Below are 230,686 nucleotides of genomic sequence, written 5' to 3'. Positions count from 1 at the left end.
TTCTGGCTTAGACGTGTTGATTCGTGATCGTAAAGAATTAAAGTTAGAAATTGAGGTGGATGGTGTAAATTATGCAGTTAAAACCCCTTTATTATTTTTAGGTAATAACCAACTTCAATTAAAAGAAATGAACCTCAATATCGCTAAAACGGCAGAAGAGGGTCGGGTTGCGGGAGTTGTACTTGCTCGCACGGATAAGCTGAGTATTTTTAAAACACTCATCCAACTCGTTCGTGGAAAATTAGATCAGGCAGCAGACGTATATAGTTTTAGTGCGGATCATGTGCGCATACGTTCTCATCAAAAAAAGATGACTGTAGCAATCGATGGAGAAATTATTCAACTGGATTCACCATTAGATATTCATGTTGAAAGAAATGCACTGACCTTAATGGTGCCACAATGATTTTACATTTGTCTGATTTGCATTTTGGGACTGAGCAACAAGATTGCTTAGATGCAATTACTCACTTTGTTGCAGAACATTTGATCGAAGCTGTTGTGGTCAGTGGTGATCTCACTCAAAGGGCAAGATTTTCACAGTTTTATCACTGCAAAAAATTTCTAGAAGAACTTAATGTTCCTTATATTGTGATTCCGGGTAATCACGATATTCCTTTGTTTCATTTATGGCGCAGATTTTTAAGTCCGTTTCATCGGTATAAGTTGTTTTTTGGTGACATGGAACAGACCTTAGAAACTGAGCATTTTTATATTATAGGAATCAATACAATTCACCCTAAGTACCATACCAAAGGTCGTATTACTGAGTTTCAAATTCAGGATGTTGATCAAAAAATTAAGGAAGCTCCTCAAGATAAATTAAAAATTCTGCTTACGCATCAACCTTTCTATAGTGGTGATCACGGTATAAATATGTCTAAAGATCGTCCTAAAAATACTGAAAAAGCCCTAAAGACATGGGCAAGCTCAGGGTTGAATGCAATTCTACATGGTCATTTACATGTATCTGCTGTTTATGATCTGAATAAGATTTTCCAACTTAATGCTCAACATCCAATATTGGATATTCATGCAGGTACCGCTACGTCACATCGTTTACATCATGACTTTTCTAATAGTTTTAATCTAATTGATGAAAAACTGAAGGTGCGTGAATATCGCTTTGATTCGAGATTCAAGAAATTTTATTTAGTTGCAAATCGGAATGAAGGCTAAATTATCGGAATGCCTAAAAAAAATACAAAAAATTAAATTTTTTTTCATTTTCCCCTTGAAGCAATTTTTTCCATCCCCACAAAAGTGACATCAAATAATTTTGGTGGTGATCTAAGGAAATTAAGATCACGACTATTAATCAAAAGACTTAGTCTGATGGAGTATTTTTATGAGCAACATTCGTCCATTACATGACCGTGTAGTAATTCGTCGTGTTGAAGAAGAAACAAAAACAGCTGGCGGCATTTTATTGCCAGGTTCTGCTGCAGAAAAGCCTGCTCAAGGTGAAATTATTGCAGTTGGTAATGGTCAGATCACTGACAATGGCGTTCGCGCTTTAGATGTAAAAGTAGGTGACAAGGTATTGTTTGGTACTTATGCAGGAACAACTGTGAAAGTAGATGGCGAAGAACTATTAATCATGAAAGAGTCAGATATTTTAGCTGTTTTAGAAGGCTAATTGATTCTTTTTAATACTACTCATTTAATCAATCAGATTTAGTAATTTTAATAATATTCGGAGTCAAATATGTCAGCTAAAGACGTTAAGTTTGGTGATTCAGCTCGCACAAAAATGATCGCAGGTGTGAATATCCTTGCAGATGCGGTTAAAGTTACACTTGGTCCTAAAGGCCGTAACGTAGTTATCGATCGTTCATTCGGTGCGCCACACATCACTAAAGATGGTGTTTCTGTAGCGAAAGAAATCACATTAAAAGACAAGTTTGAAAACATGGGTGCTCAACTTGTTCGTGAAGTTTCTTCTAAAACAAATGACATCGCAGGTGACGGTACTACAACGGCAACCGTTTTAGCTCAAGCAATTTTGAACGAAGGGATCAAGTCAGTAACTGCGGGTATGAACCCAATGGACTTGAAACGCGGTATTGATATTGCAGTTAAAGCTGTTGTTGCAGATATTAAAGCAACAGCTAAACCAGCATCTGATTCTAAAGCGATTGAACAAGTTGGTTCGATTTCTGCGAACTCTGATACGACTGTTGGTTCACTGATCGCTCAAGCGATGGAAAAAGTGGGTAAAGAAGGTGTAATCACTGTTGAAGAAGGTTCAGGCTTTGAAGATTCTCTAGATGTTGTAGAGGGTATGCAGTTTGACCGTGGTTATATTTCTCCATACTTCGCAAACAAACAAGATACATTAACTGCTGAATTGGAAAACCCATTTATCCTTCTTGTTGATAAGAAAGTAAGCAATATCCGTGAGTTGATTACTGTTCTTGAGGCAGTTGCGAAAACAGGTAAACCACTTCTTATCATCGCTGAAGATGTTGAAGGTGAAGCACTTGCAACGCTTGTTGTAAACAACATGCGTGGCATCATCAAAGTATGTGCTGTTAAAGCACCAGGCTTCGGTGATCGTCGTAAAGCAATGCTTCAAGATATCGCGATCTTAACTGGTGGTACTGTGATTTCTGAAGAAATCGGTATGCAGTTAGATCAAACAACACTTGAACATTTAGGTACTGCACACAAAGTAACTGTATCTAAAGAAAACACAGTGATTGTTGACGGTGCAGGCGATGCGAATCAAATTGCTGAGCGTGTTCAACAAATTCGTGCGCAAATCGAAGAATCAACTTCAGAATACGACAAAGAAAAACTTCAAGAGCGTGTTGCTAAATTAGCAGGCGGTGTAGCAGTGATTAAAATCGGTGCTGCAACTGAAGTTGAAATGAAAGAGAAGAAAGATCGTGTAGACGATGCTCTTCATGCAACTCGTGCTGCTGTTGAAGAAGGTGTTGTTGCGGGTGGTGGTGTTGCATTAGTACGTGCAGCTAAAGCACTTGACGGTGTAACGGGTATTAACGATGATCAAAACGTAGGTATCAACATCCTTCGTCGTGCGATTGAAGCGCCACTTCGTCAAATCGTATCTAATGCAGGTGACGAACCATCTGTAGTGATCAATGCAGTTAAAAATGGCGAAGGCAACTTTGGTTATAACGCTGCGACTGGTGAATACGGCGATATGCTAGAGATGGGTATTCTTGATCCAGCGAAAGTTACTCGTTCTGCACTTGAGCATGCTGCGTCTGTTGCGGGCTTAATGTTAACAACTGAGTGCATGATTACAGAGATCCCAGAAGATAAACCAGCTATGCCTGACATGGGCGGTATGGGTGGTATGGGCGGTATGATGTAATTCATCCCATAGCCTAAAAAATCCCCGCTTTAAGCGGGGATTTTTTTGTCATCTGTCTGATAAATATTTGAATACTATTGTAAATATTGAATAAAAGCCTAGTAGAGAGCTAATCTAAAGGAACATTAACACCATGATTGGGGGTGATGATGTTAACTGTTCAAGAAAATAAAATCATAGAAGAAATTTATGAGGCTGCCTTAAAGCCACATCACTGGGAAAATGTTTTAAAACAGGTCGTGGAATTTACACAGAGTTCAACGGCGATCTTTACTTACTTTGATCAGCTTCGGCCCGAACAAAATTTTATTTACACCATTAATATCCCGATTGATGGAATTCAAAATTATCAAACGTATAACTTAGATGTCGTAGACATGCGTATTCATGGTGAGTTAATGAATACCTATGGATTAGAGCATGCCTATCAAATTGATTGTCGATCATATGCTGAAACAGATAATGAGGATTTGAAAAGCTTTTATGAATATTGTTTAGTTCCTTCAAACATCTGTTATCTCAGTGGGGTATTGCTAGAGTATGGAAAATATAAATGGGGCGTGCTTGCGGTACATCGACCATCAGATGCAGTTGCTTATGATGCTGCTGAATTACAAAGTTTAGAAAGACTCGCAAAACACTTTAGAAGAGCGATTCAAATTCATCGACAAATTAAGTTTCTTCAACATGATAGAAGTAATTACACCGAAATTTTAGATAAGTTGAATGTGGGTGTACTCATCGTTCAATCTGATTTAGAAGTTAGATTTGTGAATCAGTATGCGAAGGATTGTTTGAATGATACGAGTATGATTGAAATAGATTTGCATAACAGATTAAAAATAATCGAGCCTTATAATACTCAATTAAAAAAATTGGTGCAGAGCACATTCAAAAAGAATGAGCGTTATTCATTAGAGAGGCATGATCAAGAAGAAGTTGGGGGTGCAATGCAGTTATATAGCGATCGACATCAATCAGCTTACTTAATCACAGTCTCACCACTTAAGGTGCTGTCAGATTCAATGATCTTAGACAATAATCAAGTTGCATTATTCTTATCAAAAATGCAGGATCGAAAACGCTTGTCTAAAATATTACTGAAATCAACATTCCAACTGACAGCTCGAGAAATTGAAATTTGTCAGCATTTTATGGACGATCAGCATCTTGAAAATATTGCTTTGAAATGTGGGATTACGCTGAGTTCACTGCGGACATATCTGAAAACGATTTATCAGAAGTTAGGATGCTCCTCACAAGCTGAAATGATGCGGATTTTGATCGAATTTATTGATGCTTTTCAGCATATTGAATAATCCCCCTTTAACGAAGATGTTGAAGGGGGATAAAATTAATTCATTCTGGTCAGTGTAAATGTGCCTTCATCTGCTACGGTAAAGCTTAAACTTTGAGTAGAAATTTGTAATGGTAAGCCTAAATGCGCGTCTGTATTGGATAATCCAGCACAACCATTTGTATCAATGCTGAGGGGCGTGGTAACAAAGAGCTTGTTGTCGCGTAATAGATAACGACCATACTCAATACCAGGGCCACCACAAGGTCCGTCATATGGATCTGGTTGATCATCGCCAACAGCATCAACCATAATAAAAGTGTTATTAGAATTAAATACGAAAATTTGTTTACCACTTGAGGACTGCCATGCGCCTACAATTCCACTATTATTTCGAGGAACTCGCGTAAACTCTGCACTTTCATCAGGATTTTCAGCTTCAGAAATCTTAAGTATAGATCCATCAAAAGATAGTTTCATTGAACGCGATTCCCCATGATCGAGAAGTCCCCAATCTTCATTGGTATCAATCACAGGCGTAGTAATATTTATTGAAGAAGCGTATAAACTTCCACTTAGGGCATCTAGATTTATTTTGGCGTATTCCATGCCATTTGAAGAACTATTAGGCTCGTTCGGGATTGGTTCACCGAGCATATATTCGCCATTCTCTCCAATAAATAACACAATTTCAGACTCATCATTTTTTGCATACCATACGCCTTGAATATCTTTGAGCAGTGAGCTGCTAAAATGTTCTTTAGCTTGCTCTTCACTGACTACTATATTGGAGGCAATTTCAGGAATATTGATAATTTGACCTTGAAGTCGCTCTCTAAAATCACTTGTCGCATTGCTGAAATCAATCGATGTTGGCGAGAAATTTGAAACATCATCTGGGATTTGTATGGTCTCTTTATCCTCATCGATATCCAATGATTGTAAAAAAATCAGTAGATTGATAATTCTCTTGTTACGTTCATCTGCATTTAAATCTTCATTCACGAGTTCATTTGGTGTCACACGAGCTAAACCTTGTACGGTACCAATTTCGATATCACCAATTTTAAATGTAATGACATCTCCATCTCGATATTCAAACTCCCCATTTGCATTGGTCTTCTTCGCATTGTCATTATTGCCATTCACGATATATGTCGCACCTGCTACTGGGCTGTCAGTCAGTATTCCTATTTTAATCTGATCATCATTTTTTGCGGATTTATCCGAACCACCACAAGCTGCTAAACAGGTACTGAGCGCCAGTGTTAGAAGAGCTTTTTTCATCATTTCCCCCAAATCATTCGTATTTTTGTACCTCGAATATAGTTTTAAAAAATTGAATATGACTATCCTCAAATTGGGAGGGGGTGATGGCATTAATGCTGCGTAATTTTAGAAGTTTTTTACTTTTGAGAAATTGCGCAAATTTTTTTTGAAGGATCAGATAAGCGGTTCATAGGTGAGGGCTTCATATTCTCTTCTTAATTCAATCAATGTTGATCGTTTCTGTTATTAGTTCTTGTTTTTTTATTCATAGTCACTGAATATCAATTAAATTTTTATATATTTTAATGAAAACACTTTCTAGAATTCTTTTGACGGCTTAACGACTATGTTATCTAAGTTCTTTATTGAACGACCTATTTTTGCTGGCGTACTTGCGATTATTGTCATGGCAATTGGTATATTTGCGGTGATGAGCTTACCGGTAGAACGCTATCCTGATATTGCTCCGCCAAGAATTACTGTATCAGCAACTTACACAGGAGCTGATGCCGAAACAGTTGAGGAAAGTGTCACACAGGTCATAGAACAACAAATTAAAGGAATTGATAACTTACTTTATTTTAGCTCTACCAGTAATGCATCTGGGAATAGTCGAATTAGTTTAAGTTTTGAAAACGGAACTGATCCAGACACAGCACAAGTCCAAGTTCAAAATAGCATTAATGGGGTGATCAATCGTTTGCCTGAAGACGTGCAGCGTCAAGGGGTCAATGTCTATAAATCCTTAGGTGACACCTTTATGGTGGTGGGGTTATATGACACTACGAACCAAAGTAATAATATTGCGTTGTCAGATTATTTGGCTGATCACATTGAACCAGAAATTGCGCGTGTAGAAGGTGTTGGTGAGGTTGATGTCTTTGGTTCTCAATATGCCATGCGTATTTGGCTAGATCCGAACTTATTGAAACAATATCAGTTGATGCCTAGTGATATTCGTGCCGCAATTGAAGCACAGAACACACAAGTTGCTGCAGGTGGAATCGGAGATTTACCGACAGTAGCAGACCAGTATCTTAATGCAAAAGTTACCGCTGGATCACGACTAAGAACAGTCGATGAATTTAAAAATATCATTGTCAAAGCGACTCCTGATGGAAGTTTTATTTATTTAAAAGATGTAGCACGCGTTGAGTTAGGTGCTGAAAATTATCAAGCTTTTAATACCATTAATGGATCACCTTCAGCAGGCTTGGCTGTTTCAATGTCATCTGGTGCAAATGCTCTTGCAACCTCAGCTAAAATTAAAGAAGTACTTGAGGACATTAAGAAAAAACTTCCTGAAGGCTATCAAATTGTTTACCCACGAGATAACACGCCGTTTGTTCAAGAGTCCATTAAAGAAGTTGTAAAGACCTTAGTTGAAGCCATTATCTTGGTCGTGTTGGTCATGTTTATCTTTTTACAAAGCTGGCGCGCAACACTTATTCCCACGGTCACGGTTCCAATTGTTATTTTGGGCACTTTCGCCGTCTTATTTGCGCTCGGAATGACCATCAATACGTTGACACTTTTTGCATTAGTTCTTGCGATTGGATTACTTGTAGATGATGCAATTGTGGTGGTCGAAAATGTCGAACGTTTAATGCATGAAAAGGGGCTATCTGCAAAGCAAGCGTCCATCTTATCTATGCAAGAGATGACGGGGGCTTTAATTGGAATTACAGTGGTGCTAACAGCAGTATTTATTCCGATGGCTTTTTTTACAGGATCGACAGGGGTTATATACCGTCAGTTTTCAATTACCTTGATCGCAGCCATGTCACTGTCATTGCTGGTCGCGTTAATTCTCACACCAGCATTGTGTGCGATTATTCTTAAACCCAAACAAAAAGAAGCAAAATGGGCGACATGGTTTAACGCAAAAATGGAATCATTACGATTGCATTATCTAAAATGGGTTGAAAAAAGCCTGTCATTAAAATGGATCGTTTTAACCAGTTTTGCTGGGTTAATTGTGATTTTTGCTTTGTTTTATAAGTCGCTTCCAACCAGCTTTATTCCAAGTGAAGATCAAGGTTTTATCAGTGTCCAATTCAGTTTACCTGAAGGGGCACCTATGACAGAAAGTCAGCTTGTTGGTGAAAGTATTCGAGAATATTTTCTTGAACAAGAAAAACAGAATGTTAGGTTGGTTCAAATTCGTTATGGACGAAATTTTTCAGGAACGGGTCAAAATTTAGGAACAGGATTTGTAGCATTACATCATTGGGATGATCGTCCAGGTGAGGCAAACTCTGCACAAGCCATTCGTGAACGAGCGATGGAGTTCTTTAGAAAAGACAGTCGCGCTCGGATTATGGTGAGTTTGCCAGGTTCTGTAAGTGGTCTTGGCGATACCAACGGCATCGAGTTTTGGCTGCAAGATTTAAATGGACAAGGACGACAGTATTTAGAAGATCAATTTCAAGCGCTAGAACGACAGGCAATCAACTTCACAACTTTTGAAAATTTGGGAAAACGCTCTAATCCAGATAAAGCCAAATTGAAAGTGAATATCAATCAAAAGTTAGTAATGGCGAATGGTCTTTCACAATCTGCGATTAACAGCACTTTGGCTGCAGCTTGGGGTGGTTCCTATGTGAACGACTTTATTGATCGCGGACGTATTAAACGCGTCATGATGCAGGGTGATGCCGAGTATCGTTCAAAGCCTGAAGATCTCAATTTATGGTCTGTACGAAACAATCAAAATCAAATGATTTCATTTGGTAATTTTGCCACTGTGGATTGGGATGGAGGCCCTGATGTGGTGACTCGTTTCCAAGGTTATTCCGCGCTACAAATGGAAGCAGACACTGCAAAAAATGTGAGCAGTGGTGCTGCAATGCGTGATATCAAGTCTATGGTTGATCAATTAGATGGGGTTGGGCTAGCATGGAGTGGATTATCGTTTCAAGAGCAACAATCGAGTACACAAGCCATTTGGCTTTATCTCATCTCTGTTGGCTTTATCTTTCTATGTTTGGCTGCCTTATATGAAAGTTGGTCGATACCTTCTGTTGTGATTGCTGCTATTCCATTGGGTATTGGCGGTAATATTATTTTTAGTTGGTTGGTCGGATTTCCAAATGATATTTACTTCCAAATTGCGTTACTTACGACGATTGGGTTGTCATGTAAAAATGCCATCTTAATTGTTGAATTTGCGGCAATGGCTCAGGAGCGTGGAGCTAATGCGATTGCTGCTGCTTTACAAGGTGCAAGTTTACGCTTACGTCCAATTTTAATGACTTCACTTGCTTTTGGTGCAGGGGTTATACCTTTGGTATTTGCATCAGGTGCAGGTGCTGCCAGTCGTCAAGAAATTGGTGTCAGTGTCCTTGGGGGGGTAATTTTCGGCACAATTTTAGTTCTTGTATTTATTCCCTTTATGTTTGTTATCGTTCGGAATATTTTCAAATATAAATCAAAATCAGCATCTGAAACTTAATATGGTATCCGCAGTACAGCGAGTATTGTACTGCGGTTGATCTAATCCATTTTTAAATATCAGTTTTTGACAAGATCAATACGCACTAACATTTTCAATTAGTGTTAGCATGCCTTGCGTAATTCTAAACGATAATAAATGAAGCGATTATGGATCAAATTAAACAAGATCATAAAATTGAAGCATTACAACAAGCATTGATCAATTTTGATGTCGCTCAGATTGATCATATTGCGGATACGATTAATCCTGCAGATTTGGCTTTGTTTTTACAGCAATTAGAAATTGATCAACAAATACAACTTATCCACCATTTAGAAAACGCAGCATATGTATTTGAGTTTTTGCCACTCAATCATCAAGTACAGTTGGTTAAAAAAATGGACGGCATAACTACAGTCCAGTTAATTCGTTCAATGCATTCGGATGCTAGAACTGATTTGTACAAAGCTTTACCGGATCAGATTAAAACATTTATTTTTGCGAATTTAGATCGAGAAACGAAGCAGCAAGTTCAATCTTTGGCACTGTATGCTGAGGAAACAGCTGGTGCGATCATGACATCTGATTATGTCACTTTGCCATCAGACATCTCAATGCAACAAGCTTTAGAGATTTTGCGCCATTCCGCCAAAGATACTGAAACCTTATATCTGATCTATATTACCAATCAATTTCAGAAACTTGAGGGTGTAATTTCTCTTCGAGAAATTGTGCAAGCACCTTTGGATAAAACAGTCCAAGAAGTCATGACCACTGACGTCATTTACGGACGGGTAGATGAGGATCAGGAATCAGTGGCAAAAAAATTAAGCCACTATGATTTTATAGCCTTACCCATTTTAGGTCATGATGATCATCTACTCGGTATCGTCACTTATGATGATGCTATGGATGTATTCCAAGAAGAATTTACCGAGGACTTTTTGAAAAGTGGGGCGGTAGAGCTTAAAGAAAATATCAGTATTCGTTCAGCACCAATATTATTTTTATTTAGACAACGTGTTTTTTGGCTAGTGTTTCTGGTCTTTGGCAGCCTACTTTCGAGTATTGGGATCGCTCATTATGAAGACATCATTGCTGCGCATATTGTTTTGGTTTTCTTTTTACCGCTATTGGTTGGGAGTGGTGGTAACGCAGGCTCACAATCTGCAACCTTGATGGTTCGAGCAATCGCAACTGGCGATGTAAAAGCCAAGGATTGGTTTGTGTTGCTTGGTCGTGAAGCGATGGTTGCTCTATGTTTGGGTGCAACGATGGCTGCAGCTGTTTCAATTCTTGGCTATATCCGTGGAGATATGATGGTCGCTTTAGTGCTTGCGATCAGTATGATGGGTATTGTCATGATGGGCTGTCTGATCGGGATGAGTTTACCATTTGTACTCAATAAATTAGGACTCGATCCTGCAAGCGCGTCTGCGCCCTTGGTCACTTCAATATGTGATGCAACTGGTGTGTTGGTCTATTTATTTATTGCTTCACAACTCTTATTCTAAGGCTATGGCTGATGGAGTATCTTTGCAGGATGTTGCTTAAATGACAAATAAAAATAAATTAACCCAAGCTGAAGTCATCAAAATGGAACGCGATCTTGCCAAGTTCGCAAACATGATGGATTCCGTCGTAAGAATTCCATTCACTAAACAAGGGGTAGGGGCTGATGCAGCATTGAGTACGATTCCTGTGGCGGGTGACGTAGCTGGATTTGTACTTACGTGTTATGCAGTATTACAAGCTCGAAAAATCGGTGTGCCCCAATCTAAATTGAATGGCGTGCTTAAACTTGCTGTGATGGATGGTGTAGTAGGTTTAATCCCTGTTGCAGGTACACTCTTTGATGTGTTTATTCGACCGAGTCGCAAGGCTTTAGATGTGGTTCATGATCATATCCGTGAAGAATATCAGATTCATTCTGACCATCATGTGGTACACCCATTTTTACATGAAAACTTAGAGCGTAAACAGCAGGACTCTGCCTTCTGGCGAAATCCTGTCGTGGCATGGATTTGGATTCATATTCCTGATTTACTGGGTCTTCTGTTTTTAAGTATTTTTGCTGTTGCCTTATGGTTTGCTGTCACGTTCTTATGGCAATGGTTTCAATCTATTTAAAGTATTATAGATTGAGTCCATTAAAAAAGCCTCCCTATGGAGGCTTTTTTTAGATGCAGATTAAGGACAATCAAGTTGTTGTAATGCTGCTACACGTTGCTCAATTGTTGGGTGTGTTTGGAAGAGTGCAGCAAGGCTGAATCCTTCTTCACGACCTGATGAAATTGAGAACGCTTTCATTTCTTTAGGCATTTGATCTGGCATTTCAGTTTCTGCTTGCAAGCGAAGTAATGCACTGATCATGGCTTGTTTACCTGCTAAACGCGCGCCAGCCTCATCAGCACGATATTCACGATAGCGAGAGAACCACATCACAATTGCCGAAGCAAGAATACCGAATACGATATCTAACACGATTGTAATGAGGAAATAGCTCCAGCCCGGTGCTTCACCTTCTTCACGACCAAATACGTTGCGATCTACAAAGTCGCCGACGATACGCGCGAAGAACATCACAAACGCGTTGACTACACCTTGCACTAAAGCAAGGGTGACCATGTCACCATTTGCAACGTGACCAATTTCATGCGCCAGCACTGCACGTAATTCATCTTTATTCATGCGTTCCAATAAGCCTGTTGAAACAGCGACTAAAGCATCGTTTTTGTTCCAACCAGTTGCGAAAGCATTTGATTGATAAGATGGGAAAATACCAACTTCTGGCATTTTAATACCAGCACGTTGAGAAAGTTGTGCCACTTCATTGAGTAACCATGCTTCCGCTTGGTTGCGTGGAGCATTGGGATCAATTAACTCTGTACCTGTGGTTTTCTTTGCAATCCACTTTGACATGAATAGGGAGATTAAAGAACCCACCATACCAAAGACAAAACAGATCACAAGTAAATTGCCAAGATTCAAGCCACCCGCGCCATGGTAACTACCGACACCGAAGAGTGACAAGATTATGCCAGCTACCACCAGTACCGCGAGGTTGGTCAGCAAAAACAAACCAATCCGCATCATCGAGAAAATCCTCTTATAAATAAAATTTAATAAGCTTTTTGAATTAAAAAACCTACGTCAAATATGCTTTCGAATAGGGAAAATTTCAAGAAAAAAATAAAAAATATAACGAAAAAAATTGAGATTAATTCGAAATATAGATCTTCGCTGATGCTGTGGCATTATTTGTAGAATATGAACCAGCTGGTGCGTCAGTAAAACTGCCATCAGCGGCCACAATAATTTGGCGAGGAGGTGACTTTGGTTTAGATGGTGCAGTCACTTGAGCTGATAAATTCTGATTGTTATAGCTCGGTGAACTTAACTTAGAGGATGCTGAAGCTGCATAACTATTGGTTGGATTTGAGCCTACACCATTGGCGTATAAATTATTGTAACGACTGAGTACACGTCTGACATAGTCTTGAGTTTCACGAAAGGGCGGAATTCCACCATATTTAGCAACATTTCCTTCGCCAGCATTATAACCCGCTAATGCCAATTGCGTATTGCCATTAAAGCGTTTCAATAGCCAAGCCAAATATTTTGCACCAGCGAAAATATTTTGTTCAGGATCATATGCATTATTGACATTAAATCGTTGTGCAGTCGCAGGCATCAATTGCATAAGACCCTGAGCACCAACAGGGGAGCGTGCATGTATATTAAAACCAGACTCTGTGTGCATCACCGCTTTAATGAGTCCTTCAGAAATGCCGTGTCGTTGAGCTGCTTGGCGAATATAGCCATCAAAGGCATTTCGATTTTTACTATGGCTTGGAAGAACAGATGCTTCGTTGCTTCCCCAATTGCTGTAACTATGAATATTGCTATCTGGATAGTAGGTTTTCTTTTCAACTTTAAGATGGTTGTATTTGTTTTTGCGGTTGGTCAGTACGGTAGTGCCGTTTGAATCTTTCAGCTGATAGATTGTTTGACCTGCAGAAGCCTGTGGCGAGAATATTAGAAAATTCACACACCCAAATAACGCTATGACTTTTATTTTATTTGTAGTTTTCATCATTCGAACACTATTTTTGTCCCTAAATGATATGTGGGTGATTTTCTGCAATGGAGATGTCTCTCAACTATGTAATGTTTTTTAACAATTCGTTGTAAAAAAATCAAGTCTTAATTGTTGGCTTAATATCCAAAAAAATTATTTATTTTTATTTATAAACAACTGCTTGACACATATAAGTCATTGAATTTTAATAATATAGAATAGTGGTTAAAAAATGATCAATCTAAGGGAAAGCACCATCTTATCTTGCCAAAACTTTGTCAACCCCTAAAAAGTCCACAATTTTATCCACAGGTTTTGTGGAAAACTGTGGAAAAGTCCAAAAGATAAGCAATTCGACTAAAAAATGAACCCAAGCGTCCATTTTAGATGCGTGAATAAGACAGTGTTATGAAAAAATAAAAATTAGATGTAAAAAACAGATTCTTTAGATGCGATTAAGCACTGAATCGGCTAAAATTGCGCAGTATTTTTTTTATGGTTAATGTCGTCTATGTACTCGCCAGTTGAATCCAACCAAGGATTTAATTTTAAGCCAGAGCCACCTACGAGCTCTGCATATTATCGTTTATTGAAAAAACTTCGTCGTCAAGTAGGTCATGCAATCCGTGACTACAAAATGATTGAGGATGGCGATAAGGTCATGGTATGTATTTCAGGTGGTAAGGATAGCTATACCATGCTGGACATTCTCCTGCAGTTTAAACGCATAGCACCGATCAACTTTGATGTTGTGGCTGTGAATCTTGATCAGAAACAACCAGGGTTCCCTGAGGATGTATTACCCCGTTATTTAGAAGAAAATAACATTCCCTACTACATCTTAGAAAAAGATACATATAGCATTACCAAAAAGCTTACACCTGAAGGTAAAACCTATTGTGCAGTGTGCTCACGCTTGCGCCGTGGTTCTTTATATGGTTTTGCTCAAGAAATTGGCGCGACCAAAGTTGCTTTAGGTCATCATCGTGATGATATTATGGCAACGTTCTTCTTGAACCTATTCCATGGCGGTAGTTTAAAGGCGATGCCACCAAAACTACTTTCATCGGATAAAAAGAATATTTTGATTCGTCCTTTGGCGTATGTTGAAGAGAAAGACATCATCAAATACGCTGAAATGCGCAAATTCCCAATTATTCCATGTAACTTGTGTGGTTCGCAGGAAAACTTACAGCGCGCAATCATCAATGATATGTTGCGTGAATGGGATAAAGCTCATCCAAAACGTTTACACAGCATTTTTGGCGCGTTACAGAATGTCTCGCCATCGCAGTTGGCTGACCGAGATCTTTTCGATTTTGAAGCCTTAGATGGACAACGTGAAGTTGATTTTGATGTAACTTGTTCAACAGCCGAAGGGGACACACCAAATAAGCGTATTAGCATGGTCAATCTCGGTTTTGCTGCTGAGTAATTCGTCTTAATAAAAAAGCACTTTTCGAAGTGCTTTTTTTATTTCTTAGATTTTTACATTTTAATGAAGGTGTTGAGTCGATTTACAAAATGATGTTTTTTGTCACTTTAGGTCGTAGTACCGATACAAAAAATCATTGACAAACTTGTGAAAAAATAAAGATTTGATGATATTTAGGCGATTAGTTTTATTTACAAAAAAAATCGAACGCAGAGTACAAAAAAACGTATCGCATTTGGAAAATATCATGCTATAACTCTCTCAAGCGTAAAGCTTCTACATGTTGTTATCTTGGATAGGTAACGCAATAAATTGAATAAATACATCGAGGAAAGAACATGCCTGCATTTTTAACTGATGATTGGTTTGCAAACGTTGAGAAACTTACAGCTGAAGCTGGTGATTTGAACTTACCACCATCATTAGCAAATCTAGCATTGAATCTTGTAGTAACAGGTAGCGAAGGAACGACTGAATTAGCGCTTGATAGCGGTAAGATCCAAAAAGGCGCTTCTGCGAATGCTAAAACAACTTTAAACTTAGATGCGGATACTTTACGCAAAGTATTCTTAGAGTTTGACATGGCTGCTGCTATGCAAGCATTTATGACTGGTAAAATCAAAGTTCAAGGCGATATGTCTCAATTGATGGCTTTACAAACAGCGAAGCCAAGCCAAGAACAAAAAGATTTGTTCAAAAAAGTTTTAGAGCAAACTACTTAAGACTTTTTAAACAAAAAAAAGCTTACCTTTAGGTAAGCTTTTTTTGTTAAATACTCACCAAACTTGGTGTCGTTTTAATATGTTCTAAATAAGCACGAATACGAGTGACGTATTGGATCGCTTGCTTATAACGCGTATTGTGCGATTGATTACGGTAAAGAAAATCATATACCTGTATCCAATCATTCGGATTTTTTCCTTGGGCTTTTAGGCGCTTCATAATCGCATCTGTGGCACCTGGCCCCATATTGTAAGCCACGAGGGCATACCAATAACGATCATGTTTAGGAATATAATCATATTTCGACATCATCAGATCAAAATACTTCGCACCACCTGCAATACTTTGAGCAGGATCAACACGATTCGACACACCCATTGCTTTTGCTGTGTTGTTGGTGAGCATCATGATGCCACGCACACCTGTAGGAGACACAGAATTCGGTTTTAAGAACGACTCTTGATAGCCTATCGCAGCGAGAAAGTGCCAATCTAAGTCGTATGTTTGGGCTGACTTTTTAAAGCTAGCTTTATAAATTGGCATACGTGTTTTCAGATTGCGCTGAATAGTATCCCAATCATCTTGTTTAACCACGTTGCGGTTGTAGAAAGATGCCATTTGACGGATAGCACCATTTTGCTTGCTTTGACAAACAAAACCGCTGGCAGTATCTGTTAAAGGATCAGCAGCATTTTTAAAAACCCAATTGATTTCTGGATTAAGCCCATTTTTGCGTAAGCTTTCAAGGTCACCACATGATGCGGAAAAACCTGAAAGATTCTTTTGCTCAATGGTCATGATCGATGCTGTGGTCACCGCAAAATGAGCTTTACCTTGCTGCACCATTTTCAAAGCGGCTTCATTACTTTGAACCGTTTTAAAATCGAGTTTTACATTTAAGTTTTGAGCATAACTGCTCACCAAGTCATAGCCAAAGCCATGTTTGAAGTTACCGTCTTTAAAAACCACGGTGGGATTTGACACGGCCACCACTGTAAGTTTGTTCGAATTTACAATGGAGTTGTATTGGTTGTCGGTCTTTGTTGCATTTAATGCATGAAATGGGATAAATGCTGTAGCGAGGACCATCGCTTTAAACGAGAGAGAAGAAGTTAGTGAATTAAGGCAAAGCCTCGATCCAGTGTTTGAACTACTGCGCATGTTGTCTCCGCTACAAGTAATTTATGCCCAAAAAAAGCAAAAGCAGTACCGCCTTAAACTTTTATTTAAAGTTGATAAATTCAATTAGGGTGGGCGTCATGAACGTCATTCAAAATGACATGTGTGGGTGGATAAAATATTGAAGAAAAGATCTTCGTACAAAAAGTAATCAAGCTAAAACATGGGCGCATATTAATGGTCAATTTTACTCATGTCAAATTTTGTACAAAAAAAAATAAAAAACATGGTTTTAAGATTTTGATTAATAAAGAGAAAAAACTTTATAAAATTCTTCCATGTAGAAATGCGGTATAAAATGTTGCAATGTGTCGCTATAACGTAAGCAAAATACTCATTTTATCGCCTATGAAATCGAATTTAATTACCCGAAGTGGGCATGACAAATTGGTCGCAGAACTACAATATTTATGGCATGAGGAACGACCTGAAATCACCAAAAAAGTGAACTGGGCTGCCAGTTTAGGTGATCGTTCTGAAAATGCAGATTATCAATACAATAAACAAATTTTACGAAAAATAGACCGTCGTGTTCGTTACCTCGGTAAACGACTTGAAGAGTTGCGGATTATCGATTTTTCTCCTGAACAAGAGGGCAAAGTATATTTTGGCGCTTGGGTAGACATCGAGAACGAGGAAGGACAACTAAAAACGATTCGGATTGTCGGTGTAGATGAAATTTATGATCATCATCCTCAACATATTTCAATAGATTCACCTATGGCACGTGCAATGTTAGGTAAGCAAGTAGATGATGAATTTGAGGTACATACACCCTTGGGGAAAAAAACATGGTTTATTAATTCAATTTGCTATGAAAAGTTCGAATATTCAGCAAAATAGTAATTTCTGATTTAAAAATAGGCAGGCGAGCAAAATTTCTTAGAAAAGTGTTTGCCAATTTTAAAAAATATTTATATGATAGCCGCCATTGGAAGCGTGGCAGAGCGGTTTAATGCACCGGTCTTGAAAACCGACGAGGGTGTGAGTCCTCCGTGAGTTCGAATCTCACCGCTTCCGCCAAATTTTTAAAAAGCCACTAATCATTAGTGGCTTTTTTTTATTTTCTTCATATTCGTGCGATATTAAGACAGATATTTACTGTTTTATTTAATTTTTGAGCATGGCATAAAAAACCACCCTAAGGTGGTTTTTCTACAGCGTTTAAACCACTTTTTCTGGAAGATCGAACCAAATCACACGAGCATCTTCTGATGCTTCAATCTGCGCTGGATCAATAAATGCAATAGCATCTCCAGCATTCACAGTGTGCTCTGCGACTTGAATTGAACCACTAATCACATGTAGATAGCTGACATGTTGTGTTGCAACAACTTCAAGTGAATGACCTTTCTCCAAAACAGCTGTTTTAACCTCCGCATTTTGGCGAATATGCATGGGTGCTTGTTCTGTCGGTCCACAAATCAGATGCCATTGGTTCGGTTGTTCAGCAGGATCGAGTTGAATTTGTTGGTAATTCGGCTCTGCATTGCGCTGATTTGGAATAATCCAGATTTGCAGTAAATGAACTGTTTCATCACCTTGGTTGATTTCACTGTGTTGAATGCCTGTACCAGCACTCATCAGTTGCCATTCACCAGCTTTGATATCACCGTGGTTACCCATACTATCTTTATGTGTAATCGCTCCCTGTAATACACAGGTGAGAATTTCCATATTGTCGTGTGGATGTGTACCGAAACCTTGATGACCTGCAATGAGATCATCATTAATGACACGGAGAGCACTGATGCCCATGTGGTTAGGGTCATACCAGTTCCCAAATGAGAAGCTGTGTTTGGATTCTAACCAACCCATTTTTACATGACCACGTGATTCACTGCGATGTAAATAAGCATTCATGATGATGCTCCTTTCATTATTCTTAAACATGATGTTATTTTAATAGTTTAAAATGAATAAGATAGTGGATTAGGACAACGTATCGTTCTAATTTTGAAACATAAAAAGGATAAAAAAGCCTGCTTGAAGCAGGCTTTTTAAAATTAGACTATTCTAAGAATTTTACTGTAACGCCAGAACGAACTTTATTACCCAAATCATTCGCATCCCAGTTGGTTAAGCGGATACAACCGTGTGAAGCTGTCTTTGAAATACTTGATGGATTAGGTGTGCCGTGAATACCGAACGATTTTTTGCTTAAACCGATCCAGATATTACCTACAGGGCCATTAGGACCAGGTGGTAATGAAAGTGGCTTCAAGTTTTTACCTTGTACAAAGTTACTTGGTGAATAGCTATACCAAGGGTTTTTCGCTACGCCAGTAATTTTGTATGTTCCTGTCGGTGATGGAGTGTCAGCACTACCGATAGTTGCTGGGAATGAACCAACCATTTGGTTTTGTTGGTTAAACAAATAAAGTTGTTTAGCGCCTTTATGTGCCACGATTAAATGAATATTTTCTGGAAGTTCATTGCGAATGTTGGTCACAATAAGCTTTTCACCCGCTTTCTTAAATGTCGCTTTAGGATTTAGTTTCTTGAGAAACTCTTCATCCATATGGAATTTTTCAGCCAGCATTTCACTTACACGAGTGTAATAAAGACCTTTCATTTTCGCTTGTAAAGCATAGTCATGAGGAATTGAGGCTGCATAAGGACCTTTTAGGTCTGCTTCGGTAATCGTATATTCAACATAAGCAGGTTTACCAGCTTGGCGTGCAACTAGAGCATCCCAAGTTTCTTTCGTCAAAACACCTGTAGCCTTTAAACCATTCATTTGCTGGAATGAAGCAATTGCTTTAAGTGTATTTTTTCCACTTGTACCGTCAATAGCACCTGGTGAAGCATGTGAATTATTTAACATTACATGTGCACGGGCATATACAGGGAATAGACCTTTGCCAATATTTTCATACCATTCAGCATTATTCAGACTGTCTAGCGTCCATGAATTTGCTGTAGCAGGTGCTGATGTAGATGAAGCTGGATTTGTCACTGCTGAAGATGCAGGTGCACTGCCAATGTCCGCAGTGCTATCCTCAGTTCTTTCTAGGTTTTGAAGCGTATCTGCAGCTTGATTTAGATCATTTTGCTCTTGCTGGCTAATTTGGGCTTCAGAGCTAGATTCTACCGCGAGAGGATCAATTGGATCTTGAATAGTATCTAAACTCGTTTTTGTAATTGGAGAAAGCGGTTGTTCAGCAGAACCAGAAGCAGCCAATGCAGTTCCAGACATAATACAACTTAAACTCAAAGCAAGAATTGAGCGAACGAACATGTAATTCAACCTTAAGAATTATTCATATTGATTTATAAAAACACGGATAAAGTATTGCAGAAAAAACACGGATATGCAGTATTTGTTTTGTTTAAATCAAATAAATTCCGATAGTCTCAATCTTTATTTTCATTCTAACTAAATACTTTAAAGTGCAGCTTTTTGGTATGATGAATGGAATTTCAATTTTGCATCGAGAAAGTAAATGACGACCTTAAAAAATGATCGTTTTCTGCGTGCCTTATTACGTGAACCTGTGGACTGCACGCCAGTTTGGATGATGCGTCAGGCTGGTCGATATTTACCTGAATATCGTGCGACACGCGCAACTGCGGGTGATTTTCTTTCTTTATGCAAAAATAATGACTTTGCTTGTGAAGTGACTTTACAGCCGCTTCGTCGCTATGACTTAGATGCAGCCATCCTATTTTCAGATATTTTGACTGTTCCTGATGCTTTGGGCTTAGGACTATATTTTGAAGCTGGGGAAGGACCAAAATTTAAGAAAACAGTCCGTACTGAGCAGGATGTAGCCCAATTACCAAAAATTGATGCTAAATCGGACTTAGACTATGTCATGAATGCAGTGTCGACAATCCGATCAGCATTAGGTGGCCAGGTACCGCTAATCGGGTTTTCTGGGAGTCCATGGACACTCGCGACGTATATGATCGAGGGTGGGTCGAGTAAAGATTTCCGTTACACCAAGCAAATGATGTATGCACAACCTGAAGTTTTACATGCCTTGTTAGATCATTTGGCTGATTCAGTCATAGATTATTTGAACGCACAGATTGAAGCAGGTGCGCAGGCGATTCAAATTTTTGACAGTTGGGGTGGTGCACTTGCACATCGAGAATATCAAGAATTTTCCCTCAATTATATGCACAAAATCGTGAAGGGTTTAAAGCGTGAAAATGAAGGCCGCAAAGTACCAGTAATTTTATTTACCAAAGGTGGTGGTCAATGGTTAGAACCTATGATCGCAACTGGCGCAGATGCGTTTGGACTAGATTGGACAACCCCTTTAAATGTTGCACGTCAAACTGTTGCTGGTCGCGCTGCCCTACAAGGTAATTTAGACCCTGCAACATTATATGGCTCTCCTGCGAGTATCGAAAAGTCAGTAAAATTAATGCTCGATGATGCATATGCTGCTGGTGAAAAAACGGGTTATGTTGCAAACCTTGGACACGGTATCACCCAATGGGTAGATCCTGCGAATCCTAAAGTTTTCATTGATACGGTACATGAGTACAGCGCAAAATATTTAGGCTAAACATTTAGGATGAATGTGTGAGCTTTTTAAAATCATTATTTGAGTTTCATTATAAGGCAGCATCCGCTGCCTTATTTGGTATTTTATTACTGCTAGCCTTTGCTTTGACGGCTTCGATAGGGCATCAAGAATATTATGGATTGTACCGATACGACTACCTCTTGATTTATGCAGTGGTTATTCAGGTCTGTTTACTGCTTTTAAAGTTAGAGTCTTGGGCTGAAGCCAAAGTTATTGCAATATTTCATATGTTGGCAATGGTCATGGAGATTTTCCTGACACATCCACAGATTGCATCATGGCAATATCCGCAACCTGCGGTATTTAAGATTATGACCGTACCACTTTTTGCGGGATTTATGTATTCTGCCGTAGGCAGTTTTTTTGCTCGTTCACTCAGGCTCTATCGCGTAGAAATTGAGAACTTACCTAGTTTTTTCAATATGATGAGTTTAGCGATCTTGTCCTATTTAAACTTTATGACGAAGTTCTTTATCCCAGATATACGATACTTATTGTTTGCATGGAGCGTGTTGATATTTTGGAAAACTAAAATAACGTTCAAGCTTAAATATCATGAGATGACCTTGCCAATGCTTCCTGTGCTTTTGTTGTTGGCATTTATTATTTGGATTGCTGAAAATATCAGTACTTTTTATCAAATTTGGTTGTATCCAACGCAAGTGGAACAGTGGCATATGGTGGGATGGGGGAAACTTGGTTCTTGGTATCTCCTACTAATGCTGAGTTTAGTATTGGTGTTAAAAATCTTAGGTGAACGGAATTCACAGGGTTTGTGGCGATTGAAGGGCGAATAAGTTAATTCATCAAAAAAACTCAATACTTGATGGCATTGGTAAGATTTGTTTTGCGTTCTTGGCTTGATATCGCTATGTTAAAGAAGTTCGTAAAAGAACAAAATTGGAACAATAAAGAACACTTGAGCACATCAAGTTTGGAGTGATGTTATGTATAAAAAATTAGCTTTAGCTGCGGTATTGGCAGTAGGATCAACAGCTGCATTTGCTGACCGTGATGTTGGTTGTGGTATCGGTTCACAAGTTTGGGCAGGTCAGTCTGGTAAAGTTGCAAAAATCTTAGCAGGTACGACCAACGGTTTATTTGCTAACCAATTATTCGGTATTACTTTCGGGACGTTAGGCTGTAGTGGTACAGGTACAGTAACAGCACAAGCAGTAACATTTACAAATGAAAATGCCGAAGCTCTTGCACGTGATATGGCGGTAGGTGAGGGGGAAAGTCTTAACGTCCTTGCAGAGCTTCTGAATATTAAATCTGAAGATAAAGCACGTTTCTTTGCAGTATCAAAAGAAAATTTCTCTGAAATTTATTCAGCGGACAATCAAGATGCATTCCAAGTCCTTGCATCTCTTCAAACTGTTATGTCTCAAGACGAAGTATTAAAAGCTTACGTTTAATTGCGAAAACCCTGTCTTATGGCAGGGTTTTTTTGTTTCATCATTATTAAGTTCATTTTATGAAATTTGCTTTTTTTTCTGCCTTGATTGTCAGTAGCTTTCTGACACATGCATATACTTCTCCAGTTGAACAATATATTGCACAAGCACAACACCATCAGCTTGATAAAAATAAAACTTGGCAAAGATTAATGTATGCACATCAAGCGAAGAGTGAAGTCAGCTATTCAGGATTTTTTTTTAGTGCAAATGGTGCAGATAATTTAGAAGATGAGCTGAATGCAAATATTCGTGAATTATTTATAGATCGAGGACAAGATCAATCCATTTTATGTCGTTTCCCAGCTCGCTCTGCATGGTTAATAGAACAATTGAAAATAAAACAAGAGGAGCTTCCTAAAGCAGATTGTCCTGCTCTAGAGGAATGGATTGGACAGATCAAACCGTATCAAGCAACGTTGATTTATGCGACAGATTTCATGGGAAATCCAAGTTCGATGTTTGGTCATACCTTGCTACGTCTTGATCCTAAAGATCAAAAAGAGCTTAATCTTATTTCTTATGCAGTCAACTACGCCGCGACGGTCGAAAATAGTGATAGTTTTTCTTTTGCTTGGAAAGGCTTAACGGGTCAATATCCAGGTGAATATTCGTTAATGCCCTACTATCGAAAAGTAAAAGAGTATGGTGATTTCGAAAGCCGTGATTTGTGGGAATACGAATTAGCATTAAACCCAGAAGAAACCACACGTTTAGTACAACATATCTGGGAGTTAAAGCATGTCCAATTTCCCTATTATTTTATAAGTGATAATTGTGCCTACCGCTTATTGGGACTCATTGATTTGGTAAAACCCGATGCCAATCTACAAGCACAGTTTAGTCATATTGCAATTCCAGTCGAAACCATCAAAGCGGTGCAGCAGCAAGGCCTCATTAAAGATACTGTTTATCGCCCAGCACTTGAAACGCAGTTACTTCATCAAGCAAAACAACATGGTAATGACTTAGCACATTCGGCACATCAATTAACGCTGGTGCAACCAGCACAAATGCGTGAATTTTTAGCTCAATTTACGGCCAAGGATCAGGCGCGTATTCTTGAGATGGCATATGATCATTTGTATCTACAGCTCATTTCTCAAAAAATCGAAGCGAGTATTGCGCAACCTAAAATACGACAAATTTTGAGTTTAAGAAGCCAACTCCCTGTTGAAAAACAACGTACTGAAGTGGCAAGACCACGAATTGACCCTGTGGATGGGCATCATGCTCGAAAAACATCGATTGAATTTGGACGAGTGCAAGACGATACGTTTGTGCAGATCAACCATCGACAAGCCTATCACGATTTATCTGATCTTCAGGGGGGATACCGACTTGGAACGCAGTTGAAATTTCTTGAGGGGAGTCTTGAGTTTCGGAATGATCAACTCAAGTTGGCTGATTTGGATCTTTTAGAAGTGAATTCTTATAATCCAATTACGCCTTTTAAGACGCCGTTGAGTTGGGGATTTGGATTCGGTTGGAAACAACTCTCAATTGATGATTCTGGAAATTTCAGTGATAGCGAGCAACATGGTGTTTTGAATCTATCAACACAGTTTGGATATAGTTGGGCAGATGCAGATCGTGAACACCTGTGTTATGCGCAGATGCAGAATCATATTCAAGCTGGAAAAACTTTAGAAAAGGGCTGGAGATTGGGGCTAGGGCCAACTGTAGGTTGTCAAAACTTATGGTCAGATCGAGTGAATAGCTTAGTGCAAATTGAAATCCCTTTTTGGGAAGATCAGCAGGTTTGGCAGCTCGGACTACGATCCTCAGTTCAGTATGCACTTAACTCGCAAAGTGCTATCTCTATTCACTGGAATTATCAATTACAAGAACAGCATGATTGGCATCAAACTAGTTTAGGATTTACACGCTATTGGTAAATACACAGTACTAGGAAGTACTGTGTTGAAAGGAGAAGCTTGTTTTTAAACGATTACATTCACATAGTACTTTTTCACTTTCTCAACGACTTCAAATGTTCCAATGAATCCTGGTGGTATTACACCTGCTTGACCTGCAGAAACTTCGATAAAGTGATTTTTACTTTGAATGTGGATGCGAACTTTTCCTTCTATAATTTGAAAGAATTCTTGTTTATTGTCGGCAAATTGAATATTCCAAGCACCAACTTCACATTCCCAAATCCCACATTCCATATGCTCGTGTTCATAAAGACTGTAGGTGTGACGTTCGGGATTGCCTTGGACGAGACGATCAGGACGCGGGAAGTCGACTGATTTTTCTGCGTGTTGTTGACCTTGACCTGCAACATGAAGAGATGTCATATATTCACCTTAAGAAATTGAGCCTTGGAATACGGTCTAAAAAAAACCTCAACAGGGTTGAGGTTTTTATGAATTAATAACTTTCTGGAACAGCGCTCAGAAACTCGCGACGTTCATCTTTGTTAGTTTTAAAGTCCCCAACAAATGATACTGTACGAGTAGTTGACTCTTGTTTGCCTACACCACGCATCATCATACACATATGTGCTGAATCAATGACAACAGCTACGCCTCTAGCACCAGTCACTTGAGCCACAGCTTCAGCAATCTGTTGAGTTAGATTTTCTTGAATCTGTAGACGACGGGCAAACATTTCAGTAATACGTGCAAATTTAGATAAACCTAAAACTTGACCTTCTGGTAAGTAGGCAATATGCACACGTCCATAGAACGGCAGTAAATGATGTTCACAAAGCGAATAGAATTCGATGTTCTTGACCAAAACCATTTCACGGTTGTCTGAAGGGAAGACCGCATTGTTGGTCACTTCTTCAAGCGTTTGGCTATAACCTGACGTCAAATACGAAAAAGCTTTAGCAGCGCGCATTGGTGTATCTTTAAGACCAGGACGAGTAAGATCTTCGCCAACGGCAGTTAAAATGTTGGCGTAGGATTGCTGCATAGACATAAGACGTGTTCACTTACACAGATGTTGAACAAGGACGGCATTGTATCAGAAAACGATTACAATGCCGTATATTCAGAAAAAATTCCGATTATTGAGTAAATTTTGGATTCTTTTCTGCACGTTTAAGCAGAACTAAGACCGCGCCAGTGCCACCTTGTTTTTCAGGCGCACTGACAAAAGCCAAAACATCACGATGTTGTCTGAGCCAACTATTAACATAGGTTTTTAAAACAGCTTCAGGGCCTTTACCATGAACAATTTTAATGACGTTTTGATTTTGCTCTTTCGCCATCTGAATAATTTGCAATACAGCTGAACGTGCTTCTTCTACGGTACAGCCATGCAAATCAACTGCTTCAAACCAACGTAAATTTCCAGCTTTCAGATCTTCAAATACTTTATGTTGTAAGGTCGCAATTCGATAACTGAGACTAGCCTGACTGCCAACTGGATTGAGCATGGCTTGAGTATCAGACATCACAGTTTCATCAGTATGCATTGGACCTTCAGCAGCAGCACGTTTTGCTAAGGTTTGAGCATCCAATTTCTTTTTTACTGGTTTCTCAATTTTTGCAATATTGCCATGATCAATTTTTTGAACACCTTGCATTTGCTGACGAAAGAGTTCTAAATCTTCCTCATGCTCTTGTTCAACCGTCTTTTCAATAGGTTTAGGAGCTTCAACACGAGGAGCAGGATTACTGATTTGTTTCTTAAACTGTTTCAGTAAATTAAATTGATCTTTTGATAAAGAAGAATCATGTTTACTCATAACGTGCTTGTGACTTTAAAGTGGAAGATGAATGAATGTGATTATAATCCGAAAATCCCTCAACTTTGTAGTGAGAAGTATTTAAGTTGATTTTAAGGTGTTGGATGAATTGGAGATAACTTAAGAGATAAAGCAAAAAAAAGAGATTGATTATTAATCTAATTTATTTTGAATTTGTTCTAGCTATTGTTGTTGACATTAATGGAGGCAAGAATGGATTCGGAAATCCATTCTTATGAGATTGAATTATTTTTAGTCGAACAATTTACCGCAGAATATTAGAGTTAAATATTCTGAGGTTCGCCAAACAATGCGGTAAAGGCATGATCAGGACGAGGCTGTTTCATAAAACTTTCACCCACAAGGAAAGTGTGAATGTCATTTTCTTGCATCATGGTGACATCCGCTGAGGTTGCAATGCCGCTTTCCGTCACTAATAAACGAGATGGTGCAAGTTGTTTTTTTAGACGAATTGATGTGTTCAAATCAACATCGAAAGTTTTTAAATTACGATTATTAACGCCTAATAAACAACGATCTGATAATTTGAGAGCACGTTCTAGTTCATATTCATCATGCACTTCAACCAGTACATCTAAATGATGTTCAAATGCAGTTTTCGACATTTCCTCAAGTTGTTGATCTGAAAGACATGCAACAATGAGAAGGATACAGTCTGCATGCAATGCACGAGCTTCAATCACACCATAAGGATCGATTAAGAAATCTTTTCTTAGTGAAGGCAAATCACAGTGAGAGCGAGCAATATGAATGTTCTCATCGGCACCTTGGAAGAAATCAATATCTGTAAGTACTGATAAACAAGCTGCACCCGCTGATTGATACTGTTCAGCTATTTCAGCAGGATTGAAGTTTTCTCGAATAATGCCTTTAGAAGGAGATGCTTTTTTGATTTCAGCAATGACAGCAGGACGTTTGTGTTGTAGTGCTTGAGCAAAACCGCGAACAGGGCTAGCGGCTTGAGCGAGTTCTTCGACGTCCTTATAACTACGTTGTTTTAATCGTGCAGCAAACTCTTCTTGTTTACGGTCAACAATTTTGCCAAGAATAGTATTCGCGATATCTAACATAAGAATGTCCTGACTTAATTAAGCTTCATAATGTTTTATTGTTTTTGTGAATTCAGAAAGCACATCCATCTTTTCAAGTGCCTGACCACCATAAATGATATCATGTGCTAATGCCACACCTTGTTTATAACTCGAAGTTAAACCTGAGACATAAATACCAGCACCAGCATTCAATGCAATCATACTGGCCGCTTTTTCACCTTTAGGTGATTTTTTCTTACCTAGTGCATCTTTGATCAGTGCCAAACTTTCAGCAGAGCTATCAACAGATAAATGCGTCAATGTTTGAGATTCAATCTCTACATCCTCAGGGAGGATTTCCCACTCAGTAATTTCACCATTTTTTAACTCAGCGACATAGGTGGATGAAGCAAGACTGATTTCATCTAGTCCATCTTTAGAGTGAACAACCATGACGTGCTCAGCACCAAGTTGCTTAAGAACTTCAGCAATAGGTCGACATAATTCTGTTGAGAACACGCCAATTACAAAGCGCTTTACACCAGCCGGATTCGTAAGCGGGCCAAGTAAGTTGAAAATGCTTCTGAAGCCCAATTCTTTACGAGGACCTGCTGCATACTTCATTGCTTTATGATGGTTTGGAGCAAAGAGAAAACCCACACCCAAATCGCGGATACAGCGTTCAGTCTGTGCCATATTTAGGTCGAGATTAATACCAGCTTGTTCTAATAGATCTGACGAGCCTGATTTTGATGACACACCTCGGCCACCGTGTTTGGCAATCGTTGCACCTGCAGCTGCAATTACAAAACTTGATGCAGTTGATACATTAAACAGGTTTTGTCCATCACCACCCGTGCCAACGATATCGACTAAGTATGGAAGATCACTGACATCAATCTTGATCGCATATTCACGCATCACACGTGCAGCAGCAGTAATTTCGTCAATACTTTCGCCTTTTAAACGCAAACCCATCATCAATGCACCGATTTGTGCATCAGTCGCTTCACCATCCATAATGGTGCGCATAACAGCTTCCATTTGAGGCTGTGTTAATTCAATATTTTTCGTAATGTTGTTTAATGCTTGTTGAATATTCATGTCTTGCTCTTACGCATAAATTTCTAAGAAGTTTTGGAAAATTTTGTGGCCATGTTGGCTGAGTATCGATTCTGGATGGAACTGAACACCTTCAACGGGAAGGGTTTTATGTTTCACACCCATAATTTCTTCCATAGAACCATCTTCTTCATTGGTCCAACACGTCACCTCTAAACATTCAGGTAAAGTCGCTTGATCAATGACTAAAGAGTGATAGCGAGTCGCTGAGAATGGAGAGGGTAGATTGCTAAAGATCCCTTGATCAGAGTGGTACATGTCAGATAAACGCCCGTGCATTACTTTTTTTGCACGAACAATATCTCCACCAAATGCTTGCCCGATACTTTGGTGACCTAAGCACACCCCAAGCAGTGGAATCTTGCCTGAAAAGTGTTGAATCGTTGGGATTGAAATACCTGCCTCAGAGGGAGAGCAGGGACCAGGTCCAATGACGAGATATTTTGGTTGCCATCGCTCAATATCCTCCAAAGTCACGGCATCATTACGGACCACTTTTACTTCCTGATTTAACTCGCCAAAATATTGGACGATGTTGTAGGTAAAAGAGTCATAGTTGTCGATCATCAGAAGCATTTTAAGCTTAACCTCTTGAAATTTATAATTTAACTTAATTTAGCTTTGTTATTCACGTTGATAAGATGCATCACAGAGTGTTGACTGCATCCTTGTCTAGTAACTCAAAGCGATTAAGTGGCAGTTATCATAGCAGATTCTTTTATCAGCGCAGGTTAAATTTTGGGGTTGAAAACATCAGCAATATTGATCACTTAAATCAAATTAATGTGTGAATGAATGGTTCTAGGTGAAGAGCGCTAATAAATGAAATATTGATCTGAATCTAAAAGCTCATACGTGTTACTCATAAGTTTTTTTAATCATTCTGTTTGATGAATAAGATTTGTTTTAAAAACAAACAAACAAAATGCACTCAGTAAATTTATAATTTATAAGATTTAGTCTCGCGGTCGTTCACTTTTACATCATTTATCTAAGATATTTAATTTTACTGAACTAATATGATGCACAAAATTTAGATATATCATGGCTCGATGTGTATTAATAAAGTTATGATTGAGTTGGATTATTTGTCTTTCAAATAAAAATAAAATATTAAAATTTTTTATTTAATGATATATAAAACAATGTGTTAAACGCATGTGTCTGAAAATTTGATCCATTTTTCTGATTTATAAAAATTTATAAAATATATCGTTTGGTAAATTAAGTAATTAAATCCCTGAATAAACTTGACTTTAAGTTTAATAATTAAACGATCATGCTCTGAGATGCACCATTTTGATACAGGTTGTAAATAAATATTTTTTATTGCGATGAACTGTGCCTGAATATGGTGCATTTAGTTTTAAGCACAGTATAATAGTCGCAAAGCAAAGTGAATAAAGCTGTTAATCTGATAAGGATTTCAAGATTTTAGCTTTGCTTTTAAAAGTTGGTACGGTAATTGCTTTAAAACTACCAACTACTAACACGCACTAAATGTGCAACAAAAAATCATCGGAGCAAAATGAGCATGGCGAACAAGGTCCTACAACTCATCCAAGAAAGTGGCGCAAAATGGGTAGACTTCCGTTTTACGGACACTAAGGGTAAAGAACAACATGTTACTTACCCAGCAGATACTATCGATGAAGATACTTTTGAAGATGGTAAAATGTTCGACGGTTCTTCAATTGCTGGTTGGAAAGGTATCGAAGCGTCTGACATGATCTTACGTCCAGATGCTGAAACAGGTTTTATCGACCCGTTTTTTGCAGAGCCAACTGTAGTGGTGACTTGTGATGTCATTGAGCCATCTACTGGTCAAGGTTATGACCGTGACCCACGTTCAATTGCTCGCCGTGCAGAAGAATATTTAAAATCTACTGGTATTGGTGATACTGCTTTCTTTGGTCCAGAACCAGAATTCTTCGTATTTGACGAAGTTAAATGGGACATCGATATGTCTGGTGCTCGCCATACATTAATCGCTGAAGAAGCTGCTTGGTCTACAGGTAATTCTTACGAATCAGGTAACTCAGGCCACCGTCCACGCGTTAAAGGTGGCTACTTCCCAGTGCCTCCAGTTGATTCTCACCACGATATGCGTGCAGAAATGTGTGCGAAAATTGAAGACATCATGGGGCCAGGTCGTGTAGAAGTACATCACCACGAAGTTGCATCTTGCCAATTAGAAATTGGTGTGAGCTTCAACACAATGGTTCGTAAAGCTGATGAAGTACAACAGTTTAAATATGCTGTTTGGAACGTTGCTCATCAATATGCTAAAACTGCAACGTTTATGCCTAAACCAATGGTTGGTGATAACGGTTCTGGTATGCACGTTCATATGTCAATTTCTAAAGACGGCAAGAACTTGTTTGCTGGTGATGAATATGCAGGCCTTTCAGAAATGGCATTGTATTTCATTGGCGGTATCATCAAGCACGCACGCTCATTAAATGCGATTACTAACCCTTCTACAAACTCGTATAAGCGTTTAGTGCCACATTATGAAGCGCCAATTATGCTTGCTTATTCAGCGCGTAATCGTTCGGCTTCTATCCGTATTCCATACGTTTCTAGCCCGAAAGGTAAACGTATTGAAGCACGTTTCCCAGATCCAATGATGAACCCGTACTTAGGTTTTGCTGCATTGTTAATGGCGGGTATCGACGGTATTCAAAACAAGATTCATCCAGGTGAAGCTTCAGACAAGAATTTGTATGATCTACCTCCTGAAGAAGAAGCAAAAATTCCTACAGTTGCACACAGCTTGGATATGGCTTTAGAAGCTCTTCAAGCCGATCACGATTACCTTCTTAAAGGTGGCGTATTCACTAAAGAAATGCTTGATGCTTACATTGAGCTTAAAACTGAAGAAGTTCGTCGTCTTAATACAACAACTCACCCAGTTGAATTTGATATGTATTACAGCCTCTAATTTGTTCACGAATTTCGCTGTAAAAAACCCGCGCATTGCGCGGGTTTTTTTGTGTTTTGAGTTAAAATAAATATAGTCTAATATGAGAAATATTTCATGGCAAAGCCACGTAAGAAGCACACGGGTTTTTTTCCTTGGAATGATCCAAGTGATCACGAAAAAGGATTTAAGCTCAATTTTTCTGAAGTGACCTATTTGGAAGTTGGCAGAACCGTCGAAGGCTATAAACAGGCACAATTTCTTGAACTAAGAAATCCTGATTTGGCTTTACAATTTGATTATCCAAATGAATTTTATATCAGTGCCGAAGGTTTTATTTTAGTAAAAACAGCACAAGGTAAATTTGAAGTGATTGCAAAATCAGACAATGCTTGAATGTGTGAGTCTGCGCCTAAAAAATAAGATTTATTCCTTGTGATCATCCAAGTCATATTTGAGTAAGTTTTCACGCTCATAAGGTGCATCCTCAGCAGGATATCTTAAACTTTCAATATTTTGGCTTTTGGCGATAGACAATAAAACACTCTCCCCAGCGGGGATATTAGGGCTGAAATTCTGATATAGCGGATCAACATAAGCATCTGTTGCATTGATTATTGTCCACCCTTTGCTTTCTAAGGCTAAAATAATCTCGCCTAGAAACTGTCCATTAATCGCATTCGTGTGGAGTAACAATACATGCTGAGGAGAGCGTTGAAGGGTTTGCAATGCGAGTGAATCATAATATTCAGCTCGATCAAGAAGATGATCAATATAAGCACGCTTCAATCTTTTAATGTGTGACGTTTTTCCTGCTTTTAGATACGCTAGATATTTTTGATTATAAAACCAGTCACTTGCATCAATACTGACACCACCATGCTGGTAATGATTTTGTTTTAACCAGTTTTGGACTTGATCTCTTTTCGCAATATAGGGATATCTAAAAATTTTCCTAAAGTTTTGTAAATCATGAAAAACCAATTCATTAATTTTAATGCTTTTGATGTAGTCTTTCGCCAAAACTTCAGGTTTATTTAAATTTTCGTGAAAAGCACTGTGATTGCCAACAATGTGTCCGTGTTTATCCCATTGACGTATTAAGTCTTTACCCGCATTGTCACCGATTTTGATGTAACTTGGGAAAATGATAGATTGAATATTTTTGTTTTTTAAATGCGCTAGTATTTGTTGATTAATGTGTGGAGCAGTAGGATCAATAGTTGGATTTAATCCATCATCAAAACTCAGTGCTAATTGACGAGCATGAGCTTGGGAAAGAAATAACAGTGATATAAATAAGTACAAGCTAAATTTAAGCATGTTTAATGAAGTTGTTTACGAATGAATGTTTATAGCATTTTTTTGGAGGAGTGCAGTATGAAATGTGTGAGTGTGATGCCTTATACTAAACCATAGGTTTGGTGCATTAGTTCTAAAGCTTGGGTACACTTGATAGTATAAAATAATGGTAGTCTGAAATATGCTTGAAAGCCGTCAATTTAATCATCAGGAAAAATTAATGTATCCTGAGTTAAAAAAATGGTTGTACGCCTCAGGCTCACTTACCCAACAACTGACAGATTTAGCTGATGGAATATTTAAAGTCCAACGAATCCAAGAGCGATTTCAACGTTTAAACTTTAATGATGCTAGCTGGATGGGTGTATCACATCAGCATACTTCTTGGGTTAGAGAGACTCATTTATTTGGTTCTGATTGCGAACCTTGGGTAAAAGCGAAATCTATTTTTCCAATTACCAGCCTTCAAAAAAAAGCACGTCTCTTTCAACATATTGGTAATCAGCCCATAGGTCGATTCCTGTTCCAACGCACAGAACCGCAATGCCAACGTCGCGTGATCTTACTTGAGGATGGATGGACCAGACAGAGCTGTTATACTTGGCATGGCTGTAAATTTATTGTCCAAGAAACATTTTTACCAGCATTTGAACGTTTTATAAAAACTCATTGAGCTAGACTTTATGGCAACCGCACAAGCAATCACCTGGCGCGAGCGTTTAAGCGCTTATTACTATTTATGTCGTTTCGATAAGCCAATTGGTACTGAGTTAGTCCTGTGGCCCACCTTATGGGCGCTGTGGATTGCAGCTGGTGGAATACCTGATGTAGTGACACTGCTTGCCATCGTATGTGGCACTATATTTATGCGTGCAGCGGGATGTGCCATTAATGATTTTGCTGATCGTAAAGTGGATGCACACGTAGAAAGAACTAAAAACCGTCCATTAGCCACAGGTGTGATTTCGGCAAAAGAAGCAGTTTGGGTGTTTATCGCACTCGTTGCTGCAAGTGCTTGTACATTGTTTTTCCTGCCTATTGAAACTTTTTATTGTGCTTTAATTGGGCTGGTACTTGCTTTCATCTATCCATTTATGAAGCGCTATACGCATTTACCTCAAGTGGTACTGGGGATGGCATTCTCATGGGGTATACCGATGTCATTTACTGCAATGGGTAAGCCTTTGGATTGGACGTGTTGGCTACTTTATTTCGGTAATTTGGCTTGGACTGTGGCTTATGATACTCAATATGCAATTACGGATCGCGAATATGATTTAAAGATTGGGGTTAAGTCGACGGCTATTTTGTTTGGAAAAAATGATATTAAAATTATCAGTTTATTGCAGGCGATGAGTGTTATTTTAATTGGTACTGCACTATGGCTTGAACAGATACTTGTCCCTTTTGGATTAATCGCATTAGTGCTCGTGGTAGGTGATTTCATCTATCAATGGACCAAAACACGTGATAAAGATCCGCAATGGTGCTTCTGGGCATTTAGACATAACCGATGGGTAGGGGTGATGATCTTTATGGGGGTTTTTATTGCATTAATTTAATCTTAACATTAAATAAAAATAAACTAATTAAGCATCCTAGTCGGATGCTTTTTTTTTATGTTTAATTAAAAGTACTCATGGAGAGTGATAATAATGAATGGAAAGAATTATGAAGGGTACAATTAAAAAAACGGTTATCGCAATGTGCTGTACGGCAGCATTACTCTTAACGGCTTGTAATAGTGATGATAAAAATATTTTTCAAGAAAAAGTGTTTGTTGCTGAGAAAGCTTATCAAAAAGATAGTCTAGAGCAAGCTTCCAAAATCCAAATTATGACTTATTTAATGCCGAATGTTCTGGGTCAGAAAACTAAGGCTACAGCAATGGTCATGTTTCCTAAGACTGCTCAGCCAGCAGCAGGATGGCCAGTAGTGGTATGGGCACATGGAACAACTGGTGTTGGAGACGAATGTGCACCAAGCAATAATGTACTCAATTCGAATTTTGAAATTTTAGCGAACAATCTTCTTAAAGAAGGTTATGTCATTGTAGCCCCTGATTATGAAGGTTTGGGGGTTAAAGGGATTCATCCTTATCTTCATCTATCTAGTGCTGCACAATCTGCGATTCATGCAATAAAGTCAGTTCACCAAGCATATCCATCACGATTAAATAAATCTTGGATGTCTGTCGGCCAATCCCAAGGTGGTCATGCATCATTAGGAATTGCACAATATGCCAATAATGATCCGTATTACAAAGGGGCTGTAGCGACTGCTCCAGCATCCAGTTTGGGTTACATTATTACCCAAGTCGCACCAAATGCCATTTCAGCGATAGAAAGTCAAAATAGAGATTTGGCAATCGCTATTTATTCAGAGCTATTAGCTTATGCTGCTTATACAGGCGTAGGGATTAAAGCATATGAACCTAGATTTTCATTAGCAACGATATTCCAATCTAGGTCTCAAGCTGTGGCAGAGAAAGCTGAGGGGTCGACTGGTGAAAATGGCATATGCTTGATGCCATTAATTGATGAGTTTAGAACAGATATTAAGACTTATTTGGAATCAAATTCAACACAAAAAGTAATGGACTATCCTGGGTTAAAGGTTGGCTTTGAAAATGATCCAGTGGTGAGTAGTTTTTTAAGTAATAATCAGCCTGGAACTCAAAAACTCATGAAACCGGTTTATGTGGTTCAAGGTGAAAATGACACCGCTGTCCCATATCAAGTAACACAACAATTAGTAAATCAGTTAAATGGATTGGGGACTCAACCTCCAATTGTATTAGATATTGTGGCAGTAGCATCGCATACACAAGCGATTGTTGAGAAAAATGATGAGGTTGTTGATTTTATTAAATCGTATTTACCGGTGCGCTAAACGTGACTATGTCAGCTAGGGTGTTGCATCCTAGTTGACACTTAAAGCTAAAGTTTTTTCTGTGACTTTATTCTGTTATATTGCCTCGGACTCAATGACTCAGGTTTTGTCGATGACTTCATCAAAAAAGAAATTCACCACTAAATTTATTTTATTGGCAAGTCTAGGCCCCCTTATCCCGTTGCTTATCATTGCGATTGCTTTTTTTGCAGTAAAGAGTGATGCAAAAAACAAAGCAGAGTACGATCGTTTACGTGCAGAACAAGCCGCGCGAATTGAAGCTAGAGAAAAACAAGAGCAACTTGAGCAGAATGCTTCGTCTGTAGCGGAGCCTTTGAACTAATTATTTTTTAGCAAGAATATCTTTTTTGAGACTTTGAACACTTGGGATATCGTTATAGCGAAATACTCGATATCCTGCTTCATAAAACATTTGATCGCGCTCAGCATCTTCTTGTTCCTTACCAAGATGACTTGGATCATCGAGCTCGATAATGGCGACAACTTTAAGCTGATCATCCAGTAAGACAAAATCAGTCACTTTTCGATTGAATTTAGCTCGAATCTTTAGACTAGGGTTTGTGATTAAAGCACTAAAAGCGACTTGAGCAAGCACATGGTATTGTGGAAAACTTTCTTTTAATCTAAAAAACATTTTACTTTCAAATGCGGTAATAATGCGTTTGGGGTAAAAGCGTTGTGGCTTTTTAAATAATTGTTGAAAGATAATGGTGAGCAGGGCAAGAGTTGCAATAACACCAATAATTAAGAAAGTAATTTGACTGGATTGAAACACGGGAATTCGTAAATAAAAGCACATATAAGAAAAAACCCACTCGATTGAGTGGGTTTTTAGAATCTTGGCTCTCCAACCTGGGCTCGAACCAGGGACCTGCGGATTAACAGTCCGTCGCTCTACCGACTGAGCTATTGGAGAATCTGGTACGCATTCTATGAGTCAAATGAAGAGAGGTCAAGCCTTAACATTGAAAAATATTAGAAATATGAATCAACTGATTTAAATTTAATCTAAGTGAAACGATCTATAGCTTTTTTAATAAATGGGCATACTCTGCTTTGCTTTTCAGTGGATTCGCTTTACGGCATAAACTCATAAGTTCCATAATGGTTTGTTGTGATGATTCCACATTTACCTCGTTTTGAATTTTTTTAATCAGGAGTATGTGTTCAGAGGATAATTCCGAAGTACAGTGATACAAACGTTCATACATAAGTGTAGGGGCTATTTTATTATGTTCAGATTTCTGAGTGCATTGAAATATAAAGATGAGACTGCCAACAAGTAGAGACCAGAAAATCAGTGATTTAAGCCAAGGTGTATTCATTTTTAGACTTTTTTAGAAAATTAGAATAATTCTATAGCAAATCAGAAATTTAGGGATAAAAAAACCCAAGTCATTATGCTTGGGTTTTTAGAATCTTGGCTCTCCCACCTGGGCTCGAACCAGGGACCTGCGGATTAACAGTCCGTCGCTCTACCGACTGAGCTATGGGAGATTAGATTGGCTCTCCAACCTGGGCTCGAACCAGGGACCTGCGGATTAACAGTCCGTCGCTCTACCGACTGAGCTATTGGAGAATCTGATGCGCATTTTAGGGTTGAAATTACTAGTCGTCAACCAATTATTGTAAAGAAATGAATAGTTTGATTTATTAATACTCAAATTGATGTAAATAACAAAAAAACCATCCTAAAAGGATGGTTTTTTAAACGTAATAAGACGGTTAAATCTTATTTTTCTACGCCAGCTTCTTGACCAGCATATTTCGCGTTAGCGTAATCCCAGTTCACTAAGCTTTCTAAGAAAGTAGAAATATACTTAGGACGAGCGTTACGGAAGTCGATGTAGTAAGCATGTTCCCAAACATCGATCGTTAATACAGCTACTTTACCATGAGCAAGTGGAGTATCAGCATTTGAAGTTTTCATGATAGAAAGTTTACCATTTACTTCATCAGCAACTAACCAAGCCCAACCTGAACCGAATTGAGTTGTAGCAGCAGCAGCAAATTCTTCAGCAAATTTTTCGTAAGAACCGAAAGCTTCGTCAATTTTAGCAGCTAAAGCACCAGTCGCTTTACCACCACCGTTTTTAGCCATACAGTTCCAGTAGAATGTGTGGTTCCAAACTTGTGCTGCGTTGTTGAAGATACCCGCTTTAGAAGCATCACCAGCAGAAGCTTTGATGATTTCTTCAAGCGTTTTACCTTCAAGATCAGTACCTGCAATTAGGTTGTTTAAATTAACAACATAAGTATTGTGGTGTTTGTCGTGGTGGTATTCTAAAGTTTCTTTGCTGATGTGTGGAGCAAGATCTTCGTAACCGTACGGAAGAGCTGGTAAAGTAATCGTTGTCATGTTTTAAGTTCCTTGCATTGTGCTGGGTTTTACATCGAAGTGCACTTATTGTAATAGATTCTCACCATATTTTGCGCATTACTTATAAATAAGAATACAGAATAAAGCGTGAATTAATACGTATAAGCTCACTCCAATTTAAAACGCGTGGTTAAATCAATTTAAATAGGATTATTGAGTTCAACGTAATGATATTCAAGACCAAATTGTTCACAAATTGCTTGACCTAGTCGTTGAACACCATAACGTTCAGTCGCATGATGTCCACATGCGTAATAATGCACATCTAACTCTAAAGCTTGATAAAAGGTACGCTCACTAACTTCACCTGAAATATAAGCATCGCAATTTTGTTCGGCAGCTTTAGTGATAAAGTCTTGAGCACCGCCAGTACAAAATCCAACTTTTTGAATACTTGGTTTATCAGCCATCAAATGTATCGCATCATAATTAAGTTGTTGTGACACAAAAGCTTTGAACTCATCTGGTGTCATTGCATTTTTTAAATAGCCGATATTTCCAATGGGATGACGTTCACTCGGATCAAGTGCTTCAATTTGATCAAGATGAAGTAAATCTGCTATCGCAGCATTATTTCCCAAGCTAGGGTGGCTATCGAGAGGTAAATGATAAGCTAATAGTGAAATATCATGTTGAATGAGTGATTTAATTCGCTTGCCACGTATTCCTGTAATCGGAGATGGCTCACCTTTCCAAAAATAGCCATGGTGAACCAATAAAACATCAGCTTGCAGCTCGATTGCAGCATCAATGGCTGATTGAGAAGCCGATACAGCACAAACAATTCGCTTTACTTCTGTTTTACCTTCGATTTGCAGACCATTGGGAGCGTAATCTTTAAATTCATTGGCCTTTAGGGTCTGATCACACCATTGGATAATGTCGTTTAGCTTTGCCATAATGTTCTTAAGTCTGTGAAAATATAAAGATCAAAGCATATTTTTAATCTTAACTAAAGCCGAACAAAACTATTTTCACAATTTTAGGTATATAAATTTTTTTTGATTACAATATGCAGTCATAAAATACTTTTGTCATCAATAAATTAAAATTCTCAGAGGATATTAAAGTGCGCCGGTCCTTTACATGGTTACCATGGGTGTTACTCATTATTGTCATTATTAGTTTTGTCACATGGCAAAAACTAAATCAACCAAAGCCTCAAATAGCAGCTGATGGATATAAAATGCCAGCTGAAAAAGTAGAACCTTTGGTGGATACGACACGTTCTGGGGGAGTAGTGTCATACAATGCTGCGGTAAAGGTCGCAGCACCTGCAGTCGTTAATATTTTTACAACACAAACTGTAAAAAAAGTGGATCATCCGATTTTAAATGATCCTGTTTTTAGAGAATTTTTTGGTGGTCAATTACCTGAACGTTTTGGACAAGAACCAAATGAAAATAGTTTGGGTTCGGGGGTGATTGTTCGACCTGATGGTTATATTCTGACTAATAATCATGTGATTGCACAGGCTGACCAGATTGTTGTGGCTTTGTATGATGGTCGTCGAGCAGAAGCCAAAGTAATTGGAACAGATCCTGATACGGATTTAGCAGTCATTAAAATCGAAATGGACAAACTGCCAGTGCTTCCTTTCAAACTGAGTGGAAATGAAGTTGGAGATGTTGTACTCGCAATTGGTAATCCATTTGGCGTGGGACAAACAGTTACGCAAGGGATCATATCTGCGACAGAACGTTCGGGATTGGGTATAAATTTCTATGAAGATTTTATTCAAACCGATGCTGCTATTAATCCAGGTAATTCTGGGGGAGCACTCATTGATGTTGCAGGTAATTTGATTGGGATTAATACTGCAATTTTCTCGCAATCGGGTGGTTCTTTAGGAATTGGTTTTGCTATTCCTGCTAAAGTCTGCCAGCAAGTTCTGAATTCAATATTAAAAGAAGGCAGAGTAATTCGAGGGTGGCTAGGTATTGGTTTGGCGAATCCGACGCAACCCGATGTATTACAACCTCGTGAGAAGGGTGTAATTGTGAGCAGCGTCTATGAGTCTGGTCCTGCAGATAAAGCTAAGATTAAAGTCGGTGATCGGATCATGAAAGTAAATGATCAGGAGATCAACAATCCATCACAATTGATTAATTATGTTGCAATGCAATCACCGAATACCTCTGCAAAAATTGAGATTTTACGTGAAGGTAAGAGCATCAATACTGAAGTGGTTATTGGTGAACGACCAGCTGAAACTAGCGATCGTAATAGCCAGTATATTCCATTACCTCGTCGTTAAATTAACAAGCCCCAGTAATATGGGGCTTTTTTATAATTCTTAGATTCTATATTGTTTCATACCTTTGAATGAATCTGAATAAATCTGCTATTTAATAATTAAATACAATCATCCATTCCTAAGTGACGGTGAGATAGAGTTTTAACACATGCAAAATTGAATTCACTCAACAATGATTAAACAGTGTACGAAACAAAAAAAGCCAGTGGTTCACTGGCTTTTTTTGAGAATAAAATTAGCTTTCCTGTTGAATACCCGCAACCAACCAATCTTGACTAGAACCTGCTGGTTTAACGAAATGCCAAACTTCAGCAAACGGTTGTGGAAGGCTATTTAAGTCTTCACTTACCGTACCCGTGAAACGAACGCTGACAACGTATTGACCATTTTCAGTCGCAGAATCAACAACCATAGCATTCAGATTTGAAAACTCAGCTACGTCTTGATCTTGGTTACCCGTAATATCGTTATACATCGATTGATAAAGATCAGGCGTCAAATAACGTTGAATCTCAGCAATATTACTTGCCGTATTCATTGATTGAATATGGTTGAAGCGTTGGCGTGCAATGCGTAAGAAAGCAGCTGGTTCAGTTCCGTCAGGTAGCTGACTTCCACTAGACATTGTTGCTGCACCAAAAGGAGCTTGTGGTGCTTGACCAAATGGCGCTTGAGATGCAGCTGTGCCACCGCCCACAGATTGACCAAAAATATTGGTATTGTCATTAGACACTGAAGGGCGAGGTGCAGCAGTTTGACCAAACGGTGCAGATTGTGGACCTGAACTGTTTGGTGCATAAGGGTTGTTAGCCGCTAATTTTTTTTTTGCTCCGAATTTACGGAAGATGAAGAACGCAGCAGCAGCAATAATCAACAACCATACCCAACTTGGGATACCACCTTCTTCCTCAGGTTGTGCAGCAACTTCTGCTTGACTTGCTGGAACAGTATCATCATCTGCTAAAGCATTTGCTGCGACTGCACCAATTGCAGCACCAGCAACACCAGCAGCGACCATACCACCCACACCAGGACCAGACTTTTGAGGCGCAGTCGCTGGAGCAGCAGGTTGTTGGGCAGGAGTAGCTTGACGTGGTTGCTGATATGATTGGGTTGGAGCAGCAGAACGGCTCATACCATGGCTTTTACCACCACCAGCACGTTTTGCTTCTGCAAAAGGCGCTACCATGAGTGTCGCCATTAAAATACCCGCAACTAAACTACGCTGTCGAACTTCCATCTAAAATTCCTATTTTAAAAAGTTAATTTCACACTGTATTTATGCAGTCTTTTGGCTTAAATTTCAACTTAAACCTCAATTTTTTTCAGTATTCATACACAGTGTATAGTTAAATAAATTGATCAGCTGAATTAATGTTCATCCGCTAAGCTCATCGCTTCAGTTAAAGCTTCATGTAGACGGGCAACGGCGATAATGCGAACACCAGGAATATCCTTTTGTGGTGCATTCGCTCTAGGGACTATAATATATTTAAACCCGTGCTTAATTGCTTCCTTCAACCGTTCCTGCCCGTTAGGTACGGGACGAATCTCTCCCGATAATCCCACTTCGCCAAATACAGCCAATTGCTGAGGGAGTGCTTTTGCTCTCAAACTTGAAGCACAGGCCAATAAGACGGCGAGATCTGAACCTGTTTCAGTAATTTTTAAGCCACCAACAACATTCACATATACGTCTTGACCAGAAGTTTGAACACCACCATGACGGTGCATGACGGCGAGTAGCATATTCAAACGGTTTTGCTCAAGACCCAATGCAACACGGCGAGGTTGACCATGCGCGTCATCTACTAGGGCTTGCACTTCAACTAAGAGTGGACGTGTGCCTTCTCGACTAATCATGACGATAGAACCAGGAATCGCTTCATCATATCGGCTAAGAAAGATGGCTGAGGGATTGGCAACCTCTCTAAGCCCTTTATCAGTCATCCCAAAAACACCGAGTTCATTGACTGCACCAAAACGGTTTTTAACAGCTCGAATCATTCGATAACGTGAATCAGATTGACCTTCAAAATAAAGTACGCAATCGACCATGTGTTCTAAAACACGAGGGCCAGCTAAAGCACCTTCTTTGGTCACATGACCCACAATAAATAAAGCTGTTCCGCTGTTCTTCGCAAAACGTGTCAGAAGGGCTGCAGATTCTCGAATTTGAGAAACGCCGCCTGGCGCAGACTGTAAAGTTTCAGTGTATAAAGTTTGAATCGAGTCTAAGATCGCGACAGCAGGTCGTTCATGCGCTAATACTTCGCAAATACGCTCTACGCACGTCTCAGCCATCACTTTTAATTGATCAGTTGGAAGATCCAAACGATTGGCACGTAATGCAACTTGAGATAAAGATTCCTCACCAGTGACATATAGGGCGGAACTTTTCGCGGCAGCCATATGGGTTGCCGTCTGCAAAAGAATTGTTGATTTACCAATACCAGGGTCACCACCGATCAGTACAACTGAACCAGTAACAAGCCCTCCGCCTAAAACGCGATCAAATTCTCCAATCCCTGTTGCTAAACGTGTTTCGTGAGAAACTGAAACTTGATTCAATGTAGTGATTGATGCTGCTTGACCAGCATAACCGCCTGCAATTTTTGGATTTGCGCGATGCGTAATCGCTGGGGCAATGGTGACTTCAACTAAACTGTTCCATTCTCCGCATTCTGAGCATTGACCTGCCCATTTAGGATGATCTGCGCCACATTGTTCACAGCGATATACACTTTTTGCTTTAGCCATAACTTGATATAGGTTTTGTGATTTTCTATATGCTGAGCATACTGAGTAAAGGTCGCGAAAACAAAAAAATATTGATCAAATTTAAAAACAATAAGACAAGTCATGACGTGTGCTTTAACGAGATATTGAATTAAAGTGATTATGAATTAATTTATACTCATATCAAGAATCGACTGAGTTATTTAATATGCGCTTGTACGCCCAACATATTGATGCCATCGCACGTGAAATACAGCGTGATGTGCTGTTTATTCATTTTGAGAATTACACGGATGATCAGAATGAGGAAGAAAATATTCGAGATCTTGTGATTACATGGCTTGAACAACATGAAATTGAATTTGAGCCATGTCTAGGTTTGTCAGGTGAGGATGAAATTGATAGCTATCTGGGTGACCTATATCTAGATATTCCTTTTGATGAGCAAAATAAGCAGTATCAGCTGGTTAAAAATTATCTTGAAGATGAACAAGGCAATATGAAAATTGAACATGTTCTATTTTTTGTATTGAGCTTAGAGGTTGCGGAAGAAATTGCAAAGGATCAAGAGGAAAAACAAAATTTGAATGAGCAGAAATTTTCGTGAAAAGATAAAAAAGCCTCATCAATGAGGCTTTTTTATTGGTTTAATTCTATTAATTTGTTTAATAAAGCTCACCAGATTTTCGACGTTCAATAAAGTCTTTAGATTCTTTTGCAATGACTCCAGAAAGTAATAATAAGGCAATTAAGTTTGGTGCTGCCATTAACCCATTGAAGGTGTCTGCGAAAAGCCAAACTAAATCAAGTGTGACGACACAGCCTACAAATACCGAAGCAATATAAATGAGACGATAGATAAATACTGACTTTTCACCCAGTAAATAGGTGCAACATTTTTCACCGTAATAACTCCAACCTAAAATAGTTGAATAAGCAAAAAAGATGATTCCGAACGTAACAACCCAGCCCCCAAATCCTGGTAGTAATTTGTCAAAAACACTAATGGTCAAAACAGCCCCAGTTTGATCACCAAATGTTTGTCCTGCCATGATGAAACCCATAACAAGAACAATACCCGTAATTGAGCACACAATAATCGTATCAATGAATGTACCTGTCATTGAAACTAGGCCTTGACGGGCAGGGTGATCAGTTTTAGCTGCTGCCGCTGCAATTGGAGCAGAGCCCATACCAGCTTCGTTTGAAAATACACCACGGGCAACACCGTAACGAATCGCTGCACCGATGGCTCCACCTGCTGCTGCTTCACCTGTGAATGCATAGGTAAAGATCATTTTTAAAGCAGGAACAACTAATTCAAGGTTATTGAAAATAATAATTAGCCCGCCAATGACATAGCCTAGAGCCATGACTGGAACAATAACTGAGGATGCTTTGGAAATAGACTTAATACCGCCTAAAATCACCAATGCAGAGAAAATTGTAATAATGATGGCAGTGGTGAGCGTGCTTATACCCAAACTATTTTCTACTGCTAGTGCCACTGTGTTTGATTGAACTGAGCTACCAATACCAAAGGATGCTAATGTACCAAATAATGCGAAGAGGACTGCGAGCCACTTCCATTTCGCGCCAAGTCCTCGTTCAATGTAGTACATTGGACCACCAGACATTTCTCCTTTTTCATTTTTTACACGGTATTTGACCGCCAAAACACCTTCACCGTATTTGGTTGCCATACCGAAAAAAGCAGTCATCCACATCCAGAATACAGCACCCGGACCACCCAGTACACAAGCAGTCGCTACCCCTGCGATATTACCTGTACCAATCGTGGCTGAAAGTGCGGTCATGAGTGAGGCAAATTGTGAGATATCTCCCGAGTCTTTTTTATCTGGGTGTTTCCCGAACACCTGTTTAAATGCTAATGGAAGCATCCTGAATTGCCAAAAAAGTAGACGGAATGTTAAGAAAACACCTGTCCCAACAATCAGCACCAGCATATAAGGTCCCCAGACTAAGCCGCTGAGTGTTTCCATGATTGATTGTATTTCTTGCATAAATTACCTTCTTATTTTCCTGATTGTTTTTTACATGCATGATCAAGCAAGGGATATGCCATACTTTTGCGCGATCAAACACATCATTCCTTTTGATTATTTTTTGCACTTATATTTTTTACATATAACAACAAGATTTTCAATATTTTACTCAAAATAAGATAAATAAATATGATGAATAATTGATCATTCTGGTGATATATAAGAAAAATGAATTAATACTTTAAACTAATTAGAAAATATTGATCGTGCTAATTTTCTTTTTGAAATCTGATTTTTTTCAGTTAAGTTGTGCCGATTAATATATTTGGTGAATTTGAAAATGTCAGATCAAAATATAAATTCGCCTCAGCAAAATGGTGAATTACAACGAAGTCTATCCAATCGACATTTGCAGTTAATTGCAATTGGAGGCGCAATTGGAACAGGTTTGTTCATGGGCTCTGGGAAAACAATTAGCCTAGCTGGTCCTTCAATTCTTGTAATTTACATGATCATCGGTTTCATGGTTTTTTTAGTGATGCGAGCACTAGGCGAATTGTTGCTTTCAAATTTGCAATATAAGTCGTTTATAGATTTCGCCACGGATTTAATTGGACCATGGGCAGGTTACTTTGTGGGCTGGACCTACTGGCTGTGTTGGATCACCATCGGTATTGCAGATTTATCGGCGATCATTTATTACCTTAAGTTCTTCAATAATGGGATGCCTTTTAGCCCTGAAGAAGGGGTAATGATTAGCATCGCTGCAATCGTATTTATTATGGGATTGAATCTTGTTACAGTGAAACTGTTTGGTGAATTAGAATTCTGGTTTGCTTTAATCAAGATTATCGCAATTGTGGTTTTAATTGGCGTTGGCTTTTGGATGATATTTACAGGTTTCACTTCTACATCAGGTGAAATCGCAGCATTTAGCAATATTTGGTCAAACGGCGGGATCTTCCCAACAGGTGCAATCGGTTTCTTGGCAGGCTTCCAAATCGCAATTTTTGCTTTTGTGGGTGTAGAACTGGTGGGTACAACGGCAGCTGAAACTAAAGATCCTGAAACGAACTTGCCGAAAGCTGTCAACTCGATTCCTATTCGAATCATTATTTTCTATGTTTTGTCGTTGCTGGTGGTGATGTCGGTTACACCATGGAATAAGATTGATCCGAATATTTCCCCATTTGTAAACTTGTTTAGTCAAGCAGGTATTGCAGCCGCTGCTATTATTATGAATTTGGTTGTATTGTCTTCAGTGATGTCATCGATGAACAGTGGCGTATTCTCAACCAGCCGCATGCTGTTTGGCTTGTCGCGCGAGACTCAAGCTCCTGAAGCTTTTGGAAGACTGAATAAGCGAGCTGTGCCAGCGAATGCCTTGTATTTCTCAGCAGTATGTTTGTTACTAGGGGCAGCACTGCAATACTTCGTACCGAATACGGTGGAAGCATTTACTTTAGCAACAACACTTTCCACCATTTTATTTATTTGTGTATGGTTGATGATCATTTGGAGTTATGTGGTCTATTACAAAACACGCCCAGAACTTCATGCCAAATCGAAATTTAAACTACCAGGTGGATTGGTGACATGTGCGATTGTTGCTATATTCTTTATTGGTATGATTGGAGTATTGGCTTTAGAAGATGATACTCGCCGTGCATTGATGGTGAGCCCGATTTGGTTTGTTATTCTGATCATTGGTTATTTTGGTTTTTATAAGAAAAAATAAAAACTTATAAATGATTTGCAATTTAGGTCAAAAGAAACGTCAGTAAAAACTGGCGTTTTTTTATTTCTGTTATTAATCTGTTGCGTTAAATACTTTGGTGAATAAGATGATCAAGGTATACTTCTATAAATTTTACTGATAGGTGTAGGTATGCGTATTTTGATCGGAGTTATCAGTGCAGCCGTTGTTTCAATCTTGGCTGGATGTGGTCAGACTGGTGCATTACAACTACCCAGTGATCCAAACTATGACAAGCGAGCTCAATATTTAATTTATAAAAACAATGATCGCCCAAGTCAGGATCAAGCTGAACCTAAAGCAGATGCTGCACCTACTCAAGATTAATATTCATTTATTTTTTTTCTCCAGCGCAATTTAGAAAGGATACATCCATGAGTTTCCCTCGCATTCAAGGGGTTTTGCACGCAGAACAATGTTCATTGGATCAACTTGCTCAGCAATTTGGTACACCACTTTATGTTTATTCAAAAGCAACTTTTGAAAAACATTATTTGGATATGGATCGTGCTTTTAACTTTATCGATCACCAAATTTGTTTTGCAGTGAAGTCAAACTCAAATATCGCAGTTCTAAATGTGTTGGCGAAACTTGGTTGCGGTTTTGATATCGTGACTGGAGGTGAATTAGCACGTGTTTTACGCGCAGGTGGTGACGCTTCTAAAATTGTCTTCTCTGGTTTGGGCAAGTCTGAAGCTGACATTCGTCAAGCATTAGAAGTGGGTATTGCTTGTTTTAATGTGGAATCATATGCAGAGCTTGACCGTATTCAAAAAGTTGCAGCAGAACTTAACGTAAAAGCTCCAATTTCACTTCGGGTAAATCCAGATGTTGATGCCAAAACACATCCATATATCTCGACTGGTCTTAAAGAAAATAAATTTGGTATTCCTTCTGATTCCGTATATGAAACTTATAAGTATGCAGCAAGTTTAAGTCACTTAGATATCGTAGGAATTGATTGTCATATTGGTTCACAATTGACTGAAACTCAACCTTTTGTTGATGCACTTGATCGTGTCATGAACATGATTGAAGCATTGAAAAAATTAGGGATCAACCTCAAACATATTGATATTGGTGGTGGTCTTGGTGTGACTTATAAAGATGAAGTTCCACCGACAGTTGAAGAATATGCAAATGCTTTACGTCCTGCATTAGAAAAACTAGGTCTTAAAGTGTATATGGAGCCAGGGCGTAGTATTTCGGCGAATGCTGGCGTATTGGTGACGAAAGTTGATCTTTTAAAACCAACCAATCATCGCAATTTTGCAATTGTTGATGCAGCAATGAATGACTTGATTCGTCCTTCTTTGTACGAAGCTTGGATGGATATCCAAGAGGTTAATCAAAATTCGCAAACTGAGAAAAAAGTTTGGGATGTGGTTGGTGCGATCTGTGAAACAGGTGACTTCCTCGGTAAAGAGCGTGAACTTGCGATTCAAGCGAACGATCATTTAGCTGTTTTGGGTGCAGGTGCTTATGGTTTTGTGATGAGTTCAAATTACAACAGCCGAGGTCGTGCAGCAGAGGTGATGGTTGACGGTGATCAAGCACACTTAATTCGTCAACGCGAAACGATTGAGTCTCTGTGGGAACGTGAGTCCTTATTGCCTTAAGGAGACAATAGATGTTGCTAGAATTTACTAAAATGCATGGTCTAGGTAATGACTTCATGGTGGTTGATTTAATCAGCCAACGTGCTTATCTAGATCCTGTCATGATTCGCCGGTTGGCTGACCGTAATTTTGGCATCGGTTTTGATCAGTTATTAATTGTTGAAACACCAGACCATCCGAACGTTGATTTCAAATATCGCATTTTTAATGCGGATGGTTCTGAAGTTGAGCAATGTGGCAATGGGGTTCGTTGTTTTGCCAAATTTGTTCATGATCGTCATTTAACCAATAAAACTAAATTCAAAGTGCAAACAAAGGCGGGGATTGTCGAGCCTGAGTTGGGTGCGAATGGATGGGTTCGTGTGAACATGGGGTATCCGAAGTTCTTACCGAACCAAATCCCATTTTTAGCAGAAACGCCTGCTGCTTTATATGATTTAGCTTTAGCGGATAATGAGACGATCAGCATCGATGTGGTTAATATGGGAAATCCGCATGCAGTGACCATTGTGCCAGACGTGTTAACTGCTGATGTTGCTAAAATAGGCCCTCAAGTGGAATCTCACGAACGTTTTCCTGAGCGTGTAAATGCTGGATTTATGCAGATCGTTGATGAAAAACATGCTCGATTACGAGTTTTTGAACGTGGTGTGGGAGAAACATTAGCTTGTGGTACAGGTGCATGTGCTGCTGCTGTCTCAGGTATGCGCCGTGGTTTATTGTCTAGCAATGTGGAAATCGAACTTGCCGGCGGTAAATTGCTGATTGAATGGAAAGAGGGAGATGTGGTTTGGATGACTGGTCCAACTGCAACGGTTTATGAAGGTCGTTTGGATCTACGTTATTTTCAATAAAACTTATTTCCTGACTAAAAAGCCCTGAAATTCAGGGCTTTTTACTTTATGATTTGTTGGAATGCCCACGAGTATTGATGATTAGGCATCGATTCAATAGAGAGAAAACCAAATGCAATATGGCGCAATGCAATTGCTGTCAATGTGGTTGAAAGAGAGAAAGATTCAAAATCAATCTGAGCATACGCTTGAGGCGTATTTCCGTGATGTGTCTGGTTTTATTGACTTTTGTTATGAAAAGAAAATTGAATTAAATCAAGTTGAAGCATCTGATTTACGAGAATATATGGCTTATAAGGTTGAACAACATCAACTCAACAGTGCAAGTTTACAACGTCATTTAACAGCCATTCGTCAATTCATGAAATGGGCTGTGGAAGGGAAATATCTATCGAATAATCCCATTCATGATTTTAAGTTAAAAAGACAGCCAAGGCCTTTGCCGGGTATGGTTGATGTCGAAACGATTCAGCAAATTTTGGATCAACCTGCACCTGAATCCTCTCAAGATCATCTCTTGTGGTTAAGAGATAAAGCTATTTTGGAGCTGCTTTATTCGAGTGGTTTACGATTAGCCGAAGTACAAGGATTGAATATTCGAGATATCGATTTTACACGACAATTACTTCGAATTACGGGTAAGGGAAATAAAACTCGGGTTGTTCCTTTTGGTTTGAAAGCGAAAACGAGTTTAATCGAATGGCTTAAAGTCCATCGTATCTGGTGTGGGGAAATTGAGTTAGATTCCCCAGTTTTTATTACTAAAAAAGGGAGTCGATTGACGAATCGACAGATTGAAAATCGAGTCAAATTGCAAGCACAAAGAGCGGGCGTAAATGTGGATTTACATCCTCACTTACTGCGACACTGTTTTGCTAGTCATCTGCTTTCAAACAGTGGTGATTTACGAGCAGTTCAAGAAATGCTAGGTCATAGTAATTTATCTACGACACAAATTTATACTCAGTTAGATTTTGATCGTTTGGCTCAAGTCTATGATAAAGCTCACCCTAGAGCCCAAAAATCTTAATCCTCAGTATTAAGTATATTGAATATACTTAATACTGTACTGAATGATAAAGTTATCTGTTTAAAGTGCTGGTGTGTGTATAGGTATCATACGTGCGGGATTCACTTTTTGGAATGCGACTGCGATTTCAAATAAAGTCGGCTCATCAAATTCACGAGCAATAAACTCGATGTTAACATTCATAGGATAACTACTGCGACTTGAGTTGACTGATTTAGCAGGCATAGATAATGCAGGAAAACCACTAAACGGACTTAGGCGATTATTGGTACCTGTGGTCGGGCTACTTCCTAAATTACCAGCGAACCCAGTAATAGAAGGGTAGGCTAAAGCGTCGTATTGTACGCCTTTACGAGTACCATCTAGTTCAACATTATTTAAAGCGCTGTTCATGCGTAAGCGCACGAATGGACTTCTTTCAGTGGTGTTGCGCTCATAATTCTCAATATATGAAGCACTTGTTGGATCAGAATTATAGCCACTGAAGTTACGGATCATTAGTTCACTAGCGAGTAAATCTTCATACGATTGGTAAATACTTCTTGTGGTCTTTAAATACTCTGTAAGTGATATTTTAAATTCAGCACTTGAAAGACTCGAATAACGTGTCAAAATTGTATTTAGATCGCTTATTGTAACTATTTCTACAGTTGCTCCAGCCTCTTCAAGTTTAGTAATTGCGTTATCCATTGCTTCTGTAACGAGATTGTAGTCTTCTTTCTGTTGAGTGGTTGAACCTTCGGAAGGGTAAAGTGCTTGTAATATACCAATACGCTTTCCTACAAGACTTACAGTGTCATGAGGAACGTAGCTATTCGGTTGATTAATCAATTCGCGGTAAGCAGACTCTGATTTTAGAAGGGGAGAAGTACGCGCAAATTCACTGCGTTGATTTGAACTTAATGAGCTATCGAATCCAATCATTGCATCCATTAATTTTGCACAGTCAATAGCTTGTCTACACATTGGTCCAGCAGTATCTTGAGTTGGTGCCAGTGGAATAATTCCATCTTGGCTCAAAAGACGTAAAGATGGTCGTAAACCGACAAGACCCTGTACTGATGAAGGCACACGAATTGACCCTCCCGTATCAGTTCCTATTCCCACCATTGCAAAACTTGCAGATATGGCAGCGCCAGTTCCTGATGATGAACCACCTGGGCCTTTACTTAAGTCATACACATTTTTAGTTTGATCACCTAGAGTTGATTTTCCACCAAAGCCGAAAGCGAACTCATCAAGATTGGCTTTTCCTAAAATGATTCCGCCATTTTCTTTGATATTTTTTATGATATAGGCATCATCATGTGGAAAATTATCTTTTAATGCTACAGAACCTGCTGTGTTCGCCATATCTACAGCATCAATATTGTCTTTAGCGAGTACAGTGACACAGTGAAGAGGTCCTGAAAGTTTCGAATTTTTTGCAAATTGTTGGTCGAGCACTTCTGCTTCTTTAAGTGCATTTGGGTTTAAAGAAATAATGCTATTGAGCTCTGGACCTTGTCGATCGTAAGCTGATATACGATTTAAATATCCTTGCACAACATCAACACAAGATGAACCTTTGCTTAAAATCGAGTTATGCAAATCACTAATGGTTGCTTCTACAGGATTAAACGGGACAGGAGGCGGCGTGTTAGAATTATTTGTGCTACTTTCATTGTCACCACAGGCTGTTAAGAAAGTTGCTATCGTGACAACAAGCAAAGTTTTTTTAAGTGTGATCATGTGCATTCCCCAGATTAAGTTCAAACTGGTTAAGCAATGAATGTGCCACTCTAAAAATGAATGAAATTTACAGTTTTATGCTCCAGAAAATAGCTAATAACCATTGATATAAATAAAATGCGTTAATTTAATGCGAATAAAATTATTTGAAAAATAATGTATTGTTGGGATTGAGCTTTTGAAAGCTGCGCTTTTAAAAATAATTTTCCCTTAAACTTTAGCTTAAATTTTTCGAATTGATTTTTTTTAATACGATTTTTAAGGTATAACTTTAATAGATGGATTTAAGTTGTATACAAATTAAAAAATATTTTGCAGGAATGATTAGGTCAAGCCATGATTGACAATATTGATCAAAAGTATCAGCAACTCTCTTCAGCACAAAAAGACATTTTTGCAGGTTATGGTTTACGTCAGGTGAAACATTTTGTGGAAATCAATCTCCCGACGATAGAAGCCGCTCTACCTAACAATGCCTATGTGCAGGGTATTAATACTGAAGGAAAAATCCAAGCGATTGATCCAATAGCATCTAAGACTTATTTGTGGATTTCTGATCAGCAATGGCAAGAAAGACCTATTGCAGATCAAGGAGTTGATTTGAAAGAAGACTTTATTGAAGTTTGGAAAATTTTTGAACTAGAACAATATCCTATTATTGAATTGAGTCACGTCCATCGTGATTACTTGGCGGCGCTCAATCAAGCTTGAAAAAATTGATTTAAAAAACAGGGCTAATAATTTTAGCTCTGTTACTTTATAGAAAAATAAATTTACCTGTTTCTAACAACCCAATACATAAAGATAAAAATATTGATTAAATAATAATCAATTTTGTTTCATATATTTATTCTGCCCATTCGATTCAGGCAAATTCTTTACACTTGTCTAGTTATTTTGAATTTTTTTGGAGAGGGGTAAATGATTAAATTTCATGAAAATAATATCCATGCCGCCATTTTCGATATGGATGGCACAATGTTTGATACGGAGCGACTTCGTTTTCAAACGTTGAAGCAAGCATCATTAGAGCTCATTGGAGTCGAATTTACAGACGCTTATTTATTATCTTGTTTGGGTCTAAGTGCTCGTAGTGCCGAAAAACTAGCAAATCAGCAATATGGTCAAGAAGTGCCGTATGCTGAAATTAGAAAGCGAGCAGATCAGCTAGAACTAGAGCATGTAAGAAAATACGGAGTGCCGATTAAATTTGGACTCATGCAAGTTCTTGAACGTTTAAGAAAGTCCAATCTGAAAATGGCAGTAGCAACTTCGAGTCGACGTGAAATAGCTGAAGAGTATTTAATCAATGCCAATGTATATAAGTTTTTCGACATTATCGTATGCGGCGATGAGGTTGATAATGGAAAACCACACCCAGAAATTTTCTTAAAAGCTGCGGAGCAACTGAACATTGATCCAACTTTATGTTTAATGTTTGAAGACTCAGCAAATGGAGTGATGTCGGCGTTTGAAGCGGGTGGATTAACGGTATTACTTCAAGATATCAAAGAACCTAATTCAACCATGCTCGAAAAAGCGAATTTCTTTTACGAAAGCATGCATGATTTTCTGGAAGATTTGAATCAATTTACACCAAAATTAAAAATGCCTGCTCTATTTGACTCTTTTCCTCAGACTTTAAATCTGCATGTCGTGGGGATACATGGTTTTGGGGCAATAGGTGGTGGCTATATTGCCCAAGTATTGTCTCATTGGGATGGATATACTCGACCAAAACAAATCTATGCTTCAACGCGGAATTCGCTCTATAGAAATAGTGTAAATACATTTGGTGGTTACAGTATCCGTTATGGGCAACACTCTCATGACGAGCGAATAGACAATATAACTGTCATTGATGCATCAAATATTGAAATGATGCAGCACATGTATATTGAATCAAGTTTAATTGCACTGTGTTTACCTGAAAAGGCAATCGAGCAAGAGGCTAAAACCATTGCTCAAGGGTTGTATGCGCGTTATATCCATTTTGAAGAACAGTTGAATCCTCTAACAGTTTTAATTGTTTTGAACAAAGTAGGCGCAAAATCATTAATTGAACAACAGATTTGTAGTGCTTTGCATGAAATTACGGATGCGAAGACGGTCAATATCATCATGTCGCAGCACTATTTTTGCGATACAGTAGTCAATCGAATGGTAGCGAAAATTACAGATCAAAAATTATTTAGACAGTTAAAAATCAAATACAACATTTTTAGACATGTGCAGGATGAGCATGATTTAGACGTGACGGATGTGGATGAAGGGACGCGTTTAAATGCTGAACAAGAACAATTGGCTACTCAGTATATTGACGATCTATACGAAAAATTTAAATCGGCGCATATTCTACAGAATCTAGAATTAATCTTATTTCATGCCGAAACAGATATGCCACTTTATGTGGAAAATAATAGTCCTTTATTGGAAAAAATGCGCCAAATGATTCTGGTTGAAGAGATTGAAGAGATACAGTTAATCAAAAATCGCATGTGGAATGGTGTGCATGCAATGACAGCATGGGCTGCAAGTTTTCGACAATATGAAACGATCGGGATTGCACTGTCTGATGAGCAAATTTCTAAATTTATGTTGGCAGTACTCCATGAGGTTAAAGTTGGATTAAAGGATCTACTACCACATCGAAAAGAAAATTTAGAACTATTGGCAAAGAGTTTTATCGACTCTTGTGAGACGGCTTATAAAGACCCATGTGATCGAGTGGCGCGAGACCCATATCGTAAGTTAGGTTTTGGTGAGCGGGTACTATCTTCATTGGCATACAATTTTCAACGTGGTAAGCCTTATCAGGAAATTTTCAAAGGGCTTGTATTGGGTTATGCATACGTTATATTGAAGCAAAATCAACGACTTGAAGGTGTGATTCGGTATTTTGCGCAGCAACTTAGTCAAACTGAATTGGAGCTTGAGGATCAATTGTATTTACAGGAAGAGCTGAAACGAAGACTCAAAATTTGTGATCCTAAATTGAGTGAATCAGTGGATCAGCATGTACTTTTAGAAAAAATTTTGAATGAAAAAATCGAGGTTGAAAAAACTTAAAGCATTGAACATTTAACTTGATCCAAATGGATAATCGGTCCGATCTGAAAAGTCAGTCGGATCGATTGCTTTATGGTATTAAATTGATTGCAGGGGCAGTTGATAGCTTTGTTTAATGATTTGACTGGGTAAATCCGTTTTCACACTGGTAATCCCATTTTTTTTGGTTAAGTGTTCTGACTGAAATTTACGATAGTTCTCCAAATCAGGTACGACAACTTTTAACATCGCATCACATTCGCCCAAAATAATATAGCACTCCATGACTTGAGGGAGTTCTTTCATCGCCTCAATAAAAGTATCGATGGTTTCAGCGTCTTGTCCCACCAACCAAATACGCGAAAATAGAATAAGTTGTAATCCGATTTTTTGAGGATCAACAATGGTTGTGTATTGCTGGATGACTCCAGCATCTTCGAGAATTTTTACGCGTCTTAAACAAGAGGATGGTGATAAGCCAATCTCTTTGGCTAAATCATTATTTTGAATTCGACCGTTGGTTTGAAGTTCATGAATTATACTTTTATCGATACGATCTAATTTAACTGAAATTGATTTAGATATTATTTTCATATGTTAGAATTAAATTCTAAAAATTAAAGAATAAATAGAATATTTGAAATCCTATTTTATGTAAATTCGAAGATACTTTTTTTTCATTTTCATTAATGATGGAAGAAAGAAAATGTCTACCTATTGGTTATTTGCTTTGACAGTTATCCCTCTTATTTTTACGCCTGGTCCGGATATGTTATTTATTCTGTCACAGGTAATGGGTAAAAATGCGAAAGCAGGCGTTATGGCGACTTTAGGGGTGTGTTTGGGTTATTTCGTCCATTCTTTTTTTGTCGTTGTGGGTATTGCGGCTATCATTATTTCTTTCCCTATTATTTTTGAAACGATCAAATGGTTAGGAATCTGTTATTTGCTTTATTTGGCATTTAATTTGATTCGATCTGCGCTTAATCACAAAAATATTGAAATTAAACAAAGTCAGGTCAATAGTCCGATTGGACGCGGTTTTATAACATCCTTACTTAATCCTAAAGGTATGCTTATTTATTTTGCGATTTTGCCTCAATTTATTAACCAGCATACCTCTTCGATTATGGGACAGGGGATTGTCTTATCCCTAATCTTCATTGGATTATGCTTAATTATTTATTCATCATTGAGTTTTGTATTTGCATTTTTGACACAGAAAACAGGGATAAATGAAAAACGTCAAAAATGGATTGATGGTGGTTCGGGAGTGATGCTTTCATTGGCAGCAACATGGCTCATTGTGAATTAACATTAAAAAAGCGCAAACTGATGTTTGCGCTTTCTATTCAGCTGGAATAGAATTTGATTAAATTACACTCAAAAAGAATGGCTATTATTGTTTTTTTTACTGTCTGTTATGACATTTTTTACCTCAAATTTGGTGACTCACGCCAACGCTTTTCAACGTAAAATAAGAGTCTACAGCATCAATTCAACTGATGTAGGTAATAAATTAAAAAAATATTAAAAATCAAAGTTTAATTTTTTACAAAAAATATTGAAAAGCTGACAAATTTATTAACAAAATAATTTTGTGAACGCTCCGTTCAACGAAAATTACGCTTTTTTACAGCAGTTTTGTGAATTGTGACTTGACCGAAATGCCAAACACATTGCAAGATAGGACACCTAAAAATTTTAAATGAAGAGTTATTATAACTTTTCTGAATATTTACTTCTGTTAAAACAGCCGAGGATTACATGAAGGCTCTTGTTGCTGTAAAACGTGTGGTTGATGCCAACGTTAAAGTTCGCGTAAAGCCGGACAATAGTGGGGTTGACCTTACTAACGTTAAAATGTCAATTAACCCATTCTGTGAAATCGCAGTGGAAGAAGCGGTTCGCTTAAAAGAAAAAGGAACTGTTTCAGAAATCGTTGTTGTTTCTATTGGTCCTAAAGAAGCGCAAGAACAAATCCGTTCTGCAATGGCGCTTGGTGCAGACCGCGGTATCCTAGTTGAAGCTGATGACAGCCAACTTGGTGCTTTAGAAGTTGCGAAGATTCTTAAAGGCGTTGTAGACGCTGAACAGCCACAACTTATCCTTCTTGGTAAACAAGCAATTGATGACGACTCTAACCAAGTTGGTCAGATGCTTGGTGCATTACTTGGTGCTGGTCAAGGTACATTTGCTTCAGAAGTTAAAGTTGAAGGCGATAAAGTACAAGTGACTCGTGAAATCGACGGTGGTTTACAAACTGTTGAACTAGCACTTCCAGCGATCATTACGACTGACTTACGTTTGAATGAGCCACGTTATGCTGCTCTACCAAACATCATGAAAGCACGTAAGAAACCGCTTGATACTAAATCTCCTGCAGATTTTGGTGTGAATCCTGCAACTAAGCTTAAGACTGTTAAAGTTGAAGCGCCTGCTGAACGTAAAGCTGGTGTTCAAGTGAAGTCTGTTGATGAGCTTGTTGAAAAACTAAAAAATGAAGCGAAAGTGATCTAATACAGAAGGATAAAAATCATGAGTATTTTAGTAATCGCTGAGCACGACAACAAAGCACTTAACGGTGCAACTTTAAACGTTGTAGCTGCGGCTCAAAAAATCGGTGGTGATATCACTGTATTAGTTGCTGGTTCAGGCGCTCAAGCAGTTGCTGATGAAGCTGCTAAAGTTGCTGGTGTAAGCAAAGTTCTTTTAGCTGACGATGCTGCATATGCAAACCAATTGGCTGAAAATGTAGCGAAGCTTGTTGCTTCAATTGGTACAGGTTATTCACACATTCTTGCGGCGTCTACAACGACGGGCAAAAACGTACTTCCACGTGCTGCAGCACTTCTTGATGTAAGTATGATTACTGACATTATTGCAGTTGATGGTCCTAAAACTTTCAAGCGTCCAATCTATGCTGGTAACGCGATTGCAACTGTAGAGTCTGGTGAATCAGTTGTTGTTGGTACAGTTCGTGGTACAGCGTTTGATGCAGTTGCTGCTGAAGGTGGATCTGCTGCGGTTGAAGCTGCAACTTCTACTGGTGATGCGGGTATTTCTAAGTTCGTATCTGAAGAAATCGTAAAATCAGAACGTCCAGAATTAACAGCAGCTCGCATTGTTGTATCTGGTGGACGTGGTGTAGGTTCTGGTGAGAACTACCATAAAGTACTTGATCCATTAGCTGATAAGCTTGGTGCAGCTCAAGGTGCATCTCGTGCAGCAGTAGATGCTGGTTTCGTTCCAAACGATATGCAAGTTGGTCAAACGGGTAAAATCGTTGCGCCAGACCTTTATATTGCTGTAGGTATCTCTGGTGCGATTCAGCACTTGGCAGGTATGAAAGATTCTAAGGTGATCGTTGCGATCAACAAAGATGAAGAAGCTCCAATTAATGCAGTAGCTGACTACTGGTTAGTAGGTGACTTAAATACAGTGGTTCCAGAATTAGTTTCTAAAATCTAATACAGCATTGCTGTACTAATGCTCTGATCGAGTAATGATTCATTTCATTTTACTTGGTCAGGGCATTTTTATATTTAATTATCAAAAAAATCTCATAAAACAAAATTATAGATTATTCTCATCAAGGGATCAGAATTTACCGTTTTATATGTTTTTTGTAATTGTGATATGATTCGCCATCATTTTTTAAGCTCATTCATACTTTCAATGTATTAATGAGGGAGTTTGTGTTTTGCTGGTCGACACCCGAATAACATTACCGCTTGTTCTAATCGCGGTCTCATGTTTAATTTTTCCATTATTTAATCAAGTCCATTTCAATGTGTTTGGTATGGAAGACGTGCGTCTGATTGAAAATTTACAGGCTCTTTTATTGTTGTCCTTTGCAGTTATTAGCTATTTTTACATAAAGCCTTTACAGCTTAGAGAAGGTAAGAAAGAGTTTTGGCTTTGGGCTGTTTGCTGGTGGGTTTTATTGTTTGGTCGTAGTACCAGTTGGGGGCGAGATTATTTCCCTGATGTCCCAAAAATCTATTTTCGAGGTATCTCAATTGTATTGATTGGGTCTGTGGTTTTTCCACTAATGAACCAAAAATTACGCACAGAGATTGTGAACAAGTTTAAGACAGCTATTATCCCAGTTTGGGCCTTGGTTTTGGCTGTGATTGGGCTCGTTGTTTCTGATGCGATAGAGCATCATCGCTTTATAGGGATGCTCCTGCTCACAGAAAATAGTAATGAAAGCTTACTCGAAGAGCTGTATGAGTTTCCGTTGATTTTAAGCTTATTTGCAATTTCTTTTAGTTTAATGAAAGCGGACAAGCGCGAACTTCATCATTGAAGAATATTCATGTATTTATAAAGATCCTTACGAGGATCTTTTTTATGTATAAGTAGCAAAAAAGTGATTTTTATCATTCATTTTAGGGCAATACTGTTTAAGAATTTTGTGTTGAAAATTTAGTCATTTTTATGAATAAAATTAAACAGATCATCCATAAAATTTAGGGACAAAAATACGGATTTGTGCTATAATTTTCGGCTGAGTTTTAGAATTTAGCTCCATAGATTTTGGGCTAATTTTTTGCAAGATTGATTATATAAATCGAGCAGTTTCTTCAAGCTGTTTGTAATAAGGAGTATGCATGAGCGTATCGGAAATTCGACCGATTGCCATTGAGGATGAACTGAAGAGCTCATATCTCGACTATGCTATGAGTGTCATTGTCTCTCGTGCACTACCAGACGTTAGAGATGGTTTAAAGCCAGTTCATCGCCGTGTTCTTTATGCGATGCATGAGCTTGGAAATGATTATAACAAAGCTTACAAAAAATCAGCGCGTGTCGTTGGTGATGTAATCGGTAAATACCACCCTCATGGTGACTCTGCTGTATACGAAACAATCGTTCGTATGGCACAAGATTTCAGTTTACGTTATCAGTTGGTTGATGGTCAGGGTAACTTCGGCTCTGTTGATGGTGACAGTGCAGCAGCGATGCGTTATACCGAAGTGCGTATGCGTAAATTAACGCATGAACTGTTAGCTGATTTAGAAAAAGATACAGTAGAGTGGGAAGATAACTACGACGGTTCAGAGCGTATCCCACAAGTTATGCCAACTCGTGTGCCAAATTTACTCATTAATGGTGTCACGGGTATTGCTGTAGGTATGGCAACCAATATGGCGCCGCATAATATGACTGAAGTGGTCAATGCGTGCTTAGCCTATGCCAATAATCCGAATATCAGTATTGAAGGATTGATGGAACATATTTCGGGTCCAGACTTTCCTACAGGCGGTATCATTTACGGTAAATCGGGTATTGTTGATGCTTACCGTACTGGTAAAGGTCGTTTATTTATTCGTGGTAAGTACCATTTAGAAGAAGACCAAAAAACAGGTCGTACGACGATTGTATTCACTGAAATTCCATATCAAGTGAACAAAGCAAAAACGATTGAACGTATTGCTGAACTTGTGAAAGAGAAGAGGCTCGAAGGTATTTCAGAGTTACGCGACGAATCTGATAAAGAAGGGATGCGTATTGCAATTGACTTAAAGCGTGGCGAAAACGCTGAAGTAATTGTTAATAATTTATTCCAAAATACTCAGCTTCAAAATTCATTCAGTATTAATATGGTTTGCTTGGATAATGGCCAGCCAAAGCTGATGAATTTAAAAGACATCATTGCTGCTTTCATTCGCCATCGTCAAGAAGTTGTAACACGTCGTACGATGTTCGAATTACGTAAAGCGCGTGAACGTGGTCATATCTTGGAAGGTTTAACGGTTGCTTTAGCAAATATTGATGCCATCATCGAAACCATTAAAACCTCTGCGAATCCGCAAGAAGCACGTGAACGTTTGCAAGCAGGGGAATGGTCTGCAGGTGGTGTAGTTGCTTTATTGGAAAAAGCAGGTTCAGTTTCTGTTCGCCCAGATGAGATTGAGGGTGAAGATCCTAATAAACCGTTTGGATTATCTGGCAATATTTATCGTCTCTCGCCGACTCAAGTGGGTGCAATTTTAGAATTACGTTTGCATCGTTTAACTGGTTTAGAACAAGATAAGCTGCATGCAGAATATTCTGAAATTTTGGCACAAATTGCAGAGTTGACAGCAATTCTTAATGATTTTGAATTGTTGATGAACGTGATTCGTGAAGAGCTTGCACTTATTCTTCAGCAATACGGTGATGAGCGTCGTACTGCGATTGTAGAATCTCGTGTAGATTTCTCTCGTGAGGATTTAATTCCACAAGAACAAGTTGTTTTAACCGTTTCTCAATCAGGCTATGCGAAAACACAGCCACTTTCTGATTATGCTGCGCAACGTCGTGGTGGGCGTGGTAAATCAGCAACGTCTATGAAAGAAGATGATTACATTCAACATTTGATTGTGACATCTAACCATGCAACAGTTTTATGCTTTACCAATGTCGGCAAAGTCTATCGCTTAAAAGTTTTTGAAGTGCCTCAAGCTTCTCGTGGTGCAAAAGGTCGTCCTATGGTGAATTTATTGCCATTAGATGAAAATGAGACAATTACTGCTATTCTGCCAGTGATTGATGCACCGAAGAAATTTAAAGAACGTCTAGCCGATTTCCGTCAGTTTGTTAAATCTCATCAAGCTCAATTACAGCAAAACGAAATCATTGCTGCACACTATGATGCATTAGAAAAATCATTTGCTGATCTAGCAGATGGTGACGATCTATCGGACGAATTGCGTACACATCTGAAAGAGTTAGGAGTTGAATTATCAACTACAGATCTTGATGATGAAGTAGTAGTTGAATTTGCTGAGCTTGCAGAAAACTTACGTAAAAACTTCTATGTCTTTATGGCAACTGAATACGGTACGATCAAGCGAGTTGAACTTGAGCAGTTCTCTAATGTACGTTCAAATGGTTTACGTGCAATCGAGTTAGCTGGAGATGACCGTTTAATTGGTGTTGCGATTACTGACGGTGAACAACAAATTATGTTGTTCTCGAATGAAGGTAAAGCGATTCGATTTGCAGAAACTGATGTACGTGCAATGGGTCGTTCTGCGAAAGGTGTACGTGGTATGCGTGTCACCATTGGATTGGCTCAAGCGGAAGAAATTGAAGACAATGATGTAGATTCAGAAGATGAAGATACGGATTCTAATTTCTTAAGCCGTATTGTTTCATTAGTTGTTGTCCCGGCAACAGGTGAAGTGCTATGTGCTTCAGCTAATGGTTACGGTAAGCGTACGCCAGTGGATGACTTCCCGACCAAGAAACGTGGTGGTAAAGGCGTCATTGCGATCAAGACATCTAATCGTAATGGTGAGCTGGTTGGTGCCGTAGCGATCGATGTCAGTAAAGAAGTCATGCTGATTTCTGATGGTGGTACGCTAGTACGTACTCGTGCATCTGAAATTGCTCAGACGGGTCGTAATGCACAAGGTGTACGTTTAATCCGCTTAGGTGAAAACGAGACATTGGTTGGTGTTGAAGCGATTGAAGCTGTTGAGGAAGATGATTTTATAGAATCAGTTGAAGGTGAAGAGGCTTCAATTGAATCTAATGAATCAGTAGATACTCAAGAAATTGATACGACTGATAGCGATGAAAAATCTACAGATGAATAATTTGTAGGAATTAAAAAAGGACGCTGAAGCGTCCTTTTTTAATTAACAATAGTCTAAAAAAGAATTTTAATTAAAAATGAAACTCAAATTTAATTATAGCTTGCTGATTGTAATAGCACTGTTTATAACAGCATGTAGTGAACCCTTTCATTTCAGCTGAATGAAGGAGGGAGGGGAATCTGAGGAATATTGTTCATAAACAAAACATTCAGCTGTAAATACTGATGCACTTTATGATGCAGTTCGAGATAAAAATAATGAAATGGTTGTTGAAATTGTAGATCAAGATATAAAAGATGGATTTTTATTACACAGTCATTTTAAAAGAGTCAGCTATGAATGGTATGGTGAGATGTTTTAATTGTTCGCATGAAATGAAAGACAATACAACGAAATAGTCATAATAAATTTTGTCAGATTGAGAGCTGTTGTAGTGAGCGATTTAAACTTACTAACTACGGTGTCTCTCAAAATATAGTAAACATAAATCTCTGATAAATGTAGAGCTTATTGAAAAAATAGCTTTAGTGTGAAAACAAGATTGAAATTATTTAAGTTGAATATACTGCAAGCTATGGTTATCTGTGGTTAAATGCCATCATTTTATTGTGTTTCACTCTGAAAGGAAAAATCATGCGCGCGTACAACTTCTGTGCTGGTCCTGCTGCATTACCTACTGCTGTATTAGAAAAAGCTCAAGCTGAGATGCTTGATTGGCAGGGTAAGGGCCTATCAATCATGGAAATGAGTCATCGTAGTGCAGACTACGTCGCTGTTGCTGAAAAAGCAGAAGCAGACTTACGCAAGTTGATGAATATTCCTGAGAACTACAAAGTGCTTTTCTTACAGGGTGGTGCTTCTCTACAATTCTCTGCGATTCCATTGAATCTATTAGGGAAAAATAACAAAGCAGATTATATCCATACTGGCATTTGGTCTGAAAAAGCTTTAAAAGAAGCAAAACGTTATGGCGAAATTAACGTGATCGAAGCTGGTATTAAAGATGCAGATGGTAATCTTGCAATTTCTGATGAAAGTACATGGAATTTATCTGCTGATGCTGCCTATGTTCATTATGCAGATAACGAAACGATTGGTGGTATTCAATTTAAAAATATCCCAACTACGGATAAACCACTGGTTGCAGATTTATCTTCTAGTATTTTGTCGGCACCAATTGATGTTTCAAAATTCGGTCTTATTTACGCGGGTGCGCAAAAAAATATCGGTCCTGCTGGTTTAACATTGGTAATCATTCGCGATGATTTATTAGATCAAGCAAAAGAAGAAATTCCGAGCATCTTGAAGTATTCAGCGCAAGCGAAGAACGATTCTATGGTGAATACACCTTCTACTTATGCTTGGTATTTATCAGGCTTAGTATTTGAATGGTTGCTTGAACAGGGTGGTGTAGAAGCAATTCATCAAGTGAACCAACAAAAAGCTGAATTGTTGTATGGTTATATTGATTCAAGTGACTTCTATGCAAATCCAATTGCGAAAGAATATCGTTCAATTATGAATGTACCATTTACATTGGCGAAGCCTGAACTTGAAAAGCAATTCCTGAAAGAAGCAGAGGAAAATAATTTATTAAATCTTGCAGGACATCGTTCAGTAGGTGGTATGCGTGCGAGTATTTACAATGCAGTGCCACTTGAGGGTGTACAAGCTCTTGTGAAATTTATGGATGATTTTGCGAAGCGTAATGCTTAAAAATCAGTTTGTAAAAAAGCCTGTCATATGACAGGCTTTTTTTTATGCACTAAAACGCAGATGAAAGTAATCAACACTAATTTATTAAAATGCTGGAATAAGATTGGTAAAGTGGAAAATAAAAGCAGCGAGGAAAACACCTAAGAAAAAGAAACAGTAAGCACCCTTGTCTACTCGAATACGAGGGCGTGCTTGTTCCATTAAGCCTGTTGATTGTTCCGGTATAATTTTCATCTAGGAGCCTAAATATTACTTTATAGTTAAATCCTATTTATTTGATGTATTTTTAGCATAAATATTCGCCTGAATCCATATATTTCCACGAATATATTGACCAATTTCGAAATTTTTATAATTCTCATCCTTAGTCGCGATACGAATAAGTGTAGCAGGTTGGTTTTCTTCTAAAATAAGTGTTACATCATAAAGTTGATAAAATTGATCGTTGAACTGCATTTGGGTCTTGCCAACCACTTTTCCTTGGAACCAGGCCTCATCTTCCTGACCCATGGTTTCACCGTACAAGTAAGCCACCATTTTCGAAAAATCGACCGTTACAGGTTCTTTATCGGCATCTGATTTAGGTTCCCAAGCATCAATCAGCTGCTGTAAATTATCTGGCGCTACACCATTGTGTTCACTCAAAATTTCATTTAAAGCACGATGGTGTTTAATTGAAGCTGGATCATCCACAACAATTTGTTCTTGATCAGCAACTTTTTCTAGCTCATAAGCCCACGCATTTAATTGGACTTTATAAGATTGATTTTTTTGGTATTGAATTTGGTTAACACTGTATAAGCTATCAAAAGCATAAACCACACTATTATCACTAACTTTTAATTGTAACACTGCTTGCGTGTTGGACTTACATGTAATGATGCGTTCAATCGTCGCGTTCAACGTATAAGGACTATCAAAAGTAGGGAAGGCTGTTTTGACTGCTTTAGGTTTATTGTCTTCTACAGCAATGACTTGAACCAATTGGATAGGTTGTTGTTTAGGTCCTTGAATTAGCCAAACATTCGGATCCATATCTTGTTCTTCAGCACAAATCCCCATCGGCATGACAGGTGCATTTAGTGCTTCACTCAACCATTTTGGAACCTGAACAGTCGGATCATCAGTTAACAGCGCCCAATGTTCTACATGGCTACCAAAGCTTTGATCTTCTATCGTAATAATTTCAGGTTTGTTTTGATTGTTCATATGCTCATTCTAAGATTGAGTGAATTACTTTATGTAATATCGAGGATAATTGATATTTTTCAAGTCTTGAATTGTTTTTTCTTTATGCAATCCAAAAGTTTAACGTGGCATAAATGAAAAAGAGCACCTAAGTGCTCTATGGGAATCATGAGTTAGAACTTAAATGTAACATCTGCAATGAATTGACGACCGATTTCAGGACTTGGTGTTGGTGTCACTGAGGATGTATTGGAAGAAAAATACTTATTTTTACGGTTAAGTACATTATTAATGGTTAAACCAAAAATAGTTTGCGTATTCTTTGAACTCGGTATTGTGTAGGTAGTACGCATATCCCAATTCAAAGCATTTTTCGTTTTATATGCAGTGTAAGTGTCATATTTCATACCATCGAGTTCATAGACAAATTCAGTTTTACTGGTACTCAGGGTTTTTTTCATACCTGGTGTCCCTGCACGATAGCTAAGATAATGATTAATATTTAAAGGAATATTATTAAAACCAATATTCCAATCTAGTCTAACTGTCCATGGTGTATTGAAATTATCAGTGGGTTTATCTTCAGCATTAATCAGTTTGCCATCATAATAAATTTGTGATGTACCTGTGTAGTAGTTGCTTTCATAGCTATCAAAATTACGATTTGTATCTGTCATATCGGCATTTAGGCTTAAATAATGCACAGAATTTTTAAATACAAGTGGTTTAATATTTTTTAAAGAGAACGTTAATATTTCAGCTTCAGATTTTCCTGAGTTGTTATAAGACTTATTACCTTGCTGCTGGCGTAATTGGTCTTTGTTCTCTCGCTGAACATATTTTAAACCAGTATTGATGTTCCAAATATTGGTGTTAAAAGCAAATACAGATTCATCTGAAAACGGCGTATCCAGCTCTGACCTTGATTTGAAGGATGGCATATACGTCGGATCGAGTTCCCAACCTTCAGAAAGACTATTTCTCTTAAATTTTGTCTGTAATCGACCTCGTTGATCTTGTAATTCGTTGGCGAATGCGTTTAAACCATAATAGCGATTCCAACCAGCCGTGATAAATAATTGATCATTGCCAAATGGCTTCAAAACAAATGAACTACGAGGTGCAATATTTGTATTTTGAGTCAGTGAATCATAATCAGCTCTTAAGCCTAAACTAGATTGAATAAATGGATTAACATAAATTGAATCTTCGAGATATGCATGCCAACGATCTTGGCGTACATTGATTTGTCCTGCATCATATTTAAATCGTTGCGTTAAATATTGCCCGTCAATTGAATTGCCTTCGTCACAAGCATCATAACGACGACCATCAGAAGCGTAACAGTTTAAGTTTTCAATATTTTTGGAAGCAATAGTAGTTGTGTAATAATTATTAGAAACTTCAGGTCTTTCCCAATACGCTTCATAATGACCATAACCTGCACCCACTTTGAATTGGTGTGATGAGTTCGCAAAGTTTATTGGTTCAAATAGGGCTTTGATTGAGTATTCGAGTTTTTTTTCTTCTTGTGATAATGCACCATAGTTTCCATATGATTGCGTACTTAAATTCGGATTCCAGTTCTTTGTTGAAGATTGAGCCCACACATACGCATCCTGCTCTGCCTTTCGCGAGCTTTTTTGTGTTTGATAATTAAGTTGTTGTTCTAACCGAACAGTATTTAATTTATTTTTTAAATTGATATAAATACTTTGACTATCAGATATTTGCGTGTTTTCTGAGTTTAAAAATGTAGCATTGAAGTACTCACCTTTATTTTCAAATAGCTGAGTTCCTATTTTTAATGAGGTTTTATCTGAAGGTGTATAGAAGAGTTCGACACCATAATTGCTCGCAGCACGTGTTTGGTCTAATTCTGCTGGCTCAATAAAATTCGTTTTTAATGGAATTAACGAATGTCGAAAAGAGCCAAAAGCATTGAAACCTAATTGGTCTGTGAGATTACCATACAGTGTTGCGCTGACTCCTTGTTTAGTAAAGAAAGGTTGATTTTTTTCACTGTTGGAGGTTTCAAATTCCAGTTGGCTTTCTGGATCAGGAAAGTTGATTTTAGACCAAGAATCAGATGTATAATCATAGGTAATATTACCGTGAATTTTGCCTACCTCAGTTTTTGGTGCGCAGGTTTCTGCACTCACTACACCGCCAGTAAATTCACCATATTCAGCGCTCACATTGCTATCAAGCAGTTTAATATTACAAATCAGGTCTGCATTGACTGCAACAGCTTGACTAGAGCCGAGTAGTTCATTATTTGAGTTCGATGTTGTTGCACCCACAGGGTTAATATTATTGTTGATGCTCATCCCATTGATTAGAAATTTATTTTCATAGGGTAAACCGCCATTGATGCTAATTTCGGCTGGGCTAAGTTCACCTTGTTGTAAGCCACTTTTAAAATTATTACCAAATTGCACATTAGGATTTACTTTTAAGAAATCAGTAATGTTCTTAGAACTATTGGGTGTCTTGTCTAAGTCATCCTTCGTATAAAGGGTTTTTCCAACTTCTTGTTGCTCAGTTGCATTCGTTACAATTGTATTGAGTTTGATTGAATCATCATTAGCTGTTGAATTTATTTCTGTTTCATTTGCACAAACTGTAGTTGAGAGAATCGTAAGAATGGCTAATTTTAATTTTGAGCGTACAAATGACATGATTTAACATTGAGAGAATAAAAACGATAGCGATTATCATTTAATAATACTTATTTCACAATATTAATGAGAATAATTATCAATACTATATTCCGATTAACATAATATAAAAAAGCGATAGTTAAAAATTGGAACAAAAAGCCCCAATACTTTTCAATTAAGATCAATCCACAGGATGATCAAGATTTCTAAAATATTGGGGTATTTAAAGATTTTTACTCTGAAACGAGTGTTTCAAGTAAATGGGGCGCTAATTTATTTAAAATATAGCAGAATAATTCAGCTGTTTTCTGTGTGTCATACAAAGCAGAGTGGGCTTCTTTACCATCAAACTCGATGCCAGCTTGAATACATGATTTAGCCAAAACAGTTTGTCCGAACATCACAGCACTCAAAGTCACCGTATCAAAAACCGAGAAACTATGAAATGGATTTTGATTCTTAGTTCCAGTACGTGCAATTGCCGCTTTTAAAAAACCAAGATCAAAATGAGCATTGTGTCCAACTAGCACAGCATGTGTGCATTGTTGTTGTTTGCGTACCTCATTAATTGCTTTAAACATACGTTTAAGTGCAGACTTTTCATCTTCTGCCATCGCTACACGCATTGGATTAAAAGGATCAATGCCAATGAAGTCGAGTGAGCGACGATCTAAATTTGCACCTTCAAATGGATTGATGTGTGCATGATGCGCTTGACCAGGTACAAACTTTCCAGACTCGTCGTAAATGATTGGAATACATGCTATTTCGAGCAATGCATCAGTATCTGCATTAAAACCAGCTGTTTCCACGTCAACAACCACGGGTAGGAACCCGCGGAAGCGTTGACCGATGACAGGTAATGTTTCAGTGGTCACACTTTTCTCCATTGAATTGTTTTACCTGCATAAAGAGGAATGATCTGTTCGCCATCTAAATATTCAAGGCTTTCAGGAATCACTTGATCTTCTTTGATCAATGTAATGGTTTCAGTATTACGAGGTAAACCATAGAAATCCGCACCAAAGAATGAAGCGAAACCTTCAAGACGTTCAATTTTACCGACTTGATCGAATGCTTGAGCATACAATTCAATTGCAGTTGGAGCGCTATAACACCCAGCGCAGCCACATGCATTTTCTTTCGCATTTTTAGAATGCGGAGCGCTGTCAGTACCTAAGAAAAATTTAGGGTTGCCACTTGTTGCGACTTCTAACAAAGTTTGCTGATGTGTCTGGCGTTTTAAAATTGGCAAACAATAGAAATGCGGTTTAACACCACCAACCAACATGTCATTGCGATTGAATAACAAATGTTGTGGTGTAATCGTCGCTGCCACGTTGCGATCTTGCTCAAGTACAAAATGTGCAGCTTCGCTTGTGGTGATATGTTCTAAAACTAATTTCAATTTTGGAAATTGTTTAAGCAGCGGTGCTAAAACTTCATCTAAGAAACGTTTTTCACGATCGAAAATATCAACATGATGATGTGTTACTTCGCCGTGGAGTAAGAGAGGAACCTGATGTTCTTCAAGTTGCTCAATGACGCTATACACTTTACGTATATCACTAACGCCATTATCAGAATTCGTGGTTGCTCCAGCAGGGTAAAGCTTAATTGCATTTACATATGGAGATTTTTTAATTTTTTGTACTTCTTCAGGAGAAGTATGATCCGTAAAGTAAAGCACCATACGAGGATCGAATTTTACATTTTCAGGAACATGCGCCATGATTCTTTCACGATAGGCATGTGCCTCTTCCACAGTTTTTACAGGTGGAACTGTATTTGGCATACAGATTGCGCGATGAAATTGCTTCGCCAAATCAGGAACAGTACGTTGAAGTGCTAAACCATCTCTTAAATGAGCGTGCCAATCATCTGGCTGGATTAAAGTGATCGTATTCAAGGCAAGTCTTACTGAAAAAATAACATAGATGATAATCGATATTGCTTGAAATTGATAACGACAAAAGCCGATAAAAGGGGTTTTACATCTATTTGTGCTGATTAATATAAAAATGAAGCATACGTTGGATGAATGAGTCATTATTCATCTAGGGAACAACGATAGATTTTCATGTCCAAATAAAAAACCGCGCTCAAAGCGCGGTTTTTTTAGGACTAAACTAAATCTTAGTTTTTGTCTTTAAGTTGTGGAACAGCAGAACCTGTACCTACAGCAAGTAAACCTGCACCAGTATAGATTCCTAACTTAGCGCGAGTATCTGTAATGTCTAGGTTACGCATGGTTAATTGACCAATACGATCCATTGGAGTAAATACAGAATCACCTTTTTCCATGGTTAAGCGTTCAGCTTCATAGGTAAGGTTTTCAGATTCAGTGTTCATGATCGTATAGTCATTACCACGACGAAGTTCTAAAGTCACAGTACCTGTGATTGCTTTAGCAACCCAACGTTGCGCAGTTTCACGAAGCATAAGCGCTTGAGAGTCGAACCAACGACCTTGGTAAAGTAAACGACCTAAACGTAAACCGTTGATGCGGTACTGTTCAATGGTATCTTCGTTATGAATACCAGTCACAAGACGTTCGTAAGCAATATGCAGCAGCGCCATACCCGGAGCTTCATAAATACCACGAGATTTCGCTTCGATGATACGGTTTTCGATTTGGTCAGACATACCTAGACCATGACGACCACCGATACGGTTCGCTTCAAGAATTAACTCAACTGGATCTTCGATACGTTGACCGTTAAGAGCAACAGGGAAGCCTTCTTCAAATGTGATTGAAACTTCTTCAGGTGCGATTTCAACATCTTCTTTCCAGAATGCAACACCCATAATCGGTTCAACGATTTTGATACCAGCATCAAGATACTCAAGATCTTTCGCTTCGTGAGTTGCACCAAGCATGTTTGAGTCTGTTGAGTATGCTTTTTCTTTTGACATTTTATAGTCAAAACCGTTGTCGATGAGGAACTGTGACATTTCTGCACGGCCACCAAGTTCATCGATAAATGTTTGGTCTAACCAAGGTTTGTAAATTTTAAGTGCTGGGTTCGTTAATAGACCATAACGGTAGAAACGCTCAATGTCGTTACCTTTATAAGTAGATCCGTCACCCCAAATGTTGACGTCATCTTCTTTCATCGCAGTAACAAGCATTGTACCTGTGACTGCACGACCAAGTGGCGTTGTATTGAAGTAAGGTACACCACCTGTAGAGATATGGAATGCGCCACATTGTATTGCTGCAATACCTTCTAATGCAAGTTGTAAACGGCAATCCACTAAGCGTGCTTTAACAGCGCCATAAGCTTCAGCTTTCTTTGGAATAGCATCGTAATCATCTTCATCTGGCTGACCTAAGTTTGCTGTATACGCATAAGGTTCAGCACCTTTTTGTTTCATCCACAATAGAGCTGCAGAAGTATCAAGACCACCAGAGAAGGCAATACCAACTTTTTTGCCTACAGGTACATTCTGTAAGATAGTTGCATTATCAGACATTGTTCATCCTAACGATAGAATATAGGCACCTAGAAAATTGGTAACCTGAAAAATATATTTCTTCAATTGTAGCACTTTTCATTGGTAATTTTTTTTAAAAAAAGATACGTGGTGCAAAAATATTAGAATAAGTAGCAATATTTCGTCGAAACTCAGAAGTAATAGGTAGTGCTTAATCTAATTCATGATTTCTTCTTGAAAATAATACAGCGCATTTATGAAGATTTTTATGCATCAATTTATTTTATTGGAATTTTTCAAAGCGAACTTAATGAAAAATATTTTTTGTAAGTGATTGAATATTAATATCTAATTTCATAGTTGGTAATTTATTATGGAAAAAGACAAAAAATTGCCATAAACAGTTATGAAAAAAGAAGTATAGTTTTATGCAACAAGTTGCAAAGCTCATAAAATAAGGAATTGCCATGACAACTCGCTATGCAAATATATTAAAACCTCTTGATCTTGGTTTCACTACCCTAAAAAATCGTGTCGTGATGGGATCGATGCATACCGGTCTAGAAGATCGTTTTTATAACTATCCTAAATTAGCAGCATATTTTGGTGAACGTGCTAAAGGGGGCGTAGGTCTCATCATTACAGGTGGTATTTCGCCTAATCGTCAAGGCTGGCTCCTTCCAGCTGGTGGCACAATGAATACCTTAGGTGATGTTGCCCCACACCGATTAGTGACACATGCAGTTCATAAACATGGTGCAAAAATTTTAATGCAAATTTTGCATTCAGGGCGTTATGGTTATCAACCTTTTGTGGTTTCTGCAAGCCCAATAAAATCGCCGATCTCACCATTCAAACCACGACAAATGTCAGAAAAACAAATTTTGGATACGATTCAAGATTATGCGGCTACAGCAAGTATCGCGAAAAAAGCTGGCTATGATGGTGTTGAAATCATGGGATCAGAAGGCTATTTGCTGAACCAATTTATGAGTCGTCATGTCAATCAACGTACAGACCAATGGGGTGGTGAAATAGAAAACCGTATGCGCTTTGCAGTTGAAATTGTTAAGGCAATTCGCGCGAAAGTTGGCGAAAAATTTATCATTTGTTTCCGTTTATCTATGCTCGATTTAGTTCACGACGGTAATACAATGAATGAAGTGATCACCGTTGCTAAAGCGCTAGAAGAAGCGGGTATCACATTATTGAATACAGGTATTGGTTGGCATGAAGCTCGTGTGCCAACAATTGTAACCTCTGTTCCACGTGCGGCATTTGTAGATTATACCGCAGAGGTGAAAAAACATGTGTCTGTGCCTGTGATTGCATCCAACCGAATCAATATGCCTGAAACTGCCGAAGCTATTTTGGCTGAAGGTAAAGCCGACATGATTCAAATGGCTCGACCATTATTGGCAGATGCTTTCTGGGTGAATAAAACGGCAACTAATCGTGTTGATGAAATCAATACGTGTATTGCGTGTAATCAGGCTTGTTTGGATCATACTTTCAAAAATAAACGTGCCACATGTTTAGTGAATCCACGTGCAGCCTATGAAACTGAACTGGTTTATTTAAAAACCAAGAAGCCAAAAAAAGTAGCTGTTGTGGGTGGTGGTGTAGCTGGAATGTCGGCAGCGACCGTTGCTGCCAGTCGTGGTCATCTAGTTACTTTATTTGAAGCCACTAATGATGTAGGGGGACAATTCAACTTAGCGAAAGTTGTTCCTGGGAAAGAAGAGTTTCACGAAACCATTCGCTATTTTAAAGTCCAAATTGAGCGTACTGGGGTTGAACTTCGTTTAAATACTAAAGTTAATCGTGAACAGCTTGAGCGTGAAGGCTTTGATGAAGTGATTGTTGCGACAGGCGTTGTACCACGTGCATTGAAGATTGAAGGAAGTGATGCACCACAAGTTTTATCTTATGCAGAAGTATTAAGAGGTGCGCCTGTGGGTCAAAAGGTAGCAGTAATTGGTGCTGGTGGTATCGGATTTGATGTGTCAGAGTTTTTATTAAAACCTGAACATCAGCCACAGCCACAACCTTTGGCAGAATGGAAACGTGAGTGGGGAGTTGATCCTGATGTTCAGTATGTTTCTGAAGGTGGTTTACAACCTGCTGAAGTGGATCATCCAGTTCGCGAAATATATTTATTGCAACGTAAGAGAACGCCTTTGGGTATAGGATTAGGTAAAACCTCTGGTTGGGTTCATCGCGCCCAATTAAAAAAACACCATGTGAAAATGTTGCGTGGCGTTCAATATAAATCAGTGAGTGATGAAGGTCTGTGGATCGAAGTTGGTGGGCATGATCAATTATTACGAGTCGATACTGTCGTTGTTTGTGCAGGGCAAGAATCTGTTAAAGAGATTATGCCATCAGAGACTGAAACAACTTTAGCGAAATATCACATTATTGGTGGTGCAAAGCTTGCTGCTGAGCTTGACGCTAAGCGTGCGATTCGTGAAGGTGCTGAAATTGCAGCCAAAATTTAATAAATTTGAATCATTTGGTGAAACTATATTCACTTGAATGGTTTGATTGTAATTTTTACTTGTCATGATATGAAAAGCTTCGTATTATGGCGCACATGGAAGCGTGGCAGAGCGGTTTAATGCACCGGTCTTGAAAACCGACGAGGGTGTGAGTCCTCCGTGAGTTCGAATCTCACCGCTTCCGCCAAATTCAAAAAGCCCTGACATTTGTCAGGGCTTTTTTTATTCTTTATATTCAAGCTTTTTATTCGAGTGTTTAATCGCCAAACTTATTTGGGATGACCAGTAACCTTTTTTTGTGTTGATCATCTTCAACCAGTCTGACTTCAGCATCTAAGTTATAGAGTTGATGAACTAATTGCTTTGTTAAAACATTTTCTGATTTTCCTTGTGCAATGATTTGACCATCTTTCATGGCAACTAGAAAATCGGCACAGCGTGCAGCAGTGGCTAATTCATGTAGAACCATCACTATGGTTTTACCTTGTGAGGCTAGAGAGCGGACTAAATTTAAAATATCGGCTTGATGACCGATATCGAGCATACTGATTGGTTCATCTAAAAGAATTAAAGGGGTCTGTTGTGCGAGGACCATTGCGATCCATGCACGTTGACGTTGACCTCCTGATAGATTGCTTAAATTTTGATTTTTTAATTCGCTTAAATGGGTCGCAGACAAGGCGTCATGAATCGCTTTTTGGTCTTCGATGTTGAGTCGTTTAAACCAACCTTGGTGTGGAAAACGACCGAAGCGCACTAACTGCTCAACTGTCATGCCGTTGGGTGCAGTTACATGCTGTGGAAGTAATGCAAGTTGTTTAGCGAGCAACTTTTTACTGAGTATATTCAGTTGATTTTTTTCCCAAATGACTTCGCCTTGATCATATGGATGAATTTGAGCAATACATTTTAACAAGGTCGATTTTCCACAGCCATTTGGACCAATGAGGACGATGACTTGACCCTGCTGAAATTCAGCATTGATACCCTTCAAAACTTGATGATGATTATATCCAGCACTTAATTGATTGATGATTAAACTCATGTACGACTCATACTTCTAGAATGACGATATAACAACCACAACAACAGTGGACCACCAACCATGCCACTAATAATGCCTGCGGGAATTTCGACAGGGGCAAGCAAATTTTTTCCAAGTAAATCGGCACTTAAAACCATTAATGCACCAATACACATGGTTGGGAAAATCGGAAATAAATGATGAGGAAATGATTTAAATGCGATGATTGGTGCGGCAATAGCCACGAATCCAATGGGGCCCGCAATACTGACAGCGGTCCCAGCGAGAAACGCAGCAATAATAATGAGCATCAGTCTAATTTTAGATAAGGGTTCTCCTAGACTATCAATGACAGAATCAGGGAGAACCATTGCACTAAATAGTCGCCGCCACAGCACAATAATACTGATAAGCAGCATGATAAAAATCGAAGTTGGTAGCAAGATGCTGTAGCTTCGACCAATCAAACTACCACTACTAAAAATTAAAACATTACTGGTGTGCATTACTGGCAGTGTCGCAAGGATAAGGTCAAAACTGGCTTTCATGAGTGTTGCAATTCCGACCCCGATGACCAAAATACGATACCCTTGTGTTCCCACACCGCCTGAAGCAATTAAAATAAAAAAAACACAGAAGATCGCACCCATTAATGCTTGCCACCATTGACCTAACATACTAGAACTTGAGAGGAGAATGGTGAATGCCAAAGCAAGCACTGCACTGTCACTGATACCAAAAACATCTGGGCTCGCAAGAGGATTTTTGGTGATAATTTGAAGAATGAGACCAGATAAGGCGAGTGCAGCGCCAATCAATAAGGCTGCCAAAAGTCGTGGTAATCTAATCTTTTCAACGAGAAGTTGATGTGCAGCTGACGCATTGCCTGTAAATACATTCCATAGCGTATTCAAATTTAATGTGATTTCACCGTACATCAGGCTAAATAAACTAAGTGATATCAGTAGAATCGGAATGATTATCCAAGCCTTTATCATTGATTTTTGTTTTAAACGACTCAACAGAGAAGACATATTATTTCTCCGCCTGAATGATATTTTGTAAGTTATTTTGACGCACCATCCATATCAAAATAGGTGCACCTAATAAGGCTAAAAGAATACTGACAGGGGCTTCGAAAGGTTGCACGACTGCACGTGCAATGATATCCGCCATCAGCAACAACAACATGCCAAATAGTCCACTATAGATGAGCTGTTTCTGAATACTCTGAGCACCAATAGCTCGTGCAAAGTAAGGTGCAATCAAGCCTAAAAAGGCAATTGGTCCTGTTAATGCAACGGCACTTCCAGTTAATAAAACCACAGCTAAAATGCAGAATGCATCAAGTAGTTTTGTATTTAAGCCTAAGCTATTCGCCAGTTGATCACCAACTAAGCTAAGACCTAGAGGGCGTATTACCAATATAGCGATGATGAGTCCGATCGCCATTAAAATCAGTGCAAGACTGAGATATTGAATATCAACGCGATTGAGCGAACCTAAAACCCAAAAACGATAGTCGTCTAAGCCATTTTGGAAACTCAGAAGAATGGCAGCCATAAAACCTTGGAATGTACTGGTGATTGCCAGTCCAGCTAAGACTAAACGTGTAAGTGAGCTTTGACCTGTCATTTGACGAGGGGTGATGGCAAAGACCAATAATGCACTCACTAAAGCCCCAATCACCGCCCAAAAAAATAGTCCGAAGGTATCCATTTGAAGAACAATGGCCAAAACAATGGCAAGAGATGCACCACTATTAATTCCGATTAATCCACTATCAGCCAAAGGGTTTTTAAGCAAGTTCTGAAGGATGACGCCTGAGATCGCTAAAGCTAATCCGACACTCACCGCCGCAATAGTGCGTGGTATTCTAATTTCCAATAGGGAAGTGATTGGCTCTAACGACCATTGACTTAATGCCTGAAGAATAAGTTGCAAACTGTCTGTAAAGTAGGGCTGACCAGCACCGTACGCGATCGATAAAACAGTGCAACATGAAATAATCAAGCTAAGCACGATTCCCATTAGCGGGAATCGGTCAAGTACAGTTGTAGCATTCGTCAGCATGTTAATTACGGAGATGCTTCAATACATCATCAATGGCATGTCGAGCAGCATGTGGTCCACCTATGCCAGTCCACATAGATGCATCAACCACGAAATAATGCTTGTTTTTTGCAGCATTAAGACGTTGGAATTCTGGTAATTTTTCTAGTTCGGCCAGCTGCTTATCTGCGTTTAGATGGCTGCCAATGATGAGCCAGTCTGCATCAATTTGATCAAAACGTTCACGACTGATTGGGGGCGTATGGCTTGCACCTGGTTGTTGCTGATGTTGAGGTCGTGTTAAGCCAATATCTTTTAAAACTTGGCTCGCAAATGAATCATTTAACATATACACAGGTCCATTGGCTGTCCAACGAATGACACTGACTGATTGACCTTGTTGAGCATGTAATTTCTGTTGAGCTTCTTGCGCATATTGATCGTACGCTTCTAGAGCTTTTTGGGCTTGTTGTTCTTTGTTTAATAAATGAGCTACCTTTTTAAAACTGTCTTTCCATGGCTCTCCGCGTGCAAAACTGACTGCAGTGGGTGCAATCTGCTGCAATTGATTAATCATTTGTGTATCAATCATGCTTCCAGCAATAATTAAGTCAGGTTGTAACGTGAGAATTTGTTCCATGCTCGGTTGTCCGAAGTTACCGACGGAGGCGATCTGTTGTGTTTCATTTTTGAGGTAATCTGGAAAGTTACTTTGACCTCGAACATAACTACTGCCTATAGGTTTTATTCCAAGCGCAATAGCACTATCCAAATCAAGTTCACTTAAAACCACAACACGTTGTGGCTGAACAGGAATCATAACTTGACGACCTAAAGCATCTTCAATTTGTCGTGTCGTATTTATTTGAGATTCAACCGTCGCTTTACTGTCTCGTGAAGAAGGTTCATTCGACTGAGAACATGCTGTGAAGAGAGTGATAGCACTCAATATAATTGCAATTTTATATTTCATATCTTTCTACATATTTCATTAAAATAATTCTATTCACTTATTCAACGGCATCCATCACTTGATGGCGTTCCTCATGATAAGCCTCTTCGTTGTGACCTTGCTTCCAATAAGGCACAGCATATAAATTGCTTTTGGGTAGCTGAAAGTTTTGTCTCAGTATTTTACGAAGTTCAACCACCGTTGAATTTTCACCCGCCAGTGATACTGAAATATCTTTATTTTTCCAGTCTAAGTTTTGCAAAGAATGACGGATGTTATTATTCAATTCATGAGGGCCTTTGCACCAATGAAGCTTAATATGTTCAGGTTTATTCAGATGTATTTGGTCTGAATCATCTTCGATTTCGATCCAAACTTCACCATGAGCGTCTTTTGGTAATTGTTCAAGCGAGGCAGCGATCATCGGGATTGCTGAAAGATCTCCAACAAAAATCCAATATTCTGCATCGATTTTAAAACGTGCTGGTCCTCCTGGACCGGCTAGACCTAACAGATCACCTGGACTCGCATGCTTTGCCCAATCAGCCGCTATACCAAAATCTTCATGTCTTACAAAATCGATGACTAAAAGTTGCTGTTCTTCATCGAAATCTCGAACAGTATATGTCCGCGTAATTGGTTTCTTTCCATTTGGCCACGTAATTTTGCCTAAAGAATTTCGAAACGGGAGGTCAGGTGCTTGTTGATCAGGGTTAGGAAAAAACAATTTGATGTGCGCACCACCATCACATTTTGCATAACCTGTGAAATCTTCACTTTTAAACTTAATACGCTGTAAATGAGTGGAAATTTGTTCTGTTGAATGGACAGAAATATGTCGAGCTAGAGGAGGAGATTGTGTCGTCATTATTTAATCTTCTGTACTTATCAATGGAGTGAAGATCGTCGATACAGTAATACGTGCGTCAGTCGACAGATTAGAATGGTTATTAATCTAAATCAAACAAATTAAATTTGCAAATGATAATCATTATATTTAATAATCTTTTTGTGCCAAAGTGTAATCACAAAATATGAAGGTTGAAATATTTTGTAAGACTTTGATTTTATAATGAAAATTAAATTTATGCGGTTGTCTTATGCAAATCAATGAATCCCATGATCTATTAACTCGTGCACAACACAGTATGTGGAAAGGACATCATTATCATGGCAGTTATCCTTTTCATACGGCGGAGTGGTTGGTTATTGAGGGACCATTAGATCGAGAGCTTTTTCAAAAAGCAGTTTATCTGACATTAAAGGAAGCTAAATCGCTTCATTGGCGAGCTTTAGTTCAGGGCGAACACGTCTATCGAGTAGATGATGTGACGATACGGAAACCTAGCTTCGTTGATTTATCTCAGCTTGATGAAGAGGAAATTTTAACGTGGGCTGAAAAAGAAGTAGAACCAGCATTTAATTTAGAATCGGGTCATTTATATGACTATGTGTTTGCACACTTAGGTGAGCAAAAGTATGGATTATTTTTTAAAGCGCATCACGTTGCATTAGATGGCTACGCTTACGGACTGATGATTAGCCGATTTATTGATTATTATCAATCTCTCAAAAATGGTACTGAATTAAAAATTAAAGGGTTCGATCATTATGAAAAGTTTATTGTAGAAGAACAGCACTACCTTCACTCTGAAAAAGCTAAAAAAGATTTGGACTTTTGGAAGGCTAATTTTTCGTATGAGAAAGCCCCTAAGAAACGACTTAAACGAAAATTAAAAGAACCATTTTCACAAGGGCCACGTTATGAAGAGGTAATTGATTGGCCTACACAGCTACAATTAAATGCATTAGCAACTGAATTAAAATTGCCCAGTGCTCTTATCGTTATGGCGGTGATGATGAGTTATTTAATGAAACAGTCTAAAGATCCTCAACAATGCTTTGGGGTACCTTTTATGTCTCGGTTGGGAACTTCATCTATGCGTATTCCGTGCTTAGTCATGAATATCCTGCCATTAAGGTTGGGCATTACTGGACAGGAAAACTTAAAAGAAATCATTTTATTATTAACGAGAAGGTTTGCCGAAATTCGACCGCATCAGCAAAGCTATTTTGAGCAAATGCGATTTGTATTAGAAGATTTTGATCCCTATGAAAATATCTTATTTGGACCTATTGTGAATTGGATTCCTTATCCTTTACCTGAACATTTCGAAGGGTGTAAGTTAACAAAAACAACCATATCCGCTGGCCCAATTGAAGACTTTGATACCGCGATTACCAATAAGTTTGTTGATGGTATTGAACGATTGTATCTCGCTGTTGACGGACATAAAGAGCTTTATGATGTGCCGAGTCTCAAAGCTTATTGGTATGATTTTATGGAGATGATGAAAACTTGGTTAGCTCAACCAGAACTTGTTTTTGAACAACTTCAAATTCACAAACCACTGCCAGAATAGTCTGGCAGTTTATCCTTTGAATGGGCAATAGGGCTGTTACACGCCTAAAGTTGCTCCACCATCAACCACCAATTCGTGCATTGTGATTTGGCGTGCTTGCTCTGAAAGTAAAAACATCACGGCATTGGCAATATCTTCAGCCTCAGCAATCTTTTGCAATGGAATACCATTTCGGAATTGTTCTAGATTTCCGTTGACAATGCCTGCTGGAGGGCGATCCTCAGTCCATAGTTGTTTTTGCATTTGTGTAAGGGTTGAGCCAGGTAAAACTAAGTTACAGCGAATATTGTGAGGCGCGAGTTCCAACGCAAGATTTTTAAAATAGTGACTCACTGTAGCTTTGGTCGTTGCATACAAACCCATATTCATTCTTGGAATGAGGGCTGCATTTGAACTGATGCTCACAATCGCACCTTCTCTTTGCGGAATCATTTGGTGAGCGACCCAACGACTAAGTTCGGCAGGGCCAATGAAATTTATCGACAAATTTTCATGCCATTGTTCAACAGATGTATTTAATAAAGATCCCATTTCTAAGACTCCTACAGCATTCACTAAACCCGTGATCGTGCCTTTAAAAAGTATAGAATTTTCAATGTGCTGAATAATCTCATTGGTCTTACGAATGTCACAGCTGATGTGGTCTAGATGGTTGAGTGATGCTTCAGGAATTAATTTAAAAAGTTCCCATTGATTGATGTCATCGATCCGATCAATTGCAATGACTTGATGATCCTTCTGCAATAGTTGACGACAAATTTCAGCGCCAATTCCTCTGGCTGCACCCGTCACGATATATAAACCCATTTAAGTATCCTTTAATTTTATTAACAAATTGAAACGATAATCATTTTCAATTGGGAATAATAATTATTATATTGGTTGCGTTCAACTCCTAGAGGTTGTCCTTTTGTGAATGTTGAAAGTTTGATGCACGCAGTGCGAACAGATAATCGTGAGAACAAATATGTTGCCAATAGAACCGTCAGTTTTTCAAAATATGATAGGCATAAAAAAGGAAGAGTTAATTGAGGAAAATCAACCTGGCTTCGTGTTCGCAACGCCAACGGGGACCATTTCAAGTAAAAAGTTAATTGAACATATCGAATTTGATCGAGCTTCTCATTTAAATTTTAATCAGCAGCAAGCACAGTGGCTCGAACAAGCAAAATCTACACTACAAAAAAAAATCGAATTAACAGCGAATAAAGATCTTATTTTGGTCGGGAGCTTGCCTTTTGATCATCGAGATTTACCAGAAATCTCGATTGCGGAAGCAAAAAACACATTTGTAAATGAGCGCATTGATCATTCGGCTCAGTCTTTTCTTGATGATCAAGTGCAAGCGACTCTCATCCCAGCACAAGAGGAATACATTGCTGGAGTCGTCAAATTGGTTGAATTGATGAGGTCATCACCGCTAGAAAAAGCAGTGTTGGCTCGGGCAATTGATCTTAAAACCCAACACAAAATTAATATTATTGATTTATTTTACCAGTTGTTGGCCTCTAATCCTGATGGCTACACATTTGCATTGGCCCAAAACCCAAAACAATCTGGTTGGTTTATGGGGGCAAGTCCAGAACTTCTCGTTGCGAAGCAAAATGAATATTTGTTTAGCCATCCAGTTGCAGGAACATTAGCACGTCATTCAGATCCAACACTGGATCAACAACAAGCTGAAAAATTGCTTGCTTCGCAAAAAGATCAGCATGAACACGCCGTGGTCATCGAAGCCATTGCAGATCAACTCTCTCCCTTGTGCAAAACGCTCAATATCCCACAATCACCTTCACTGATTAAAACAGAGGCGGTTTGGCACTTGGCGACCAAAATTCAGGGAACGTTGAAAGATCCAGAGCAACATATCTTTGATGTGGTCTCAATTTTACATCCAACGCCAGCAGTCTGTGGACAACCAGCCCCTATGGCTCGCCAGTTGATTTCGGAACTAGAGCCTTTTAACCGTAACTTATTCGCAGGAACTATGGGGTGGTGTGATGCCCGAGGGAATGGTGCTTGGGCAGTGAATGTACGTTGTGGGCGTATCTTTGACCATTATGCGCGTCTTTATGCGGGTGCAGGAATTGTTGAAGCTTCACAGCCGAACAGTGAACTGTCAGAAACCATCGTGAAATTTAAAACGATGTTAAATGCATTGGGTTTAGATTCTCAGCACTTAAATCATGGGGAATAAAATGAATGCAAATGTAAATGACGAGTCTTTGCTCTGGGATGGTATCGTGCCATACCCAGAAGATTTCGTAGAACGGTACATTCAAAAGGGATATTGGAAAGGTCAAACCATTTCTGAATTTTTTCAAGAATCAGCCCAGAAATTTGCCAATCAGGTGGCATTGATTTGTGGTGATCGCCAGTATTCTTATCAAGAGCTGAATCAAAATATTGAACAATTTGCAGTCTTCTTGACTAAACTAGGCTATGGGCTGGCAGATGCTATTGTGATTCAAATGCCAAATATAGCAGAGTTTTTTATTGCTTATTTTGCAGCTTTGCGGATAGGGATGCGACCAGTGATGAGTTTACCAGCACACCGTCATGCCGAAGTAAGTCATTTTATTCAGCAAACAGATGCTAAATTGTATATCTGTGCAGATAAGCATCAAGGCTTTGATTACAGATCCTTAGCGCAAGAGTGCCAGCGCAGATGTCCGACTTTACAGCAAGTGATTGTCGTTGGTGATGCAGGCGATTTTGATCCTTGGCCGAATCTTGCATCGTTTAAAAATCATATGGTTTCAAAGCCCAAATTAACGGCTCGCCATGTGGCTTTTTTTCAACTTTCAGGGGGCAGTACTGGCACACCAAAACTTATACCAAGAACACATGATGACTATTTGTATAGTGTTCGTGCCAGTGCAGATATTTGTGAACTTGATACAGAAAGCCGTATGCTTATGGTGCTTCCAGTAGCACATAATTTCAGTATGAGTTCGGCTGGTTCATTGGGGCTATTTTATGCAGGTGGAACACTTATTTTAGCGAAAGATCCTTCTCCCCAAACTGTATTTCCACTCATTGAATCGCACAATATCACGCATGTTGCTCTTGTCCCTGCATTAGCAGCAACATGGGCTGAAGCTGTTCAAAATGGCGCAACAAATATTTTTAAAAAATTAACGGCCTTACAGGTCGGTGGAGCAAGGTTGCCAGATGCTTTAGCTGAAAAGTTGATTGATCAATACCAATGCCGATTACAACAAGTATTTGGTATGGCAGAAGGCTTGGTGAATTACACGCGTTACGATGATCCGAAAGAAGTCATTATAGGTACCCAAGGTTCCCGTATAAGTCCAGATGATGAAATAAAAATCGTCGATGAGGAGGATCACGAGCTGCCATTGGGTGAGGTGGGGCATCTTTTAACTCGCGGCCCTTATACCATTAGAGGTTATTATCGGGCTTCAGAACATAATCGAAGTGCTTTTACCTTAGATGGATTTTATCGCACTGGTGATTTAGTTCGATTAACGCCAGAAGGCAATATTATTGTTGAAGGGCGAAGTAAGGAACAAATTAATCGTGGCGGTGAAAAAATCGCGACGGAAGAAGTCGAACAGGTTTTAAATCAACACCAACAAATCATCTTGTCCGCCTTGGTTGCACAACCAGATCCAATGTTAGGAGAAAAAAGTTGTGCATTTATTCAATGGCGACCTAACAACCAAGATGCATCAGAAACAAGGCTAAAAATGCAAATTAGACAATTCGTTCAAGAATACGGTCTGGCGACCTATAAGATCCCAGATCGCATCGAATTTATTGAAGAAATGCCTTATACGGCATTGGGCAAAATCGAAAAGAAACAACTCAGAAAACGCCTCACCGAAGACACGATTTAACTAAGGAAATAAAATATGGCAATCCCACGTATTGCAAGTTACCCCATGCCATCTGCTCAAGATTTTCCAGTTAATAAAGTTGATTGGACTTTAGATGCGTCACGGTCGGTTTTATTGGTACATGATGTTCAGCAGTATTTTTTAGATTTTTATGATCAAACCCAAGCGCCTATTCCGAAATTAATCCGAAATTGTAAAGCCCTTATTGATCAGGCACATGCACTAGGAATCCCAGTCTATTACACCGCACAACCTGGAGATCAGACGCAAGAACATCGTCAACTATTAACGGATTTTTGGGGTAAAGGTTTGTCAGCTGATCCAGCATTGACCAAAATTATTGATCCACTTCAACCAAAAAATGAAGACACTGTGTTGACAAAATGGCGCTATAGCGCATTTAAAAAAAGTGATTTTGAGCAGCAAATCAAACAAGCCAATCGCGATCAATTAGTGATTTGTGGAGTATATGCCCATATTGGTTGCTTATTAACAGCTGCGGAAGCATTTATGCTGGATATTCAAGCGTTTATGGTGGGTGATGCCTTGGCGGATTTTAGCCGAGAAGAACATGATCTTGCACTAAAGTATGCGACTGGGCGCTGTGCAAAAGTCATGGATACTCAGACTGTGATTAACGCCTTAGGTCAGGGGCAATGATCATGAATGAATTAAGCATGCTTGAGTTAAAAAATATGGTCGCACATCAATTGAGTTTACCTGTAGATGAAATTCAGCAGGAAGATAATTTATTTATGTTAGGACTTGATTCAGTCAGTCTTATGACGCTGGTTGGATTGCTACGTGAAAAAGGCTTTCAAATTGAATTTCAAGATCTGGTGGAGGAGCCAACGTTGAATGAATGGAGTGATCGTCTTAAATTGAATAGAGATTAATGTAAGACTAATGTGCATACCTTGAAAATCAACACATGCACAATCAACGGCCCTAGCCAAAGTACTTATAGCCAAAGGCCATTTTCGTTAAATTATTCGCTAACGTGAGTGGATCTTACATGCAATTAGAAAAATACTATTCTGATCAACAATGGAAAAAAATCCAAAATTTTGCTGAAACAAAGCAAAGCCCTTTTTTAGTTGTTGATTTAGATCAAGTGCAAACTCAATTTATTGAGTTGCAAAATAGCTTTCCAAAGGCCCATATTTATTATGCAGTGAAAGCAAATCCAGGTCGTGAAATTATTCATAAACTTGATCAACTTGGCTCATATTTTGATATTGCATCAATTTATGAGTTAGACAAAGCGCTTGAATGTGGAATTCATCCAGATCGTATTTCATACGGTAATACTATTAAAAAAGCTTCAGACGTTGAATACGCTTACCGAAAAGGAATCCGTTTATTTGTTACCGATGCGGAAGCAGATCTCGCACAAATTGCCGAATTCGCACCGAACTCTAAAGTCTTTGTCAGGGCAATGGTAGAGTCGGGAGGTACAGCAGATTGGCCACTTTCACGTAAATTTGGATGCCATCCAGATATGGCGGTTGATTTAATGGTGAAAGCTAGACAATTGGGTTTAATACCCTTTGGCGTGTCATTCCATGTCGGTAGTCAGCAACGTGATGTCACTGTATGGCGTTCAGCTTTAACGGTAGTGAAGCAAATATTTAATACTTTGAAAGACCAATACGGTATCAGTTTACAATTAATCAATTTGGGTGGTGGTTTCCCAGCACATTACTTAGCTGATGTTGACAGTATTCAAAGTTATGCGCACGAGATTCAACGCTATCTTGATGAACACTTTGATGATCAGGTGATATTATTTTTGGAGCCAGGCAGATCGTTGGTGGGTAATGCTGGTGTGATTGTTTCAGAGATTGTTCTTATCGCCAATAAATCAGCACATGATGATAAACGATGGGTCTACACGGATGTGGGCGTCTTTAATGGACTAATTGAAACTTTAGGTGAAATGATCAAATATCCTATATATACACCTAAAATGCATTCAGCACATGAACATTCAAGTGTTGTGCTTGCAGGACCGACCTGTGATTCAACAGATATCATGTATGAAAAAGTGCCTTATCAGTTACCTAAAAACTTGAGCATTGGAGATCGACTTTATTGGTTAAGTACTGGAGCTTATACAACCTCTTATGCTTCGGTCGAATTTAATGGTTATCCACCTTTAAAAACGTTCTATTTAGATTGATTTTAGGAATGATGCTATGTGGTTGGTAGTCAGTCGCTCAAGCTGCGAGCCACATAGCCTAACCCTCACAGAAGCGTTATCATAATGCTAAAATCTTGATGGGTAGGCTCATGAAAATCGTTGCAGATGAAAATCTCGCATTCACAGATTATTTCTTTTCAGAATTTGGCGATATTTATAATAAAGCTGGTCGTACCTTAAAGCATGAAGATGTGGTCAATGCTGAAGCTTTATTAGTACGTTCTGTGACGAAAGTGAATTCTGCGCTCATTCAAAATACTGCATTAACCTTTGTGGGTAGTGCAACGATCGGAACAGATCATTTGGACATTCCAGCAATTGAACAGCAAAATATTCAATGGTCAAATGCTGCAGGATGTAATGCCCAAGCTGTTTCTGAATATGTTATTGCTGCGTTATTAGCTCTAAATCCTCATTTGCTAGATGCGGAACAAGATTTCACTTTAGCCATTATTGGACTGGGTAATGTCGGTTCACGACTCGCACATATGGCGAAATTATTGGGATGGAACGTCATCGGGGTTGATCCTTTTGTACAAAGAGAAAATATTCAGCAAGTCACTTTAGATGAAGTTTTTTCAAAAGCAGATGCAATTTCTATCCATGTGCCATTAACCACTTCAGGGATGCATGCAACCCGACATATGTTTAATGCTGAGACCTTAAAAAAGCTTAAACCATCTACAATTTTAATTAATTCTGCCCGTGGGTCAGTCATTGAAGAACAAGCTTTAATTGCTGATATTCGAGCAACAGGTCGTAAAGTTGTACTAGATGTCTTTGAGCATGAACCAGTCATTACGGAAGAGTTACTGGATCTTGTGCAATTGGTGACACCGCATATTGCGGGGTATAGTCTTGAGGGTAAAGCGCGTGGTACCCAGATGATTTATGATGCTTTCTGTCAGCATTTCGGCCATCAACCTTCAAAACAGTTCGAAACCCAATTGCCTACATGTGAACAATATTTTAACAATAGTGATCTCAAGCACACGCTGAAAACTCAATTAAACCATATCTACGATATCTTTAGAGATGATCAGAACTTAAGAGCATGCCTCAAAGATGGGAAAGTAGATCAAGCCTCATTTGATCAATTACGCAAAACATATCCATTACGCCGTGAATGGGCTGCTCATGGAGGGCCTCAGGCATGACTGACTCTCTGAGCTATCTACCAACTTGCGATTTTGCTGCCATGAAAGCCAGAGCGAGGATGTATCAACAGATTCGCCAATTTTTTTTAGAACGTGATGTTTTGGAAGTTGAAACTCCAATTTTATCTCATGCTGGAGTAACTGATGTCCACTTGGCGTCAGTTGAGGCAAGCCGTCATGTACATGGTCATTTGAAAAAGCACTATCTTCAAACTTCACCAGAATTTGCCATGAAACGACTGTTGGCAGCAGGAGCAGGGCCAATTTATCAAATCTGTAAAGTTTTTCGTGATGATGAACATGGCCGTAAACATAACAGTGAATTTACCATGCTTGAGTGGTATAGACCTGATTTTAGTCTCAAAGACTTGATGTTTGAAGTTACAGATTTACTCAATGTCACTTTGGCACATCGTTTTGGCGAAGTGCGACCTACGATTTTAAGTTATAAACATGCATTTATAGATCGCTTAGATCTCAACCCACTTAAATCCACATTAAAGGAATTAAAGGATTGTTGTAATCGTGTTGGGTTAAATCTAGATCTGGGTGATGATCGTCTAGGTTATATCGACTTGTTATTTTCGCATATGGTGGAACCGAGCTTAGGTTTTGATACGCCTGTATTTTTAACGGATTTTCCACCAGAACTTGCATCTCTTGCAAAAACTCGAGTTGATGAAGATGGGGAATTGGTTGCAGCACGTTTTGAGCTTTACATTGAGGGCTTAGAGTTAGCAAATGCTTATGATGAGTTGATTGATGCAGATGTATTGCGTTCTCGTTTTGAAGCTGATAATGCTGAACGCGAAAAATTAGGCTTAGATGTTATGCCAATAGATGAAAATCTCTTAGCCGCATTGCCTAAAATGCCAGAATGCTCAGGTATCGCATTAGGAATCGATCGTTTACTGATGGTGGCAACAGAGAAAATGAAATTAGAGCAAGTGATTACATTTCCTGCTGATCGCTCATAAGATTTTTTATCCTCAGGATAAAGGACGATCTTGAGGAGCTAATATTTTGACAAATGTCGTGCTATACGCTTTAAAACCGTGATTTAAATAAAACTGATGTGCAGGTAATCGTTCAGCACGATTACCACTACTGACCACAATTTTTTGAATACCTTGTTGACTGGCTATATGTTCAACGTGAGCCAACAGTTTTTGACCAATCCCTTTATCGCGATGCGCCTGATCTACAATGAGTACTAGAATGCGAAAATACGGATCAGCACATTCACATGATATTTCTTCAACAAAACCAATATATGCGACAACTTGTCCATGATCGATAAATACTAGGGTTGTATAACGCTCCTGGGCTTGCAACCTCATCAAACGTTCTTTCATAACTTCTGTTTGAGTTGGATAGCCGAGTTGGGTAGTCAATTCAGCGATCGCTGCAACATCATGGTTTAAATTTACAGGTTTAATCAGTATTGTCATGGCTATTGAAACATGATTTATAAGTATGAATTGAACTATGTTTAAATAATTTAATCTTTCATGTATTTTGTTTAGATAAATTTAATATTTTATCATTTAATATTGGATTTAATTCATTTTTTCAACGTGAAGATTTAAAACAATAATCATAGGCGACTATATGTCTTTTTCTATATTTTTATCTTTTGTAATTTATACAATTGTGACATCCATAACACCTGGACCTAACAATTTGATGGTCGCAACCTCAGGAGTGAACTTTGGACTCCGTGCGACTTATGGACACATTTTAGGTGTAGCGATCGGTTTTGGGGTCATGGTGATTTTGGTTGGTTTAGGAATTGGTACATTACTGAGTCAAAATCAATTGGTTTACGAAATTCTAAAGTTGATCGGTATTGCTTATTTAATCTATTTAGCTATTAAGATTGCTCAATCAGGCTCAGTTGAATTAGATAAAACTCAAGCGAAACCCATTACTTTTTTGCAAGCTGCATTATTTCAATGGGTCAATCCAAAAGCTTGGATTATGGCAATGGGCGCGGTGACGACTTATTTAGCTGCAGGCAGTGAATTTTATTGGTATATCATTTTGGGTGTTGTGTTTGGGTTAGTCTGTATTCCATGCACGGGAGCTTGGGGAATACTCGGAGAAAAATTACAAACTTTGGTGCGTACGCCACAGCATCTAAAAATTTTCAATTACAGTATGGCGCTACTATTAGTGGCTTCAATCATTAAACCAATGATTGATTCTTTTAAATATTTTCAACAATCATTCTTTTAAAATACGATTACCTCCTGAGTTTCAGGAGGTAAATATTATGCGTTTACCAAGGATTGATGTTTTTCTCGGTGCGTCGCCAAAGCCTCGATTCTTTTTTGTATCAGCATTTCACCAATATCAGGGCCTTTGATCTCAGGCGGTAAATCAGATGCTTTAATTGAACGAACAATCTGTACCGCATCTAATACATATTTTGCTTGAGGATATTCACGGTCTTCGAGACCTAAGCGACCTTTGGCATCACATTCACATGCTTGTACAAAAGCCTCAACACGTTCAGGACGGCGTAATACATCTAAACGTTGTAATAGACGCCAAAGTGTTCCTGGTTTTAATGTAAACGCCTGATGGCATTTAAGATGTTCTTTGCACACCGCAATTGCCAATTGTTTGGTTTGGGTCGGAACTTTAAGACGTTCACATAAATCAGTCACGGGCTGAACACCACGTTCCTCATGCATGATATGGCGAGGTAACTCATCTTTAGGCGTGAGTGCTTTACCCAGATCATGCACTAATACTGCGAAGCGTACATCCATCGAGTAGTCTGCTTTACAAGCTTGTTGTAATGACATCAAGGTATGAATACCACAGTCAATTTCAGGATGGTATTCAGGACGTTGTGGTACACCAAATAATGCTTCGATTTCTGGAAAGAGGATTTTGAGAGAATCACACTGACGAAGGACTTCAAAGTAAATATCAGCATCACGTTCCATTAAAGCACGAGAAGTTTCTTTCCAAACACGTTCAGGTGTAAGTGCTTGCAATTCACCAGAATCAGCCAAATTTTTCATTAAGGCTATGGTTTCTTCAGCTACTTTAAAACCATACTGATGATAGCGAGCTGCAAAACGGGCAACACGCAATACTCGTAGTGGATCCTCTGCAAATGCATCAGAAACGTGACGTAAAATGCGTTGATTCAAATCTTGATAACCATGATAAGGGTCGAACAACTCACCATCTTCATTCATGGCCATTGCATTTATGGTCAAATCACGACGAATTAAATCATCTTCAAGGGTTACCGAGGGATCGGTAAAAAATTCAAAGCCATGATAACCATGCCCAGATTTACGCTCAGTACGAGCGAGGGCGTATTCATCTTTAGTTTCGGGATGTAGAAATACAGGAAAATCTTTACCAACAGGTTGGAACCCTTGGTTTAAAAGTTGTTCTGGTGTTGCACCGACAACGACATAATCTTTTTCGTGATAGGGGTGTCCGAGCAACTGATCTCGTACTGCGCCGCCTACTAAATAAACTTGCATAAAAAACCTCTATTCTTAGCACCATCATGCATCAGAATAGAGGTTTTCTCAAGTCACAAAACGTGCCCTAAATAAAGGATTAGAGCGCGTTTTTTTCCTCTTCTTGAATTTCTGCAACAGTTAATGCAGTCATATTCACAACACGGCGCGTAGTTGCTGTTGGTGTTAAGATATGAACTGGCTTAGCCGCACCTAATAAGATTGGACCAATTGTTACATTATTTCCTGAAGTTGACTTCAACAGGTTGAATGAAATATTTGCAGCATCTAAATTCGGCATAATCAATAGATTCGCAGAACCTTTGAAGCGCGAGTTCGGGAATGCAAAGCTACGGATATTTTCATCAAGCGCTGCATCTGCATGCATTTCACCTTCAACTTCAAGTTCAGGTGCGATTTCAGAAAGAATTTCATACACTTTACGCATTTTTTGAGCGCTAGGATCAGTCTGGTCAGAACCAAAACTTGAGTGCGACAACAATGCTACACGTGGAGTAATACCGAAACGACGGACTTCTTCTGCTGCTAAAATAGTCATTTCAGCAAGCTGTTCAGCCGTAGGATTACGATTGATGTATGTATCTGCAATGAACAAGTTGCGATCTTCGAGCATCAACGCATTTAAGGTAAAGAAAGTGTTATGACCTTCTTTTAAACCAATGACATTACTCACGAAATCTAAATGAATATCGTAGCTAGAATACGTACCACATAGCATACCATCTGCTAAGCCGTGGCGTACTAACATCGCTGCAATCAGGGTCGAACGACGACGTGATTCACGTTGTGCATACTCAGGTGTTACCCCTTTACGCATCATCAGATTATAGTAATCATCAGCAAACTTTTCGTAATCAGGATTTGTTTCTTGATCAACGATAGTGATATTCACACCATTTTCTAAACGTAAACCTAATTTCTTAATATTCGCTTCGATTACAGCAGTACGACCCACCAAGATCGGTTTTGCCAGGCCTTCGTCTACTGCAATTTGAACAGCACGAAGAACACGAAGATCTTCACCTTCCGCATAAGCAATACGTTTAGGATCAGTTTTCGCTTGAGCAAAAATTGGTTTCATCATAAATGCTGAGTTGTAAACGAACTCAGAAAGACGCTGATGATACACGGAGAAATCTTGGATTGGACGAGTCGCTACACCAGAATCCATCGCAGCTTTTGCAACAGCAGGTGCAATCTCAAGAATCAAGCGTTGATCTAGTGGGCGTGGAATTAGGTAATCACGTCCAAATGATGCAGATTTTTCACCATAAGATGCAGCATCAGCTTCTACATGTGCCATACGAGCAATTGCGTGTACACATGCAATCTTCATTTCTTCGTTAATGGTTGTTGCACCTACATCAAGTGCACCACGGAAGATATATGGGAAGCAAAGCGCATTATTCACTTGGTTCGGATAGTCTGAACGACCCGTCGCCATGATGACATCATCACGAACTTCATGTGCATGTTCAGGCAGAATTTCAGGATCTGGATTAGCAAGCGCGAAGATAATTGGATCCTTCGCCATGACTTTGACCATTTCTTTAGTCAAAATACCCGCAGCTGATAGACCAAGGAACATATCTGCACCAGCAATTACGTCGCCAAGCTGAGAACCTTCGATATCTTGAACATAGCGTTTTTTAGACTCGTCTAAACCTTCACGTTTTTTTGTTAAGAGTCCACGAGAGTCAGCAACAATGATATTTTCTTTTTTAGCACCAAGCGCACAAAGAAGATCTAGACATGATAGTGCCGCAGCACCTGCTCCAGAAGCGACGATCTTGATATCTTCAATTTTTTTGCCGTTCAATTGCAAAGCATTTAAAAGCGCTGAACCTACAATAATTGATGTTCCATGCTGATCATCATGAAAAACTGGGATATTCATACGCTCGCGAAGTTTCTGTTCAATGTAGAAACATTCTGGAGCTTTAATGTCCTCGAGGTTAATACCGCCGAAAGTCGGTTCAAGAGCAGCAACAATATCTACGATTTTATCTGGATCGTTTTCTGCAATTTCGATATCGAAAACATCAACGCCTGCAAACTTTTTAAACAGGACGCCTTTACCTTCCATCACTGGTTTAGAGGCGAGGGGACCAATATTACCCAAACCGAGTACTGCAGTACCATTACTGACGACTGCGACTAAGTTACCACGTGCAGTATAAAGCGCTGCTTTAGAAGGGTCTTTTTCAATTTCCAAACATGGCACTGCAACACCTGGGGAATATGCTAATGCTAGATCATGTTGGTTGACGAGTTGCTTACTCGGAGTAACGCTGATTTTTCCTGGCGTTGGAAATTCGTGGTAATAGAGTGCTTGCTGTTTTAAAGATTGATCGTCCATCTGAATCCCAGTTATTACAATGTTCCAGCCTTGCTGGTTTTTTGGTTATATCGGTTCGAATATACCACTAGTTGCACATTGATCACAGTTAAAAGTCGAAATTTCATACATATTTAGGACTTTGGTCTAGCCTTTATTTGATTTTTGAGAATTGATATTCATTTTGCAGAAATTGAGTGCTATCAGCGCTATTTAATGGTCTCGAAAAATAATAACCTTGGAAATAATCACAACCTTGTTTTTTTAAATATTCAATTTGCTCGATATCCTCAACACCTTCAGCAACTAATTTCATCCCCATCGTTTTACCCATTGAAATAATTGCATCGACAATAGCATTATTTTTACGAGTGCCAATCTTTGAAATAAAGGCGCGATCAATCTTGAGTGTATCAATAGGATAGTCGGCAAGATATGCAAGTGAAGAATAGCCTGTTCCAAAGTCATCTAAGGCGATTGAGAAATTTTTATCCTTAATTTGGTCTAACAAATCAAAAACATGAGATGATTTATCTAACAATGATGACTCGGTAAGTTCAAACTCTATAAACTCGGGTTTGAGTGAGTATTTGAGCACGGCTTGATCAATAAAATTGAGAAATTCCCCACGATGGATCTGTTGCGCCACGACATTAATAGAAATTTGTAACTTATCAAATCCTAATTCATGCCATATTTTAAGTTGCTTACATGTCTGGAAAATAACAAATTTTCCGATATCTGAGATCAGACTAGTCATTTCAGCAATAGGTATAAAACGATCTGGCATGATGATGCCGTACTTTGGATGATTCCAGCGGATTAACGCTTCAAAGCCGCTCACTTGCATCGTTTTACTTTCTATCTTAGGTTGATAGTAAATTTCTAAGTCCTGATTTTTTATAGCAAGTCGTAAATCTCTTTCGAGCTCAATGTCACTGCCAAAAATGGATTCAGGCTTGTTGTCATAATAATAGGCTGTGCTGCCCCCTAGTTTTTTTGCTTCTGTTAAAGCGCTTTCCGCGTGACTATTTAAGCTACCAATTTGTCTACCATGATTGGGGTAAATTGCGATACCCAGTGAGACATGAATCATGTGTTCTTGCCCATCGATGATAAAGGGTATTTCAAAGGCCTCAAGGATCTGATCGACGACTTGTTGGATCGTGTAATGACTATGATTTAAGTTGTAAATCATAGCAAAGTCATCATTATTTAAATATGAAATCAGAACAGCTTTAGAACATGTATATTTCAGTCTTCGGGAAACTTCTTTGAGAACTTCATCTCCAGTTTGATGATTAATAAACTCATTAAAATGTCTAAATCGATCAATGTTGAGACGAATAATAGAAAAATGGCTCAGAATTTTAGATTTACTAATTAGATACTGGTGTAACTGTAAATTAAAATAAACACGGTTAGGTAAATCTGTAAGTAGATCGTAATTTTCTAAGTAGGCCATTCTTTCAAGATTTTGTTTCCGTTCAGTCAAATCTGAAATGATGCCTACATAATTTAAAATTCTATTTTTATCATCACGAACTGCATTGATATGCAGCCACAAGGTTAATATTTTTCCTGAAATAAATTCTTCAGTGACCTCAGCATCATATTGTCCGGTGAGTAACACCGTTTGAGTTATATCGGCGTGATGTTGGCTGAGTTGGGATGTGGAAGATTTGGTAATATCAAAGATGTGTTTTGAGATAATATCTTGCGGTGGGATATTGACCAATTCACTAAAATAAGGATTAACTTCTAAAAAACACAAGTTATTGTCTAAAACGAAAACCCCTTGGGCCACTTGATTAAATACATTCGAAGCTAATTTCAATTTTTCTTGTGCTTTTTTTTCACTTTCAATGTCTTGGAAAATACCCACCATTTTAAGAGGTTTATTATTTTCAGGATCACGTGTAATAACTCGACCAATATCTTTAATCCAAAACCACTGATCTTTTACTTTAGTTCTATAATGTGCTTCAAAACGTTCAGTATTTCCTCTTAAATGTTTACGGAGCTCTTTACGATAATTTTCTTGATCTTCTGGGTGAATAAACTCGTTAATTTGATCAGTTGCACTTTGGTAATGTAAAACCTGATTACCATATTTAATGCCTGAAATTTCAATGGTTCTTTTCTCAATATTCCATAGCCAAGATGAAATTCCAGCAGTTTCATGCGCAAAATCGAGGTTAGCTTGATGGTGCTGCAGTCGATCGTTGATCTTATTAATATCGTAGGTTCGTTCAATTACTTTTTGTTCGAGTAATTGATTATGCATTTGTAATTGGCTTTCAATTTCTTTGGATTTTTCAATCTCATTTTTTAGCTTTTCTTGGAGAAGTGATGACTCCATAAGATGTTTTCTAGATTCAGATAAATAGAATTTATTGTGACTATTTAATATTCCAAGACGGCGGTACATCTTATGGGTAAGGAGAGCGCAAATAAGTAATACACCAAACCAAATATTAAAGATTAAACTAAAAACATCAGGAGTATTATCTAAAAAAAGGAAATTGGAGAGGACTATGGCCGAAGCTGAAGGCAAAAAAACATAAAGGAAGTATCGTAACCGCTGTGATAAAAATACAATAGCAAAAGTATAAACAATAGATAACATTAACCCAGCTAAAGTCAACATATGTATATCTTTGACTTCTGGATTATGTTCGGGGATAAGCTGTAATACGGTATAAATACCAATAGCTAGACCAGCTCCAGTAATTAAGCAAACCAATTGTGCCCACATGTCTAAGTTAAAAATACTAATTTGATTAGATTTTTTAAAAAAGAGGGTAAAGCAAAAACAGATTAAAAGAATGGCGGTAAATATAATGAGCCAAATGGTATAAGGTATTGAAAAGCTTTTGAAATAAAAGAAGTAAATAAGTTGATTATAGATGCAGGCAAAGAGCACCCACGCTAAAAAAAAATGCAAATTAGAAGTCGCACTTTTGATCTGGCTATCGAGTACAGAGTTGGAAACATGCTCTCCCTGAACTTCACTCATAACTGGCAATACCTTAATTTTCTTTCTACTTTATTTGTATTATTTTTGAGTACGAACTTAAAAAAATATAAATTTAGCGCGACAACTCTTTTCTCATTAAAGTACTGTCTAATTGGAAGAAAATCAATTCTATTGTGAGTTAAATCACGGAATTTTGAGAAAATATTTATTAAAATTTGTAATTTAAGATCGATAAAGCAACCACTGGTGCAGTTTCTGTACGTAAAACACGTTCACCAATACACCAATTGATAAATCCATGCTGATTTGCAGATTGGATTTCAGCATCACTTAATCCACCTTCTGGACCAATGAGTAGCGTTATATTTGAGGAGGCATCATTTAACACATCGACCTCATCTTTATTGGGGGCTAAGACTAATTTCGTTTCAGGGAGTGTGCTATTTAACCATTGTGCCAAAGGGAGTGGAGCTAATATTTTTGGAACAATATTCATTCCACACTGCTCGCAAGCTGCAATTGCTACACCTTGCCAATGATCAAGTTTTTTCTGATCACGGTCGTACTTTAAACGCATTTCGCAACGTTCAGAGGTGAGAAGTTGAATTTCAGATACGCCTAACTCAACTGCTTTTTGAATAGCATAATCCATGCGGTCACCTTTACTCATTACTTGACCAAGTAAGGCATTAAAGTTTGGTGTGCGATTGGTTGGGTTAAATTCTTGAACTAGAACCGAGCCTGTTTTTTTATTGGCTTCAGTTAATTCAACTTGATATTCGCCACCTTGACCATTAAACAAGGTCGCTTTTTCACCGACTTGTGCACGTAAAACTTTGACCCAATGATGAAATACAGTTTCAGTCAGTTCAACTGTTGTATTTACATTAAGGTCTGCTTCAATAAAAAAACGAGGCATCTGCATTACTCTAAAATCGGTAAAATAAAAACTTCTTTTATCTTCAGTCCCTACATCAAATAAAGTGAACCTAAGCTGTCGATAAAAGAAGTCAGGAGACTTATGCTAGACCGAGGTCTTTTACAAGTTGACGAGTTGGATCAGTGGTGTTCATCGTATAAAAGTGTAAGCTTGGCGCACCACCAGCAATGAGGCGTTCACATAGCTTCACAATCACTTCATGACCAAAGGCTTTAATTGAAGCAGTGTCATCACCATAAGCCGCAAGTTGCTTACGAATCCAACGAGGGATTTCGGCACCGGTACCATCCGCAAAACGAATGAGATTGCTTGCATTGGTAATTGGCATAATGCCCGGCGCAACAGGAATATTCACACCTTCTTTTTGAATGCGCTCTACAAAGTAAAAATACGCATCTGGATTAAAGAAGAATTGAGTTAAGGCTGCATTTGCACCTGCATTGGCTTTCTCACAAAAGCGTTTGATGTCTAAATCAAAGTTATCTGCTTGTGGATGCATTTCAGGGTAAGCTGCAACTTCAATTTGGAAGTGGTCACCCGAATGTTCACGGATAAAGCGTACTAAATCCTGAGCATACGGTAATTCACCTAAGCCAACTTGACCGGAAGGTAAGTCACCACGTAGTGCAACAATACGGTCAATCCCTTGAGATTTATATAAATCCAGTAATTCTGCAATACGTTCTTTGCTATCACCAATACAAGAGAGGTGGGGAGCAACAGGCGTGCCTTTGCCATTAAAATCAGCTAAAGTCGAAAGTGTACGTTCACGTGTAGAACCACCTGCACCATAAGTCACAGAGAAAAACTCTGGATTCAGCAACTGCAGTTCTTGGTGAACAACCTTAAGTTTTTCCGCACCTGCATCAGTTTTGGTTGGGAAAAACTCAAAAGAAATTGGAATCTGTTTAGACATGTTCAAATCCTTTGTACTTATTTCAGCAAAATAGAATTCAAAGAAAAGCAGGCTGTTCAGCCTGCTTGTTCAAAGATTAGTATTTATAAGCGTCAGATTTGAATGGACCTTCAACAGCAACCCCAAGGTAGTCCGCTTGTTCTTGAGTTAATTGAGTCAGAACACCACCGAAACCTGCAACCATTGCTGCAGCAACTTCTTCATCTAATTTCTTAGGAAGAAGTTCAACACGAATCGCTGCTTGTTTTTGATCTTCAGGAAGATCAGCAAATTTCTCTGCGAACAAGTGCATTTGACCTAAAACTTGGTTCGCAAAAGAACCGTCCATCACGCGTGATGGGTGACCAGTTGCATTACCAAGATTTACTAAGCGACCTTCAGAAAGAAGAATGAGGTAATCATTTTCATTTTCTGAACGATATACTTGGTGAACTTGTGGTTTAACTTCAACCCATTTATAACCACGTAAGTAGTTGGTATCGATTTCAGTGTCAAAGTGACCGATATTACAAACTACTGCACCTGCTTTTAATGTATCAAGCATTGCAGCGTCACAAACGTGGTAGTTACCAGTCGTTGTTACGATTAAGTCAGTATTTTGAAGAAGGTCAGCGTTAACGTCTTCTTTTTTACCTGTTTGTACGCCATTCTTGTATGGAGAAACTACTTCATAACCGTCCATGCAGGCTTGCATTGCACAGATTGGATCGATTTCAGAAACACGTACGATCATGCCTTCTTGACGAAGCGATTGCGCAGAACCTTTACCTACATCACCGTAACCAATTACAAGTGCACGACGACCAGATAACAGCATGTCAGTTGCACGTTTGATGGCATCGTTTAGAGAGTGACGGCAACCATATTTGTTGTCATTTTTAGATTTAGTTACTGAGTCATTTACGTTGATCGCAGGTACTTTCAATGAACCGTCTTTCCACATTTCGAGAAGACGTTGAACACCTGTTGTTGTTTCTTCAGTAATACCGTGGATTTTTGCGAGTACTTCTGGGTATTTTTCATGAACAAGCGCAGTTAAGTCACCGCCGTCGTCCAGAATCATGTTGGCATCCCAAGGCGTACCATTTACATTAATTTGTTGTTCAAGACACCACATATATTCTTCTTCAGTTTCGCCTTTCCAAGCAAATACTGGAACACCAGAAGCTGCAATAGCTGCAGCAGCGTGGTCTTGAGTTGAGAAAATGTTGCAAGATGTCCAACGAACTTCAGCACCAAGTTCTACCAAAGTTTCGATAAGAACAGCTGTTTGGATTGTCATGTGGATACAACCCAAAATTTTAGCACCAGCAAGTGGTTTAGCCGCAGAGTAACGCTTACGCAGACCCATAAGGGCTGGCATTTCAGCTTCTGCAAGTTTGATTTCTTTACGGCCGTAGTCAGCAAGTGAAATATCGGCAACTTTATAATCTGTAAATGAAGCATTAACCGCGTTCATCACGATCTCCTTATAAAAAACAAAAATTGATCATTATGTTCGCGGATGCCGTTGTTGGTCTGTCTAGAAAAAGACTAACCGATCGTCGAGCCTGGCGCTTTTACATTTTATACTTGTAAAACGTCGCAGCATCCCTCGACTAGCGGAGTATTGTACTTCTAAACTTGCGAATTTCCAATGTTAAGTTGGTTATTGGTGATTCAAAGTATTTCAATTAAATCGCGTCAACTTCAAATTCCGATGATATTAGAGATTTTATTTTCTGTGCTTTTTCAAAGTGGTCAAGTTTATGTTTCATGATCCACCAATGAGCTACTTCCATGAGTGCATCGGGGTCATTATTTTTATTTGAAAAGAAAGCATAAAATGACAAACCTACAGATTCTCCCTTCCGATCGATTTTTTCATCACAAATTCGAATAATTTTGTCTTTGATTGATTTATTCATTTTGGCAACGTATTAGAAATTTAATTTAAAATTTTTATCATTCAATCTATCAAGCTTTCATTAGTGTGATGTTGAGAAAATGTAGGATTGAATAATTTGGGCTATAAATAAACCGATTCCGAAGTTTAAGTGTGCCACTAAGCTATTTTTTATGCTGATCCATTGATTGGGCGTTTTACTCGCAAAGAAACCAAATCCAAGAATAGGTTGCATCACCAAAAATGGGATAATAGCAGTTGAAAGTCCAAATAAAATAGAAGATATAAAAGCTTCCAAAGTAGTATGTGAATTATCGATATAAGTATAAATTAAAGCGAAAAAAATACCGATTATATAATGAAATACCCAACCCGTAATGTATTCAAATTTGTGTACAGGGGCTTCGGTAATATTTCTGTATACGTATTTTTTATTTTTAACTAAAAAGAAAAACCTACCCAAATAAGCATAGTTAAATGAGGGGATTTTAAAAATCATCGCTCTTGCCCAACCTAAAAAATCCATAATTAAAGTAGCGCTTAGGCCTAAGGCTAAAATGTAAATTAAAATATTCATGAAAGGATGACTCTCTAATTTAAGTCATGCTAGTGTGCAACTTAAAGCTAACTTGAAGTCAAGGTGCATTAATGGAAATAGATATAGGTGATCTAGCTGATCGGACAAATACTTCAACTGCCACGATTAGGTTTTATGAATCAAAAGGACTTATTCGATCTATTGGAAGGAAAGGGCTTAGAAGACAGTATTCATCCCGAGCAATACAGAATATCTCATTAATCAAGATCTTCCAAAATGGTGGTATGACGCTGAGCCAAATTAAAAATATGGCAATTGATCATGAAAAAATTAAAATTAAAAGAGATCAAGTTAGGGAAGCAAAAAACGAAATCAAAGATAAAATTGAGACTTTAAATAACTTACTCTTAATTTTGACACACGTTGAAAAATGTCCATACGATGACCATTTACAATGTCCAGACTTTTTGAAACTTTTAGATGAGTGAGCTTGAATTTTGTATTTAATTTCTTAAATTTTGAAGAAGATTATTTGTTATAATTGATAGCTCAATAAATAATATATATTTTTGATGGAAATTCCCGAAGAACTCGCCAATCTAGAAGCCAATGCTGGTATTTATGCCGTATGGATGCTCTTTCAACATCTTGGGTTAGACCCAGATATTGAACAACTTAAAGAAGTCTGTGGTTATGTAGAAGGTGATGGAACGACCACGATCGGTCTAGCGGTGGGACTTAAAAAATTTGGCTTAGATGTGGAATTTACCACAGATGAAGACAATGCACTTCAAGAGCAAGAAAAGCAAAGCTATTTAGAAGCTGAAAAACTTGCGCTAAAAATATCCCCCGCAATCAGCTATCAAGATATTCAAATCGCATTTGATGCCAATAAGTTCGTGGTCGTGTATTACGATACTTTAGAAGGCATTGGTAATCATTCATTGGTATATGACATCAATGAAGAAGAAATCTGCTTTTTTGATAGCTTTGAACCAATGCCTAAAAAAGTATTTGAACAGCAAAGGGCAGTAGACGGGATCTGTAGACAAGCCATCATCGCTGAAGGTAATTAATATCTAAAAGTAAGTCACTATCTTATAGTGGGTTGCTATTTTAAGGTATGTTATAGTTTAAAAAGATCTAAAGTAGTTCATTAAAAAGCCTTCAATCATGAAGGCTTTTGAGTCAAAAACGAGATTTATCTTAAGTGCTTGATTGAGCCTTTTCCTGCCAATAATCAGCTTTTTCCTCGTTTACATCCACACCTAAACCATGTGCATAGATGGCAGATAAATCACGCATTGCTTGAGTATCACCAAGTTCAGCGGCTTGAGTCACCAATTCAACAGATTTTTGTACATCTTTTTCGACCACATTACCACGACGATAATAACCTGCGAGCTCTAAAATTGCAGCAGCATGTTGATGTTTACTAGCTTGCGTGAGCCAGTTAAAACCGTACTCAAAGTTTAGTTTTGCATCTTCAGGATCTTCTTCTAAAACTTCTTTTGCATAATGGGTATAACCTTCCCCTAACCAGTACATCGCTTCGACATGACCCAATTGACCAGCACGTAAAGCCCATTCTTCTGCAAGCGCAATGTCTTCATCGTGTTCACTCGTCATATAAAGTTCAGCAAGTTCAAATTGAGCAGCGGCATTACCTGCATGAGCACGATTTTCGAGAGCAATCGGGACGGTAACACGTTTCGTCATAGTGGGATTCCATGGCTTCAAAGCGAAGCAAAAAATATTAAAGTTGTTCCCTGATTATACTGTAAAACTGATTCAAAGCTTGAATAGTATGGTTCGAGCCTATTTACTAAGATATTTTGTAGATGAATTACAAATTCAACTATAGGTAAAAGCTATAGATGAGCGACATAAATTAAGGTTTTTTGATGGAATTGAAGTAAACGTGACAATTTCTTAAATTTCATAAGACCTTAGCATAACTTTTTCCTATGCTGAAAATCCTCTCTAATGCGAATATTAGAGGAGATTGACCATGTCACAGACCAACACTTATTCAGCAGATGTGATCGTACTTGGTGCAGGCCCAGTCGGTTTAACGATGGCGAACGGCCTTGGCCTTGCGGGCTTAAAAGTAAAAGTGATTGAACAGCTCGATCAATTGATTGATTATCCTCGTGCAATTGGTATTGATGATGAATCTCTAAGAACAATGCAATCGATTGGTTTGATCAACAAAGTATTGCCGCATACCACTCCTGATCATGCGATGCGTTTTCTTACGCCTTCAGGCCGTTGTTTTGCAGATATTCAACCTAAAACACGTGAGTTTGGTTTCCCTCGTCGTAACGCATTCGTACAACCTTATGTTGATGCAGAATTATTGGAAGGTTTAGAACGTTTTGATGATGTGGAAGTACTTTTTTCTCGTCAACTTCAAAGTTTTAAGCAGACTGAAGATCAAGTTGAAGTTCAAATCCAAAATAAAGATAAAACAATTGAATATATAACTGCAAAGTATCTTGTGGCATGTGATGGAGGTAATAGCTACGTTCGCCGTATGTTGAATATTCCTTTTGAAGGTAAGACTGCACCAAACCAATGGATTGTTGTCGATATTGCAAACGATCCATTGGCGACACCACATATTTACTTATGTTGCGATCCAGTACGTCCATATGTGTCAGCGGCTTTACCACATGGTATCCGTCGTTTTGAATTTATGGTGATGCCAGGGGAGACGCAAGAGCAACTTAGCCAACCTGAAAACATGGCTAAACTTTTATCCAAAGTATTACCAAACACTGAAAATATCGATGTGATCCGAAATCGTGTTTATACCCATAATGCACGTATTGCCAGTAGATTTAAAGAAGGGCGTATCTTACTTGCGGGAGATGCAGCGCACATTATGCCAGTATGGCAGGGACAGGGTTATAACAGTGGAATGCGTGATGCGTTCAATTTATCTTGGAAACTGGCTATGGTCGTACAAGGTAAAGTAGATGCTAAAGTTCTAGATTCTTATCAAGAAGAGCGTCATGATCATGCCAAAGCGATGATTGATTTATCTGTTACAGCAGGCCATGTGCTAGCTCCGCCTAAAAAATGGCAAGGTACTGCGCGTGATGCTATTTCATATGTTCTAAATTACATTAAACCAGTTAAACAATATTTGTTGGAAATGCGCTTTAAGCCAATGCCACAATATAAATCTGGTATTTTGGTTGGACAGGTCAATAAGACATCACCAATCGGTAAAATGTTTATTCAACCTAAAATGCAAGATAGCACAGGTCATGTGAAATTACTGGATGATTTTATTGGTCAAGGCTTTGCTATTATTGCTTGGGGAGTAGATCCGACTTGGGGACTCACACCAACAAGTATTCAAAAATGGAAAGCCTTGGGTGTGAAATTTATTAAAGTCGTTCCACCTGAACAATTGAAAACTGATGCTCATGATGATGAAATATTGACACTTGGGGATACAGAGCATGCGATTCGTGCGTGGTTTGGTCGCACTCAATACTCGATGGCATTTTTAAGACCAGATAAATTTGTGGCGGGCTTAAGTATTCCTCAGACGAGCGAAGAGCTCAGCCAAAAACTATTTGATAAACTTGGCGTTTAATCAAAAAGTTTAAGACTAATCTAAAAGAAAACCTGCAAATTTGCAGGTTTTTTAGTTTTAAAATAGCGTTCAAAGTTTTAAAAAATATGACAATGAAAGTGTTGGCTTAGAATATTTTTCACAGTTTGCAAATGCTTACTTTGATCTTGTTTTCTGAAACTCAAATATAAGCTGATATTCGGTAAATCAATTTCAGTTGACTTAATTAAGACATTTTCACTGAGCAAGCTTTCAACATATTTTGGAACAATGGTCCAACCGACTTGCATCGCTACAAGATTAATATTCATTAAAATATTACTCGAGTATTGAGCAACTTGAATAGATGTATTTAGGGCTTCAAAAATATTTTGAATTTTTTGGAACAAAATCGGTGAGGCAGTTTCCTCGCTCATGATAAATTTTTGGGCAATTAAATCCTGTTTTGAAATACAGTCTAAATGCGCATGGGCTGAATGACGAGGAATCAGCAAGATCAGGGGCTCACTGAACAATTCGATAGAGGCAATATGTTCATCATCGATACATTGGCGAGTGAATGCGACATCAATTTTTTGATCACGAAGTGCTTGGATTTGATGTAAACAGCTCAAACTATGAAATTGAATATCTAAATCAGGCTGTTGTGCACGAATAATAGGCATGACATAGGGAAAAATTTTCATTTCTGCCACAGGTAAAAAGCCAATATTTAATTTATTTTTCTTGGTATTCGCCATAATTTGAATCTTGTGTTTGGCGTCTTGAGCAAGTTTCAATATATGTCGAGCATCTTTTAAAAAAGTTTCTCCTTCCTCTGTGAGTGATAAGCTTCTGCTTTTACGAATCAGCAGGGATGTACCTAATTCCGCTTCAAGATCTTTAATTTGCTGACTTAAAGAGGGCTGCGCTATAAAAAGTTTTTCTGCAGCACGCGTAAAATTAAGTTCTTCGGCAACTGAGACGAAATATTTCAAATGTCGAAGTTCCATGCGTACCGATCCTTAATCGCCATAATAAATGAGGTTGATTATACGTTTGAATTGCTAGAACTTCAGCGTGATTCACGTTTAAAGCTAATTTAAGAAGAAAAAAACCGACCCATATTGAAATGAAATATTGGTCGGTTTTTATCAAGTAAAGTATTAAATGATTGAGAAGATCAAGCTAATGAATCCAATAAAGGATACGCCCAAAATGATTTTTTTTATTTGTGACTCAAAATAGGTCAGACAAAGTGCAACAAAAAGCGCAGCGAATGTCAGTACACCAACCCAATAACTCATCATATTACTGACTTGTCCTTTGCTCATGCAGAGGATAAGCCCTAACGACAGGAATCCCCATCCAACCATTGAGGCTATTTTCTGGTGTTTAATACTCAATGTTTGACCAAAAATTTGTTTTTGATGCTTTTGCATTGCACTGGCTAAACCTATAAAACCTAAAGTACAAACTGCCCAAATGAGGAGAAAAAAGCTCATGGTGATTACCCCTCTACCTTAGGTAAAACTTGACTCTTTTTTAATGGAGTTCCTTGATGATTTTGAACTTTGTAAAGTGCAAAATAAAAAACTACTGCTAAAACTATCATCGCCAGATCGAACGAAGCGATAACCCATTGTCCGTGAGCTATAGAACGCCATAAAGGTTGACCACCTGTGATAAAGTTTAAAAGCGGAAGTAAAGCAAAAAGCAGGGTGGCGAGACTCAGTAATTCAAGCCAAGCTTGGCGATGGGTGCGAAAAACAGCATAAACCAGTGTGAAGAGCCACACTATAAAGAATGTACGGATTTCCCAGTTTATACGCATTTCCATATCAACAGGGATAAAACGGTTTGCATAAAAATAAGCTGCACAAGCAATTGGTAAGCCGATAATCGCAGCGATGTTGGTAATCTCGACCGTACGATACCCAAAGGATTTATAACCTTGTTTCGCTTGTTGAGGTGCACGTTTGACGCACCATAAAATTAATCCTGTTGCGACCATTAGCGTGCCAACGATACCAGAAAAAAAGAGTATCCAACGTAAGGCTAAATCAACTCCTCGTGCTTCATGTAGAACAGTGACAACATTGTAAATGCCATTGGGAATAGAAGGATTTTTGAGTTGAGCGGAATCATCTGTAATGTTTTGACCTGTCACACCATTGAAGTCTAAAGTTTCATATACGCCACGATGAGCGATACTTGCGCCGTGTAAAGCACGTAACTCAATGGTCGCCTTCGATGTATTTGGTGCTTTAATTGTGATCGAACCAATCGGATTGTTTTTCCACTTCGCTTCAGCTTGAGTGAGGATCGGAGCAATATCTGTAAGTGGTGCAGGTTCAGCTTTTCGATCTTGGTTGCGCGTACGTCGACTTTCACCTCGATTCTTTCTCTCACCATCCATTTTGTTAGTATGTTCATTTGATGCTGACTGCGTACCACGAGCCTCAATTTTTGTACGAGCATTCATCATTGAGCGCTGATTTCCTTGCGGTTGATCAGTACGAGTCTGCCCTTGTGGTTCTGCTGGATTTTGAATTAAGGATTTTCGTTGGTCTTGTAGAAAGGCGCCACGATTGTCATAAATTTGCTGTACCCCCCATGGCATGATGGTAAACAATAATAAAAGTAAACCACTAAAAGTGATCATGATATGAAAGGGAAGTGCGAATACAGCTGTTGCATTATGTGCGTCTAACCAAGAACGCTGTCCTTTACCTGTTCTAAAGGTAAAGAAATCTTTAAAGATTTTCTTATGGGTGATGATGCCACTAATAATTGCAACAAGCATAAACATGGTTGCTATGCCCACAATCCAACGTGACCATATACGTGGCATTCCGTATAATTCAAAATGGAAACGATACAGAAAACTACCACCACGGGTTTCACGGGCTTCTAATACTTCACCTGTGGCACTGTCAATCGTCACACGTTTACCACCGCGACGAGCATTGGGATCTTCTCCGACATTCCGGATATTCAGTGTGGTGTAATTTTGACGAGCATTGGGCAATTGAATTCCCCAGCTCCCTGCATCATCATGATTATTCTGCAAATATTGCAGAGCCACTTGCGTCTGCTCGAGTTGAGATTGGCTTGGAATCGATTGGTGATACTCGGGCTTCATCCATGTACTGATTTCTGCTTGGAAAAAACTCAAAGTACCAGTTACAAAGATGGCATACAGCAACCATCCTAGTATCAAACTAGCCCAAGTATGTAACCATGACATAGACTGGCGTGGGCCTTCAGCTTTGGCATCACTTCTCATGAATTAGTTCCCCATGATTTTATAGATGAGAAATAAAGCAAGGCTAGGTAAGACGATGCCCAATGTAGCTTTTCTGGTTTTGTGAACCATAAAAACCCAAATAAACGCTGCACACTGTAAACAGAAAGCAATGAGCGTTGCTGACATCGCTGCGCTAGATTGATATGTGCTAAATGTTTGTGCAATCACGATAGCAGAGAGGGATGCAAGCAAATAACCTCCAATACCCGCCAATAAAAAACGATAGAGCACCATCAGGCGATAACTGATAGAAACTGATTTAGTAGTCTTACGAATTTTTTTTACTTGATTCCCAAGTGTTAACTCGCCTGGTAGTTCGAATTCTGTACTGTTCATAAAAGTAAGAAAGTGTGAGTGTATGTAATTATTGTAAATGATAACAATTATTGTTTATCTTTAGAATTATAAATTTAGCATTTTAGAAATAAATTTTTAATTGAATTAGCTTGGGCATGTTAATTGCAGAGTTGTAGTTATTTTTTATCGATAGGTAAAATTTATGACGTATCAAGTTTTTTACTGCAAAGCTAATCCTAATGCTCAATTTGTGTTGTTATCTTCAGGGTTAGGAGGGCATGGACATTTTTGGCATCCTCAATTAGATATATTGACTCGATTTTTTCATGTCATTACATATGATCAACAAGGATGTCATGCAGATGCTGCATTACTAGCACCAACTTATTCAATGACCGATATGGCAATACAAGTGATACAGATTTTAGAGGATCTAAAGATCGATGAATTCCATTTTATCGGTCATGCTTTAGGTGGGCATATTGGAGCGGAGTTAGCCGTTTTAATTCAAAATACAAAATTGGAAATGTTGAGTTTGACCAGTATTAATGCGTGGGACTCACTAGATCCACATACGCTCAAATGTTTTGAAGCTCGAGAATCGTTATTACAAAATGCTGGTGCAGAGGCATATGTTAGAGCTCAAGCATTATTTCTTTATCCACCTGTATGGATCTCTGTTAATATCGATCAAATACAACAAGCAGAAAATAATCAACTCCGAAACTTTCCACCAAAAGAGAATGTATTGAGACGTCTGAAGGCTTTAAAGGAATTTAAAATAACGAATGAACATATCACCGCACTTCAACGAACTCCAATTCACTTGATTGCAAATCGTGATGATTTCTTGGTTCCAGTACATAAGACTCTTGATCTTCAGAAAAATTTTGTACATGCACAATGCTCAATTTTTGATGTAGGTGCACATGCTTCTACTGTGACTGAGCCAAATATCACTAATCAGGCACTTATTCAATTTCTTCGATCACTCTAGCATTTGAAACTTTTCAATTGCATATAAAAAACCACGATTGAGATCGTGGTTTTTTAATTATTTTACCAAGTGGTATTTTTTGGAACATCTTGTGCACTTTTTTATGACGTTGTTTAGGAGTAATGGGTATTGGGATTATGTGATTAATTTATCATAAGGTAAAATAGAAAATCATTAAGTTTTTGTAATATATAATAAAATAATAATTGGCACATCATTTGCTAAATATCTAATACAAGTTCGAAAGCTTAATCCTACTAAATCAAATTTGACTGATCGTTAAATTAGGAGTGTTAGATATGAAAATTGGTGTCTTTTGTCCGATCGGAAATAATGGCTGGTTACTCTCAGAAAATGCTCCTCAATACAAACCAAGTTTTGAGTTAAATAAAAAAATTGTCCAACGCGCAGAGCATTACGGTTTTGACTTTGCATTGTCTATGATTAAGCTGCGTGGTTTCGGGGGTAAAACTGAGTTTTGGGATCACAACCTTGAAACTTTTACGCTTATGGCGGGTCTTGCTGCAGTCACCAGCAAAATAAAAATTTATGCAACAGCTGCGACGCTAGTGATGCCGCCTGCCATAGTTGCACGCATGGCATCTACGATTGATTCAATTTCGAATGGTCGTTTCGGCCTAAATGTCGTCACAGGTTGGCAAGCGCCAGAATATACTCAAATGGGCATGTGGCCCGGTGATGAATATTTTGGAAAGCGTTACGAATACTTATCTGAATACGTACAAATTCTGCGTGAATTATGGGCAACAGGTAAATCTGATTTTAAAGGTGACCATTTCCAAATGGATGATTGCCGAGTTAGCCCACGCCCGCAAGCAGAGATGAAAATTATCTGCGCTGGTCAATCGGATACAGGTTTGGAATTTTCTGCTCAACACGCTGATTACAATTTTGTTTTTGGTAAAGGGCTAAATACACCAACAGCATATGCAGAAATCAATGATCGTTTAAAAGCAAAAACAGATATTACGGGTCGTGATGTTCAAACCTACGTTTTGTTCATGATTATCGCTGCTGAAACAGACGAAGAAGCGATGGCGAAGTGGCAACATTACAACGATGGTGCTGATATTGAAGCAATCAACTGGTTAATGAATCAAGGCGGAAAAGATACTCAATCTGGTGCGGATACTAATATTCGTCAAATGGCTTCATCAGTATCACCAGTCAACATCAATATGGGAACGTTGGTGGGTTCTTACGAAACTATCGCAAAAATGCTAGATGAGATTAGTGAGGTGAAAGGAACTGAAGGCATTTTACTGACATTTGATGATTTTGTTGAAGGTGTTGAAAGTTTTGGACAACGGATTCAGCCGCTTATGAAATGTCGTGAACATGTTGTGGTTGAAGGAATGAGTTCAGAACCTGTGTTGGAGAAAATCGCATGAATCATTTAGAAAATACCGTTGAAGCTGGATTTACTGCACAAGCGGGTACGGGTGTAAAACTCAAAGCCGAACCGGAAAATATTGTGCTTGCACCAGAGCAAACAGCATTAATCGTGATTGATATGCAAAATGCGTATACGTCAAAAGGTGGTTATTTAGATCTTGCTGGGTTTGATGTGTCGACGACAAAACCTGTGGTTGAAAATATTAAAAAGGCAGTTTCTGCAGCACATGATGCTGGTATTCAAGTGATCTATTTCAAAAACGGTTGGGATAATCAATATCGTGAAGCAGGTGGTATTGATTCACCAAACTTTCACAAATCAAATGCACTGAAGACCATGCGTAAGCGTCCTGAGCTACAAGGCAAATTGTTAGCAAAAGGGGATTGGGATTTTGAGTTGATTGATGAGTTGGTGCCAGCTCCTCAAGATATTGTGATTGAAAAGCCTCGTTATAGTGGATTCTTTAACACAGCGCTAGACAGCATGCTCAGAGTGCGTGGAATTCGTAATTTGGTTTTTGTTGGTATCGCGACCAATGTATGTGTTGAATCGACGCTCAGAGATGGCTTCTTTCTAGAATATTTTGGCGTGGCTTTAGACGATGCCTGTCATCAAGCAGGGCCAAAAGAAGCCCATGTCGCAAGTATGTACAACATAAAAACCTTCTTTGGATGGGTGTCGGATACAGAAAGTTTTGTCAGTAGTTTTACAGATCAACTAACACTCGCTGAAAGCGCATAAATATTTATAGATTCTAAAATTAGGAAATAAGTCATGTCAAAAGAAGTCATTATTCCAGTGGGTTCAGGTAAGCCACTCGCACCGTATTCGCCAGCAACTAAAGCAGACAACATTGTCTATGTTTCAGGCACTTTGCCTTTTGATGAAAACAACAATGTAGTTCATGTTGGAGACGTAGCAGCACAGACACGCCATGTCCTTGAAACAATAAAGAAGGTCATCGAAACTGCTGGCGGAACAATGTCTGACATTACTTTCAATCATATTTTTCTGACAGATTGGGCAAACTACGCTGCAATGAATGAAGTATATGCCGAATATTTTCCGAATGCAGAACCAGCTCGTTATTGTGTTCAAACAGGATTAGTCAAACCTGATGCACTCATCGAAATTGCTTCGATTGCTCATGTTTAATTTGAAAGCTTTCATCACCCTATTATGAGTCCCTCACTGACTGTTTAGGCGATGAGGGATGGAGAACACTATGAATGCAAATGTGAAATCAATCAATTTACCCGAGGCAGTGAGTGCCACACTCAACATTGACCAACAGGTTTTTAGACAAGGAATGTCGAATTTAGGTGCAGCTGTCAATGTCATTACTACAGCTGGTCTAGCAGGAAAAGCTGGCTTCACAGCTTCAGCTGTATGTAGTGTGACAGATACGCCACCAACATTGCTGGTATGTCTAAATCGATCAGCATCAGTATTTGAAACATTTAAAAGTAATCAGGTTTTGTGTGTCAATACTTTAAGCAGTAGTCAAAAGCATTTATCGAATGTGTTTGGGGGTAAAACTCCAATGGCAGAACGTTTCGAAAAGGGGGACTGGTCAACATTAGTCACAGGTGCACCTATTTTAGAAGGTGCGCTAGTGAGTTTTGATTGTGAAGTCGTACAAAGTTTATCGGTAGGCAGTCATGATGTTTTGTTCTGCCATGTAAAGGGGATGAAACAGCAAGCGGGTGAAAAAGCCCTCATGTATTTTAACCGAGCATATTGCGAGCCAGTTCCAATGGTCTAAAACAGCATGCTTGATCAGGAGAAGGTCGATGAGCACAAAAGAAACATGGTTTCCAAAATTTAAACCTTTCCAAGGAAATCTAGACACGACCGCAGTTCAAGTAGATGAGTACTTGCCGCCAGGTAAAAGTATGGTATTGGGGCTGCAGCATGCATTTGCAATGTTTGGAGCAACAGTACTTGCCCCTTTACTGATGGGTTTCGATCCGAATCTTACAATGTTTATTACGGGTATTGGGACAATATTATTTTTCCTAATGACTGGGGGGCGTATGCCGAGCTATTTAGGCTCGAGCTTCGCTTTCATTGGAGCAGTCATTGCAGTCACTGGTTATACCGGTGTTGGCTTAAATCCAAACTTAGGCTTAGCACTTGGCGGTACCATTGCATGCGGTATTTTGTACGCCTTGATCGGTTTGATCGTGATGAAAACTGGCACAGCATGGATTGAAAAATTGATGCCACCAATTGTGACTGGAGCAATTGTGATGATCATTGGTTTGCATTTAGCGCCAGTGGCGATCAAAAGTGTCTCTGCTAATCAGTTTGATTCATGGATGGCTCTAATCACGATTATTTGTATTAGTGTAATCGCCGTATTTACTAAGGGCATGATCCGTAGATTATTATTGCTCATTGGCTTAGTGGCTTCTTACTTTATTTATTTTTTACTCACCAATGTTTTGGGTTTTGGTACAGCGATCGATTTTACTAAAGTCAGTGAGGCAGCTTGGTTCGGTTTACCTACTTTTCATGCGCCAGTGTTTGAATTTAATGCCATGCTGCTTATTGCTCCCGTAGCGATCATCTTAGTTGCAGAGAATCTAGGACATTTCAAAGCAGTATCTGCAATGACTGGACGTAATCTTTCACCATATATGGGACGAGGTTTCTTTGCAGATGGTGTATGTACGACCTTGTCTGCATCAGTGGGTGGAACAGGAATGACGACATATGCTGAGAACATTGGTGTGATGGCGGTAACCAAAATTTATGTGACCACCATATTTTTATTTGCTGGCGTATTTGCAATTTTGCTAGGTCTATCACCAAAATTTGGCGCGGTTATTAGTACGATTCCTGTCGCATTATTAGGGGGAGCTTCGATTGTTGTTTTCGGTCTGATTACAGTGGCCGGTGCTAAAATTTGGGTGGACAACCGCGTAGATTTTACCAAAAACAGTACTCTGTTGATTGCTGCTGTCACCTTAATTATGGGGACAGGCAATTATAGTTTACAAATTGGGAATTTTGATTTGGGTGGAATAGGGACTGCAACATTAGCGGCTATTTTATTGAATCTTTTCTTAAATCGCGAAGATAAGAATGCGCAAACAGTAGAGCTCGAAAACAAACCGCATTCAGCAGAAGCAACGGCACTCCCTAACACTCAAATTTAAGGTGAAATTAAAAATGAAAATTGCATTTATCGGTTTAGGTGCTATGGGATGGCACATGGCGAGCCATTTACCAAAACTAGGATTTGAAGTTTTAGTTTGGAACCGTAATTTTGAAAAAGCAGAAGAACATGCACAAACATTTGGTACTAAAGCGACCTCTGTCGATCAAGCAGTGAAAGCAGATTTTATTTTCACTTGCTTACCCACCAGTGCAGATGTCGAACAGCTTATTGCTCAAAATCCTCCGGTCAAGGGGAGCGTATGGATCGACTGTACCAGTGGTGTACCTATAAGTGCTTTAAAACTTGCAAATCAGTTGAAATTTAATGGTGTTGAATATTTAGATGCCCCCGTTTCTGGGCAAACTATAGGCGCTGAAAAAGGGACATTGACGGTAATGGTTGGGGGTGATGTCGATGCTTATAAGCGTGCAAAACCGATTATTCAGGCATTTGCAGGATTAATTGAATATGTCGGGGAGAGTGGTTCTGGATTTGCTGTTAAAGCAGTGAATAACACGTTGATGGCAACCCATCTATGGGCACTCGCAGAAGGATTGACGGTATTAAAGTCAAAAGGAGTAGATTTGAATAGTGCATTGAATTGTATTAATCATTCTAGTGGTAAAAGTTCAATGTCTGAAAATATTATGGCGCAACGTGTTCTGAGTCGTGCGTTTCCAAAAACCTTTGCCTTAGCTCTTTTACAAAAGGATATAGGAATTGCGACTGAACTAATTCAAGAGCAAGCGTTGAATTTGCCAGCGATGCAACTTATACAAAATCAGTATATGCAAATTGAAAAAGTGAAAGCTCAAGATTCTGACTTTTCAGCTGTGGTTCAGGTGCTTGAACATCAATCTAAAATTGAATTAAGTTAAATCTAGCGTCCAAATACCTTAAATACCGCTTAATGTAGATTAAGCGGTTTATCTATGAATGCTCAATGAGATTAGCTTTGTTGATATTCATTAATGACTTCTAACGCGGCTCTAAATGCTTCTTGTGTAGCTGGAGCACCACAGTACGGCAAGCTGTGCAAAAGAACCTCTTGGATTTCCTCAACAGTTGCGCCGTTATTTAAAGCACCATGTACATGACCTTTAAGTTCTGTTGGGCTTTTTTGGGCTGTTAAAAATGCAATCGTGATTAACGAACGATACTTGCGTGGTAAAACGCCTTCACGTTGCCAAGTTGAACCCCATGCATGCTCATTAATCCAATCTTGAAGTGGTTGAGTAAATGGAACTGTATTGTCTTGTGCACGTTTGACAAAAGTTTCTCCCATCACTTCTGTACGAACTTTTAAACCATTTTCATAATCTTGTTTTGACATTTTTTTCCTCATAAAAAAAGCGCATCTTGAGATGCGCTATAGCATAAATATTAAGCTGGGATTTCAATCGCAATCGCAGTTGCTTCTCCACCACCAATGCAAAGTGCGGCAACACCTTTTGTTTTACCTAAGCGTTTTAATGCATGGATGAGAGTCAAAATAATTCGTGAACCTGATGACCCCAATGGATGTCCGAGTGCACAAGCTCCACCGTGGATATTCACTTTTTCAGGATCTAAATGAAAAGCATCGATCGCTGCCATGGTCACCATCGCAAACGCTTCATTAATTTCCCACAAATCCACGTCTTCAACAGTCCAGCCCGCTTTGTTTAATACTTTTTCTATTGCACCAACAGGTGCGATGGTAAATTCTGATGGGTGTTGAGAGTGCGTTGCGTAAGCTTTAATCGTTGCTAAAGTTGAAAGTCCCTTTGCTGTTGCGAGTTCAGCAGAAGTCACTAAAAATGCTGATGCACCATCACTAATTGAACTGGCATTGGCTGCAGTAATTGTACCGTCTTTAGCAAATGCTGGGCGTAGCGTAGGAATTTTATCAATTTTTGCTGTAAATGGATTTTCATCTTGGGCAACGATGACATCGCCTTTACGTGAACTTACTGTAACAGGGGTGATTTCATCTTTGAAATAATTATTTTGAATCGCATTCTGAGCACGAGTTAAGGAGCGAATCGCGAAATCGTCTTGTTGTTCACGTGTGTAGTTTTTCTTATCTGCCATTTCTTGAGCAAGAATACCCATTGAATAGCCAGTTTCAGCATCTTCCAAACCTTCTTGGAACATGTGATCAATCACTTTGCCATGTCCCATACGGTAACCTGCGCGTGCTTTGTCCATGAGATAAGGTGCATTCGACATGGATTCCATTCCGCCAGCGACAATAATATTTGCCGAGCCAGCTTTAATGGCATCTGCAGCTTGCATCACGGCTTTCATGCCAGACCCACAGATTTTATTGATCGTTGTTGCACCTACATGATCTGGTACACCTGCAATTCGCATCGCTTGACGAGCAGGACCTTGTTTTAATCCCGCAGGTAAAACACAGCCCATAATCACTTCATCTAGTTGGTCTGCAGCAAGCTTAGATTGGTCAAGTACGGCTTTAATGACTTCAGCACCAAGTTGCGGGGCTGTTAAGCTTGAAAGTCCTCCCTGAAAGCTACCCATAGCGGTACGGCTACCTGCAACTAATACGATTTCTTGACTCATAGCGTTGATCCTTGTCCTGTAGTTTATATGATTCAAATGCGTGTCAATTTCATATGTTCAAAATTTAATGACAGCTATTTTATTAGTTGTAATCACATTATCATAAAAAATGAATAAAGATTCATTATTTTGTTTTCATTTAATTTCGCTTATTTTGATGTTGTTTTCTATAACACCATAGTGGAATGAAATATAAAAAGTGGAATGAAAAATAAAAAACGACCCTTTAGGATCGTTTTTTCAGAAGCAATTGAGTGACTAGTATTGTGTAGATTTTGACAACACCTGAGCGTGAGGGTTCTCAAGTTCTAAACTCTGGTTAAGTTCAGTATCGAAAACATCGGTCAACATACTGTCAAAACGTTTAGCGTTATACGTAAGTAACTGATCTGCTTCAGCCTGAGTGATGAACTTGTCATTAAGAGCAGACTCAATGTGCTCTTCAAAAGTCAGACCTGTAAATTGGCCTTTGGATTCAGCCTTTTTAAACTTATTCCATAATTCCTCAATTTGAAGCAACATTTGGAATGTAGACTCCATGCGCCCATTGACATCATCGGGATCAGTACTATAGAAGACATGTTTTTTTAATTCATTGCGAAAAGCATTTTCCTGAAGAATTAGTTCACCTAATTTAAGTTTCAAGGCATCCGATGGTTGAGTAATAGGACGACCAAAAGGGAAACAAATAAGTTTGACTAAACTTGCGGCAATTTTTACAGGGAAGTTATCAAACAGACCATAGAACGCTTCTTGAGATGCATATAATGCTTTCTCAAGTGCGAGTTTAGCATGCAGTTGTTCAGCTTCAGTACGTTGACCATTTTCATAAAATTTAAGAATTGCAGTCGCAATAAATAAGTGTGAATGCATATCTGCCAATCGTCCAGACAGCATTTCTTTGCGTTTGATATCACCTGCAAGGAGGCCTAAGCACATATCTGCGACTAAGGCAAAATTAGCACTCAAACGATTAATGGTTTTGTAGTAGGGGCGACTGAAATCATCAGCCTTTACTGAGCCTTCTGTTGATCCGCCTATAAAACCATAAGCAAATGATTTAGCGGTTCGATTAAATGTATAACCCAAATGCTTATAAAGAATGTCATTAAAATCTTTTAATGCTGCATTTTTATTTTCGGCTTGTAAAAGTTGTAATTCTTCAAATAAATAGGGATGACAACGCATCGAACCTTGACCAAAAATCATCAGTGAACGACTCAGAATATTGGCACCCTCAACAGTAATCGAAACAGGGATCGCTTGGTACATGAGCGCCAAGAAGTTACGAGGACCCATTTGAATAGCACGCCCGCCCACAATGTCCATACTATGATTAACAATCTTACGCATGGTCTCAGTTGCGTAGTATTTTGCCATTGCAGTCATGACTGCAGGTTTACCCCCTTGGTTTAGGCCACAAGTCACTAGGTAACGGAATGCTTCAAGCATATAGGTATCGCTAGCGATATCACTTGAAACCTCTTGAACACCTTCGAATTTACCGACTGAAATTTTGAATTGTTGACGGACACGAGCAAAGGCGCCGACATTTAAATAACACATTTCACCTGCAGCTGTTGATAGTGCTGGAAGAGAAATACCGCGGCCAACTGCCAGACATTCCATCAGCATACGCCAGCCTTTACCTGCATTTTCTACACCACCAATAATCCAATCCAGCGGAATGAAGACATCTTTACCATCCACGGTACCATTCATAAATGGTGAACCTGGATTATGGCGTGCTCCTACAATCACACCTTCATGATCAGCTGGTAATAGGGCACATGTGATTCCGTATTCAGTTTTGTTTTTATCACCTAGTAAACCTTCAGGGTCATATAATTTGAAAGCTAAACCGACCACCGTAGCAACAGGGGCAAGTGTAATCCAACGTTTGGAAAAATTCATTTTTAGGCCAAGAACTTCTTGTCCTTCAAATTGACCATAACAAACCACACCTGTGTCAGGAATTGCACCTGCATCTGAACCTGCTTCAGGGCTTGTTAAACCGAAACATGGAATCTCTTCACCTTTTGCTAAACCTGGTAAATAACGATTCTTCTGATCTTCAGTACCATAGTGTAAGAGTAATTCTCCTGGACCTAAAGAGTTAGGCACCATACAACTGACAGCAGTGGTAAGTGAGCGTGAGGCAATCTTACTCATGATACGGCTTTGCGCAAATGAGCTGAATTGTTTACCGCCGTATTCTTTAGGGATAATTAAACCCAGAAAACCTTTGGATTTAATAAATGACCAAACTTCTTCAGGGAGGTCTTTACGATGATGGTGAATATCCCATTCATCCAGCATCTGGCAGAGCTGTTCGACTTCATGATCGATAAATGATTGTTCTTCTTCAGACAGCCTTGGGGACGGATACTGATCAAATTTCTTCCAGTCTGGTGCCCCCATAAATAACTCTTTTTCCCACCAACTGGTTCCTGCATCCAATGCTTCACGCTCCGTACTACTCATTGTTGGCATTGCATTGGCTAGAGCTTTATAGGCAGGTTGTGTAATAAATTTCATCCTTAACGTATCAATACTGACAATCAATGAAATTAGGATAAAAGGAATACCGAGTATCAGCGACCAAGGGCTGATCAACGCGACTAAAATAGATACGACTGTGAGTGTGATAGCCCCAGAAGTTCTTGAGAATTCGAAATAAAAAATAGCCCAGAGTGTTATAAATAGAATAATTAAACTGAGTATAAAAAACATTATGAACTGCTCCATTTATGATTTGGTCATGGAGCCAATACCCACAGTAAATTTAATCAAAGCACAAACATCAGATCTACAGCGATATTGGATCATGAAATGTGAAACGAAAGCGTTGAGTTCTAAAACGGACGCATATTAATACTTATATTGGATAAGATTGTTTGAAAAATATTCAAAATTCAAGCTGAAGAGAGATAAGAAATGTGTCAATAAGTAATTGAGAATTATAAAAACCACAAACAAAAAAGCCCTCATACGAGGGCTTTAAAGTAAGAAGAATTATGCTTCGATTGTTTGAACAGTAATTTTCTTTGCAGGATCAGCTTTACGACGAACTGCTGGTACTGGTTCGCCATAGTATTGACGATCAGCAAAATAACTTGAACGTACCATTGGTGCAGCCCAAATATTTTTAAAGCCTAATTTTTGCCCATGTGCTGTATAGCGTTCGAACTCTTCAGGTGTGACGAAGCGATCAATTGGTGCATGTTCTTTCGATGGTTGTAAATATTGACCAATTGTTACGTAGTCAACATCGTGTGCTTTGAGGTCATCAAGAAGTGCGAGAACTTCTTCTTCAGTTTCGCCAATACCTACCATCAAGCCACATTTAGTTGGAATATCTGGGCAGTATTCTTTAAACATTTTAAGAAGATTTAAGGAATGTTGATAGTCTGAACCTGGACGCATTGCTTTGTATAAACGTGGTACGGTTTCAATGTTGTGGTTAAACACATCTGGAGGACATTCCGTCATGATGCGTAATGCAACATCCATACGACCACGGAAATCAGGTACTAAAATTTCCAATAATGTATTAGGACTTAAAGCACGCGCTTCTTTAATACAATCAACAAAGTGTTGCGCTCCACCATCGAGTAGATCATCACGGTCTACAGATGTTATAACAGCGTATTTCAAACCTAAGTTTGCAATTGTCTCAGCCATGTGGCGTGGTTCATCTGGGTCTAATGCATTCGGACGACCATGTGCCACATCACAAAATGGGCAACGACGTGTACAAATGTCACCCATAATCATGAAAGTTGCTGTACCACCACCAAAACATTCAGGAAGATTTGGACATGCAGCTTCTTCACACACTGTATGTAATTTTTGTTCACGTAAAGTTGATTTAATGCGTTGAACCTCTTCTGGTGCAGCCATTTTGACGCGAATCCAGTCTGGTTTACGAGGTGCTTCAACCGTAGGAATCACTTTTACAGGAATACGTGCGACTTTCTCAGCGCCACGAAGTTTTTCACCCTGTACTGGTTTACGGTTTTCTGACATATTCAACGATTCCACTAATGTGTGACGGGAGGAAATATTAAAAATAGGTCTCTTATTATAGCGAATTTATGCATAAATTGGGCAAAAACGATATTCATAAAATAAATGTGGCTATCAAGCAATATATGGTATTGAAATACAGCAAATGTGTGCATTTTCAGTCATAATATAAGTTAGATAAATGAAGAGATAATTGTATAGGAGCATTGAATGCCGCGTAAGAAAGAGGTCGTGAGTGGAACCTTTGTCAAATATGATGCAGTCGTTTTAGGTTCAGGCCCTGCTGGTGAAGGTGCGGCAATGAAACTTGCCAAATCAGGCAAGCGCGTTGCAGTAGTTGATATGCGTGAACAACTTGGTGGTAACTGTACGCATGTAGGAACTATTCCAAGTAAAGCTTTACGTCAAACGGTTTCTAGCATTATCCGTTATCAACGTGATCCAATGTTCCAAAAAGTGGGTGATTGGAAACAATTCACCATGAAGCAAGTGCTTCGTAATGCGCATAAAGTGATCCAACAGCAAGTGGATACACACTCGCGTTTTTACGACCGTAACCGCATTGATATTTTCCACGGTCGTGCTTATATCCAAGATCAAAATACGGTGGTGATTTTCACGCCTGAAGGTGTGAAAGAAACGATTATTTTTAAACAGTTGGTGATTGCGACAGGTAGTCGTCCATATCGTCCTTCAATTTTAGATTTCAATCACCCACGTGTGTTTGATTCTGACAAAATCTTAGACCTAGATTTTTCAATTCAAAAAATCATTATTTATGGCGCTGGTGTCATTGGCTGTGAATATGCATCTATCTTTATTGGCTTAGATCACAAAGTTGATTTGATTAATACTCAGCATAAATTACTGAGCTATTTAGATGACGAAATTGCTGATGCATTGTCATATCACTTACGTGAACAAGGTGTATTGATTCGCCACAATGAGCAGATTGATCACTTAGAAACATTTGATGATCATGTGGTGTTGCATCTTGAAAGTGGCAAGAAAATTAAAGCTGATGCAATTCTATGGTGTAATGGTCGATCTGGTAATACAGATGGTCTTGGCTTGGAAAATGTTGGCATCAAACCAAACAGCCGCGGACAACTATCAGTGAACGAGCAGTATCAAACTGAGGTTGAAAATATTTATGCTGCGGGTGACGTAATTGGTTGGCCGTCTCTAGCTTCAGCTGCATATGACCAAGGTCGCTGTGCTGGCGCGATTATGAGTGGTGAACAAGGTATCCAACCCGTAGTTGATATTCCTACTGGTATTTATACCATTCCAGAGATTTCATCAATTGGTAAAACTGAGCAGGAATTAACTGAAGAAAAAATTCCTTATGAAGTTGGTCAGGCGTCTTTCCGTCACCTTGCTCGTGCACAAATCACGGGTGATACAGTGGGTGAGTTAAAGATTTTGTTCCATCGCGAAACCTTAGAAATTTTAGGTGTGCATTGCTTCGGTAATAATGCTTCTGAAATTATTCATATTGGTCAAGCCGTGATGAATAGTCCGAACAACACCATCAAGTATTTTGTTGAGACAACGTTTAACTACCCAACGATGGCTGAAGCTTATCGCGTAGCAACGTTAAACGGGATGAATCGCTTGTTCTAAGGCAACGTGATGACAAAAAACTCGCAAGTTCAGGCTTGCGAGTTTTTTTATTTTTGCATTTAAGTTTGATCTTTAAATTACAAAATACAATAAAGCTCCATAGCTAACAAAGCTCGCTACTAAAGAGATGATGACAGGAATTTTTGATTTCAGTAAAAGAATGACAATGCCGATAAAAATAAAATCATAAATTGAATGTAGATGTTTTTCAGCCATTTGAGCAATTAAACAGAGTAGTAATCCGATGACCGCTGCATTAATAGCAGCGACAGCTGCTGCAATCTTTTTGTTTTTGACCCATTTTGACCAGTAAGGGAGCGTGCCGAAAATAAGCAGAAATGAGGGCAGGAAAATTATACTGGTTGCAATTGCAGCGTTAAGTAAAGGCGATGCGGTAAATCCTAAATATGTGCCAACGTATCCTGCAAAGCTAAATAAAGGGCCTGGAATAACTTGAGCAAATGCATAGCCTAAGTCAAATTGTTCCGCAGTGATGTGTTGAGTAAGCACAAAATCTTCATACATGAGTGGCAGGATGATATGACCGCCCCCAAAAACCATTGAAGCAGTGTGATAAAAGCTTTCTAGATTTCTAAGCAAGCTTGATGAATAGATAAATTGCAGCGCAGGAAAAATAATAAATAAAGTGACAAACAGGATGAGCCAGAGATAATGATACTTTTGATATGCCTGAGTGGTTTTGATGTGCGGTGATGGCTGAGATTTTCCTTTTTTTGTAAATGCTAAGCCAATGAATCCAGCCACTAAAATTAAGAAAATTTGACTATAGCTCCACTGCGCAAAATAAATAAAAAAAGCAGAACTCAGCATCAGGACATACTGCCAAATTTCAGTACAGAAGCTTTTGAACATTTGTAAAAAAGCCCAAATGACGACGGCTATTACAATCAAATGGATGACGTGAAAGAGTTCGAGAGGTATATCGGAAAAAAAATATTGACCAAAAATAGCAAATGAAGTCATTAGAATGAAGGCAGGTAATGTAAATCCTAACCAAGCAATAAAGCCCCCCCAATATCCTTTGGAGAAATATCCTATCGATAACCCCACTTGACTACTGGTCGGACCTGGCAACAATTGCGCTAATGCGACCAATTGTCCATATTCATGAGAGCTTAACCATTTGAGTTGATCAACAAAAGTGCGATGAAATAACACCAAATGCGCTGCAGGACCGCCAAATGAAATACATCCTAATTTAAGAAAAATAAAAAATAGTGCTGATAAGCTAACTTTAGGAAAATTATCTGATTTCATTTAGTAATCGTACGATGTTTTTGAACTAAGTCTAATAGGCGATTATGACAAGTATTTGAAATGAATGAAGGAGTGATGAGGGGTAAGCCTTATCTTGAAAATGATAAGGCTTGTGGATGTTAAATTAAGCAAAATTTCCATTTCTGAAATCATCAAATGCTTGCACGATTTCTTCCTGAGTATTCATGACGAAAGGACCGTGGGCAACAATGGGTTCATTCAATGGTTCACCACTTAAGCAAAGAATTTTCGCCGTACGATGAGCAATTATTTCGACCTGTGTTGATTTTGGGTCAAGATAAAGCGTTTGCATGGCTGTATAGATCTGACCATCAATCTCAACTTCTCCATCAAGGATGAAAATCAGATGATTCCAGTTTGGCATAAGGTTTAATGGAAGGCATGCTCCATGATTAAGTCTAATGTCATAAACATTCATGTTGCTAAATGTTTGAGCTGGTCCTTGATAAACAGTTGAGCCGATTTGATATTGACCAGCAATAACACGAATCTTGGTTTGCTCATCGTGAGATAAAACTTCAGGAATATTTTGCTCAGTCAATTCCTGATATCTCGGCTCAGTCATCTTGGCATGCTCTGGTAGATTTACCCAAAGTTGAACCATATCCAAAACTCCGCCAGTTTTTGCAAAAGCTTCCGAATGGTGTTCTTCATGCAGAATACCTTTACCTGCGGTCATCCATTGCACTTCGTTTGGACCAATTTTTCCATGATTGCCTTTTGAGTCACGATGCTCTAATTCGCCGTCATAGACAATCGTCACCGTTTCAAAACCACGGTGGGGGTGTAAACCAACACCGCGTTGGTGGTGACTTGGAGAAAATCGATATTGACCTGTATAACCCATTACCAAGAATGGGCTGGTATGATTTCCTATTTCATGCATGGGTAACATGGAGTTTGTTGGAAAACCATCACCCACCCATGTGCTTCGATCGCTGGTATAGACTTTCTGAACTTGTGTCATTTGTATTCCTCTATATATCGTTCTAATCATGATATTGAGGTATATTGATGAGATTACAGGGCGATTCTCTCAACAGATAATTCCAAAAATGAAACAATTATGCAAAATTTAAATGATTACTACTATTTTGTGCAAGTCGTTAAATATCAAGGTTTTACTAAGGCAAGTGAAGCCTTAGGTATTACAAAATCTAAGTTGTCTCGTCATATTTCAGATTTGGAAAACCGTTTACACGTAAGATTATTGCAACGAAATACACGAAAGTTTGCCGTAACCGCAGTTGGTCAAGAATTTTTTGAATATTGTATTAAGATTTTGGATCAAGTGGAGGCGGCAGAAAATTTTGTAGAGCAAAGTTTGTCGAGCGAGCCTTCAGGTTTAATTCGAATCTCGTGTCCAATTGGTTTGGTTGAGTTTCCATTGGGGAATATGATTGCTAAATTCATGCAACATTACCCACGTGTTCAAGTTCATCTGGTCGCAACAAATCGTAAAATTGATCTCATAGAAGAGGGGATTGATTTAGCTGTTAGGGTGAGAAATTTACCACTTGAAGATAGCGACTTGATTGTACGAGAGCTTGATGCTTGGCAACATGTGTTAGTGGCAACGCCTGAATTAATTCAACAGATTCATGAGCCTATCCATTTGGATAACCTTGAACAACTTCCGAGTATAGGTTTTCATGTCCCAAAATCGATTTGGAGATTTCAATCCAAATTTGACACAGTTAATAAGTTTCAAGAAGTAGAATTCTTTCCAAGACTCAAAACTGATAATTTTGCTGCCATGAAATCTGCAGTGTTGAACAGTGTTGGAATAGCATCATTACCTAGAGTGTTTGTTTATGAAGAGCTTAATCAAGGCACTCTTGTAGAATTAGTCCCTGAATGGGAGTTGCCACGTGGCGTTATTCATGTTGCCTATACATCACGACAAGGCATGATGCCTGCCGTGAGATGTTTATTAGATTATTTGATTGAGGAATTTAAAAAACTGAGCTGTCAAAACCATAAAATTATATGAATTAATGTGCGCAAAAAGCTTGATTAAAATATGTAAATAAATCAGGAGTGTTCATCCACAAAGTAATCGATAGACTAAGCAGAAGGATGACTCCGATGAATATGCTGATGTTGAGCAGATTGAAGCGATTAGTCATTGACGACATTCTCCTCATTAACAAATAAATGAATGAATACACCGAAGATACTGAGCGCAATACACATCATCCAAATAATATTGTAATTGCCTGTCATATCATGATTTAAGCCACCCAACCATCCTCCAAAAAATGAACCAACTTGGTGAGTGAAAAATACAATTCCACTTAGCATGGTGAGATATTTAACGCCAAACATATTGGCAACAATACCATTGGTAAGGGGGACGGTTGATAACCATAATAAACCCATAATGATGGCAAAACTATAAATCGTAAAGATCGAGAGTGGCAATGCGAGGAATAAAATGATGGCGATGCCACGTAGTCCATATAACCACATGAGCAATTTAGGTTTGGAATATTTATCACCCAGCCAACCAGCAGTGTAAGTTCCAACAATATTAAATAGCCCAACCAAGGCTAAAAACATAGTACCAGTGGTGGTGCTAAAACCATGGTCAGTTAAATAACCCGGCAAATGAATGCCCAAAAATACGACCTGAAATCCACAAACTAAAAATCCTAATGCCAACCAGATAAAAGGTTTGTGGTTTTTGGCAACTATGAGTATTTGTTTAAAACTTAAAGAAGGTTTAGTGATTGCATCAACTGCTTGAGGCGCTTGATACATTGGAGCTTTTAGCATCCAAGCCAAGGGTACAATTAATGCAATTAAAATCGCTGTGATGAGTAGCGCAGATGACCAACCAAAATTTTGTAAGAGTAAAAGTGTGGTTGGCAACATAATAAATTGACCAAAAGAGCCTGCTGCGCTGGCAATGCCCATAGCCATACTACGTCGACTTGGATGCGCTGCACGTCCGACAGCAGAGAGCAAAACAGAAAATGAAGTAGCTGATAAAGCCAGACCAATGATTAAACCTAGACTAAGATTGATGAGAAGCCCTGTTGAGCTAAATGCCATCATCACAAGTCCAATCGCATATAAAGCGCCGCCTACGGCAACGACTTTTTTACTCCCATATTTATCTGCTAGCGCTCCCGTAAAGGGTTGAACAGCACCCCATAATAAATTTTGAAAGGCAATTGCTAAACTAAAAACTTGATGATTCCAATTAAATTCATGACTCATTGGAACTAAATACAAGCCAAACCCATGTCTGACACCTAAGGAGAGTGCCAAAATAAAAGCACTCCCAATGAGCATAAAGATGAGGGGTTTTGAAAATTTGGTTTCTGACATGGTCAATCCGCTTAGCATTTTTTGTAATTTTAAAAGATCAGTAGCATCATGACGACAGAATAAAAATTTATCAATCAATAAAATTTAGTTATTAGAATGAATAAAGCGGCACTTGGCCGCTTTATGAAGACTGATGGAAATTAGAATCGATAACCAATACCGGCATATCCCAGAATCGGATTAATTTCGATATCTGATTTTGCATTGATTAATTCACCAAGTTCAGCATCGTTTACTGTAATTGTTGTTTCACCTTTAAGATGCGCATAGGAAATTGACCCGACTGCAAACCAACGATCATTGAAATCATAAGTAAAACCAGCAGTAGCTACAGGGGCGAAAGCATCTTTAGCTTCGAGTTTAACTTTAGGATTCGCAGTACTTTCAATTCCATCAAGTGCTTTCCCAGCTTCACCTAATTTGATGTTCGCAATTTTATGACCTGCAGCGACTAGATCAGCTTCAAGGTTGGAGTTCATTTCCAATTCATTGAAGTATGCATACATCAAACCAAGCCCTACATAAGGTCTAAATTTATTTACGCCTGTTTTACCAAAATGGTATTGGAATTCGAATGCTGGCGTCCATGCACGAGCTTCTGCGACTTTACCGTGGGCTCCAAGATTTGTTACTTGGATATCTTGTTTGAGTGGAATATTGCCGCCAATAATACTCCCAGCATCTATATCTGCAATAATGATATTGACGTTTCCAGGATCTACTGAGCCTGTGAGAGGTGCTGATATATTCCCTTTACCTTTAATATCAACCTTAGGTGGAATTCCTGCTTTGACTTCTAAAGAAATATTATCTGTAAAGAAGTAATTAGTCATGATTCCGAGGGTAGTGACATCATCAGCTTCTAATCCTGTCCCTTGAGCAGTCCATGATGATAATCCATCAATTTCGGCAGTGCCACCAACTGATGGCTTAAGATATTTTACGCCATCGATTTCATCAAGGATTAATGGGCTAACAAGACCTGAGTTTATAAGTGTCTCTAATTTACGTTTTTTATCAACACCATCTGCTGTCGAAGTATCAATAGCACCTAGTACAGAAGATGTTGAAATTCGTCCAACTTCAGACTTGGTACCCTCTGGTACAGCGGTGTTAATATCAATCGGTTGAGCTTTACCCTGAGGCATTACATGTAATGCACCCACTGATACAGAAAAACGTTTAAAGCCATCTCCATCTTTCAAACTAAAATAAGGTGAATCTGCATAACTGAAGACTGGAAAACTTAACGCACTGATGGATGCAACTAAGTAAGCTAGTTTTTTTTTCATTATGGAACTCCATGTCCAATACTGTAAATAAAAAGTGATTATTTTTGTATTTTTATTATCAAATTTATTTTCAGACACATTGTAGTAATAATTTGCCAATTATGTTTGGTTTTTGTTTGGTTACAAAAAAAGAGGCAATTGCCTCTTTTCTTACTCTATGCTTTAGAAACGCATGCCAACCCCAGCATAGCCCAATATCGGGTTAATCTCGATATCAGCTTTTGAGTTGATTAACTCTTGTCCAGTATTTTCATTGACGACTGTGATCTTCGTTTCATTCTGCAAGTGGGCGTAACTAATAGATGCTACTGCATACCATGTATCATTAAAGTCGTAGGTGAATCCAACTGTAGCTATAGGTGCAAAAACATCAGTTGCTTCTAAATTAACTTTCATTTTTCCATTGGTATCTTTCTTATCGAGTGCTGCACCAGCATTTTGATTAATAATATTTTGGATCATATGCCCAGCGGCGACTAAATCTTTTTCAATACCTGGATCCATTTTTAGCTCATTAAAATAAGCGTACATTAATCCAACGCCAACGTAAGGGCGGAATTTATTAATCCCGGTCTCACCAAAACGATATTGTAATTCAAAAGCAGGGGTCCATGCTCGGGCTTCAGCTGCTTTTGAAGATTGTTCTAGATTAGTAATATGAATATTATTTTTGAGGTCTAAGTTCCCCGCAATTCCACCTAACGGTGCTGCAGTAGCTGAGAAGGGGGCTTTAATATTTCCAATACCTTTGATATCCACTTTAGGTGGAATTCCACCTTTTATTTCCACAGACAAATTATCTGTAAAGTGATAACTGCTCATGATGCCAACTGTTGTAACTTTATCAGCCTCCAAGCCCGTATTCGGATTATCCCATTCAGCTAATCCATTAATATAGGATTTTCCACTAATAGCCCCTGAGACATTGCCTTGAAAAGCAGAAATTAATTTAACAATACCTTCTACTAAATAATTTGGTTTACGATCTGGGTCAAGGTTATCGATTACAGTGGAAGCATTAATGTCCCCAACTTTAGATTCATAATTGTCATTTATGACTGTTTTGACATTAAAAGGTTGGGCCTTACCTTGCGGCATTACATGTAATGCACCCACTGAAATTGAAAAACGCTTAAACCCCTCATCAGAAAGGCTGAAATATCCTGACTCCGCATAACTCAGAGTAGATAAGAATGAACTTGCGAATAATGTAGGAACTAAAAACTTCTTCATTGTTTGAAGGACTCCATGTCCAATTTTTAGTTCATTTTATATTCATTAAATCATCTAAATGCAAAGCAGTTTGTTCACTTGAAATCAAATTTATTATCCTAATTTACAATTGTTAAATTATTGAAAAATATGATATAAGTTAGATTTTAAAATGTATACTAATTGTCTTATTTTTCCTTTGTTAGTGATGGATTGGGCATATTGGGGTGTGGCTTCAATATGCCTCAAGTGTTTTAGAAGCGATAGCCTACACCAGCATAACCAATGATCGGGTTTACTTCTAAATCAACTTCCGATGAAAATAATGTTCCAAGTTTATCATCGTTGACTTCAATCGTGGTTTTACCTGTTAGATGTGCATAACTAATAGAGGCTACTGCAAACCAGTTTTGATTGAAGTCGTAAGTAAATCCAAGCGTGGCTATTGGCGCGAAACTTAGGTCGGCTTCAAGTTTAACCTTGGGGTTTGCTGTACTTTTTTTACCTTTAATTAATGCATCGCCACCGCGTCCATTTTTCATATTGGCAATCATGTGACCTGAATCAATTAAGTCTTTTTCAAGGCTTGGATTCAATTCTAATTCATTGAAGTATGCGACCATAAGTCCAAGCCCAACATAGGGTCTAAATTTATTGATCCCAGTCTGTCCAAAATGGTACTGCAATTCCCACATTGGGGTCCATGCACGAGCTGTCGCAATAGAGTTTCCATGACTCTCAAGATCTGTAATTGGCAAATCATTCTTCAGATAAATGGTAGGTAGGGAGATCAACCCTAAATTTGCATTGGCTTCAGCTGTAAACGGTGCTGTAATCTTACCTTTTCCTTGAATATCTACTTTTGGGGGGAACCCAGCTTTACTCTCGAATGAGATCTTATCGTTGAAATGGTAATTGATCATGATGCCAAGTGTTGTGACATCATCTGCAGTCATTCCAGAACCATCCATACTCCAACTTTCAATGCCGCTTACAGTTGAAGTTCCACTTTGACTGGCTGGATAAGTATCACTAAAAGCATCAACGATCTTCAAAAGTGCTTGCATACTTTGATTTTCTTTTTCTTTATCAGGATCTAAGTTCTCAAAAACTGTAGAAAGTGTAATATCACCATTTTTTGCAACTTCACCATTTTTTACTGCTGTACGAATTTTAGGTGCCTTGGCTTTACCTTGAGGCATAACATGTAATGGTCCGACTGAAATTGAATATCGTTTAAACCCTTCAGTTTCATCCAGATTAAAAAATGATGATTCTGCATAAATAGTTGTAGATGCAAAAACAATAGGTACGACCATGCACCAGAATGCTTTTTTCGTCATTTTGGACTCCCTGTCCGATTTTGTTGCTAGTTGTTGTTTTACATTCTTTAAGCGTTATATAAACATAAAATGAATCAGTTTGAAAAGCGTTTTTACTCATTTTTGTGATAAAAAATTTTTAAAAATCATGAATTTAAATTTTCAAAATCCAACATTTGTTAGGTTTGTTTGTGAATTTATTTCTTATTGAGTGACTTAGCAAAATAAAAAGTCAGATCAATTTAAATTGGTCTGACTTTTTTAACTTTATTAATTAACTAAAATTATTGAAATCGGGATAAATCCTCTTCAGGGCGAGCAGTTAATACCTCGACACCTGTTTTAGTGACTAAAACAGTATGTTCATATTGCGCAGATAATTTATGATCTTTCGTTACAACTGTCCATTTATCACCAAGAAGTTTAGTTTGCCATACACCAGCATTGACCATTGGTTCAATTGTAAATGTCATACCTTCTTCTAAAACCATGCCTGAATTTGGTTGACCGTAATGAAGCACTTGAGGTTCATCATGGAAAACAGTTCCAATACCATGACCACAATATTCACGAACGACACTGAAACGCTCTGACTCAACATATTTTTGAATAGCATGACCAATATCACCGATCGTCGAACCAGGTTTTACCGTAGCAATACCACGATACATTGCTTCTTGTGCAACTTTGCATAAGCGATCTGCAAGAATAGAAGTCTCGCCACCCACGATGTACATCATGTTGGTATCACCATGAAATCCATCTTTAATCACAGTGACATCAATATTCAAGATGTCACCTTTCTTTAAGATTTTGTTTTCAGAGGGAATACCGTGGCAAACCACATGGTTTACTGATGTGCAAATCGTATGCTGGAATGCAGGACGACCAGGCGCAGCACCATAGCCTAGGCAAGCAGGAATAGCATTTTGTTTATTCACAATATAATCATGACAAATCGTATCCAATTCTAGTGTACTCACACCAGGCTTGATATGCGGTTTGATCATATCCAAAACTTCTGCCGCTAGTCGTCCCGCCACACGCATCTTTTCGATATCTTCAGCAGATTTAATTAAACGACGTGGTGCTTCATAAGTACTGTTCATGATCTTTAAAAACTTTTGGAAATTTGTGTGTGACTATGGTATAAATAGCCGCCCAATTTATCAAATGCTTTTCGTGAATAGATTCACTTAATCGGATGATATGTTGGTTAATAAAATCCGCACATATGTCGACACATTACTCTGGGTGCCCGTAAGGGTGGAGAATGCGGACATATGGAGGCCTAACCCAAACTTTTAAGGTAAAGAAAATGGCAGATTACAACGTAAGCATGCGCGACCTTCTTCAAGCTGGTGCGCACTTCGGTCACCAAACTCGCTTCTGGAACCCAAAAATGCGTCAATACATTTTTGGTGCGCGTAACAAAATTCACATCATCAACCTTGAGCACACTGTTCCTGCGTTAAATGATGCATTGAACTTTGTTAACAACCTAGCAAGCAAAAAGAACAAAGTATTGTTCGTTGGTACTAAACGTGCTGCTTCTAACATCATCCGTGAACAAGCTCAACGTGCTGGTCAACCATATGTGGATCACCGTTGGTTAGGTGGTATGTTGACGAACTGGAAAACTCTTCGTCAATCAATCAACCGTCTTAAAGATCTTCAAACTCAGTCTACTGACGGTACTTTCGCTAAGCTTACTAAACGTGAAGCTTTAGAGCGTACTCGTGAAATGGAAAAACTTGAACGTGCTCTTGGCGGTGTTAAGAACATGGGTGGTTTACCTGACGCATTGTTCATCATCGACGTTGACCACGAAGCGATTGCAATCAAAGAAGCTAAGAACCTTGGTATTCCAGTAATCGGTATCGTTGATACTAACTCTAACCCAGATAACGTTGATTTCGTTATTCCTGGTAACGATGATGCGATCCGCGCTGTAACTCTTTACGCTACTGCGATGGCTGATGCGATTATTGCTGGTAAAGAATACGCTCAAACTCAAGCTAATGCGCAAGCTAAAGGCGAAGAAGCTGCTAAAGAAGCTCCTGAGGCTTAATGCGATTTGATGCGGATTTGTCATTTTTGCGACACGTAATCGTGGCATCTTAAGCATCAATCAAGCAAAACGGCCCAGATGATTAATTTGGGCCGTTTTTGTTAACAGATACATATCTCGACCGAATTTAGGAGAATAACATGACTGCTATTACTGCAAGCATGGTTAAAGAGTTGCGTGATCGTACTGGTCTAGCAATGATGGAATGTAAAAAAGCGTTGACAGAAGCTGGTGGCGATATCGAGTTAGCGATCGACAACCTTCGTAAATCTGGTCAAGCAAAAGCTGCTAAAAAAGCAGGTAACATTGCTGCTGATGGCGCGATTACAATTGCTCAAGAAGGCAATAAAGCAATTCTTTTAGAAGTAAACTGTCAGACTGACTTCGTTGCTAAAGACGAAAACTTTGCTGGTTTCTCTGCGAAAGTTGCTGCTGCTGCGCTTGCTGCGAATGTAACTGATGCTGCTCAAATTGCTGAATTGAAACTTGAAGATGGTGCAACTGTAGAAGAAGCTCGTATTGCGCTTGTTCAAAAAATCGGTGAAAACATTCAAGTTCGTCGTGCTCAAATCGTTGAAGGTGAAAACCTTGCAGTTTACAAACACGGTTTAAAAATCGGTGTTGTAGTTTCATTTGCTGGTGATGCTGCTACTGGTAAAGGTATCGCAATGCACGTTGCTGCGTTCAACCCAGTTGCTGTAAATGCTGAAGGTGTTTCTGCTGAGTTAATCGCTAAAGAGAAAGAAATTGCTGAAGCAAAAGCAATTGAATCTGGTAAACCAGCGAATATCGTTGAAAAAATGGTAACTGGTTCAGTTGAAAAATACTTAAATGAAGTTGTTCTTGAGCGTCAAATGTACGTTATCGACAACGACAAGAAAGTTGCTGATGTTCTTAAGTCTACAGGTACAACTGTTGCTCAATTCGTACGTTTCGAAGTGGGTGAAGGTATTGAGAAAAAAGCTGAACTTTCTTTCGCTGAAGAGGTTGCTGCTGCTCAAGCTGCTGCAAAATAATTGAATCAATTATTTTGAAAAAGAAAAAGCCCTTTAAGGGCTTTTTCTTTTTTTTATGAGTCTAAATGATATAAACTTTAGGATGAAATAAAAATATAACTTAGAGATCAATATGTCTCAGAAATCAAAAATGAGTATTGTTGCGTTAATTGCAGTGTTGGTCGCAGCATATTTCGGTGTCGATTTAAAACAGGATTTAAAACAGAGTAATGAGCACGCACTAAATCCTACAGATGCAAGTACTCAATATAATGATGCTAACCAACGAGAACTATCCTCTGCGGATAATGATGATGCCGCAAAAATAGCGACACTTTTTCAAAAAAAGATGAGAGATGTGCAAGTTAGGGCTTCTGGAGAAGTTGTTGCAATATTAAATGATGATAATGAAGGATCTAGACATCAGAAATTTATTTTAAAACTTAATCATGGTCAGACAGTTTTGGTAGCTCATAATATAGACTTGGCACCACGTGTTGAGAATATTCAAAAAGGGGATATCGTCGAGTTCTATGGTGAATATGAATATACCGACAAGGGTGGTGTAATTCATTGGACTCACCATGATCCTCAAAAACGGCATATTGATGGTTGGTTAAAGCATCAGGGTCGAAGTTATCAATAATTTTTATAAAAATAAATATATGAGATGAGCAATTTCATTCTAGATTTAAAATGCAGGCGTGATAGTTTTTATGCAATTTTATAGGCGTAATATCCAGAAAAAAGATGCAAGAGTCTGCTAATTATCTTCATTTCAAAGAATTGGGCGGATTGGAATTATTAAAAGCTCAATTTCAACGTAAGCAATTTTCAAAACATGCTCATGAGGGCTATTGTATTGGTGTCATTGAAGATGGGGCACAAAGTTTTTACCGCTCTGGAAAGCTTCATATCGCACCTAAAGGCGATATTATTCTGGTGAATGCTGATGAAATACATACTGGTTCATCCGCTGTGGAAACTGGTTGGAAATATCGAGCAATTTACCCAACACCTGAAATGATATTAGATCTGAGTCGAGATTTTTTTACAACCAAGAATGCAGTCCCATGGTTCTCGGATGCAGTGATCCATGATTTGGGTTTGGCGAGGCAACTAGTATTTTTATTCGATTTATTTGAGCAGGGCGAGGATACTTTGCTTAAAGAAAGCCTCTATTTGACGACATTGGCCAGATTGATCTATTGCTATGGGCGGGCGAAATTGAGTCCAATCAACACACCAGAAATGAGAAAAAAGTTGAACTAATAAAAGAACTTATGAGTAGTTTTCCTGAACATGACTATTCTCTACACGAGTTGTCTGCATATGTAGATACAAGCCCATGGCATTTATTACGTGAATTTAAAAAACATACGGGATTGCCTCCACATAGTTGGCTTGTTCAAAGAAGAATTCAAAAAGCTAAACAATTGCTTAAGCAGGGGGTGCGAATAACTGAGGTTGCACAACTCACTGGATTTTCTGATCAGAGTCATTTAAATCGACATTTTAAAAGTGCAATAGGTGTAACGCCTAGACAATATCTTTTGAACTATTAATTTTCCTTAAATTTGCGCCGCAATATTATTCAAGATCAATCATTACTCATCAGATGATAATAATCGATAAGTGAATCAGATTAAGATGTATTGATGAAAAAGATGAGTGATACAAAAAAGAATTTTATACATGGTGTGCTGGGTATTATGCCGTTGGCAATTGCAGTCATGCCATGGGGGGTATTGGCTGGCTCTTTGGCGATACAGACTGGATTGAATGCGATACAAGCTTTTGCAATGTCATTGTTTATGTTTGCTGGTGCTGCACAATTAGTGAGCTTAGGATTGGTTTCGGGGCAGGCTTCGCTGATGACAATCTATCTGACGATATTTTTTCTGACGAGTCAGCATTTAATTTACGCGCTTAATTTTCGAAATGATGTTAGTAAATTTCCACTATTTAAACGTATTGTATTTGGCTTTCTGCTGACGGATGAATTATTTGCGCTTGGAGTAAAAAATAAATCACAACGATCATTCGCATATTTATTTGGAGCAGGACTTTGTTTTTATATTTTTTGGCTGATATTTAGTTTATTTGGGATTGTGCTTGCTCACTTCATTCCTAATTTATCAAATTTGCATCTTGATTTCTCAGTCGTTGCACTGCTTATATTAATTATAGTGCCAATGATAAAAAATCTTACAATACTTGTTGGTGTTGTGATTACCATAATTTTTTCTTTAATTTTAGAAGCTTACCAAGTAAATGCAGCGTTAATTATTTCTGGTCTATGTGGAATGTTTGCCAGTGTGATAGTTGAAAAATGGCAAACAACAGAAGGGGATTAAAAATGAGCTGGATGCTTTTGCTGGGGTTGTCGATCATGATCTTTATTAATCGATATTTATTCTTGGAGCCAAGGGTAAATGTGCCACTTCCTAGAATTTTGAAAAAGATGTTGAAATATTCTGCGCCATGTTTGTTGACTGCAATATGTGTACCGATTGTCTTTTATGAAGCAGCAGAATTAAGGGTTATGTCGAGTAATCACTATTTATGGGCAGCAATATTTTGTGTACTGCTTGCGCTAATAAGTCAAAAAGTTATCAGTAATTTAGTTTTTACTTTACTGTTTTTCTATCTCATAAATTACTTAATTAGAGCATGAACATCGGGCTAAATTGAATTCTAATTTAACCCATGCTGTATTTGCTAATTTAAGCGCTGATTTGGCGTGATTTCCAATTGGGTAGTATCTTATCTAGATAAGCATCCATACACCATAGAGGGCCAATCAGAAGGAATTGGAGGTCTTTTAAGAAAGATGGCTTTTTCCCTTCAATTTTGTGCCCGTAAAATTGACCTATCCAAGCCAAAACGAATAGAGCAATATAGAATCCTTTCCCGAATGGAAGAATAATAATAAGCCAAGACATGACCAATAATAACGCTGCCATTGCAACCGCGAGTACAAGATCTAATCTTGCATAAAAGATGAGTGTTAACACCAGTAAAAGGGTAGTCAGTAATGCGCTGAAATGAGCGAGTATGCCAATGATCGAGAATAGAATCGTGGGTACGCAAATCCAGTGTAATGTTTTATTGGTTGGGTTTTGATGGCTATCACTATATTCATCTAACCATTCTGTAATTGTCTTCATCCTATTTCCTTCACTGATTATTTGAATTTTATTTATTCTATAAACGACAGTATGACATAAGATGATAAATCAAGATTCTTTTTTGTATATTGGTCACATCAAAAAAAATTAAAAATAATAAAGCCACTCAATGAGTGGCTTGTCGTTAAATGCTTCGCTGAATCATGAGAACCTAAGAATTTGGACCATCCACACGTTCGATGCTTACACGCGCAGTACCAGCATTGGTAATACCAAGAGATTTCGCAGCACCGTAAGATAAATCTACAACACGATTACCATGAAATGGGCCGCGATCATTTACTTTAACAACAACGCTTTTACCATTTGATTTATTCGTTACACGAATATAGCAATTAAGCGGTAGGCTACGATGCGCTGCAGTAAGTGCATTCATATCAAATGTTTCGCCACTTGCAGTTTTACGACCGTGAAATTGACGACCGTACCAAGAAGCAACACCTGTTTGACTAAAACGACGAACAGTGTTTGAAGCAACATTATTAAGTTTATCAATCACTGAAGGCTCTTCAACAGGTACTTGAATTTTCGCTGCGATTGTTTCGCGACGAATTTTATCACCTGAACTTTCAGTAATTGCTAAACTGTTTAAATTCGAGAAGTGCGAATTGAAACTTGTAGAGTCTTTGCTAATCACGCGTGAAGCAAGACTTGATTGGTCAACATCATTATTCAGATAAGAGGATTGAACCAGCTCGGCATGAGTTTGAGACAAAGCCAAACTAATACCTAATATTGATAACATTTTCAGCGAAGCATGCATCGTTTAACTCCTTGGAACCCTAATTTAATTATCTAAGTTGCTGATAATTAAATTAAATGGTCTGTAAATTTACTTATGCAACTGCATTTAACGGTAGTGGATGATATTCATCCTGATACAAAAGTGTCTAGCTTTATTTTCACTTTAGTTACAAAAACGACAAATTATCACAAAAAATGGTTAATATTTAATCAATAATGTAACAAAATATTTAAAATGTGCAAATAGTGAACTTAATCACAAAAATAAACATTGACTTTTGTGAAAATAAGTAGATTTATCTTTATCTACTCGCGATTTCCGTCCCTAAAAGCCAAAGTGCAGTTGCGTACATTCGACTACGGTTATAGGTCGTAATGACTTGAAAATTAGGATATGTAAGGTAATAAGCAGGCCCATAATTTTCTTGTAGTTGAATCACATTGACCATGTCTAAGTCATCTATTTTAACAATAGGATTGAGTGGGCTAATGCCTTGAACTTTTAATGCACCATATGGGGTAGGTTGTGTTAAGTCTTTGGCTATGATGGCATCCGCATTATTTCCTTGGTAGCGTGCGGCAAAAGCAATCGGTTGATCTCGTTGCCAACCATGTTGAGCAAGATAATTTGCAATAGAACCAATTGCATCTACAGCAGAGTTTCTGAGATCGATATGACCATTACCGTCATAATCCACACCAAATTTCGGAATATTGCTTGGCATAAATTGAGGATAGCCCACAGCACCAGCATAAGAGCCAACGACTGAATTAGCTGGAATGCCGTCCTTATAAGACCATGCAATCAAAGCGCTTAATTCGTCTTGAAAGTATTGTGCACGTCGTTCATATCCAAACCCTAAAGTGGCTAGGGCATCACGTGTGATGAATGAGCCTTTATTTGCCCCAAAACCTGTCTCTACGCCGAGAATACCGAGAATGATGGACTGGGGAACACCGAACTGCTGTTCTGCTCGATTTAAAGTGTCTGCATATTGATTTTTAAAACGCACACCACGTTGAATTGTACTTTCTGCTAAAAAATTCTTTTTATATTCGTACCAAGGCTTGCTTTCTCCTGGGCGATTCATAATGTTGATAATATTTGGTAGGTTTTTTGATCCATTCATGGCCCAGTCAACTTGCTCAGCACTCAAACCATAGGTCTGCATCGTTTTTAGTTTAAAATTTTGATATTGAGGATGTTGAGCGAAGTCATTGGCTTGAACAAAACTTGTGACCATAAACGCACTGAGTGCTAAACCAATACGTTGTAATTTAACATTAAAATTTTCAAATAACATAACAGCAGCAGATCCAATTATTATCGGTGGTAGACGCAAAGGTATAAGTGTTGATAAGGATTAAAAGTTCAACATCATTTGATTAATCACAATGTTTATTAAGATAACATTAGGTCGTGATGGATTCACAAAAACCTACATAAAAAGTGTAAAAATGGATGAATTATGTCTTTTATTTATTCAATATTGATGAACTATTTTTAAAACATAAAAAAACCTAGCAGAAGCTAGGTTTTTGATTAGTCTGATTTATTCTTGAATAAATAGCGTGTCATGATATTCAGCTGTAGCTAACAATTCTTCTTTAGTAAAGTTAGGAATGAGCTTATCAATAGCAATATGAACTGCTTTGATGACCGCTGAAGAAGCGATATCAGACGCCTTACGTTTAATCATACCCAAATCTAAAGTCTTGTTAAAATCATTCATAAAGTGACGAACTGCAGCTTCACCGAATTGCTTGTATTGTTCAGACAGAACTGCACGATTGACATCATTGCCTGCACGTACTTCTGCAAAGCTATTTTTTAAGTTTGTCACTAGATCAGCAGGTAATGGAGCGCCGACACGATAATTACCCTCTGGATCTTTGAATAAACTCTTTTCAGAGAATTCAATCGATTGTCTCACGACGTCATTTGGTGCTTTGCCCAATAACTGTTTAAGTAGTACCGATACTGTTGATTTAATATAACCAGCAAGTTTTTCAGCTGTTTCTCGTTTGTCGCTTGCAGGGAAACGACGTACAAGTTCAACTAAAATTGCATCGATAATTTCATCATTAATAGCGAGTGCAGTTTGATCACGCAAAGGGTAAAGTGGTTCGTTTGAATTTTTTTTCTCAATTCCAGTTTGAATATTCTTTAACAAAGATTCAGATGGAATAAAACCAAAATATGACATCGTATAACCTCAACTATTCTTCAATTTATTGTCGCGCCAATCGAATTGGGCTTGGCATCCATGCAAAGTCCGATACACGACAAGGATTAATGTCTAAACCACCACGGCGTGTATAAGTCGCATATACCATCAACTTTTCAGGATTAAAGTTTTCCCAAATATCTGCGTAGATTTGTTCAACGCATTGTTCGTGAAAGCCATTATGCTGACGATAGGAGATAATATAAGCTAAAATTGAACGATAACAAGGTTTTTTGCCACGATATCTTAAAAAAACTGTGCCCCAATCAGGCTGACCTGTGACTGGGCAGTTACTTCTTAATAAATGCGAATATAATTGAATTTCAACGATTTCTTCGGAAGACACTGCATCGAGTTTGAGTAAGCTCGCATCAGGGTGGTTTTCAAGACGTTCAGGCTCATAATGGTCGATACATATTCCTACAGGCTGAGCAATATTCAATTGATCAACATCGAATAATTCAAGTCTTACTTCTGCATTGGCTGCTTTAGAAAGATCACGCTCGACTGTCTCAATAAACTGATTTTGAGATTCAAATTGAGCAAAATTAAGACTATTGAAATATAGTTTTAGAGATTTTGACTCAATGAGATTGGGTGATGAAGCTGGAAGATGCATTCGACCAATCGCAACTTGAGGAATCCCTGACAGATTCAACCAAGAAATTTCAAAAATATGCCACCAATCTATTCCTTGTTGAATACCGTCTACATGTGCGTACTTCGCTCGTGCTTCTGCACGAGCAATTGGAAATAGCACCTCAGGTTGATATTCAGTTGGATAGTTGGTGTCTTTGCCTAAAAGAGATTGTTCAACGCTCATTATTCACGCATTCCTGAACCACGGGAGAGTAAGTGATAAGCGACCGCATATAGCACGGCGCAACACGCTGTGATTACTAATAAAGAAATAGATACATTTACATCGCTATGACCAAGGATCCCATAACGGAATGCATTGACCATGTATACGACAGGGTTAATTAAAGATAAATTTTGCCAAAATGGGCTTAATGCAGAAATCGCATAGAACACCCCACCTAAATAGGTCAACGGTGTTAAAACAAAAGTGGGAATAATCGAAATATCATCAAATGACTTTGCATAGACAGCATTAATAAATCCACCTAATGCAAACAGTAATGATGTAATCAGGACGGTATAAATTGTGACGAACCAGTTGGTAATATATAAGTCAGTAAAAAATAAACTCATTGCAGTCACAATGATAGCAACCAATAAGCCTCGAGCAACACCACCAAGCACATAACCCCAAAGTACGGCATGTAAAGGCACTGGACTCATGATCAGTTCTTCAATACTTTTTTGAAATTTAGAACTAAAAAAGCTTGATGAAACGTTGGCATAACTATTAGTAATGACAGCCATCATAATTAGACCAGGTACAATGAACTGCATGTAGGTAAAGCCACCCATTTCCCCAATTCTTGAACCGACTAGATTTCCAAAAATCACAAAATACAGTGACATGGTAATTGCTGGTGGTAACAATGTTTGTGGCCAAATGCGCATAAATCTACGAATTTCCTTATGGATAATCGTATATAAAGCTACAGCGAGTTGGTTAAAATTCATTGCGCAGCTCCATCAAGATTCTTTTCGACCATTTTGACGAATAACTCTTCTAAACGATTTGATTTATTACGCATACTTCGAACTTGAATGTTCTGTGATTCTAGAAGTTGAAAAAGATCATTCATGCTATGTGCTTTATCAAGCGTAATTTCTAAGGTCACTGGATCAACCAAATTAAATTTCACACCAATAATGTCAAGTTGTATCGGTTCTATAGGTTCAGCCAAATCAAAAATGAAAGATTCTTCATTTAATTGATTTAAGAAGTTCTTCATGGTGGTGTCTTCTTTAATGACGCCACGATCAATAATTGCAATTTTGCGACACAGTACTTCTGCTTCTTCTAAATAATGTGTTGTGAGAATGATAGATGTACCTTTCTGATTCATTTCTGTTAAGAAGTCCCACATCGAGCGACGTAGTTCAATATCAACACCAGCAGTCGGTTCATCGAGAATTAACAGTTTCGGATCATGCATCATTGCTCGGGCAATCATAAGGCGGCGTTTCATTCCCCCAGATAGCATACGTGCTTGAGTAGAACGTTTTTCCCATAAACCTAATTTGGTCAGATACTCCTCTGCACGAGTTTCAGCAACTTTTTTTGGAATGCCGTAATAACCTGCTTGTGTGACTAAAATATCGAAAGTCTTTTCAAATTGCGCAAAGTTAAACTCTTGAGGGACTACACCCAAGCATTGTTTAGCTTGTGAAGGATGTGTATCGAGATTATGACCAAAAATCTCGACAGTTCCTGCAGTTTTTTTTGTAAGAGAGCTGATGATGCCAATAGTGGTTGATTTACCTGCACCATTAGGGCCTAGAAGAGCATAAAATTCGCCTTCTGGAACATCTAAGTTGATTCCTTTTAATGCTTGAAAACCATTTCGATAGGTCTTCGACAAATCCCTTAAGGTCAATGCATCAGTCATGAATATCTCGAATGGTGAAAAGTTGAGATATTGTGAGTGATCTTGAAAAATAAACCAAGCTTTGTAATCAGAATTCTCTGTTTTGATGTTGAAACGCTGTATAAAGCATGAGCACTAAAAATTGGAAAGATATATAGTTGCTTTACCTTAGAGTTTTTTTTGTTATGATGTGCGCACTTCCTAAAATGCGCTCATAGCTCAACTGGATAGAGTACAGGTCTCCGAAGCCTGTGGCGTGGGTTCGAGTCCCGCTGAGCGCACCATTTCACTGTTTTACCTCATCCGAATAACTACAAAAATCATTAAAAATAAACTACTTATGTTTTTATCTTGTCCGATACAGTCCGAGCATGTTTTAGGTTATGTATCGCCATTTGAGTTTGAAGCAATGTACTATGATAAGGTTAATCCGTTAGGTCAGGTGGCCTAACTTAAATAAAAATCTCTCCGATAAACCCGGTACGGTTCATTTTTTCAAGTGGTTGACCATTTTGATCAAAAAAAGTTGCAGGGTCAGGTAAATATTTACATTCTTTCTTCGCTATAACTAGCAGAGGATCGTTTTCAATTTGTTTCTTTGTCTTTTCTTCAATTACACTGATATTGAGTAAATTACCTTGAGCTGCCCGATCAAGGAGAGATAAACCACATACATTATCAACTTCCGCTTTAGTGGCAAATTCAACGATTCGAGGTGAACCATCTTCATTGGTTCCGCCACCTTCATAAGGTGCTTTAAAAAAGTCAGGCTGAACTTGTAACTCTCGAAGTTCATGCAAAATTTTTGTGAGAATATATGCGAAAGTGAAACCAGTACCTCCAGCATATTGTTCTACAAGGACTATTGCAGAGTTTTTATTTTTAGGATCAAGCTTCACGACGACATGGAAAAATTTTTGTAGTTCATCTCCATCTTCGAACGGAACTAATTTAGTTTCTGATTTAGGTCGGTTATAGATTCGTACGTCTTCACTCTTGGTATCTGATCTTTCAATCAATAAATACAATGAGCCAGATTTTTTTGTTATTTCAGCTATTGAATAAACATAGCGTCCTCTTACTGAAGAGACTGTCAAATTTTTATTATTGTATTTGGCAATAAAATCAAAAACCTGTTCAACACTAAAGAAATAGCTAAATTTACCACGAGGTTGGTTTACAATTTTCTGATTTTTAAAGCTAAGTCTATAAAATGCACATGCTATGTCATGCACTACTTTGCGTGAACTTTTGGTCATAATTTAGGTGCTTGGTTGAGTTGTTATATTATTGAAAATAATATAAAAATAATGAATCAATAACAATCTTCATTTTAAATTGGAACTTTATTTTTGAAGTGAAAATCCAATATAGAAAGACTATAGTCAGTATTCTTTGATGAAAATATGGCAAGTATATTGTTGAGAACATCCTCAGAATTGTAGAGAATGCTAAACACTCAGTTCTTTGCTCATGCAAAGACGATCCCTGCCTTTTAAATGAATTGATACCAACTGTAGACCACCTATGAACAAGCAACAACTCGCTTCCAAAATTTGGGAATCAGCCAATAAAATGCGCTCAAAGATTGAGGCAAATGAATATAAAGACTATATCCTAGGGTTCATGTTCTACAAATTCTTGTCTGATAAAGAACAAAGTTTTTTAGAAGCCAATGATTTTACACAGTCAGATATTGAAGCACTGACAGAAGAAGATCTTGAAACCGTAGAATTTATTAAAAATGGTATCGGTTATTTCATTGCTTATGATGATCTGTTCTCAACATGGCTTAATAAGGGCTTAGACTTTACCGTTGCTGATGTTCGTGATGCGCTATCCGCTTTCTCACGCCACATTCATAGCTCTCACAAAAAAGTGTTTGATGGCATCTTTAAGACATTAGAGACAGGTCTGAGCAAGCTAGGCGATAACTCAAATAGCCAGACCAAAGCGATCAGTGACTTGTTACAACTGATCAAAGTGATTCCAATGAACAACAAGCAAGACTATGATGTGCTTGGTTTCATTTATGAATACTTAATTGGATCATTTGCTGCGAATGCAGGTAAAAAAGCAGGTGAGTTCTATACACCGCATGAAGTTTCAGTTCTTATGTCTGAAATCATTGCGCATCATTTAAAAGATCAACCTGAAATCAAAATTTACGATCCAACAAGTGGTTCGGGGTCATTACTGATTAATATTGGTAGTTCTGTGGCGAAGCATGTGAATGATGCCAATAAAATCAAATACTACGCACAAGAGTTAAAAGAGAACACCTATAACTTAACCCGTATGAACTTAGTCATGCGTGGTATCTTGCCAGCCAATATTGTGGCGAGAAATGCCGATACTTTAGAAGATGACTGGCCATTTTTTGAAGACAATGATCCTATCAATACTTACGAACCGCTTTATGTAGATGCAGTGGTATCGAATCCTCCATATTCACAAGCATGGGATCCTGCAAATAAAGATGCAGACCCTCGATACAAAGAATTTGGTTTAGCCCCTAAAACTAAGGCGGATTATGCGTTCTTGTTGCATGATTTATATCATTTAAAACCAAATGGCATTATGGCGATTGTCTTACCACATGGCGTGTTGTTCCGTGGTGGTGAAGAAGAGCGTATTCGTACTAATTTAATTAAGAAAAACCATATTGATGCGATTATTGGTTTACCTGCCAATATTTTCTTTGGTACAGGTATTCCAACGGTCATTATCATTTTAAAACAACAACGTCCAACTACAGACGTGTTGATTGTTGATGCATCTAAAGGCTTTGTGAAGCTCGGTAAAAACAACCATCTACAAGCATCGAATATTAAGAAAATTGTCGATGCTGTGATTGAACGTAAAGATGTTGAACAGTTCTCACGTCTGGTGACACAAAAAGAAATTCAGGATCAGGGCTATAACCTAAATATTCCTCGTTATGTGGACTCTTCAGCAACGGCTGAAACATGGGATATTTATGCCACGATGTTTGGCGGTATTCCTAAAAAAGAAATTGATGCACATGCTGCATATTGGGCAGCATTCCCACAGTTACGCCAAGACTTATTTACCGACAGCGATACGCCTTATGTCAATTTAGCGAAGACTGAAATTAGCCAAGCAATTCACAGCCATCAAGATGTAAAAGGCTTTATTAATCAGTTCAATACCGCATTTGCTGATTTTAAGGATTACTTAAAAGGCGAACTCATTGGCAAAATGCAAAGCTTGCACATTGCCCAGCAAGAGGATGTTTTAAGTAATGACATCTTTAAGCGCTTAGCTGATATTCCATTGGTGGATAAATATCAGGCCTACCAAGCTTTAGATGACCAATGGCAAGGTATTGCAGGTGATTTGGAGATTATTAAATCTGAAGGTTTGAATGCTGCCAAAATCGTTAATCCAAATATCGTGATTAAAAAGAAAGATGGTAAAGAGCATGAAGTACAAGAAGGTTGGGTAGGCTATGTATTGCCATTTGATCTAGTACAGCAGCGTTTATTGTCTGAAGAGTTGCAAGCCTTAAAAGCCAAAGAGCGTGAACTTGCAGAAGCCAGTGCAGAGATTGAATCTTTGATGGAGTCTTTATCTGAAGAAGATAAAGAGCAGTTGTTAAATGAAGCCAATGATGCTTTTGTTCCTGCTGAAATTTCTAAAGCCTTAAAGCAAGCTTATGCGGAAATTGAAACGCCTGAAATTGTGGCACTCAATGAGTATCTTGAGTTTTTAGGTACAGATCCAAAGCCTAAAAAGCCCCAAAAAGAGCAGTTTGTAAAAGACCATGCAGAAGTGCAATGGTCAAACATTGAAGCGAATAAAGATGGCACTTATGCAGCCCCAAAAGTAAAAGCTTATTTGAAGCACTTACGTTCAGGCTTTAGTTTTGAAGAAGGAAGCTTGGAAGCAACTTTGGTGCAGGTAGATGAGTTACTTGCACAAGAGAAAGAGTTAAAAGCACAGATTGGTAAAGACGAAGCTGTACTTCATCTTTTAACCAAAACCACGATAGAAGCTTTACAAGAAGCGCAAGTGAAAGCGTTGTTAGAAGCGAAGTGGGTTGAACCGATTGTGTCTGCGATTTTGGCATTGCCGAATGAAGTGATTGAGCATTTGACCGATACGGTACAGGCTTTAGCAGATAAGTATGCAGTGACCTATACGGAAACCACGCAAAAGCTGACAGAAGCAGAGCATAGCCTTGCAGACTTGATTGATGACTTAACTGGTGATGAGTTTGATATGAAAGGCTTGGCGCAGTTTCAAACATTGTTAAAAGGGGTGTAATGTGGAAAAGCAAAAATGCCCTGAGTTGAGATTTAATGGATTTTTTGAAGTATGGAACACCAAGAGGCTTAGTGATTTAGGATCCATTCAGACAGGCTCAACACCATCGACATCTGATGAATCCTATTACTCTAAAAAGGGATTAATGTGGGTAACACCAACAGATATCAATGGACAGTTGGTTTTAAATACTGACAAGAAACTTTCTATTCTTGGGCGAAAAAAAGCAAGGATTGTACCTCCAAATACAATCCTGGTTACGTGTATTGCCAGTATTGGAAAAAATGCTTTGCTTCTTGAAGAGGGAAGTTTTAATCAGCAAATTAACTCATTAACTCCATTTGAACGAAACGATTCATATTTTTTATTAACACAGTCATATTTTTGGTCTATTGGCATGCAACAATTTGCAGCTAAGGGCACAATGCAAATTGTTAATAAGACACAGTTTTCAAATATTGAAACATTTGTTCCTTCTAGGTTAGAGCAGAGTTCTATTGGTAACTTCTTCCAAAATTTTGACCAATCTATTGCTTTACATGAAAAGAAACTTGCTCAAATCCAAAACTTTAAAAAAGCAATGTTGGAAAAGATGTTTCCAAAACAGGGAAGGAATTGTCCTGAAATTCGTTTAAAAGGTTTTAGCGGGGAGTGGGATGAGTTTAAGTTAGGTGATATTTATAATTTTAATTACGGTAAGTTTAATACTAATCCTAGTAACGGTGGGCAGTACCCAGTCTATGGTGCAAATGGAATTATTGGGGGCTATACAGAGTATAATGCTGAAAACTCGGCCGTAATTGGTCATATGGGAGAATATGCTGGTTCTGTTTTATGGGCGGAAGGCAAACACTTTGTGACTTACAACGGAACTATAGCTAAACCTAAACAAGCTGATTTTGATTCATTATTTGGCTACTTCACTTTGGTGAAAATGAACCTAAAAAAAATATGTGGGGGGAGTGGTCAGCCATTTCTTTCTTATGATGTATTAGAAAGATTGAATATTCTACTTCCAAGTTTAGAAGAGCAAACTCTCATCGGTCAATTCTTTAAACGTTTAGATGATGCTATCAATTTACAAAAAAAACAGCTTCAAACTGTTAAAAATCTTAAGCAAGCATTTTTAGAAAAAATGTTTGTTTAATCACTGCTATATCCCCCTTGATGTAAGGGGGATTTTAGAATCTAAATACTGACTTTATAACACGAAACAAATATGACTTTTAAAAGCGAAACAGCATTCGAACAAGCACTTATCAGCCTTCTTTTACAAAAAGGCTGGCAAGATGTCATTAAAAATCCAACAGAACAGGATCTCATTAATAACTGGGCAGAGATCCTATTTCAAAACAACCGAGAAATTGATCGACTGAATAATCAGCCTTTAACCCAAGGGGAAATGGATCAGATTATTGAACAGATCAATACACTACGCACGCCTTTTGCCCTCAATGGATTTATTAACGGTAAAACCGTATCCATTAAACGTGACAATCCAAATGATGAACTACATTTAGGTAAAGAAGTCAGCTTAACCATTTACGACCGTCAGGAAATTGCCGCAGGTAAAAGTCGTTATCAGATTGCGCAACAACCGAAATTCCCAACCAAATCTAAAATATTAAATGACCGTCGTGGCGACCTAATGCTTCTCATTAACGGTATGCCAGTGTTTCATATCGAGCTAAAACGTTCAGGCGTACCTGTGAGTCAGGCGGCACACCAAATTGAAAACTACGCACGTTCGGGCATCTTTACAGGTTTGTTTGCATTGGTACAAATCTTCGTAGCAATGAACCCAGAAGAAACATGGTACTTTGCCAACCCGGGACCCGATGGCACATTTAACTCAGATTTCTATTTTAATTGGGGAGATTTTAATAACGAACCTGTGAACTATTGGAAAGATATTGCGGGGAATCTGCTTTCTATACCCATGGCACATCAACTGATTGGTTTCTATACCATTGCTGATAAAACCGATGGTATTTTAAAAGTCATGCGCAGTTATCAGTGTTTTGCTGTACATGAAATCACGGATCGGGTGGCAAGTATTGAATGGGATGGTCGAGATCGTTTAGGGGGGTATATTTGGCATACCACTGGATCTGGTAAAACCATGACCAGCTTTAAAGCAGCCCATTTGATTGCGCTGAGCAAAGATGCAGATAAAGTGATTTTCTTAATGGATCGTATTGAGTTGGGTGTGCAGTCACTTGAGCAATATAACAACTTTGCTGAAATTGAAGACTTTGTCCAAGCCACTGAAAATACCCATGCCTTGGTAAGTAAGCTCAAAAGTAACAATCCAAATGAAGTCTTGATCGTAAGCTCAATTCAAAAAATGAGTAATATCAAAGATGAAGATGGCGGTTTAAATGCACATGACATTGAACTGATCAATAAAAAACGGATTGTCATCATTGTAGATGAAGCACATCGCTCTACATTTGGTGAAATGTTGATGACCATTAAAGATACCTTCCCACAAGCAGTATTCTTTGGTTTTACAGGTACACCGATTCAAGAAGAAAATGAAAAAAATATGAATACCACGGCAACGGTATTCGGGAGTGAATTGCACCGTTACAGTATTGCAGACGGTATTCGAGATAAAAACGTTTTAGGTTTTGACCCGTATTTAGTTTCAACTTATAAAGATTCTAAATTGCGTAAAGAAGTTGCACTGTACCAAGCAAAAGCCAATACAGAAAAAGAAGCTTTTGATGATCCTGAGAAAAAAGCAGTTTATCAACACTTCATGGACAGCAAGCAAGTTGAAATGGCAGGGCGTACAGATAAGTCAGGCAAATACATTAAGGGAATCGAGGACTATCTGCCAACATCACAATATCATCGTACTGAGCATCGCAATAAAGTTGTTGAAGATATTAAAGACAATTGGATGCAGTTTAGCCAAAATCATAAATTCCATGCCATGTTTGCAACCAGTAGTATTCCTGAAGCGATTGAGTATTATCGATTGATTAAAAAGGGGATGCCAGAGCTAAAAGTCACAGCCTTATTTGATCCAAATATTGACAACAACGGTAATGCTGCCTTTAAACAGGATGGCTTAGTTGAAATTATTCAAGACTACAATGCACTTTATGGTGTGGACTTTAGCTTAGCTAATCATGCCAAGATGAAGAGAGATATTGCAGATCGGTTATCACACAAAGAAGCCTATAAACGCATTGAAAATACACCTGAAAAACAGCTTGATCTGTTAATTGTAGTAGATCAAATGCTGACAGGTTTTGATTCAAAATGGGTCAATACGCTGTATTTAGATAAGGTATTAGAATATGCAAACCTAATCCAAGCCTTCTCACGTACAAATCGCTTGTTTGGCAAAGATAAGCCATTTGGCATTATTCGTTATTATCGTCGTCCGCACACCATGAAGCGTAATATCGACGCTGCAGTAAAATTATATTCAGGTGATAAGCCATTGGCTTTATTTGTTGATAAATTGCCAAGCAATTTAAAAAACATCAATGACATCTTCGAAAAAATTGATAGCGTATTTAAAAATGCCAATGTGTCTAATTTTGATAAGTTACCAAAAGACGATCAGTCATGTGAATTATTTGCAAAACTGTTTAAACAACTCAACGAATATCTTGAAGCCGCCAAAATTCAGGGCTTTAAATGGGATAAGTTAAGTTATGAATTTACTGATGAGCAGAAAAAGAAATTTACGATTCAATTAAAGTTGGATGAGCAAACCTTCTTAGTTCTGGCACTACGTTATAAAGAACTGTTCTCGAATGGCGGTGGTGGCGGATCAGGTGGGGGTAACATACCTTTTGAAGTAGAAGGCTATTTAACAGAAATCGATACAGACAAAATCGACTCAGATTACATGAACAGTCGTTTTGATAAATATCTGAAAGCACTGCGTAATGGTGATTTAGAACTTTCTATTGAAGATGCGTTAAATGAATTGCATAAGAGTTTTGCAATGCTCAGTGCCGAAGAACAGAAGTTTGCCAATATCTTCTTGCATGATGTACAGAGTGGAGATGTGACTCTTGTTGCTGGTAAATCGTTCAGGGATTACATCACTGAGTATCAATTCCAAGCACAAGAAGATGGAATTCATGATCTTGCAGAAGCACTAGGACTCGATGAAACGAAGTTAAGACAACTCATGAATACTCAGGTCACTGTAAATAATATTAATGAGTTTGGACGTTTTGATGAGCTTCTAGCAACGGTAGATAAAGTCAAAGCGAAACAATATTTAGAAGCTAAAGATGGAGCAACCATTCTTCCCCACAAAGTAAATATTCGAGTGGATGCAATGTTGCGAAAATTCATCTTAAGTAACGGTAAAGATTTAGCATAGTGATATAAGACAAGGCCATATGGCCTTGTTTTATTTTGATTCTATTGTTATTGCTTCAGCTTCTAGTAGGTATAACTCATTGATCAATAAAAACTCTCGGTACTGATGAATTAAGTTTTCATCTTTCTCGCGATGGGCACGAGCATTCCTGAACGCCATATATGCACCCGTAAATAAATTGATTCGACCTTTGATCTCGGCACTGTCTGGTACATCCCAAGTGAGAGTGGCATTTTCACCTTGAAAGACTTGAGCAAATAGCTTGGTGCTATGCTCACGGATACCTGTACGTGTACGAACAATATCTTCAAGACGTTTATACGCTTTTGTTAAAGCAGAGTCGGGATCTTGCTTAAACAGTAACGCTAAGTCAAAAATTCTGTCATCAATAATCGAGTAGGGTAGTTCTAAAGGGTAGTAACGCTTTGAATTAACAGTGTGGGCTGCTTCATTTTCGAAAGGATAAATATAATCATGCAGACGAATAGGACGAATGATTTTTTGCTGAAAAATAAATTCGATGTCCTGATCACTCAATTATGAGCTATTCAATTTATTAAGGAGTTTTGTGGATACTAGAATTTCTTCAGTTTCAATATGATGCCTCTTTAAAAGAGACAGAGCTATTGCTAGACCTTTAGGTCCTTCTCCGAAATAACCCGATGTAAAGCCAGAGCGAATGACATAATAATTTTCGGTTAGATCTTTCATGATAAAGGCATGAGATTGTTCACTTGTCAGCAATAGAGCGTAACTTAGATCTGCATGAGTTTGGATCAAATTGTGCAGGCTTAATAGACATGTTTCTGTAATGCCTTCTTCACCTAAATAATCGACACGATAGTAATTTTCTGTTTTAAACATTTTTATAAATAGAGAATTTTTGTTCGAAAAGATGATGGGGTAAATTGGGGTAAAAATCTAGTACTTCAAATTTTTTAATTGCAAGATTTCATTAAAGATTTCGGGTGAGTTCAATTGCCACCACCTCTAAGCCAACTACATTGTAAAATAATAAAATTCCGATTAAAAAATTAATTGAAGCTGTAAATTTTTAAAATCTAAATTAAAAAATATCAAAAACAATAAATTATATATTTGATATAGCTGTTCTAATAACTCCCCATATAAGTACTGAAGAATTACACTATGCATCTAACAGATTCGCAGCAGTCGATGTGCGTTGTTCAAGTAACAGAGACTTAGGGTGAGGAATTAATTGTAATTGAATTTTCGATAAGTGTCATACTCTCTAAAAATGGTGCAACGAAGCTAAATTAACAAAAAAGTAAAAAAAGTAAAGATGTGTGGTATTGAGGATTATGGATAAATAAAGTAGATTTCGTCACAATGTTTAATTTTATAATAATAATCGTTAAAAATGAGAAAATTTTTTTATCTAAGTTTGAGTTGTTTTTTTACTTTAAATACTGTGTGTGCTGCTAGTCAAAATGTGAGTGCTTCTAGTGTAAAGCCTTTATTTCCTGAAGAGATTTTTTTACCCGAATTGATTAGGCAAGACCAGCGGTTAAAAGATTTAAAACAGCAGCTAGATACACAAACTAATATTAAACCTAAAACTTATAATTTAGCTAAACAGAAATCACTAATTATTGATGAAATCCCTTGTTTTGATATCCAAAGAATAGTTTTAGACGTAGATGATTTGAAACCTAAGACGACAGATGCTTTTGTTTTTTTGACTAAATTACTCAATAAAAAAAATGGTCAAATTATAGGGCAGTGTATAGGTACTAAGAGTTTACAGAATGTGGTGAGATTCGCTCAGAATGAATTGATCAAGAAAGGTTTTGTCACGACTCAAATTGTGGTGCCTGAACAGGATATGACTCAAGGGATATTGAGATTTGAATTGGTGCCAGGACGTATAGCTAAGATCAGTCATAATGGGCCTGATATTTCAGTTCTGCAGTTAAAGACAGCCCTTCCTTTTACAGAAGGTGATATTCTTAATATTCGTTTATTAGACCAAGCATTAGAAAATTTAAAAAAAGTATCTGGATTAGAGGTTGATATTCAAATAGAGCCCGCTACAGAAGAAACAGCAGTAGGGCACAGTAATATTCTGATTAGCACGCAACCTTATAAAAAACTTAATGTTAGCTTGTCTGTAGATGATTCGGGTAATAAAAGCACTGGCCAATATATTGGTAACATTGGACTGACCCTGAATAATCCTGCCCGAATGAATGACAGGCTGTATCTTAATTTCAGCCATTCACTTGATGATTTTGATCAAGACCGTAATAAAAGTTACTTTGCTAGCTATCAATTACCGTTCCAGACTTTTGACTTGAGTGCAACTTACAACTGGTATGAATACGATCAGTATGTTGCGGGTTATGAGAGTCCGATTTTATACAGTGGTGAAAGTCAGCAGGCTAATATCACCTTGTCTAAAATGATGTTACGCGGAACCCAATATAAAACTTCCGTATATGGCAAATTTTATCAAAAACAAAACCGCAACTATATTGAAGATATTGAAATCGGTGTTCAGCATCGACGTACAGCTGGCTGGCATGCGGGTATTCAGCATAAGCACTATATTGGCAATACCTTAGTCGATGTCGGATTAGATTATCGAAGAGGGGTGGGCGCTTTTAATTCACTTGCTGCGCCAGAAGAAGAAATTACCGACATTTTTGGAAATCCACTTCCGGTTGAAGGTTACTCACGTGCACCACTCTGGAGTGCTGATTTGCGAATAAATTATCCTTTTAATTTATTCAATCAGGCAGCTCAATACCGCATAAATTGGAAAGGGCAATATACGCCCAAGGTCTTGGTGCCCCAAGACCGTCTCTATATTGGTGGTCGCTATAGTGTTCGTGGCTTCGATGGTGAAATCATGTTATCTGGAGATAATGGTCATTTTCTGCAGCAAGAAATAAATATCAATACTCCCTTGAACAGCCAAGTCTATCTAGGGATAGATCAGGGGTGGGTTACTGGGAAGCACAGTATTGCGGGGCAGCGTTATTTAGCAGGGGGAGTTACGGGAATACGTAGCTACTACCAGGGGCTATATCTGGATGCTTTTGTTGGACACGGACTGGTTACTCCACAGAGTATAATAAAAGAGTTTATTACGGGCTTTAGCCTGAATTATTCTTTTTAAAGCTTTTAATTTAAAAAATTATTTAAAAAATAGAAGTACTTTCAATGAATAAAAATCTTTATCGCATCATTTTCAGCAAAGCCCGCAATATGTTCATCGTTGTAGGGGAAAATAGTAAAAGTAAAACCAAAGCTGCTGGAGAGAGTGCAAAAATAGCAATCTCTCCAGGGACTCACGATAGTCAAATTTTACAGCAGCATTGGGTAGTGAAAAGTTTGGTGGCCAGCATGAGTTTATGGATGTCTGTAGCACCTGTATATTCACAGATTCAAGCAGATCCGGCGGCTAATGTAGCGAACAGGCCAGTCGTGGGCGTGGGAAAGAATAGCCAAGGTCAAAATGTACCTGTAGTCAACATTCAAACCCCAGTAAATGGTGTCTCCCATAATATCTATAAACAAATGGATGTGCTAAGTAATGGTGTAGTCCTGAATAACAGCCGTACAGGTGCTGGTTCCATCACTGTTGGGAATGTAGGGGCAAACCCATTTTTAGCTAAAGGTGAAGCACGGCTTATTTTAAATGAAATCAATTCAACTGCAGCAACACGTTTTGAAGGAAATCTTGAGATTGCTGGTCAACGTGCAGATGTCATTATAGCTAACCCAGCCGGTATTAATATTAAAGGTGGAGGTTTCATTAATGCCAATAAGGCCATTTTTACCACAGGCAAGGCACAGCTAAATGCGGATGGAAGCCTAAAGCAATTTGTTGTAGACCAAGGTAAGGTGACGGTTACAGCCAACACAGGTTCAACTTTAGGTTTAGGTGGGAACAACAATAATGCTGATTATGTAGATATTTATGCACGTGTGTTAGACTTGAATGCAAAAATGCATGCAAATCAAGATATTAATGTCATCACAGGTGCAAATACAATCTCAGCCAACCTTGAGAGCATTGACAGTAAAACCTCAACAGTCGCAGCACCTGCATTGGCAGTGGATATTAAAAGTTTGGGCGGGATGTATGCCAATAACATCTTCCTGATGGGGAATGAAAAGGGCTTAGGTGTCACGAATGCCGGTACACTCCAAGCTGTAAATAATATAGTGGTGACCAATACTGGTAAAATTGTTCATAGTGGAACAATTTCAACTACAGATAAAAAGAATGGTTTAGTCAGCGTTGCTAGCACCGGAACAGGAGCTGCTGCAGATATTGCTATAAGTGGATCAGTAAATAGTTATGGTTTAATTAATATTGATTCAGGCAATAATTTAAATCTGAATGCAAAAGATATTACGCTAAATTATGATGCCACAACCCTCAACTCAGCAGCACTGATTATTGGAGCTCAAGGTAATCTAAACTTAGCCACTGGTACCAAAATCAACAACCTCAGTACAAATGGCGACTTATATATCGATGCTAAAGGGATCAGTCTGGCAGCAAATTCAGAGCTACGTAGTAACCGAGGCTCTGCCAATATTAATGCCAATGAGAGTCTGTTGAGTAACAGCACAGCAAGATTGATTGCTGCGAAAGATTTAAACTTAACTGCCAATAAAGACCTGAAACTAATAGGAAATACGTTACAAGCCACGAGTGGTTCAATCAATATCCAGTCAGCTGAAGAGGCACATCTGCTTCAAGTAGATGGTGGAACACTTTATGCCGGTAAAGACTTAAATATCTATGGTACAGGTGATGTCAGTCTTAAAAACTTAAGCTTTAATTTGGTCAATAATGCTACACGTTTAAAAGATATCAATGTCTACAGTGGCATAAATCTGATTTGGGATAATAAAGCGAAACCCTTAGCTAAAATTTCAGGAAAACTACAACTTGAAGCAAAGCAGGGCATAGAGCTCACGGGTACGGCGCTGCATGCAGCCAATGGTATTGCCATACAGTCTGATACTTTAAATTTGAACACGACTGTAAAATCAGATCAAGGCATTGACTTTACTACTCTTAGTGCCATGTCTCTCGCGCAAGGTACAGCGTTAAATGCAGTAAGTGATGTCAAATTAGCCTCATTACAGGGCAGTATTCAGGCACAAAGTCTGAAAGTAAACTCAACTACGGGCCATACATCGATCATCGCCCATGAAAATGTCAACTTGAATTCGGTTCAAACCACTGTGCCCATGTCCCATGCCGATCGTGATGAACAGATTACAGATAAGACCGTGATTGACGCAGCTCAAGGGATTGTAATTGCCAGTGCAGAAAAAGGTACAGTCAGCGTTAATTCAGCAGACTTAGCGACAGCCAAAGGTGATTTAAAGATCCTTGGACAAAATGGTGTAAATCTGGATTCTAATATTGATGTGGTAGTTGGTGGTGGAGATAATGGATACGACACTATTCTTAGCAATCAGCTCGAAGGCCAATCTGTATCAATAGGAACTAAAAAGGGTAATATTGATATTAAGAATACTGATTTGACCTCAACTGTAAACCAGCTACATCTAAACAGTGAGGCAGGTATGCTTAATGTTGCAGACAGTAAGCTGCAGTCGAAGGGAAATACTGAAATTTATGCCAAGGATATTTTGGCTCTTAAAAATATCACAGCAAACTCAGATCAACATTTAGCAGTCAATTCAAAACGAACCCTATATCTGAATGCAGATTATACGCCGACAGCTACTGTGTGGCACCCATCAGCTAAAACCAACTTAACAGCAAAAGGAGTCTTGTCACTTACTGCCACGGGCAACCAAATAATGCAGAATGCCCAAATGACAGGTGGTGCTATTTTATTAGAAACCACAAATTTATCTGTTAAGCCGGGCCTAGTATTCAATGCCACAGGAAGTGACTTATTAAAAAAAGATACCAATTTGAATAGCCTGAATGGTGACTTAAGTATTGAGACTAGAGGGGCAAATGGTTTAAACATTGATCCGAAGCTTATTAAGCTATCGGCAGTAGGCGATATTGAATTAATTGCAAAGAACGGCTTATTAAAATTAGTGGGTTATGGTGGCACACAAGGTAAGGGTTCTGAACAAGTGGTCAAGCTCAATACTGCAGGTGGTGGAATTAACTTGCAAGGTGACAAGGTTGAATTACAGGGATCAAAATTAACTGCTTCGAAAGATTTATCAATTGTATCAACTGGTGGAGATTTAATTGTTGATGGAGTTCGGAATACTATTACTAATCAACATACTGATGAATACAAAGCAAGAATAAATAATTTAATTAACCAGGAAAAATTACTTTTTGAATCAGATGATTATAAAGATTTTATGGCGTTTTTAATGCAGGAATTAACTACATTAGGTAAAAGAGTTGAATCTGGTGAATTAGTAGCCGGAGGTGAGGCTGTCTGGAAGGAAGTAGAAAAAATTTTAATTATAGGAACAAAACAATATCCGAATTATGTTTCAAAAGCTATTCGAATACGAGAAGAAAAAGACTTTTATTCTGAAATGTTAGAGTTATTTAATGTTGGTTATGTTAATGGAGAGGTACATACTGGTACAGAATTTATTAGTGAAAAAGGCAATATTCAGGTTGTATCAAATAAAGGTTTAAGTATTAGCGGTTCATCTATTGATGCGAAAGATGGAAAGGTCAGCCTTGAAGCTGCGGGAACCTTGGATGGTGATGGGTATAATATTCAAGGAAAATATAATAACCCTATTGAAAACAGTGTAAAAAAAGGTGTTATTAAAGGCAGTATAGTTATTGATGCTAATCAAGACTCGTATGAACAAGGGAAACCCTCTGATAATAATTATCGTTGGTATAGCCCAGTAAGCCCTACAATTATTAATGGAACTAAAGGGGTTTCTATAAAAGCTACGGGTAAGCAGGCTACAGATAATTTAGTTTTACAAGGAGTATCGATTACCTCAGAAAATGATGTAAATATTGAAGCTTATAAAAATATAATTTTCGATGTGGCGATTAATAATAGTTTTAATAAATCTCAGAAAACTGAAACAAAAAGAAAATGGTACGGAAAAAAGAAAACGATTACAACAACGCAGACCGATGAGAAAAGTGGAGGCTTGTCTGTCGATATTGATGCAAAAAATATTAATATTAAAAGTCAAGAAAAGAATACAGCTTCGATGACAGGTCAGAATCGCACGAGTATTGATATGTATTCTAGTCAACTAAATGCTATTGATGGAAAAATTAATATTCAGGCTGGAGGGGATCTAAACTTCTTAACTGCTGATGATGTAACACTTAGTACAACAGATATTACTAAGAAAAGCTCATTTCTTGGTGTCAAACTGAATAACTCACATACCACAAAGACGCGAAATGTAAAATCAGAATTACCTTCAGAATTAAATGCCAACTATATAGGAACTAAATCTGGATTTGATACTCGTCTCAAAGGAACAGTATTTAACTATTTGGAGGGGGCAAATATTGAAGCGGGTGGAAATATTACTCTGGAAGGAGCTTCCAAAACCGTCGCAGAAACTTTGAAAAAAGAAAGTAACAGTGTTGTTTGGCAGTCTATGCAAGATAAGGGTTCGATTACGGAAACTGCAAAACTTCCAAGTTTTAATGGGCCAGTTGCACCAACGTTTATTGCGAAAGGTGGACTGACTGTACAAGTTCCAGTGATTACTGGTCAGAATAATGATGTTCGTGCTGAAGTGATCAAGCTATCCAATCAACCTGGTAATGAATATCTGAAAGGTCTTATTGCTCGTAAAGATGTCAATTGGGAAGCAGTAAAACTTGCACAAGAGAGTTGGGATTATAAGTCACAAGGATTGACGGGTGCTGGTGCTGCACTCATTGTCATTATTGTTACTATAGCAACAATGGGAAGTGGTACCGCAGCCGCAGCAGGTGCTGCTGGAGGGGCTGCTGCTAGTGGAACAACAGTAGGTCTAGGTGCAAGTATGATTGGGGCTGCGGGTGTAACAACTACTGCAGCAGGAGTCATTGTCCCCTCAACATTAGGTGCAATGGCGAATGCAGCTGTCACTTCGCTCCTGACACAAGCTAGTATCAGTACCATCAATAATGGTGGTGATCTAAGTAAGACCTTAAAAGACTTGGGAAGCAAAGAATCTGTTAAAAGTTTAGCTACAAGTGTTGTAACTGCAGGGCTATTGAGTGAAGTAAGTAGTGCATTAAAGTTGAAACCAAATAGCACAGCATTAGCTGACAAAATGACGAATACTTTTGTCAATTCAACAGGTTCTGCTCTTATACAAAGTGCTGTTAATGGCGGTGATCTGAAAACTAACTTGGAAAAAGCATTATTATCTGGCGTTGTTTCAGTGGGACACGCAGGACTTTCGCAGCTGATTGGTTCAAATATAGATGGATTCACTGGGACACAAGTAGAATTTATACTGCATAAAATTGCTCATGCGGCTGCAGGTTGTGTGGCTGCAGCAGCACAAAAAGCACAATGTGAAGCAGGTGCAATAGGAGCTGCTGTAGGAGAAACAGTTGCTGGTGTAATGCTGAATCAAAATAAGCAATTTAATTCAGTTGATGAAGTGAATAAGTATTTTGAATCTATAGCAGAATATTCGCAATTAGCAGCTGGATTGGTTGTTGCTTATGCAGGCTATAAAGATGTTGCTGTTGCAGCCAATGCTGCTGAAGTAGCGGTAAAAAACAATGCATTAATGTTTATTCCTGCAGCTCTCGAAGGGCTCGCAACGTTAACAGCTGGCTCTGCAAGGCTGTGTGCTACAAATCCTGTATGTAGAACAAAAGCAGCACAAATTGGTGTGGATGTGCTTGCTATGGTCGCAATAAATAGTGGGAAACCGGATAATGAGAGTGTTCAGATAGTCCCATTGCCATCAACTTCAGGAAGTTCATCTACTGGAATGCCACCCAATGATCCTGATCATGAAGATAAATGGCGGGAAAATAAGACAGACTACACAAGTAGATTAAATGTTAGAGAGGATACTGCACGTACTGAACTTAGAAGTAACTTGCCAGGTAGTGGAGGCCAAGCGCACCATATAATTCCTTGGCAGTTAAGAACTAATCCATTAGTACAAAAAGCTTCAAAGGGTGGGTTTAATATAAACGGCGCAGAGAATGGTGTACGATTATCAAATCATAGGGGGCCACATCAATATTACAGTATAAGGATTGAAAATTATTTGAATAACGTAAATCGTACCTATCCGAATATGACGAATGAAGAGGCAGCAAAGTACCTTGTTAACTTTAATCGTGAAATGAGAGTAACTTTGAGAAATATGGATAAGAAAGGGACAAGACTGGAGTAAGTGTAATGGCATTATATGATATTGAGAAATATGATGACTCTTTAACTTTTAGTAGTGATCATCTCGGTAAGTTGGATCAAGGCAGTGATGAGTTATCTTCTGATTGTAAAAAAGCTATACATATGTTTTTCGAAGAATTCTCGCAAGTAATCACATTGCTTGATTGGGATTATATAGCTGTTGAGTTCTGGTTTGATGCGGGGCATTTATATTTATTTCCAGAAAAAATTGTTGACAAAACAATTGATTTTACTGATTTAGGGGCGACCGAAAGACTTGATCCTTATTTCACTCTTTGTCTTACATCGTATCTAAAGAAATTTGATGCCTTTATTGAGCATGATTATGGTAAGTTCTCTGATAATGAGCTTGAAGAATGGTATTTACAAAATTGTAAAGAGGTTTTTGGCAGTGTTAGTCTTGCATTAAGTGATAGTACCCTTTCCAATTTTATTCTAAATGCTTTAAATAGGAAGCAAATTGTTTTTCGTTATTTTGGAACTTCTAGAGAAATTGAGTATGGAGAAAAAACTATTGCTTTGATAATGTGATACATATTGTAGATTTTTTACCATTGCTGGGGGGAGAGAGGACGATGCTAATTTATTTTTTTCTATAAAGCATCAATATTTTCAAACATAACTTTTTCCCTGCAGTTGAATTCTTAAATGATACATGAAAATAAATAAATATAAAAAAGAAATGTTATAGCATTTCTTTTTATATTCAATTTACATGTGTTAATCTGAGTACACAAGTTCAAATCCTTAAACGGACTTTGAACAAAATTAATTTCAGGATTCAATAAACTAAATCTAATTTGCGTAAAAATTGGGTGCAAAATTTATAGATTATATAAATTAATATTTAAAATCATTGATTTAGGTTTTGAGTTCAATTGACGCAATCTCAAAAATAATAAAAATTGAAGAATCACTTTTATTGATTACAAGAAATGTTTTAACTTAATTGTTTCTTAATAAGTTTTTTAAATAGGAAAATATGGCTACTAAATCTTACTCAGAAATGCTTACAGCTATTAAAAAAGTGAATCTGGAAAATTCGAAAGATTTATCAGCCTTAGATTCATTAAAAATCTTGGAACATGGAAATATTAGTAGTTACTACATTCCGTTTGATTATGTATCAGAAAAAGCGAAAGTAGTCCTAGTAGGTATAACTCCAGGTAAAACTCAATTATTTAATGCCTTATCATCTGTGCAAAGATCTTTAATGAAAGGGCTAGAGCAAGAGGATGTTCTTAAAATAGCTAAGAATGAAGGGGCATTTAGTGGAACACTACGTAAAAATTTGATCAAATTATTAGACCATATTGGCTTACATGAAAAGCTAGGTATATCAAGTACGTCAAGTCTTTTTGATAAAGATGCTTATTTAGTGCATACGACTTCTGTACTAAGGCACCCTGTATTTATTAATGGTAAAGATTATAGTGGGTCAACACCTAATATGCTGAAACACCCGTTATTACGTGACATGATTGATGTCTATTTAATGGAAGAAATTAGCAAATTGCCGAAAGCAATTTATATTCCTCTCGGCCCTAAAGTTAGCCAAGTTTTTGAGTATCTAATTCAGCAGGGATCATTACAAGACCAGCAGATATTGTTTGGATTGCCACACCCATCTGGTGCAAATGCTGAAAGAATTGCATATTTCTTGGGGAATAAAGCACGAGAGTCATTAAGCCTAAAAACTAATCCAGATTTACTTGATCAAGCTAAGCTAAAAATCTTGGAAAAGTTGTCTTTAAAAACTAATTAGTTTTTCTAAAATATCCCTTCTTTATCCTAGACATAGTTAAGAAGAGATATTCATATTAAGTTATTTGATATAATTTTCTAATTGTAATTTATAAAAATACTATGGGGTATGCAGTGAGTTTTTTGACAATAGCAGAATTTTTACAAAGTTATTATGTCATACCGGTTGCAATGGTGATTTTTGTCTCCTTTGTAATGTATTTTTTTGTCAAACAATATTGGTTTCCTGCCAAGAGATTAGCGCAGAATTTTGATGAAATTATTCAAAAATTAAAAGAAGATCAGCAGTCACATACAGCTAAACATGTGCTTGACGAAATTTTTTCAGAAGATGGCGAACTGAAACATGCTTGGGAGAATTATAAGAACTCTCTGCATGATATTCGTGAAGAAGTCGATGGTGAGTCAAAAATTATTGCCTCCCGATCAACTGTTTCAAGCGATGCTTTTTTTTCTCAAATCGCGATTATTGATACACCACTGAAAGTTGATTTCTATAAACACATTCCGGGCATTATTACCGGTGTTGGTATTATTGCTACCTTTGTTGGATTGCTATTTGGTTTGCTAGCTTTTGATCCAGCTGGTGATCCATCCAAAGTCCAAAACAGTCTTGCCTTACTTTTAGGGGGGGTTGGTGAGGCATTTATGGCATCTGGGCTTGCGATCTTTATTGCAATGTTTATTACTTGGAAAGAAAAGTATTGGCTAAGAGAATGCTATGCAAAGCTCGAGACACTGACTAGCGTCATTGATTTGAAATTTGAACCTGATGAAACAGGTGAAGAGTATCTCGCACAACTTTTAAAATCTAGTCAAGCGAATGAAACCAATGCACGTCAATTAAAAGACAGTTTGGTCAATGATTTAAAAGTAATGATGACAAACTTAGTCGAGGAAAATAAAAAGAATCAACTCGCATTTGCGAGCCAACTCACCGAGAGTTATGCCAAAACAAGTCAGGATATGGCGACGCAAATTGGTCAATCCATTACAGATACTTTGCAAGCACCGTTAGACAAGATTGCATCAAGTGTACAACAGGTTAGTGGAGATCAGGGTAGTCGGGTACAAGAGTTAATTACCGATGTTTTAACAGGGTTTATGTCCAAACTAGAATCTACTTTTGGTGCACAGATGCAGGGCATGGGCGAGATGATGACTCAATCTGTATCTGCAATGAAAGAAATGCAACTAGGGTTTAGTCAGCTCATTACAGATATGAAACTCAATAGTGAAAGTGCATCACAAAACTTGGAAATGCAGATTACTAAAATGATTGAAGATATTCAGATGAAGCAAAATGCGATGTCTGAGCAAATGAATCAAATGGTGGAACATTTATCACAAGGCGCTGAAAAAATTGGAGAACAGGGGCAATTTGCAATTGAGCAGTTAAATGGCAAAGTATCTGAGTTAATTGGTCATATGGGCGGCACTATGTCGAATGTAATGGCAGATATTGCAAAAAAACGTATGGAACAAGATGAATTAGTTGCTAGCAACCAACAAAAATTGCATGAGCAATCCTCAGCATTGATTGATCACTTGGGTACAGAAATAAAAGAATTGATTGTGCAGAGCCAACATGCTGTAAATGCCTATAAAGACAATATAGATAAACTGACACAAGTGACCACAGAAAGTATTTCAGGAATGAATACGGGTGCTGAAAAAATGCGTCTTGCTGCAGATCAATTTAATACGGCAGGTTCATCGTTAACGACGGTTACAGATAAAACATCACAGTTGATTTCAGAGGTCACAACAACATCTACTCATTTGACAAGCGCAAGCAGCAATCTGATTTACTTGCTCGGTGATTATAAAAAATCACAAGACAGTGTGAATAAGGCAATCGCGACACTTGAAGGGCTTATTCAACAAGCACAAACAGAAGTCGGTATGAGTAGCAAAATGCTTGATGATATGAATCAGATGACTTCTGCACTAAATCAAGTGAAGAAAGAAATGCAGGATTATTCAGCGCAAATTAGTGACGTGATGGTCAAAAGCTTTGAAAGCTTTGGTAACTCCGTCGAAACAAGCCTTAATCACACCTTGGGCGTATATGACAATGCTCTTGATCAAGCCGTTAAACGTTTATCAACAGGTATTGAAGGTTTAAGTGGTTTCGTTGAAGATCTTGAAGAACTTGTGACTCAGAAGAAACATTAATATTGGAGTACTTAAGTCATGTTTGGTAATCGGTACTCTAATACCTCACGATCTAAAGATGAAGGTGAAAAGCCATTTTGGATTTCTTTTGCCGATCTGATGACGGCTTTAATGACCTTGTTTCTTGTGGTTATGGCTGTGTCTTTAATGATTGTGACCAAGAAAATTAATGAAGCGACGCAAGCAGAAGATCAGCGTAATGCGGATATTTTAAATATTTGTCAAAATATTCAGAACAGTGCACGTTTAAAAGATGCTGGCATTGAAGTGGACTGTAAAAACAACCGTATCAATTTTGGGGAAGCAGGACGTTTTGCACATAATGACTATCGTTTAAATGAGGTGGGGCGCAACCGACTCAATACCATCGTGCCCATTATCCTTGAGGAAGCGAATAATCCTTTAGGTGAAAAATGGTTTAAACAAATTGTCATTGAGGGTTTTACTGATACGGATGGCTCTTATTTATACAATCTTAATTTAAGTTTAAGACGTTCAGAATGGGTGATGTGTAGCTTACTTGATCCAAAGTTTAGTTCTGGCTTGGCTTTAACTGAGCAGGAAAAACAGCAAGTGAAACAGCTTTTTTTAGCAGGTGGTGTTTCATTTAATTCAGCAAAGGACAGTAAAGAAGCCTCGCGGCGTGTAGAATTAAGAATGCAGTTTTATGGCTTAATAGAAAAGGAAAACGCTGAACCACAACCACATTTCGTCTCATCTCCTGTTGAAACTTGTAAGTTGGCGAGGTAATGCGATGACAATAGAACGTTTGCAACGTCGGTTAGAACAAAGTTTAAGCCTGCTTTTCCCAAAAGAAACCACATATAGTAAGTTCGTTCAACCTGTACGTTTAACAAAAACCTTGCAGGTATTGGAGCGAAAATTTGATGATCTTGAAAATTCAATTCCATTAGATGTCAAAATATTCAAAACGATTTCGAAACTTGAGCATTCAGGATTTGAACAATTTACTCGAAGAGATTGGAAGAATTTAGCTTGGGCATTAAGTAAGGTTTTGCCGGATACCCAAGAAAAACTTATTTTTAATGATATTGGCAAACGTATTGTTCAGCATTTTAATCAGGCAGAACAGAGCATCATTAACTTGGTTTATTTTCCATTATTGTATAGTTATTTTGCTTTAGCTAAAGAAGATATTGCAGCGAAGCCAGCGGTTTGGTTGACATTGCGAGATATATTGAATCGTCATAAGTCGAATGTTTATAAAAGTACGCAACGTCCAAAACAATGGATGATAACTTTAATTGATCATGCTGACATTTTATCTGATACACCAACCAAAGCATTTGTGAAACAATTCTTGCAAGACGATGATAAGAGTGGGATTCAGGATGAACTCGGAAGTCTAAGAATTGCACCAAATAGTTGGTTTTGGGATGACTTAATTAAATCTTCTATTCAGTCCATTCGACAGATGAATGAAAAAGACTATTTTAAATTTATTGCACGTTTCATTAAGTTATCAGAGCAGAATAGCTTATATAGTCGAGATATTCTGGCAGCGTTGTTAGATCGTTATGCAAAAACATCTGCACGTGACAAGGTACATGAAATACTCAAGCAGATGGCATTAGATCAATGGGGGAATCCACAATATGATTCTTCTGCGGGTTGGAATAATGTCAATCCTGATACGAAACGTATGGTGGTTCAATGGTTTGTCAAAGCCGACTTAGAAGCGTTCTTTAAATTATTTAGTCGAACTGCGGATGTAAACCGATTTAATTATTGGATGAAGTTTATTGAAAAGATTAGTTTCTCTCAGATTTTTCTTGGACCTGGTGCACTAAATTCACAGCAAGCCTCACATAGAAAATTCAGAGAAATGAATCGTGGGCGGTTGAAAGAATTAATTGGCTCAACGCAGACAAACAATGCTTTTTTATTAAAAATTGATAATGTATATGTAATTGATTTTTCAGATACTGGTAATGCTTGTTATGTTGTTAATAAATTACCTTATAGAGAAGAAAATAGACGAATTCATGTCGATGAAATAAAGCCTTGGCCTAATTTATTAAAATTAAATCATATATCTGGTTGGGAACGTCGGTTTGATGAAAAACTAGCTGAAATTGGGATTTATCATCGTAAGCCTCAAAACAATTACTATTCTTCAAGATAAGAAACGTTCATAAGGGATATTTTATGAAATTAGCATTTTGGAAAAGAAAGAAGTCAGCTGAGGTTATTGAAGCGCACGTGTCACAAGCGATAACACAGCCGTTAACCTACAATGACTTAGGTATTACGTATCCGCCTTTACAAAATGCTATGACGGATGCGGATTTCTATTGGCAAAGTCTTGAAGAAGAAGCTTTAGCATATTTGACGGATGAGGGCTATGTCTTACCTTGGGAAGAACTATTCCAGATCTTAAATGACGAAGATCATTCAAGTGTGATTCATCTATTACATTTACCTAGTAAAGCCAATGTACGCCCAATCATTAAAAGTGAAGGTGGTTTAAGCGATTCAACTTTTAAAATCATTTTAGATGGTTGGCTGAATGAACAAAATATTAAACTCAAAAATCAGCCTGAGCGTATTGGTGCCATCTTAATAATAGATGGTCAAGAATACTTGTTGAATGAACAAAATTTTAAAGTCGTAGAGCAGCTAAAAGAATTTTCAAGAATACAAAATAAAGATAAAGCATTAAATCAAAAATATTGGGCTAAAATTAGAAATTTGGCACATAAAGTGAATGCCAATTTAGATGATTTTTTAAGAAAAACCATTGTATTGGCACCTGAAAAGTTACAGTTAAATTTAAGAAAAAATCTGATTAGCCAAGAAGCGGTAGTCGAAGTACAGCCGGTATTTGATGAAGCCCCAAATGATTGGTTAACAACGTTTGATCAATATCAGCAGGTTCAGGATCAGTACAGTATTAGTTTACCAGATGGTGGCATTGCTCATGTGGTGATTGAGCCCGAGGTAAAACATGTACTGCAAGAAATTAAAAAAATGCCAAATCGGCGTGTGGCAGGTGAGCAAGCTCAGGCATTTTTACATAATCCATTTGCACAATTGGGTGAAGATGCCCTAGATGTGGTAACACCTGAAAGTTTTGAAGCAGCCAAACAACAAGCTGAAATTTATAGCTACACTTTAAGTGTTCACAAAAATTACAATGAATTAAATCTCTATACCTCGGCAACGCTCAACTTACTAGAAAATTCTGAAAGAGAGACAAACCCAATTGTCTTGGCGCTGAGTAATCTAGAACAAAGCGCATATTTCATTCAAGCATATGAACGAAATACGCCATTTTTTGTATGGGCGGGCTATGAAATTGAACGTACAAGTGTTTTAGACCAAGAGATAAGAACACTCAAGCAAGACTTAGAGACCATCCAAAAATATCAGGATGTAGCACAAGCACAGCAAGTTTTGGATTTATCGAACTATAGTGATCGAGTTATTGGCATTGGTGAAGCACCAAAGCTTCATTCAGAATTTATTCAGAGAAACAGTGGAGAATCAGGTTGGTTACCACAGCATTTAATAGATCTATATGATCAGACTGATACTGATGCTCAACTAGATGACATGGTTACTGCACTTGAAAAATGTATTCAAGCTGCAGAAAAGGATGGTTTAACAGAAGTGGCTTTGCCACATGCGGATCAAAAGTTGTCAATTGAGCGAAGCAAACAACTTTTAGAAGAATTACGTCAAAAACATCATGCACTGAATAACAAAGAAGTGAGGCAAGAAGAAAATTCTGCTCAGAAAAAAAAGAGAGATACGCTCTTAATTGCTAACAACATTGATGAGGCTGAGTATAGTAAACAACGTGTAGCACAACTTGCATTTGATCGAAACAATTTTCCTGCACCAAGATTGCCAACAAGTTTTAGGCAAAGCGAATTTAGTTTAAAACAGCATCAACGTTATGGTGTTGCGTGGCTACAGCATCTGCATCAATATGCGCCTGAACAGGTCAGTGGATGTCTATTGGCGGATGATATGGGTTTAGGTAAAACCTTACAGCTGTTATGTTTTATTGGCGAATATTTGGAAAATGCCAAAAATAAAAAGCCTGTACTCGTGGTTGCACCTGTTTCATTACTTGAAAACTGGGAAGCAGAAGCGAATCGTTTTTTTAGTCGCCAATTCCCTAAAATTTTAAGCTTATATGGCGATCACCTCAAAACAAGAAAAATTCCTAAACACATGATATCCACCCAGTTGCGTGAAAATCATGGTATTACGCATCTGTTAGAAGAAGACTGGCGTGGTGATGCAGAGATTGTGTTAACCACTTATGAAACCTTACGCGATTTAGAATTCTCTTTGGCACGGGAAGACTGGGGAATCATGGTGTGTGATGAAGCACAAAAAATTAAAGTCCCAACCTCAATGGTGACTAAAGCAGCTAAAGCGCAAAAAGCGGATTTTAAAATTGCTTGTACCGGTACACCTGTGGAAAACTCTTTGACTGATTTGTGGTGTTTATTTGATTTTATTCAGGAAAATTTACTTGGTCCGTTAAATGAGTTTGGGAAAAAATATCGTAGACCGATAGAAGATGCTGAAGTCAGTGATGAGAAAGTCTTAAATGAGCTGAGAGCATTGATTGATCCTCAAGTCCTAAGACGAATGAAAAATGAGGTGGCTGATTTACCACCTAAAACTGAAGTAAATAGTTGTAAAAAAATTCATATTTCTAACTTACAAAGAAAATTATATGCCGATGTGGCTCAACATTTTCATAAGTTGTCGGTCGAGGGAAATCGTGGTGCCATGCTAAGTAGCTTACACAAATTGAGAATGATTTGTGCACATCCTTTAGCAGAAGATCCAATGGCAACACTCAAAGATTCACCAAAAGTAGATTGGTTATTCAATACGTTGCAAATGATTCAGCAAAGGAATGAGAAAGCCATTATTTTTACGGAGTTTAGAGAAATTCAGGTCTTTTTGAAACGTATTTTGATGGAACGTTTTGGTTTAAATGTCACGACTGTGAATGGGGATACCAATACAAGCAGTAAAAGTGGCTTAACTAGACAAAATTTAATTGATAGGTTTCAGGAAAATCCAGGGTTCAATGTGATTATTCTTTCTACAACAGCGGTAGGTTTTGGTGTAAATATTCAAGCAGCAAATCATGTCATTCACTATACACGTAGTTGGAATCCAGCTAAAGAAGATCAAGCGACTGACCGCGCTTATCGTATCGGGCAGCAGAAAGAAGTCTATGTTTATTACCCAACTATCTGTGCACCTGAAGGGGAACAATTAGAAACTTTTGAAGTCAAATTGGATAGACTTTTAGGGAGTAAACGTTTGCTTGCAACCGATATGCTGCAACCAAAAACAGATGTGAGTAAAGAGTTAATGCAATTAATAGGCTAGTGTGATGTTTGCGATACCCGAAAGCAGTAAATAACCTGATATTTTACCTATCATCACCCTAAGGGAATCATAGGGAATTTTTTATATTCCTAAAATTATTCGATACGGTTTAAACCCCTCTAGTACAGCTTCAGCAACCAACTGAATGAAAGACTCAGTTTTTCCATAAGCCATCCATTGATCTAACGCTTCATAGTAGGCTAAGCGATTTTCGACTGTAATAACGCAAGGAGGGTATCCAGCTTTGAGTAACTCAAGGTTCATTAAGAGACGAGATGTACGTCCATTGCCATCAATAAATGGATGAATGCCAACAAAGTCGGCATGAACTTTAGCAGCACGTTCAATAGGGTGAAGCTTGTGCGCTTCGGAATTATACCAATCCACGAGCTGAGCCATCTTGTCATTCAATAATGTATAGCCGGGTGGAGTAGTGGTAGCACCTGAAATCAATACGTTTTGTTGGCGATAATGCCCGGCATTGTCATCATCAATATTTTTTAGAATGAGCTGGTGGATATTTCTAATCTGCCATTCAGAAAACGGTTCTTCTTTTCGAATAATATCTTTAACGTAGTAGATAGCATTTCTATGGTTGATTGCCTCGAAATGTTCTCGTAAAGCTTTTCCACCAACAGTTATGCCTTCTAAAACGACTTTGGTCTCTAGTAATGTAAGTGTATTACCTTCAATTGCATTCGAGTGATATGTCCAGCGAACAATAAGATCTTCTTGTAGATTTTTTACAATTGCAGGAGAAAGAGGATGATGCTGATCTAATTTTTTCTTTAAACATCAATATTTCCAAACATAACTTAACCCTTGAAGTTGTACTCTTGAATGATACATGAAAAAAGCGATTACAAAAAAGTGATGTTATATCATGACGTTTTATGGGGTTGTAAGGACGTGAGAACCTATATACCATTTCAAAAGTTCATTGCGGATTTGAATGTTATCTGTAACTGATTCAATAGACTTAATTTGATGTAGGTCCAAATTACGTTACTAAATTTCAGATTATCAGTTTGAAAAAGTGAATAGTATTTATACGGTATTTTTTACGGTAAAAGCTATTTTGGTTCAATTTTTTATTTATAAAAATCAATATCATATGTTCTGTTTATGGTGCACGCTGAGCGCACCATTTCTTTTATGTCTTTCAAACAAAACATAGTCCGTCAATTAAAGTATTTTTAGTAAATTTTTATCAAAATTTAGTGCGTAATCTGAATTGTTAATCTGAGTCGATTGAATCGTGAGATGCACCAATACTGACAAATAATAATAGATCGAGTCTCAAAATAAATATAAAAATGCAAAATTTGTCACATAAAATTCACATGGCTTATTTTAAATTTAAATTGCAGTATTGCTGTATAAATCACATAAATTATGAATAATTCAAATAAGAGGCACAACAATGTACGAAGAAAAAGTTCTGATCCAAAATCGAATTTCGTGGGCGAGTATTTTCGCTGGCGTTATTGTTGTATTAGCTATTTCAATTTTACTCTCATTACTAGGCGTTGCATTAGGATTTGCGCTCCTAGATCCACAATCTACCACTGATATTACAAATGGCTCAGGTATAGCAGTAAGCGTATGGACAATTATTTCATTGTTAGTATCGTTGGCTATTGGTGGATTTGTTGCAGGTCACTTGGCTCAAGCTAATGCTGCAATCCATGGCTTTATTGTCTGGTCACTTTCATTGCTGTTAGGTATCTGGTTTGGTGCAATGACCATTAGCGGCGCGGCTAAAATTACTGGTAGTGCGATTAGTTCAGTCAGTAGTGCTGCGGGTAGTGTAGCATCAGGAATTGGTCAAGGTGGCGTTAATTTAACTCAGATCTGAGTTCAAGCATTTGAGGAGTTAGTTCCTTTACCAAAGCTCGAAAATAGTGATGAAAAGATGTCTGAATCATTGCTGAAAACTGGGATTGAGGAATTGCAACCCGAATTCTTAAAAGCGCAGGGTGAATGGGCAAAGGAGCAAATTAAGGTTGCCGCAAAAGAGTTGATGATTCATCCAGATAACAGTGAGGCTATTATTCAAAAGTTATCAGAACAATTAAAAACTCGTGCACAATCTGTGACTGCTTCTATTAATAAGAATGAAGTCAGTGCTGCTTTAGCGAAAAATTCATCTCTAACTCCGCAAGAAGCGAATCAAGTTGTCAATAATTTCCTTATGCAGCAGGATAAATTCTTTAATGATTTAGAGGCGAATATTCAATCTGCTAAATTGAAATATACTGAACTAAAAGATCAAGCACGTGAAAAAGCAGCTGATGCGACTAAAGCTGCTGCAAAAGCTGCTTTATGGTCATTCATTGGTTTATTGATTGGATTGATTGTGACGATTTTTGCTGGACGTTTTGGTGTAAATCATTCAAATAATCGTTCAAGTCATTTGGCTTAATTCTGAGCTTAAAATTAGAATTAAAAGTCGACCCATTTCGGTCGACTTTTTTGAATTAAAACTTTGTTCATATTCGCGAAACTTATTCTTATCTATAAATAAAAAAATTCAATTGTATTTTTTTTATTCAGTTGTTGAAAAGTGTTAAAGTAACTTCACATCACATATTGAAAGTATTAAATTAAAAATCACAGTAGGTTGTAAACATTCAACGCTACTGACGAGTTGGACGGATCAATGACAGTTAGTTGAGTTCAGTTGAACAATAAATCTAACACTAGCCTTCCAACATAAAGCCCGCGTAAAGCGGGCTTTTCATATCGGAATTATGCTTTAAACATGACCTCAACATCATATTTTCGAAATTCACTGAGCAGGTCTTGAATGATCGATCCACCCGTTTGTTCTGAAGCATTGAGCAGGACTTCTTTATTTTCAAGGCTATCAAAACATTCTATGTGATTGATTTGCCATTGATGTTCTTGATCAGCTTGCTCAATGATAATACGTCGAGGCTGCAATGAGCCATCTGCTTGACGTGGAATAACATTGGTTATGGCGAGCTGGATTTTCTCCACCTGGTCATGGGCATGCAAGAAGGTGAGAACCCAATTGCCGACTTTTTTAAGATACATAGGATTATCTAAAGGATCAAATTCTAGAATTTGGCTAAGTTTAGACATAAGGCACCTATTTATACCGTTGTTGTATGATGGTATTAATATATTTATGACAAAGATGTTCTACTTCGCCTTAGTCTAATGGAGGATGAGGTGGGCAGTGTTGAATGAATAAAAAATAATAAAAATATTTAATTATCATGTAATTATATTATTTTAATTATTGGTGTAATTTTTAGTTTAATCGTTTAAAAGTATTAAAAAATAGTTAATTTCTCACTTTAAGCTTTAGGTTCAAAGTGAGAGTCATGAAATATTGCTTAAAGCGTATCAATTAAAGTTTTTTCTAAGGCTTTTTTCAAATAGGGATCCAAGTCTTCTTGTCTTAGTAACCATGAAACATAATCTTTTGGAAGATCTACAATGGCTGTCCCACGATGTTTACCGAAGTTAATTGTACGAGGGATACGTGCATCTTCAGATACTTCATAGAGTTCTTCAATGTTTTGAATACCCAAATGATGAATAATGTGCATTAAAATATTTGCAGTCAAAATAATATCTGCGTCAGCTCGATGGGCACCTTTTAACATCTCTCTAGCTTTGCTACTGCCTTTACTAATCATATAAATTAAAGCAGAAATGTTGTGTGCTTCTGCATGAGGCCAAACTAGTCGAGAAAGAGCGAGTGTACAGATGGCTTTAATATGACTTGTTTCAACGCCGCATTGCTGAATAGCTCGAATATCATAATCAATATTATGACCAATAATATACGTCGTTTCTTGAGGTAACTCGAAGGTTCTGAAGTTGGGTTGATCTACTAAATCGCTTTCAAGAATATGATGAACCGCCATTGCAGCATAGGAAATTTTTTCGTCACCAATGCTATATAGTTGGTCAAAAATTTTTTCGCGATCAAGACTTAATTTGCCTTGTTCAATCTGAATAGGAGCATATGCAATTTCTATGGGCAAACCGTTTAATGTATGGGTTTCAGTATCCAAGATAATGGCTTGCATGCAAATGTCCAAGTTAATGATAAAGATGTAATTAATTTAACATTTTCAAATCTGAGCTCACAGTAATAAAGTCAATGAATTGTATAAATTATGCTGAATTGAACAAATTATGGGAATTATTTAGATAAGGTGCTCATTTAAAGAAATTTCGTTTTCTATGATATTGACGCTGCAAGTTTAGACTGTAGGTTGTTAAAGGCAATTTTCAAAAATGAATGAATTTAAAAAAGAATAGTCATAATTCAGATATTTGTTTTTAATAGTAATTGAGTAAACACACAGGAATTAATCAAATTTAATTGCAAACTGTTTAAACTTCATTCTCGAAATTTAACAAGTTCATGTTACAATACGCGCCAATCTTAGCACGGCTTAAAAGCCCTACATTAATAGGACCTCGCTAATGTTTGCCAATATCTCTATTGCTGACTTTGATCCAGAATTAGCTCAAGCTATTACGAGTGAAGATGCTCGTCAGGAAGCTCATATTGAGTTAATCGCTTCAGAAAACTATTGCTCTCCAGCAGTAATGGAAGCTCAAGGTTCAAAACTCACTAACAAATATGCAGAAGGCTACCCAGGCAAACGCTACTATGGCGGTTGTGAATATGTAGACGTGATTGAACAATTGGCAATTGACCGTGCTAAAGAACTCTTTGGTGCTGATTACGCGAACGTTCAGCCTCATGCTGGTTCTCAAGCAAACTCTGCAGTTTATCTAGCGCTTCTTAACCCAGGCGATACTGTTTTAGGTATGAGCTTAGCTCACGGTGGTCATTTGACTCACGGTGCTAAAGTTAGCTTCTCTGGTAAAACATATAATGCGATCCAATACGGTTTAAATCCAGAAACGGGTGAAATCGATTACGAAGAAGTTGAACGTTTAGCTGTAGAACACAAGCCACGTATGATTGTCGCTGGTTTCTCTGCTTATAGCCAAATCGTTGATTGGCAGCGTTTCCGTGAAATCGCAGACAAAGTAGGCGCTTATCTATTCGTTGATATGGCTCACGTTGCTGGTCTTGTTGCTGCTGGTGTTTATCCAAGCCCAGTTCAAATTGCTGACGTAACTACAACGACGACTCACAAAACACTTCGTGGTCCACGTTCAGGTTTAATCCTTGCAAAAGCAAATGAAGAAATTGAGAAAAAACTTCAATCTGCTGTATTCCCAGGTAACCAAGGTGGCCCTTTAGTTCATGCTGTAGCGGCTAAAGCAATCTGCTTCAAAGAAGCAATGGCTCCTGAATACAAAGCATATCAACAACAAGTTGTGAAAAACGCGCAAGCAATGGCTGAAGTGTTAATCGAACGCGGTTATGATGTTGTTTCAGGTGGTACGAAAAACCACTTGTTCTTGTTGTCTCTCATCAAACAAGACATTACAGGTAAAGATGCTGATGCTTGGTTAGGTGCGGCTCACATCACTGTGAACAAAAACTCTGTGCCAAACGATCCACGTTCTCCATTCGTAACTTCTGGTATCCGTATCGGTACTCCAGCTGTAACAACTCGTGGTTTCGGTGAAGCAGAAGTACGTGAACTTGCAGGTTGGATCGCGGATATCTTAGATTCTAAAGGTGATGAAACTGTCATTAACGCTGTGAAAGCTAAAGTTGAGACTGTATGCGCTAAATTCCCAGTTTACGCAAAATAATCTTCGACTTGAGAAAAGCCCCCTCAAGGGGGCTTTTTTATTGAATGTTGGAATGTCAAATCTGTCATTTTTGGATAGTTCTGATATAACTGATGTATCTATTAATTATTCAATTGTCTCTATACATTTGAATTGGAGCAGAAAATGAGCCATCCAAATATTATTATTTCTGAGCAAGATTTAAATCGTTTAGAAACCATGTTGGAACATCAGAAGCAGGTAACTCCAACGATGGAGCATTTAGAAAATGAGTTGGCTCGTGCTGAAGTCGTACAGCCTAAAGATATCCCTGCCAATGTAGTGACGATGAATGCTAGAGTACTGATAACGGTTGCACCGTCCACTGAATCTACAGAGATTGTGCTGGTATATCCCCATGACTTTAAAGGTGAAAAGGGGCAGGTTAATGTGATTGCACCTATTGGTGCAGCAATCCTAGGTTTGGCTGAAGGACAAGAAATTGAATGGCCTCAGCCTGATGGGCAAACAATGAAAGTGAAAATTGATAAAGTGCTCTATCAGCCTGAACGTGAGGGTATATATCTTTAACTAAAATATAAAGCCTCTTGTGGAGGCTTTAAAGTTTATTATTTCATCGTGGTTTGTTGCATATATTTATTTAAATAAGTTTCGCGTATTTCTTTGCGCTGCTCGGCAGTCGTCGCGTTCATCATTTTTTTACGCAAATCATTTCGTTCACTTGAGCTCATCTGTTGCCAAGTTTCGCGCATTTGTATTTTTTCTTGTTCAGGCAGTTTAGTAAACCAATCCATTCTTTGTTGTAGAACAATACTTTGCTCTTCAGGAATTTCTTTCAAATTTTGATAGCGTTTAATCAGTGCTTTTTGTTCATCTTCAGAAAGCGATTCCCAAGATTCATTAAGTTCAGAATTATTGTCTTTCGAGAAGATCCAAAAACGTTCATAGCCTGCAAAACTGGTTTGTAAAAAACCTAATGTGCAGAGTGCAATCGCTAAGCCTTTAGCTGCCATGAGCTGATTTATCCTCACCAAAAACAGATAACATTTCTAGATCTTCCATCATTTGCGGAGAAAGTTTAGGGGTGACAATCACTTGTTGTGGGCTTGGAGCTTCTTCCAAATCAAATGCATTTGGAAGTACCACAAATCCTGTGATCGCGGCTGCTAACGCAAAACCAGTAATTTTCCAAGTCATCAACTGAGAAAATAACGGTTTGTCTTTAATCTCATCGAGTACATGCTCCATCACGACCGCTTTATTGCGATGTTGTGATGCCAGTACATTCAATTTTTCAGTCACTTGTTTCGTAAATTCATCATGATTCATCCGATGATCCCCCGGCATTTGGGTTTAAGTGAGACAAAGCAGATCTTAAGCCCTGTATAGCTCGATGGTAATGGGTCTTTACACTGCCTTCTGAACAATTCATGATTTCGGCTGTGGTTTGTGTATCAAACCCTTCCCATGCTCTCAACATAAATGCTTGTTGTTGGCGAACAGGTAACTTAGAAATTGCATTTTGAATCTCCTCAACAGCCATCTCTTGTGCAAGAAATTGCAGCGGATTAGGTGTTGATTCATCCACAATATTGATGGTTTCGTCATCATCTTCATCGTGGTTATTTTTTTTAAATAACGAGAATGGAAAAGCCCGTCGAGATTCTTTACGACGCCAATCCTGAAGTTTGTTATTTAAAATGGTATAGAAAAGGGGATACCACTCTGCAGTGGATTTATCAGCATAAGATTTATGCAAAGATATAAAAGCTTCTTGGACTAAATCCATGGCAATGCCATTGTGTCCTTGAGTTGCACTTTCCATCATCACCAATGCACGCCCAGTGACGTCTTGCATAAAATATTTAAGACGTTGTTCGGCCGTATTCAAAAGAACACTCGAATCTTCAGGCTTGACTTTTTTTGGTGCTAAATCCATAGAGATGGAAAATCCCGTCATTGGGTACCCACCATTATTTTCTAATCGTTACTTATATAACGTCAAAACATAATGGTAGGTTGACAATCTAAGCAACTATTTTTTAGCAGTTTAATAGATTTTTTTATTTTCAGTGACTTCGTTAATATATTTTAACGAATCATATCCGTTGGCGTACCATTTCAAAGAAACAAATCGATCCGGCAACTGCAACGTTTAATGATTCTTGACCACCCGGTTGGGGAATGGTAATTGCTGAAGCATGCGCTAGGGCATATTCCGAAACGCCTTGACCTTCATTGCCCAGTACCCATACGCAAGCATGAGTTAAGTCTTTTGCATATAAACTTTCTGATTCATGTGAGCTCGTGACATACACGGGAATTTTGAATTGAGACAGCACATCTTCAAGCGCAACGTTTTCATAGGTTTTTAATGAAAAGTGCGCACCCATTCCTGCTCGTAATACGCGAGGAGACCACAAAGATGCTGAACCTTTGGTGCAAACAATTTGTTCAATACCTGCAGCCGCAGCTGAACGAAGTAATGTACCTACATTGCCTGGATCTTGAACATTTTCAAGAATTAAAGTGTCTTGAGTATAATCTAGAGCATCACGTTGAGTTGGTAAATCTACAATCGCTAAACATGCTAAGGTGGTTCCTAGCGTGCTAATGTCTTTATAGAGTGATTCACTAATAACAAACACTGAACCTGTATAGTGTTGTGCGATTTCGTCAAAATCGGCGTGTTCCATTGCTTTTTCAGTGGTAAAAATCGAATTCAATTTACGATTTTTTTCTAACCAAGCTAAGCACAAATGTGTGCCTTCTAGAACAGTTTGGCCTTGCTTTTTACGGTAACTATTTTGATCAATTAAACCACGTAAATGTTTAATTTTCGGGTTGTCTTTAGATTCTAAAAAGATGATGGCCATTCAGTTTGACTTCCATGAGAGCCTAAATCAATAGGCTCTCAATTGTAAATTATTGATGATAAGCAGTAACAAGCTCTACTTCATTTTTTGAACCAATGACGACTGGTACACGTTGGTGAAGTTCAGTCGGTTGGATTTCCATAATACGCACGCGACCTGTTGTCGAAGCACCGCCTGCTTGTTCCATGAGCATACTCATTGGATTTGCTTCATACATAAGACGTAAACGACCAGCTTTTTTAGGATCTTTGGTATCGTAAGGATATAAGAAGATCCCACTACGGCAAAGAATACGGTGGATATCACCGACCATGCAGGCAACCCAACGCATGTTAAAATCTTTTTCACGTACAGATGTTTTACCCGCTTGTAGCTCACCAATATAGCGTTGAACAGGTTCTTCCCAATGACGTTGATTTGAAGCATTAATGGCGTATTCTTTTGTATCGGCATCCACTTGGATATTTTCAGTTGTCAACAGGAATGTTTTTGACTCTGGATCAAATGTAAAGAAAACAGTACCTGCACCAACGGTTAATGCCATCATAGTTGATGGGCCATATAACACATAACCAGCTGCGACTTGTTCAGTACCTGCTTGAAGGAAATCTTCTGCTTGTGTCACTGAATTTTTGGCAGGTAGGATAGAGAAGATGGTGCCAACACACATATTGATATCAATATTACTTGAGCCATCTAGTGGATCGAATAAAACTAAATACTTACCGTTCTCTTGTGCTGGGGTAAACTCATCGAGTTCTTCAGAAGCTAAACCGCCTACATTTTCGTTGTTTTTTAGCGCATCAATTAAATAGTCATTTGAAATAACATCTAATTTTTTTTGCGCTTCACCTTGTACGTTTTCATTACCAGCACTACCTAACACACCCGCTAAGGCACCCTTTTGCAATGCTGAATCGATGGTTTTACACGTTTCAGCAATTGTTTCAATCACATTAGAGAGTTCAGGCGTTAGATTTCCTTGTTGTTGTGCAAGATATTGTGACAAGGTGAGGTATGACATTACAAGGACGCTCCTAAAAGCTTTAAAAGAATAAAATTTGGATCTTGGGCTATTTTAGATGAGTTCAGTGCAAAATAGAAATTATCCTGCGTTATTTGTGGTGATTTTGCACTTGCCAGAGTTTTAGAACATGGTATGTTGATAGGAGGATGATTTTAAAAGGAGCTTTAAAATGAGCATTCAAAAGTTTGAAGCAACTCCAACGCCAGGTGAGGCAATCGACTTAAACGAAATTAGTTCAGAGAGTTCCAAGGAAGCATGGAAACAGTACGAGGCTAAACCTGAATATAAAGAGTTTAATAAGCATGACATGATTGAGTCTATGCAAGTGCCCATGCCAGACTCGCAAAGGTCTTAAACCTGATATAAAAAAAGCGCTCGAATTGAGCGCTTTTTTTGCATTCATTAGCGAAGAAGTGGTGGCACTGCTTCATAATTGAGTTCTACACGACGGTTTTCTTTCCACGCAGCTTCATTGTTACCTGTATTAATTGGCATTTCTTTACCATAACTCACAGCTTCGAGTTGGTTTGGATTTACACCATTTGTGACTAGATAACTTTCAACTGCTTTGGCACGTCGCTCACCCAAAGCCATATTGTATTCACGCGTTCCACGTTCATCGGTATGACCAGTTAATGCGATTTTAGAGTTTGCATTTGCCAATAAAAATTGTGCATGTGCTTGGAGGGTTTGATAGTCCTCAGTAGATAGCTCACTGCTGTCATAATCAAAGTGAACAACACGTTTAGCCAAGAAAGCTTTATTGGCTTCAGTTACCCCTTTAGCAGAAGCACCCGTTAAGTTTTGAGCATTTAATGCTGCATCTTCACTGAGACCAGTCGTATTCACAGACGTTGACGTTGACGTTGACGTTGATGGTGGTGTCATCGTAGTGGTATCTGTAGTTGCTGGTTTACGGCTTGCGCAACCCGTCATTACTAAACTTACAGCAATGAGTGGAAGAGCAAACGTTTTAATCGCGTTCATGTTCATCTCCTTGAAAGATTAAATTCGATTATTTAGGTGCCCAAGCAGGTTCACGAACTTCACCTTGTTCGCTAGGTAAATTCATGCGGAAGCGACCATCTGTAGACATAATCGATAACAATCCACGGCTGCCTTCACGTGTCGCATACACGACCATTTGACCATTTGGTGAAAAGCTTGGTGATTCATCTAAACTGGTAGGCGTTAAAATGTTCGTGATTCCAGTTGAGATTTCTTGAATTGCTACCTTATAGTTGCTACCAGAAGGGCGATGTACTAAAGCAACATATTTACCATCGGCACTTAAACTGCCACGTGCGTTGAATGCTCCGCGGAAAGTTAAACGTTTTGTTGAACCATCAGCAAACGTGTAATGGTAGATCTGTGCTGAACCACCACGGTCTGAGGTAAAGATAAAACCTTTACCATCTGGGGTATAGCGAGCTTCTGTATCAATTGCTGTATTATTTGTCATACGCTTCACTTGGCGCGTATTTAAATCCATTTGATAAATTTCAGGGTTGTCATGCATTGAAGCAGTGAACAACATGCTTTTACCATCTGGGGAAAAACTTGGCGCACCGTTTAAGCCACGGAAGCCAGCTAATTTTTCACGTTGTCCAGTCGCTAAATCTTGAACATAGATCGCTGGACGTTTGGTTTCGAATGAAACATAAGCGATTTTTTTGCCATCAGGCGTCCAAGCAGGGGATAAAATTGGATCGCGCGAACTCAATACAGTGCGTGGTTGTTCGCCGTCCGTATCTGCGATTTGTAAAGTGTAGCGATTATCAGGAGTCGCAGGATTTCGCAAAACATAAGCGATGCGACCACTAAAGTCACCAGGAATACCTGTTAATGCTTGGTAAATCGCATCACTGATCATATGTGCTGCAGATCGAATGCGCGATGGTGGTACAGTTAATAGTTCATTGAGCAAATATTGTTGTTTTTGGACATCATAGAGTTGGTAATGAACAGCCAATGAACCATCAGGATTGGTTTTAACTTCACCATTCACAACATAAGGTACGCCTGCAGATTGCCAAGCTGCACCATTGGCTTGATTGATGGTTGCTGTTGCAGGTAAATTTTTAGATGAACTGGTAAAGCGACCTGAACGGTTTAAATCTTGTTCTACAACAGGGTATAAGCGTTGATCACCTACGAATGGCACGATAGCAATTTTTGGTGCTTCTTCAGGTGCTTTAGCAATTTCAAGATGAAGCTGTGCATAAGAGGTCTTAATGAGAGCAGGGCTAAATGCTGCCAAAATTGCTAAACCGAGAAGATGTTTTGAGATCATTTTCATGAGAGGTCACGTACTCAAGATACTAATTTTTCGAATATTCTAGCTTTTTAGCATATAGCTCCGTACCGAATCTATATAAAGCGTGTAATTATCCGCAATTCATGAAAAAACCTTTCGACGAATCGAAAGGTTTTTTATTATTTCACGGTGAATGAAGAAGTGAAACTACGAGCTTCACGCCTTGCATCAGGATCGGATGGCATCGGATATGGTGCTGCTGCACGAACAGCCTGTTCGACACTGGCTTTGACATCTGGATCTGATGCATTGACGATGACTGAAGTCACAGAACCACTGTCAGATAATGTCACGCGTGCTGTCGCTTTTTGACCTGAAGAGCCTATTGGCATTCTCCAAGCACCTTTAATTTTTTGCTCAAAGTCTCTTTTTGCTGAAGAAGCGATGCGTTTAGATTCAGCTTTTTTGTTGGCTGCTTCTTGTCTAGCTTTTTCAGCGGCAGATTCTCGAGCTTCAGCTTCGGCACGTTCTTTGGCTTCAGCATCTGCTTTTCTTTGTGCTTCCTGACGAGCTTTCGCATCAGCCTCTTGTTTAGCTTTTGCATCTGATTCCGCTTTAGCTTTACGATCAGCATCCTGTTTGGCTTTTGCATCTGCTTCCGCTTTAGCTTTACGATCAGCATCTTGTTTTGCTTTGACTTCAGCAGCAGCTTTGGCTTTCCGGTCGGCTTCTTGTTTGGCTTTAGCATCGGCCTCCGCCTTAGCTTTCCGATCAGCTTCTTGCTTAGCTTTGGCTTGAGTTGCCTCAGCTTTAGCTTTTCGATCAGCTTCTTGTTTCGCTTTTAAAGCCGCATCAGCTTTCGCCTTTTGTTGTTGTTCCTGTTTTGCGCTTTGCTCAGCTGCTTTGGCTTTTTGAGCGGTCTCTTGTTTAGCTTTAGCATCGGCCTCAGCTTTAGCTTTCCGATTCGCTTCTTGAGTCGCTTTACGTTGTGCTTCAGCCGCAGCTTTACGTTCGGCTTCTTGTTGAGCTTTAACCGCTGCCGCTTGCTCAGCTTTACGGTCGGATTTTGGCTCTTCAACTTTTGGTTGAGCTGGAGGAGGTACAGCAGGTGCAACAGGAATCACTGGTGCATTTTGAATCGGCTCATTGGTCTGTTGAACATTTTCTTGAACGTTCTGGTGCGCTGTATCTGAATGATCAGATTCAACCAATGGCGTGGGTTCAGGTGGTACAAGATCTTCAGGTTTCACTAAAACTGTTTTAACAGTTTTAGTTGGCTCAGGAGGTTGAGTCAATCCAAGAAACAATAAGCCTGTGATCGCAATCACATGGACCGCAACAGTGAATCCGATTGCAATTTTCTTTTCTTTTGAAAAGCGGGAGTTAGATTCTTTCATAGCTTATTGAATCGGTTTGGTCAGCAAGCCAACTTGATTGATCCCTGCATCTTGTAAGTTAGACATGAGCGTCATCACCTCACCATAAGGTCGAGTATTATGACCATTGATGACGACACTAAATTGTTTATTCTCACGTTCAGCAATTTGTTGTGCATCACGAAGTGTCTGTTGTAATTCTTGCAAGCTCAGTGGATTTGGTTGGCTACCCTTGTATTCTAAAAAGTATTGTCCTTGTTGATCTAAAGTAACCATAGCTGGTGCATCCTTAGATTCAATCGGTACACTATTTGCTTCAGGTAAATCAACTTTTATGCCACTTGTGATCATTGGTGCGGTCACCATAAAAATCACTAAAAGTACTAACATGACATCAATATAAGGAACTACATTCATGTCACTGTTAAGTGGCTTTTTGATGCGTTGGAAACGCCCTGAACGACGAACGGCCATTTATTCAGCTTCCTGTGTAGAACCCACAGAACGACGTTGTAAAAGCGCCACCATTTCTTCAGCAAACAAGGAACGATCTGAGTAAATTTCTTCACTTTTGGCCGTATAGTGGTTGAATGCAAGTACTGCAGGAATCGCAGCAAATAAACCAATGGCAGTCGCAATGAGGGCTTCCGCGATACCTGGTGCGACAGTTGCTAGCGTCACTTGATCGACTTGGGCTAAGCCGATAAAAGCATTCATAATGCCCCAAACCGTACCAAATAAACCAACATAGGGCGCAACTGAACCAATACTGGCAAGTGCACTGAGGCCTTGCTCCATACGGCTCTGATCTCGGCTTAAACCCACCCCAAGAATACGCTCTGTGCCATCAATGACTTGTGCTGTTTCAGCTTTGGTTTTTTTGAGTTTGAGAAACTCTGCAAAACCAAGATAAAAAACATCTTCCAAGCCTTCACGCTTAGAGTTGACTTGTGCATTGTTATATAAAGTGTTGAGTTCTGCACCAGACCAAAAAATCTTTTGAAAATGATCATCACCTTGGCGAGCTTTTTTAAACGTCATATGTAACTTGGCAATAAGGTACCAGCTAAAGAGTGAAGCTAGTACCAACACCAGCATGACCAGTTGTACGACTGGACTCGCTTGAAGAATTAAATCTGTGACGTGAAGTGAAGATTCGAGTTGTGTTGCCATAGTTACATGTGCCAATCATATTTTTATGCGTGGGCTAATTCTTTTTCGATTAGATCACGGATTTCATTTGGAATTCTCAGCGGTTTCATTTCGGCGCTAATACACGCCAATTCTACTTCCCCTGAAGCTAGCATGATTTCACCACGATAAATATTTTGTTGCAATACAAAAGACGTTGCTTTACACGAAACTACACTTGCTGTAACAGTAATTAAGTCATCCATTAATATTGGGCGTGAATATTTAAGCGCTAATTTATGCACGACAAAGTTGTAATCTTTTTGATGCCAGTAATGTGAAATCCCTGAAGCGCGTAACCATTCTGTACGTGCGCGTTCCATAAAGCGAATATGATTGGCATGATAAACAATGCCTCCTGCATCTGTATCTTCAATATACACTCGGATTTGAAATTCAAATTTGTTCGCCATACAGGTGTTCCATTACTTTAAATAGTCCAGTGTTTTGCAACATTCTTGACAAAGAATGCGAAACGCTGATTTATACAATGTTTGAAAGGCTTGAAGTTTAGCACTCCATTTTTACAGACCAATGGCACAAGATTTCAAAAATAGCTGTAGATTGGGCGAAATATTTTAAGATGAAAATGCAGATTTAATTGAATTTTAATCATGTTTGGCATAGGGATTGCTTAAATAAATTCACATGAAATTTATAGTTGGATTTGAGTGCATGTTAAAAAAGTTAGCTTTATCGATTTCGATTGCTACATCAATATTAAGTTTTTCGACTTTTAGTTCGGCTGAAGATTTTAAAATTTTAAAACAGATTGAAAGCAAGCCAACTTTACTAAAAAAAGGGGAATATGCTGGACACTATTATATTCCAAGCACACTCAATACTATTCAATGGGGTTATCTACCGAATAAAGATGCTAAGCCAGTTTTAACGGTTCCATCGGGGGAGTCATGTGACTTTTGATACAGTGTCACATGAAGGTTTATTAGAGGATCAAGGGCGTGATGCTGAAAAATACTTTACATCTAAAGGTGTTAAAAAAGAGCACATTTTAGATGAAGCGAAATTGATCACCCGCTCTAATTTAAAGCATGATTTCCATAAAGATGGTCCACACATTATTACTGGTCCGATCTACGTTGAAGGTGCAATGCCGGGAGACGTGCTTAAAGTTGAAATATTGAAAATAGAACCACGTGTTCCTTATGGTGTTATTTCGAACCGCCATGGTAAAGGTACATTGCCTGAATTCCCTAAACGACAAAAACATGATCATGCTTCGCCAGAAAATCCAGATGCTTATGGCAATGTTTCAGTATTTACACCCATTGCGCAAAATAAAGAGGGTGTATGGGAGGGGGTGATTCAAACAGAATCTGGTAAAGCGATTCGTTTTCCATTAAATCCGTTTATGGGAACAATGGGTGTTGCACCAAATACCAGCGAACATGTTCACTCAGTTCCACCCTCATTTTATGGTGGAAATATTGATATTAATGATTTAACTGCTGGGGCAACCGCTTATTATCCTGTTCAAGTTCCAGGTGCATTATTCTACACAGGTGATAGTCATTTTGTTCAAGGTGATGGTGAGGTTGCATTAACTGCTTTAGAAGGTTCAGCGCGTGCAACGTTTAAAATTAGTGTGTTAAAAGCGGGTAAAGATTATATTCCAGGTAAGCAACTTTCTCAGCCATTAGGTGAAAATGATCAATTTTGGATTACACCTGGCTTAGATGAAGATTTGGATGAAGCAATGCGCAAATCTACGCGTGAAGCAATCAATTTCTTAGTAAATGAATATGGCATAAGTGAAGAAATTGCATATGCTTATCTCAGCGCTGCGACTGATTTTGAAGTTTCTCAAGTTGTAGATAAAACCAAAGGCATCCATGCGATGATTCGTAAAGCAGATTTTAAAGAGTTCGTCGAGCAGAAATAAATTATTGAAATAAAAAAATCCTCTATCAAGGAGGATTTTTTTATGATGCTTAAGATTTGTTATTCCAATCTTGTTGAACTTGTTGTGCAATAGTCGGATAGTCCATCACAAAACGAATGTGGCTTTCAACGCCAGTTTTTAATGTCGCATCATCTACAATAAATTTAGGGTTATGATTGGGTGCAGCCTTACTGATCTCTTGATCTTGAGGTGTTGCACCAATGAAAATGAACAATGAAGGCATAAGTTGACCATAATAGGCAAAGTCTTCACTTGCGCTTGCATTGTTTTCAAGCACATGTAATTTATCTTCACCGTGAACTTTCGCAAGTGATGGCGCGATGAGTTGAGTTAGCGTTTTATCGTTCGTGGTAACGGGGGCATAAGCGGCAATTTCTACTTTGGCTTTTACGTCATTTGCATGAGCATTATGTTCGATCAATTTCGGTAAATCCTTGAGAATATTCTGGCGGACCTCTTCATTATTTGATCGAATCGTGCCAACCATATTGACTTGCTCTGGTATCACATTTCCTACCGTTCCACCTTGGATACTGCCAATACTGATTGCCCCCATACCTTTGGTTAAATCTGCACGACGGCTGATCAAACTCTGCATATTACTAATCATTTGAGATGAAGCGTAAATGGGATCGCGTCCAAGCCATGGCATAGAACCATGAACTTGTTTTCCACTGACCTGAATGCGCAAGTGATCTGCACTGTTTAAAATAGTGCCATCTTTATAAAAAATATGACCACTTGGCATACCTGCCATAACATGCATACCGAAGATCACTTCAGGCTTAGGATTTTTTAAAGCCCCATCTGCAATCATCTTACGTGAACCAATTTGATCACCATGGCTAAAGTTATCAATATCTGCTCCACCTTCTTCAGCTGGTTGGAAGACAAACACAACAGTACCTGCAATTTTATCTTTATTTTCCGAAAGCACTTTTGCAGCGCCGAGTAACATTGCTGTGTGAGCATCATGTCCACAGGCATGCATCACTGGCGTTTCTTTACCTTGATAGATTGCCTTTGCCTTACTCGCAAAAGAAAGTCCTGTTTTTTCCTCAATCGGTAATGCATCCATATCTGCACGTAATGCCATCACTGGGCCAGGTTTTGCACCTTTAAGAATTCCGATTACACCTGTTTTGGCATAGCCTGTGCGGACTTCAATTCCATATTTTTTTAATTCTTTTTGAACCAGAGCCGAGGTTTTAAATTCCATATTGCCGAGTTCGGGATGTTGGTGAATGTGCTGTCTTAATTTGATGGTATGTTGTTCAACAGCGTTCACACCGTCATCAACCCAATCTGCAAAACTCAAGGTTGAACAAAGGGGCAAGATGGTACAAGCAGAAAATAGCCTAAGTGAGATCATAAACTCAATGTCCTAAAAATCCTAAAGTTTTAGGAGCTTCTCATTCACTTCTGATGGTTGCAAAACTTAACAGGTATATCGAAATACATGAAAAGTATAGTGACCATGAAGCATTGATTTTTAATGCTTTATCCATAGATTTAAAGTTGTTATTATTTGTAAATTATTCATTTTAAATAATTATTTTAATAGTTGTGGGGGAGCTAATGGGCGTTGAAGAAGAACTAAAGCATAATCAAGATGTCATGATTCAACTTCCATGGACTGTACCTCAACAACCTTTATATACGGCGAGTATTCAAATTGATCCTGAAACGCAGAAAATTCCTTTGGATTTGAATGTAAGCTCAACTGATACGACTGCAATTTGGTCTTTTATGATTGCAATGGCGATAGCTTTTATTCTAGGAATTTCAGCGACAATCATTGCAATTTGGTATGGTGTCAGAAGTTTTAAATTAACTGAAATGTCTTTTAATACAGTAGTACTAGAAATAAAAAGTTCACAACAAATTGCTTTTAATCTAAATCAAAAATTATTTGAGCAACAAAGAGAGTTAGGAAAACAAGAATTTCAGTACACTAAGCAACTTAAATGGGAAGATGAGATCATAAGTATTACATCGGATTGTCTTAACTCATTAGCTAAGTATATTCAAAAAGTTATGATATTTAAGGATAATTTTGTTAATTTTCCTGTAGCTGATAAAAGTGATTATTCAACATTAGTTGGTTCAAAATTAAAAGAAATTTTAGACGTTACAGAAAATACTAATGCTTGTTTAACTAAACTAAATTTATATTTTAGTGTTGGGCATGAAAAAGAAAAAATAATTTCTCAACTTGGGAAACTTTTGATCATCTCAATAATGCATTTTAACAATCAATTAATAAAACAGACCGATACCAAAGACATTTATGTGAGTAAGTTTATTATTGAAGAGGGTTTAATAAGAAAAGTTAATAAGATATTAATAGATGCTAGAAAGTGGGATGAATCAAATGATTTATTATCCTTGACTGACATTGCAAATTTGGGTGATCAGTTGGCAGATGAGTTTAAAAAAATTCTCAATAAATAAGCAGCCTAAGCTGCTTTTATAAATCACTTCTCTTTCGGTTCAGGTGGTGTCATCCCAAACTGCAAATACGCCTGATTTGTTGCAATACGACCACGTGCGGTACGCATCACATAACCTTGCTGAATCAAGTAAGGTTCAATCACATCTTCCAGCGTGCCTGAATCTTCTGCCATTGCCGCTGCTAGAGCTTCAACACCTGCAGGACCACCATCAAAACGTTCTAATAACATGGATAAATAACGGCGGTCGAGTGTATCTAAACCATCCTTGTCCACATTCAACATATCAAGCGCACGTTGCGCCATTTCTTGTGTGACCTCACCTGTACCTTTCACTTGAGCATAGTCACGTACACGACGCAGTAAACGGTTTGCGATACGAGGCGTACCACGAGAACGACGAGCCACTTCCTTCGAACCAGCTTCAGTGATTGGAACATCCATCAGATTTGCAGAACGAGTCACGATATGGGTCAAATCTTCAACTGAATAAAACTCTAATCGCTGGACGATACCAAAACGATCTCGAAGCGGAGAGGTCAATAAACCGGCACGAGTAGTCGCAGCGACTAAAGTGAATGGCGGTAAATCTAACTTAATTGAACGCGCAGCAGGGCCTTCACCAATCATAATATCCAGTTGGTAATCTTCCATTGCAGGATAAAGGATTTCCTCGATCACTGGAGAGAGACGGTGAATCTCATCAATAAATAAAACGTCACCTTCTTCTAAGTTAGTGAGCATTGCTGCCAAATCACCAGCGCGCTCTAACACAGGACCTGAGGTGGATTTGAGATTGCCACCCATTTCACGCGCGATAATATTGGCAAGTGTGGTTTTACCTAAACCCGGAGGACCAAAAATCAAGGTATGGTCTAAAGCTTCACCACGTCCACGAGCTGCACCAATGAAAATTTCCATCTGCTCACGCACAACAGGCTGACCAATATAATCATCTAATGATGTTGGTCGAATGGCACGATCAAAATGATCTTCTGGTTTTTCAGAACCACTGATAATACGGTCTTGCATAATATGAGATCTTATTTATTCATCGATTTTAAAGCAGCACGGATAATATCGGATGCCTCAGTGAAGTCACCTTTAACGGCATTGACTAACTTTTGTGCTTCTAGTGGCTTGTAACCTAATGACTGTAAAGCAGCTTCAGCCTCAGCGACAGCAGAGTTACCCGTAAACTGAATTTGCGCTGTTGTAGAGTTTGATGTGGATGGCTGAGCTGCAAGCGCTTTAAAGCGATCTCGAAGTTCAATCATCAAACGCTCTGCAGTCTTTTTACCAACACCTGGAACTTTGACTAAAGTGTTTACATCTTCATGTTCAACGGTATGAATGAGCATGTCTACGCTGAGTGTTGAGAGAATACCCAATGCCATTTTGGGACCAACGCCGTTCACTTTAAGTAAAGTGCGGAAAATACTTTTTTCTTGTGCGTTGGAAAATCCATACAGTAATTGGGCATCTTCACGTACAGCCAAATGCGTCCACAATGTGACTTTTTGTCCTTTCTGTAATTGGCAAAATGTTGAAAGAGGTGTATCAACCTCATAGCCAACACCATTTACATTCAATAAAACTGTTGGTGCTTCCAAAGCAAGCACTTCACCAATAAGACATCCAATCATTCAATTATTTCACTTATTTGTCGATGTTAAATTCACTATGTCAGCATAGTAGTGTTCATTGCTTCAGAACGCAAAATCAAAAAACACTTTATGCTCTTTTCCTGAACACTAAATTTAAGGTTTATAAAAATCCAACTTTATTCCCTTGAAGTTCCTGTGCCAAATGATAAGCCTGATGATCCGAAAATTTTGAGATCACATCTAAGACTTGCATGATATTGTCATAGTGATCATCACTAAAACGTACACCTAAGCCTGAGATAATAGACAGTAAACGTCCTTCCTTAAAATTATGAATTTTATTGGGGGTCGTAAGCGGAATAAAGGCATCTAGTATGTGCTGTAAGCTTTGATGTGCAATGATTTCTAAACCAGATTTTTGAGGATGCTCAAAGATTTTTTCCCGCGCTAAATTCTTTGCACAATCAATTCCTGCTTCGATATCGGGCGAGCAATATTGGAGCAAACTACCTTTAAGCTGTCCTGACAAAATTTCAAAATGATGTTTAGCAAAAGCGGAAGTGACTTCATCAACCAAGCGTTTCATCACACGACCACGCAATGCTGCAATCTTTTGTTGCCACGTGGTGTATGGCATTGCAAGTTCAGCAGGCGTGCCATAGTCACCGAGCAGATTTAAAAAAATAGGTTCGACTTGCTCATAGCTGAGCATGTTAAGAATAATGCCATCTTCTAAATCGATCAGGGCATAACAAATATCATCCGCAGCTTCGAGTAAATAGGTGAGTGGATGGCGACAGAAATGATATTCACCATATTGTATAAGACCTAATTGGTGACCAATTTGTTGCAAAATTTCTTTTTCAGATTGATAGCAACCAAACTTAGCTCGTTTACTGGCAGGCGTATTTCCCTGAGAGTCAATGGTTTTAGAAAGCCATGGGTACTTTAAGTAAGCTCCTAAGGTTGCGTAAGTGAGGCGCATTCCACCGTCATTAGGGTGATAGTCAATTTTCGTGAGTAAACGAAGACCTTGAGCATTGCCCTCAAACTGGCGAACATCGGCCTGCTGTTCAGGGGTTAAACTCGATAAAAAATCGCCGTGTGATGCATCATCAAACCATTCACGAATAGCGTACTCACCTGCATGACCAAAAGGAGGATTACCAATATCGTGTGCAAGACAAGCTGCTTGAATAATTGCACCGACATCTGCAGGAGAGATCCACATAGGTAACTCATCACGAATTTTTTCAGCTGCAAGCATTCCCAAAGAGCGTCCGATGCAAGAAACTTCAAGGGAATGTGTTAGACGCGTATGAATGCCATCATGTTGAGTCAGGGGGTGAACTTGAGTTTTACGGTTAAGTTGCCTAAAACTCTGAGAAAAAATAATACGATCGTAATCTTTATGGAAGGGGCTACGTGCTTGTTCTGTATTTTGTTTTGAACTACCAAATCGAACTGTTGATAACAGTTCCAGCCAACGCATTTGAGTCATTTATCATTATTCATCATTACTGTCTGCAACCATAATGCCAAAAAATCAGTTAAAAATATATGTTGATACGACACAATTTGGCGCTTGAAAACGTATTTTAGAAAAGTTTAAGAAGTTAAATAATTGGTATTAAGATGTTGATTTTAATAGTTATTTCCCCAATATAATTTAATTTATTCACTCTGAAATCATATAAGAGTCTCTAATTGATTATAAAGATAGGTATCTATCATTACATGATGCGTGTTTGCGAGTCGGTTCGATAATTTTCTAACGAAATAGTATGCATAACGTATCTACTTTTTATGCTGATTGTTGATCAAATTGATTTTATGATTGGCAGAACATTTCAATAAAGCTATTGAAATTTGTCTATTTTGACCTCATGTTATCTTCATAAAGATGAATTATAGAGATGTGAATTTATATGTTATTTCATTTGCCGAAACTTCCTGCCGAAATTCGAGTCACTCACTTAAATGCGCGTATTAATGAACAAAGAAAAAAAATTGCGCAAAGTACTGCATCTAAACTTGAACTTCTGCAGTTGTCTCAGCAGTTTTCAAAAGAAGCACGCACGCGTAAAAAGAATAATCAGAAAGTATATGTAATTGATTTTAAAGGTGACATGGCAGCTTCAGCTGTAGAGAATCTTCGTGAAGAAATTACTTTGATTTTGGCGACTGCTAAAGCAGGGCTTGATCGTGTCGTAGTACGTTTGGAAAGTCCAGGTGGGATGGTACATGGTTATGGACTTGCGGCTGCTCAATTGGTGCGTCTGCGCGATGCTGGTTTTCATTTAACCATTTGTGTTGATAAAGTCGCAGCAAGTGGTGGATACATGATGGCATGTATCGGTAACGAAATTATTTCTGCTCCATTTGCAGTGATTGGTTCAATTGGCGTTGTTGCTCAAGTGCCTAATTTTAATCGTTTACTTAAAGAACATAATGTTGATTTTGAGCTTTATACTGCGGGTCAATATAAACGTACCGTGACCATGTTTGGTGAAAATACGGAAGAAGGTAAAGCAAAGTTTGAAGAAGAGTTGCAACAAACGCATGCATTGTTCAAGCATTTCGTTGAAAAATATCGTCCACAGTTAAATGTTGAAAAAGTAGCAACAGGTGAACATTGGTACGGTCAAGATTCATTAGATTTGAATTTGGTTGATAAGCTTCAAACCTCGGATGAGTATTTATTAAGTTTATTGACAGTGCATGATGTTTACTTGATTCAAACTCGCCGTAAACCTACCTTAGGTGAGAAATTAGGACTGCAAGCGGCACAAATGGCGGACAGTTTGATTCCTGCTGTGATGAATAAAGTTATGGACACTTTAGTCAAAACTAATGCGAACTTAGTGCAACTACGTGATCCTAAACTTTAAATTCGATGAAATAAAAAAAGCCAATCTAATGATTGGCTTTTTTTTATGATTTATCATTTGTTTGGTCGAGAGTCTAATTTTCGATATAACATCACTATTCCTGTGATCATGGACCCAAGTGTTGCGAACAGCATATCTTTATGGGCATCCCAAATATCACCTTGTTGACCATTATAATTTTCTGCTGCCTCAGGGGAAAGATTAATTGCAATCAACCATTCAATCCATTCGTAAATGAGACTGGTGGCCATGACAAACTGAACCACAATAAGAAAAAGTACTCGTTCAGATAATTGGGGTAAATAGAATTGAATGATCCTCAGGAAAAAAGGATAGAGAAGTAGACCATAGGTAAAATGGACCAAGCGATCATACATATTTCGCTCCCAACCCATCTGTGCATTTAAATCTATGCCGAAGTTGTGCATCAAACATTCATTATAGGGAACATACGAATATAAATAGTGTGCCCCAAGAATATGAATGATCAGAAATCCAATATAGAGAGAAAATGCGATAAAACTCAAACCAACTTTCTTTTGTATATAGATCAAAAACACCAGCATTAAAGCTGTGCCAAGTTGATGTAAGCCATAAGAAGCATATTCAAGAGGCTTTATACTTGCCAAGATCAGCACCATTATGAAAATGAAGAATACGAGGTGGTGTTTAGGAGTAAATTTTTTGTAGTGCATTTTGTTATATGTTGATTTGATTAATTTCTTCATATGATTGTAATGGATCAATCCTGAGAATAAGCTGCAGATCGCATTATTTTTATAAATAGTTGTTTATATCAATAGCTCATTGCAATCAGAATGATCAGTTAGAATATGATTTATTTTGAGTTTTTATTATGACGGTTTCAGCTGCTTTTCTTGCACAGCAAAATGCATATTTTCATTATGAGTTTGAAGAGCTTACTCTGGATGACTTTCCTGAAGAGATCTCAGTATCACTTCGAGGAATGATGTTTAGGCATGACATTCAATATGCTCAAGTGACTCATTATATTTACTATAGCGATGTTTTAACTGGTGATGAATTAGAAAAGCTCAGAACTGACTTTATACGTTACTGTCCTGATGAAGCATGATTTTTATTGAAACATTTGATGAGTCTCATACAAAAAAAAGCGAAGCCTAAGCTTCGCTTTTTTTCTCAATTCATATTTAGATTTTAGCAATCAAATCTTTAATTTGTTTCGCTTGCTCAGCAGCATTACCTGTATAAGATGCAGGTGTCATTTCAGCAAGACGCGCACGATCTGCTGCAGGAACAGCTTCTAATTCGTTACTATTTACAAAATTCACCATCATTTCGCGAGTCATTGCTTGACCACGAGTAAGGGCTTTCAGTTTTTCGTATGGTTTTTCAACGTTATAACGACGCATTACTGTTTGAATTGGTTCAGCAAGAACTTCTTGAGCGTTGTCTAAGTCTTCAAGAATACGGTCGGCATTCAATTCAAGTTTGCCCACACCTTTCAAGCAAGCTTCAAATGCGATCAAGCTTTGTGCAAAACCAACGCCCATGTTCCGAAGAACAGTAGAGTCAGTTAAGTCACGCTGCCAGCGAGAAATTGGGAGCTTTTCACCAAGGTGAGCAAGGACTGCATTAGCAATACCCAAGTTACCTTCAGAGTTTTCAAAGTCGATTGGGTTCACTTTGTGTGGCATTGTTGAAGAACCAACTTCACCTTCTTTTAATTTTTGTTTGAAGAAACCAAGAGAGATATAACCCCAAACATCACGGTTGAAATCGATGAGGATTGTGTTGAAACGACGAAGCGCATCAAACAATTCAGCCATGTAGTCGTGCGGCTCAATTTGAGTTGTATACGGGTTAAACGTGAGACCTAAAGATTCAACAAATGCTTGCGAGTGAGCAGGCCAGTTAATTTCAGGGTAAGCAGAAAGGTGAGCATTATAGTTACCTACCGCACCATTGATTTTACCTAGAAGCTCAACATTGTTGAATTGTTTGATTTGGCGTGCAAGACGGTATGCCACGTTCGCCATTTCTTTACCCAATGTTGTTGGGCTTGCAGTTTGACCATGTGTACGAGACAACATTGGTTGGTCAGCGTGTTTTTCTGCAAGTGCAACAATTGAGTCCACGATTTGTTGCATAGACGTAGCTAGTACTTCACGACCGCTTTTTAGCATGAGTGCATGAGACAAGTTGTTGATGTCTTCAGATGTACAAGCAAAGTGAATGAATTCACCCGCATTTTTAAGTTCATCAATTTTTGCAATTTTCTCTTTTAAGAAATATTCAACCGCTTTTACATCGTGGTTGGTTGTGCGTTCGATTTCTTTGATACGGTTAGCATCGTCTTCAGAGAAATTTGCAACGATTGCATCTAAAGCTGCATTTGTTTCGTTAGAAAAAGCTGGCACTTCAGTAATTTCTGGGCGATTAGCAAGTGCTTGTAACCAGCGCACTTCAACAGTCACACGAGCATGGATTAAACCAAACTCAGAGAGGAAAGGGCGCAAAGCATCACATTTGCTTGCATAGCGACCATCTAATGGAGAAAGTGCGGTTAAAGCGTTCATAGCAATTCCTTAAACTTTGGAATGAAACGTAAAACAGAACTCGATATACATCAGGTTAAACCACCTGAAACTGTAAACGAGCGAGATCTTGAATATCTTTCAGTAACTTGCGTTTGGTGAAGATCATGCTCCATGAACTTCCACCTGACTGACGCCATAAATGCGCCATCTGTAAACCTGTAAACAATGAAGCACGAATACGATTGGTGTGCGAAGAATCCTTAAAAGCTTCTGCATTGCCTTTCACCATAATGCGAGGATTAATCTGTCCTGCAGTTTCGACATAGGTTTGAGCAAGGTTTGCAAGAATACTTGGATGTAGATAATTATGATCAAAAAAGGAGAGTTGTTTTAGTATTTTTTCTTGTGATTTTTCAATAATTTCAACGAATTTTGGGTTGCTATATACTTTCTTTTCTAAATGTAATAATGCCATTGCATAGGACATTGGAAGTTTTGCATTGGCAAATTTAGGTATTCTTGATTTTGGTGCAGTATTGAATGGTTGGGTGATGCTACTTTCTAATGTTTTTAATCCCAGAGAAATATCTGCAAGCTGGTTAAAAAAATCTAAGGTTTGACAATTCTTATTGGAAGTAGGGCGAATATTTAAACTCGCCTTAATTAATTGTTCTAAATAGAAGTTACCGTTTTCACCAATATTTTGTCGACCTGCAATGGCTGTCATATGTGTCAGCTGAGTCGATTGAAATACTGCTGCCAAAGCCAAAGCTCTGTTTTGACGATCATTCAGAGTCTGAAGCTGCTGGAACGGTAACTCTGTCATGCCTGAAAATTCCTTTAAATAAAATCAGGTTTAGGCGCATTAGTATGATGAATCACACCGCCACCTAAACAAACTTCATCCGCGTAAAACACAACGCTTTGTCCTGGCGTAACAGCACGTTGAGGTTCATCAAATTCTACACGTACACCTTGCGGTGCATTTGGGTCATTAAATAAGACACATGCTTGATCAGGTTGTCGATAGCGAGTTTTCGCTGTGCAACGGAAACCATTTTCTGGAATCTCTTGCTCACCTGCAACCCAATCAATCGCTTCAGACCATAACATGGTACTTTGCATGAGGGGATGCTCATGACCTTGGCCAACAACTAAACGATTGCCTTCGATATCTTTGTGTAATACGAACCAAGCACCTTCTTCAGCGCCTTTCATTCCACCGATACCAATACCACCACGTTGACCGAGCGTATAGTACATTAAGCCGTGATGATCACCAACCTCTTTACCATCTTCAAGGACAATTTTACCCGGTTGAGCAGGTAAATATTGCTTCAAGAAGTCATTAAATCGGCGTTCACCAATAAAACAGATACCTGTAGAGTCTTTTTTCTTCGCTGTTGCAAGACCTAAATCTTCAGCAATTTTACGAACTTGAGGCTTTTCGATCTCACCCACAGGGAACAAGGTCTTGTTAATTTCACGACCATGAACGGCATGTAGGAAATAAGTTTGGTCTTTGTTGTTATCTACGCCACGGAGTAAAGGCGCATATTGCTCACCTTTAGAGTTGGTCATGGTTTCACCGCGACGAGCATAGTGTCCTGTTGCGATGAAGTCAGCACCTAATTTCATGGCATGGTCGAGGAATGCACGGAACTTAATTTCTTTATTACATAAAATATCTGGGTTTGGGGTGCGCCCCGCAGCATATTCAGCCAAGAAGTGCTCAAATACACGATCCCAATATTCCATTGCGAAGTTGGCTGTATGTAATTTGATACCGATACGATCACATACGGCTTGCGCATCTGCAAGATCATCCATAGCCGTGCAGTATTCTGTGCCGTCATCTTCTTCCCAGTTTTTCATGAAAAGACCTTCAACTTGATATCCTTGTTGAAGTAATAAAGCCGCAGAGACAGATGAGTCTACACCACCTGACATACCGACGATGACACGTTGTTGCATAGGATTAGGCATCCAAATTTGAAATTAAGGGAGAATTTTGGTGCTCATAAACGAGCGATAAAGGAAATTTTTGTCCTGATTGGGCATCTTGAATGGCTTTGATGACCAATGGGCTACGCGCGCGAGCCGTTTCTAATAGCTCATCTAGGCTCATCCAAACAGCACCTACGATACCTGTATCTAATGTTGCATTGGCAAAATACTGTGTTGATTTTGCTAAAAAACAGAAGCGGTAATAGGTACGATCTGGATACATAGGTGGGGTATAGGTGTATATACCCAATAAATCTGTGACTTCAACTTGGTGACCTGTTTCTTCCATGGTTTCACGAACCGCGGCTTGAATAAGGGTTTCACCAGCTTCTACATGACCTGCAGGTTGATTAAAAACGGTGTGCATGACACCTTCTGTTTGTTCTTCTACAAACAGATATTTACCATCTTTTTCAACCACTGTTGCAACAGTGACGTGAGCAGTCCAAGCGGTCATAAAAAAGCACCAGATGAAGGGAAGGCATATTGTATAAAATTTTGAGGTGTGTGGCTATGATGGGAGGGGATTTCTTTGAAGGCGTTCTATCTTAAGTTTAACTAAGAAGTTCTTTGGATCAATAATTTAATAAAGGGCGTAGAACATGAAGAATCAACAAAAAAGCCCAATTTAAGTAAATTGGGCTTTTGAATGTAATTTAAGATTATGATTTATATGAAATAAAAAAGATAATTTAGCATAAGGTGTATTATGTTAATTTTAGGGGAATTTAAAAATTGAAAGAATAAAGAAGCGAAGTGCCTACATGGATCTGTTTTAATAAAAATAACAATTTATTACCCTATGATTTCAAATCTAAAGTTTTAATTCTACAAATAATTTTAGAGATTGATTCATGTATTCAAAATCTTTCCTTATAGATTTCAAATTATTACGCATCATAGGTACAAGTAGACCACTAAATGTCTCAGAATGTATGAGACAAGTGCTGCCATCTTCTTGGGAGCAAAGTTTAAAATGATGCTCCATCTAAAAGACCAGGGATTAGAAAGTGACCTAGCCAGCTTAAAGACTGAGCATTTTTAACTTCCAATAGTGTAGGCTTAAATTCCATTGCTTTTTGCTTAGTTGGGTGAATCCTAATCTTTAGTTTTTCACCTATGTTTAACTTTCCTTAAACTTTACGGATAAAGGGATTCCAACTCTCATACGATTTAAAATCAGTCAGTACCTGCCAAACTTGCTCCGGTGTCGCATGAATATCAATATGTGTAGTTATCTTTAAAGAAAGCATAATTTACCTCTGGTATCTAGAATGGCGATTCTCTGCTTATAAGCATAATTTAGTAGGGTTATTTTTTGCTGACAGTAATCCTCTTTATGGCAGACACATTTTCAAATGTCTCATCAGGTGACAATTTCTTTAAAAGTCTTTCTGTGCTGTAACCCCATGAAACTGCACCGAAAGCAATTCCTACCGATCTAGCTGCCTCATAATCGGTAATCTGATCACCTATATAGATAGTTTCTGAGGGTTTATAGCCTGCTTTTTTTAAAAGCTGCTTTAACCTAGATGCTTTTCCAAAAAAAGATGCACCGCATTCAAAGTAATTAAAGTATCGACAGCTTGAACCAAGAATACGGGTCACATTTTCGTATCCATTTGAAGAAACCAGGCCCACTGTAATTCCATGTTCATTAAGGTGGGAAAGCATTTCATCGGTATGGTCGAATAGAGGAATCTTTGAAGGATTTACCTTCATGAGTTTTATAAAATTCTGAGTAATCGCAGGTAGTTTCCATACTGGTATTCCAAGAGTTTTCATTAGCTCTCGGGAAGGTATTTCTCTAAAAGATTCCACTTCATCTAAATGAATCTTCTTGAAAGAGTGCATGTCAGCCAGATGATTTATAGTTGAAACAAAGAAAGGAAATGAATCTGCTAAGGTTCCATCAAAATCGAAAATAACCAACTTATATAGTGTAGTTGGATAAGTTTGTGATAATACCATTTACTCTACTTTCTCTATATAAAATATTTTGAAATCATAAGCTTAATGACTACCCCGTATTATGGGATAGCCACACTACTTTGATTATTTGAATAGAGGTAAGCATGTACTAAGCACAACGCATCAAAGCTGCTACTGCTTTTTCTAAAAATTGCAAAGTGGTAGGTTTGAGCCAGGTTCCCTCGGCAAGACTTGGTTCATTTTGCATGGCATTGCGAATCTTCGCATGTGTCGCTGGATTTTTGCCTGCGTAACCCTGTAACATGGAGAGCCATTGCTGTGCTAAACATTTTGCTTGTTCACTGTCAGGTTCAATCCCAGCACGAATGGCCTTCTCCAATCCAATCAATAACTGGGGCCAATTTTTCATCTCACGTACATAATGTTGCTTCATAAAAGCAAATTCCTGCTCGGATAAATAACGTGCAAAAACGTTCAGCTTACTCTCGGCAAATGCTTCAAGTAGAAACTCAACCACTTCCGGACGCACACCCAATTTTTCCTGAAATGCCGATTCAGCTGAATGCATGCTATTCAATTTAGCCAACCATTCAGGATTAGCAGCCGTATTCTGTTCGAGGGTCAGCATCCAGCGTGAAGCCAGGTTTTGGGCAGTTTCACTACTAGAAGATTCTCCGGCCTTAAAGAGTGCATTGGCTTCGATGACAAGCGCTTCCCATTCTTTTTGTTGTTTACTATCTGCCTGTAAAAAAGTCAGTTCTGCAAGTTCCTCTTTTGTAAAATATTGTTCGTACATAGACATAAGCTCCAATGTTTTTAGCCAATTGTCCAGTTCCAGCTCTTCACCATTCATCAGTTGATTTTTGAGACTGCTCAAACGATAGCGCAGTTGAGTCTGCTTAATGATCATCTGATCGATTGCCTGAATCTGCCGATCAATTAATGGGGCGAGTGCAAGGTTTGGACTATTAAGAACCGCGCCAATTTCTGCCAATGTCATTCCAAGCCCTCGCAATGCCTGAATTTGGTATAAGCGAGTAATATCTTGACGACTGTAAAGTCTATAACCGGCGTCGGAGCGGGCCGAAGGCTGAAGTAAACCGATATCATCATAGTGATGAAGGGTACGAATAGTTAACCCTGTTCGCTTCGCCAATTCACCGACTTGTAATAACATCTTTTGACTCCTTTATCCCTTAGGCATGTTTTATGCTAGAGGCTAACGTTACGTGAGGGTCAAGTATCTAAGCTATAAAAAATATTTATGGTAAATAATTTACATTTTTGATGTTTTATTTATTTAGGTAGTAAAATTTTTTATATTCCATACATTTCCATCTTCCATTTAACATAATGGCTGTTATGCGAATTCAAAATTATTTATAATTTCCCGAAACCTTTACATAATTCTGCGCTGAATACGGCAGAAACGCTTTTTCTTTATCAGTCAGTGGACGCACTTTTTTCACTGGGCTACCCACATACAAATAACCACTTTCTAAAACTTTGTTGGGTGGAACAAGCGAACCCGCACCTATCATCACATCATCTTCAACAACAACATCATCCAAAATAATCGTTCCAATACCGACTAAAACACGATTACCAATAGTACAACCATGTAATTTCACATGATGACCCACAGTAACGTCCTCACCAATAATGAGCGGTGAACCTTCAGGTTTATCAGCTTTCTTATGACTGACATGCAACATGGAATGATCTTGGATATTGGAATTTTTACCAATCCGAATAAAATTAACATCACCGCGGATCACAGCATAAGGCCAGACTGAAACATTCTCAGCCAAGAAAACATCACCAATCACTAACGCAGTTGGATCAATATAATTTGTTGTATCAAATTGTGGGTAAGTCTCTAAGTATTTGCGGATATTTTCAGTCATAAAAAATTGCCTGTTTTTACTCATTATAAACAAAAAAGCACCCAAAAGAATTTGAGTGCCTTTATATCTTTAGTCAAGCTGCGACTTAAAACAAATTACTAAAGAACTGTTTGATATGATCGATCATACGTGAGAAGAAACCAGCTTCTTCAACCGCTTGTAAAGCAACAAGCGGCTTCTCCGCAATAACTTTGCCGTCAAGTGTCGCTGTTAATTTACCTACAACTTGCCCTTGTTGAAGAGGGGCATTTAAGTTCGGTTGAACCGCGATTTGAGTTTGAATGGCATTTGCTTGACCTTTTGGCATAGTCACGTTGAAGTTTTCAGCAAGACCCACACTCACTTGATTAGATTGACCAAACCAAACTTTAGAAGTGGTCAACTCTTTGTGAGCGGGTTGAACACTGACAGTTTCAAAGTTTGCATAACCCCAAGATAACAAATCACGTGTTTGCGTTGCACGTGCTTGCATTGATGGAGCACCAAAAATCACTGAAATTAAACGCATTGGGCCACGTTTAGCTGAAGTCGTTAAACAATAACCAGCTTCAGAAGTATGACCTGTTTTAAGACCATCTACACTCGGATCTGTATATAGCAACGCGTTACGGTTACCTTGCTTGATCCCATTAAAAGTAAACTCTTTTTCAGAGTAAATAGGATAATACTTTGAACTGTCATGAATGATGTGCTTCGCAAGGGTAGCCATATCTTTCGCTGTAGAATAATGACCTTCAGCAGGCATACCTGTTGAGTTCATAAAGTTCGTGTTGGTCATGCCAATACGCTTTGCTTCTTGGTTCATGCTGTGTACAAATGTACCTTCATTCCCAGAAATATGCTCAGCCATCGCCTTAGATGCGTCATTACCAGATTGAATGATAATCCCGCGTAACATTTCCAATACGGTTGCTGTGCCATTGAGAGGTACATACATACAAGATTCTGTACTACTACCACGACACCAAGCAGACTCGTTCATACGAACTTTTTCATCTTCCGTGAGTTCACCGTTCAACAACTTTTGTTCAATAATGAAACTGGTCATCATCTTGGTCATTGAAGCAGGCGCAAGTTTTTCATTTTCATTTTTACTTGCGAGAATTTGACCTGTTTCATAATCCATCAAAACGTAAGACTTGTTATTGAGTTCTGGTGGTGAAGATAAAACAGTTGCTGCATAAGTAAGTGAAGGTAATAGTAATAATGCAGCAATGGCGCTTTTTCGGGTCATTCTATGTAGTTCCAATCTTGTATGAACGCAAAAATCAGCTTTGCATTCTAGGACAAAGCAAAGCCGACTTCTAGCAGTGGAGTCGGCTTATTTCAATCGAATTGTAACTATTTCGTGCTCTATTTAACTGAAGACTGATATTTTTTTATATCCTCGCACACTTGTTGATTTGCTTTATCTCCAGCGTTTTTCGCATCTTGTCTTGCTTGAGCTAATGCTTGCTGATAATCCTGTTGTTTAATTAGATTGTTCAACGTGGTTTGAGGTGAATTTTCATTAGGTAAATAGTCCTTTAATAGCTTTTGATAGCCTGCTTTAAACGCCGCATCTTCTTCCACTAAACTTGGGCATGATTCTGAAAAGACATAGATTGCAGCGAGTTCATCTTTAGTCACTTTTTGTTGAGTAACTTCGATATTTTCTTTTAAGTCTTGAGCATTGGCGAAAGTGAAACTTGAAAATAACATTGAGCTGCTGATAAATGCGGTTGAAATCAATTGTAAAAAACGGTTTTGCATAAATGACTCAAAAATTAGTAAGTTAGTTATAAGAATAGAATAATCTTTTTTCGTGTTTAAAAAATAGAGAAAGTGTATTAATGCTGTTGGAACTCAGAAAGTAAAGAAGAAAAGTTCAGGTATGAACAGGGGGATGACTACATGCCGAGTTTTCAAGATTAAAGGGTAAGCAGATTTTCAAGATTAAAGGCGTTTAAAACCTCAATATCTATGCGTGTGCTCATTGTTGTGTTGGGGGATTTTGATTAGGCTATCGAACAGATGGGATTACATGAATTGAGTGAATTGTTTTGAATATTTTGATTGCCAACGATGACGGTGTGTTCGCACCAGGAATACAAGCATTAGCACAAGCATTAAAACCTTTGGGTCGAGTAGTCGTGGTTGCTCCAGAAAGTGAGCGGAGTGGTTTTTCAAGTGCATTAACGCTTGATCGTCCATTGCGACCCGTGCAAATTTCAGAAGATGTATGGGCAATTAATGGCACACCAGCGGACTGTGTTTATCTGTCCATGAATGGTCTATTTGATTTTGAATTTGATCTAGTTGTAAGCGGGATCAACAGTGGTGCGAATTTAGGCGATGATGTGTTGTATTCAGGTACAGTTGGGGCCGCGTTTGAAGGCCGACTCATGAAACAACCTGCAATCGCAGTTTCATTGGCTGGTCCAAATGTTCGTTCGTATCAAGATGCTCAAGATTATGCACAAGCTGCAAATTGGGTATATGAGTTTATTAAAAATGGTTTGCCTGAGTTACCACCGCGTCATATTTTCAATATTAATATTCCAGATACGGCTGAAATAAAAGGGACATTGGTGACTTATCAAGGAAGAAGAAAACAAACGAAACCGATTACCACACAAGTGGACCCGAGAGGTCGTCAAGTTGTTTGGATTGGTTTGGCTGGAGAGGCCGTAACAGATCCCGAAAAAAGCCAACTGGGTTATCAGTCAGACTTTTATGCCATTGCAAATGGATATGTCAGTGTGACACCGATCCAAATGGATGCTACCAACTATCAGGTGTTGGCTTCACTTGAATCTCAGTTAGAGCTTTAATTGAATGACCACAGGTAGGATGTGTTATAACTTTGTGAAAAATATATTTGAAACGGTGAATTTAGCATTAATTTTGCTAATCTTAAGCCGAATTCAGTCTTTTTAATCTTTTGTCAGAGAGGGAAATCATGCTTTTGGCCAGACCCAAAACAGTTTTGAAGTTGTCTAAACCATCTATTCACTCAGCATTGATCGCGGTTGCTGTCGCTTCTTTTCTTGGTTTGTCGGGCTGTGCATCGAAACCCCAAATCCACAATTCTGCTCGTTATGCTGTTGCCCCTGACTTCTATACAGTTCGTTCTGGCGACACTTTAAGTAAAATTGCGGCACGTTATGGATTGAGCTATTTGAGCATTGCGGAGATGAACGATATTGCACCGCCTTATCGCATCTATGTAAATCAATCTTTAAGATTAAAACCCTCTGGCAATCGACAAGTGACACGTTCGACCACGCGTCCTTTGACAGCGACTGAAACTCAGATTCAACGTCAAACCATTCAGTTACCAACAAAACCAGCTGTGGTTACGCCATCACCACAAACCACACCAGTACCAGCGGTAACTGCTGCAGTACCGACGACTTCGACTAAAGCAACTTCATTACGCTGGGTGAAACCATCGAATGGTCCAGTCATTGAAAACTTCAATGTGGCAAGTAATGTCAAGGGATTACGTTTTGGTGGCAATGTTGGTGATCCAATTTTTGCAGCAGCTGATGGTCAAGTGGTTTACGCAGCTGATGGTTTAAAAGAATATGGTAATTTGGTGCTCATTAAACATATTGATGGTTATATCACTGCGTATGCGCACAATAACCGGATGTTAGTGAAGAGTGGGCAAAACGTAAGTGCAGGGCAACAAATTGCAGAAATGGGCTCGAGTGGTGCAACCCGTACGATGCTTGAGTTTCAAGTTCGTTTAGATGGTAAGCCAATCAATCCAGCAAATATTTTGCCAATCAACTGAAGATATTTAGTGCAATTTAACAATTTCTTCGTATAATACAATGAGTTGCTTTTGTTAATTTTTGTTAATTAGAGAAGCATCTCATAATTTCAGAGGGAAATTTATGTTAGATCAACTTCGCTCGATGGGCGTATTTGCATGTGTTGTTGAAAAAAGCTCTTTCAGTGGTGCTGCTCGAGATTTAGGCATTACGACGAGTGCGGTTAGTCAGCAAATTCGTTCACTAGAACAAGAAATGGAAGTAACACTTCTGCACCGTTCCACAAGAAAACTAAGTTTAACGGAAGCAGGGCAGGCCTTTTTTCATAGCTGTCAAGAAATGCTCGCTGCAGCAGAGCGCGGTAAAATTCGAATTAATGAGTTACGAGACGATTTAGTTGGTGATTTACGTATTGCAACAACGCCAGAACTCGGTGCAACCCATGTAGTTCCTGCGTTGTCGCATTGGATTTCGGCACATCGTGGTTTAACCGTTCACTTTGAAGTTGAAAATCAATTTGTCGATTTGATTCAAGAAAGAATCGATATTGCAGTGAGAATGTGTTCTCGCGTGGATGAGTCTAATCACTTATCTTGTCTGCCACTTGCACGTGTGGATCAAGTCTTGGTGGCTTCACCAAGTTATTTGAATCAAAATGCAGTTATTTCAAGACCTGAAGATTTAGCACAGCATGATTTGATTCCAGTAAATATTGTAAAAAATCAGCAAATGATGACATTTGAACATAGTACATCGCGTGAATTGGTGAATGTGTCCATGGAAAATCGTTTACAGACAAACAATGTTTATGTCGCTAAATCATTGTGCCAAAATGGTCACGGCATTGCGCGATTATTATATCTAGATGTGCAAAAAGAATTAATGAATGGCACATTGGTTGAAGTTTTACCTGAATGGAAGTTACCTGCATACACTTTGAATGCAATGACATTAAAACGTGAACAACAACCAATGAAAATTCATCGCTGCCTAGATGCTTTAAAACAATATTTCAGCCAGTTGCCTGGTGGTCGAGTATTCCAAGAGGCATCTTAAGTGTTCTTCTTAATAAAAAAGCCGCAATATGCGGCTTTTTTATTGATCTTGGCTTAAGCCAAGAAGTTTTTAATCTAAGCCAAGAAGTTTTTAATCGCTGGAACTAAGCGTTTTAATAAATCATCAGCTTGTTCTTGATTCATATTCAACGCTGGCAACAAACGAACGACATTACCTGCGGTGACATTAATAATTAGATTGTGCTCTATGCGTGCAATATCCACCAACTCTGCGCATGGTTTTGGTAATTCAATACCAATCATCATACCAAAGCCGCGAACAATAACGTTTTGATCTGCAAGTTGTGTGCGGAATTGATCAACTAAGTATTGGCCAATTGTTGCTGCGTTTTCAACAATATTTTCTTTTTGCATCAAATCGATAATCGTGTAGACAATGCGCGAACCTAATGCAGTACCACTATAAGTTGATCCGTGGTTACCTGCAGTAAGAATACCTACACCTTTACCTTGAGTCATCACTGCACCAATTGGGAAACCATTACCCAAGCCTTTAGCTGTCGTCATGACATCAGGAATAATATTGGTATGTTGATACGCAAAATATTTTCCTGTACGACCGTTACCTGTTTGAACTTCATCTAGCATCATCAACCAATTATGTTGATTACAGATTTGACGAATTTCTTCAAGATAACTAAAACCTTGAGGTGCTGTATTTACACCACCTTCACCTTGGATCGGTTCAACGAGAATCGCGACGATATCCGGATGGTTGATTGCTGCTTCTTCAATTGCTTCAATGTCGCCAAAAGGTACACGGATAAAACCTTCAACGAGCGGGCCAAAACCTTCTTGTACTTTTTTATTGCCTGTCGCAGAAAGTGTTGCCATTGTACGACCATGGAAAGAATGATCAGCGACAATGATTTTCGGTAAAGCAATACCTTGCATATGACCATATTTACGCGCAATTTTAATTGCACCTTCATTTGATTCAGCACCACTATTCGAGAAGAAAATTTCTTCCATACCAGATACTTCAGCTAACTTTTGCGCAGCTGCAGTCTGCCAAGGTACTTCATAAATATTACTAGTGTGAATAAGCGTCGCCGCTTGTTCTGCAATTGCTTCTGCCAAAACTGGATGTGCATGACCTAGACCACATACTGCAATGCCAGTCAGCGCATCTAAATATTCAGTACCTTCAGCTGTATAAAGATACGAACCTCGGCCACGCACAAAGCTGATCGGTTGACGGCTGAATACAGGCATCAAATGAGATGGTTGATCAGTTTGAACTGGAGCGAGGGTGATATTGTTCATGTCTAACTCGTATTTGTTAGGTGGAAAATAAAAGTTTATCTAAGCAAAATCTGCTTAAGAATAAAAGCCTAATTGCAAATTAAACTGGAAAAATTTACCAATCCATACTCTTTACGGCGGTTTTAGGTATAATGCAGGCAGAATAGTTGAGGATTTAATCAATGACTGAACAAGTGCGTGATACAGAAGCGTTAATTCGTGATCAAATTGCAAAACATGCAGTTCTTCTTTATATGAAAGGCACACCACAGTTCCCACAATGTGGTTTCTCTGCACGTGCAGTTGAAGCATTGAGCCAAATTGGTCGCCCATTTGCTTATGTAAATATTCTTGAAAACCAAGACATTCGTGCGACTTTGCCACAAATTGCAAACTGGCCAACATTCCCACAATTATGGATCAATGGTGAGTTGATCGGTGGTAGTGATATTATGCTAGAAATGTTCCAAACAGGCGAATTAAAAACGCTCGTGGAGCAATATAGCCCAGCGCCTGAAGCTTAATTTGAGCGCAATAAAAAAAGCACCGATGGGTGCTTTTTTTATTTTTGAAAACTTCAAACTAGTTTGAAGTTTCATCAGCGAGTTGAGAATGTTGTTCTTCAACATTGATCGCTTTATCTTTTTTAGCTTTGTCTTTTTTCTTCTTTTTTTTCTTTTTCTTTGGCTCTTCTTCAATTTCAGCGCCATCTTCAATAGCTTGCCAATATTCTAGCTGCTCCATGACAGCAGCGTAAATTGATCCTTTGGTATAGCGACCTTTTTTATTTAATTCTCCGACAGGACGCGCCATGAGAATCTCAAGTGCTTGATCAATTGTGTTGATGGCATGAATATGGAATTGACCGGCCTCGACAGCATCAATCACATCTTGACGTAACATTAGATGCTGCATGTTTTGACGTGGAATAATGACACCTTGTTTGCCTGTTAAACCTTGAAGTTTACATGCATCAAAGAAACCTTCGATTTTGGCATTGACGCCACCAATCGGTTGTACTTGACCCAGTTGATTCATTGAACCCGTAATCGCCCATGACTGATCAATCGGCAGTTGGCTGATCGCAGAAATTAAAGCGGAAAGTTCTGCAACGGTTGCACTATCACCATCGACTTGACCGTAACTTTGTTCAAAAGCCAAAGCGGCAGAGAAGTGCAAGGTTTGTTCACGTCCGAAATGTGCTTTCAAGAAAGATGACATTAACAGTACACCTTTAGCATGAAGTGAACCGCCTAACTCCACGCTACGTTCGATATCTAAAATATCGCCGCCACCCTGATACACTGAAGCAGTCAATCGTGATGGTAAGCCAAACTCGACATCTGCGTAGTGAATCACAGACAAAGCATTAATCTGACCGAGTCGATGACCACGCGTTTCGATAAGCTGTGTACCACGAGATAAATCTTGCCAGTACAACTCTCGTAAATAACCTAGACGATATTGGCGGTGTTTGAGCGCAGTGCCGATATGTTCTGCTGTCACCATAGTTGCATTAGATTTGGATGCATGGTGATGAGATTCATGAATCAGATCACCTAAAGTTAAGGCATGTAGTGACAACGAACTCTGATCCTCTGCTTGACGACTTGAGTCGGTCAGTAAAGCAGCCAAGGCAGAACGATCAAATGGAAGTAGTTTAGAGGATTGAACATAGTCTGCAATCAAATGCATATAAGCTTGTTCATTTTCGTCATTACGTTGTAATGTGTCAGTAAAATCAGCTCTGATTTTAAAGATACTTCCTAACTCAGGCTCCACCTCCAGAATCTCATAATAGATTTCTGGTTCAGCCATTAAAATGACTTTCAATTGTAATGGAATCGATGCTGGCTCAATTGAAATGCTGCCCGTCAACGTTAGCATGTGCTCTAGAGATGAGAGTTTAATTTGACCAGACTTAATCGCTCGTTTGAGTCCTTGCCATGCATAAGGTTGTTCTAAAAGCTGCTCAGCCTCAAGCATTAAAAAACCACCATTGGCACGATGCAGTGCACCAGGTCGTATTAAAGTGAAATCAGTGCTGATAGTGCCATTTTGCGTTAATTGTTCAACATGGCCAAGTAAGTTGTAATGTGTGGGGAAATCTTCAAAGATGACTGGTGCCCCAGAATTTGGCTTGTTGCTAATGACTAAATTTGCTTGATAACGCGCAGGGACACGGTTAAATAATGCAGGTGAAAAATCACTTTCTTCCTGTTCTAGTACGGTTTCCACATTGTCGATAATATCTTGAGCATATAATTTTAAGTATTGTTCAAGATGTTTGATATCTGGAAATTTATTTAAAATATGTTCCATGCGAGGAATAATGACTTGTTTGGCAATGTCACGATTCAACTCAGACACCATATCACGTGCTTCATCTTCAAGATCACCAATTTGTAAACCTAAACGCTCAAGCTTTTTATCCATATAACGGATATTGGACGCAATTTCAGAACGTTCTTTGCTACTCAGTGCATTGATGTCATCTTGAGACATCTCTTGAATTTTATTGTCTTTAATATGAACAGGAATAAAGCAGTGTTCTTCATTACGACTGATCAACTTTAAATCAAGCTCTTCACCTTCTTTGGTGAGCTCAATCAAAGCTTGTTGTTGTTCATGACCTGTCGTTAAACGAATTTTTTCTATCCGATTGTGATACGTTTCAGCACTAAAACGACGTTCGAGCTGTTTGAAAATGGTTTGCCATGTTTGATGTAGCGTACTTTGAAACTTTGCGCCTTGTCCTGCAGGAAAGTTAAGCGCAATTGGGTTGCGTGCATTTTTGAAGTTGTATACATAAACCCAATCATCCGGTGTAGGCATATCTTTGGCATGTTGTTGGAGTAAGCGCTTAATCATGGTGCGTTTACCCAACCCTGCCGTACCCACAGCAAAGATGTTATAGCCTGAGTATGGAAGGGCAATGCCTGCTTCTACAGATGCTTTAGCACGATCTTGTCCTAAAAAATTATTAAGAGGCTTGATACGTTTTGTAGACGCAGGAATATTGTCATAATTTGGAATATGCGTCAGTTGTTCTGGTTTGAGTGCTGTTGCATTCAAGGTGTTTTGCGTGGCTTCAAGTTCAAATACGGATAGGAGCTTGTTTTGCGAGTTTTGTTCTAAGTTTGTGGATGTCGTGGTTAAAGCTACTGCGGTGGAACTAATTTGATCGTGTCTCTGGGTCACAGGTGAAATCCAAAACTATAATTTACATTTGATAGTTTAAGGTATACAGGTTTAGCCAAAAATATCAAGTTGAGATAGATCAAATTGATGAAATACTCGGTGAAGTTTGCGTAAATTATATTGAAACCAAGCGCATTACAGAGTTGAATAGCGAGAGTACTTTTGACTGAAAATAACAACGCAATGACATCACAATCTTCGTCACCAGAATCAGCTGGATGGACTTCGGCATTTAAAGCCTTTCTTGATCGACGCGCGATCATTATGCTTTTTTTGGGTTTCTCATCAGGTATCCCAATTTTTCTGATTTTTTCAACTCTATCTTTCTGGTTGAGTGAAGCCGGTATTCAACGTAGTACCATTACCATGTTTTCATGGGCAGCCTTAGCTTATGCTTTCAAGTTCATTTGGGCACCTTTGATTGACCGATTACCATTACCTTATTTAACAAGGAAATTGGGTAAACGACGAGGGTGGTTGTTGGTTTCACAGATTTTGGTTGCAATTGCTATTTGTTCAATGGCATTTACTGATCCGAGTATTCATGGAGGAAGTGTAGGGCCATTTTCAAGTTTAACGTTCATGGCGATATCCGCAATCTTTCTGGGATTCTCATCAGCGACACAAGATATTATCGTGGATGCTTATCGTATTGAGTTGACACAAGATACGAGTGTTCAGACGGTTATGGCTTCGACCTATAACGCAGGTTATCGAATTGCGACCATTGTAACTCAGCTCGGTGCATTACTCTTCGCTGCATCACTTGGTACAGCCATGGGTAACTATATTTATGAGGCGTGGCAGTCCACCTATTTACTCATGGCTGGATTGATGATGATTGGGATTGTGACGACTTTAGTGATTCATGAACCGGTAGTAAATCAAGAACCTCATCAATATCAAGCAAAGGATTATTTTCAGTTATTTATCGTCTTTGTGATTTCAACAGTAGTTTTCGTTTGTGGGTTTCTCCAATTTGGTGCTTGGATTTCACAGTTAAATATTGATGGTAATTTTTTGTCATTTATCGGGCAAGTTTTACGTTTCTTCGCGAGTGTGGCGTTGGCTGTGCTAGTCGTATTTGGATTAATCCGAGCAAAACTCATTGATGAAAAAATAGTCGTCGAGACATGGCTATCACCGATTTTAGATTTCTTCAAACGTTATGGTTTGAAAGTTGCGTTAGCTATTTTATTACTCATTGGTTTTTATCGAATTTCAGATATTGTCGCTGGAGTGGTTGCCAATCTTTTTTATCTTGATTTGAATTTTGATAAAGAAGAAATCGCTTGGTTTAACAAGTTTTTCGCCATTTTTTTTGTAATTTTAGGTGGCTTCCTTGGAGGCTTATTAGCTCAGCGTTATAACATTATGAAAATGATGTTGGTGGGCGCTATTGTTGCCAGCACGACCAATCTCATCTTTGTGGGGCTCGTAAAATCTGGACCAACGATGAATCAAATCTTGGTACAAATGGGAGGTCAACAGCATCAAGTGACTCCTGATGAAGTGGGGAACTGGTCTTTAAAGCTCCCTGCATCTAATTTTGCTGAACATAATAGTATTCAAGTGTTATCCACCCCTGATGGTTATGATAAAGCCCTTAATGTTGAAATCCCGCTTCAACGCTATTCGAGTCAAGATGATTCTCAGATTTTCATCCAAGCCATTGGAGGGGATAATGTTCTCTACCAAGATGAGTTAAGCAAGGATGTCATTATTCGCGGTCAACTCTCGAACTTAAAAGCTGACAGCACACTACAAACACTGAATATTCATATTTCAAATCAGCAAGTGATACCTGCGAAGTTGGATCAAAATAATTGGAGCGTGGTTGTCCCGGGAGACAGTCTAAAAAACCACACTAAATTTACGGTGCAAGCCGTCGTGCAGCATGCAGGTCAGGCGCATGAATTAATCCAAGATCATATTTATAAAACAGTTTCAACGATCCAACCGAAATCACGTATGACTTTATCTGATCTTCCAGCTGTTCAAGTTGATAGTGATCAAATAGTCGAACTCAAAGGTAAAGTGGTTGTCCCTTATAGCAAGGTGTGGCTAGTGATGGGCATTGTATTTGACAATCTCGCATCAGGACTTGCTGGTGCAGTATTTATTGCATTCCTATCAAGTTTGACTAGCGTTTCATTTACAGCAATGCAATATGCAATTTTTAGTTCATTGATGTTATTACTTCCAAAGATGATTGGTGGCTATTCAGGTACAATAGTGACAAACTTCGGTTATTCATCATTCTTCTTTATGACTTTTTTAATGGGTTTACCTATTTTGTTACTTGTTATTTGGGTGGCGAAATTGTTAAATCAGTTGAAAAGTACATCTTTCAATCAATAGGTAAATTTTATGCGAATGTTACATACCATGTTACGTGTAGGCAATTTAGAGCGTTCATTGACGTTCTATACTGAAGTACTCGGTATGACTTTGCTTCGTAAACGCGATTATGAAGAAGGTCGATTCACTTTAGCCTTTGTAGGTTATGGTGATGAAGAAAACAATACTGTTCTTGAGCTAACGCATAACTGGGATACAGACAGCTATGAGCTGGGTAATGCGTATGGTCATATTGCGATCGCAGTGGATGATGCGTATAAAGCGTGTGAAGAAATCAAAGCACGTGGTGGTAATGTTGTCCGTGAAGCTGGACCAATGAAAGGCGGTGTAACCGTAATCGCTTTTGTGGAAGATCCAGATGGTTACAAGATTGAACTGATTCAACAAGACAGTAATGCGAGAAATAATTAAGTTTCACTCGCTGATTGGTGAGTAAAATTTAAAAGATAAGCCCAATCGATGAGTATTGGGCTTATTTTCAATTCAGATAGAATAAAAAGAGGGATATGGGGTGCTAAAGCTCTTAGCGTTAGATCGTTTCACGATATTGCTGTTTGTTATGGTGATTTTAGCGTCAGTGATGCCAATTTCAGGTGTTGCTGCTCACTATTTTTCTTATTTCACCACGATTGCAATTGCAATCCTATTTTTTTTACATGGTGCAAAGTTATCACGTGAAGCGGTGATTCAAGGTATTAAACATTGGCACTTACACAGTTTGGTCTTTGCACTGACGTTTGCAGTTTTCCCAATTCTAGGATTAATAGCTAAACCTGTATTGCTACCGCTACTTGGACAAGAACTGTATTGGGGCTTCTTGTTTATGTGCTTCTTACCCTCAACAGTTCAGTCTTCTATTGCATTTACTTCAGTAGCAGGTGGTAATGTCGCAAGTGCTGTATGTAGTGCTTCATTCTCTAATATTATTGGTATGTTTATCACACCTATATTAGTGACCTTATTTATTTTAGGTCAGTCTAATCATGGGTTTGATCCAACCAGTGCGATCGTCAAAATTATTCTGCTGTTATTGGTTCCATTTATTTTGGGACAATTATTGCGTCCTATTGTTTTTCCTCTGATACAAAAAGCCCCGAGTATTGTCAAAACTTTTGATCAAGGCTCAATTCTTTTGGTGGTGTATGGCGCATTCAGTAGTGCAGTCGTAGCAGGTCTATGGAATGAAGTCAGTGGGGTGACCTTAATGTGGTTAATTATTGCATGCTCTGTGCTTCTGACCTTGATTATGCTTTTAGCCTATCACGCCCCAAAGTGGTTTGGATTTAATCGTGCCGATCAAATTGCTGTATTTTTTTGTGGTTCTAAGAAAACACTCGCAAGTGGAGTGCCTATGGCGCAAATTCTTTTCATTGGACAACCTATGGGGATGATCATATTGCCAATTATGATTTTCCATCAGATCCAATTAATGGTGTGCGGAATTATTGCAAATCATTGGTCCAAGCAAATTGAAAAGTCTTAAAGGAATAATTCGCTATCTGAAATAAAGTGGCGTATAATGTCGTCCACTTGTTGTGCTTAGCTCTGACGGAAGCCGTCTCGGTGGGCCAAAAGAATGGTCTGTTGTGGTGTTGGTCTGCTGTATTTCAGCCTTTCCTCTGCATCTGTTGTAATGGATGAAGAGAGTGATCAATTGCGATGACAGCTAAAGCCTTCTTAACTCTATGGAGAATCGACCATGCGCGCCGATATTCACCCAAAATACGAAAAATTAGTTGCTACTTGCTCTTGCGGTAACGTAATCGAAACTCGTTCAGCTGTTGGTAAAGAAACACTTTACCTAGACGTATGCTCAGCTTGCCACCCATTCTACACTGGTAAGCAAAAGAACGTTGACACTGGCGGTCGTATCGACAAGTTCAAACAACGTTTTGCTGGTATGTCACGTTCTATCAAACGTTAATACCCAAAATAAAAAAACAGGCGTTCAGCCTGTTTTTTTATGTCCAAAATTTGGAATTAACTTTGATCTTGAACATTTATGAGCTGATCCAATTTACGCTGGTAATAATCACCTTGTAAAAATCTCACGTCGACATTCCACGCGTTGGCAAAGCTATTCATATCATTGAGATTTTTGAGTAATAAATTGACTGATCGATGACTATAGAAGTATTCAATCGCTTGTTTAAAACGTTCAATACCTTCTTCAGTATTTAAATCATCTGTGAATTCTTCATGCAGCGTGAAATTCTGAATATTGGCAACTTTGAGAATGAGATCGCTACATTTACTTAATCCAAACTCACAAACGGCAATATCTGCACCTTGTGCTCTCAATACCTCAATCGCAGGCAGAATTTCATTTAAATGTTGAGCAATGTATTTTTCTTTAAACTGTAAAATCAGTGGTTGAGGTGCTTTTGCGCCTACAATCATGAGCAGTTTTGAAATTAATTCTGCCAATTGATGATGCTTTAAAAGAACATGGTGTCGTAAATTAATAATCAGTTTAGCTTCAGGATATTGTGTTAAAAAATTGTGCAGTTGCTTTGCTGCTTCAACCAAAATCCATCGGTCAATTTTAATAGACAACTCAGGGTCATCCACCAATTCTTCAATATCGTCCAATTGAATCCATTGGTTTTCAAAAATAAACCCACTGCTTACTTCATAGGTATTAAGACTAGTGTCTTCTTTATCATAGATTTGTTGGAACTTTAGCGTAATTTGATCGCGTTCAAGAACTTTACGAAGATGTACTAGGATATCGCCGTGAACTTCGTCTGACTGTACAGGTTCTTCAATTGCTTGAGATACAAATTCTGTTGAATGATCAGGCTCTACTTCAGAAGAAGGTGTATTCAACTGAATAGAGGTCGGCTCATCTGCTTGAGTAACTTCAAAATGAATCTCTTCAATTTCTTCAAGCGTTGTCTCTAAAGCAGCATCATTGCTCAATAAATTGGGTAGGGGTGTGTTATAAGCATTTGCAATGAGCTGTTCAAAATTATCTACATTTAAATCTGACAGTTTGAAGAGACTATAACCAATTTTGACATGCTGTTGATAGGTTTGATCTCCCAGATTGACGAGCCTAGGTTTTTCAAGCGCATGTAGCGCAGAGAGTCTTGATTTTAGAACTTCAATCGTTTCAGCTTGAATGATAGTGGCATACAGGGCTGTTTCAATTTTAAATACAGCGCCATTGGTCTGTTCGAGAATAAAGTCTGAAAGTTTGCCGAAATAGCCTTTAAAAGTATCCCAATCAGAACTCAAGATATAGTCTGGACAACTGGCTAGGCTGAAGATGACCAAAGCATTTTCTTGAGCAGGGTGTTCTTCAAGATGTTGTAAAATTTTTGCCAATGTTGTGTGTGGTGCAATTCTACTGTCTTGGTGAGGTGCAGTCTCAAGTTGAGGACTAAATGGTTGATCATCCTGTTGAAAATGCGTTGAAATCGTAATTTCAATGATTTGATTTTGATCTGTAGGATTACATTCAATTTGGACTGGATTTTGATGTGTTAACTGTGGATTAAGAGAAATCAGTTCAAAAGGTCCATACTCAAATTTACCGAAAGCTAATTTTTTAAATCGTGCTTTAAAAGATTGAATATCCTCAGGTTGTATTAAATCAATGAGCGGGGATCCAATAACGTCATCAAACGTGTTGAAGCCAAATAAATGCGTAAACTCATGGTTGCATTCAACGACAATCCCTTCTTCTATGATTGCAACTGCTTTTTTATGCTCTTCGATCCAATTTTGTTTAATTTGAACATTGTGTTTCAGTTCATCCGTTAATTGCATCTGATTTTTTTGTAAGCGACTAAAAGCCAATGCTCGAATAATTTTAAGTAAACATTGTTCAGGTTGATCAATATTTAAAACATCGTAGATGCCCATCGAAATGAGTTTTACTTCAGACATTTCTAGCGCTTCTGGAGCTAGATAAAGTGTTGGGGTAAAAGCTTTATCAGAATCTGCAAGCAGTCGAAGAAAATGAGTTAAGGTCAGTTCATAGGCACGACCAAACAGAATTAAATCCCAATCTAAATGAAGTTGCTTTTCAAGACTCACTTGATCATCGAGTAGCACTGCTTCTACCTTGTACTCGCGTTTTTCGAGTAAAGAGATAATATGGTTATAACGAATCTGATTATCATCGACAATGAGTAAGCGCATTCCAGATTGCTTTAATTGTGTTGATAGAAGTAGGTTTTTCACTTCAATGCTTCCCATACGTCTTGAAAACGATTTGATTCAAGGTTTTGATGTTGTAAAAATTCATCAATCAGATATTGCTGCTCATCATTAAATAATTCAAATTCAAATTGAACAAAACTTTGTGTGATGAGCATGGTCTTTATCAATTCTACTTTGATATCTTGATCAGTTAAGCGTAAATAAATAGATTGTTGTTCTTTGAAAAACTGTAAATTTGGCAAAATAAGAGAATGCTGTGGAGCATCAATCTTCAAGGTATGTACAAATAAACATGGATGATAATTAAAAGAACTTCGATCTGTATAAACTTTTGCGGCGCAAGGGTGAATATCGGGTCCAATCACTTCAAGCCCAAGTTCATAGCTTTTTTTAACAGATTGTTTGATCCAACGAATTACACCACCTTTCCATTTGCTGTTCACTCCCTCATTGATCAGGATAAATTCACCAGTTCTTAAATTTGGAGGTGCTTCTTCTTCTAACCAACGTACGCGATAACCATTTAAACTGATATCTAAAACTTGAGCCGCATGGATTTGACGTGCCTGTTTATCTAGAACCTTGTTTGATTTGTCTGTATAGGCATCTGGGTAGTCATTTAAATATGTAAATGCAAACTCGTCTTCTGATTTTGATTTAGGCGGTGTTAGTCGTAAGGTTTCGCTAAAAGTTTTGGTTTTAGAGAGATAATAATGAGCGGTAAGTAAACTGAAACAGAGTTGTAACTGAGCGGAATGTTCATAACGTTCATGTCGGCGTTCAATGGTCGAGCCTAAAACATTTTGTACATGAAATTTAAGAGGCGCAGTTAAATATGCTTTCTCTTTCTTAGATAAATATTCATTGTCCTTTTGAATGGTTAAGTTGACATGCTCAAGCAACGATTGTGTCGCCACGAAAATGTTTGGTTTAAAACTCTCATGGTGTTTTCGGTTGTAAACTGGCGGATGATCTTTAGTGGTATCAATGACGTAACGAGATAAAGCGGTTTCGCGTGGTAAAACTTGCACTAATTGTGCCCAATCCGCTGTGCATTGATAGAGCGCGTAGATCTCAGAAGGACGAATTTGGTGAGTATTAAATATTTCTAATAATAAGACTTGGGCATAGCACTGTTGAATATTTTTTAAAGCGTGATGAGTGCCTTGCAATAAATTAATATTGACCGTGTGTTCTTGGTTTTTTAATGCCAAATCATACAGATAATGGGTCATTAACCATTGCTTAGACAAGGCAGAACGATAAAGCATCTGTTGTTGTACTAGCAATAAACCCAATTGTTGAAGAGCGTAATAACTGGAAAGGAGTCGTGCAGTTTTCACATTACGCTTTTGAGCAAACTTCAAAATAGAAAACTTTTGTTGTTTTAGCTGCATTTCACTGCGCTGTGCAATATCTATGTAGATATCAGCAAATAATGTTCTCAAGCGAGTGGTTAATTCAATAATATCTTTGTTACGGTCAGATAGAAAAAGACCTTGATTTAAAAAGTTTTTTTCAAGTCTCTCTAAAATATTTTCGATCAAAGGGTGTAGCGCTTGAATAAGATCAAAGCGCAATGTTTCCGAACATTTGAGTTCAGCGATTTCATATAGGGCTTTCAACACCGCTTCAGAGGTGTCACCTAATTGCATAATTGAAAGTTGAGATGCCCAAAAACCCAAGTCCTGAACATTTGCATTTGCAAAACTCAGTTGATCTCGAGTCAAGGCAGTAGGATAGTGAAAAATTTCTGAAATCTGAGCCTGAAGCATGTGAATGAGTCTCTAAAAAGTGGCAACTCCATAAAGCGGTGTTTTATTCTGTTCTCCCGCAATTTCTCTAACCAGCTTTGGAACCAAGTATCCAGGCAACCTTGCCAAAACCTCTTTATAGATTGAATCAATAGATTCACTTGGTAAATCAAAATGCTGAGCACCTTTCACTTTATCCAACACATGTAAATAATAAGGCATCACACGCGCATCAAATAATCGATGACTTAGATCAACCAAAATATCAGGATGATCATTAATACCTTTTAATAACACAGCTTGATTCAACACCAAAATATTTTGTTGTGAAATTTGCATTAATTTCGAAGCGGTAAAGTCATCAATTTCAGTAGCATGGTTTGAGTGTACCACTAGAATAATACGTAGCCTACTGTTTTTTAACAGAGAAATAAGTTCATCATCAAGCCGATTTGGGATAACGATTGGAACTCGAGAATGAATACGCAAAATTTTAAGATGTGGAATTGAACTTAATCTATCGATCCAAACGGCAAGTTTACGATTTGAAAGTGTTAGGGGATCCCCTCCGCTTAAAATCACTTCATTGATTTCTGGATGAGCGAGTAAGTAGTCTTGTATTTTTTTCCAGTCGTCATTTTTAGGTAAATTTTCTTGATATGGAAAATGACGTCTAAAACAATAACGACAATGAACAGCACATGCACCTGTTAAAGTCAGTAAAAAACGTGACTGATATTTATGTAATACACCTGGAATTAAATTGGCAGCCTCCTCATCAAGGGGGTCTGTCACAAAATCAGGATGTTCATTTAATTCCAGATGATGAGGGAGTACTTGAAGTAACAGTGGATCATCAGGATTAGATTTTTGCATCTTCGCGACGAAGGCGCGAGGGACTCTTAATTTAAATTGGGCTGATGCCAAAATTGCACCATGTATTAAATCTTCAGGTTGCAATTCCAAGAGTTCAATGAGCTCATGTGGGTCAGTGATTAAATCGCTGAGTTGATTTTGCCAATGTTGCTCTTGATACAAATAGTGGGTCATACAGTTTAAATTTAGAGGGAGATGAAAGGCTTCATTTTAAATCAAAACCCATTGAAAAATTCAGTTGTGTCCTGATTAAGCCTTCTTTATTGAATGTTGGGATGAAAATACTCAAGCCTAAAGATGATCAAATTAAGTCTACAACAGTAGTTCTGCATGGAACTTAGACAGCTTAAACGTTGTATTTCGGAATTTATCATTGCGGCAGAGTAGGTTGGTCATTTAGAATACGCAACATAAATGCATGTGCATGTGGCATATCATGCACCTGTCAGACTTGCTAAATGACAGTGTAGCAGCCCATCGCATTAATAGATTAAAGTTAGTAAGTTTGGAGTGAGCCTCTCATGGCCTATTATTCTACGAACGATTTCAAGTCTGGCCTTAAGGTAATGCTTGATGGTAACCCATGCTCAATCATGGAAAACGAATACGTTAAACCAGGTAAAGGCCAAGCGTTCAACCGTGTTAAATTACGTAACCTTAAATCAGGTAAAGTATTAGAAAAAACATTTAAATCTGGTGATTCTTTAGAAGCAGCAGATATCGTAGAAGTAGAAATGGACTACTTATACAACGACGGCGAACTATGGAACTTCATGGATCCTGTGACTTTCGAGCAAATTGCGGCTGATAAAGTTGCAATGGGTGATGCTGCGAAATGGTTGAAAGACGATTCAAACGAAAAATGCACAATCATGTTATGGAATGGTGTTCCTTTAACAGTGAATGCACCTAACTTCGTGGTATTAAAAATTGTTGAAACTGATCCAGGCGTACGTGGTGATACTTCTGGCGGTGGTGGTAAACCAGCGAAACTTGAAACAGGTGCTGTAGTACGTGTTCCATTATTCGTTCAACAAGAAGAAAGCGTTCGTGTTGATACACGTACTGGTGAATACTTAGAACGTGCATAATGGTGTAAATTTATACTATTATCGAAAGGGATGATGACAATCATCCCTTTTTTAATGCCAAGGTCTAAGGTAAAGAAGAATTATTGAGGAGTATAGTCGCAAGGGAAAACAGCAGTAACACGAATAATAAAATTGAGCTGATTGCAAATACGAAATAATGAGGGTTTGATATGGATCAAATACAACCGAAGTCATCCATGACTTCGAAATTGATTTGGATTATTGTGGCCATAATCGGTGCAGTATCCTTTGGAATATTAGCGGTTAGTCGTGGAGAACATGTCAACGCAGTTTGGCTCGTACTCGCTGCAGTCTGTGTTTACAGTATTGCATATCGTTTTTATAGTTTATTTATTGCTAATAAAGTATTCGAGTTAAATGCTCGGCGTTTAACACCTGCGCACCGTCTAGCGGATGGTCTAGATTATGTGCCTACAAATAAAAGTGTTCTGTTTGGTCATCACTTTGCTGCGATTGCAGGTGCTGGTCCGTTAGTTGGGCCTATTCTTGCTGCGCAAATGGGTTATTTACCAGGAACGATTTGGCTGTTAGTCGGTGTTGTACTGGCAGGTGCAGTCCAAGATTTTCTAGTTTTATTTATTTCTACACGCCGTGACGGACGTTCACTGGGTGAAATGGCAAAACAAGAACTGGGTTCATTTGCAGGAATTATTGTGATGCTTGGCGCATTAGGGGTAATGATCATTATCCTAGCTGTGCTTGCACTCGTGGTGGTTAAAGCATTAACCAATAGTCCATGGGGTGTGTTTAGTATTGCTGCCACCATTCCAATTGCATTATTTATGGGCGTATATATGCGATATATCCGTCCAGGAAAGATTGCCGAAGTTTCAATCATTGGCTTTGTACTAATGATGCTCGGTATCATCTACGGTGAAAATATTGCTCAACATCCTTATTGGGGGCAATTATTCACTTTATCTGGTACAGAGTTAACATGGGCATTGATTATCTACGGTTTCATCGCTTCTGTATTACCAGTATGGTTGTTATTGGCTCCACGTGATTATTTATCGACTTTCTTGAAAATTGGCGTGATTGCAGGTTTAGCATTGGGTATCGTATTTGCGATGCCTGAATTAAAAATGCCTGCAATTACCCACTTCGTAGATGGTACGGGACCTGTATTCTCTGGATCACTTTTCCCATTCTTATTTATTACCATTGCCTGTGGTGCAATTTCAGGTTTCCATGCATTGGTTTCATCAGGAACTACACCTAAGCTCGTAAATAATGAACGCGATATCCGGATGATCGGATACGGCGGTATGTTGATGGAATCATTTGTCGCAATCATGGCGATGATCTGTGCAACGATCTTGGATCCAGGCGTTTATTTTGCCATTAACTCACCAGCTGCGGTGATAGGAACGACGGTTGAAAGTGCCGCAGAGGCGGTACGTAATTTAGGATTTGTGGTTACACCTGAAGCTTTAACACTACTTGCTCAAGAGGTTGGTGAAAGCACAATTCTTTCTCGTACTGGTGGTGCACCGACGTTTGCGATTGGTATGGCGCACATCATCACTGAAATTTTTAATAGTCGTGAAATGATGGCATTTTGGTATCACTTTGCGATCTTGTTTGAAGCGCTATTTATTCTAACTGCGGTTGATGCAGGAACACGTGCTTGCCGTTTTATGGTTCAAGATACTGTGGGTATCGTTGTCCCTGCGGTTAAAAACTCTAAGTCGTTTGTGGGCAACTTGATTGGTACTGCCGTTGCAGTCTCAGGCTGGGGGTTCTTTGTATATCAAGGCGTAGTTGATCCACTGGGCGGTATCAATAGTTTGTGGCCATTATTTGGTATTGGTAACCAAATTTTAGCTGCGATGGCGCTGATGCTGGGTACTGTCATTTTGTTCAAAATGAAGAAAGAAAAATATGTGTGGGTCACCATTGTTCCAACGATTTTCCTCTTCATTACAGCGATGACTGCTGGTTGGCAAAAAATCTTCCATGAAAATCCAAAAATTGGATTCTTAGCACAAGCAGATCGTTTCAATGCGGCTATTGAGCGAAACGAAATTTTAGCGCCTGCGAAATCCATTGCGGAAATGCAAACTGTTGCTTTATCTAATCAGATTAATGCTGCGTTATGTGCATTCTTTATGATTGTTGCTGTGGTGATGTTGTTTGCTGCCATTAAAGTGATTCGTCGTGCATTAGCAAATCCGCAGCCAACGGCTCAGGAAGCTGAAGCAATTTATACTGATCAAGTCCCTGCAGGAGAGACCAAATGAGTTTGAAAGAACAAATTCGTCAAAAGCTGGCATTGGGTAAAATCATTAAATTCACGATTTTGGCTCAGCCGAAGAAGTTTTTAATGTTGAATGGAATCAAAACAGTTCAACTGATTTGGCAGCGGCTACAACAAAGTTTTCGTTTAATGGTGGGTGTCCCAGATTACCAAAACTATGTAGAGCATATGAAAAAGCATCACCCTGACCTAGAGCCAATGGATGAAAAAACATTTCATCGTTATTGTGTCGATGCACGCTATCCAAGTGCAGCAGGCGGTATGAAAAAATGTCCATGTTAATTTTCTAATATTAAATAAAAAACGGCACTGAGGTGTCGTTTTTTATTTGTTTTAATTGTATAAAACCTGACAAATTTATTGTTCTGAAACTCGTATACTCTTGATCAATAACAAAGGATAAAAACATGAAAATTGGAATTTATGGTGTAGGATCGATTGGCTGTTATATCGGTGGAAGAATGGTCGCAGCAGGCCATCAGGTGACATTTTACTGTAGGGAAAGAAGCTATCAAAAATTAAGCCAAAATGGATTGGAGCTCAGTGATTTAAACGGCTACCATCATAAGCTCACTCCAGATCAATTAAGACTTACAACAAATCTAGCAGAAGTCTTAGACACGGACTTAGTCATGATTTGTGTAAAATCAGCAGCGACAGAGCAAGTGGCATCTGAAATACGAAGCTGTGACACTCTCAATAAACCGAGTCTCATCAGTTTTCAAAATGGGGTGAGTAATGTTCCACGGTTAAAAAAAATGCTGCCAGAATGGGAGATTATGGAAGGAATGGTTCCATTTAATGTCGCAGAACTCAAACCGTCTCATTTCCATCAAGGTTCTGATGGAACATTAATGATAAAAAAATTTGTAGAAAGTAATCAGCTAAAAATAGTGTTAGATGCGGCGAAACTGCAAGTTGAATTCCGTGATGATATGTTAGAGGTACAGTGGGCTAAAGTCTTATTCAACTTGAACAATTCGATTAACGCTTTATCTGGTCTAACTTTAAGAAATCAACTTACTAATCGAATGTATAGAAAGTGCCTTGCTCAGGCACAGTTAGAGACGCTTCAAATTTTAAAGCAGGCAAATATTAAACCCGCACAATTAACGCCTGTAACAGCGAACATCATTCCTCATATTCTTCGACTTCCTAATTGGTTGTTTAAGTTGATCAGTCGCAAAATGTTAGCCATTGATCCACTAGCTCGTTCATCTATGCAGGATGATCTGAATTTAGGGCGCACGACGGAGGTTGATTGGATTAATGGTGAAGTGGTCAGACTTGCTAATACACTCGGGGGGAATGCACCGATCAACAGCTATTTTATTGAACAGATCAAGCTGGCGGAAAACAATAATTCAAGCCTTCAAATTGGACCTGAAGAGATGCTCACACAGTTGAAGCTTATTCAGCATTAAGTTTGATACTGATTCTTTAATACACTGATTATTAGAAATATTTGAGAAAATAAAAAAAACCTGTATGGTAGAAATATATAGTTTTGGAAATGTAAATGATGATTTGGGGAATGAAGCAGAGTGTTCAATCAAAAGATATTATACAGCCTGAGTTAGAATCTCAGATTCAATCATTTACTCCCAAAATTTCATTATTTCTAGAACAAATCAATCAAATTGTTTTGGATAAAAATACGCAAACTGAATTGGCTTTATGTAGTTTAATTGCAGGTGGTCATATTTTATTTGAAGACTTACCTGGATTGGGTAAGACCACATTGGCCAGTAGTTTGGCATCATTATCAGGTTTATCATTTCAAAGAATCCAATTTACCAATGATATGCTCGCCAGTGATGTAATTGGCGTGAATGTTTTTAATCAAAAAGAGCATCAGTTTGAATTTAAGTACGGACCTGTCTTTACCCAAGTTCTTTTGGCAGATGAAATTAATCGCTGTAGTCCTAAGACACAGAGTGCATTGCTAGAAGCGATGGAAGAGGGCTACGCCACGATTGATGGACAGCGTTATGCTTTACCTCAGCCTTTTTGGGTGATAGCAACTCAGAATCCACTCTTTCAAAGCGGGACTTATGCACTACCAGAGTCTCAGTTAGACAGATTCCTCATGCGGTTATCTCTTGGCTATCCATCTCGCCATGCAGAAAAAATACTTCTTCAACAAGAATCACGTGCCAAATTAATCGCACAGTTGATCCATGTATTTAATGAGACTGAAATACTGAGATTGCAATCTTTGACTCATCAAGTCCATTTAAGTGATGCAATTCAAGACTATTTATTGGATTTGGCTGCGGTAACACGAAAAAGTGCGCATGGTTTATCGACGCGTGGATTATTGGCTTTAAAACGAGCATCACAAGCGAGAGCGATCGTGCATGCCAGAGCCTTTGTCATTCCTGATGATGTAAAAGCTGTATTTTCAGCAGTATGCGCTCATCGATTAAACTTGAGTGAGGATGAGACGGTCTCCCTAATGAATCAGGTTAAATTGATTTGAGGTTATGCAGGTGACCAGTATCTGGAAGCAATGGTTAGAAAAAAGATTTCGGTTTGAGCAGAGTAAAAAAATTGGTCAACGCGATATTTTGATTTTTATTTATCAGCAAGGTTTCTTATATCTTGTGTTGATTTTTATCACATTTATTGCGGGTATTAACTATGCCAATAATTTGATATTAGGTTTCTGCTTTTTAATTAGTGCGATCTTATGCATTAGTTTTTATATCACCTTTAAACAATTGCATGGTCTTGAGATAGACATCATTACTGATGAAGTCGGACAGGTAGGGCACTCGATTTTATTTAAAATCTACTTGAATCAACCTTATTCATATTCACGTTATTTATCGATCTCCATCGATTCTGAGACACAGCATATTCACATTGACCAAAAACAGTCTGAATGTGTTATTCAGATTCAGGTTGATCAACGAGGACAGTATAACTATCCCGATATACACATTGCTTCAGTGTATCCATTTGGTCTTGTTCGAGCTTGGACTTTTATCTTTCATGGGCGACATGCATGGATTGCGCCTCAAGCCAAAATAAATCCGAATACAAGCTTTTCAAATGCATTTGTATTGGATCAGGAAAAAGATGAGTTTAAAGAATTAAGAAGTTTTCAGGTCGGCGACTCATTACAAAGTGTATCTTGGAAGCAGGCTGCTCGTGGACAAGGTTTGTATATTAAAGTTTTTGAAGAGCATCAACAGGATCGATGTGTTGATATTCATTATCATCATATGCCGTCAGTCGAGCATGAAGAAAAGCTCAAATATATGATGGGTGTGGTGGAGCAGTGTGAGCAATTACAAATTCCTTTTAAGCTGGTGTTACCTCATGCCGAATTGAATCAAGGATTTGGAGCTGAGCATATCAAGCAGGCTAAAATTCTGCTTGCTCAGGCATAAAGTGTGAAATAGAAAATAGGTTTTGATATATGGTACATCCTAAAGTTTCACAATCCATGCTATTGAGTTTGGCACTCATTTTATTTATCCAGATTATTTATCTGCCTTATGCTTTAATTTTGGTGCTCTGTATTGAGCTTATATATTTATGGCATATTCAAAAAAGTAAAAAAAATGTCTCCAAAGCAATAAAATTTAGTTTTACAGCAATTGCACTTGGCGCGATTTATCTGCATTACCATACCTTTGTTGGTGTTGAGGCTGGGGTAGCATCGCTGACAACTTTTCTATTTGCAAAAGCATTAGAAACCCAAAAAAAACGTGATTTGATCATCGTTTTTAATTTTGCCTTATTCGTGGCGGCAAGTACGTTTTTATACAGTCAAACGTTGTATGTTGCTTTGGGAGTGGTGCTGTGCTTAGTGAGCTGTTTTGTAGGACTCTATAGAATTCAAACCGCGGAGTTTCTGTCCACTCCTGAAACTAAAAATGGCTTAAAGCACGATATCATTCATGTCGGCAAATTCATCGGATTGGCAATTCCTTTTTTTATATTGCTCTTTATTTTTTTCCCACGATTACCTCCGCTTTGGCATATCCCGATTCAACAAAATAAGGGAATGACAGGAATCAGTGACTCTATGTCCCCAGGTGACATTGCTGAGTTGTCTCAGTCAAATGAATTAGCATTTCGTATTATTGGTGATATGACAAAATTACCGACGCGTTCAGAAATGTATTGGCGAGCTTTGGTCTTAGATCAATATGATGGTCAAAAATGGACGAGTCATGGATTTAATAGAGGGTTAAACGAGTTAAACTCTTATCAACTTTCTATTTTAAATCAAAAAGTTGAATATCAGTATTTGGCTAAAGATCCTTCTGTAGATTGGATTATGGGATTAGAGCAATCTGTACCTCAACAACGAAATTATTATCTCCGTTATGACGGTGGTATTTCAGCTCAACGACCTATTCAAACGGCTCAACCTATAAACTTAGTTTGGTTAGGGCGTGGGACGAAAATAAATCATGAACTTAGTCAGTTTCAAATTCATTATTACACCCAGTATCTCCATCAGCGTGATATCAAAAGTCAAAGTTTAGCGTGGGACTTATTTATTAAAAGTGGAGAGCAGCCAGAGCGTTATATCCAGCAAGTTTTAGACTGGTTTAAGCAAAATAGCTTTCAGTATTCTTTATATCCGGGTGTTTTGAGTGGTGATCGGATAGATGCATTTCTGTTTAATTCACGACAAGGATTTTGTGAGCATTTTGCTTCTAGTTTTGTCATGATGATGCGTTATGTCGGTATTCCTGCCCGAGTCGTGACTGGTTATCAAGGAGGTCAATTTGCGCCAGACCAGAAAAGTTGGGAAGTGAGGCAGTTAGATGCACATGCTTGGACTGAAGTATATTTTGGAGGTCAATGGCAGAGGATTGATCCCACTGCAATGATTGCTCCTGAACGTATTGATCAGGGAATGCAAAATTTAATTCAAAATAATCAAACACTCTACTCTGAGAATACAAATTGGTCAGTTGCAAAATATCCTTTTTTGACAAAAATTCGTGTATGGAGTGATTACGCAAGTTATCAATGGCAAAGTAAAATTGTTGGATATAACGCTGATCAACAACAGAATTGGATGACAAAATTCGGAATTCATTCAGTTGCTTCAGTGTTTGTGATTATCCTTGCAGGCTCACTGATCATATTAGGATGTTATACACTATGGATGTTGAGAAAAAAAAGAAAACACTATTCACAAATCGATTGGGTACTTCATATTTTTAATAAAAAATTAGGACTCCACAATCGCCGTTATTCTTACGAAACGGTTCGACAATGGTTGGAAAGAATTTCATCACCTTTAAGTCAAAATGATAGAGCTGTTTTCCTCGAAATTGTCATTCTGTACGAGCACTTAAGTTATTCACAATCGAGTATTTCCAAACAAGAGTTCGCAAATTTTAAGTCAATGATTAAAACTTGTTCATTTCTTTTGGTTAAATATGAAAAAGGCTTGTCAGCCAAGTGATTTTTGCATAAGATGCGAAGCATTCTAGGTGTATAGCTCAGTTGGTTAGAGCGCTACGTTGACATCGTAGAGGTCTCCAGTTCGAGTCTGGATATACCTACCAAGATTTAAAAAAAAGGGCTTAAGTATTTTACTTAAGCCCTTTTTTATTATTAGCGTTTATTTATGCCTGTGATTTCAACTTCTACGCGTCGATCGGGTTGAAGGCAAGCATGAAGTTTTTCACGGTTTGGTTCATTGAAGCAACCATCTGTTTTCGGACTTGATTTTCCTGCTGATCTAAAACTAATTTCACGGACAGGAACGTTAGCATTAATTAAGTATTGCTGAATAGTTCTTGCGCGATTGTATCCAAGTTGTTGATTGTATGCTTCTGTACCCAATCTATCTGTATGACCAGTAAGCACAATATTGTCAATCTGAACTTGATAGTTATCAATTTTACTCACTAAATCATTTAGGCTTTTCTGACCTTCTGGGAGTAGATCATTTAATGTGTAGCCATCGAATTTAAATAGCGTATCTGTGTTTAATTCGATTTTTTCATTTTGCAAGATTTTATTATCATCAGATAATTTTTGCTCAGGACAAATTATAGTGCTGTGAATATTCGGGATTAAGATTGTAGGTTGATTTTGATTATTAATAGTTAAAATAATTTCAGCATTTTTATGCTCATTTGTTACACAAATTAACAATTTGTTTGTTTTGCAGTCTTCATCGCAATTTTTTGTGTAAAGTGTATATTTATTTGCATTTAAATAATATTTCGCTTCGTTGTTGATTTGAAAAACACCTGATTTAAAACCATCAATATAAAACTCTATAGGGCAGTCTTTTTCATTTTCTTCAGCAGAACATAATCTGGTGTCTCGTTTTACATTTAAGGTAAATGAATTCAAGTTATTGTTTTGAAACAATAAATTATCAGGTTTGTTTTTTCTGATTGATTGATTGTTAAATGTACATCCTGACAGTGTAAAAATACAAGAAATAAAAAAAATTGAGTACTTCATAATTACTGCCTTAAAGTTTAAATAAAAAAATTAAGATAATTAAAATTAGCTTAATAATTTAGATCAGTGCATCTGTTGTTGAAAAAATAACACTTTGTTACACTAGATTCTAGTTTCTTTACAAATTAGATTGGGTTAACGGCTATGTATTCAATTTCGGTTATTAGCAAAGAAGATTTAGAAAAAAAAAGCCTGAATGACACTGTTGTTAACTTGGATGAAATATCAATAGTCCATGTTCACGTTGATAAAGATCGCGTAAAAAACTTTATTCAAAATGAATATCAACTCATTATTGTTCTTGATAACAATGATCAAATTATCATTGATAACTTTTTTGCTGAATTTAATCAGGATGCGCATTCTGATTTAGTTTTGGACGATGATGACTGTGCATTTCTCTGGGTTGACTTTGAAAACGGTTTTTATACGTTTAAAGAGTTATCGGGTCTTGAACTATTACTCACATCGACTGCTTCAACAGAATTAACGCTATTACCTTGGATTGCGGGCGGTATTTTAATTGGTGGGGGGGCAGCAGGTTTAGTAAATTATTATGATAATGAATCAGGTAATGCTCCCAATCCACTTACTGCTCCAGAAATTAAAATTTTAACTGATGGAAATCAGGATGGGATACTCAGTGAGACTGAACTTAGTAATTTAAACGAAATCCAAATTCAGATCACTTTGCCTCTAGGTGCATCAACAGGAAATTTAATTGAGGTATTCAATAAAAATGGCGAAGTTATTTTTAGCTATGTGTTAACTCAAGAAGATATCAACAATAATATTATTATTTTCGCATATCCTCGCCCACTCGAAGATGGAAATCTAAGTTTTACTGCTCAAATTTCTAATGCTGCAGGAAAATCACCAGAATCAGACCCCGCTGATGCAATTATAGATACTACTCAACCTATAGTCACTGTAACCATTGAAGCTGGTGAGAGCAACAACGTTGCACAATTTGCAACCTTTAGCTTCAGCAAACCAGTAACAGGCTTTGATGAGTCTGACTTAATTGTTAGCGGTGCAAGCATTGTTCCAGGTAGCTTAAAACAAAATGCGGATGGCACGTGGACTGTTGAATTGACAGGTGCAAAACAAGGTCAGCCGGTCTATGTTGAAGTGAAAGACAAGAGCTATACCGACCTTGCAG

At 38.3% G+C, this 230,686-nt stretch carries 198 protein-coding genes, 7 tRNA genes and 5 pseudogenes (1 of these 210 cut by a window edge); 105 read left to right on the top strand and 105 right to left on the bottom strand.

Annotated elements, in window-relative coordinates; genetic code table 11:
• From AC1M9H_RS04910 to AC1M9H_RS04890, 5 genes are all read left to right on the top strand, one after another.
• Positions 1 to 406: the final stretch of a diacylglycerol/lipid kinase family protein gene (locus AC1M9H_RS04910; RefSeq protein ID WP_481589682.1), read on the top strand. 518 nt of this gene lie to the left of the window's left edge; the window shows 406 of its 924 coding nt (coding positions 519-924); the start codon falls outside the window, past its left edge; its stop codon occupies positions 404 to 406.
• The gene (locus tag AC1M9H_RS04905; protein ID WP_481607126.1) at positions 403 to 1,179 is read left to right on the top strand and encodes a metallophosphoesterase family protein; all 777 of its coding nucleotides are present in this window, start codon (positions 403 to 405) and stop codon (positions 1,177 to 1,179) included. The genes AC1M9H_RS04910 and AC1M9H_RS04905 overlap by 4 nt, the downstream gene beginning before the upstream one ends.
• Positions 1,180 to 1,348: 169 nt before the next feature.
• Complete coding sequence (locus AC1M9H_RS04900; RefSeq protein ID WP_004810787.1) at positions 1,349 to 1,639, top strand: co-chaperone GroES; 291 nt, start codon at positions 1,349 to 1,351, stop codon at positions 1,637 to 1,639.
• 69 nt (positions 1,640 to 1,708) lie between these two features.
• The gene (groL, locus tag AC1M9H_RS04895; RefSeq protein ID WP_035266940.1) at positions 1,709 to 3,343 is read left to right on the top strand and encodes a chaperonin GroEL; all 1,635 of its coding nucleotides are present in this window, start codon (positions 1,709 to 1,711) and stop codon (positions 3,341 to 3,343) included.
• Between the two features lie 146 nt (positions 3,344 to 3,489).
• On the top strand, positions 3,490 to 4,662 hold the full coding sequence (locus AC1M9H_RS04890) for a LuxR C-terminal-related transcriptional regulator (RefSeq protein ID WP_481612881.1): 1,173 nt from the start codon (positions 3,490 to 3,492) through the stop codon (positions 4,660 to 4,662).
• 35 nt (positions 4,663 to 4,697) lie between these two features.
• Here AC1M9H_RS04890 and AC1M9H_RS04885 read toward each other — a convergent pair whose 3' ends face one another.
• Positions 4,698 to 5,930 carry a hypothetical protein gene (locus AC1M9H_RS04885; RefSeq protein ID WP_481612880.1) on the bottom strand — a complete coding sequence of 411 codons (1,233 nt, stop codon included), beginning with the start codon at positions 5,928 to 5,930 and terminating at the stop codon, positions 4,698 to 4,700.
• Between the two features lie 325 nt (positions 5,931 to 6,255).
• Here AC1M9H_RS04885 and AC1M9H_RS04880 point away from each other — a divergent pair, with 325 nt between their 5' ends.
• The 3 genes from AC1M9H_RS04880 (at position 6,256) to AC1M9H_RS04870 (ending at position 11,475) form a co-directional block, all read left to right on the top strand.
• Positions 6,256 to 9,363, top strand: coding sequence for a multidrug efflux RND transporter permease subunit (locus tag AC1M9H_RS04880; RefSeq protein WP_481612879.1), 3,108 nt, complete (start codon positions 6,256 to 6,258; stop codon positions 9,361 to 9,363).
• Positions 9,364 to 9,521: 158 nt separating this feature from the next.
• Positions 9,522 to 10,859, top strand: a complete 1,338-nt coding sequence (gene mgtE, locus AC1M9H_RS04875; RefSeq protein ID WP_481612893.1) for a magnesium transporter — start codon at positions 9,522 to 9,524, stop codon at positions 10,857 to 10,859.
• A 40-nt stretch (positions 10,860 to 10,899) separates the two neighbouring features.
• Positions 10,900 to 11,475, top strand: coding sequence for a DUF4112 domain-containing protein (locus AC1M9H_RS04870; RefSeq protein WP_481612878.1), 576 nt, complete (start codon positions 10,900 to 10,902; stop codon positions 11,473 to 11,475).
• Positions 11,476 to 11,535: 60 nt separating this feature from the next.
• Here the strand turns inward: AC1M9H_RS04870 and htpX are convergent, their stop codons facing one another.
• On the bottom strand, positions 11,536 to 12,441 hold the full coding sequence (gene htpX, locus AC1M9H_RS04865) for a protease HtpX (RefSeq protein WP_035266954.1): 906 nt from the start codon (positions 12,439 to 12,441) through the stop codon (positions 11,536 to 11,538).
• Between the two features lie 124 nt (positions 12,442 to 12,565).
• The gene (locus tag AC1M9H_RS04860; protein ID WP_481595671.1) at positions 12,566 to 13,423 is read right to left on the bottom strand and encodes a lytic transglycosylase domain-containing protein; all 858 of its coding nucleotides are present in this window, start codon (positions 13,421 to 13,423) and stop codon (positions 12,566 to 12,568) included.
• Positions 13,424 to 13,937: 514 nt separating this feature from the next.
• Between AC1M9H_RS04860 and ttcA the strand changes: the two genes are divergently transcribed.
• Together ttcA and AC1M9H_RS04850 are read left to right on the top strand one after the other, a co-directional pair.
• Entirely contained in the window at positions 13,938 to 14,861 is a 924-nt protein-coding gene (ttcA, locus tag AC1M9H_RS04855) for a tRNA 2-thiocytidine(32) synthetase TtcA (RefSeq protein ID WP_035266955.1), read from the top strand.
• Positions 14,862 to 15,199: 338 nt separating this feature from the next.
• The gene (locus AC1M9H_RS04850; RefSeq protein WP_092765941.1) at positions 15,200 to 15,583 is read left to right on the top strand and encodes an SCP2 sterol-binding domain-containing protein; all 384 of its coding nucleotides are present in this window, start codon (positions 15,200 to 15,202) and stop codon (positions 15,581 to 15,583) included.
• A 46-nt stretch (positions 15,584 to 15,629) separates the two neighbouring features.
• Here AC1M9H_RS04850 and AC1M9H_RS04845 read toward each other — a convergent pair whose 3' ends face one another.
• Positions 15,630 to 16,745, bottom strand: a complete 1,116-nt coding sequence (locus AC1M9H_RS04845; RefSeq protein WP_035266964.1) for a transglycosylase SLT domain-containing protein — start codon at positions 16,743 to 16,745, stop codon at positions 15,630 to 15,632.
• 366 nt (positions 16,746 to 17,111) lie between these two features.
• Here AC1M9H_RS04845 and greB point away from each other — a divergent pair, with 366 nt between their 5' ends.
• Both greB and AC1M9H_RS04835 read left to right on the top strand, forming a co-directional pair.
• Entirely contained in the window at positions 17,112 to 17,606 is a 495-nt protein-coding gene (gene greB, locus AC1M9H_RS04840) for a transcription elongation factor GreB (RefSeq protein WP_481612877.1), read from the top strand.
• 90 nt (positions 17,607 to 17,696) lie between these two features.
• Positions 17,697 to 17,786: transfer RNA gene (locus AC1M9H_RS04835), tRNA-Ser, on the top strand.
• Positions 17,787 to 17,927: 141 nt separating this feature from the next.
• Here AC1M9H_RS04835 and AC1M9H_RS04830 read toward each other — a convergent pair.
• Positions 17,928 to 18,626, bottom strand: a complete 699-nt coding sequence (locus AC1M9H_RS04830; RefSeq protein ID WP_481612876.1) for a pirin family protein — start codon at positions 18,624 to 18,626, stop codon at positions 17,928 to 17,930.
• Between the two features lie 148 nt (positions 18,627 to 18,774).
• Entirely contained in the window at positions 18,775 to 20,004 is a 1,230-nt protein-coding gene (locus tag AC1M9H_RS04825) for a L,D-transpeptidase family protein (protein WP_481612875.1), read from the bottom strand.
• 205 nt (positions 20,005 to 20,209) lie between these two features.
• Here AC1M9H_RS04825 and hemE point away from each other — a divergent pair, with 205 nt between their 5' ends.
• The 4 genes from hemE to AC1M9H_RS04805 all read left to right on the top strand — a co-directional run bounded on the left by hemE (position 20,210) and on the right by AC1M9H_RS04805 (position 24,659).
• A complete protein-coding gene (gene hemE, locus AC1M9H_RS04820) occupies positions 20,210 to 21,283 on the top strand; it encodes a uroporphyrinogen decarboxylase (RefSeq protein WP_092765946.1) in 1,074 nt (357 codons plus the stop codon).
• Positions 21,284 to 21,300: 17 nt separating this feature from the next.
• Entirely contained in the window at positions 21,301 to 22,101 is an 801-nt protein-coding gene (locus AC1M9H_RS04815; RefSeq protein WP_180028684.1) for a DUF817 family protein, read from the top strand.
• A gap of 150 nt (positions 22,102 to 22,251) precedes the next feature.
• A complete protein-coding gene (locus tag AC1M9H_RS04810) occupies positions 22,252 to 22,722 on the top strand; it encodes a DUF3015 family protein (protein ID WP_035266978.1) in 471 nt (156 codons plus the stop codon).
• Between the two features lie 59 nt (positions 22,723 to 22,781).
• Entirely contained in the window at positions 22,782 to 24,659 is a 1,878-nt protein-coding gene (locus AC1M9H_RS04805) for an Lnb N-terminal periplasmic domain-containing protein (RefSeq protein ID WP_481612874.1), read from the top strand.
• Positions 24,660 to 24,704: 45 nt separating this feature from the next.
• Here AC1M9H_RS04805 and AC1M9H_RS04800 read toward each other — a convergent pair whose 3' ends face one another.
• From AC1M9H_RS04800 to AC1M9H_RS04775, 6 genes are all read right to left on the bottom strand, one after another.
• Positions 24,705 to 25,064, bottom strand: a complete 360-nt coding sequence (locus AC1M9H_RS04800; RefSeq protein ID WP_481586572.1) for a cupin domain-containing protein — start codon at positions 25,062 to 25,064, stop codon at positions 24,705 to 24,707.
• 73 nt (positions 25,065 to 25,137) lie between these two features.
• Positions 25,138 to 25,686 (bottom strand): GTP cyclohydrolase I FolE, encoded by a 549-nt coding sequence (gene folE, locus AC1M9H_RS04795; protein WP_171076769.1) that lies wholly within the window; start codon positions 25,684 to 25,686, stop codon positions 25,138 to 25,140.
• A gap of 94 nt (positions 25,687 to 25,780) precedes the next feature.
• Positions 25,781 to 26,464 carry a Smr/MutS family protein gene (locus AC1M9H_RS04790; RefSeq protein ID WP_092765950.1) on the bottom strand — a complete coding sequence of 228 codons (684 nt, stop codon included), beginning with the start codon at positions 26,462 to 26,464 and terminating at the stop codon, positions 25,781 to 25,783.
• Between the two features lie 284 nt (positions 26,465 to 26,748).
• Positions 26,749 to 27,555: an indole-3-glycerol phosphate synthase TrpC gene (gene trpC / locus AC1M9H_RS04785; protein ID WP_481612873.1), complete on the bottom strand. Its 807-nt coding sequence runs from the start codon at positions 27,553 to 27,555 to the stop codon at positions 26,749 to 26,751.
• Positions 27,556 to 27,573: 18 nt separating this feature from the next.
• Complete coding sequence (gene trpD / locus AC1M9H_RS04780; RefSeq protein WP_035266991.1) at positions 27,574 to 28,620, bottom strand: anthranilate phosphoribosyltransferase; 1,047 nt, start codon at positions 28,618 to 28,620, stop codon at positions 27,574 to 27,576.
• Positions 28,621 to 28,629: 9 nt separating this feature from the next.
• Positions 28,630 to 29,214: an anthranilate synthase component II gene (locus AC1M9H_RS04775; protein WP_481612872.1), complete on the bottom strand. Its 585-nt coding sequence runs from the start codon at positions 29,212 to 29,214 to the stop codon at positions 28,630 to 28,632.
• Between the two features lie 952 nt (positions 29,215 to 30,166).
• Here AC1M9H_RS04775 and glnA point away from each other — a divergent pair.
• A complete protein-coding gene (glnA, locus tag AC1M9H_RS04770) occupies positions 30,167 to 31,582 on the top strand; it encodes a type I glutamate--ammonia ligase (protein ID WP_171076768.1) in 1,416 nt (471 codons plus the stop codon).
• A 96-nt stretch (positions 31,583 to 31,678) separates the two neighbouring features.
• Positions 31,679 to 31,957 (top strand): hypothetical protein, encoded by a 279-nt coding sequence (locus tag AC1M9H_RS04765; protein WP_481610726.1) that lies wholly within the window; start codon positions 31,679 to 31,681, stop codon positions 31,955 to 31,957.
• 30 nt (positions 31,958 to 31,987) lie between these two features.
• Here the strand turns inward: AC1M9H_RS04765 and AC1M9H_RS04760 are convergent, their stop codons facing one another.
• On the bottom strand, positions 31,988 to 32,884 hold the full coding sequence (locus tag AC1M9H_RS04760; protein ID WP_481612871.1) for a polysaccharide deacetylase family protein: 897 nt from the start codon (positions 32,882 to 32,884) through the stop codon (positions 31,988 to 31,990).
• Between the two features lie 160 nt (positions 32,885 to 33,044).
• Here AC1M9H_RS04760 and AC1M9H_RS04755 point away from each other — a divergent pair, with 160 nt between their 5' ends.
• The 4 genes from AC1M9H_RS04755 to AC1M9H_RS04740 all read left to right on the top strand — a co-directional run bounded on the left by AC1M9H_RS04755 (position 33,045) and on the right by AC1M9H_RS04740 (position 36,098).
• On the top strand, positions 33,045 to 33,536 hold the full coding sequence (locus AC1M9H_RS04755) for a chorismate--pyruvate lyase family protein (RefSeq protein WP_481612870.1): 492 nt from the start codon (positions 33,045 to 33,047) through the stop codon (positions 33,534 to 33,536).
• 10 nt (positions 33,537 to 33,546) lie between these two features.
• Entirely contained in the window at positions 33,547 to 34,425 is an 879-nt protein-coding gene (ubiA, locus tag AC1M9H_RS04750) for a 4-hydroxybenzoate octaprenyltransferase (protein WP_481612869.1), read from the top strand.
• A 109-nt stretch (positions 34,426 to 34,534) separates the two neighbouring features.
• The gene (locus AC1M9H_RS04745; RefSeq protein ID WP_481612868.1) at positions 34,535 to 35,755 is read left to right on the top strand and encodes an alpha/beta hydrolase family protein; all 1,221 of its coding nucleotides are present in this window, start codon (positions 34,535 to 34,537) and stop codon (positions 35,753 to 35,755) included.
• 112 nt (positions 35,756 to 35,867) lie between these two features.
• The gene (locus tag AC1M9H_RS04740; protein ID WP_051586562.1) at positions 35,868 to 36,098 is read left to right on the top strand and encodes a hypothetical protein; all 231 of its coding nucleotides are present in this window, start codon (positions 35,868 to 35,870) and stop codon (positions 36,096 to 36,098) included.
• Here the strand turns inward: AC1M9H_RS04740 and AC1M9H_RS04735 are convergent, their stop codons facing one another.
• The 6 genes from AC1M9H_RS04735 to AC1M9H_RS04710 form a co-directional block, all read right to left on the bottom strand.
• Positions 36,099 to 36,551, bottom strand: a complete 453-nt coding sequence (locus AC1M9H_RS04735; protein WP_035267051.1) for a DUF2726 domain-containing protein — start codon at positions 36,549 to 36,551, stop codon at positions 36,099 to 36,101.
• Between the two features lie 65 nt (positions 36,552 to 36,616).
• Positions 36,617 to 36,692 (bottom strand) — tRNA-Asn (locus AC1M9H_RS04730).
• Between the two features lie 505 nt (positions 36,693 to 37,197).
• Positions 37,198 to 37,273, bottom strand: a tRNA-Asn gene (locus tag AC1M9H_RS04725).
• Between the two features lie 6 nt (positions 37,274 to 37,279).
• Positions 37,280 to 37,355, bottom strand: a tRNA-Asn gene (locus AC1M9H_RS04720).
• 153 nt (positions 37,356 to 37,508) lie between these two features.
• On the bottom strand, positions 37,509 to 38,135 hold the full coding sequence (locus AC1M9H_RS04715) for a superoxide dismutase (protein ID WP_092765960.1): 627 nt from the start codon (positions 38,133 to 38,135) through the stop codon (positions 37,509 to 37,511).
• Positions 38,136 to 38,296: 161 nt separating this feature from the next.
• Positions 38,297 to 39,055, bottom strand: a complete 759-nt coding sequence (locus AC1M9H_RS04710) for a Nif3-like dinuclear metal center hexameric protein (RefSeq protein WP_481595630.1) — start codon at positions 39,053 to 39,055, stop codon at positions 38,297 to 38,299.
• Positions 39,056 to 39,225: 170 nt separating this feature from the next.
• Between AC1M9H_RS04710 and AC1M9H_RS04705 the strand changes: the two genes are divergently transcribed.
• A complete protein-coding gene (locus AC1M9H_RS04705; protein ID WP_180028696.1) occupies positions 39,226 to 40,413 on the top strand; it encodes a trypsin-like peptidase domain-containing protein in 1,188 nt (395 codons plus the stop codon).
• Positions 40,414 to 40,648: 235 nt separating this feature from the next.
• Here the strand turns inward: AC1M9H_RS04705 and AC1M9H_RS04700 are convergent, their stop codons facing one another.
• Positions 40,649 to 41,653, bottom strand: a complete 1,005-nt coding sequence (locus AC1M9H_RS04700) for a Tim44 domain-containing protein (RefSeq protein WP_481612867.1) — start codon at positions 41,651 to 41,653, stop codon at positions 40,649 to 40,651.
• A 131-nt stretch (positions 41,654 to 41,784) separates the two neighbouring features.
• Positions 41,785 to 43,173: a DNA repair protein RadA gene (gene radA, locus AC1M9H_RS04695; RefSeq protein ID WP_035267023.1), complete on the bottom strand. Its 1,389-nt coding sequence runs from the start codon at positions 43,171 to 43,173 to the stop codon at positions 41,785 to 41,787.
• Between the two features lie 187 nt (positions 43,174 to 43,360).
• On the opposite strand from radA, the gene AC1M9H_RS04690 reads away from it, so the two are divergent.
• On the top strand, positions 43,361 to 43,759 hold the full coding sequence (locus AC1M9H_RS04690; RefSeq protein ID WP_481596769.1) for a hypothetical protein: 399 nt from the start codon (positions 43,361 to 43,363) through the stop codon (positions 43,757 to 43,759).
• A 58-nt stretch (positions 43,760 to 43,817) separates the two neighbouring features.
• On the opposite strand, the gene AC1M9H_RS04685 is transcribed toward AC1M9H_RS04690, so the two are convergent.
• Positions 43,818 to 45,176, bottom strand: coding sequence for an alanine/glycine:cation symporter family protein (locus AC1M9H_RS04685; RefSeq protein ID WP_481607109.1), 1,359 nt, complete (start codon positions 45,174 to 45,176; stop codon positions 43,818 to 43,820).
• Positions 45,177 to 45,498: 322 nt separating this feature from the next.
• Between AC1M9H_RS04685 and AC1M9H_RS04680 the strand changes: the two genes are divergently transcribed.
• From AC1M9H_RS04680 to AC1M9H_RS04660, 5 genes are all read left to right on the top strand, one after another.
• The gene (locus AC1M9H_RS04680; protein WP_481612866.1) at positions 45,499 to 46,896 is read left to right on the top strand and encodes an amino acid permease; all 1,398 of its coding nucleotides are present in this window, start codon (positions 45,499 to 45,501) and stop codon (positions 46,894 to 46,896) included.
• 150 nt (positions 46,897 to 47,046) lie between these two features.
• Positions 47,047 to 47,241, top strand: a complete 195-nt coding sequence (gene lptM, locus AC1M9H_RS04675) for an LPS translocon maturation chaperone LptM (protein WP_092765967.1) — start codon at positions 47,047 to 47,049, stop codon at positions 47,239 to 47,241.
• A gap of 47 nt (positions 47,242 to 47,288) precedes the next feature.
• The gene (lysA, locus tag AC1M9H_RS04670; RefSeq protein WP_481612865.1) at positions 47,289 to 48,533 is read left to right on the top strand and encodes a diaminopimelate decarboxylase; all 1,245 of its coding nucleotides are present in this window, start codon (positions 47,289 to 47,291) and stop codon (positions 48,531 to 48,533) included.
• Positions 48,534 to 48,544: 11 nt separating this feature from the next.
• Complete coding sequence (gene dapF, locus AC1M9H_RS04665) at positions 48,545 to 49,387, top strand: diaminopimelate epimerase (protein WP_481607106.1); 843 nt, start codon at positions 48,545 to 48,547, stop codon at positions 49,385 to 49,387.
• A gap of 112 nt (positions 49,388 to 49,499) precedes the next feature.
• The gene (locus AC1M9H_RS04660) at positions 49,500 to 50,417 is read left to right on the top strand and encodes a tyrosine recombinase XerC (RefSeq protein WP_481607105.1); all 918 of its coding nucleotides are present in this window, start codon (positions 49,500 to 49,502) and stop codon (positions 50,415 to 50,417) included.
• Between the two features lie 60 nt (positions 50,418 to 50,477).
• Here the strand turns inward: AC1M9H_RS04660 and AC1M9H_RS04655 are convergent, their stop codons facing one another.
• Entirely contained in the window at positions 50,478 to 52,148 is a 1,671-nt protein-coding gene (locus AC1M9H_RS04655; RefSeq protein WP_481612864.1) for an amidase, read from the bottom strand.
• 336 nt (positions 52,149 to 52,484) lie between these two features.
• On the opposite strand from AC1M9H_RS04655, the gene AC1M9H_RS04650 reads away from it, so the two are divergent.
• On the top strand, positions 52,485 to 52,859 hold the full coding sequence (locus tag AC1M9H_RS04650) for a hypothetical protein (protein WP_481612863.1): 375 nt from the start codon (positions 52,485 to 52,487) through the stop codon (positions 52,857 to 52,859).
• A gap of 210 nt (positions 52,860 to 53,069) precedes the next feature.
• The gene (gene mtlD / locus AC1M9H_RS04645) at positions 53,070 to 55,217 is read left to right on the top strand and encodes a bifunctional mannitol-1-phosphate dehydrogenase/phosphatase (RefSeq protein ID WP_481612862.1); all 2,148 of its coding nucleotides are present in this window, start codon (positions 53,070 to 53,072) and stop codon (positions 55,215 to 55,217) included.
• A 78-nt stretch (positions 55,218 to 55,295) separates the two neighbouring features.
• Here the strand turns inward: mtlD and AC1M9H_RS04640 are convergent, their stop codons facing one another.
• Positions 55,296 to 55,790 (bottom strand): Lrp/AsnC family transcriptional regulator, encoded by a 495-nt coding sequence (locus tag AC1M9H_RS04640; protein ID WP_092765973.1) that lies wholly within the window; start codon positions 55,788 to 55,790, stop codon positions 55,296 to 55,298.
• A 112-nt stretch (positions 55,791 to 55,902) separates the two neighbouring features.
• Between AC1M9H_RS04640 and AC1M9H_RS04635 the strand changes: the two genes are divergently transcribed.
• The 6 genes from AC1M9H_RS04635 to serC all read left to right on the top strand — a co-directional run bounded on the left by AC1M9H_RS04635 (position 55,903) and on the right by serC (position 64,504).
• On the top strand, positions 55,903 to 56,511 hold the full coding sequence (locus tag AC1M9H_RS04635; protein ID WP_481612861.1) for a LysE family translocator: 609 nt from the start codon (positions 55,903 to 55,905) through the stop codon (positions 56,509 to 56,511).
• A gap of 452 nt (positions 56,512 to 56,963) precedes the next feature.
• Positions 56,964 to 57,716, top strand: coding sequence for an electron transfer flavoprotein subunit beta/FixA family protein (locus AC1M9H_RS04630; protein WP_035266425.1), 753 nt, complete (start codon positions 56,964 to 56,966; stop codon positions 57,714 to 57,716).
• 18 nt (positions 57,717 to 57,734) lie between these two features.
• The gene (locus AC1M9H_RS04625; protein WP_092765976.1) at positions 57,735 to 58,667 is read left to right on the top strand and encodes an FAD-binding protein; all 933 of its coding nucleotides are present in this window, start codon (positions 57,735 to 57,737) and stop codon (positions 58,665 to 58,667) included.
• A gap of 331 nt (positions 58,668 to 58,998) precedes the next feature.
• Positions 58,999 to 59,508, top strand: coding sequence for a hypothetical protein (locus AC1M9H_RS04620; protein ID WP_481612860.1), 510 nt, complete (start codon positions 58,999 to 59,001; stop codon positions 59,506 to 59,508).
• Between the two features lie 304 nt (positions 59,509 to 59,812).
• Entirely contained in the window at positions 59,813 to 62,788 is a 2,976-nt protein-coding gene (gyrA, locus tag AC1M9H_RS04615; RefSeq protein ID WP_481612859.1) for a DNA gyrase subunit A, read from the top strand.
• 633 nt (positions 62,789 to 63,421) lie between these two features.
• Entirely contained in the window at positions 63,422 to 64,504 is a 1,083-nt protein-coding gene (gene serC / locus AC1M9H_RS04610) for a 3-phosphoserine/phosphohydroxythreonine transaminase (protein WP_035266433.1), read from the top strand.
• Positions 64,505 to 64,588: 84 nt separating this feature from the next.
• On the opposite strand, the gene AC1M9H_RS04605 is transcribed toward serC, so the two are convergent.
• The 6 genes from AC1M9H_RS04605 to argG all read right to left on the bottom strand — a co-directional run bounded on the left by AC1M9H_RS04605 (position 64,589) and on the right by argG (position 71,832).
• Positions 64,589 to 64,738 (bottom strand): hypothetical protein, encoded by a 150-nt coding sequence (locus tag AC1M9H_RS04605; protein ID WP_171076764.1) that lies wholly within the window; start codon positions 64,736 to 64,738, stop codon positions 64,589 to 64,591.
• A 33-nt stretch (positions 64,739 to 64,771) separates the two neighbouring features.
• Positions 64,772 to 65,713, bottom strand: a complete 942-nt coding sequence (locus tag AC1M9H_RS04600; protein ID WP_035266435.1) for a hypothetical protein — start codon at positions 65,711 to 65,713, stop codon at positions 64,772 to 64,774.
• A gap of 152 nt (positions 65,714 to 65,865) precedes the next feature.
• Complete coding sequence (locus AC1M9H_RS04595) at positions 65,866 to 68,373, bottom strand: TonB-dependent receptor plug domain-containing protein (protein ID WP_481612858.1); 2,508 nt, start codon at positions 68,371 to 68,373, stop codon at positions 65,866 to 65,868.
• Positions 68,374 to 68,588: 215 nt separating this feature from the next.
• Positions 68,589 to 69,245: a ribonuclease T gene (gene rnt, locus AC1M9H_RS04590; RefSeq protein ID WP_035266446.1), complete on the bottom strand. Its 657-nt coding sequence runs from the start codon at positions 69,243 to 69,245 to the stop codon at positions 68,589 to 68,591.
• Entirely contained in the window at positions 69,230 to 70,264 is a 1,035-nt protein-coding gene (pyrC, locus tag AC1M9H_RS04585) for a dihydroorotase (RefSeq protein ID WP_092766254.1), read from the bottom strand. The genes rnt and pyrC overlap by 16 nt, the downstream gene beginning before the upstream one ends.
• A 227-nt stretch (positions 70,265 to 70,491) precedes the next feature.
• The gene (gene argG / locus AC1M9H_RS04580) at positions 70,492 to 71,832 is read right to left on the bottom strand and encodes an argininosuccinate synthase (RefSeq protein ID WP_092765981.1); all 1,341 of its coding nucleotides are present in this window, start codon (positions 71,830 to 71,832) and stop codon (positions 70,492 to 70,494) included.
• A 428-nt stretch (positions 71,833 to 72,260) separates the two neighbouring features.
• On the opposite strand from argG, the gene AC1M9H_RS04575 reads away from it, so the two are divergent.
• On the top strand, positions 72,261 to 74,294 hold the full coding sequence (locus AC1M9H_RS04575; protein ID WP_481612857.1) for an oxidoreductase: 2,034 nt from the start codon (positions 72,261 to 72,263) through the stop codon (positions 74,292 to 74,294).
• Between the two features lie 97 nt (positions 74,295 to 74,391).
• Positions 74,392 to 74,481: transfer RNA gene (locus AC1M9H_RS04570), tRNA-Ser, on the top strand.
• A 69-nt stretch (positions 74,482 to 74,550) separates the two neighbouring features.
• Here the strand turns inward: AC1M9H_RS04570 and AC1M9H_RS04565 are convergent.
• The 5 genes from AC1M9H_RS04565 to AC1M9H_RS04545 are packed head-to-tail and all read right to left on the bottom strand — an operon-like array spanning position 74,551 to position 79,190.
• Positions 74,551 to 75,339, bottom strand: a complete 789-nt coding sequence (locus AC1M9H_RS04565; protein ID WP_481612856.1) for an ABC transporter ATP-binding protein — start codon at positions 75,337 to 75,339, stop codon at positions 74,551 to 74,553.
• Positions 75,336 to 76,352 (bottom strand): FecCD family ABC transporter permease, encoded by a 1,017-nt coding sequence (locus AC1M9H_RS04560; RefSeq protein WP_481609387.1) that lies wholly within the window; start codon positions 76,350 to 76,352, stop codon positions 75,336 to 75,338. Before AC1M9H_RS04560 ends, AC1M9H_RS04565 begins: the two co-directional genes overlap by 4 nt.
• Before the next feature lies 1 nt (position 76,353).
• Entirely contained in the window at positions 76,354 to 77,391 is a 1,038-nt protein-coding gene (locus tag AC1M9H_RS04555) for a FecCD family ABC transporter permease (protein WP_481612855.1), read from the bottom strand.
• Between the two features lies 1 nt (position 77,392).
• Positions 77,393 to 78,343: an ABC transporter substrate-binding protein gene (locus tag AC1M9H_RS04550; RefSeq protein ID WP_481612854.1), complete on the bottom strand. Its 951-nt coding sequence runs from the start codon at positions 78,341 to 78,343 to the stop codon at positions 77,393 to 77,395.
• 37 nt (positions 78,344 to 78,380) lie between these two features.
• Positions 78,381 to 79,190 (bottom strand): siderophore-interacting protein, encoded by an 810-nt coding sequence (locus AC1M9H_RS04545; protein WP_481588514.1) that lies wholly within the window; start codon positions 79,188 to 79,190, stop codon positions 78,381 to 78,383.
• A 232-nt stretch (positions 79,191 to 79,422) separates the two neighbouring features.
• On the opposite strand from AC1M9H_RS04545, the gene AC1M9H_RS04540 reads away from it, so the two are divergent.
• The gene (locus tag AC1M9H_RS04540; RefSeq protein ID WP_481612853.1) at positions 79,423 to 80,745 is read left to right on the top strand and encodes a condensation domain-containing protein; all 1,323 of its coding nucleotides are present in this window, start codon (positions 79,423 to 79,425) and stop codon (positions 80,743 to 80,745) included.
• Between the two features lie 36 nt (positions 80,746 to 80,781).
• On the opposite strand, the gene AC1M9H_RS04535 is transcribed toward AC1M9H_RS04540, so the two are convergent.
• Positions 80,782 to 81,552 (bottom strand): SDR family oxidoreductase, encoded by a 771-nt coding sequence (locus AC1M9H_RS04535; protein WP_481595609.1) that lies wholly within the window; start codon positions 81,550 to 81,552, stop codon positions 80,782 to 80,784.
• A gap of 160 nt (positions 81,553 to 81,712) precedes the next feature.
• Here AC1M9H_RS04535 and AC1M9H_RS04530 point away from each other — a divergent pair, with 160 nt between their 5' ends.
• The 7 genes from AC1M9H_RS04530 (at position 81,713) to epmA (ending at position 88,945) form a co-directional block, all read left to right on the top strand.
• Complete coding sequence (locus tag AC1M9H_RS04530; protein WP_481612852.1) at positions 81,713 to 82,942, top strand: isochorismate synthase; 1,230 nt, start codon at positions 81,713 to 81,715, stop codon at positions 82,940 to 82,942.
• A gap of 1 nt (position 82,943) precedes the next feature.
• Positions 82,944 to 84,608, top strand: a complete 1,665-nt coding sequence (locus AC1M9H_RS04525; protein ID WP_481612851.1) for a (2,3-dihydroxybenzoyl)adenylate synthase — start codon at positions 82,944 to 82,946, stop codon at positions 84,606 to 84,608.
• 15 nt (positions 84,609 to 84,623) lie between these two features.
• Positions 84,624 to 85,268: an isochorismatase family protein gene (locus AC1M9H_RS04520; RefSeq protein WP_481612850.1), complete on the top strand. Its 645-nt coding sequence runs from the start codon at positions 84,624 to 84,626 to the stop codon at positions 85,266 to 85,268.
• 2 nt (positions 85,269 to 85,270) lie between these two features.
• Positions 85,271 to 85,504, top strand: coding sequence for a phosphopantetheine-binding protein (locus AC1M9H_RS04515; RefSeq protein WP_481612849.1), 234 nt, complete (start codon positions 85,271 to 85,273; stop codon positions 85,502 to 85,504).
• Between the two features lie 119 nt (positions 85,505 to 85,623).
• On the top strand, positions 85,624 to 86,790 hold the full coding sequence (locus tag AC1M9H_RS04510) for a type III PLP-dependent enzyme (protein WP_481596789.1): 1,167 nt from the start codon (positions 85,624 to 85,626) through the stop codon (positions 86,788 to 86,790).
• A gap of 110 nt (positions 86,791 to 86,900) precedes the next feature.
• Positions 86,901 to 87,968, top strand: coding sequence for a 4-phosphoerythronate dehydrogenase (locus AC1M9H_RS04505; protein ID WP_481612848.1), 1,068 nt, complete (start codon positions 86,901 to 86,903; stop codon positions 87,966 to 87,968).
• Complete coding sequence (gene epmA / locus AC1M9H_RS04500) at positions 87,965 to 88,945, top strand: EF-P lysine aminoacylase EpmA (protein ID WP_481612847.1); 981 nt, start codon at positions 87,965 to 87,967, stop codon at positions 88,943 to 88,945. The genes AC1M9H_RS04505 and epmA overlap by 4 nt, the downstream gene beginning before the upstream one ends.
• Before the next feature lie 12 nt (positions 88,946 to 88,957).
• On the opposite strand, the gene AC1M9H_RS04495 is transcribed toward epmA, so the two are convergent.
• Positions 88,958 to 89,419, bottom strand: coding sequence for a GNAT family N-acetyltransferase (locus tag AC1M9H_RS04495; protein WP_481607084.1), 462 nt, complete (start codon positions 89,417 to 89,419; stop codon positions 88,958 to 88,960).
• 160 nt (positions 89,420 to 89,579) lie between these two features.
• On the opposite strand from AC1M9H_RS04495, the gene AC1M9H_RS04490 reads away from it, so the two are divergent.
• Positions 89,580 to 90,206 (top strand): LysE family translocator, encoded by a 627-nt coding sequence (locus AC1M9H_RS04490; protein WP_481589723.1) that lies wholly within the window; start codon positions 89,580 to 89,582, stop codon positions 90,204 to 90,206.
• Between the two features lie 35 nt (positions 90,207 to 90,241).
• On the opposite strand, the gene AC1M9H_RS04485 is transcribed toward AC1M9H_RS04490, so the two are convergent.
• The 8 genes from AC1M9H_RS04485 to AC1M9H_RS04450 form a co-directional block, all read right to left on the bottom strand.
• A complete protein-coding gene (locus AC1M9H_RS04485) occupies positions 90,242 to 91,480 on the bottom strand; it encodes a multifunctional CCA addition/repair protein (protein WP_481611939.1) in 1,239 nt (412 codons plus the stop codon).
• A gap of 79 nt (positions 91,481 to 91,559) precedes the next feature.
• Positions 91,560 to 93,839, bottom strand: coding sequence for an NADP-dependent malic enzyme (locus AC1M9H_RS04480; protein WP_180027499.1), 2,280 nt, complete (start codon positions 93,837 to 93,839; stop codon positions 91,560 to 91,562).
• Positions 93,840 to 93,972: 133 nt separating this feature from the next.
• Positions 93,973 to 96,837: an EAL domain-containing protein gene (locus tag AC1M9H_RS04475; protein ID WP_481591307.1), complete on the bottom strand. Its 2,865-nt coding sequence runs from the start codon at positions 96,835 to 96,837 to the stop codon at positions 93,973 to 93,975.
• A 169-nt stretch (positions 96,838 to 97,006) separates the two neighbouring features.
• Positions 97,007 to 97,717, bottom strand: coding sequence for a 16S rRNA (uracil(1498)-N(3))-methyltransferase (locus AC1M9H_RS04470; protein WP_481612846.1), 711 nt, complete (start codon positions 97,715 to 97,717; stop codon positions 97,007 to 97,009).
• 100 nt (positions 97,718 to 97,817) lie between these two features.
• The gene (gene metF / locus AC1M9H_RS04465; RefSeq protein WP_481612845.1) at positions 97,818 to 98,654 is read right to left on the bottom strand and encodes a methylenetetrahydrofolate reductase [NAD(P)H]; all 837 of its coding nucleotides are present in this window, start codon (positions 98,652 to 98,654) and stop codon (positions 97,818 to 97,820) included.
• A gap of 76 nt (positions 98,655 to 98,730) precedes the next feature.
• Positions 98,731 to 100,113, bottom strand: a complete 1,383-nt coding sequence (ahcY, locus tag AC1M9H_RS04460) for an adenosylhomocysteinase (RefSeq protein ID WP_481588499.1) — start codon at positions 100,111 to 100,113, stop codon at positions 98,731 to 98,733.
• Between the two features lie 214 nt (positions 100,114 to 100,327).
• Positions 100,328 to 100,561 carry a DUF6500 family protein gene (locus tag AC1M9H_RS04455; protein ID WP_481609399.1) on the bottom strand — a complete coding sequence of 78 codons (234 nt, stop codon included), beginning with the start codon at positions 100,559 to 100,561 and terminating at the stop codon, positions 100,328 to 100,330.
• A 60-nt stretch (positions 100,562 to 100,621) separates the two neighbouring features.
• On the bottom strand, positions 100,622 to 101,116 hold the full coding sequence (locus AC1M9H_RS04450) for a DUF2938 family protein (RefSeq protein ID WP_481589729.1): 495 nt from the start codon (positions 101,114 to 101,116) through the stop codon (positions 100,622 to 100,624).
• Positions 101,117 to 101,187: 71 nt separating this feature from the next.
• Between AC1M9H_RS04450 and AC1M9H_RS04445 the strand changes: the two genes are divergently transcribed.
• Together AC1M9H_RS04445 and AC1M9H_RS04440 are read left to right on the top strand one after the other, a co-directional pair.
• The gene (locus AC1M9H_RS04445; protein ID WP_092766006.1) at positions 101,188 to 101,565 is read left to right on the top strand and encodes a MerR family transcriptional regulator; all 378 of its coding nucleotides are present in this window, start codon (positions 101,188 to 101,190) and stop codon (positions 101,563 to 101,565) included.
• An 84-nt stretch (positions 101,566 to 101,649) separates the two neighbouring features.
• Complete coding sequence (locus tag AC1M9H_RS04440) at positions 101,650 to 102,153, top strand: cysteine peptidase family C39 domain-containing protein (protein WP_481612844.1); 504 nt, start codon at positions 101,650 to 101,652, stop codon at positions 102,151 to 102,153.
• A 130-nt stretch (positions 102,154 to 102,283) separates the two neighbouring features.
• Here the strand turns inward: AC1M9H_RS04440 and AC1M9H_RS04435 are convergent, their stop codons facing one another.
• On the bottom strand, positions 102,284 to 102,796 hold the full coding sequence (locus AC1M9H_RS04435; RefSeq protein ID WP_035265647.1) for a tetratricopeptide repeat protein: 513 nt from the start codon (positions 102,794 to 102,796) through the stop codon (positions 102,284 to 102,286).
• Positions 102,797 to 103,088: 292 nt separating this feature from the next.
• On the opposite strand from AC1M9H_RS04435, the gene AC1M9H_RS04430 reads away from it, so the two are divergent.
• Complete coding sequence (locus AC1M9H_RS04430) at positions 103,089 to 104,687, top strand: bifunctional 3-(3-hydroxy-phenyl)propionate/3-hydroxycinnamic acid hydroxylase (protein ID WP_481591311.1); 1,599 nt, start codon at positions 103,089 to 103,091, stop codon at positions 104,685 to 104,687.
• A gap of 77 nt (positions 104,688 to 104,764) precedes the next feature.
• On the opposite strand, the gene AC1M9H_RS04425 is transcribed toward AC1M9H_RS04430, so the two are convergent.
• The 4 genes from AC1M9H_RS04425 to AC1M9H_RS04410 all read right to left on the bottom strand — a co-directional run bounded on the left by AC1M9H_RS04425 (position 104,765) and on the right by AC1M9H_RS04410 (position 108,291).
• Positions 104,765 to 105,658 carry a LysR substrate-binding domain-containing protein gene (locus tag AC1M9H_RS04425; RefSeq protein WP_481612843.1) on the bottom strand — a complete coding sequence of 298 codons (894 nt, stop codon included), beginning with the start codon at positions 105,656 to 105,658 and terminating at the stop codon, positions 104,765 to 104,767.
• A gap of 153 nt (positions 105,659 to 105,811) precedes the next feature.
• The gene (locus tag AC1M9H_RS04420) at positions 105,812 to 106,150 is read right to left on the bottom strand and encodes a DUF3325 domain-containing protein (RefSeq protein ID WP_092766011.1); all 339 of its coding nucleotides are present in this window, start codon (positions 106,148 to 106,150) and stop codon (positions 105,812 to 105,814) included.
• 5 nt (positions 106,151 to 106,155) lie between these two features.
• Positions 106,156 to 107,934: a PepSY-associated TM helix domain-containing protein gene (locus tag AC1M9H_RS04415; protein ID WP_481612842.1), complete on the bottom strand. Its 1,779-nt coding sequence runs from the start codon at positions 107,932 to 107,934 to the stop codon at positions 106,156 to 106,158.
• Between the two features lie 3 nt (positions 107,935 to 107,937).
• Positions 107,938 to 108,291: a hypothetical protein gene (locus AC1M9H_RS04410; RefSeq protein ID WP_481595596.1), complete on the bottom strand. Its 354-nt coding sequence runs from the start codon at positions 108,289 to 108,291 to the stop codon at positions 107,938 to 107,940.
• Between the two features lie 163 nt (positions 108,292 to 108,454).
• On the opposite strand from AC1M9H_RS04410, the gene rutD reads away from it, so the two are divergent.
• From rutD to AC1M9H_RS04375, 7 genes are all read left to right on the top strand, one after another.
• On the top strand, positions 108,455 to 109,249 hold the full coding sequence (gene rutD / locus AC1M9H_RS04405; protein ID WP_481612841.1) for a pyrimidine utilization protein D: 795 nt from the start codon (positions 108,455 to 108,457) through the stop codon (positions 109,247 to 109,249).
• Between the two features lie 299 nt (positions 109,250 to 109,548).
• Positions 109,549 to 110,661, top strand: a complete 1,113-nt coding sequence (gene rutA / locus AC1M9H_RS04400; protein ID WP_481612840.1) for a pyrimidine utilization protein A — start codon at positions 109,549 to 109,551, stop codon at positions 110,659 to 110,661.
• On the top strand, positions 110,658 to 111,407 hold the full coding sequence (gene rutB / locus AC1M9H_RS04395; protein WP_481612839.1) for a pyrimidine utilization protein B: 750 nt from the start codon (positions 110,658 to 110,660) through the stop codon (positions 111,405 to 111,407). The genes rutA and rutB overlap by 4 nt, the downstream gene beginning before the upstream one ends.
• A gap of 33 nt (positions 111,408 to 111,440) precedes the next feature.
• On the top strand, positions 111,441 to 111,821 hold the full coding sequence (gene rutC, locus AC1M9H_RS04390; protein ID WP_035265663.1) for a pyrimidine utilization protein C: 381 nt from the start codon (positions 111,441 to 111,443) through the stop codon (positions 111,819 to 111,821).
• A 70-nt stretch (positions 111,822 to 111,891) separates the two neighbouring features.
• Complete coding sequence (gene rutF / locus AC1M9H_RS04385; RefSeq protein WP_257219888.1) at positions 111,892 to 112,431, top strand: NADH-dependent FMN reductase RutF; 540 nt, start codon at positions 111,892 to 111,894, stop codon at positions 112,429 to 112,431.
• 28 nt (positions 112,432 to 112,459) lie between these two features.
• Positions 112,460 to 113,830 (top strand): pyrimidine utilization transport protein G, encoded by a 1,371-nt coding sequence (rutG, locus tag AC1M9H_RS04380; RefSeq protein ID WP_481612838.1) that lies wholly within the window; start codon positions 112,460 to 112,462, stop codon positions 113,828 to 113,830.
• Between the two features lie 13 nt (positions 113,831 to 113,843).
• The gene (locus AC1M9H_RS04375; RefSeq protein ID WP_481612837.1) at positions 113,844 to 114,710 is read left to right on the top strand and encodes an NAD(P)-dependent oxidoreductase; all 867 of its coding nucleotides are present in this window, start codon (positions 113,844 to 113,846) and stop codon (positions 114,708 to 114,710) included.
• 71 nt (positions 114,711 to 114,781) lie between these two features.
• Here AC1M9H_RS04375 and AC1M9H_RS04370 read toward each other — a convergent pair whose 3' ends face one another.
• The 4 genes from AC1M9H_RS04370 to lipA all read right to left on the bottom strand — a co-directional run bounded on the left by AC1M9H_RS04370 (position 114,782) and on the right by lipA (position 120,426).
• Complete coding sequence (locus tag AC1M9H_RS04370) at positions 114,782 to 115,165, bottom strand: carboxymuconolactone decarboxylase family protein (protein ID WP_481612836.1); 384 nt, start codon at positions 115,163 to 115,165, stop codon at positions 114,782 to 114,784.
• Positions 115,166 to 115,215: 50 nt separating this feature from the next.
• Entirely contained in the window at positions 115,216 to 116,397 is a 1,182-nt protein-coding gene (locus tag AC1M9H_RS04365; protein WP_481588487.1) for a thiolase family protein, read from the bottom strand.
• A gap of 258 nt (positions 116,398 to 116,655) precedes the next feature.
• Positions 116,656 to 119,130, bottom strand: coding sequence for an acyl-CoA dehydrogenase (locus AC1M9H_RS04360; protein ID WP_481612835.1), 2,475 nt, complete (start codon positions 119,128 to 119,130; stop codon positions 116,656 to 116,658).
• Positions 119,131 to 119,412: 282 nt separating this feature from the next.
• Complete coding sequence (lipA, locus tag AC1M9H_RS04355) at positions 119,413 to 120,426, bottom strand: lipoyl synthase (RefSeq protein ID WP_035265671.1); 1,014 nt, start codon at positions 120,424 to 120,426, stop codon at positions 119,413 to 119,415.
• Between the two features lie 210 nt (positions 120,427 to 120,636).
• On the opposite strand from lipA, the gene sthA reads away from it, so the two are divergent.
• On the top strand, positions 120,637 to 122,052 hold the full coding sequence (gene sthA / locus AC1M9H_RS04350) for a Si-specific NAD(P)(+) transhydrogenase (RefSeq protein ID WP_035265673.1): 1,416 nt from the start codon (positions 120,637 to 120,639) through the stop codon (positions 122,050 to 122,052).
• A gap of 72 nt (positions 122,053 to 122,124) precedes the next feature.
• On the opposite strand, the gene chrA is transcribed toward sthA, so the two are convergent.
• Together chrA and AC1M9H_RS04340 are read right to left on the bottom strand one after the other, a co-directional pair.
• Positions 122,125 to 123,330 carry a chromate efflux transporter gene (gene chrA / locus AC1M9H_RS04345; protein ID WP_481612834.1) on the bottom strand — a complete coding sequence of 402 codons (1,206 nt, stop codon included), beginning with the start codon at positions 123,328 to 123,330 and terminating at the stop codon, positions 122,125 to 122,127.
• Positions 123,331 to 123,454: 124 nt separating this feature from the next.
• Positions 123,455 to 124,318 carry a pirin family protein gene (locus AC1M9H_RS04340; protein WP_481612833.1) on the bottom strand — a complete coding sequence of 288 codons (864 nt, stop codon included), beginning with the start codon at positions 124,316 to 124,318 and terminating at the stop codon, positions 123,455 to 123,457.
• A 99-nt stretch (positions 124,319 to 124,417) separates the two neighbouring features.
• On the opposite strand from AC1M9H_RS04340, the gene AC1M9H_RS04335 reads away from it, so the two are divergent.
• The gene (locus AC1M9H_RS04335) at positions 124,418 to 125,344 is read left to right on the top strand and encodes a LysR substrate-binding domain-containing protein (RefSeq protein WP_481612832.1); all 927 of its coding nucleotides are present in this window, start codon (positions 124,418 to 124,420) and stop codon (positions 125,342 to 125,344) included.
• A gap of 128 nt (positions 125,345 to 125,472) precedes the next feature.
• Here the strand turns inward: AC1M9H_RS04335 and AC1M9H_RS04330 are convergent, their stop codons facing one another.
• From AC1M9H_RS04330 to map, 5 genes are all read right to left on the bottom strand, one after another.
• Positions 125,473 to 126,687, bottom strand: a complete 1,215-nt coding sequence (locus AC1M9H_RS04330) for an MFS transporter (RefSeq protein ID WP_092766255.1) — start codon at positions 126,685 to 126,687, stop codon at positions 125,473 to 125,475.
• 140 nt (positions 126,688 to 126,827) lie between these two features.
• Entirely contained in the window at positions 126,828 to 127,979 is a 1,152-nt protein-coding gene (locus AC1M9H_RS04325; protein ID WP_481612831.1) for an OmpW/AlkL family protein, read from the bottom strand.
• A 162-nt stretch (positions 127,980 to 128,141) separates the two neighbouring features.
• Complete coding sequence (locus AC1M9H_RS04320) at positions 128,142 to 129,212, bottom strand: OmpW/AlkL family protein (protein WP_035265681.1); 1,071 nt, start codon at positions 129,210 to 129,212, stop codon at positions 128,142 to 128,144.
• A gap of 233 nt (positions 129,213 to 129,445) precedes the next feature.
• A complete protein-coding gene (locus tag AC1M9H_RS04315; RefSeq protein ID WP_481612830.1) occupies positions 129,446 to 130,534 on the bottom strand; it encodes an OmpW/AlkL family protein in 1,089 nt (362 codons plus the stop codon).
• A gap of 263 nt (positions 130,535 to 130,797) precedes the next feature.
• Positions 130,798 to 131,622 (bottom strand): type I methionyl aminopeptidase, encoded by an 825-nt coding sequence (gene map, locus AC1M9H_RS04310; RefSeq protein ID WP_481612829.1) that lies wholly within the window; start codon positions 131,620 to 131,622, stop codon positions 130,798 to 130,800.
• A 209-nt stretch (positions 131,623 to 131,831) separates the two neighbouring features.
• Between map and rpsB the strand changes: the two genes are divergently transcribed.
• The 6 genes and pseudogenes from rpsB to AC1M9H_RS04280 all read left to right on the top strand — a co-directional run bounded on the left by rpsB (position 131,832) and on the right by AC1M9H_RS04280 (position 136,256).
• Positions 131,832 to 132,584 (top strand): 30S ribosomal protein S2, encoded by a 753-nt coding sequence (gene rpsB / locus AC1M9H_RS04305; RefSeq protein WP_035265684.1) that lies wholly within the window; start codon positions 131,832 to 131,834, stop codon positions 132,582 to 132,584.
• A gap of 140 nt (positions 132,585 to 132,724) precedes the next feature.
• A complete protein-coding gene (gene tsf / locus AC1M9H_RS04300; RefSeq protein ID WP_035265686.1) occupies positions 132,725 to 133,600 on the top strand; it encodes a translation elongation factor Ts in 876 nt (291 codons plus the stop codon).
• Positions 133,601 to 133,712: 112 nt separating this feature from the next.
• Positions 133,713 to 134,225: a DUF3465 domain-containing protein gene (locus tag AC1M9H_RS04295; RefSeq protein ID WP_481612828.1), complete on the top strand. Its 513-nt coding sequence runs from the start codon at positions 133,713 to 133,715 to the stop codon at positions 134,223 to 134,225.
• Positions 134,226 to 134,329: 104 nt separating this feature from the next.
• Positions 134,330 to 135,144 (top strand): annotated as a pseudogene (locus tag AC1M9H_RS04290) (AraC family transcriptional regulator).
• Positions 135,145 to 135,237: 93 nt separating this feature from the next.
• A complete protein-coding gene (locus AC1M9H_RS04285) occupies positions 135,238 to 135,936 on the top strand; it encodes an AzlC family ABC transporter permease (RefSeq protein WP_481612827.1) in 699 nt (232 codons plus the stop codon).
• A 2-nt stretch (positions 135,937 to 135,938) separates the two neighbouring features.
• Positions 135,939 to 136,256, top strand: coding sequence for an AzlD domain-containing protein (locus tag AC1M9H_RS04280; RefSeq protein ID WP_092766028.1), 318 nt, complete (start codon positions 135,939 to 135,941; stop codon positions 136,254 to 136,256).
• 49 nt (positions 136,257 to 136,305) lie between these two features.
• Here the strand turns inward: AC1M9H_RS04280 and AC1M9H_RS04275 are convergent, their stop codons facing one another.
• From AC1M9H_RS04275 to AC1M9H_RS04245, 7 genes are all read right to left on the bottom strand, one after another.
• Positions 136,306 to 136,749: an Mpo1 family 2-hydroxy fatty acid dioxygenase gene (locus tag AC1M9H_RS04275; protein WP_481612826.1), complete on the bottom strand. Its 444-nt coding sequence runs from the start codon at positions 136,747 to 136,749 to the stop codon at positions 136,306 to 136,308.
• Between the two features lie 172 nt (positions 136,750 to 136,921).
• Complete coding sequence (locus AC1M9H_RS04270) at positions 136,922 to 137,533, bottom strand: septal ring lytic transglycosylase RlpA family protein (RefSeq protein WP_035265690.1); 612 nt, start codon at positions 137,531 to 137,533, stop codon at positions 136,922 to 136,924.
• Positions 137,534 to 137,816: 283 nt separating this feature from the next.
• A complete protein-coding gene (gene mltB, locus AC1M9H_RS04265; protein WP_416202006.1) occupies positions 137,817 to 138,758 on the bottom strand; it encodes a lytic murein transglycosylase B in 942 nt (313 codons plus the stop codon).
• A gap of 309 nt (positions 138,759 to 139,067) precedes the next feature.
• Positions 139,068 to 139,721 carry a hypothetical protein gene (locus AC1M9H_RS04260; RefSeq protein ID WP_092766031.1) on the bottom strand — a complete coding sequence of 218 codons (654 nt, stop codon included), beginning with the start codon at positions 139,719 to 139,721 and terminating at the stop codon, positions 139,068 to 139,070.
• A gap of 25 nt (positions 139,722 to 139,746) precedes the next feature.
• Positions 139,747 to 140,565, bottom strand: a complete 819-nt coding sequence (gene queF / locus AC1M9H_RS04255; RefSeq protein WP_481591331.1) for an NADPH-dependent 7-cyano-7-deazaguanine reductase QueF — start codon at positions 140,563 to 140,565, stop codon at positions 139,747 to 139,749.
• On the bottom strand, positions 140,565 to 141,338 hold the full coding sequence (locus AC1M9H_RS04250) for an ABC transporter permease (protein WP_092766033.1): 774 nt from the start codon (positions 141,336 to 141,338) through the stop codon (positions 140,565 to 140,567). Before AC1M9H_RS04250 ends, queF begins: the two co-directional genes overlap by 1 nt.
• Positions 141,335 to 142,270 carry an ABC transporter ATP-binding protein gene (locus tag AC1M9H_RS04245; protein ID WP_180027530.1) on the bottom strand — a complete coding sequence of 312 codons (936 nt, stop codon included), beginning with the start codon at positions 142,268 to 142,270 and terminating at the stop codon, positions 141,335 to 141,337. The genes AC1M9H_RS04250 and AC1M9H_RS04245 overlap by 4 nt, the downstream gene beginning before the upstream one ends.
• Positions 142,271 to 142,457: 187 nt before the next feature.
• On the opposite strand from AC1M9H_RS04245, the gene AC1M9H_RS04240 reads away from it, so the two are divergent.
• Positions 142,458 to 142,533: transfer RNA gene (locus AC1M9H_RS04240), tRNA-Arg, on the top strand.
• A 92-nt stretch (positions 142,534 to 142,625) separates the two neighbouring features.
• Positions 142,626 to 142,700: pseudogene (locus AC1M9H_RS04235) on the top strand (type II toxin-antitoxin system HipA family toxin); the annotation flags it as partial.
• A gap of 1 nt (position 142,701) precedes the next feature.
• Here the strand turns inward: AC1M9H_RS04235 and AC1M9H_RS04230 are convergent.
• The gene (locus AC1M9H_RS04230; protein ID WP_481612825.1) at positions 142,702 to 143,508 is read right to left on the bottom strand and encodes a hypothetical protein; all 807 of its coding nucleotides are present in this window, start codon (positions 143,506 to 143,508) and stop codon (positions 142,702 to 142,704) included.
• Between the two features lie 268 nt (positions 143,509 to 143,776).
• Between AC1M9H_RS04230 and AC1M9H_RS04225 the strand changes: the two genes are divergently transcribed.
• From AC1M9H_RS04225 to AC1M9H_RS04215, 3 genes are all read left to right on the top strand, one after another.
• Positions 143,777 to 146,539 carry a type I restriction-modification system subunit M gene (locus tag AC1M9H_RS04225; RefSeq protein ID WP_481612824.1) on the top strand — a complete coding sequence of 921 codons (2,763 nt, stop codon included), beginning with the start codon at positions 143,777 to 143,779 and terminating at the stop codon, positions 146,537 to 146,539.
• Position 146,540: 1 nt separating this feature from the next.
• Entirely contained in the window at positions 146,541 to 147,686 is a 1,146-nt protein-coding gene (locus AC1M9H_RS04220) for a restriction endonuclease subunit S (RefSeq protein WP_481612823.1), read from the top strand.
• 72 nt (positions 147,687 to 147,758) lie between these two features.
• The gene (locus tag AC1M9H_RS04215) at positions 147,759 to 150,896 is read left to right on the top strand and encodes a type I restriction endonuclease subunit R (RefSeq protein WP_481612822.1); all 3,138 of its coding nucleotides are present in this window, start codon (positions 147,759 to 147,761) and stop codon (positions 150,894 to 150,896) included.
• Positions 150,897 to 150,926: 30 nt separating this feature from the next.
• Here the strand turns inward: AC1M9H_RS04215 and AC1M9H_RS04210 are convergent.
• Positions 150,927 to 151,760, bottom strand: a pseudogene (locus AC1M9H_RS04210) (TIGR02391 family protein).
• 589 nt (positions 151,761 to 152,349) lie between these two features.
• On the opposite strand from AC1M9H_RS04210, the gene AC1M9H_RS04205 reads away from it, so the two are divergent.
• The 8 genes from AC1M9H_RS04205 to AC1M9H_RS04170 all read left to right on the top strand — a co-directional run bounded on the left by AC1M9H_RS04205 (position 152,350) and on the right by AC1M9H_RS04170 (position 169,579).
• Positions 152,350 to 154,038 carry a ShlB/FhaC/HecB family hemolysin secretion/activation protein gene (locus AC1M9H_RS04205; protein WP_481612821.1) on the top strand — a complete coding sequence of 563 codons (1,689 nt, stop codon included), beginning with the start codon at positions 152,350 to 152,352 and terminating at the stop codon, positions 154,036 to 154,038.
• Positions 154,039 to 154,082: 44 nt separating this feature from the next.
• Positions 154,083 to 160,229 (top strand): DUF637 domain-containing protein, encoded by a 6,147-nt coding sequence (locus AC1M9H_RS04200; RefSeq protein ID WP_481612820.1) that lies wholly within the window; start codon positions 154,083 to 154,085, stop codon positions 160,227 to 160,229.
• 5 nt (positions 160,230 to 160,234) lie between these two features.
• Positions 160,235 to 160,780 carry a hypothetical protein gene (locus tag AC1M9H_RS04195; protein WP_481612819.1) on the top strand — a complete coding sequence of 182 codons (546 nt, stop codon included), beginning with the start codon at positions 160,235 to 160,237 and terminating at the stop codon, positions 160,778 to 160,780.
• A gap of 451 nt (positions 160,781 to 161,231) precedes the next feature.
• On the top strand, positions 161,232 to 162,014 hold the full coding sequence (locus tag AC1M9H_RS04190; protein ID WP_481612818.1) for a hypothetical protein: 783 nt from the start codon (positions 161,232 to 161,234) through the stop codon (positions 162,012 to 162,014).
• Between the two features lie 113 nt (positions 162,015 to 162,127).
• Positions 162,128 to 164,191 carry an anti-phage ZorAB system protein ZorA gene (gene zorA / locus AC1M9H_RS04185; protein WP_481612817.1) on the top strand — a complete coding sequence of 688 codons (2,064 nt, stop codon included), beginning with the start codon at positions 162,128 to 162,130 and terminating at the stop codon, positions 164,189 to 164,191.
• Positions 164,192 to 164,209: 18 nt separating this feature from the next.
• Positions 164,210 to 164,941, top strand: coding sequence for a type I Zorya anti-phage system protein ZorB1 (gene zorB1 / locus AC1M9H_RS04180; RefSeq protein WP_481612816.1), 732 nt, complete (start codon positions 164,210 to 164,212; stop codon positions 164,939 to 164,941).
• A 4-nt stretch (positions 164,942 to 164,945) separates the two neighbouring features.
• A complete protein-coding gene (locus AC1M9H_RS04175) occupies positions 164,946 to 166,337 on the top strand; it encodes an EH signature domain-containing protein (protein WP_481612815.1) in 1,392 nt (463 codons plus the stop codon).
• 23 nt (positions 166,338 to 166,360) lie between these two features.
• A complete protein-coding gene (locus tag AC1M9H_RS04170; protein ID WP_481612814.1) occupies positions 166,361 to 169,579 on the top strand; it encodes a DEAD/DEAH box helicase in 3,219 nt (1,072 codons plus the stop codon).
• 81 nt (positions 169,580 to 169,660) lie between these two features.
• Here AC1M9H_RS04170 and AC1M9H_RS04165 read toward each other — a convergent pair.
• Positions 169,661 to 170,391 (bottom strand): annotated as a pseudogene (locus AC1M9H_RS04165) (Fic family protein).
• 611 nt (positions 170,392 to 171,002) lie between these two features.
• Here AC1M9H_RS04165 and AC1M9H_RS04160 point away from each other — a divergent pair.
• Positions 171,003 to 171,437 (top strand): hypothetical protein, encoded by a 435-nt coding sequence (locus AC1M9H_RS04160; RefSeq protein WP_481612813.1) that lies wholly within the window; start codon positions 171,003 to 171,005, stop codon positions 171,435 to 171,437.
• 57 nt (positions 171,438 to 171,494) lie between these two features.
• Positions 171,495 to 172,004 carry a hypothetical protein gene (locus AC1M9H_RS04155; protein WP_481612812.1) on the top strand — a complete coding sequence of 170 codons (510 nt, stop codon included), beginning with the start codon at positions 171,495 to 171,497 and terminating at the stop codon, positions 172,002 to 172,004.
• A 326-nt stretch (positions 172,005 to 172,330) separates the two neighbouring features.
• Here the strand turns inward: AC1M9H_RS04155 and AC1M9H_RS04150 are convergent, their stop codons facing one another.
• The gene (locus tag AC1M9H_RS04150; RefSeq protein WP_481592887.1) at positions 172,331 to 172,687 is read right to left on the bottom strand and encodes a hypothetical protein; all 357 of its coding nucleotides are present in this window, start codon (positions 172,685 to 172,687) and stop codon (positions 172,331 to 172,333) included.
• A gap of 257 nt (positions 172,688 to 172,944) precedes the next feature.
• Complete coding sequence (locus AC1M9H_RS04145) at positions 172,945 to 173,646, bottom strand: putative quorum-sensing-regulated virulence factor (protein WP_481595546.1); 702 nt, start codon at positions 173,644 to 173,646, stop codon at positions 172,945 to 172,947.
• A 403-nt stretch (positions 173,647 to 174,049) separates the two neighbouring features.
• Here AC1M9H_RS04145 and glyA point away from each other — a divergent pair, with 403 nt between their 5' ends.
• Positions 174,050 to 175,303: a serine hydroxymethyltransferase gene (gene glyA / locus AC1M9H_RS04140; RefSeq protein WP_035265704.1), complete on the top strand. Its 1,254-nt coding sequence runs from the start codon at positions 174,050 to 174,052 to the stop codon at positions 175,301 to 175,303.
• A gap of 144 nt (positions 175,304 to 175,447) precedes the next feature.
• On the top strand, positions 175,448 to 175,852 hold the full coding sequence (gene rnk, locus AC1M9H_RS04135; protein WP_481588470.1) for a nucleoside diphosphate kinase regulator: 405 nt from the start codon (positions 175,448 to 175,450) through the stop codon (positions 175,850 to 175,852).
• A gap of 38 nt (positions 175,853 to 175,890) precedes the next feature.
• Here rnk and AC1M9H_RS04130 read toward each other — a convergent pair whose 3' ends face one another.
• The 5 genes from AC1M9H_RS04130 to AC1M9H_RS04110 all read right to left on the bottom strand — a co-directional run bounded on the left by AC1M9H_RS04130 (position 175,891) and on the right by AC1M9H_RS04110 (position 179,182).
• Entirely contained in the window at positions 175,891 to 176,295 is a 405-nt protein-coding gene (locus tag AC1M9H_RS04130; RefSeq protein WP_481612811.1) for a DUF3106 domain-containing protein, read from the bottom strand.
• Positions 176,285 to 176,611 carry a hypothetical protein gene (locus AC1M9H_RS04125; RefSeq protein WP_481612810.1) on the bottom strand — a complete coding sequence of 109 codons (327 nt, stop codon included), beginning with the start codon at positions 176,609 to 176,611 and terminating at the stop codon, positions 176,285 to 176,287. The genes AC1M9H_RS04130 and AC1M9H_RS04125 overlap by 11 nt, the downstream gene beginning before the upstream one ends.
• Positions 176,601 to 177,221 (bottom strand): RNA polymerase sigma factor, encoded by a 621-nt coding sequence (locus tag AC1M9H_RS04120; RefSeq protein WP_481612892.1) that lies wholly within the window; start codon positions 177,219 to 177,221, stop codon positions 176,601 to 176,603. The genes AC1M9H_RS04125 and AC1M9H_RS04120 overlap by 11 nt, the downstream gene beginning before the upstream one ends.
• A gap of 160 nt (positions 177,222 to 177,381) precedes the next feature.
• On the bottom strand, positions 177,382 to 178,158 hold the full coding sequence (locus tag AC1M9H_RS04115; protein WP_481612809.1) for a TrmH family RNA methyltransferase: 777 nt from the start codon (positions 178,156 to 178,158) through the stop codon (positions 177,382 to 177,384).
• A gap of 49 nt (positions 178,159 to 178,207) precedes the next feature.
• Positions 178,208 to 179,182: a class 1 fructose-bisphosphatase gene (locus AC1M9H_RS04110; RefSeq protein ID WP_180027536.1), complete on the bottom strand. Its 975-nt coding sequence runs from the start codon at positions 179,180 to 179,182 to the stop codon at positions 178,208 to 178,210.
• Between the two features lie 172 nt (positions 179,183 to 179,354).
• Between AC1M9H_RS04110 and AC1M9H_RS04105 the strand changes: the two genes are divergently transcribed.
• Positions 179,355 to 179,540 carry an NF038105 family protein gene (locus tag AC1M9H_RS04105; RefSeq protein ID WP_035265716.1) on the top strand — a complete coding sequence of 62 codons (186 nt, stop codon included), beginning with the start codon at positions 179,355 to 179,357 and terminating at the stop codon, positions 179,538 to 179,540.
• A gap of 47 nt (positions 179,541 to 179,587) precedes the next feature.
• Here the strand turns inward: AC1M9H_RS04105 and pal are convergent, their stop codons facing one another.
• From pal to ybgC, 6 genes are all read right to left on the bottom strand, one after another.
• Positions 179,588 to 180,172: a peptidoglycan-associated lipoprotein Pal gene (gene pal, locus AC1M9H_RS04100; RefSeq protein ID WP_481612808.1), complete on the bottom strand. Its 585-nt coding sequence runs from the start codon at positions 180,170 to 180,172 to the stop codon at positions 179,588 to 179,590.
• A 28-nt stretch (positions 180,173 to 180,200) separates the two neighbouring features.
• Positions 180,201 to 181,484, bottom strand: coding sequence for a Tol-Pal system beta propeller repeat protein TolB (gene tolB, locus AC1M9H_RS04095; RefSeq protein ID WP_481612807.1), 1,284 nt, complete (start codon positions 181,482 to 181,484; stop codon positions 180,201 to 180,203).
• Between the two features lie 137 nt (positions 181,485 to 181,621).
• The gene (tolA, locus tag AC1M9H_RS04090; RefSeq protein ID WP_481612806.1) at positions 181,622 to 182,839 is read right to left on the bottom strand and encodes a cell envelope integrity protein TolA; all 1,218 of its coding nucleotides are present in this window, start codon (positions 182,837 to 182,839) and stop codon (positions 181,622 to 181,624) included.
• Positions 182,840 to 182,842: 3 nt separating this feature from the next.
• Positions 182,843 to 183,292 carry a protein TolR gene (tolR, locus tag AC1M9H_RS04085; RefSeq protein WP_481608330.1) on the bottom strand — a complete coding sequence of 150 codons (450 nt, stop codon included), beginning with the start codon at positions 183,290 to 183,292 and terminating at the stop codon, positions 182,843 to 182,845.
• On the bottom strand, positions 183,293 to 183,991 hold the full coding sequence (gene tolQ / locus AC1M9H_RS04080; protein WP_179998400.1) for a protein TolQ: 699 nt from the start codon (positions 183,989 to 183,991) through the stop codon (positions 183,293 to 183,295).
• A gap of 23 nt (positions 183,992 to 184,014) precedes the next feature.
• Entirely contained in the window at positions 184,015 to 184,422 is a 408-nt protein-coding gene (ybgC, locus tag AC1M9H_RS04075) for a tol-pal system-associated acyl-CoA thioesterase (protein WP_035265725.1), read from the bottom strand.
• A gap of 262 nt (positions 184,423 to 184,684) precedes the next feature.
• On the opposite strand from ybgC, the pseudogene AC1M9H_RS04070 reads away from it, so the two are divergent.
• Positions 184,685 to 185,912, top strand: a pseudogene (locus AC1M9H_RS04070) (acetamidase/formamidase family protein).
• Positions 185,913 to 185,961: 49 nt separating this feature from the next.
• On the opposite strand, the gene AC1M9H_RS04065 reads toward AC1M9H_RS04070, so the two are convergent.
• A complete protein-coding gene (locus AC1M9H_RS04065; protein ID WP_481612805.1) occupies positions 185,962 to 187,305 on the bottom strand; it encodes an amidohydrolase in 1,344 nt (447 codons plus the stop codon).
• 206 nt (positions 187,306 to 187,511) lie between these two features.
• Here AC1M9H_RS04065 and AC1M9H_RS04060 point away from each other — a divergent pair, with 206 nt between their 5' ends.
• Positions 187,512 to 188,387 (top strand): hypothetical protein, encoded by an 876-nt coding sequence (locus AC1M9H_RS04060; RefSeq protein ID WP_051586525.1) that lies wholly within the window; start codon positions 187,512 to 187,514, stop codon positions 188,385 to 188,387.
• Between the two features lie 23 nt (positions 188,388 to 188,410).
• On the opposite strand, the gene ruvB is transcribed toward AC1M9H_RS04060, so the two are convergent.
• From ruvB to AC1M9H_RS04045, 3 genes are all read right to left on the bottom strand, one after another.
• Complete coding sequence (ruvB, locus tag AC1M9H_RS04055; RefSeq protein ID WP_035265728.1) at positions 188,411 to 189,418, bottom strand: Holliday junction branch migration DNA helicase RuvB; 1,008 nt, start codon at positions 189,416 to 189,418, stop codon at positions 188,411 to 188,413.
• Between the two features lie 11 nt (positions 189,419 to 189,429).
• Positions 189,430 to 190,032: a Holliday junction branch migration protein RuvA gene (ruvA, locus tag AC1M9H_RS04050; protein WP_035265729.1), complete on the bottom strand. Its 603-nt coding sequence runs from the start codon at positions 190,030 to 190,032 to the stop codon at positions 189,430 to 189,432.
• 121 nt (positions 190,033 to 190,153) lie between these two features.
• The gene (locus AC1M9H_RS04045; RefSeq protein WP_035265731.1) at positions 190,154 to 191,494 is read right to left on the bottom strand and encodes a deoxyguanosinetriphosphate triphosphohydrolase; all 1,341 of its coding nucleotides are present in this window, start codon (positions 191,492 to 191,494) and stop codon (positions 190,154 to 190,156) included.
• 427 nt (positions 191,495 to 191,921) lie between these two features.
• Here AC1M9H_RS04045 and sohB point away from each other — a divergent pair, with 427 nt between their 5' ends.
• The gene (gene sohB, locus AC1M9H_RS04040) at positions 191,922 to 192,884 is read left to right on the top strand and encodes a protease SohB (RefSeq protein WP_481612804.1); all 963 of its coding nucleotides are present in this window, start codon (positions 191,922 to 191,924) and stop codon (positions 192,882 to 192,884) included.
• Positions 192,885 to 192,937: 53 nt separating this feature from the next.
• Here sohB and AC1M9H_RS04035 read toward each other — a convergent pair whose 3' ends face one another.
• Positions 192,938 to 193,579 (bottom strand): DUF2238 domain-containing protein, encoded by a 642-nt coding sequence (locus AC1M9H_RS04035; RefSeq protein ID WP_481612803.1) that lies wholly within the window; start codon positions 193,577 to 193,579, stop codon positions 192,938 to 192,940.
• 161 nt (positions 193,580 to 193,740) lie between these two features.
• Here AC1M9H_RS04035 and AC1M9H_RS04030 point away from each other — a divergent pair, with 161 nt between their 5' ends.
• Positions 193,741 to 193,980, top strand: coding sequence for a hypothetical protein (locus AC1M9H_RS04030; RefSeq protein ID WP_092766082.1), 240 nt, complete (start codon positions 193,741 to 193,743; stop codon positions 193,978 to 193,980).
• Positions 193,981 to 194,056: 76 nt separating this feature from the next.
• On the opposite strand, the gene purB is transcribed toward AC1M9H_RS04030, so the two are convergent.
• The 10 genes from purB to AC1M9H_RS03980 form a co-directional block, all read right to left on the bottom strand.
• A complete protein-coding gene (gene purB / locus AC1M9H_RS04025) occupies positions 194,057 to 195,445 on the bottom strand; it encodes an adenylosuccinate lyase (protein WP_481612802.1) in 1,389 nt (462 codons plus the stop codon).
• Positions 195,446 to 195,500: 55 nt separating this feature from the next.
• A complete protein-coding gene (gene hflD / locus AC1M9H_RS04020) occupies positions 195,501 to 196,232 on the bottom strand; it encodes a high frequency lysogenization protein HflD (protein WP_092766084.1) in 732 nt (243 codons plus the stop codon).
• 14 nt (positions 196,233 to 196,246) lie between these two features.
• A complete protein-coding gene (gene mnmA / locus AC1M9H_RS04015; RefSeq protein WP_035265757.1) occupies positions 196,247 to 197,380 on the bottom strand; it encodes a tRNA 2-thiouridine(34) synthase MnmA in 1,134 nt (377 codons plus the stop codon).
• A gap of 4 nt (positions 197,381 to 197,384) precedes the next feature.
• A complete protein-coding gene (locus AC1M9H_RS04010; protein ID WP_481612801.1) occupies positions 197,385 to 197,870 on the bottom strand; it encodes an NUDIX hydrolase in 486 nt (161 codons plus the stop codon).
• Positions 197,871 to 198,546: 676 nt separating this feature from the next.
• Positions 198,547 to 198,666, bottom strand: coding sequence for an SRPBCC family protein (locus AC1M9H_RS04005; protein WP_481586643.1), 120 nt, complete (start codon positions 198,664 to 198,666; stop codon positions 198,547 to 198,549).
• 58 nt (positions 198,667 to 198,724) lie between these two features.
• Positions 198,725 to 199,384: an HAD-IA family hydrolase gene (locus AC1M9H_RS04000; protein ID WP_035265744.1), complete on the bottom strand. Its 660-nt coding sequence runs from the start codon at positions 199,382 to 199,384 to the stop codon at positions 198,725 to 198,727.
• Between the two features lie 109 nt (positions 199,385 to 199,493).
• Entirely contained in the window at positions 199,494 to 200,522 is a 1,029-nt protein-coding gene (locus AC1M9H_RS03995) for a MerR family transcriptional regulator (protein ID WP_035265745.1), read from the bottom strand.
• Positions 200,523 to 200,721: 199 nt separating this feature from the next.
• On the bottom strand, positions 200,722 to 201,252 hold the full coding sequence (locus AC1M9H_RS03990; protein WP_092766088.1) for a gamma carbonic anhydrase family protein: 531 nt from the start codon (positions 201,250 to 201,252) through the stop codon (positions 200,722 to 200,724).
• Between the two features lie 85 nt (positions 201,253 to 201,337).
• Positions 201,338 to 202,486: a D-alanyl-D-alanine carboxypeptidase PBP5/6 gene (dacC, locus tag AC1M9H_RS03985; RefSeq protein WP_481612800.1), complete on the bottom strand. Its 1,149-nt coding sequence runs from the start codon at positions 202,484 to 202,486 to the stop codon at positions 201,338 to 201,340.
• A 119-nt stretch (positions 202,487 to 202,605) separates the two neighbouring features.
• A complete protein-coding gene (locus AC1M9H_RS03980) occupies positions 202,606 to 203,004 on the bottom strand; it encodes an MCR_0457 family protein (protein WP_092766090.1) in 399 nt (132 codons plus the stop codon).
• Between the two features lie 290 nt (positions 203,005 to 203,294).
• On the opposite strand from AC1M9H_RS03980, the gene surE reads away from it, so the two are divergent.
• The 3 genes from surE (at position 203,295) to AC1M9H_RS03965 (ending at position 206,069) form a co-directional block, all read left to right on the top strand.
• Positions 203,295 to 204,065: a 5'/3'-nucleotidase SurE gene (gene surE / locus AC1M9H_RS03975; RefSeq protein WP_035270482.1), complete on the top strand. Its 771-nt coding sequence runs from the start codon at positions 203,295 to 203,297 to the stop codon at positions 204,063 to 204,065.
• 128 nt (positions 204,066 to 204,193) lie between these two features.
• Positions 204,194 to 205,033, top strand: a complete 840-nt coding sequence (locus AC1M9H_RS03970; RefSeq protein WP_481612799.1) for a peptidoglycan DD-metalloendopeptidase family protein — start codon at positions 204,194 to 204,196, stop codon at positions 205,031 to 205,033.
• Positions 205,034 to 205,136: 103 nt separating this feature from the next.
• Entirely contained in the window at positions 205,137 to 206,069 is a 933-nt protein-coding gene (locus AC1M9H_RS03965; RefSeq protein WP_179998372.1) for a LysR family transcriptional regulator, read from the top strand.
• 74 nt (positions 206,070 to 206,143) lie between these two features.
• Here the strand turns inward: AC1M9H_RS03965 and AC1M9H_RS03960 are convergent, their stop codons facing one another.
• Complete coding sequence (locus AC1M9H_RS03960; RefSeq protein ID WP_092766093.1) at positions 206,144 to 207,355, bottom strand: aspartate aminotransferase family protein; 1,212 nt, start codon at positions 207,353 to 207,355, stop codon at positions 206,144 to 206,146.
• Positions 207,356 to 207,516: 161 nt separating this feature from the next.
• Between AC1M9H_RS03960 and grxD the strand changes: the two genes are divergently transcribed.
• Positions 207,517 to 207,858 carry a Grx4 family monothiol glutaredoxin gene (grxD, locus tag AC1M9H_RS03955; RefSeq protein ID WP_092766094.1) on the top strand — a complete coding sequence of 114 codons (342 nt, stop codon included), beginning with the start codon at positions 207,517 to 207,519 and terminating at the stop codon, positions 207,856 to 207,858.
• Between the two features lie 58 nt (positions 207,859 to 207,916).
• Here the strand turns inward: grxD and AC1M9H_RS03950 are convergent, their stop codons facing one another.
• Positions 207,917 to 210,535: a Lon protease family protein gene (locus AC1M9H_RS03950; RefSeq protein ID WP_481612798.1), complete on the bottom strand. Its 2,619-nt coding sequence runs from the start codon at positions 210,533 to 210,535 to the stop codon at positions 207,917 to 207,919.
• A 183-nt stretch (positions 210,536 to 210,718) separates the two neighbouring features.
• Here AC1M9H_RS03950 and AC1M9H_RS03945 point away from each other — a divergent pair, with 183 nt between their 5' ends.
• The 4 genes from AC1M9H_RS03945 to rpmE all read left to right on the top strand — a co-directional run bounded on the left by AC1M9H_RS03945 (position 210,719) and on the right by rpmE (position 214,820).
• Positions 210,719 to 212,896 (top strand): AmpG family muropeptide MFS transporter, encoded by a 2,178-nt coding sequence (locus AC1M9H_RS03945; RefSeq protein WP_481612891.1) that lies wholly within the window; start codon positions 210,719 to 210,721, stop codon positions 212,894 to 212,896.
• Between the two features lie 9 nt (positions 212,897 to 212,905).
• On the top strand, positions 212,906 to 213,307 hold the full coding sequence (gene gloA, locus AC1M9H_RS03940) for a lactoylglutathione lyase (protein ID WP_180027566.1): 402 nt from the start codon (positions 212,906 to 212,908) through the stop codon (positions 213,305 to 213,307).
• Between the two features lie 100 nt (positions 213,308 to 213,407).
• A complete protein-coding gene (locus AC1M9H_RS03935) occupies positions 213,408 to 214,379 on the top strand; it encodes a bile acid:sodium symporter family protein (RefSeq protein ID WP_481612797.1) in 972 nt (323 codons plus the stop codon).
• A gap of 216 nt (positions 214,380 to 214,595) precedes the next feature.
• The gene (gene rpmE / locus AC1M9H_RS03930) at positions 214,596 to 214,820 is read left to right on the top strand and encodes a 50S ribosomal protein L31 (protein WP_004971624.1); all 225 of its coding nucleotides are present in this window, start codon (positions 214,596 to 214,598) and stop codon (positions 214,818 to 214,820) included.
• 56 nt (positions 214,821 to 214,876) lie between these two features.
• Here rpmE and AC1M9H_RS03925 read toward each other — a convergent pair whose 3' ends face one another.
• The 3 genes from AC1M9H_RS03925 to epmB are packed head-to-tail and all read right to left on the bottom strand — an operon-like array spanning position 214,877 to position 219,870.
• Positions 214,877 to 217,087, bottom strand: a complete 2,211-nt coding sequence (locus AC1M9H_RS03925; RefSeq protein ID WP_481612796.1) for an EAL domain-containing protein — start codon at positions 217,085 to 217,087, stop codon at positions 214,877 to 214,879.
• Entirely contained in the window at positions 217,084 to 218,841 is a 1,758-nt protein-coding gene (locus AC1M9H_RS03920) for a GTPase (RefSeq protein WP_481595521.1), read from the bottom strand. Before AC1M9H_RS03920 ends, AC1M9H_RS03925 begins: the two co-directional genes overlap by 4 nt.
• A 12-nt stretch (positions 218,842 to 218,853) precedes the next feature.
• On the bottom strand, positions 218,854 to 219,870 hold the full coding sequence (gene epmB / locus AC1M9H_RS03915) for an EF-P beta-lysylation protein EpmB (RefSeq protein ID WP_035265849.1): 1,017 nt from the start codon (positions 219,868 to 219,870) through the stop codon (positions 218,854 to 218,856).
• Between the two features lie 347 nt (positions 219,871 to 220,217).
• On the opposite strand from epmB, the gene efp reads away from it, so the two are divergent.
• The 8 genes from efp to AC1M9H_RS03875 all read left to right on the top strand — a co-directional run bounded on the left by efp (position 220,218) and on the right by AC1M9H_RS03875 (position 228,611).
• Positions 220,218 to 220,787 (top strand): elongation factor P, encoded by a 570-nt coding sequence (gene efp, locus AC1M9H_RS03910; protein WP_035265851.1) that lies wholly within the window; start codon positions 220,218 to 220,220, stop codon positions 220,785 to 220,787.
• A 170-nt stretch (positions 220,788 to 220,957) separates the two neighbouring features.
• Positions 220,958 to 223,051, top strand: a complete 2,094-nt coding sequence (locus AC1M9H_RS03905) for a carbon starvation CstA family protein (protein WP_481588443.1) — start codon at positions 220,958 to 220,960, stop codon at positions 223,049 to 223,051.
• Positions 223,048 to 223,350, top strand: coding sequence for a YbdD/YjiX family protein (locus AC1M9H_RS03900; RefSeq protein ID WP_481588442.1), 303 nt, complete (start codon positions 223,048 to 223,050; stop codon positions 223,348 to 223,350). The genes AC1M9H_RS03905 and AC1M9H_RS03900 overlap by 4 nt, the downstream gene beginning before the upstream one ends.
• A 125-nt stretch (positions 223,351 to 223,475) precedes the next feature.
• Complete coding sequence (locus AC1M9H_RS03895) at positions 223,476 to 224,492, top strand: 2-dehydropantoate 2-reductase (protein ID WP_481612795.1); 1,017 nt, start codon at positions 223,476 to 223,478, stop codon at positions 224,490 to 224,492.
• 98 nt (positions 224,493 to 224,590) lie between these two features.
• Positions 224,591 to 225,550, top strand: coding sequence for an AAA family ATPase (locus AC1M9H_RS03890; RefSeq protein WP_035265922.1), 960 nt, complete (start codon positions 224,591 to 224,593; stop codon positions 225,548 to 225,550).
• Positions 225,551 to 225,560: 10 nt separating this feature from the next.
• Positions 225,561 to 226,466 carry a DUF58 domain-containing protein gene (locus tag AC1M9H_RS03885; RefSeq protein ID WP_481612794.1) on the top strand — a complete coding sequence of 302 codons (906 nt, stop codon included), beginning with the start codon at positions 225,561 to 225,563 and terminating at the stop codon, positions 226,464 to 226,466.
• Between the two features lie 29 nt (positions 226,467 to 226,495).
• The gene (locus AC1M9H_RS03880; RefSeq protein ID WP_481612793.1) at positions 226,496 to 228,508 is read left to right on the top strand and encodes a transglutaminase TgpA family protein; all 2,013 of its coding nucleotides are present in this window, start codon (positions 226,496 to 226,498) and stop codon (positions 228,506 to 228,508) included.
• Positions 228,509 to 228,534: 26 nt separating this feature from the next.
• Positions 228,535 to 228,611: transfer RNA gene (locus AC1M9H_RS03875), tRNA-Val, on the top strand.
• A gap of 49 nt (positions 228,612 to 228,660) precedes the next feature.
• Here the strand turns inward: AC1M9H_RS03875 and AC1M9H_RS03870 are convergent.
• Entirely contained in the window at positions 228,661 to 229,524 is an 864-nt protein-coding gene (locus AC1M9H_RS03870; protein WP_481612792.1) for an OmpA family protein, read from the bottom strand.
• A gap of 144 nt (positions 229,525 to 229,668) precedes the next feature.
• Here AC1M9H_RS03870 and AC1M9H_RS03865 point away from each other — a divergent pair.
• Positions 229,669 to 230,686 (top strand): BapA/Bap/LapF family prefix-like domain-containing protein (locus tag AC1M9H_RS03865; RefSeq protein ID WP_481612791.1); only part of this gene is annotated, 1,018 nt, incomplete at its 3' end.

It is taken from the genome of Acinetobacter sp. ANC_7512, assembly GCF_056779935.1.
The sequence above is the reverse complement of the archived record's forward strand: the minus strand, read 5'-3'. Positions and strand labels throughout refer to the sequence as shown.

Coding starts and splice junctions, on each gene's coding strand:
- AC1M9H_RS04905 (WP_481607126.1), top strand. CDS start 403: ATGATTTTACATTTGTCTGATTTGCATTTTGGGACTGAGCAACAAGAT.
- AC1M9H_RS04900 (WP_004810787.1), top strand. CDS start 1,349: ATGAGCAACATTCGTCCATTACATGACCGTGTAGTAATTCGTCGTGTT.
- groL (WP_035266940.1), top strand. CDS start 1,709: ATGTCAGCTAAAGACGTTAAGTTTGGTGATTCAGCTCGCACAAAAATG.
- AC1M9H_RS04890 (WP_481612881.1), top strand. CDS start 3,490: ATGATGTTAACTGTTCAAGAAAATAAAATCATAGAAGAAATTTATGAG.
- AC1M9H_RS04885 (WP_481612880.1), bottom strand. CDS start 5,930: ATGATGAAAAAAGCTCTTCTAACACTGGCGCTCAGTACCTGTTTAGCA.
- AC1M9H_RS04880 (WP_481612879.1), top strand. CDS start 6,256: ATGTTATCTAAGTTCTTTATTGAACGACCTATTTTTGCTGGCGTACTT.
- AC1M9H_RS04870 (WP_481612878.1), top strand. CDS start 10,900: ATGACAAATAAAAATAAATTAACCCAAGCTGAAGTCATCAAAATGGAA.
- htpX (WP_035266954.1), bottom strand. CDS start 12,441: ATGATGCGGATTGGTTTGTTTTTGCTGACCAACCTCGCGGTACTGGTG.
- ttcA (WP_035266955.1), top strand. CDS start 13,938: ATGTACTCGCCAGTTGAATCCAACCAAGGATTTAATTTTAAGCCAGAG.
- AC1M9H_RS04850 (WP_092765941.1), top strand. CDS start 15,200: ATGCCTGCATTTTTAACTGATGATTGGTTTGCAAACGTTGAGAAACTT.
- AC1M9H_RS04845 (WP_035266964.1), bottom strand. CDS start 16,745: ATGCGCAGTAGTTCAAACACTGGATCGAGGCTTTGCCTTAATTCACTA.
- greB (WP_481612877.1), top strand. CDS start 17,112: ATGAAATCGAATTTAATTACCCGAAGTGGGCATGACAAATTGGTCGCA.
- AC1M9H_RS04830 (WP_481612876.1), bottom strand. CDS start 18,626: ATGAATGCTTATTTACATCGCAGTGAATCACGTGGTCATGTAAAAATG.
- AC1M9H_RS04825 (WP_481612875.1), bottom strand. CDS start 20,004: ATGTTCGTTCGCTCAATTCTTGCTTTGAGTTTAAGTTGTATTATGTCT.
- hemE (WP_092765946.1), top strand. CDS start 20,210: ATGACGACCTTAAAAAATGATCGTTTTCTGCGTGCCTTATTACGTGAA.
- AC1M9H_RS04810 (WP_035266978.1), top strand. CDS start 22,252: ATGTATAAAAAATTAGCTTTAGCTGCGGTATTGGCAGTAGGATCAACA.
- AC1M9H_RS04805 (WP_481612874.1), top strand. CDS start 22,782: ATGAAATTTGCTTTTTTTTCTGCCTTGATTGTCAGTAGCTTTCTGACA.
- AC1M9H_RS04800 (WP_481586572.1), bottom strand. CDS start 25,064: ATGACATCTCTTCATGTTGCAGGTCAAGGTCAACAACACGCAGAAAAA.
- folE (WP_171076769.1), bottom strand. CDS start 25,686: ATGCAGCAATCCTACGCCAACATTTTAACTGCCGTTGGCGAAGATCTT.
- AC1M9H_RS04790 (WP_092765950.1), bottom strand. CDS start 26,464: ATGAGTAAACATGATTCTTCTTTATCAAAAGATCAATTTAATTTACTG.
- trpC (WP_481612873.1), bottom strand. CDS start 27,555: ATGTTAGATATCGCGAATACTATTCTTGGCAAAATTGTTGACCGTAAA.
- trpD (WP_035266991.1), bottom strand. CDS start 28,620: ATGAATATTCAACAAGCATTAAACAACATTACGAAAAATATTGAATTA.
- AC1M9H_RS04775 (WP_481612872.1), bottom strand. CDS start 29,214: ATGCTTCTGATGATCGACAACTATGACTCTTTTACCTACAACATCGTC.
- glnA (WP_171076768.1), top strand. CDS start 30,167: ATGAGCATGGCGAACAAGGTCCTACAACTCATCCAAGAAAGTGGCGCA.
- AC1M9H_RS04765 (WP_481610726.1), top strand. CDS start 31,679: ATGGCAAAGCCACGTAAGAAGCACACGGGTTTTTTTCCTTGGAATGAT.
- AC1M9H_RS04760 (WP_481612871.1), bottom strand. CDS start 32,884: ATGCTTAAATTTAGCTTGTACTTATTTATATCACTGTTATTTCTTTCC.
- AC1M9H_RS04755 (WP_481612870.1), top strand. CDS start 33,045: ATGCTTGAAAGCCGTCAATTTAATCATCAGGAAAAATTAATGTATCCT.
- ubiA (WP_481612869.1), top strand. CDS start 33,547: ATGGCAACCGCACAAGCAATCACCTGGCGCGAGCGTTTAAGCGCTTAT.
- AC1M9H_RS04745 (WP_481612868.1), top strand. CDS start 34,535: ATGAAGGGTACAATTAAAAAAACGGTTATCGCAATGTGCTGTACGGCA.
- AC1M9H_RS04740 (WP_051586562.1), top strand. CDS start 35,868: ATGACTTCATCAAAAAAGAAATTCACCACTAAATTTATTTTATTGGCA.
- AC1M9H_RS04715 (WP_092765960.1), bottom strand. CDS start 38,135: ATGACAACGATTACTTTACCAGCTCTTCCGTACGGTTACGAAGATCTT.
- AC1M9H_RS04710 (WP_481595630.1), bottom strand. CDS start 39,055: ATGGCAAAGCTAAACGACATTATCCAATGGTGTGATCAGACCCTAAAG.
- AC1M9H_RS04700 (WP_481612867.1), bottom strand. CDS start 41,653: ATGGAAGTTCGACAGCGTAGTTTAGTTGCGGGTATTTTAATGGCGACA.
- radA (WP_035267023.1), bottom strand. CDS start 43,173: ATGGCTAAAGCAAAAAGTGTATATCGCTGTGAACAATGTGGCGCAGAT.
- AC1M9H_RS04690 (WP_481596769.1), top strand. CDS start 43,361: ATGCGCTTGTACGCCCAACATATTGATGCCATCGCACGTGAAATACAG.
- AC1M9H_RS04685 (WP_481607109.1), bottom strand. CDS start 45,176: ATGCAAGAAATACAATCAATCATGGAAACACTCAGCGGCTTAGTCTGG.
- AC1M9H_RS04680 (WP_481612866.1), top strand. CDS start 45,499: ATGTCAGATCAAAATATAAATTCGCCTCAGCAAAATGGTGAATTACAA.
- lptM (WP_092765967.1), top strand. CDS start 47,047: ATGCGTATTTTGATCGGAGTTATCAGTGCAGCCGTTGTTTCAATCTTG.
- lysA (WP_481612865.1), top strand. CDS start 47,289: ATGAGTTTCCCTCGCATTCAAGGGGTTTTGCACGCAGAACAATGTTCA.
- dapF (WP_481607106.1), top strand. CDS start 48,545: ATGTTGCTAGAATTTACTAAAATGCATGGTCTAGGTAATGACTTCATG.
- AC1M9H_RS04660 (WP_481607105.1), top strand. CDS start 49,500: ATGCAATATGGCGCAATGCAATTGCTGTCAATGTGGTTGAAAGAGAGA.
- AC1M9H_RS04655 (WP_481612864.1), bottom strand. CDS start 52,148: ATGATCACACTTAAAAAAACTTTGCTTGTTGTCACGATAGCAACTTTC.
- AC1M9H_RS04650 (WP_481612863.1), top strand. CDS start 52,485: ATGATTGACAATATTGATCAAAAGTATCAGCAACTCTCTTCAGCACAA.
- mtlD (WP_481612862.1), top strand. CDS start 53,070: ATGATTAAATTTCATGAAAATAATATCCATGCCGCCATTTTCGATATG.
- AC1M9H_RS04640 (WP_092765973.1), bottom strand. CDS start 55,790: ATGAAAATAATATCTAAATCAATTTCAGTTAAATTAGATCGTATCGAT.
- AC1M9H_RS04635 (WP_481612861.1), top strand. CDS start 55,903: ATGTCTACCTATTGGTTATTTGCTTTGACAGTTATCCCTCTTATTTTT.
- AC1M9H_RS04630 (WP_035266425.1), top strand. CDS start 56,964: ATGAAGGCTCTTGTTGCTGTAAAACGTGTGGTTGATGCCAACGTTAAA.
- AC1M9H_RS04625 (WP_092765976.1), top strand. CDS start 57,735: ATGAGTATTTTAGTAATCGCTGAGCACGACAACAAAGCACTTAACGGT.
- AC1M9H_RS04620 (WP_481612860.1), top strand. CDS start 58,999: ATGGAAGACGTGCGTCTGATTGAAAATTTACAGGCTCTTTTATTGTTG.
- gyrA (WP_481612859.1), top strand. CDS start 59,813: ATGAGCGTATCGGAAATTCGACCGATTGCCATTGAGGATGAACTGAAG.
- serC (WP_035266433.1), top strand. CDS start 63,422: ATGCGCGCGTACAACTTCTGTGCTGGTCCTGCTGCATTACCTACTGCT.
- AC1M9H_RS04605 (WP_171076764.1), bottom strand. CDS start 64,738: ATGAAAATTATACCGGAACAATCAACAGGCTTAATGGAACAAGCACGC.
- AC1M9H_RS04600 (WP_035266435.1), bottom strand. CDS start 65,713: ATGAACAATCAAAACAAACCTGAAATTATTACGATAGAAGATCAAAGC.
- AC1M9H_RS04595 (WP_481612858.1), bottom strand. CDS start 68,373: ATGTCATTTGTACGCTCAAAATTAAAATTAGCCATTCTTACGATTCTC.
- rnt (WP_035266446.1), bottom strand. CDS start 69,245: ATGGAGAAAAGTGTGACCACTGAAACATTACCTGTCATCGGTCAACGC.
- argG (WP_092765981.1), bottom strand. CDS start 71,832: ATGTCTGATAATGCAACTATCTTACAGAATGTACCTGTAGGCAAAAAA.
- AC1M9H_RS04575 (WP_481612857.1), top strand. CDS start 72,261: ATGACAACTCGCTATGCAAATATATTAAAACCTCTTGATCTTGGTTTC.
- AC1M9H_RS04565 (WP_481612856.1), bottom strand. CDS start 75,339: ATGAGTTTAATCATCAATCAATTAAGTGCTGGATATAATCATCATCAA.
- AC1M9H_RS04560 (WP_481609387.1), bottom strand. CDS start 76,352: ATGTCTTCTCTGTTGAGTCGTTTAAAACAAAAATCAATGATAAAGGCT.
- AC1M9H_RS04555 (WP_481612855.1), bottom strand. CDS start 77,391: ATGCTGACGAATGCTACAACTGTACTTGACCGATTCCCGCTAATGGGA.
- AC1M9H_RS04550 (WP_481612854.1), bottom strand. CDS start 78,343: ATGAAATATAAAATTGCAATTATATTGAGTGCTATCACTCTCTTCACA.
- AC1M9H_RS04545 (WP_481588514.1), bottom strand. CDS start 79,190: ATGACGACACAATCTCCTCCTCTAGCTCGACATATTTCTGTCCATTCA.
- AC1M9H_RS04540 (WP_481612853.1), top strand. CDS start 79,423: ATGCAAATCAATGAATCCCATGATCTATTAACTCGTGCACAACACAGT.
- AC1M9H_RS04535 (WP_481595609.1), bottom strand. CDS start 81,552: ATGGGTTTATATATCGTGACGGGTGCAGCCAGAGGAATTGGCGCTGAA.
- AC1M9H_RS04530 (WP_481612852.1), top strand. CDS start 81,713: ATGTTGCCAATAGAACCGTCAGTTTTTCAAAATATGATAGGCATAAAA.
- AC1M9H_RS04525 (WP_481612851.1), top strand. CDS start 82,944: ATGAATGCAAATGTAAATGACGAGTCTTTGCTCTGGGATGGTATCGTG.
- AC1M9H_RS04520 (WP_481612850.1), top strand. CDS start 84,624: ATGGCAATCCCACGTATTGCAAGTTACCCCATGCCATCTGCTCAAGAT.
- AC1M9H_RS04515 (WP_481612849.1), top strand. CDS start 85,271: ATGAATGAATTAAGCATGCTTGAGTTAAAAAATATGGTCGCACATCAA.
- AC1M9H_RS04510 (WP_481596789.1), top strand. CDS start 85,624: ATGCAATTAGAAAAATACTATTCTGATCAACAATGGAAAAAAATCCAA.
- AC1M9H_RS04505 (WP_481612848.1), top strand. CDS start 86,901: ATGAAAATCGTTGCAGATGAAAATCTCGCATTCACAGATTATTTCTTT.
- epmA (WP_481612847.1), top strand. CDS start 87,965: ATGACTGACTCTCTGAGCTATCTACCAACTTGCGATTTTGCTGCCATG.
- AC1M9H_RS04495 (WP_481607084.1), bottom strand. CDS start 89,419: ATGACAATACTGATTAAACCTGTAAATTTAAACCATGATGTTGCAGCG.
- AC1M9H_RS04490 (WP_481589723.1), top strand. CDS start 89,580: ATGTCTTTTTCTATATTTTTATCTTTTGTAATTTATACAATTGTGACA.
- AC1M9H_RS04485 (WP_481611939.1), bottom strand. CDS start 91,480: ATGCAAGTTTATTTAGTAGGCGGCGCAGTACGAGATCAGTTGCTCGGA.
- AC1M9H_RS04480 (WP_180027499.1), bottom strand. CDS start 93,839: ATGGACGATCAATCTTTAAAACAGCAAGCACTCTATTACCACGAATTT.
- AC1M9H_RS04475 (WP_481591307.1), bottom strand. CDS start 96,837: ATGAGTGAAGTTCAGGGAGAGCATGTTTCCAACTCTGTACTCGATAGC.
- AC1M9H_RS04470 (WP_481612846.1), bottom strand. CDS start 97,717: ATGCCTCGTTTTTTTATTGAAGCAGACCTTAATGTAAATACAACAGTT.
- metF (WP_481612845.1), bottom strand. CDS start 98,654: ATGTCTAAACAGATTCCAATTTCTTTTGAGTTTTTCCCAACCAAAACT.
- ahcY (WP_481588499.1), bottom strand. CDS start 100,113: ATGAACGCGGTTAATGCTTCATTTACAGATTATAAAGTTGCCGATATT.
- AC1M9H_RS04455 (WP_481609399.1), bottom strand. CDS start 100,561: ATGAATAAATCAATCAAAGACAAAATTATTCGAATTTGTGATGAAAAA.
- AC1M9H_RS04450 (WP_481589729.1), bottom strand. CDS start 101,116: ATGAATATTTTAATTTACATTTTAGCCTTAGGCCTAAGCGCTACTTTA.
- AC1M9H_RS04445 (WP_092766006.1), top strand. CDS start 101,188: ATGGAAATAGATATAGGTGATCTAGCTGATCGGACAAATACTTCAACT.
- AC1M9H_RS04440 (WP_481612844.1), top strand. CDS start 101,650: ATGGAAATTCCCGAAGAACTCGCCAATCTAGAAGCCAATGCTGGTATT.
- AC1M9H_RS04435 (WP_035265647.1), bottom strand. CDS start 102,796: ATGACGAAACGTGTTACCGTCCCGATTGCTCTCGAAAATCGTGCTCAT.
- AC1M9H_RS04430 (WP_481591311.1), top strand. CDS start 103,089: ATGTCACAGACCAACACTTATTCAGCAGATGTGATCGTACTTGGTGCA.
- AC1M9H_RS04425 (WP_481612843.1), bottom strand. CDS start 105,658: ATGGAACTTCGACATTTGAAATATTTCGTCTCAGTTGCCGAAGAACTT.
- AC1M9H_RS04420 (WP_092766011.1), bottom strand. CDS start 106,150: ATGAGCTTTTTTCTCCTCATTTGGGCAGTTTGTACTTTAGGTTTTATA.
- AC1M9H_RS04415 (WP_481612842.1), bottom strand. CDS start 107,934: ATGAGAAGTGATGCCAAAGCTGAAGGCCCACGCCAGTCTATGTCATGG.
- AC1M9H_RS04410 (WP_481595596.1), bottom strand. CDS start 108,291: ATGAACAGTACAGAATTCGAACTACCAGGCGAGTTAACACTTGGGAAT.
- rutD (WP_481612841.1), top strand. CDS start 108,455: ATGACGTATCAAGTTTTTTACTGCAAAGCTAATCCTAATGCTCAATTT.
- rutA (WP_481612840.1), top strand. CDS start 109,549: ATGAAAATTGGTGTCTTTTGTCCGATCGGAAATAATGGCTGGTTACTC.
- rutB (WP_481612839.1), top strand. CDS start 110,658: ATGAATCATTTAGAAAATACCGTTGAAGCTGGATTTACTGCACAAGCG.
- rutC (WP_035265663.1), top strand. CDS start 111,441: ATGTCAAAAGAAGTCATTATTCCAGTGGGTTCAGGTAAGCCACTCGCA.
- rutF (WP_257219888.1), top strand. CDS start 111,892: ATGAATGCAAATGTGAAATCAATCAATTTACCCGAGGCAGTGAGTGCC.
- rutG (WP_481612838.1), top strand. CDS start 112,460: ATGAGCACAAAAGAAACATGGTTTCCAAAATTTAAACCTTTCCAAGGA.
- AC1M9H_RS04375 (WP_481612837.1), top strand. CDS start 113,844: ATGAAAATTGCATTTATCGGTTTAGGTGCTATGGGATGGCACATGGCG.
- AC1M9H_RS04370 (WP_481612836.1), bottom strand. CDS start 115,165: ATGTCAAAACAAGATTATGAAAATGGTTTAAAAGTTCGTACAGAAGTG.
- AC1M9H_RS04365 (WP_481588487.1), bottom strand. CDS start 116,397: ATGAGTCAAGAAATCGTATTAGTTGCAGGTAGCCGTACCGCTATGGGT.
- AC1M9H_RS04360 (WP_481612835.1), bottom strand. CDS start 119,130: ATGTTTTTTATACTCAGTTTAATTATTCTATTTATAACACTCTGGGCT.
- lipA (WP_035265671.1), bottom strand. CDS start 120,426: ATGTCAGAAAACCGTAAACCAGTACAGGGTGAAAAACTTCGTGGCGCT.
- sthA (WP_035265673.1), top strand. CDS start 120,637: ATGCCGCGTAAGAAAGAGGTCGTGAGTGGAACCTTTGTCAAATATGAT.
- chrA (WP_481612834.1), bottom strand. CDS start 123,330: ATGAAATCAGATAATTTTCCTAAAGTTAGCTTATCAGCACTATTTTTT.
- AC1M9H_RS04340 (WP_481612833.1), bottom strand. CDS start 124,318: ATGACACAAGTTCAGAAAGTCTATACCAGCGATCGAAGCACATGGGTG.
- AC1M9H_RS04335 (WP_481612832.1), top strand. CDS start 124,418: ATGCAAAATTTAAATGATTACTACTATTTTGTGCAAGTCGTTAAATAT.
- AC1M9H_RS04330 (WP_092766255.1), bottom strand. CDS start 126,687: ATGTCAGAAACCAAATTTTCAAAACCCCTCATCTTTATGCTCATTGGG.
- AC1M9H_RS04325 (WP_481612831.1), bottom strand. CDS start 127,979: ATGAAAAAAAAACTAGCTTACTTAGTTGCATCCATCAGTGCGTTAAGT.
- AC1M9H_RS04320 (WP_035265681.1), bottom strand. CDS start 129,212: ATGAAGAAGTTTTTAGTTCCTACATTATTCGCAAGTTCATTCTTATCT.
- AC1M9H_RS04315 (WP_481612830.1), bottom strand. CDS start 130,534: ATGACGAAAAAAGCATTCTGGTGCATGGTCGTACCTATTGTTTTTGCA.
- map (WP_481612829.1), bottom strand. CDS start 131,622: ATGAACAGTACTTATGAAGCACCACGTCGTTTAATTAAATCTGCTGAA.
- rpsB (WP_035265684.1), top strand. CDS start 131,832: ATGGCAGATTACAACGTAAGCATGCGCGACCTTCTTCAAGCTGGTGCG.
- tsf (WP_035265686.1), top strand. CDS start 132,725: ATGACTGCTATTACTGCAAGCATGGTTAAAGAGTTGCGTGATCGTACT.
- AC1M9H_RS04295 (WP_481612828.1), top strand. CDS start 133,713: ATGTCTCAGAAATCAAAAATGAGTATTGTTGCGTTAATTGCAGTGTTG.
- AC1M9H_RS04285 (WP_481612827.1), top strand. CDS start 135,238: ATGAAAAAGATGAGTGATACAAAAAAGAATTTTATACATGGTGTGCTG.
- AC1M9H_RS04280 (WP_092766028.1), top strand. CDS start 135,939: ATGAGCTGGATGCTTTTGCTGGGGTTGTCGATCATGATCTTTATTAAT.
- AC1M9H_RS04275 (WP_481612826.1), bottom strand. CDS start 136,749: ATGAAGACAATTACAGAATGGTTAGATGAATATAGTGATAGCCATCAA.
- AC1M9H_RS04270 (WP_035265690.1), bottom strand. CDS start 137,533: ATGCATGCTTCGCTGAAAATGTTATCAATATTAGGTATTAGTTTGGCT.
- mltB (WP_416202006.1), bottom strand. CDS start 138,758: ATGGTCACAAGTTTTGTTCAAGCCAATGACTTCGCTCAACATCCTCAA.
- AC1M9H_RS04260 (WP_092766031.1), bottom strand. CDS start 139,721: ATGTCATATTTTGGTTTTATTCCATCTGAATCTTTGTTAAAGAATATT.
- queF (WP_481591331.1), bottom strand. CDS start 140,565: ATGAGCGTTGAACAATCTCTTTTAGGCAAAGACACCAACTATCCAACT.
- AC1M9H_RS04250 (WP_092766033.1), bottom strand. CDS start 141,338: ATGAATTTTAACCAACTCGCTGTAGCTTTATATACGATTATCCATAAG.
- AC1M9H_RS04245 (WP_180027530.1), bottom strand. CDS start 142,270: ATGACTGATGCATTGACCTTAAGGGATTTGTCGAAGACCTATCGAAAT.
- AC1M9H_RS04230 (WP_481612825.1), bottom strand. CDS start 143,508: ATGACCAAAAGTTCACGCAAAGTAGTGCATGACATAGCATGTGCATTT.
- AC1M9H_RS04225 (WP_481612824.1), top strand. CDS start 143,777: ATGAACAAGCAACAACTCGCTTCCAAAATTTGGGAATCAGCCAATAAA.
- AC1M9H_RS04215 (WP_481612822.1), top strand. CDS start 147,759: ATGACTTTTAAAAGCGAAACAGCATTCGAACAAGCACTTATCAGCCTT.
- AC1M9H_RS04200 (WP_481612820.1), top strand. CDS start 154,083: ATGAATAAAAATCTTTATCGCATCATTTTCAGCAAAGCCCGCAATATG.
- AC1M9H_RS04195 (WP_481612819.1), top strand. CDS start 160,235: ATGGCATTATATGATATTGAGAAATATGATGACTCTTTAACTTTTAGT.
- AC1M9H_RS04190 (WP_481612818.1), top strand. CDS start 161,232: ATGGCTACTAAATCTTACTCAGAAATGCTTACAGCTATTAAAAAAGTG.
- zorB1 (WP_481612816.1), top strand. CDS start 164,210: ATGTTTGGTAATCGGTACTCTAATACCTCACGATCTAAAGATGAAGGT.
- AC1M9H_RS04175 (WP_481612815.1), top strand. CDS start 164,946: ATGACAATAGAACGTTTGCAACGTCGGTTAGAACAAAGTTTAAGCCTG.
- AC1M9H_RS04170 (WP_481612814.1), top strand. CDS start 166,361: ATGAAATTAGCATTTTGGAAAAGAAAGAAGTCAGCTGAGGTTATTGAA.
- AC1M9H_RS04160 (WP_481612813.1), top strand. CDS start 171,003: ATGTACGAAGAAAAAGTTCTGATCCAAAATCGAATTTCGTGGGCGAGT.
- AC1M9H_RS04155 (WP_481612812.1), top strand. CDS start 171,495: ATGTCTGAATCATTGCTGAAAACTGGGATTGAGGAATTGCAACCCGAA.
- AC1M9H_RS04150 (WP_481592887.1), bottom strand. CDS start 172,687: ATGTCTAAACTTAGCCAAATTCTAGAATTTGATCCTTTAGATAATCCT.
- AC1M9H_RS04145 (WP_481595546.1), bottom strand. CDS start 173,646: ATGCAAGCCATTATCTTGGATACTGAAACCCATACATTAAACGGTTTG.
- glyA (WP_035265704.1), top strand. CDS start 174,050: ATGTTTGCCAATATCTCTATTGCTGACTTTGATCCAGAATTAGCTCAA.
- rnk (WP_481588470.1), top strand. CDS start 175,448: ATGAGCCATCCAAATATTATTATTTCTGAGCAAGATTTAAATCGTTTA.
- AC1M9H_RS04130 (WP_481612811.1), bottom strand. CDS start 176,295: ATGGCAGCTAAAGGCTTAGCGATTGCACTCTGCACATTAGGTTTTTTA.
- AC1M9H_RS04125 (WP_481612810.1), bottom strand. CDS start 176,611: ATGAATCATGATGAATTTACGAAACAAGTGACTGAAAAATTGAATGTA.
- AC1M9H_RS04120 (WP_481612892.1), bottom strand. CDS start 177,221: ATGGATTTAGCACCAAAAAAAGTCAAGCCTGAAGATTCGAGTGTTCTT.
- AC1M9H_RS04115 (WP_481612809.1), bottom strand. CDS start 178,158: ATGGCCATCATCTTTTTAGAATCTAAAGACAACCCGAAAATTAAACAT.
- AC1M9H_RS04110 (WP_180027536.1), bottom strand. CDS start 179,182: ATGTCATACCTCACCTTGTCACAATATCTTGCACAACAACAAGGAAAT.
- AC1M9H_RS04105 (WP_035265716.1), top strand. CDS start 179,355: ATGAGCATTCAAAAGTTTGAAGCAACTCCAACGCCAGGTGAGGCAATC.
- pal (WP_481612808.1), bottom strand. CDS start 180,172: ATGAACGCGATTAAAACGTTTGCTCTTCCACTCATTGCTGTAAGTTTA.
- tolB (WP_481612807.1), bottom strand. CDS start 181,484: ATGAAAATGATCTCAAAACATCTTCTCGGTTTAGCAATTTTGGCAGCA.
- tolA (WP_481612806.1), bottom strand. CDS start 182,839: ATGAAAGAATCTAACTCCCGCTTTTCAAAAGAAAAGAAAATTGCAATC.
- tolR (WP_481608330.1), bottom strand. CDS start 183,292: ATGGCCGTTCGTCGTTCAGGGCGTTTCCAACGCATCAAAAAGCCACTT.
- tolQ (WP_179998400.1), bottom strand. CDS start 183,991: ATGGCAACACAACTCGAATCTTCACTTCACGTCACAGATTTAATTCTT.
- ybgC (WP_035265725.1), bottom strand. CDS start 184,422: ATGGCGAACAAATTTGAATTTCAAATCCGAGTGTATATTGAAGATACA.
- AC1M9H_RS04065 (WP_481612805.1), bottom strand. CDS start 187,305: ATGATCTCACTTAGGCTATTTTCTGCTTGTACCATCTTGCCCCTTTGT.
- AC1M9H_RS04060 (WP_051586525.1), top strand. CDS start 187,512: ATGGGCGTTGAAGAAGAACTAAAGCATAATCAAGATGTCATGATTCAA.
- ruvB (WP_035265728.1), bottom strand. CDS start 189,418: ATGCAAGACCGTATTATCAGTGGTTCTGAAAAACCAGAAGATCATTTT.
- ruvA (WP_035265729.1), bottom strand. CDS start 190,032: ATGATTGGATGTCTTATTGGTGAAGTGCTTGCTTTGGAAGCACCAACA.
- AC1M9H_RS04045 (WP_035265731.1), bottom strand. CDS start 191,494: ATGACTCAAATGCGTTGGCTGGAACTGTTATCAACAGTTCGATTTGGT.
- sohB (WP_481612804.1), top strand. CDS start 191,922: ATGTTATTTCATTTGCCGAAACTTCCTGCCGAAATTCGAGTCACTCAC.
- AC1M9H_RS04035 (WP_481612803.1), bottom strand. CDS start 193,579: ATGCACTACAAAAAATTTACTCCTAAACACCACCTCGTATTCTTCATT.
- AC1M9H_RS04030 (WP_092766082.1), top strand. CDS start 193,741: ATGACGGTTTCAGCTGCTTTTCTTGCACAGCAAAATGCATATTTTCAT.
- purB (WP_481612802.1), bottom strand. CDS start 195,445: ATGAACGCTTTAACCGCACTTTCTCCATTAGATGGTCGCTATGCAAGC.
- hflD (WP_092766084.1), bottom strand. CDS start 196,232: ATGACAGAGTTACCGTTCCAGCAGCTTCAGACTCTGAATGATCGTCAA.
- mnmA (WP_035265757.1), bottom strand. CDS start 197,380: ATGCAACAACGTGTCATCGTCGGTATGTCAGGTGGTGTAGACTCATCT.
- AC1M9H_RS04010 (WP_481612801.1), bottom strand. CDS start 197,870: ATGACCGCTTGGACTGCTCACGTCACTGTTGCAACAGTGGTTGAAAAA.
- AC1M9H_RS04005 (WP_481586643.1), bottom strand. CDS start 198,666: ATGCTTTCTTTAAAGATAACTACACATATTGATATTCATGCGACACCG.
- AC1M9H_RS04000 (WP_035265744.1), bottom strand. CDS start 199,384: ATGGTATTATCACAAACTTATCCAACTACACTATATAAGTTGGTTATT.
- AC1M9H_RS03995 (WP_035265745.1), bottom strand. CDS start 200,522: ATGTTATTACAAGTCGGTGAATTGGCGAAGCGAACAGGGTTAACTATT.
- AC1M9H_RS03990 (WP_092766088.1), bottom strand. CDS start 201,252: ATGACTGAAAATATCCGCAAATACTTAGAGACTTACCCACAATTTGAT.
- dacC (WP_481612800.1), bottom strand. CDS start 202,486: ATGACCCGAAAAAGCGCCATTGCTGCATTATTACTATTACCTTCACTT.
- AC1M9H_RS03980 (WP_092766090.1), bottom strand. CDS start 203,004: ATGCAAAACCGTTTTTTACAATTGATTTCAACCGCATTTATCAGCAGC.
- AC1M9H_RS03970 (WP_481612799.1), top strand. CDS start 204,194: ATGCTTTTGGCCAGACCCAAAACAGTTTTGAAGTTGTCTAAACCATCT.
- AC1M9H_RS03965 (WP_179998372.1), top strand. CDS start 205,137: ATGTTAGATCAACTTCGCTCGATGGGCGTATTTGCATGTGTTGTTGAA.
- AC1M9H_RS03960 (WP_092766093.1), bottom strand. CDS start 207,355: ATGAACAATATCACCCTCGCTCCAGTTCAAACTGATCAACCATCTCAT.
- grxD (WP_092766094.1), top strand. CDS start 207,517: ATGACTGAACAAGTGCGTGATACAGAAGCGTTAATTCGTGATCAAATT.
- AC1M9H_RS03945 (WP_481612891.1), top strand. CDS start 210,719: ATGACATCACAATCTTCGTCACCAGAATCAGCTGGATGGACTTCGGCA.
- gloA (WP_180027566.1), top strand. CDS start 212,906: ATGCGAATGTTACATACCATGTTACGTGTAGGCAATTTAGAGCGTTCA.
- rpmE (WP_004971624.1), top strand. CDS start 214,596: ATGCGCGCCGATATTCACCCAAAATACGAAAAATTAGTTGCTACTTGC.
- AC1M9H_RS03920 (WP_481595521.1), bottom strand. CDS start 218,841: ATGCTTCAGGCTCAGATTTCAGAAATTTTTCACTATCCTACTGCCTTG.
- epmB (WP_035265849.1), bottom strand. CDS start 219,870: ATGACCCACTATTTGTATCAAGAGCAACATTGGCAAAATCAACTCAGC.
- efp (WP_035265851.1), top strand. CDS start 220,218: ATGGCCTATTATTCTACGAACGATTTCAAGTCTGGCCTTAAGGTAATG.
- AC1M9H_RS03905 (WP_481588443.1), top strand. CDS start 220,958: ATGGATCAAATACAACCGAAGTCATCCATGACTTCGAAATTGATTTGG.
- AC1M9H_RS03900 (WP_481588442.1), top strand. CDS start 223,048: ATGAGTTTGAAAGAACAAATTCGTCAAAAGCTGGCATTGGGTAAAATC.
- AC1M9H_RS03895 (WP_481612795.1), top strand. CDS start 223,476: ATGAAAATTGGAATTTATGGTGTAGGATCGATTGGCTGTTATATCGGT.
- AC1M9H_RS03890 (WP_035265922.1), top strand. CDS start 224,591: ATGATTTGGGGAATGAAGCAGAGTGTTCAATCAAAAGATATTATACAG.
- AC1M9H_RS03880 (WP_481612793.1), top strand. CDS start 226,496: ATGGTACATCCTAAAGTTTCACAATCCATGCTATTGAGTTTGGCACTC.
- AC1M9H_RS03870 (WP_481612792.1), bottom strand. CDS start 229,524: ATGAAGTACTCAATTTTTTTTATTTCTTGTATTTTTACACTGTCAGGA.